Raw genomic sequence first — 230,686 nt, 5'->3', positions numbered from 1 at the left:
TCAGTGGCGGGTGCTTTGCTTTGATCACCGGTCCACGCGATGCGTTCACCGTCGATGACGACGGCCGCGTCCTGGATCAGTCCGAGGGGGGAACCGTCGCCGAGGGAGGGGTCGTTGGTGACCAGGGCAGCGATGTTGGTGATGAGCGTGCTGGCGGTGCTCGCCGAGTGGGCGGGGCTGTCGGTCGTCGGGCTGCTCATGGCGTCCTTGGTTGCCTGGTCGGCGGTCGGGTCGGGTTCGGGAGCGAAGTGGGGTTCGCGGGCGGAGTCGGAGCCGGGTTCGGGGGCGGGTCGCCCGCTCGTGCCACCGGGGGTCATCCGCGCAGTGCGGCGACGGCGTCCGCGAGGGCTTTCGGCACATCCGGTACGAGCGCGTGCGCCCCGTCCCGTACGACGTGCCGACCTCCCACCACCGTGTGCGACACGTCTGCTGCCGACGCGGCGAATACAGCCGTCTCCGCGCCGAGCCGTGGAGGCGGCCCCGCTGTCCTGACGGAGTCGAGCGCGATCGTCGTGAAGTCGGCGAGCGCTCCCGTCTCCAGGGTGCCGGCGTCGTCCCAGCCGATCGCCGCGTGGCCGTCGGCCGAGGCCGCCCGCAGCAGGGCAGCCGCCGTCCAGTGTCCACGCGTACGGGTCCGCAGCCGCTCGTTCAGCTCCATCGCGCGCGCCTCTTCGAGCAGGTCGACGACGGCGTGGCTGTCGGAGCCGAGGGAGAGCGGGGAGCCCGCGCGCTGCAGGGCGACGGCCGGTCCGATGCCGTCCGCGAGGTCCCGTTCGGTGGTGGGGCACATACAGGTGCCGGTGCCGCTGCCGCCGAGGAGGGCGATGTCCCCGTCGGTGAGGTGGGTGTTGTGGACGCCGGTGGTACAGGGGCCCAGCACACCGTGGTCGGCGAGGAGCCGGGTGGGGGTGCAGCCGTGCGCCGCGTGGCAGGCGTCGTTCTCCGCCGTCTGCTCCGACAGGTGCACATGGAGCGGGGCCCGCCGTTCCTCGGCCCACCGCGCCACCGTCGCCAACTGTCCCGCCGGCACGGCCCGTACGGAGTGCACGGCCGCACCGATCCGCGCGTGATCCCGGTCCTTGAGAACTGAACAGCGTTCGGCCCAGGCCTCGGCCGTGCCGTCGGAGAAGCGGAGCTGGTGGGGGTCGGGGGCCTTGCCGAAGCCTGCGGAGAGGTAGGCCGTGTCGAGGAGGGTGATCCGGATGCCCGCCTCGGCGGCGGCCTCGATCAGCGCCTCACCCATGGCGTTCGGGTCGGCGTAGGGGGTGCCGCCGGGGGCGTGGTGCACATAGTGGAACTCGCCCACGGCTGTGATCCCGGCCAGCGCCATCTCCGCGTACACGGCCCGCGCGAGCGCGTGATAGGTGTCCGGGGTCAGCCGGTCCGCCACCCGGTACATGACCTCGCGCCAGGTCCAGAAGGTGCCCGAGCCGACCTGGACGGTACCGCGCAGGGCCCGGTGGAAGGCGTGGCTGTGGGCGTTGGCGAGACCGGGCAGCGTCAGGCCGCGCAGGACGACCGCGCCCGGGGGCGGGGTGGGCGTGCCGGTGCGCACGGCGCCGACGCGGCCTTCGGTGGTGACCGTGAGGGTCACCCCCGGCTCGACGTTCGTGCCGAGCCAGGCGTGTTCGAGCCAGTAGGTCGTCTCCGTCACCTGCGGGCCAGCCCTTCCAGTACGTCGGCGAGCGCGGTCACCCCGGCCAGGCAGTCGTCCTCGGCGGCATGCTCGGCCGGGGAGTGCGACACGCCCGTCGGGTTGCGTACGAACAGCATGGCGGTCGGGACTGTCCCGGAGAGGATCCCGGCGTCGTGTCCGGCGCCGGTCCCGAGCACCGGCACCTTCAGGTCGGCCGTGTCCTGGCCCAGGATGCGGGCGATCTCGTCCCGCAGGGCGTGCTCGAACTCGACGACGGGGGTGAAGGACTCCCGGACGACGTCCAGTTCGACGCCGTGCTCGTGGGCGACATCACGGGCCGCCTCCTCGATCGCGCCGACGACCGTGTCCAGCGTCGTCTGGTCCTCGGCACGGGAGTCGAGCCAGCCGCGTACGAGGGAGGGGATGGCGTTGACGCCGTTCGGCTCGACGGAGATCTTGCCGAAGGTGGCGACGGCTCCGGCGAGCCGGGCCTCACGGCGGGCGGCGAGCACGGTCTCCGCGTACGACAGCATGGGGTCCCGGCGGTCCACGAGCCGTGTGGTGCCCGCGTGGTTGGCCTCGCCGCGGAAGTCGAACCGCCACCGGCCGTGCGGCCAGATGGAGCTGGCGATGCCGACGGCGTCGCCGGAGAGGTCCAGGGCCCGGCCCTGCTCGACGTGGAGTTCGACGAACGCGCCGATCCGTGCGAGCCGTTCCGGGTCCGGGCCGATGCCCTCCGGGTCGTACCCGGCCGCCTCCATGGCCCGCGGCAGAGTGACCCCGTCCGCGTCGGTCAGCCGACCCGCCTGCTCGACGGTCAGGTGCCCGGCGGCGAGCCTGGACCCCACGCAGGCCAGCCCGAACCGGGCGCCCTCCTCGTCGCCGAAGTTGACGATGGCGAGCGGCTTGTCGAACCGGGCGCCCCGGGCGCGGAGTTCGTCGAGCGCGGCGAAGGACGACACGACGCCGAGGGGGCCGTCGAAGGCGCCGCCGTCGGGCACGGAGTCGAGATGGGACCCGGTGACGACAGCGTCCCCGGCGGCGGGATCGCCGAGCCAGGCCCACTGGTTCCCGTTGCGGTCGACCTCGTAGTCCAGCCCCCGGTCCCGGGCCTGCTCCTCGAACCAGGCCCGGCACTCGGCGTCGGCCCCGGTCCACGCGAACCGGCGGTACCCGCCGGAGTCGGGGTGGCGGCCGATGGGCCGAAGCTCCCGCCACATCGTATGAAAGGAGGCCCCACCGGCGACGGGCTGCGCACCACCGCCACCGGGCACGGCCGCCGGCCGGCGGCCGCCGCCGGCCGCCTCAGGCTGCACCCCGTCGGACCGGTCACTTCCCCGTACAGGCTGTGGGCAGTCGTTCCGCAGGGCGGAACGGGTGGGCGCAGCCGGGCCCGCAGTCGGCGACGAGGCATCAACCCCCACCGGGGAGTCTCCGCTTCGTCCGCCCTCGCTTCGGGTCACGCGTCGCCACCCTCGCGCATCGGCACCCGTACGCCCCGCTCGTCGGCGACGGACTCCGCGATGTCGTACCCGGCGTCCACGTGCCGGATGACGCCCATGCCGGGGTCGTTGGTCAGTACCCGGCGGATCTTCTCGCCGCCCAGCTTCGTGCCGTCGGCCACGGTCACCTGGCCGGCATGGATGGAGCGGCCCATGCCCACGCCACCGCCGTGGTGCAGGGACACCCAGGACGCCCCGGAGGCCACGTTGACCATCGCGTTCAGCAGCGGCCAGTCGGCGATCGCGTCGGAACCGTCGAGCATGGCCTCGGTCTCGCGGTAGGGGGAGGCGACGGAGCCGCAGTCGAGGTGGTCGCGGCCGATCGCGAGCGGCGCGGCCAGTTCTCCGGAGGCCACCATGTCGTTGAAGCGCTCGCCGGCCTTGTCGCGTTCGCCGTAGCCGAGCCAGCAGATGCGGGCCGGGAGGCCCTGGAAGTGGACGCGCTCGCCCGCCATCCTGATCCAGCGGTGCAGGGACTCGTTCTCGGGGAAGAGGTCGAGGATCGCCTTGTCGGTCTTGGCGATGTCGGCGGGATCGCCGGACAGAGCCGCCCACCGGAAGGGGCCCTTGCCCTCGCAGAACAGCGGCCGGATGTAGGCGGGGACGAAACCGGGGAAGGCGAACGCCCGCTCGTAGCCGGCGAGTTGGGCCTCGCCCCGGATGGAGTTTCCGTAGTCGAAGACCTCCGCCCCGGCGTCCTGGAAGCCGACCATGGCCTCGACGTGCCGGGCCATGGACTCGCGGGCGCGCGTGGTGAAGCCGGCCGGGTCCTTGGCCGCGTACGAGGCCATGTCGTCGAAGTCGACGCCGACGGGCAGGTAGGCGAGCGGGTCGTGGGCGGAGGTCTGGTCGGTGACGATGTCGATGGGGGCGCCCATGGCGAGGAGCTGCGGGACCAGGTCGGCGGCGTTGCCGAGCACGCCGATGGACAGCGGGCGGCGGGCGTCACGGGCCTCGATAGCCAGCTGGAGGGCGTGATCGAGGGAGTCGGCCTTGACGTCGAGGTAGCGGTGCTCGATGCGGCGCTCGATGGCGCGGGGGTCGCAGTCGATGCAGAGCGCGACGCCGTCGTTCATGGTCACGGCGAGGGGCTGGGCGCCGCCCATGCCGCCGAGGCCGGCGGTGAGGGTGATCGTCCCGGCGAGGGTGCCGGAGAACTTCTTGGCGGCGACGGCTGCGAAGGTCTCGTAGGTGCCCTGGAGGATGCCCTGCGTGCCGATGTAGATCCAGGAACCGGCGGTCATCTGCCCGTACATGGTCAGCCCGAGCTGTTCCAGTCGGCGGAACTCCTCCCAGTTGGCCCAGTCGCCGACGAGGTTGGAGTTGGCGATGAGGACGCGGGGGGCCCACTCATGGGTCTGCATGACGCCGACGGGGCGGCCGGACTGGACCAGCATGGTCTCGTCCTGCTTGAGCGTCCTCAGGGTGCGGACCATGGCGTCGAAGGAGCGCCAGTCGCGGGCGGCCTTGCCCGTGCCGCCGTAGACGACCAGCTTGTCCGGGTGCTCGGCGACCTCGGGGTCGAGGTTGTTCTGGAGCATGCGCAGGGCGGCTTCCTGCTGCCAGCCCAGGGCGCTGAGTTCCGTACCGCGCGGGGCTCGAACGGGGCGGGGTCCTGACACGGGTCTGCCTCCAGCTCTATACAGCAACTATTCACATCCTGACTTGCTGAATAGAGCTAGTCAATACGCCCGTAGGGCCAGCGGCGGCGCGCCGTGGATGTTTGGCTGGACACACTGGCCCTATGGGTGCGGACGACGACACGACAACGGGGGAAGAGATGGGAGACGTGACGCACGGGACCGAAGGGGAGCGGCCCTGCGGTCTGCACGACGAGGAGGAGGCCGAGCGCACGCTGCGGCTGTTCGACACCGACGGCGAGCGGGTCGCGCGACGGGACGAGGCGGTACGGGCGGCTGTGGAGCAGGGGCTGCTGGGCCCCGGCGAGCCGGTCGTCGCCCTGCTCGACGTGACCGGGATCCGGGCGTCGGCCGGGGCGCTGCGCCGGGCCTTCGACGCGGTGACGGCGCCGGGGACGCCGGTGCTGCACGCGTTCGCGGTGAAGGCGACGCCGCTCGTGCCCGTGCTGCGGCTGCTGCGCGAGGCGGGGATCGGCGCGGAGGTGGCCAGCGCCGGGGAGCTGGCCCTGGCGCGGGCGGCCGGGGTGCCGCCCGCGCTGACCGTGCTCGACTCCCCCGCCAAGACGCCGGCCGAGCTGCGGGAGGCGCTGGCGCTGGGCATCGCCGTCAACGCGGACAACCCGCAGGAGCTGGACCGCATCGACGCGCTCGTCCGGTCGGCCACCACCCGCTCACCCGTCGGCATCCGGGTGAACCCGCAGGTCGGCGGTGGCGCGATCGACGCGTTGTCCACAGCGACGGCCACCTCGAAGTTCGGGGTGGCACTCCTCGACGAAGGCGCCCGGGAGTGGGTCGTACGGGCGTATCTGGAGCGGCCGTGGCTGAGCTGGCTGCACGCGCACACCGGGTCGCAGGGGATCCCGCTGTCGCTGATGACGCGGGGGATCACGGAGACGTACGAGCTGGCGGAGGAGATCAACCGGCGGATCGGGCGGCGGCAGATCGACACGATCGACATCGGCGGCGGGCTGCCGGTGAACTTCGCGTCGGAGGCGGCGGCACCGACGTACGAGCAGTACGCACGGCTGCTGGCGGAGGCGGTGCCGGGACTGTTCGACGGGCGGTACGGGCTGGTGACCGAGTTCGGGCGGTCGCTCCTGGCGAAGCACGGGACGGTCGTCGCCCGGGTGGAGTACACGAAGAGCGCGGGCGGCCGGGCCATCGCGGTCACCCACGCCGGGGTGCAGGTGGCGACCCGGACGGTGTACGCGCCAGGGTCCTGGCCGCTGCGGATCTCCGCGTACGACGCGAAGGGCCGCGTGAAGGAGGGCCCGGCGGTGCCGCAGGACGTGGCGGGGCCCGCCTGTTTCGCCGGGGACCTGCTGGCGGAGGGGCGTTCGCTGCCGTTGTTCGAGCCGGGGGACTACGCGGCCGCGCTGGACACCGGCGCGTACTACTTCGCGCACCACTACGCGTACAACTCCCTGCCCCGGCCCGGGATCTACGGGTACGCGCCCGGGGAGGGGCAGATGCGTTTCGCGGTGGTGCGGCGGGCGCAGACCGTGGAGGAGATCGTGGCCGAGGCGGGGGGAGCGGAGCGGTCGGGACTGCTGAGGCTCTGATCGGCACCTGCCGACTCGCGCCCGTGAAGGAGTTGCTCGCGCCCCGAGTTCGCAAAAGCTCCCTCTCGCACGCCCCTCGCGCCCCTCAGAATGGTGGATGCGCGGCGTTCCGTCCGCGCCCGCCATGCAGGTCGGCCGCATAGGTCCACCTCAGCGCGCCGGGCCTGTTCCCGGGCCCAACAGCGGCGAAAAGCAGGCAAGTCGACCCACCCTAGTCACCTGTCCGCATGTTCCGCTGGAAAATGCCAGATCTCTCACCCCTCGCGCACACGTTGCGTAGCGTCTGCGTCACTCAGCCGAACCGCAGGCAGGAGGGGAGCCACGGTGCCCGGAATCGACGAGTGTCTGGTGGAAGCCATGAGGCTGCCCGGTGCCTTGGGCGCCGCGGTGGTCGACTGGACCAGCGGACTGGCGCTGGGCACGGTCGGGGAGGCACCCGGCGGTGACCACGAGACGACCGCGGCGGAGGCGGCGGAACTCGCGCGGCTCGCGGCGGAGCACCGGGCGTTCGCGCCGGAGGAGGGTTCCGACTGGTCCGGGGCGGATCTGCCGGTCGAGGACCTGATCGTCAGCAACCGGGACACGTACCACGTGCTGCGGTTCGTGCGGACGACGTTCGACAGCAGTGTGTTCCTGCACCTGTGGCTGGCGCGTACGGACGGCAACCTCGCGCTGGCCCGGATCCGGCTCGGTGAGATGGCCGGACGGCTGGTGCTGGCATGAGCGTGATCACCACACCGGCGCCCCCGCTGCCCGTGCGCGGAGAACACTTCCGGCAGGCCGTCTCCCCGATGCTGAGCAGGCTCGCCGCCGAGCGGGCCACCGGCGTCCTGCTGCGCGAGAGCGGGTCGCTGTACCTGTCCGAGGGGAAGGTCGTGCACGCCGAGAGCCCCCGCTCCCCGGGCCTCGACGTCCTGCTCGCCACCGGCGGCATCCTGGACTCCGACGGCTGGCGGGAGGCGGTCGACACGGCCGGGGCGGGGCTGCGGGTGGGGCGGTTCCTGGTGGACAGCGGCCGGGTCGCCCGGGGCGCGCTGGAGCTGTGCCACTCGGGCGCGCTCTTCGACGCGGCGTACTTCGTCCTCGGCCCGAGCAGCGCGCCGGCCAGCTTCCGTTACGGTGCCGCGCACTGGCTGGGGCCGATCCGGCCGGTGCCGGTGGCCGCCGTGGAGCGTGAGGCCCGGCGCCGCCGCGACCTCCTGCACCGCATCTGGCCCGACCCGGCGACGGACGAGGCTCCGCTGGTCAGAGCGGTCGGCCTGGACGCACCGCCGGTCCCGGCCCGGCAGGGAGCCGTGCTCGGGCAGGTCGACGGCTTCCGCACGGCCGCCGAGATCTCCCGGAGCCTGGGACGCCCCGCCTTCCACACCCTCGTGGACGTGCGAAGACTGGCGGCGGCCGGCCTCATATCCACGGCCCGATGCGGCCCTGCCCCGGTACCGCCGGCTCCCACAGGGCGGGCTTCCACACCATCGGCTGCCACACCGCCGGCCCCTGCAGGGCAGGCTCCCGCACCCCTGGCTCCCGCAGGTCCGGACCCCGCCCCCGGCGCCCGCCGGGACCCCGTTCCCGCCGCGCGCCGGGAACGCGCCCCCGTGCCCCACCCGGGCCTCACCCCCGCCCGCCCACCGGGCCCTCCCCCACCACCACCCGGCCCGGACCACTCCCCGCTGCCCCACCCGGAGCACCTCCCCCCGGCCGACGTGAGGCACCACACGCCGACGGCCCCGGGCGGCCTCACATTGGCCGACGCACGGCACCTCGCACCGGTCGAGTCGGGCCACCCCGCGCCACTCGACCCGCACCGGCTCCCACCGGCCGACCCCGGCCGTTCGAGCCCGCTCGCACCACCCGCCCCCGGGTACCTCACCCCGGTCGTCCCCGGGCACCCCGCACCGTGCGACACCGGCCGTGACCCGTCGGCCGGGCTCACGGCCGGTGTCGAGGCGCCGCCCCTCACCCCACCTTGGCCGCTCACCACCCCCGACCCCGAAGTGGCTCTACTGCAAAGGCTCAGGGATGCGCTGGAGGCCCTTTGAGCGGCAGCGGGAGCGTCCCGCCGAGAGGAGACTGCTCATGGTTGCGGAGGCCGAAGTCCTCGACGAACTGCACCGGTTGAGGGCCCGTGTGCCCCAGTTGACCGGCGCGCTGGCGGCCAGCGTGGACGGGCTGGTCCTCGCCCACGACACCCCCGGGGTGGAACCCGAGGGCCTGGCGGCGCTCACCGCGGCCGCGCTCGGCGTCGCCGTACGGATGACGGACGCCGCCGGGCGGGGCGATCTCCGTGAACTGCTGCTGCGCGGCGACCAAGGCTATGTGGCGACGTACGCGGCGGGTTCCTCCGCCGTACTGACGCTGCTGACCCAGGACCGCGTCAACGTGGGCCGACTGCACCTGGAGGGCCGCCGGGCGGGCGGCCGGATCGGCGAACTGGTGGATGCCCTGCCACGGCCCGACGAGCAGGCCGCGGCGGGCGCCAGGGCGGTCACCAGGAACCCGGCCCGGTCCGTGGCCAGGACCAGCGGGGCACTCGGCGCCGACGCGACCACGGCCGCGACCTCGCCCCAGGCGCCGGCCAAGGCCACGGTCAGGTCGACGATGCCCCGCCGGACGCCTCGCGCCACCACCCCCCGAACCACTCCCAACACACCTACCACCAGTGAGAGTTGAAAGGACACCGCACACCATGGCCAACACCGAGACCGCGCTGAAAGAGGCCCTCGCGACCATCGAGGGCGCGACCGGCGCCGCCCTCGTGGACTACACCAGCGGCATGGCACTGGGCACGATCGGCGGCAGCAAGGGGTTCGACCTCACCGTCGCCGCCGCCGGGAACACCGACGTCGTCCGCGCCAAGCTGCGCACCATGGAACACCTCGGCCTCAAGGGCGAGATCGAGGACATCCTGATCACCCTGACCGACGCGTACCACCTGATCCGCCTGATCACCGGGCGCGGCGGCAACGGCCTCTTCCTCTATCTGGTGCTCGACGCCAAGCGCGCCAACCTGGCCATGGCCCGGCACCAGTTGCGGCGGATCGAGGCGGAGTTGGAGGTCTGACCGCCCTGACCCGACGGCTCCGGCGGCGCCCCCCCCCACCCGGGGAGCGCCGCCCGCGCACGCCTCGGCTACCGTGTCCGACCTCGAACGACAAGGGGTGGGTGACCGTGGGAAGAGCCGTACGGGGGACGGCGCTGGCGCAGCTGGCCTTGCTGGCCGGGGTGCTGACGGGGTGCTCGGAGCCGGCGGGGGACGACGACGCGAAGCCGTCGGCGAGCACCAGCGGCGCGGCGTCCGCCGAAGGGAAGGACACCGCCGCCGGCACCGGGGAGGCCGCGAAGAGCGGCGGCAGTGTCGGCGCGGCCGGCTCTTCCTGCCCACTCCCGGTCACCTTCGACACGGCCGAGGAGTGGCGGCCGGAGGCCGTCGAGACCGGCACGCCCGGCGACGGCGGCGGTTCGGAGGAGGATCAGCTCGCGGCCGAGCTGGCCGAGGGGCTGCTCCGGCAGGGCCCGTTCACCGCCGCGTGCGAGATCGACGCCAAGCCGGCCGGGAACATCGGCTTCATCCGGGTCTGGACGGGCGAGAAGGGGGCCGAGGCGGGTGACGCGGAGGCGCTGCTCAAGGAGTTCGTGGCGGCCGAGGGGGAGACGAGCGAGGCGAAGTACAGCGAGTTCACTTCCGACTCCGACGTGCGGGGCACCGAGGTCGAGTACCTCTACACCAGTGAGGCGCTGTACGAGACCAAGAAGGAGCGGGCCTTCGTCGCCGTGACCCCGGACGGGCCCGTCGTCGTCCATCTCGGCGGCCTCGACACCCAGGAGCACGAGCAGATGCTCCCGGCGTACGAGCTGGCCAAGCGGACACTGAGCACGACCTGATCATCCTCCCGGCCCCGAGGCCCGGTCGCGCAGGCATCCACGGGCCGCGACCGGGCATGAGTCCCCCGGACGGATCACCGACCGGGGGAGGTTCTCTTGTCCACTGCCGAAGGCACCGCCGCGGCACCCGCGCCCGCCGAGGAGACCGGCCTCAAGCGGGTGCTCGGCCCCAGGCTGCTGATCCTCTTCGTGATCGGCGACATCCTCGGCACCGGCATCTACGCGACCACGGGCAAGGTCGCCGGGAAGGTCGGCGGAGCGCTCTGGCTGCCCTTCGTGATCGGCTTCGTGGTGGCGATCCTGACGGCGGCGTCGTACGTCGAACTGGTCGGCAAGTACCCGAAGGCGGCCGGGGCGGCGCTCTACACGCAGAAGGCGTTCAGGGTTCCCTTCCTGACGTTCATCGTCGCGTTCATGGTGATGTGCTCCGGCCTGTCCTCCGCGAGCGCCGCCGCGCGTGCCTTCAGCGGTGACTATCTCGACGAGCTGACGAACGGGGCCTTGCCGCCCACCCTCGTCGCCATCGCCTTCATCGTCCTGCTGGCCGCCCTGAACCTGCGGGGCGTCTCGGAGTCGGTCAAGACGAACGTGGTGCTGACCCTGGTCGAGCTGACCGGCCTGCTGATCATCCTCACGATCGGCGCCTGGGCGGTGTTGAGCGGTGACGGCGAGCCGTCCCGGCTGACCGAGTTCGAGGCGAGCGGCACGGGATACGCCCTGCTCACCAGCGTGCTCGGCGCCACGGCCCTCGGGTTCTTCGCCTTCGTCGGGTTCGAGGACTCGGTGAACATGGCGGAGGAGACGAAGAACCCGACCCGGACCTTCCCCCGCGCGATCTTCATCGGGGTGGCGGTGACGGGCACGATCTACGTGCTGGTGGCTCTGGTGTCGTCGCTGCTGGTCGACGCCGGGACCCTGGAGGGCTCCAGCGGTCCGCTCCTCGAAGTGGTGAAGGCCGGCGGGGTGGACTTCCCGCACGGACTCTTCGCCCTGATCGCCCTCTTCGCGGTCACCAACTCGGCCCTGATCAACATCATGATGGCCTCCCGCCTCTGCTACGGCATGGCCAACGAACGCATCCTCCCGCGCGGCATGGCACGCGTCCTGCCCCGCCGCCGTACGCCCGTCGTGGGCATCGTCTTCGTCACCCTCCTCGCGATCGGCCTGGTCTCCACCGGTGAGATCGAGGGCCTCGGTGACACCACCGCGTTCCTGTTGCTCTGTGTCTTCGCGGTCGTCAACATCGCGGTCCTGGTTCTGCGCCGTGACCGCGTCGACCACGCCCACTTCCGGACGCCGACGGCCCTGCCGGTGCTCGGCGCCCTGACGGCCCTGATCCTGGCGAGCCCGCTGGCCGACCGCCCGGCCGACGTCTACATCCGCGCGGGCGTGCTCCTGGCCATCGGCATCGCTCTGTGGGCGGTGAACAAGCTGGTCCTGCGCACGCGCGGCGAGTAGCCCCGCACCGCCCCACCGAGCCCACAGCCCCACCGGCGCGAGCCCGTGCGCCCGCGCCGGAGCAAGCCCATGAGTCCCACCGGAGCAAGCCCATGCGCCACGCCGGAGCGAGCCCAGCGGAGCCCCGCCGACGTCGGGCGGCGGCCCTACGCCCGTCGGCCGCCCCCGGGTGCCGCGTCGCCCGCTTCGATGCCCGTGAGCCGGTAGCCGGGCACCCGCTTGCCCGTGGGGCGGCCGGCCCGTGCGGACAGCCAGTCCACCCGGACCCAGAAGAGCTGCCCGGCGGCACGTTCACGGCGGCCGAGCCAGGCGGCCTTGAGCCGGAGGCCGGTGCCGAGGCCGGCGAGGAGCAGGCCGCCCGCCGCGGGCAGGGCGAAGGAGGAGCCCAGGGCGGCCGCGAAGCAGAGCAGCAGCCACCAGCGGTGGCCCCGGCGCCAGGCGCGCAGCGTCACGGCACGGTCCTGGAGGACATCGTGCTTGCCGGCGCGCACGGCCTCCCGCGCGGGCGCGAGATACCGGCCGCGCCCCACCCACGCCACCACCGCGGCCGCGACGATGAACACGGCGGCCCCCGCCAGCACCCCGATCCGCCGCCCGGTCAGCCCGGACGGCAGGACCCCGATCCCGGCCGCGAGCACCCCCAGCCACCACAACGGCGCCGCCCCGGCCCGCACCACGACGGCCACCCGAGCAAGCCCCTGCCCTCCGCGCGCCACGCTCCCCGCCTCCCATGAACCCCAGGTCGTACGACAGTCGCGGGCACGCTAGCGGGAGAACGTGAAACGCGCCTGAGAATCGCGAACCTCGGCCGATCGCGCGGACTGCTCCACGACGCGGTCTGGTCCACGACGCGGTCTGCTCCAGACGCGGACTACTCCACGAACAGTCCCCTGGTCGCGGCCTTCGCGTCGAACTCCTCCAGCCGGGCCTGGGCCTCCGGCAGGTCGTCGCACATGGCCTCCAGGAGCACCCGGCCCAGCAGCATGGGGGCGCAGGCCGTGTCGAAGGCGAGCCCGGTGCCGACGGCGGCGGGCAGCAGCAGGTCGGAGACCTTGGCGACGGGCGCGAAGGCGGAGTCGGCGACCGTGACGACGAAGAGCCCGGCCTCCTTGGCGTACGCCAGGCTCTCGACGACCTCGCGGGGATGCCGGGGCAGCGCGAAGCAGAGCAGCGCGGTCGCGCCCCCGCGCACGGCCGCGTCGATGCGGTCGTGGAGCATGCTGCCGCCCTCGTGCAGCAGCCGTACGTCGGGGTGGACCTTCGCCGCGAAGTACGCGAACCCGTACGCCTGGGAGGCCGCCGCCCGCAGTCCGAGCACCGGCAGCGGCCGGGACGCGGCGAGCAGCCGCCCGGCCCGGGCCACCGGGGCGGGGTCGGCGAGCACCTCGGCCAGATGCCGCAGGTTCTCGATCTCGGCCTCGACGGCCTGCTGGTACTCGTTGTACGTGGTGGTGTCCGGGGCCGGCTCGGCGGGCCCGACGTCCCGCAGGTGCCGACGCAGCGCCGGGTAGCCGTCGAAGCCCAGCGCCACCGCGAACCGGGTCACGGACGGCTGGCTCACCCCGGCCAGCTCGGCCAGTTCCACACTCGACAGGAACGGCACGTCGGCCGCCCGCCGCACCATGCTGTGGGCGATGCGCCGCTGAGTGGGCGTCAGCCGGTGCCCCTCGAAGAGCGTCTGCAGCCGCGCGGCGGGACTGTCCGTCACGCCCGTGCCCTTGTCCGCGCTCATGACGCGCTCCCCCTCAGTGGGTTCGCCTGGACGTCCGTCCAGATCTGGGTGAACCGATCGAGCAGTACGGCCGCCGCGCCCACGTCTGCCGTCAGCGGCCGGTCGGCCGGGTCCGGGTCGAGCACGGCCTCCGCGAGTTCCAGCGCGCGTCCGACCGGCAGCCCCGGGTCCGGCCGCAGGTCCCGCTGCCGCAACGCCCGTACGGCCGCGACCAGTTCACAGCCGACGACGAGCCGGTACGCGCCGCACGCCCGCAGCGTCTGCCGGGCGGCGAGCGAGGCGAAGCTGGCCTGTTCCTCGACGCCCCGGGAGAGTACGGCGTGGCCGAGCGACGCGGGCGCGGAGAAGGCCCGCAGGTCACCGAGGGCGGCCCCGGCGGCGTACTCCAGGATCATCACGCCCGAGGAGGCGGGCTCGTGGTCGGCGAGGAAGGGCCGCAGCCGGGTGTACGCGGGCTCGTTGAGCGAGGAGAGCCGGGAGGTCGACAGCCGGGCCACCTGGGTCACGGCGAGCCTGAAGTGGTCGAGGGCGAGGGCGAGTTGGGCCTGGTAGAAGCCTCCGTGGTGGTACGCGGCCATGTCTTCCGGGATGATCAGCGGGTTCTCCGCCGCCGCGTTGATCTCCACCTCCAGGACGCCCTCCAGCGCGTCCGCCGCGTCCAGCGCGGGGCCGTGGATCTGCGGCAGGCACCGGAAGCCGTACGGGTCCTGGATCCGCCCCAGCGGGGGTGTGGGCCGGTCGGCCGCCCCGATCAGCTCCCGCATGCGCCGGGCCACCTCGCGCGACCCCCGGTGGGCGCGCGCGACGTGCACGGGCGCCGCGTACGCCTCGTGCGAGCCGTCCACGGCGAGCAGCGAGAGCGCGGCGACGACCTGCGTGGCCGCGATCAGCCCGCGCAGCTCGTGCAGCGCGAGCGCGGCCTGCCCGAGCGTGAGCGCGTTGCTGCTGATCAGCGCGAGGGCGTCATTGTTGTCCAGCGGCTGCGCCTCGGGCACGCCGACACCCGGCCTGGGCCCGCCCCCATGCTCCGACCGCGCCTCCGGCACCCCAGGCACCCGCCACGGATGCTCCCCCGCCAGCGCCAGCCCCACCTGGGCCAGGGCCGCGATGTCGCCCGTCCCCACCGAACCGAACTCGTTGACCACGGGGTGCGCCCCGCTCTCCAGCGCGGCGCAGAGCGCGGTGACCACGCTCGGCCGGAGCCCCGCGCCGCCCGCGAGCAGCTGGTTGGCGCGTACGGCGAGCATGGCGCGCACCTGCCGGGCGGGCAGCTCCTCCCCGATGGCCCCGGCGTGACTGCGCAGCAGCCGCAGGCCGTGCTCGGCAGCGGCCTCGGTGGGCACGTCCTCGGTGCGGTTGGCACCGACCCCGGTGGAACGGCCGTACACGCGCCCGGCCGCCGCGATCAGCCGGGCGGCCTCCCAGGAATCCTCGACCCGCCGCACCGCCGCGCCGTCGGGCACCGGCCGTACGACACCGTCGGCGAGCCGGACGACATCGGCGACCCCCAGCGCACGCCCGTCGAGGACGACGAGCCCGGCCTGCCCGACCTGCCCGGTGACGGCGGCGGGGACGTCCGTCACGCCCATGATCCGAGAGGACATACCCGTAGCCTCCTCAGCTCCGACGGAACCGCATATTCAGACACCGAGAACTCTGCATGAGACTATGCAGGCCGGGCAAGAGCGGCCGGACGGGAAACAGGGAGAGCCGTACGACGACTGGGGGGCTAACCCCAGTGCCGGACGGCTCCCGGCTCCCTACCGTGAAGAGCATGACCGGTATGGATGCCCGTGACGCGCAGCTCGGCGAAGCCGAGCTGAAGAAGGAACTCGCCGCCACCCTGCACGCCCGCAGAGAACTGGGCGAGGACTACGAGTCCGCGCTCGTCGACTCGTTCCTGGAGAAGGTCGACCAGCGCATCGACAGCGCGGTCGACCGCCGGGTCCGGCGTCAGGTGGCCGAGCAGCAGGTGGTGGTGGCCCGCGGCAGCCGCTCCCCCGGCAAGTCCACCGACAGCTGGGGCGAACGCTACGGCTTCGGCGTGGTCTCCCTCGTCGCCGCCATCCCCCTGTCGGGCATCGGGGGCGGAGTGGCCGAACTGCCCGGCCTGTTCGTCACCTGGGCGGGCATCGTCGGCGTGAACGTGGCCTGGGCCCTGCGCAACTCACCGACCCTGGGCAGGCGCCGGGGCAAGAGCGGGGAATCGGACTGGCAAGGGTGACTTCCCCGCGTTCCCGGAGCGCGTTCCCGGAGAAGGCGGAGGAGATATGCGCGGGGACCGCCGCACCCCCGTGTGACGGGGGGCGGGACGACGGCGGTCCCCGCGAGGGACGCGGGCCGGGTCAGGACCGGGCTGGCGCGTCCTTGGCGTCCATGGAGGTCCGGGAGCCGCTCCGGAGGTCCTTGACGCCGTTTCGGTTGCCGGCCGGGGCGGGGAGCCGCTCCCGCCCTGCCGACACCCACTAATGTGCCGGACCCGTGTTAAGCGGGTGCTGCGCGGACGTGACGCGCTCGTACCACTTCTGCGAAGTCAAACCCTCGACTCGCGCAATTCTTCGACGAAGAAGGGCCCTTCCCGGGATTTTTCCCCCCAATCAGGCGCCCCACCCGTCGGCAGCGGCCCCTCCCCTCAGGCAGCGGCCCCTCCCTCAGCCCGGCGCGGCCGGCAGCCGCCCTACTGCTTGACCCCGCCCTTGGCGAGGAACGCGAGCAGGTCCTGTCGGCTGACCACACCGGTCGGCTTGCCCTCGACCAGCACGATGGCCGCGTCCGCCGACCCGAGCACGGTCATCAGGTCGCCCACCGGCTCACCGGAGCCGACCTGCGGCAGCGGCGCCGACATGTGCTTCTCCAGCGGGTCGTCGAGCGAGGCGCGCTGGGTGAAGAGGGCGTCCAGCAGCTCGCGTTCGACGACGGACCCGACGACCTCGGCGGCCATGACGTCCGGGTGGCCGGCGCCCGGCTTCACGATCGGCATCTGCGAGACGCCGTACTCGCGCAGCACCTCGATCGCCTGGCCGACCGTCTCGTCCGGGTGCATGTGGACGAGGGACGGAATGGCGCCGTGCTCCTTGTGGCTGAGGACGTCGGCGACGCGCGCGCTCGGTCCCTCGTCCTCCAGGAAGCCGTAGTCGGCCATCCACTCGTCGTTGAAGATCTTGCTGAGGTAGCCGCGCCCGCTGTCGGGCAGCAGGACGACCAGCACGTCGTCCGGGCCGAGCCGCTTCGCGACCTCCAGGGCGGCGACGACGGCCATGCCGCAGGAGCCGCCCACCAGCAGGCCCTCCTCCTTGGCCAGCCGCCGGGTCATCTGGAAGGAGTCCTTGTCGGACACGGCGACGATCTCGTCGGCGACGGTCCGGTCGTACGCGGTCGGCCAGAAGTCCTCACCGACGCCCTCGACGAGGTACGGCCGCCCGGACCCGCCGGAGTACACGGAACCCTCGGGGTCGGCGCCGATCACCTGGACGCGGCCGTCACTGACGTCCTTCAGGTACCGGCCGGTGCCGGAGATGGTGCCGCCGGTGCCCACGCCCGCCACGAAGTGGGTGATCCGCCCCTCCGTCTGCTCCCACAGCTCAGGGCCGGTCGAGTGGTAGTGGGAGAGCGGGTTGTGGGGATTGGAGTACTGGTCCGGCTTCCAGGCGCCGGGCGTCTCGCGGACCAGCCGGTCGGAGACGTTGTAGTACGAGTCGGGGTGCTCGGGGTCGACCGCCGTGGGGCAGACGACGACCTCGGCGCCGTACGCCCGGAGCACGTTGATCTTGTCGGTGCTCACCTTGTCGGGGCACACGAAGATGCACTTGTACCCCTTCTGCTGGGCCACGATGGCGAGGCCCACACCTGTGTTTCCGCTGGTCGGCTCGACGATCGTGCCGCCGGGCTGCAGCTCCCCGCTCTTCTCCGCCGCCTCGATCATGCGCAGCGCGATGCGGTCCTTCACGGAACCGCCGGGATTGAAGTACTCGACCTTGGCCAGGACGGTCGCCTGGATGCCCTCGGTCACGCTGTTGAGCCTCAGCAGCGGGGTGTTGCCGACGAGGCTGATCATCGAGTCGTGGATTTGCACCGTTGTCTCCGGAGCCGCAAAAAGGGATGGTCGTAATGTCCAGCCAGCCTAAGCCCCGTCCTCACTGTTCTCCTCCCTGTTCACCTTCTGCCGGGATTGGCCGAGGGCCTGTACGGGGCAAGGAGTGGGTGTACGGGTACGAGGAGGTGGCGGCGACGCATGACGAGCATGTCCAGAGCAAGGGTGGCCCGCCGCATCGCGGCGGGCGCGGCGTACGGCGGTGGCGGCATCGGGCTGCTGGGTGCGGCGGCGGTGGGTGTGCTGCTGGCCGAGGTGCGGATGGCCAAGCGGGTCGTGGGCAACGGGCACAGCCCGCACCCGCCGAGCGCGGAGGGCGTGTACGGCCACACGCACGGCAGCCGGTACGGCCGCGCGTACGGCTACGGCTCGTACGGCAGTTCATACGACGTCCCCGACGATCCCCCGCTTCGGCTCGTCATGCTCGGTGACTCCACCGCCGCCGGCCAGGGGGTCCACCGGTCCCGGCAGACCCCGGGCGCGCTGATCGCCTCGGGGCTCGCGGCCGTCGCGGAGCGCCCGGTGCTGCTGCGCAACGTCGCGCTGCCGGGCGCCCAGTCGGACGACCTCGACCGGCAGGTGGCGCTGGTCCTGGAGGACCCGGCCCAGGTGCCCGACGTCTGCGTGATCATGATCGGCGCGAACGACGTGACTCACCGGCTGCCGCCGACCCGCTCCGTCCGCCACCTCTCCGCGGCCGTACGGCGGCTGCGGACCGCCGGGGCCGAGGTGGTGGTGGGCACCTGCCCCGACCTCGGCACGATCGAGCTCGTGCAGCAGCCGTTGCGCTGGCTCGCCCGCCGGGCCTCGCGGCAGCTGGCGGCCGCCCAGACGATCGGAACCGTCGAGCAGGGCGGCCGTACCGTGTCGCTGGGCGACCTTCTCGGCCCCGAGTTCGAACAGAACCCCCGGGAGCTGTTCGGGCCCGACAACTACCACCCCTCCGCCGAGGGGTACGCGACCGCGGCGATGGCCGTGCTGCCGACGGTGTGCGCGGCGCTGGGTCTGTGGCCGGCGGAGGAGGAGCGGCCGGACGTCAGCCGCCGCGAGGGCTTCCTGCCGGTGGCCCGGGCCGCCGCGGAGGCCGCGTCGGAGGCCGGTACGGAGGTCACGGCGGCGATGCCGACGGGGCCGCGCGGGCCGTGGGCCCTGCTGAAGCGACGCCGTCGCCGGCGGGTACCGGCATCGGACCCGACCCCGGCCACCCCTGCGGATGCCCAACCGGGCGCCTCATAGCTCGGGGGTGCGGCGGGTGCGGGCCCGGGCGCCTCACAGCTCGCGGGTGCGGGTTCGCCGACGGGTACGGGCCCGGGGCCTCACAGCTCGCGGGTGCGGGTTCGCCGACGGGTGCGGGCCCGGGGGCTTCTCGCGCAGTTCCCCACGCCCCTGAAAAGCCGGGGCTGCGCCCCTGGCTTTTCCCCGCCGCCACTCGCCTCGCAGTCCACCGCCACTCGCCTCGCAGTCCAGCGCGGCTCGCCTCCCGGTCCGCCGCCGCTCGCCTCGCAGTCCACCGCCAGTCGTCAGTTTCCTTGGGCCCGCCGCCGTGGCCTTTCGGAGCCGCCGCGGGGCCCGGATCTTTTAGGGGCGCGGGGAACTGCGCGAGCAACCACGAAGCACCCGCAGTCGCCCGGTCACAGGCACCCCCAACCCCCAACGCGCCCGAAGGCACCCCCGCACGCCCCACCCCACAAAGCAAGCGCTTAGAAAAGTGCGGTCGGCGTCACACCCTCTTGCCCGTGACCCGGACCATACGTACGGGTAACTTCCCCCACAGCCCCGCTTTCCGTCGCATGCCAATGGAGCCGTGATGCCCGAAGCCGTGATCGTCTCAGCCGCCCGCTCCCCCATCGGCCGCGCTTTCAAGGGCTCGCTGAAGGACCTGCGCCCCGACGACCTGACCGCCACCATCGTCGCGGCCGCCCTCGCGAAGGTCCCGGAGCTGGACCCGAGGGACATCGACGACCTGATGCTCGGCTGTGGCCTCCCCGGCGGCGAGCAGGGCCACAACCTGGGCCGCATCGTGGCCGTACAGCTGGGCATGGACCACCTGCCGGGCTGCACGATCACCCGTTACTGTTCCTCGTCGCTCCAGACCTCCCGCATGGCCCTGCACGCCATCAAGGCCGGCGAGGGCGACGTCTTCATCTCGGCCGGCGTCGAGGTCGTCAGCAGCAGCGCGCGCGGCACCAGCGACATCCCCACCGCCCGCAACCCGCTCTTCGCCGAGGCCGAGGCCCGCACGGAGGCGGTCTCCAAGTCGGTCGGCGCCTCCTGGCACGACCCGCGCGAGGACGGCCTGCTCCCCGACCCGTACATCTCGATGGGGCAGACCGCCGAGAACCTGGCCCGCCAGTGGGGCGTGACCCGGCAGGAGATGGACGAGTTCGGCGTCCGCTCGCAGAACCTCGCCGAGGAGGCCATCGGCAAGGGCTTCTGGGAGCGCGAGATCACCCCGGTGACGCTGCCCGACGGCACAGTCGTCAGCAAGGACGACGGCCCGCGCGCCGGCGTCACCCTGGAGGCCGTGCAGGGCCTGAAGCCGGTCTTCCGCGAGGACGGCCTGGTCACCGCCGGCAACTGCTGCCCGCTGAACGACGGCGCCGCCGCCCTGGTCATCATGTCCGACACCAAGGCGCGGGACCTCGGGCTCACCCCGCTCGCCCGGATCGTCTCCACGGGCGTCTCCGGCCTCTCCCCCGAGATCATGGGCTACGGCCCGGTGGAGGCGTCGAAGCAGGCCCTGTCCCGCGCGGGTCTCACCGTCGACGACATCGACCTGTTCGAGATCAACGAGGCCTTCGCCGCCCAGGTGATCCCCTCCTACCGCGACCTGGACATCCCGCTGGACAAGCTGAACGTGAACGGCGGCGCCATCGCCGTCGGCCACCCCTTCGGCATGACCGGCGCCCGCATCACCGGCACGCTCATCAACTCCCTCCAGTTCCACGACAAGCAGTTCGGCCTGGAGACGATGTGCGTCGGCGGCGGCCAGGGCATGGCGATGGTCATCGAGCGCCTCAGCTGACCGAGCGGCCCCGTGCGCGGCCGTGACCACACGGACGCGCACGGTGATGCCGTGGCCCGGAGTCCCGGAAACCATGGGGCTCCGGGCCGTTTTGTGATCCAATCTCCCCCAGGATGTGACCTATCTCCCCCCGGAGAGCGATTTACGCAGGTCAGAGCCGTTTCAGCACCAAACATCGGGACAAGTTTCCTGCCCGTTTCGTGACGTTACGCACTGACAGCTGGTTAGTCCGCCCTTCAAGCTGATGTAGGAAGTCGGGGGTCGACTTTGAACCGGGAGTACGTCAGTGAGCGCTATGCCGATCGCCTTGCTGCTCACCACGGCCGCCACCGCCGCCGTGGGCGTCGCCGTCCTGCGCACCCTTATGGGTCTGCGCCGACAGGTCGCTGCCTTGCGCACCGAGCTGGCCGAGAGCCGGGCCGCCGGGACGCGCGCCCTGGTGCCGGCCGCCCGTCCGGCGGCTGACACGGAGGAGATACGCGCCGCCGTCGCCGAGGCCCTCGCCGAGGAGAGGGAGCGTGAGCTCGCCGAGGCCCGGGCCTTCTGGGCCGCCCAGGAGTCCCGTGACGTGACCGACACGCCTCCGCTGCTGGGTCTGCCCGAGAGCGACCTGTTCCTGCCCCGGCAGTCCGATTTCGCGGGCCTGGAGCACCTGGAGCCGGTGATCGAGACCGGCCTGGAGAGCGACGACTACGCCGGGGACTCCGCCGAGCTGGCCGCGGCCCGCCGCCGTCACCCCTCGCACCCCGATTTCGTACCGGTGCAGTCACCCGTCACCAACGACCACGAGCGCACGGTCGCCTGCCTGGAGGACCTCGCCGCCTCCCGCACGGAGCTGGCCGACGTCCGTCCGGGCCCGCTGGGCACCCTCGACGTCTACGTCTTCGCCGACGGCACCACCCTGTGCATGACCCCCGGCCACCGTGAGACCGCCGAGCGCCTCGCCACGGCCCTCCAGACCGGCGACGTCCCCGTCCTCCTGGGCGGCTCGGGCATCTCCGGCGCCTACACGCTCACCTTCGAGTGCGGCGAGGACATGGTCTACATCCTGGCGGACAGGGTGATCGCGTCGCTGTAGGGCGGCGCCTCTCACGCCGCCGGGTGGTGCAGCGCCCTTCAGGGGCGCAGGGAGCCGCGCGAGCCCCTCACACCCCGGCCCGCCGCTGAGCCTCCTCCACAAGGGCCACCGCCTCCGCCAGCGCGTCCTCGTCCCCCAGCACCAGCGCGAGATCGTTTCCGGCGACGGTCACCTGGTCGGCCGCCGCGAACATGCCCACGTCCGGCATCTCGTGGAACGGCCCCTCGGGCGTCTCCAACCGCTGGGCGCGCAGTGCCAACTCCCTGGCCAGCGCCAGCGCCTCCGCGGCGGCGCTCCGCTGGAGCCGGCTCTGCGGGGCCGCCCGCAGCCGGTCGGCGAAATGATCCACGGCACTGGTCAACGGCGTCGTATCAAGCACGCCGCGAGAGTACGCGCCTCCGCCGGACTGTTGCCAACAGGCCGCCACTCAGGCAACGTGACCTGAAGGACCGGCTTACATTCCCTTTCGTCCGGAGGCGCCGATGTCCCAAGTCTTCTCCGAGGAGACCCATCGCAACCTGCTCGCCCGCATCCCCCACTGCACCGGTCGTGAAGTCTCCGACTGGATCCGCAAAGTCGACGAAGGCCCCGCTCTCTTCAATTTCGAGGAGAAGGTCAGCTGGCTCCGGCACGAGTACGACCTCGCGTACGGCCACGCCAAAGCGATCATTCACGAGTACGACCTGAGGAGGGCCGCGCGGAAGCTCCGGTGAAGCCGCCGAGAACTACGAAGGGCCCCCGAACCGCGAGGTTCGGGGGCCCTTCCACGAGTCCACGAGGGGGAGGCGGCTGGGGTCGGTCCCGGCCGCGCTCGTCACTCCTAGTCGTCGCCGCTGAAGATGGCGACCAGGCGGAGCATCTCGATGTAGATCCACACGAGGGTCATGGTCAGGCCGAACGCGGCCAGCCAGGCCTCCTCGCGCGGGGCGCCGTAGGCGATGCCATCCTGGATCTGCTTGAAGTCCAGGGTCAGGAAGAACGCGCCGAGCAGGATCGCCAGGATGCCGACGATCGCGCCGAGCGGGCCCATGCTGCGCAGTCCGCCGTCGGGGGCGAGCCCGAAGACGACGAGCAGCAGGTTGACCGCCATGACCAGGATGAAGGCGATCGCGATGGTCATACCGATGCGGGCGTACCGCGCGGTGACCCGGATCCAGCCCGCCTTGTAGACCAGGAGGGTGGCTCCGGAGACGGCCATGGTGCCGAGCACCGCCTGGAAGGGCGCACCGCTCCACTGCGCGTTGAACATCTCGCTGAGCACGCCGAGGAAGACGCCCTCGAAGGCGGCGTACGCCAGGATCAGCGCGGGCGACGCCTTGCGCTTGAAGGACTGCACCATCGCGAGGACGAAGGCGATGAGCGCGGCGCCGATGGCCAGGCCGTAGCTCGTGGGCGACACCGGCAGGAGGGCCCAGGCGAGGACCGCGCCGACGACGACCGTGCCGAGCGTCATGGCCGAGCGCATGACGACGTCGTCCATGGTCATGGCGCCCGTGCGGGCCGGGGCCTGCGGCGGGGCGCCGTGCTGGACGCCCTGCTGGGCGTACGGGTTCGTCGCGTACGGGTTGCCGCCCTGCTGGGCGTAGGGGTTGCCCTGGGTGCCGACAGCTGCTCCCCCGGCCTGCGGCGCGGTGTTGAATCCCGCGTAGCCGTTGTCGCGGCTGAACCCCCGTCGCGAGAAGACCGGGTTGCTGCTCCTCATTTCACTCCTCCATGGCCACCCTGCGTGGCCTTGGCTCAAGAGTAATAGGTAGGCAAAGGATTGACCCTAGTGCTTGGGAAGGATCTTTTCCCCTGCCCTGACATCGAACACGCTACGCGTCCCCATGATTCCCCGCCCCACCCCCCTCAACCCGGACCCACCTCGCGACACCCCTGTAACCTCCCGGAGACCTGCCGCGACCCACGCGTCACCCGACCCGCACCCACGGCCGACAGCCACTGGTACTGAAGGCCTTGTCGCTCTCCTTGATCGTGACGGTGTCGGGCCCCGAGCCGCCGTTGGCCGCGATGGTGTCCCCGGCCTCGTGGGTCGCGTCGTTCAGCCGTGTCCAGGAGCAGTAGGTGACGTCCCCGCCCTGCGGCCCGTCGCTGCGATAGACGCCGGCCTCGATGTCCTCCCCGACGATGAAGGTGCCGCCCCCGGGGAACTCGTCGTCCGTGGGCTTCTTGGTGGCCGGTGCACCGCTCGGAGTCGACGCCACCTCGGGGACGGTCGAGGCGTTCGCCGTCACGGTGGCCGTCGCTGTGGCTCCGGCGGCGTCGCCTCGCTCGGAGTCACCACCGGAGGCGAACCCGACGCCCGCCCCGATCGCCAGACCGAGGAGAACGGCCGCCGCGTGCGTGAGGAGGCTTCTGCGCGTCGACCCGGGTCCGCCGGACGGTGTGGTGCTCCGGGAGGGCCACTGCGATGCCCGATGTTCGTGCAGCGGGCCACCCGGGGGCCCGCTGCAGTGCCGGGGCTCATGGGGACAGCGTGCGCCCGGCGAGTGAGAGGCGCACCTTGCCGCTGGGGGGTGTGTGGGGGTTTGAGAGGGAATGGGTTGGTTTGATCGGAGGTGCCCGGAACCGGACTTGAACCGGTACGCCCGCGAGGGGCAGCGAGGTTTAAGCTCGCCGTGTCTGCATTCCACCATCCGGGCAGGCCATGGGCTCCGCGCTGAGGTCCCGAGCCTATCGGGACGCTTCCCCCGAACAGTCGAAGAGCGGACCGATGTTGTCTTATTTTATTGACGTCTGAGGGTGCATCAGCCCACGGAACACACCATCCGCACTTGCCAATAGCCTTACGGACGGCAAGACCGCCCGTGTGCGGAATGACGGAATTTCACCGCCCGAACGAGCGGTCCCTCGTGTGACACGCGCGGTGACGCGGTGACTCGTGTCGGTCAGGCCCCGCCACTCGGGTCGGAGCCCGCCGTCATTCCCAGGTATGACGCGACGCCTGCCGGTCAGTCAGAAGTCGGCCCCCGGAACCGGAACAGCGGCTGACTACACGGCGCCCCCGCGCCGAGACGATGGAGCCCCCCCACGAAACGAGCAGCGAACGGCCCCGGCATGCCCTCGGCGCGCGCCACGAACCGGCCCGTCGCCCGGCCCGCCCGGCCGTTCCCGCACACCCCAAACGCCGTCGTCCCGACAGGAGTTCCACCCGTGACCACCACCCCTCTCGCCGCCCGGTCCACCGCCGTGGCCGCCCGCGCCACGGAACTGTCGAAGGTCTACGGACAGGGCGAGACCCGAGTGGTCGCGCTGGACCAGGTCACCGTCGACTTCCGGCAGGCCCAGTTCACCGCGATCATGGGCCCCTCGGGCTCCGGCAAGTCCACGCTGATGCACTGCGTGGCCGGCCTGGACACCTTCTCGTCCGGCTCCGTCCGCATCGGCGAGACCGAACTGGGCTCGCTGAAGGACAAGCAGCTCACCAAGCTGCGCCGCGACAAGATCGGCTTCATCTTCCAGGCGTTCAACCTGCTGCCGACACTGACCGCGCTGGAGAACATCACCCTCCCGATGGACATCGCGGGCCGAAAGCCGGACAAGCAGTGGCTGGACACCGTGATTCGGATGGTGGGCCTGGCCGACCGGCTGAGCCACCGGCCCGCCCAGCTCTCCGGCGGCCAGCAGCAGCGCGTCGCCGTGGCGCGGGCGCTCGCCTCACGGCCGGACATCATCTTCGGGGACGAGCCCACCGGAAACCTCGACTCGCGCTCGGGCGCCGAGGTGCTGGGCTTCCTGCGCAACTCCGTACGGGAGTTGGGGCAGACGGTGGTGATGGTGACGCACGACCCGGTGGCCGCGGCGTACGCGGACCGGGTCATCTTCCTCGCCGACGGGCGCATCGTGGACGAGATGCACGAGCCGACGGCGGACCTGGTGCTGGACCGGATGAAGAGGTTCGACACCAAGGGGCGTACGAGCTGAGGGAGTTCGCCACCCCGGCTCACGTCCCCCGCGCGCATCCCGCACACCGCGCACCCGCGCCCACACCCACACCCGCTCCGCCCTGCCCGCCCCGACCCCAGGACCCCTTCATGTTCCGTACCGCCCTGCGCAACGTGCTCTCGCACAAGGCCAGGCTTCTCATGACCGTGCTCGCGGTGATGCTCGGCGTGGCCTTCGTGTCCGGCACGCTCGTCTTCACCAACACCATCTCCGACGCGCTGCAGAAGAGCTCGGCCAAGGGCTTCGACCAGGTGGACGTCGCGATCCGGCCGGGGTACCAGCCGGACGAGGGCGACACCGTCGCCGACCAGCCCAAGCTGACTCCCGAGGTGCTGGAGAAGGTCGAGCGGGCGCCCGGCGCCGAGTCGGCGATCGGTGTGGTGAGCGGGTTCACCGCCCTCGCCGGCAAGGACGGCAAGCTGATCGGCGGCGGCTTCCAGTCGCAGGGCGGGAACTACTGGGGGACCGACGATCCCCGGTACCCCATCCGGGACGGCGGCCGCGCGCCGAAGGGCGCGGACGAGGTCGCGATCGACTCGGAGACCGCGAGGCGGGCCGGGTACGAGGTGGGCGACACCGTGCGGCTGTCCGTCGACGGCCCGGTCCTCACCCCCACCGTCAGCGGCATCTTCACAACAAACGACGGCAATGTCGCCGCCGGAGGCAGCCTCACCCTGTTCGACACGGCGACCGCCCAGAAGCTCTTCCACATGGAGGGCGAGTTCGACACGATCAACGTGACGGCGGCGGCCGGCACCAGCCAGGCCCAGTTGCAGAAGTCCGTCGAGGACGTCCTGCCGAAGGACTCCGTCCACACCACCACCGGTCAGCAGCTCGCGGACGACCAGGCCACGCAGATCGCCGCCGAGATGAGCGGGCTGAAGAACGCGCTGCTGGTCTTCGCCGGGATCGCCCTGTTCGTGGGCACGTTCATCATCGCCAACACCTTCACCATGCTGGTGGCCCAGCGCACCAAGGAGCTGGCGCTGCTGCGCGCGGTCGGCGCCTCCCGCCGCCAGGTCACGCGCTCCGTGCTGATCGAGGCGTTCGTGGTGGGCCTGGTCGCCGCGGTGACCGGCCTGGCCGCCGGTGTCGGGATCGGCGCCGGGATGCGGGCGCTGATCAGCAGCCTCGGCGAGACCGTCCCCGCCGGCCCGCTGGTGGTCTCCCCCGGCACGGTCGCCACCGCCCTGCTCGTCGGCGTACTGATCACGATGCTGGCCGCCTGGCTGCCGGGCCGCCGCGCGGCGAAGATCCCGCCGGTCGCGGCGATGAGCAGCGTGCACGCGGCGGCGACGACCAAGTCGCTGGTCGTACGGAACACGATCGGCGCGCTGTTCGCCGGCGCGGGCGTGGCCACCGTGCTGTACGCCACCACCATGGACGGCTCGGACGGGCAGGCGCCGATGGGCATCGGCGCGGTGCTGCTGATCATCGGTGTCTTCGTCCTCACCCCCCTCCTGTCCCGCCCGCTGATCGCGGCCGCGGCCCCCCTCATGCGGGTGTTCGGGATCTCCGGCAAGCTCGCCCGGCAGAACTCCGTACGCAACCCGCGCCGCACCGCCGCGACCGCCTCGGCGCTGATGATCGGCCTGACGCTGATCACCGGGATGACGGTGATGGCGGGCAGCCTCCAGACAGCCATCGGCAAGATGGCCGCCGACGCGATCAAGGCGGACTACGTCGTCTCGATGGCCAACGGCAACTATCTCTCCCCGGACGTGGAGAAAAAGCTCTCCACCACCGAGGGAGTCACCGCCGTCTCACCGCTGCGCAACGCCGAGTCCCGGATCGGGGCAGAGACCGAGTACCTCACGGGCGTGAACGGCACGGCCATCGGGAAGCTCACCAACCTGCCGCTGGACAACGGGACGTTCAAGGTCGGCGGCGGCCAGGTCGTGGTGGACGCGGACACCGCCGAGCGGCGCGGCTGGAAGGCCGGTTCCGAGTTCACCGCCGGGTTCGAGGGCGGCGAGAAGGAGAAGCTGACCGTCTCCGGGGTCTACGAGAGCAACGAGCTGATCCGGGGCATCCTGCTGGACAACGCGACGCTCACGAAGCGGCTGCCGGCCGGCGCGGACCCGGCGGACATGATGGTCATGGTCAAGACCTCGGCCGGCGCCTCCGACGCCACCAAGGACCGGCTGGAGAAGGCCCTCGGCGAGAACCCGGCGATCAAGGTCCAGAGCGGGCAGGACCTCTCCGACGACATCGCGCAGATGTTCACGCTGATGCTGAACATGCTGTACGGCCTGCTGGCGATGGCGGTGATCGTGGCCGTCCTCGGCGTGATCAACACCCTCGCCATGTCGGTGTTCGAGCGCTCGCAGGAGATCGGCATGCTCCGGGCGATCGGTCTCGACCGACGGGGCATCAAGCGGATGGTCCGTCTGGAGTCCCTGGTCATCTCTCTCTTCGGCGGTGTCCTCGGCATCGGCCTGGGTGTCTTCTTCGGCTGGGCCGCCGGCGAGCTGATCGCCAGCCGGATGCCCACGTACGAACTGGTCGTCCCCTGGGCCCGGATGGCCGTCTTCCTTCTCCTCGCCGCCACCGTCGGCATCCTGGCCGCCCTGTGGCCGGCCCGCCGCGCGGCGAAGCTGAACATGCTGGCCGCGATCAAGTCGGAGTAGCCGCGCGGGAGACAGCCGCCGCCCGGCGGGAGACATACGGACGGGGGCGCGTACTTGGCCGTACGCGCCCCCGTCCGGGCGTTCAGGCCCCCCAGGTCCGGGCCCTGAGCGGGAGGCCCGACGCACCCCCTTCCGGCGGGCGTACGGCCAGTACCTGGTTGACGCCGAGGTGGTTGCGTTCGAAGCCGAGGGCGGAGGCGGCCATGTACAGGCGCCAGACACGGGCGCGACCGGGGCCGACCAGGGCGACCGCGTGCGCCCAGCGGGCTTCGAGGTTGGTGACCCAGGCGCGCAGGGTCAGGGCGTAGTGCTCGCGCAGGGACTCCACGTCGCGGACCTCGAACCCGGCGCGTTCGAGCTGGGTGACGGTGGTGCCGATCGGGGCGAGTTCGCCGTCCGGGAAGACGTACGCGTCGATGAAGCCGTCGACGGAGTACGCGCTCTCGTCGCGCCGCGGCCGCCGGGAGATCTGGTGGTTGAGCAGCCGCCCGCCCGGGGCGAGCAGCCGGTACAGATCCTCGGCGTACTCCAGGTACCGGTCCGCGCCCACGTGTTCGGCCATGCCGACCGAGGAGATCGCGTCGTAGGGCCCGTCGGTGACGTCGCGGTAGTCCTGGACACGGATCTCGACGCGGTCGGTGAGGCCCTCTTCGGCGACGCGTTTGCGGGCGTAGGCGGCCTGCTCCTGGGAGAGGGTGACGCCGACGACATGGACGCCGTACTCGTGGGCGGCGTGCACGGCCATCGAGCCCCAGCCGCAGCCGACGTCCAGGAGCCGCTGCCCGGGGCGCAGGTCGAGCTTGCGGCAGATGAGGTCGAGCTTGTCGTGCTGTGCGGCCTCCAGGGTGGTGGTGCCGTCGGAGGCGGCCCAGTAGGCGCAGGAGTACACCATCGACGGGCCGAGGACGGCCTCGTAGAAGTCGTTGCCCACGTCGTAGTGGTGGCTGACGGCACGTCTGTCGGTGCGTCTGGTGTGCCGGTGGCGGCTGCGGACCTCCTCGCGGGGCGGTCCGGGCGGGACCAGGGCCGCGGGGCCGGCCAGCTTCAGCAGCTCCTTGACGGCCGTCCGCGCCCGGGGGTCGCGCAGGACGTCGGCGAGGCTCCGGGCGTCCTCGTCCCGCTCCCACACGTGTGCGGCCACCAGGTCCAGTACGGCGTACAGGTCGCCGTCGACCCCGAGGTCACCGGCGACCCAGGCGCGGGCCAGGCCCAGTTCGCCGGGCTTCCACAGCACTCGGCGCAGGGCCCTGCGGTTGCGTACGACGAGGGCGGGGGCCTCGGGCGGTCCCGCCGTCGATCCGTCCCAGGCCCGCAGGCGGACCGGGAGCGGGGCCCCCGACAGCTGCTCGAACAGGGTCTTCAGCCGCGACGCGGCGTCCTGCATGGCGCACACCTCCGTGACAACAGATCCCGGAATGTCCAACGTCACGGTAATCACCTGGGGGGCCTTGCCGTATTCCCCGCGCGAGGTGTGTTGTTCGGGTGCGGGTGAGTGGGGGCTGGTCGCGCAGTTCCCCACGCCCCTGAAAGACCAGGCCCTGCGGGCCTGAAAAGCACGGGCGCAGCCCCTGCTTCTCAGGGGCGCGGGGAACTGCGCGAGAAGCGTCACCGGGCCTGTGGTCGCCAACGCACCCGCACCCCCGAGCTCTCCCGCGCACGCCGAAGGGCCCCCCGCACCACGGATGGCGGGAGGCCCTTCGGATGGGTCAGGAAATCAGGAGGCCTTGGCCTTTTCCCCGGTCTTGCTCGCGGCAGCGACCGGCGCCGGCTTCGCCGCTTCGTAGAACTCCTCGCGCGGAGTCTCGATCGCGCCGAGGGAGACGACCTCGCGCTTGAGGAACATCGCGAGCGTCCAGTCGGCGAAGACCCGGATCTTGCGGTTCCAGGTCGGCATGGCGAGACCGTGGTAGCCACGGTGCATGTACCACGCCAGGCGGCCCTTGAGCTTGATCTTCATCTTGCCCATGACGATCATCGCGACGCCCTTGTGGAGGCCGAGGCCCGCCACCGCACCCTTGTTGGAGTGCGCGTACTCCTTCTGCGGGAAGCCCCGCATACCGGAAACCACGTTGTCGCCGAGGACCTTGGCCTGACGCAGGGCGTGCTGCGCGTTCGGCGGGCACCAGGCGTTCTCGATGCCGGCCTTGCGGGCGGCGACGTCCGGGACCTGCGCGTTGTCGCCGGCGGCCCAGATGTAGTCGGTGCCGGTGACCTGGAGGGTCGGCGAGGCGTCCACGTGACCGCGGGGGCCGAGCGGCAGGCCGTAGCGGGAGAGGACCGGGTTCGGCTTGACGCCGGCGGTCCAGACGATCGTGTTGGAGTCGACTTCCAGGCCGTTCTTCAGCACGACGTGGCCGTCGACGCAGGAGTCCATGGAGGTGTTGAGGTAGACCTCGACCCCACGGCTTTCCAGGTGCTCCTTGCCGTAGCTGCCGAGCTTCGGGCCGACCTCGGGGAGGATCTTGTCGGCGGCGTCGACGAGCACGAAGCGCATGTCCTCACGGGACACGTTCTTGTAGTACTTCGCGGCGTCGCGGGCCATGTCCTCGACCTCGCCGATGGTCTCCGCACCCGCGAAGCCACCGCCCACGAAGACGAAGGTCAACGCCTTGCGGCGGACGTCCTCGTCGGTCGTGGAGTCGGCCTTGTCGAGCTGCTCGAGGACGTGGTTGCGCAGGCCGATGGCCTCCTCGATGCCCTTCATACCGATGCCCTGTTCGGCGAGGCCGGGGATCGGGAAGGTGCGGGAGACCGCGCCGAGCGCGATCACCAGGTAGTCGAAGGGCAGCTCGTACGCCTCGCCGACCAGCGGCGCGACGACGGCGACCTTGCGGTCCTGGTCGATGGTGGTGACCCGGCCGGTGAGGACCTCCGCCTTGGGGAGCACGCGTCGCAACGGGACGACGACGTGTCGGGGGGAGATGCTGCCGGCGGCGGCTTCGGGGAGGAAGGGCTGGTAGGTCATGTACGACCGGGGGTCGACGACCGTGACGGTCGCCTCGCCGTAGCGCATCTTCTTGAGGATGCGCCGAGCTGCGTACAGGCCTACGTACCCACCGCCTACTACGAGGATCCTGGGACGCTCCGTGGTGCTCATGCCATCGAGTATGTACCCGCCATACGGGGGTCGCTCGTGCGCCCCTTCACAAGCTTCTCCACACCCTCTGCTACACTCCGCGCTCCCTCTGGCCGGGCCCACCGCCCACCAGGGAACCGGCCGGGGGGTTTGACCGTTGTCAAGGCCGCGTGAACTGCCGTTCCGGCCTCTCGGGGACCCTGGACCACCCTTCCGTTTCACACGGACGAGGCCCCAGCGAAAACCCTTCGGAGGCGCCCTGTTGACCCCTTGGAGCCCCGGAACGCTCTGCGGAGCCTCAAAACATCGCTCAACAGGGGCGATTCTCTTGTGAAGAACTTCACGAACTTTGTCGGCGCCGGGTCGACGAGAGATACCGGAGCACCCCTCGGACGCGCTCATACGTTATCCGAACAGCTCAAGCGAGGGCTACCGGCGAGTAGTAAACACTTGCTCACAAGTGCCCGCGGGCCGTCGGGAGGACCCCGGCGGCCACACCCGGACCACGCCACGCGCTACGCCACGGACCAGGCGATTCCGTCCAGAATGTCGTGTTCGCTCACCACGACCTCCGTCGCCCCGATCCGCTCCATGATCGACAGCAGCACGAGTGCGCCCGCCGCGATCACGTCCACCCGCCCGGGATGCATCGACGGGACCGCCTCCCGCTCGGCGTGCGTGGACCGCAGCAGCCACTCGGTGATCTCGCGGACCCGGTCGTGGGCGATCCGCGAGTGGTGGATGGCCGCCGAGTCGTACGCCGGCAGGTCCTGGGCGATCGCGGACAGGGTGGTGACCGACCCCGCCAGCCCGACCAGGGTGTGTGCCTCGCGCAGCGGCACGTCCCGCTCGGCGAGGTCGAGGGCCGCCTCGATGTCGGCGCGGATCGCGGCGATCTGCTCCGGCCCCGGAGGGTCGACGACCACCCCGTCCCGGACGAGGTGCCGCTCGGTCAGCCGTACGCAGCCGATGTCCACCGAGCGGGCGCCGCGCACCCGCCCGTCGCCGACGACGAACTCGGTGGAGCCGCCGCCGATGTCCACCACCAGGTACGGCGTGGTGAGGTCGGTGCGGCCCGTCAGCTCCTTGGTGGCGCCGGTGAAGGAGAACTCGGCCTCCCGGTCGCCGGAGATCACCTCGGGCTCGACGCCGAGGATGTCGAAGACCCCGCGCACGAAGTCCTCCCGGTTCTCGGCGTCCCGGGAGGCGGAGGTGGCCACGAAACGGATCCGCTCGGCGCCCAGCTCCTTGATGACGGCCGCGTACTCACGACAGGCCGCGAAGGTCCGCTCCAGCGCCTCGGGGGCCAGCCTGCCCGTACGGTCCACGCCCTGGCCCAGCCGCACGATGATCATCCGCCGGTCCAGCTCGACGAGCTCACCGGTGGCCGGGTCGGCGTCGGCGACGAGGAGCCGGATGGAGTTCGTACCGCAGTCGACGGCGGCGACCCGGGTCACTGGTCCTCCTCCTGCTCGGTCTTCTCGGGCGCCGACGCCGGCACGACGCACGGGCCCTTGGCCCACCACTCCGGCAGCATCGCGATCGCCTCGTCGCCCAGCGGGTTGACGCCGGGACCGGCGGCCAGCGAGTGGCCGACGAGGACGTGCAGGCACTTCACCCGGTCCGGCATGCCGCCCGCGCTGGGGAAGCCCTCCAGGACCTCGATCTCGTCACGGCGGGCGATGTAGTCCTCGTGCGCGGCCCGGTAGGCGGCGGCCAGCTCCGGGTCGGTCCCCAGCCGCTCCGTCATCTCCTTCATCACGCCGTTCGCCTCCAGCGTGCCGATCGCGGAGGCCGCGCGCGGACACGTCAGGTAGTACGTCGTGGGGAAGGGCGTCCCGTCCGGCAGGCGCGGCGCCGTCTCGACGACGTCCGGCTGTCCGCAGGGGCAGCGGTGCGCGATGGCGCGCAGCCCGCGCGGCGGGCGCCCGAGCTGCTGCTGGAAGGCCTCGACGTCGGCGTCGGTCGGCTCGGTGCGCGGGGTGGGCGGCGGAGGGGTCTGCATAACCTGCTACTCAAGTCCTCGGTGTGGCTCATCGGTTGACGGTCACGAAGGTGGCCGTTCAGCTGTCGGCGGCGTCGGCCTTGTCGACCCCGTCCCAGACATTGGTGTACCAGGGACGGTCGGCCGCCCCCTGGGTCGTACGGGACTGCTTCGCCGCGTCCGGGTCGATCATCGTGTAACCGGTCTCGCCCGGCATCACATAGTGCAGCCGCTCGCGGATGCGCTGCTCGGCGTACGCGTCGTCCTGCCAGCGCGCCTTGAGGTCGCGCAACTCCTCGACCCGCTCGCGCGCCTCCTCCCGCTCCCGCTGCATGTCGGCGATCTCGGCGCTCTGGGAGACGTACTGCCTCATGGGATAGGCGAGCGCCACGATCATCGAGCAGAGGACCAGGGCGAGCAGCGCGGCCCGGCCGGTCAGCCGGGAGCGGCGGACCTGGCGCTTGGCCTGGGAGCGGTAGACCCGGGCGGCCGTCTGCTCACCGAGCACCTTCAGCCGGGTCGCGGTGGAGAAACGGTCCCGGTCCCGGTCCTTCACGGCCATGTCCCGCTTCCCCTTCCGCTTCTGCCTTCTCCCGCGCGCACGCGCGTACGTCCCCGCACACGGTACGGGACCGGTACGGGGACGTACGTACGACGCTTCCTACTGTTGCCGTCAGCCCTTGAAACGGGGGAAGGCGCTGCGGCCGGCGTACACCGCGGCGTCGTCGAGGATCTCCTCGATGCGCAGCAGCTGGTTGTACTTGGCGACGCGGTCCGAGCGGGCCGGGGCGCCGGTCTTGATCTGGCCGCAGTTCACGGCGACGGCGAGGTCGGCGATGGTGACGTCCTCGGTCTCGCCGGAGCGGTGGGACATCATGCACTTGAAGCCGTTGCGCTGGGCCAGCTCGACGGCGTCCAGGGTCTCGGTCAGCGAACCGATCTGGTTGACCTTGACCAGCAGGGCGTTGGCGGAGCCCTCCTCGATACCGCGGGCGAGGCGCTCGGGGTTGGTGACGAAGAGGTCGTCGCCGACGATCTGGACCTTGTCGCCCAGCTTGTCGGTGATGGTCTTCCAGCCGGCCCAGTCGTCCTCGAACAGCGGGTCCTCGATGGAGACGAGCGGGTACGACGCGACGAGGTCGGCGTAGTACTCGGTCATCTCGGCGGCGGAGCGCTCCTTGCCCTCGAAGGTGTAGACGCCGTCCTTGTAGAACTCGGAGGCGGCGACGTCGAGCGCCAGGGCGATCTGCTCGCCGGGGGTGTAGCCGGCCTCCTTGATGGCCTCGAGGATGAGGTCCAGGGCGGCGCGGTTGGACTCCAGGTTCGGGGCGAAGCCGCCCTCGTCGCCGAGGCCGGTGGACAGGCCCTTGGTCTTCAGCACCTTCTTGAGGGTGTGGTAGACCTCGGCGCCCCAACGCAGGGCCTCGGAGAAGGACTCCGCGCCAATGGGGGCGATCATGAACTCCTGGATGTCCACGTTGGAGTCGGCGTGCGAGCCGCCGTTCAGGATGTTCATCATCGGAACGGGCAGCAGGTGCGCGTTCGGGCCGCCCAGGTAGCGGAAGAGCGGCAGGTCGCTGGCCTCGGAGGCGGCGTGGGCGACGGCGAGGGAGACGCCGAGGATGGCGTTGGCGCCGAGGGAGCCCTTGTTGTCGGTGGCGTCCAGGTCGAACATCGCCTGGTCGATCAGGCGCTGCTCGGTGGCGTCGTAGCCGACGAGCTCCGGGCCGATCTGCTCGATCACGGCGAGGACGGCCTTCTCGACGCCCTTGCCGAGGTAGCGGTTGGGGTCGCCGTCGCGGAGCTCGATGGCTTCGAAGGCACCGGTGGAGGCGCCGGACGGAACGGCGGCACGACCGGTGCTGCCGTCGTCGAGGCCGACCTCGACCTCGACGGTGGGGTTGCCTCGCGAGTCGAGGATTTCCCGGGCTACGACGACGTCGATGGACGGCACGAGCATCTCCTTCATGGGATGTGACGCGGAAGTGCGGGGCCCGCGGGCCTTGCGACTAGAGCCTAACCGCCCCGGGCGCGTCGGCAGCCGACCGACCGTCCCGTGGACAGACAGACGGTACCTATTGTTTCCGCCCGGAACAAAGGGGGGTGGGCGAGAAAGTGAACGGGAAGGGTCCGGAGGAGCCGCGCGCATGAAAAAACCCCGCCCCGGTGCGTACGGGGGAATGCGCACCGGAGCGGGGAGCCCGTGGGGACGGGGGGACGGCCCTCACGAGGTCTTCACTATGGAGGACACGGATGTGAGCGGGCTGTGGTTCAGCCGGGAAGCGGCCCGATTTCTCGGCCCGGCCGAACCCGCCCCGCCTGCCCGGCCGTAGGGGCGACCGTGGGGGCGGCAGGCGTGCGGTGGCCGTCGCCTACGCCGGGGGTCAGCTCAGGTGGAGCTGCTGGCCCGGGTAGATGAAGTCGGCATCGTCGATGATGTCCTTGTTCAGCTCGAAGAGCTTCTCCCAGCCACCCTTGACGTTCTTCTTCTCGGCGATGGCGCTGAGGGTGTCGCCGGTGACGACCTTGTACTCGCCGTCACCCTTCTTGACCTTCTTGCCGGTCGGGGTCTCGACGGTGGCGCGCTCGGAGGAACGGGAGGCGCGGGTGTCCTCGGTGCTCTTCTTGCTGCTCTCCTGGGTGCTCTTCTGCGAGGAACCGGAGTTCGAGGAGGCGGCGGCGCCGTCGTACGAGGCGCTGGACAGGCCCTTGCCGCAGACCGGCCAGGCACCCTTGCCCTGGCCCGCGAGGACCTTCTCGGCGATCGCGATCTGCTGGGCCTTGGTCGCCTGGTCGGCGGTGGAGGCGTACTGCGTACCGCCGTAGCCGGCCCAGGTGGAGGCCGCGAACTGCAGGCCGCCGTAGTAACCGTTGCCGGTGTTGATGGACCAGTTGCCGCCGGACTCGCACTGGGCGACGGCGTCCCACTCGGAGGCGGTGGCGGCGGAGGCGCTGCCGGCGGCCATCAGCGGGGCGGCGATGGCGGCGGCGCCGGTGACACCGGCGACGGCGACGGCACGAGCGGCCTTGGACGGACGGCGGTGCTTGCCCTTGCTGGAAAACAGCATGGAGAGATCCCCTCACCGACGCCTGCGAGGTGAGCTGTCGGGTTCGGGCCGGTTGAGTTGCCCGGCCGCGCCCGCTCGCCTCTCGGCTCACGTGGCACGGCTTCACCCCTAGCCGGTTCCGGACGTACGCCCCGAAGGGCCGCAACCACCGGACCCGGCACTTACCTTGGGTCCCCCGCTCCTGCCTACGGCGCTTGACGCGACGACTGTTCCTTGCGGCCGTTGGCAGGATTCGGCGTACCGACCGCAGGGGCCCGCTGTGGCGAGCGGTCACGACCGTAAACAGGTGATTGCCCGAATTTCAAAGACGATCAGGGGATCTGTGATTCATCTCCCACGGAGATCAAAACGGGCATTCAGGGGCGAACGGTGACCCGAACTCTCGCTACTTTTCGCCCGTTTCGGCACCGACTTCGAGGGTCTGACCGGGAAGGATGAGGTCCGGGTCAGTTCCGACCGTGCCCTCGTTCTCGGCGTACAGCCCGCGCCACCCGCCGGCCAGGTCCAGCGAGTCGGCGATCCGCGTCAGACTGTCGCCCGCACGGACCGTGTACGCGCCGTCCGCGGCCGCCCGCGCCGTGTCGCCGCCACGGGAGGCGTGACGGCCGGAGGGGGCGGGGTCGGCGGCACGGGAGCCCGCGGCCGCGTCCGTGGCGGCCTCCGCGTCGGCGGAGGCACTCTCGTCGGCGCTGGCGCCGCGGTGGCGGCCGGTGCCGGCCTCGCTCTCATCGGCCGAAGAGCTCTCACCCTGTGACGACTTGCCCGATTTTGCACCCTCGGAGTTCGCAGAGTCGTCCGTGCCGGCCTCGGCCCTGGCAGAACCGTCGGCGCCGCCGGAGGTCGAGCCGGCCGAGTCGGAGCCGTCGGCCTTCCCGGCCGAAGTGGACGAACCTGACGAATCCGAAGAATCCGAAGAATCGGATGAGTCGGATGAGTCGGATGAGTCGGATGAATCGGTGGAATTGGAAGACTCGGAGGAATCACCCGACTTCGCCGAGTCGTCCGCGACGCCCGTGTCCACGTCGGCCGAACCGGAGTCGCCGCCGAGGTTGTGCAGCAGACCGCACGTGGCCCAGACATCGACGCCCTGGTCGGCGAGCACCTTCTCGGCGACGGCTATCTGCTGCGAACGGCTGGCCTGGTCGGCGCTGGTCGCGTAGTCGAGGCCGCCGTACTTCTCCCAGTTCGCCTGAGTGAGCTGGAGGCCGCCGTAGCGCCCGTTCCCGGTGTCGGCGCTCCAGGAGCCACCACTCTCGCACTCCGCCACCTGATCCCAGGTGGTTCCGCTGGCCGCGCTCGCGCCGGTGGCGCCGAGCAGGGGGATCGCGATGGCCGAGCCGGTCACTCCGGCCGCGACGAGGAGGGCGGGCGCCTGACGGGGGCGACGGTGACGACCGTTCCCGGAGAGCATGCGGTTGCCTTTCACACGACAGCAGTGACCGGTGTGAAGGGTGTGATGACCCCTTCGCACTGACGTGTGAACGTAGCCGCAGTCGATCAGTTGTCACAAGTTAATGCAGCGCAGATCACGTGGAGATCACAGAGTTGAGCGAGTGTCACTTTTCGCCATGGAATGCGATAGGGCTACGGGCTGCCCGGGTACTACTACGTACCGTTCACGCGCCACCCACGAACCGCCCCTGCGGGGCGAATTGCACCGGAAGCGTGCGCAATCCCCGCATGATGAGCCCTCCTCGCCATCTCAAATCGGCTGAATCCACCGCGAGTCGAAGGTCGGGGAGACGGGTGAGGAGCGTCGCCAGCGCGGTCTGGCCTTCGAGGCGGGCGAGGGGGGCGCCGAGACAGTAGTGGATGCCGTGGCCGTAACCGAGGTGCTGGTTGTCACGGCGGGAGAGGTCGAGGGTGTCGGGGTCCTCGAAGCGGGCCGGGTCGCGGTCGGCGGCCGCGAGGACGACGAGGACGGGGTCGCCCGGGGCGATGTCCTGCCCGCCGACGGTGAGGGGGTGGGTCGCGAAGCGCCAGGTGGCGAGTTCCACGGGGCCGTCGTAGCGCAGGAGTTCCTCGACGCCGGTCTCGAGCAGCGCGGTCTCCCCCGCGGCGAGGGAGGTCTGGAGGCGGGAGCGCTGCTCGGGGTGGGTGAGCAGGGCGTAGGTGCCGTTGCCGATGAGGTTGACGGTCGTCTCGAAGCCGGCGAAGAGCAGGATGAACGCCATCGCCGCGGCCTCGTTCTCGGTGAGGTGCTCGCCGTGGTCGGAGGCGCGGATGAGGCCGGAGATGAGGTCCTCGCCGGGGGCGGGGTGCGCGGTGAGGGCTTCCCGCTTTCGGTGGATGAGGTCGGCGAGATAGCCGCGCATCTTCTTGACCGAGCGCGCGACACCGCCCCTCGGGCCGCCGCCGTGCCGGATCATCATGCCCGCCCAGTCCCGGAAGTCGTCCTGGTCCTCGCGGGGGACGCCGAGCAGGTCGCAGATGGCGTGGATGGGCAGGGGGAAGGCGAAGTCGTGGATGAGGTCGGCTTCGCCCGTCTCCGCGAAGCGGTCGATGAGCTGGTCGGTCATCTCCTGGACCCGCGGGGCGAATTCGGCGACGCGGCGGGGTGTGAACGCCTTGGAGACGAGGCGGCGGAGCCGCGTGTGGTCCGGCGGATCGATGTTGAGCAGATGGGTCATCAGCTCGGCCTTGCGCTCACCGGGGATGCCGGTCTTCCCCTTGGCGTGGGCGGGCTCGGCGTGGTGCGCGGGGTTCTTCGACAGGCGCGCGTCGGCGAGGGCCTGCTTGGCGTCGGTGTAGCGGGTGACCAGCCAGGCCTCCACACCGCTGGGCAGCCGGGTCCGGTGGACCGGCGCGTGCTCCCGGAGCCAGGCGTACGCCGGGTAGGGATCGGTGGCGAACTCCCAGGTGAACAGGTCGGGCGCGGGGGGCGCCGCGGGAGTGCCGGTGGGGTTGGGTACGGGCTGCTCGGTCACCCGTCGACGGTAGCGGGCGCCCCGGGCGACCTCCCTCCCGGCCAGGGTCTTGTCGTCCGCGCGCCCCGCGGGGGTCGAGGGGCCTCAGTCACCCAGCACGCGGACGCGGTCAAGCGCGGGGTCGAACCCGAGCACCGGGTGGTCGTACGCCCCCTCCGGGCACATCACGACCGGCTTGCCGAGGTGGCGGCCGAGGTCACACAGAAACCCACAGAACGCGTCGAGCCGGTCCTGGCCCTGGATCTCCCGCAGGTCCACGTCGAAGTCGATCTGCTCGTCCGAGAGGAATCGGAAGATCGCGAGTATGCCCTCCGTCGGCCACACCCTCAGCTGGGGGCATTCGGCGCCGGGCGGTCGCGCGAGTGCGCGGGCGGCGCTCGGCACGGCCAGGGGCGCGGTGCCTTCCAGGTACTCGTGCTGCCAGCCCCTGTGTGCGACGAGATCGAGGAGCGCCTGCCAGTGCCGTGCCGAGGTGTTCGGGACGTGCAGGTCCGGTAAGGCGCCCATCAGTTCGGGGTCGAAGTTCTCCTTCACCTCGTCCCACAGCAGGTCGGGAGTTTCGTCGCTCCGGGGCATGTCAGTCCGTGTCCAGGCCCTCCGCGGTTCGGATCGCGTCGCGGTAGGCGCGGGACGCTGCCCGCAGGGCCGCTTCGGGGTCGATTCCCTCGGCCTCGGCTCGGGCGGCGAGGGTGAGGAGTTCGTAGCCGATGCCGTGGCCCTGGGGCGGCGGGACGGCGAGGCCGGCGGTGCGGACGCGGGAGGCGAGCTTGGCGGCGAGGGCGAGGCCGGGCTGGCCCAGGGGGATGCCGTCGGTCACGGACTCCCGGCGTTTCTCTATCGCCTTCGTGCGCAGCCAGTGCGCCTTGACCTCCTCCGGGGTGGTGGCCGTGGCGTCGCCGAAGACATGGGGGTGGCGGTGGATGAGCTTGGTGATGATGCCGGCGGCGACGTCGTCGATGGAGAAGGGGGCGTCGGGGTCGTCCTCGGCGATACGGGCGTGGAAGACGACCTGGAGGAGGACATCGCCCAGCTCCTCGCGGAGCTCCTCGCGATCACCCTCCTCGATGGCCTCGACGAGTTCGTACGCCTCCTCGATGCCGTACTTGGCGAGGCCCTTGTGGGTCTGCTGCGAGGACCAGGGGCATTCGGCCCGGATGCGGTCCATGACCTGGACGAGGTCGAGCAGGCGCGCGCCGGGGAGGTCGTAGGAGGCGGGGAGCAGCTCCAGGGACGGCATCGTGAGGCGGCCCGAGCCGGCGAGGCGGGCGAGGCCGTCGGTGAGGCGGGGTTCGCCCTCGGCGGTGGCCACCACGACCACGGTGCGGCCGCCGGCGCAGGCGTCGACCAGTTCCTCGGCCGTCGGGGTCGCCCGCTCGACCGTGACGCCGGCCTCGCGCAGATAGGGGAGCTGCGGGTGCGCCTCGTCCGCGCAGAGGACGCGGTCCGCCCCGTGCAGTGCCTGCCACGCGGGCCAGGACAGCAGGCCGGGCGCCACCCGGTGGCTGGTGGTGAGCAGGACGACTCGGCCGGGGTCGGGGGACGACGTCTCGGGGGCCGTGGGGGCGGGGTCGCCGTCGGGGCGGTGTGCGTTCACCCCACGAACGTAACCCACGCCACCGACGGCCCCCGAAGCACCGGTTTCGCCCAGCGCTACGCCGACTCCTGCGACCCCGCTCCCGTGACTTCCTTCAGCCACGGGGTCTTGGCCTCCAGGAGGCCGACGCGGCCGGAGGCCTTGTCGACGCCCCAGCTGCCGTAGCGGGGGTTGAGGTCGACGTCGAGTTTCTCGGAGGCCGTCGAGAGGGCCTTCCAGAAGACCGTGCCGCCCTCCGGGCTGTTCAGGTCGGCGCCGAGGGCGGCGGCGAGCTTCTGGACCTCGACATCGCTGCGGAGGCTCTCCTCCAGCTGTTCGGGGGCGACGCTGTAGCGCTGCAGGTAGGCCGCTTCGAGGGCCGCGGCGCCGCCGGCCTCCGTCTCCAGGCCGGAACGGTACTGCTGGATCTCCTTGCGGGTGACGGTGACGCCCGCGTCCTTCAGCGCCTGGTCGAGGACCTTCTCCAGGACCATGCCGTTCAGGGTGTTGCGGGTGAGGGCGCTGGTCTGGGCGACGGCCTGCTGGTACTGGCTGTCGTCCTTGCTCGCGGCGCGCTGGGCGGCGCGCACCTCGTTCACCCGGTTCTCCAGCTGCGCGACGGTGATCCGGTCGTCGCCGACGACGGCCGCCGCGCCGGGATGCGCGTCGCTTCCGCAGGCGGTGAGGAGCGGGGCCGCGGCGGCGATCGCTGCGGAGAAGAGGAGCGCGGTGCGACGGCGGCGGTGCAAGTGAGCCTCCCGAGGAGATTGTGCGGCGGAGCACAAAGTCTTGCGGTGATCGATGGTAGGCAGTGGCCCTGCTCTCGGCCAGCCATTCGACCAACGATTCACGTCGACTTCCGGCACCGCCTCGTGCCACGTCCGGCTCAGCCCCGCACTTGCCCCAGCCACTGCAGGGTGCGCCGCACCTCGCCCGCCAGCGGGTGGCCCGGTCCCCGCAGCCGTTCCACGTCGAGCAGCAGCCGGCCCAGGGTCTCGTGGGCGGCGCCGCGGTCGCCGAGGGCGAGGAGCAGGTGGCCTATGCGGCGGCGGACGTCGAGGGAGAGTTCGGGGTCGCCGCCGACGTACTGGTTCTCGTAGTACGGCAGCAGGGAGCGGTACTCGGCGAGGGCCGCGGCCGGTTCGCCGAGTTGTTCGAGGCACTGGGCGGAGTCGTAGCGGTAGCGCAGTGCCTGGGTGTCGGCCTGGCCGGCCTCGGCGGCGCGCTCGTCGGCGAGACGGCGCAGCTCGGGCAGGGCGCGGCGGTACTGGCCGTCGTCCATCAGCGTGGCCGCGTACTGCTTGCGCAGGGTGCGGACGACGGGTGAGTGCTCGCCGTGCTGGGCGGCGGCGGCCGGGAGGATCGCGCCGAGGATGTCGACGGCCTGGGTGATGCGGCCCTCGCCGAGGAGGCGCTTGACCTCGTCGACGGCGCCGGCCACGTCGGGCTTGTCGGCCGCGGGCGCGGGGTCGGGCGCGGCGGACGGCTGGGGCGCGGGGATGCGGGCGCGGTCCGGCCAGGGGGCGTGCGGGCGCAGGAAGGGGCGCGTGGGGTCGAGCGGGGAGCCGGTGGGCACACCGCGGGCGGGCAGCAGCGGGCGGAGTTGCTCGTACGTCTCCTGGGCGGAGGACGGGCGGTGCTGCGGGTCCTTGGAGAGCAGCCGGAGGACCAGGGCCTCCAGGTTCTCGGGGACCTCGGGGCGGATGCGGCGGACCGGGACCGGCGGCTCGTAGAGGTGGCGGTGGAGGACGCCGAGGGCGGTCGAGCCGGTGAACGGCACGTTCCCGCTGAGCAGTTCGTGCATCAGCACACCGAGGGCGTACAGGTCGGTGTAGGGGCCGACCGCGCCGCCCATGGCCTGCTCGGGGGCCATGTAGGCGGGGCTGCCGATGGGTGAACCGGTGTGGGTGAGGCGGGTGGTGTCGGTGTCCATGACGGAGGCGACGCCGAGGTCGAGGACGGTGACCGTGCCGTCCTGCTTGACCATGACGTTCCGCGGCTTGAGGTCGCGGTGGATGATCGGTACCGCGTGCACGGCGGAGAGCACGGCGCACAGCTGGGCGGCGACGGAGACGGTCCACTGCCACGGGTACGGGTCGTGCTCGGCGAGGTGGTCGGCGAGGTCGGCCCCGTCGACGTACTGCATGACGAGGAACAGCTCCTCGCCCTCGCTGCCCGCGTCGTGCACGGTCACCAGACCGGGGTGGTCGACCTGGGCCGTGACCCGGCACTCGCGCACGAAGCGGCGGCGCAGTTCGTCGGCCTCCTGGCCCGCGACCTTGTCCGGGCGCAGCAGCTTCACCGCCACCCGCCGGTCGAGGCGCTGGTCGTAGGCCGTCCACACCTGGCCCATGCCGCCCTGTCCGATGAGCGTGGACAGTTCGTAGCGGCCGGTGATCAGGCGGCCGGTCCCCCGCCCCTGGGTCACCTGTCTCCCTCGTGGTTGCGGAGATAGTCACTGAGCTCGTCCAGCTCGGCGCGCACCTGGTCGATACGGGCCGGCCCGGGGCGCTGCGGGTCCGGGCCCTGCTGGTGCTGCGGCGGGGGCTGCTGCACGGGCGGCTGCGGGACCGGCGGGGTCGGGGTGTAGGGCTGGGGGGCCTGGACCGGCGGGTAGCTGTAGCCGGACTGCTGGGGGTTGTAGCCAGGGGGCTGGGTGTTGTAGCCGGTCTGGCCCGAGTACGCCGTGGTCTGGGCGAACGGCGACGGTGGGGCCGTACGGGCGCGGCTGAAGTGACGTATGTCCGCGGACAGGTAGTACGCGACGATCGCCACGAGTCCGCCGAAGAGCAGCCCCATGCCGACGTCACCGCGCCAGGTGGTGAACTCGTCCTTGCCCGGGTCGGTGCCGATGATGTACAGCGTCACGACGACGTGGACGAGCGCCAGGGCGAACAGCCACCAGTCGCGGGGCCTGCGGGTGACCGAGGCGAGCCGCAGCAGGCAGGCCCAGGCGAGCAGGCCACAGCTCATGACCGCGACCACCACGAAGATCACACGGAGTGTGATCTGGCCCCCTTGATCGGGGCCGGGGGGCGGTGTCGGCGCGTAGCCGTGGCCTTGCATGGCTGCTCCTGAGGGCCTGGTGAGAGTGGACGTGCGATGTCGTCCCGAGGGTATCGGTCGACCGCGACATGAGGTCCAGGGTTGTGGCCAACCGTTGTAGTACCGCAGTGCTGGTCACGCCGACCCGGGCCGGAGCGGTTCCGTCCGTTAGGCGTGGAAACGGGCGGCGCTCGGGAGTTGGCGGCGCGGGGTGGGCCGTGCGCCGGCTCAGTCCGGGGCGACCGTGCCGTCCGTCAGGCCGTCGTACATGCCGCGCACCAGGCGTTCGCCGAGGCGGCCGGCCTGCCTCAGGGCGTCCTCGAAGGCGGCGAGGACACGGAACCGTTCGCCGTAGCGGCGCTGCTGTTCCAGGGGCAGGCGGGGCAGTTGGAGGCGGCGGACGTCGAGCCGGGTCGCGGTGGAGGCGTAGCTGCTGGCCTGGCGGCTGTTGGCGGTCGAGCGCAGGAACCCGGCGACGAACCAGGGGTCGAGCGCCGCCGTGTCGGGCCGCAGCAGGGTGAGGTTGCGGCCGAGGGCAGCGCCTGCGGTGTCCTCGTCGACGACCCGCGCGATCCCGCCGCCGCCGAGGACGGGGACGACGACGTCGCCGGGCGCCACGAGCACGGGCGCCTCGCCGGCGGTCTCGGGCAGCGTTCCGGAGGGTGCCGTGCCGGCCAGGACGTCGTGGTCGGTGAGCACGCGCGCGTGGGGGCCGTTCCCGCCGGTGCGCAGCAGCAGGGCACCCCCGCGCGCGAGTTCGCCGACCGTGGTGAGCGGCCAGCGCGCGAGCCGCGCCTCCCCGGGGAGCGGGGGTGTGAGGTCGGCGGTCAGCCGGAGGGTCTCACCGAGGCGTGCGCGCACGGCGGTCAGTTCCTCGGCGCCGCCGCCCACGGCCGGGGGCGGCAGGTGCCGGGCGGGGGCCAGGTCCACGTCGTCGTCGAGCAGGTCGATGACCGGCAGCGCACGGCTGAGCCCCGGCCGTTCCACCGCCTCGCCCGCGCGGTCGAAGGGCCGCCAGGCGTCGAGCACGGCGGCGCGCACCGCCGCCCAGTCGAACCCGCTCCGCCCCTCGGGCACGAGCCGCCCGGTGTCGACGAGCAGCAGCCGCGGTGGCACGGCCGCCCTGCCGGGCCTGCGCAGCACCCACAGGTGCAGCGGGATGTTGTACGGGGGTGCCGCGCCGACCGGCAGGGCGATCACGGCGCGCAGGGCGCCCCGGCGCAGCAGGTCGGCGCGGATCCGGCGCCCGGAGCGGCGGCTCGCGGCGGCCGGCGGCATCAGCAGCACGGCGGTGCCGCCGTCCTCCAGACGGGCCAGCGCGTGCTGCACCCAGGCGAGTTCGGACTCCGTACGGGCCGGGAAGCCGTACTCCCAGCGCGGGTCGTAGGCGAGTTCGTCGTGGCCCCAGTTGCGCTCGTTGAACGGCGGGTGGCACAGGACTGCCTCGGCCCTGAGGTGCTCGTACGCGTCCGCGCGGAGGCTGTCCCCCGGGGCGGTGCGGACGGTGCCGCCGGTGCACAGGGCGAGGCGGAGCGCAGTGAGGGCGGCCAGTTCGCCGGCGCTGTCCTGGCCGTACAGCTCCTGGCCGGGGCGGGCGGCGACGGCCCGCAGGAGGGCGCCGGTGCCGCAGGCCGGGTCGAGCACCGACCGGGCGGGTCCGGCGAGTTCGGCCATCAGCTCGGCCAGTTCGCCCGGAGTGAGCGTGTACTGGCGCGGGTTGGCGTCGAGGTGCCGGGCGAGCAGGAACTCGAAGGTCTGCCGCGCCCCGAGGTCGGCGGCGAGTTCGGTGGCGCCGCGCAGGAGCGGGATCGAGGGCAGGAGCTCCGCGGGCAGCGGCCGGGGTACGGCGGGCTCACCGGCCGGTCCGAAGCGCGGGGTGAGGACCTCCCCCAGCGGCTCGGGCAGCAGCCGGGCCAGTTCCCCGTCGTCGGCGACGGCGCTCAGCTCCAGCCAGGTCAGGGGCCGGTCGTGCAGGAGGAGCAGGGCGCAGCCCGCGTGCACGAGGGCGGTGACGGGGCCCTCCGGGTGGCCGGCGACCTGCTGCCAGACGCGCTCCTTCAGGGGCACCTCGGCGAGCTTGCCCTGGTCGCGCAGCCACTCCTCGACCTCGCTGAGCGCGAAGGCTGGGCTGGTCTCGGTGCCGCCGACCGGTTTGGGGAAGTCGGCGTGCCGACGGCGCCAGTTGCTGACGGCGGCGCGACCCACCCCGGCGAGCCGCGCGATGTCCGCGGCCGTGACCTCTGTCTGGTTCCCCTGCACGCGCCCGGCTCCCCTCGTACCTGGTGGTGTGACGTCGAGCATACCGACGTACGCAAGATCTACCCCTTCACGCCGTGAACAGGCTGGATTCCGTGAACCGTGTTGACTCGGTTCACAGGCTCTGCTCTTATTGACCCATCGAACGGCGGACCGCCCGATCCAAGCGATCACACGTCTGCGCGCTGCGTAGTGACGCCCGCCGCTCCGCTCACCCATCGATTCCCAGGGGGGAACTCCCATGCGTCGCACCGCTCTCGCCGCTCTCTGCATCGCCGCCGCGGCGACCCTCTCGCTCACCGGCTGTCTGCCCGGCGAGGAAAAGGCCGAGGGCCCCTTCGCGGGCCTGACCGGCGGCGAGATCGCCGACAAGGCCGTGAAGGCCACCTCGGACGCCGAATCGCTCCGGATGAAGGGCGAGATCGAGGACGAGTCCGCCGGCGGCACGGTCCAGATGGACATGGCGATGAACAAGAAGGGCGACTGCGCCGGCACCATGAGCATCGGCGGCGCGGGCCAGGCCGAGCTGATCAAGGTCGGCGACACCCTCTACATGAAGTACGACGAGGCCTTCCTGCGGGCCCAGTCGAAGGACTCCTCCAAGGAGGAGGCCGACATGGTCGTCGACATGCTGGCCGGCAAGTGGACCAAGACGTCCGCGACCGCCGCGGACTCCAAGGACATCGCGAGCTTCTGCGACCTCGACACCGTCCTCGCCGACTTCGAGGACGTCGACTCCGACGCCACCCGCGGCAAGACCGCCGAGGTCGACGGCACCCCTGCCTTCACCCTGAACGAGAAGGACGGCAAGGACCGTTACACCCTGTACGTCGCCACCGAGGGCAAGCCGTACCTGCTGCGGGTCGTGAGCAAGTCCGCCAAGGAGCCCGGTGACCTCGTCTTCACCGACTTCGACGAGCCGGTGCCGGCCAAGGCCCCCAAGGGCAAGGTCATCGACCTCGACGAGGACTTCAGCTGACTCGTCCCGCCTCCGTGAGGCGGCACCGTCGAGGCGTCAGTCCGCGTGGAAGCGGGCCGGCGCCTTCGTCGGGTTGCCGCCGGTGGGCAGCTTCTGCTCGGGGCAGGTGCTCAGGACCCGCTTCATGGCGTCCTGCTCGGCGGAGGTGACCCACAGGCCGTACTTCGCCTTCACCGCTACCTGGGCGGCCACATAGGTGCAGCGGTAGGCCTTGTTGGGCGGGAGCCCGGGGTCTCCCAGTTCTCTCTGGGCGGGCTCTCTTCGGCCGTATGCCATGAGCTGCTGTACGGCATTCAGCAACGCGACGCGGCCGGGATCAGTCTGGTCCCGCAGCGCATCCGCCGCATCGTCGCCGGACTCCCCACAGGGCTGCTCTCACTCCTGGACCTCGACGAGAGTTTCGTACGCGGTCTTCCCCCCGCTGCCGCCGGGGTTCTGAACGGCATCCTCACTCACGTCCGCCGCGCACGGCTAGAGTTCGAGGGTGCCGATCCGACGTCAGGCGACGTCTGGGAGTGCTCCCTCGTAGGACTCACCGCAGGACGTGGAAGCGGGCGCAAGTACATCGCCGTACACGGCGCCATCGACTTCCGGCCGATTCGGCAGGGCTGGTTGCGAGAGCTGGTCAAGGAGTACGGACGCGCGGTCCGTCCCTCCGTGCTCGATCTGAGGCAGGCCGTGTACGCCGCGTCAATCGCCTCCAAGGCCCTGGCCAACCGGCCGTGCGGCAATACGCCGGATGAATTGTCCATGGCGGACATGAGCGCCGTGGTGGACACACTCCGCATCGCGAAGCGCCCTGAGGACGGCCACGACTACTCGACCAGCCACCGCCGGGCGCTACTCCGCGCCTGGCGGGCGTTTCTCGAGTACGCACGGCAGGCAGGACTGATGGACCATGTACCCGGCGGGTTCGCCCTGAACCCCAAGTTCCACGCCATTGCCGCCGTCGAAGCGTCCGAGGACGACATCGGCCGCGCGATCCCCGAGCATGTCATCGCCCGGCTCGATGCTCACCTCCCTCAGCTCGGCACTTCCACCGCCTACGAGAGCGGTGGTTGGAGAGCTACCGACTTCGCGCGGATGTACCAGGTGGCGTACACAATCCTCCGGGACACCGGCCGTCGTCCCGGCGAGGTCACCAGCCTGCACCGAAGCTGCCTGGAGTGGGTCGACGGCAAACCGACTCTCCTCTACGACAACCACAAACGGCGTCGTCACGGCCGCCGTCTTCCCATCAGCGAGGTGACTGCCAAAGAGATCGAGTCCTGGCAAAGGGAACTGGACCGGCTGCCTCCCGTACCCAGTTGTGAACAGTGGCTCCTCCCTGCCCCGGGCCAGCGCAACCGTCCTCGGCGTGGCCACATGACCACACCGAACTTCTGCAACAGGATCTTCCGGGCCTGGGTCGACGAACTGATTCCGGATCTTGTCGACGACCGGCTGGACGACGACGGCAAACCATGCGCCTACGACCGCACGCAGATCGTCCCGTACGGCTTCCGGCACGCCTACGCCCAGCGGCATGCGGACGCCGGGACCCGTCCGGACGTCCTCCGGGAGCTCATGGACCATCGTTCTCTCGACGTCACCATGGGCTATTACAAGGTCTCGCTCAGCAGAAAGCAGGATGCCGTCAAGACGGTGGCGAGGCTCGCGGTCGACCGGCACGGTACCCCTCAAGGCTTCGGCGACGCGCTGGCCTACGAAGTCGAGAGCGTTGCGGTGCCATACGGCGGCTGTACCGAGCCCAGCAACGTGAAGGCGGGCGGCGGCCACTGCCGAATCCGCTTCCAGTGCGCCGGTTGTGACTTCTACCGGCCCGACCCTTCCTACCTCCCGGCCTTGGAGCAGCAGGTGGCAGATCTTCGGGCCGACAAAGAGGCGGCCGTGGCTATGGACGCCGCCGACTGGGTCGTGCGCAACTTCGACGACCAGATCCGTGCCTACTCGAAGTCGGCCGACGAGATGCGGCACAAGCTGGACGAAATGCCACCGGAGGAACGGGCCACAGTCGAATCGGCCTCGCGTGAGCTGCGTAAAGCTCGCTCGGCCGCAGCCTTCTTCCCGGTGCAGGCGCTGACGACGCGGAGCTCCGAATGAAACACCTCGCCATCTCCGGCTCCGACGGCCGGGCCGCTCGGGTCGAACGCTTGCGAGCCGCCCGCGCCCGGGACAGCGAGGCCAAGACGGCACGCGCGATGGAAGCAGTACGCGGCCTCCTCAGCTCGGGTCAGCGCGTCACCGTTGCCCGGGTGGCCCGTGACGCCTCGGTGTCCACCTGGTTCGTCCACAACCAACCCCGGGTGCGGGATGCCGTCCAGGCCGCCATTCACGAGCAGCGGGAGCACGGCCGCCAGACCTCTCCGGCGACCCACGGACAGCAGGTCACTCCCGCCGGTCTGCGCACCGAACTCGCCCTCGCCAGGGACGAGATGAAGGATTTGAGGAAGGAGCGTGACCGGCTCCGGGAGCGTGTCCAACTCTCCCTGGGTGCAGAGCTCGACGAAGTCGACCGAGGTCAGTTCGTGCGACGTATCCAGGAGTTGGAGCAGCAGAACACCGACCTGAACCGTGACCTGTCAGACGCCCGAGACCGGCTGGCCTCTCTGGAGTGCCGACTGCGGGAATCAGAGGACGACCTCATCGCCGCCAGGGCCGGCCTCCGCCGAGCGATGCGGGCCGTGCCCTCCAAGTGATCTCGTGCCAAGCAGTCGCACTGTGTATCCGGCCGGTCTCTCGGATCCGGCCGCACAGACATACCGACGGCGTCCAGCTCAAGAGGGCGCGATCCGGTGGCGCTGTTGGCGGCCAGTCAGTTGGTCGCCGAGAGAGCTTCGGCGGTACAGAACCTGCCGTCCGTCGCGAGCCCGGGTGACCAGACCCGTGGCATGGAGCACGCGCAGGTGCTGGGACACGGCGCTCGGGGTCACACGGAAGCGTCGGGCGATCTCAACTGTGGCGAGCGGCTCTTCGAGCAGGGTGAGCAGCCTTGCCCGTGGTGCACCGAGCAGCGACGCAAGAGCCGTCGCATCGACGGTTGGCGGGGTGGCCCACAGTGTGGCCACCCCGCGGACCGGATAGACGAGCCGGGGCGGCTCTTCCGGACCGACCGGAGGCGCCGGCTTGTGCGCGAACACGGACGGCAGGAGCAGGAGGCCTCGACCGGACGCAGCGACACGGTGCCTGCTGATCATCTTGTCGATGTGCAGTACGCCGTTGTGCCAGCGCAGGTTTGGGTGCATGTCGGCGAACAACCAGCGGGCGCCTCCCACTGCCAGTTGCCGTGCTCGGTAGGTCATATCGGCTTCAAGGAGCAGCCGCATCTGCCGCCACTCCGGCTCGATGGCCACCTCCCAGAACTGCCGCAGAAGCTCGCACACGGCATCGCGAAGTCTGACGACGGATATGTCGTCGGCGACAGTGGCATCATGCAGGGCTGCTGGAAGCGGGTCAGGAGCGTGCGCGGTCAGCAGGTCATGGCGAACCCGCGCAGGTGACGCCTGACGGACGACGGCCAACTGCTCGTCGAAGGTCGGCGCGAAGCTCGTGGGCTGCGGGGTAAGGAAGTCGGGGATGGTGCGCCTGCGGGCGACCAGCGCCATCAGCAGTTCGGTATCGAGCGGGCCGATCCTGCCGACCACGGACCTGCGCCAGGGGATGTGCAACGCGGACAGCCCCGGGTCTTGCAGCACCCGCAGGCTGAGCAGAGTCTCGTGCAGTGGTGACACGGCGAAGCGCGTATCTGCAAGGTCCTCGACGCCGAGCACAAAACTGATCATTAAGCCATACGCTACATCGATTGGCCCAGGAACGTCGATGCAGTGGACTTCTGCGCATGACACACCCAACTCAGGGACAGCACACGGCAATTGTCACTGGTGCGGCACGCGGAATCGGCGCCGCGGTGGCCAGACGGCTGGCGCACGACGGACTGGCGGTGGGCGTGATCGACCTGGACGAGGCGGCCTGCGTCGCCACCGTCGAAGCCATCACCAGCAACGGCGGATCAGCGACAGCAGTCGCCGCCGATGTTTCCGACGAAACTGCGGTGACGACCGCCATGGCCTGGATCGCCGCCGAACTGGGGCCGCCGACAGTCCTGGTCAACAACGCCGGCATCGGCCCCCGTGCCGAGCTCGTCGAGATGACCACGGAGCAGTGGGACACAGTCACCGGGACCAATCTGCGCGGCCCGTTCCTCGCCACCCGTGCCGTTTGCCCACACATGATCTCGGCCGGCTGGGGACGGATCGTGAACATGTCGAGCATCTCCGCGGTCGGCGATGCCGCCCGCGTCGACTACGGCAGCGCGAAGGCCGGTCTGATCGGCTTACCAAGTCGCTCGCCCTTCAACTCGGACGCCACGGCATCACCGCCAACGCCGTCGCCCCGGGCTTCGTCGTGAGCGAAATGACCAGGGCATCCGCCCGGCGACTCGGCCGCGACTTCGAGGAATTCCGGCGCAGCGCGGCGAAGGCCATCCCGGTCGGACGAGTCGGCGAGCCGGAAGACATCGCTCACACGGTGTCCTTCCTGGTGAGCCGCGAGGCGGGATTCGTCTCCGGCCAGGTCATTTACGTCGCCGGCGGACCGGTGGACTGAGGATGAGCCGTCGGATGGCCCTGCTCCTGGCCGTGACCTGCGCCGTGGCCGTGGGCAACATCTACTTCCCGCAGGCGATCATTCCGCTCGTCGCCGCAGGACTGCACACGTCGCCTGACGCGGCCTCCCTGGCCGTGACCGCCACCCAAGTCGGCTACACGGCCGGAATGTTCCTGCTGGTGCCGCTCGGTGACCGGCTCCCGTCCCGCTCGTTCCTCGTCGTCCTGCTCGCCCTTACCGGTCTGGGCCTGCTCACCGCAGGCTGCGCTCCAACCCTGCCGCTCCTCATCGCCGCCAGCGCCCTCACCGGCCTCACCACCGTGGCCGCTCAGGTCGTCGGTCCACTGGCGGCCGGACTCGTGCCCGCCGACCGCCGTGGCGCGGTGATCGGCACCCTGCTGAGCGGGTCGATCGGCGGCATGCTGCTTGCCCGGGCTTTCAGCGGTTCGCTGGGCGAATGGCTGGGATGGCGGGCCCCCTATCTGGCGGCCGCGGCCCTGACCCTGCTGCTCGCAAGCATTGTGGCTCGCACGGTGCCCGTCGCGACCCCGCGCTCGCGTCAGCCGTACCCAGCGCTCCTGACCGAGTCACTACGTCTGCTGCGCACCGAGCCGGACCTGCGTCGCTCCTGCTTCTACCAGGCGACGGTCTTCGCGGGGTTCTCGGCCGTGTGGACCTGCCTGACGCTCCTCCTCACCGGTCCGGTCTACGGCATGGGCGCCCAGGCCGTGGGACTGCTCGCCCTGGTCGGCGGCGCAACCATGCTCTGCGCCCCGCTCGCCGGACGCCTGGTGGACCGCCACGGCCCGGACCCGGTGAACCTCGTCTGCATGCTCGCGGTCCTCGTCTCAGCCGCGGTCCTGACTGCCGGCGCCTGGGGCGACGTACCGGGGCTGACCGCGCTGGTCGTCGGCACGCTGCTGCTCGACGTCGCCATGCAGTCCGGCATGGTCGCCAACCAGGCCCGGGTCTACGCCCTGCGCCCCGACGCCCGCAGCAGGCTCAACACCGCCTACATGACCTGCGCCTACCTGGGCGGCAGCGCAGGATCATGGCTCGGGGTACGCGCGTACGGCAGGGCCGGGTGGTGGGGCGCGTGTGCGCTCGTGGCACTGCTCACGGTGCTCGCCCTCGCCCGCCACCTGGTGGAGCTGCGCAGCCGGAGGCCCGGAGCTACGAGAAGCCAGTCACGGGCCACTGTCGCGGATCAGCCGATCCGCCCTCGTTGAGATACCCGTGCTGCTCGTCAACCGCCGCACTGGCGCAGCATGATCTGCTTGTCCGGGGCCGTCACCGGCATCTCGTACTTGACGGCGACCTGGGCGAACCGGACCGCGTACGCGCACCTGATCTGCTTGTTCGGCGGCAGCCAGGTCGCGGGTCCGGAATCACCCTTGGCCGAGTTGGCCCGGCCCTCGACCGGGATCAGATTGAGCACGTCGTTCGCGAGCTGCTTGCGCTTGCTCACCGGCCAGCGCGACGAACCCATCTGCCAGCTGTAGGACAGCGGCACCACATGGTCTATCTGCACCTCGGACGCCTTCGCCTTGCGCCACTCGATGGTCGTCCCGGTGTACGGATCGTGCAGCGTCATCGCGATGACCACACAGTCGGAGCCGGATCGGAGGCGGAGGTTCTGGCCATCGCGATGGATGAGATCGTTCCGCGTGTCACACCCGTTCCTAGCGAGCGGCACTCCGTCGGCCGTGTCCATCCAGGCATAGCCGAACTTGTCCCGCGCGTAGCCCGTTTTAGGCCCCCGCCCTTTCGTGGCCAGCTCCTCAATGAGCTTTCGGGCGGCGGCTTTGTCCGCGTCCGTGGTCACGGGTGCGAGTCCCGGCTTCGTACCGTCCGGATTCTTGAGAGGACTGATCGCTCGCCCATCCGGCGCAGGTGGACCCGACCCCGTCGAGGAACTGCCCTCGTCCAGCCCCTCGCATCCCGAGACGAGGAGTACGGCGACTGCTGCCGTCGCTGCGGCGCGAAGGAAGCGCGTGCTCCCAGCACCCCTGTGCCTCATGTCCCACTCAGTAAGCACAGCCCACCACCCCCTGTATGAGCTGCACAAACGTCTCGGTCGCCCACCGAACCATAGAGATAACGCGGGTATCACAGCTGTTGGAGTCGGTGTCGGCCCAGGGGCTGCCGAACTCGTCACGGTCGTAACCGGTCCTGGGCGCCCGGCCCTTGACGGTCAACGCCTCCGCCGCGGCGAACGCGGCACCGCCCCCGCCGGGAACCTCCTGCGGTCCGGCCGCGCCACCCGCGTTGTCCAGTTCGCAGCCGGTCGCGGCGACCAGCACCAGAGCGACGGCGGCAACCCCACCCCTCAGACGCACCACGCGACACCCCTTTCCTCTGTCTGTGCTCCCACGCGGTCCTGCGAGGGTTCCCCGTCCCCCCGGCCCGACACCGCGGCCGGCCGGGGGGACGGGGCACGAACCCTACGACACCCAGGACCGACCCCTACGACCCCAGGATCGACGCCAGGAACTCCCCGGTCCAGCCCAGCAGTTCCCGTCCGACCAGCGGCTTCCCGCCCACCTTCGCCGTCTTCGGGCGCGGCACCAGTACCTGGTGGGCGGCCGGCTTGATGACCGTGCCCGGGTACAGCCGCTTCAGGCGCAGCTCCTGCGACTCCCGCAACTCCACCGGGGCGAAGCGGATGTTGGTGCCCTGGAGGACGATCTCGCCGACGCCGCAGGCGCGGGCCAGCATGCGCAGCCCGGCCACCAGCAACAGGTTCTCCACCGGCTCGGGCAACTTGCCGTACCGGTCGACGAGTTCCTCGCGCACGGCGGCGATGTCGGCCTCGGTGTTGACCGAGGCGATGGCCCGGTACGCCTGGAGCCGCAGCCGCTCGCCCGGCGCGTAGTCGTGCGGGACGTGCGCGTCGACCGGCAGCTCGATCTTGACCTCGAGCGGCGGCTCCTCCTCGATCGCCCCGGTCTCCAGCTGCCGCCGGTAGTCCGCCACCGCCTCGCCGACCATCCGCACGTACAGGTCGAAGCCGACGCCCGCGATGTGGCCGGACTGTTCGCCGCCCAGCAGATTGCCCGCGCCGCGGATCTCCAGGTCCTTCATCGCCACGTACATACCGGCGCCCATCTCCGTGTGCTGGGCGATGGTCGCGAGCCGCTCGTGGGCTGTCTCGGTCAGCGGCTTCTCCGGCGGGTAGAGGAAGTACGCGTAACCGCGCTCGCGGCCCCGGCCGACGCGGCCGCGCAGCTGGTGCAGCTGCGACAGGCCGAAGGTGTCCCCGCGCTCCACGATCAGCGTGTTCGCGTTGGAGATGTCGATGCCCGACTCCACGATCGTGGTGGAGACGAGGACGTCGAACTTCTTCTCCCAGAAGTCGACGACGACCTGCTCCAGGGCCTGCTCCGACATCTGGCCGTGGGCGGTCGCGATCCGCGCCTCGGGGACGATCTCCCGCAGCCGGGCCGCCGCCCGGTCGATGGACTCCACCCGGTTGTGGATGTAGAAGACCTGGCCCTCCCGCAGGAGTTCACGGCGGATCGCCGCACCGATCTGCTTCTCCTCGTACGGGCCGACGAACGTCAGGACCGGGTGGCGCTCCTCCGGGGGCGTGGTGATCGTCGACATCTCGCGGATGCCGGTGACCGCCATCTCCAGGGTGCGCGGGATCGGGGTCGCGGACATCGTCAGCACGTCGACGTTGGCGCGGAGCTTCTTCAGCTGCTCCTTGTGCTCGACGCCGAACCGCTGCTCCTCGTCGACGATGACCAGGCCCAGGTCCTTGAACTTGGTCTCGGAGGAGAACAGGCGGTGGGTGCCGATCACGATGTCCACGGCACCCTCGCGCAGGCCCTCCAGGGTGCCCTTGGCCTCGGTGTCCGTCTGGAAGCGGGACAGGGCCCGGACGTTGACGGGGAACTGCGAGTACCGCTCGCTGAAGGTGCCGAAGTGCTGCTGCACCAGCAGGGTCGTGGGTACGAGGACAGCCACCTGCTTGCCGTCCTGGACGGCCTTGAAGGCGGCCCGCACCGCGATCTCCGTCTTGCCGTAGCCGACGTCGCCGCAGATCAGGCGGTCCATCGGGACCGTCTTCTCCATGTCCTCCTTGACCTCGGCGATCGTCGTCAGCTGGTCGGGCGTCTCGGCGTACGGGAAGGCGTCCTCCAGCTCCCGCTGCCAGGGCGTGTCCGCGCCGAACGCGTGACCGGGCGCCGCCATCCGCGCGGAGTAGAGCTTGATGAGGTCGGCGGCGATCTCCTTGACCGCCTTCTTCGCGCGCGCCTTGGTCTTCGTCCAGTCGGCGCCGCCGAGGCGGTGCAGCGTGGGCGCCTCTCCACCGACGTACTTGGTGATCTGCTCCAGCTGGTCGGTGGGGATGTAGAGGCGGTCGCCGGGCTGGCCGCGCTTGGCGGGCGCGTACTCGACGACCAGGTACTCGCGGGTCGCGCCCTGCACGGTCCGCTGGACCATCTCGATGTAGCGGCCCACACCGTGCTGCTCGTGGACGATGTAGTCGCCCGCCTCCAGGGTGAGCGGGTCGATGGTCTTGCGGCGGCGGGCGGGCATCCGGGCGCCGTCCTTGCCGGCCGCCTTCTGGCCGGACAGGTCGGTCTCGGTGAGGACCGCGAGCTTGAGGGCGGGGTCGACGAAGCCGTACTCGATCGAGCCGCACGCCACGTGCACGACCGACGGGGAGATCTCCCCCAGCTCGGCCTCCAGCCGGGCCGGGACGCCCTCGCCGCCGAGCACCTCCACCGTGCGGGCGGCCGGGCCGTGGGCCTCGGTCACGAACACCGTGCGCCAGCCGTCGGCCAGCCAGCCCTTGGTGTCGGCGAGCGCCTTCGCGGTGTCGCCGCGATAGCTCTCGGTGGCGTGCATGCCGAGCTTCAGGGTGTCCGCGTCGAGCTCTTCGTCGGCGGCGAACGGCGACACCGACCACCACATCATGTCCAGCTCACGGGCCCGGTCGCGGACGTCCGCGATGGACCACAGGGAGGCCGCGTCGACGTCGATGGGGGCCTCGCCGCCGCCGGCCGTGGCCGCCCAGGACGCCTGGAGGAACTCCTGCGAGGTGGCCACCAGGTCCGCCGCGCGCGTGCGCACCCGCTCCGGGTCGCACACGATCGCCATCGCGCCCTTCGGCAGGACGTCGATCAGCAGTTCCATGTCGTCGACGAGGACCGGGGCGAGGGACTCCATGCCCTCGACGGCGATGCCCTCGGCGATCTTGCCCAGGAGTTCACCCAGCTCGGGGTGGCGCTCGGCGAGGTCGCGAGCGCGGGCGCGTACGTCGTCCGTGAGGAGGAGCTCACGGCAGGGCGGGGCCCACAGGCCGTGCTCGGCCACCTCCAGCGATCTCTGGTCGGCGACCTTGAAGTACCGGATCTCCTCGACGTCGTCGCCCCAGAACTCCACCCGCAGGGGGTGCTCCTCGGTGGGCGGGAAGACGTCCAGGATGCCGCCGCGCACGGCGAACTCCCCGCGCTTCTCAACCAGCTCGACCCGGGAGTACGCGGCTGCCGCCAGGGCCTCGACCGTACGGTTCAGATCCGCCGTCTCGCCCGTGCGCAGCGCAACCGGCTCCAGGTCGCCGAGGCCCTTGACCTGCGGCTGGAGGACCGAGCGGATGGGCGCGACCACCACCGACACCGGGCCGGTCTCCGGGTCGTCCGGGCGGGGGTGGGTCAGACGCCGCAGGACGGCCAGACGACGGCCCACGGTGTCGCTGCGCGGGCTGAGGCGCTCGTGCGGAAGGGTCTCCCAGGCCGGGTACTCCACCACGCCGTCCGGGGGCAGCAGGGAGCGCAGGGCCGCCGCCAGGTCCTCGGCCTCGCGGCCCGTCGCCGTCACGGCGAGCACGGGGCGGCCGGCGTCGCGGGCCAGGGCGGCCACGGCGAAGGGGCGGGCCGCCGGGGGGCCCACCAGGTCGATGTGGGTGCGGTGGCCGTCGGACGCCGCCCTGATCGCTTCCGCGAGGGGGGCGTCCTTGACTACGGCGTCTAGCAGACCGTGGAGGCTCATTCGGGGCGTTTCCCGTCCGGGTGGGCTCGGCTGTGGGGCGGCGGATTGGGCTGCGGATCGGCTGCCGGGGGCAACACGAACGCCCGGACTCGTGTGAACGGCCGGGGGTGTCCAGGGTACGACGAGCGGTGACGGGGTTGCGGAGGACTTTCCTCGCCCCCGCCGCGGTGGCACTGCCGCTTCGGCTCGGAGCGCTAAGGGCTCGTTCGTACCTGCGGGTGCGTCGTGGTTGATCGCGCAGTTCCCCGCGCCCCTAGAAGCAGGGGCTGCGCCCCTGTAATCGGCGGCCGCCTACCCTCATAGGGCACCCCTGCCCCCCACCCGAACGTGAGTGCCCATGGTTCCGAGCGCCCCGTCCACGAATCCGTCGGCGCTCATACCAGCGCCGGTCACGGCTTCGGGCGCGCCCGGTGGCCCTGGTCGGCGGTTCTCCCTCGCGGGCCGGGAGCCGTACGTGCTCGCGGCCCTGCTGTTCGCGGCGTACGCGACGGTGTCGGTCGGGCGGTACCTGCGGCTGGGGACCCGCTCATACGACCTCGGCATCTACGAGCAGGCCGTGCGGGCGTACGCGCACCTCCAGGCACCGATCGTCGAGCTGAAGGGGCCGGGCTACAACGTCCTGGGCGATCACTTCAGCCCGGTCACCATGCTGCTGGCGCCGTTCTACCGGGTGTTCCCGTCCCCCGTGACCCTGCTGGTGATCCAGGCCGCGCTGTTCGCGCTGTCGGCGGTGCCGGTGACCCGCGCGGCCACACGGATGCTGGGGCGGGCCCGGGGGCTCGCGCTCGGGGTGGCGTACGGGCTGTCGTGGGGGCTGCAGAACGCCGTGGACTTCGACTTCCACGAGATCTGCTTCGCGGTCCCGCTGATCGCGTTCTCCCTGGAGGCGCTGCTGCGGCGGCGCTGGCGGGCGGCGCTGCTGTGGGGCCTGCCGCTGGTGCTGGTCAAGGAGGACCAGGGGCTGACGCTCGCGGCGATCGCGGTGGTCGTCGCGCTACGGGCCCGGCGGGAGGGAGCGTCCCGCGTGGTGCCGTACGCCATCGGCGTCGCGTCGTTCGGCGCGGTCGCCACGCTGCTCACGTTCACCCTGCTCATCCCGGCCTTCAACACCGCCGGCTCCTCCGACTACCTGGCCAAGGTCGGCGGCTCCGGCCCCCTCGACGGCCTCGACGTCAAGATCCGCACCGTTCTCTGGCTGCTGATCCCGACCAGCGGACTGCTCGCCCTGCGCTCCCCGTTCCTCCTCGCCGTCCTGCCCACCCTGGGCTGGCGGTTCGTCTCCTCCGACGACAACTACTGGGGCACGGCCTGGCACTACAGCGCCGTCCTGATGCCGATCATCACGCTCGCGCTCGTCGACGCCCTCCCGGCCGCCCGGCGCAGCTCCCGGCCGTGGCTGCGCTCGTACGCGCTGCATCTGCCCGCCGCCGTCCTCGCGGCCTCGCTCGCGCTGACGACCGCGCTGCCGCTGGGCGGCCTGACCAAGGCGGACGCCTATCGGGTGCCCGCCGAGGTCGGGGCGGTCGACAAGATGCTCGACACCATCCCCGACGGGGCGACCGTCGAGGCCAACATCGGCCCGATAGCCCGGCTGACGTCCCGCTGCCGGGTCTTCTGGATCGGTCGCGCGAAGGGGCTCGCGCCCGACTACATCGTCTTCAACAACCGCTCGGGCTGGGTGAAGGACGTCCCCGCGTACGCCCGTCAGCTGCACCCGCGCGACACGTACGTCCTGCGGGGCGTCATCCAGGGGTTCGTGCTCCTGAAGCGCACGTCCCCCGCCACCACGCCCCCGTCCTCCTGACACGGACGGAGCCCGGCGCCCGGAGGCTTCCGCCTCCGGGCGCCGGGCTCTCCCCCGGTTCCCCCCGCTCCCCCGTGCCGGGTGGCAACCGGTGGCTACTCGGTGGCGATGGCGTTCAGGACGTTCATCCTGCCCGCCCGGAACGCCGGGACCAGCGCGGCGAACAGGCCCACGAAGGCCGAGCCGATGAAGACCCCGATGATCGTCGGCCACGGGATGTCGAGGACCTTCAGGCCCTCCAGGGCGAGGAGCTGCTGCGCGGTGGCGCCCCAGCCCATGCCGAGCCCCAGGCCGAGGAGCGCGCCGAAGAGGGCGATGACGACCGACTCCAGCCGGATCATGCGGCGCAGCTGGCGGCGGGAGAGGCCGATCGCCCGCATCAGGCCGATCTCCCTCGTCCGTTCGACGACCGACAGGGCCAGCGTGTTCACCACTCCCAGGATCGCGACGATGATCGCCAGGGCGAGCAGGCCGTAGATCATGTTGAGGAGCTGGTCGATCTGGCCCTTCAGGGCCTCCTTGTAGTCCGTCTGGTCGCGGACCTCGTACTGCGGGTAGTCGTGCAGCGCGTCCTTGAGGGACTTGTACGCGGCCGCCTCCTGGCCCTCCTTCGCCGAGGCGAAGAGCAGCTGGTCGAGGGGCATCTTCTCGGCCGGGACGTACGTCGCCATCGTGTCGATGGAGGTGTACATCGCCCCGGCGTCGATGACGACGTCGCTGCTGGTGATGGCGCGGACGGTCAGGTCGGCGGTGCGGCCGTCCTTGAAGTCGACGGCGATCTTCGAGCCGAGCTCGACGCCGTGGTCCTTCGCGAACTTCTCGTGGACGGACATCGAGTCGGGCCTGTAGGCGTCGGCCAGCTTGCCCGCGACGACCTCGGTGGCGAGGTCCGTGGCGTAGCTCGGGTCGGCGGCGGTGATCGCCGTCTTCTCCAGCGTCTTGCCGTCGGGGGTGGTGAAGTCGGCCTGGGTCCACTTGTACTCGGTGACGCTCTTGACGCCCTCGGCGGACTTCGCTGCCTGCACGGCCTGCGGGGTGATCAGCTGACCGGTGTCGGACTGGATGATGAAGTCCGTGCCGACCGTCTTGTCGAGCTGATCGGTGGCCGAGGCCACCATGGAGGAGCCGACGACGGAGAGACAGGCGACCAGAGCGAGACCGATCATCAGGGCGGCGCCGGTCGCGCCCGTCCGGCGGGGGTTGCGCAGCGCGTTGCGCTCGGCCATGCGGCCGACGGGTCCGAAGGCCCGCAGGAGGACCGCCCCCAGCACCCGCACCACCGCGCCCGCGAGCAGCGGGCCTATGACGACGAAGCCGATGAGGGACAGGACGATCCCGCCGCCGAGCCACATCGAGCCCTCGCTCGCCTTGTCGGCGGCGGAGGCCAGGTAGAGGCAGTAGCCGCCGGCACCGGTCAGCAGCAGACCGATCACGGCCCGGACGAGACCCGCCTTGGCGTCCAGCGGGGCGCCGGCGTCGCGCAGGGCGGCCATCGGGGAGACCTTGCCGGCCCGCCGCGCCGGCACATAGGCGGCGAGGACGGTGACGACGATGCCGAGGAGCAGACCGACCGCCGGGGTGGTCCAGGCGATGGTCAGGTCGTCGGTGGACAGGTTCATGCCGGTGGCGCTCATCAGCTTCATCAGGCCGACGGCGAGGCCGACCCCGCCGGCCACACCGAGGACCGAGCCGAACACGCCCAGGAGCAGGGCCTCGACGAGGACCGACCGGTTGACCTGGCCGCGGCTGGAGCCGATGGCCCGCATCAGGCCGATCTCCCGGGTCCGCTGGGCGACCAGCATCGAGAAGGTGTTGATGATCAGGAAGATGCCGACCAGGAAGGCGATCCCGGCGAAGCCGAGCATGGCGTACTTCATCACGCTCATGAACTCGCCGACGTCCTTGGCGTTGGCGTCCGCGATCTCCTTGGCGGTCTGCACCTTGTAGGCGCCGCCGAGTTCGGCGGAGACGTTCTTCTTGACCTGCGCGTCCGTGAAGCCGGTGTCCGCGGTGATGTTGACGTTGGTGTAGACGCCGGTCTCGCCGACGAGGGCCTTCTGCGCGGTCTCGGTGTCGAGGTAGAAGATCGCGGCGCCCGGGTTGGTGACCTGGAACTCGGCGATGCCGGAGACCTTCGCCTCGTGCGTGCCGACGGCGCTGATGACGCCGATCTCGTCGCCGAGCTTCAGGTCGTGCTTGTCGGCGGTGTCCGCGTCGACCACGATCTGGTCGGGGCCGCGCGGCGCGTTGCCGGACGCGATCTTCATGGTGCGGGCGTCGTTGGCGTTCCAGTTGCCGACGATGGTCGGGGCGCCGCTGGTGGGCGAGAGGTTGTCCTTGTCGGCGTCGACGACCGTCACCGAGGTCGAGAACACGGTGCCCTCGGCCGACTTCACGCCGTCCGCGCCGCCCACCTTGTCCACGACCGACGCCGGCATGACCGGCGGCTTGCCGTTGCCGGACTGCGTCTCACCGCTGTCCGAGGCGCCCTTGGCGCTGACCGTGACGTCGGAGGAGGTGGCCGCGAAAAGCTTGTCGAAGGTGGTGCCCATCGTGTCGGTGAAGACCAGGGTCCCCGTCACGAACGCCACCGACAGCAGGACCGCGATGGCCGAGAGTGCCATGCGTCCCTTGTGCGCGAAGAAGTTGCGCATCGAGGTCTTCATGACAGTCATGACGTACGCCCCCGGGCGTCGAAGTCCTTCATGCGGTCCAGCACGGCGTCGGCGGTCGGCTTGAACATCTCGTCGACGATGCGGCCGTCGGCCAGGTACAGCACCCGGTCCGCGTACGAGGCGGCCACCGGGTCGTGGGTGACCATCACGATGGTCTGGCCCAGTTCGTCGACCGACCGGCGCAGGAAGCCCAGCACTTCGGCGCCGGCCCGCGAGTCCAGGTTGCCCGTCGGCTCGTCACCGAAGATGATCTCCGGCCGGGCGGCCAGGGCGCGGGCCACGGCGACGCGCTGCTGCTGGCCGCCGGAGAGCTGGGTGGGCCGGTGCTTCAGGCGGTCGCTCAGGCCGACGGTCTCGACGACCCGGCCCAGCCACTCCTTGTTCGGCTTCCGGCCCGCGATGTCCATCGGGAGCGTGATGTTCTCTATCGCGTTCAGCGTGGGCAGCAGGTTGAACGCCTGGAAGATGAACCCGATCCGGTCCCGGCGCAGCTGCGTGAGCTTCTTGTCCTTGAGCCCGGTGATCTCGGTGTCGTCGAGATGGATCTGACCCGAGGTCACGGTGTCGAGTCCGGCGAGGCAGTGCATGAGGGTGGACTTGCCGGACCCCGAGGGGCCCATGATCGCGGTGAACTGGCCCCGCGCGATGTCCACGTCCACGTGGTCGAGGGCGACGACGCGGGTCTCACCGGACCCGTACGCCTTCACGACCTGCCGCGCCCGCGCGGCAACGGCCGTAGTCCCTCCAGTACCCCCGTGCCTGGTGATGGTCACAGCCGATGTCACGGTATGTCTCCTAAGTCGGGCAGCGGATGGTTACGCCGCTCGGTGGACGATCCGGGTGAGCCGTAGGAGCGGCTCGACTTGGTATGCCGATGAGTCTGGCCCCCGGACGGGGCCCGGCGCGCTGGTGCCCAGCGCAGTCTTCTGCGGGGGTAAACCCCACCCTCGCGGGTCCGGTACGCCGCCCCCCAGCGGCGTAAAGCCAGATTAAGGACGGACGGCGTCCCGTCTCGTCCTCCGGCGGTACGAACCGGCCCCCAGCAGTAGTACGGAGGTACCCCTAAGGGATCTCGCCCCTGGGGAGGAGACCGTCTCGGGGTCCACCTCCTCCCTCCGTCCCCCACCGGCACGACCAGGCTGCACCCTGCCGTGGCGTGAGGGTCAATGGCATCGTGGTCGCCGGCGGATAGGTGCAAGGGGAAGGCATCCGGTGGACGACGATCGGACGGACGGCGACCAGGCGGGCGGTGATCAGGCGAGCGACGGTCGGACGGGCGACGGTCGGACAGCCGGGGGTCAAGGCGGCGACCGGACGGGCGGAACACGGCCGGCGACACGAGACTCGGCACGGCCGACCGGAGGGAACGGGCAGCACGTCGGAGGAGCCCGACAGCCGACCAGGGCGGTGAGCCGGCCCACCGAACGCGCCGGACAGCCGACGGGCGGGGCCGGACAGCCCGGCGAAGGGGCTGGGCCACCCGCCGGGGATACCGGTCGCCGCAGCGCCGTCACCGTCGCGTTGATGCTGGCCATGGGGCTGGCCGCGCTGGACGCCACGATCGTCTCGATCGCCGTCCCGCAGATCGTCGCCGACCTCGGTGGCTTCTCCGTCTTCTCCTGGCTCTTCTCCGGCTATCTGCTCGCCGCCACCGTCACCCTCCCGGTCTACGGCAGGCTCTCCGACACATTCGGCCGCAAACCGGTCCTCGTCGTCGGCGCCGCCGTGTTCCTGCTGGGCTCGCTGCTGTGCGCGCTGGCCTGGAACATGGCCGCCCTGATCGCCTTCCGGATCGTGCAGGGCCTCGGCGGCGGCGCCCTCGCGGGCACGGTGCAGACGCTGGCGGCGGATCTGTACCCGCTGGAGGAACGACCGAAGATCCAGGCCAAACTGTCCACGGTGTGGGCGGTGTCGGCGGTGGCGGGCCCAGGGGTGGGCGGTGTGCTGGCCGCCTACGCGGACTGGCGCTGGATCTTCCTCATCAACCTGCCGCTCGGCGCGGTGGCGTTGTGGCTGCTGGTCCGTCATCTGCACGAGCCGCCGAGGGAGTCGACGGGCGGCCGGCCCCGGATCGACTGGGCGGGCGCCCTGACGATCCTCGCCTGCGGAGGGGCCCTGCTGACGGCGCTGGTGCAGGGCGGGGTGGCCTGGCCCTGGCTCTCCTGGCCCTCGATCACGCTGCTGGGCACGGGAGTCGCCCTGATCGCCGTGCTGGTGCTCGTCGAACGCCGGGCCGCCGAGCCGATCATCCCGGGCTGGGTGTGGCGCAGGCGCACGATCGCGGCGGTGAACCTGGCGCTCGGCGCGCTGGGCCTGTTGATGGTCGCGCCCACGGTGTTCCTCGCGACCTACGCCCAGTCCGTACTGGGCCTGGCTCCGGTGGCCGCCGGTTTCCTGGTCTCGGTCTGGACGCTGACCTGGCCGTTGTCGGCGGCCCTGAGCCAGCACGTCTACCGCCGTATCGGCTTCCGGAACACGTCGGTCCTCGGGATCACGGTCGCCGCGCTCGCCCTCTTCTCGTTCGCCTTCCTCCCCTACCCCGGCGAACCCTGGCAACCGACGCTGCTGATGCTCCTGCTGGGCGCCGCACTGGGGCTCTTCCAACTGCCGCTGATCATCGGCGTGCAGTCGTCGGTGGAGTGGGAGGAGCGGGGCACGGCCACCGCCTCCATCCTGTTCTGCCGCCAGACCGGGCAGACCCTGGGCGCGGCGGTGTTCGGGGCGGTCGCGAACGGGGTGCTGGCGTCCCGGCTGGGCGGCTCGGGCAACCTCGACGCCGTCACCCACGGCCTCGGCACCGGAGCGGCGGCCGAACCGTACCGCCACGCGATCGCGGACGCGGTCCACACGGTCTACCTGGGAGCGGGCTGCGCGGCGCTGGCTGCCCTGCTGGCGCTGCTGGCGCTGGCGCCTCGGAGGTTTCCGGTACTGAAGGACTGAGCCCCGGAAAGGGAGTTGCCCCGTCGACGGATCCGTCGACGGGGCAACCGGGCTATCGAATCGTCACTTCGCCCAAAAGATCATCCGACCGTATGAATCGAGCATCGTCGGATCCGGGTGCCCCACGTGAATGCGGCTCTCGATGAGGGGGTGCTCCTCGGAGAACAGGGCGTCCAGTTCGAAGACGGCCTGGTCCACGTCCTCCTCGATCTCGGGCGTACGGCTGCGGACCCAGAACGTCAGTTCCACGCGTTCCGTCTCGACGAGGACCGCGACGGCGACGACGTCCGCAGAGATCAGACCCAACAGGGCCTGAACCGCGTCCAGGACGATGGCGTTCTCGCGCCGCAGCGCGTCCGGGCCGGTCACGGGGCACTCGCGTTGGGATTCATCGGCACCACACTCGGACTCTTCGTTCCCTTGATCATGAAGATGTTCGTGGCCACGCCCAGCCGGCCGGCCCGCGGATTGTTGTCGTACCCGGTGACGCTCGAAACCCTGATCTGAATGTGTCCGTTCTTGGTCACGCCCATCACCTGCGCCTGGCCGCCGTGGTAGGCGTCGAGCACCTTCTGGGCATCGGCGTGCGAATTGAAGTAGCCACCGCCTCGGTATCCGTTTCCGTTGAGAATGTGGCGATCCTGCTTCTGCTTGCTGATCGTCTTCTGAACCTGCGGAAGTTCGACGACATTACCGGCCTTGTCGACCATGAACCTGGGACAACTGGAGTTGTGGACCAGGACCGGGGTCTCGCCGGCCAGCACGTAGTACGTGTGCAGGTCCGCGACCGTGAAGTTGTACGTACGGGCGTGCCGATCGAAGGCGCGGTTGCCGGTGACGACGACCGTGTCTCCTTCGTCCGTGCGCAGGGTCATGCCCGCCCGGAGGTCGCGTGCCTCGATCCAGTCCCGCTCGGACGGCGACCAGAACGGGTGCTCATGGGTCGCCGTGAGCTGCTCGACGCCGTCCTCGGTGGCGATGGACAGTTCGTTGAAGTGCTTGTCGTTCTCCGTGACGATGAGACGAGTGACCTCACGGGCACCTGTCTCACCGGTCTCAGGATCCGTGGCGAGAACCTCGTCGCCGACCTCGACGTCCTCGATGTCCTTGGTCGAACCGTCAGCCATCCGCACGCCGGTGCCCGCCAGGAAGCACTGGGTGCAGTCGGGCTTCGGGGCCTCCACGTCCTTCGCCGACTTCTTGCTGGTGTTCTTCACCAGCTTCTTGGCCAGCGACTTGAAGACGCCTCCGATGCCGGACAGCCACCCCGCCACCTCGGCGGTGTCGTCGCCCGCGTCGTACGCCTGGGAGTCCTCGTCGACGCCCTTGCCCTCGACGAAGTCGTCGTACATGTCGGTGGCGCCGCTGCAGTCCTCGAACCAGCAGCCGGGGCTGAACTCGGACATGGCCTCGATGCCGGAGAGGATGTTGTGGCCCGCGCCCGCCGCGAAGTCCTTGAACGACCCCTCGGCCCTCGGATCCTCCGGCTCCTTGTTGTCGCAGATGCCGTAGTTCCGCTGGACCAGCGAGCAGCTGCTGCCGCCGCCCGACGAGGAGGCGTAGTTGGCGCTGCCCATCGTGGACATGCCGCCGGAGCCGTTCGACGACGAGGACCTGCTGCTGACGTAGTTGTAGAACGCGACGATGAACTTGACGATCGCGATGAACAGCGCGACCAGGGCGAAGAAGAACTTGCCGTCCGGGTCCGCGAAGGTGACCGGGTTGTTGTTGCTGTAGGCGTAGCCGTTGATCTGTTGCGGGTCCTTGAGGTCCGCCACCGGGTCGACGCTGAGGAAGCGCCCGGTGGTCGGGGCGTACTCGCGGGCGCCGAGGTGGGTGAGACCGGTCGGGTCCTCGATGCCACCCACGAAACCGCGTTCGCCGACCCACGCGGGCGCCGCCGTGCCCCGGTCCTCGCCGAACGGCTTCGTCTGCCGCCGCGTGACCTGCTGGGTGGCCGCGTCGACCTGGACGTTGGCCGTGCCGTTGTGGTCACCCGCGATCCAGGACAGCCCCGTCACGGTGCGTACCGCGACCGTGTCGCTGCCGTGGACGTAGTAGCGGGTGGCGGACACGTTGCCCGCCTTGTCCAGCCGCAGTTCGGTCTCGCCCAGGTAGAGCGTGGCGCCTGTGGCGTCACGGCGGATGAGCCGGTTGCCGCTCGCGTCGTTGAGGTACTCGGATGTCGACTTGTCCGCCTCGGTGACCTTCTCCAGGCTGCCCTCGGTGTTGAAGTCGAGGTCCTGGGTCCTTCCGCCGACGGTCCTGAGGTCGGTGTTGCCCGCCTTGTCGTAGGTGTAGCCGGTGGTGGCGGTGACCTTGCCGTCCTGCTTGGTCTCGGTGGAGGCCAAGGCGTGCGGGCGGGTCTGGTCGGCCGTCTTGTAGGTGTACGAGGTGGTGGCCCCGGACACGTGGTCGGTGGCCGTCTTGCGGTTGCCGGCGCTGTCGTAGGTGAACGACTGCCAGTACTTGCCGGGTCCGCCCACGGTGGCCTTGGCGGGCGCGGTGGCGCAGTCGGCCGTGGTCGTCCAGGCGGACTTCAGCCGGCGGTGGCCGTCATAGGTGAAGCACTGCCGGTCGGTGGGGCTGGTGGCCTTGTCCTCGATCTCGACCGGGTTCCCGGCGAGGTCGTAGCGGTAGTACACGTCCGCGTCGGTGCCGGTGTGGGTCTCGGAGACCACGTTCTGGCGGGCCAGTCGCTTGGTGCCGGTCTCGTAGGACCGGTTGACCTCCGTCCAGTCCGCCGTCGAGGAGACGCCCAGTGTGGTGCGGATCTGCTCGCCGGCCGGCAGGTAGTCGGTGTTCTGGACGATGCCGGTGAGGCCCTTGAGGGTGTCCGGCATCCGCTGCTGGGTGTAGCCGTACTCCAGGATCTCCTTGCCGAGGCCGCCCATCGCGGGGATGGTGCGCTTCTGCAGGGTGCCGTCGAGGTTGTAGACGTTCTCGATGGTCCAGGTGCCGTTGGTGCCGGCCAGGGCTCCTTCGGTCTTGCTGATCGTGTACTGCTCGTTCTGGACCCGGTAGGCCTTGTCGTACTTGGCGTTGGTGAGCGCGTACACGCTGCCGGACTTGCCGCCGACGTACCGGATGGCCGAGGTCAGCCGGCCCTTGGCGATCGAGTCGTACGTCCAGCGCGCGAGGTACTTGGCGTCCTCGGGCGCGGGCACGCCGTTCACCACCGGAACCTTGCCGTCGAGCTTGCCGGTGGTCCGACCGAGCGCGTCGTAGGTGAAGCCGATGGTCTTCTGCCGGGCGTCGGTGGTGGCCACGACCTGGTCGAGGTCGTCGAAGTCGGAGATGCTGGCGCCCGCGTCCGGGTCCGAGGTGCTGGTCTGCCGCCCCAGCAGGTCGAAGCCGTACGACCAGGCGTTGCCGTCGTCGTCCTTGACGGAGGTCAGCCGGTCGGCGTGGTCGTAGCCGTAGGTGAGGCGGCTGAAGGCGCCGGTGGCCTTGTTGCCGTCGTACTCCAGCTTCTCGGTCAGCCGGCCCCGGGCGTCGACCTTCTCCCGGACCGCCGGGGCGCCGGTGGGCGGTTCCACCGTGGTGGTGTCACCGGTGTAGGTGTGCGTGGTGCGGGAGAACTCCTTCTCGTTGGTGAGGATCTTCTCGATCACCGGTCGCCCGGCGCCGTCGTACACCGTCTCCGCACCGGCGGGTGCCGCCGTCAGCAGGTTGGCGAGCTTGCCGGAGGGCGCGGTGGTGTCGATGTAGTCGGCCGAGGACGACACGGCCAGGCCGCGGGTGTCGTACTTGGTCTCGGTGATGACGCGGCCCGTGCCCGAGGCGGCGGGCGTCTGGGTCTGGCGCGGCCGCAGCAGCGCGTCATAGATGGCGTACTCGGTGCGGTACGTGGTGCCGTCGTTGTTCAGCGACTTGGTGGCGACCCACGACGCGTCCGTACTCTGGATCTTGTACTCGAACTTGTGCGTGGGTGACTTCCCCGCGCCCCGGTCGCGGTCGGCGAGCCATACGTCGGTGAGCCGGCCGAAGCTGTCGTACGCCAGCTCCGTACGGTTGCCGTTCGGGTCGACGGTCGCGGTCCGCACGCCCCAGTCGGGCGCGTACTCCGTGGTGGTGGCGTGGTCCAGCGCGTTGGTCTCGACGATCTTGGTCAGCGGGCCGCCCGCGGCCGGGGTGTACTCGGCGTGGTTGGTCCGGGTGCCCTTGGTGTCCCAGCTGTCGGTGAGCCGCCCCAGCGCGTCGTACCGGGCCGTGGTGACGGTCTGGAGCCGGGCGTTGCCGTCGGTGCCGTAGCCGGTGACGCGCTCCTGCCGGGTCGAGTCTCCCTTCGTCGGCGGCTTCCCGTACGCCTGCCCGTCGTAGGACATGCGGACGTCCGAGATCGCATCGGTCGTCTTCGGGTCGTTCGTCCGCTTGGGTGTGGCGTCGCAGGCCGTGGAGACCTTCTCCACCCGCTTCGGCAGGGACAGGATCCACGCCGTCTCGTTGACGGCGTACTCCGTGACGACGCAGTCCTTCTCGCCGGCCGCGTCGGTCTCCTCCTTCAGGGCGAGACCGCTCGTCGGGTCGTACGTCGTCGACTTGGTGGAGGTCAGCGTGGTGCCTCCGGTCACCGGGGTGCGGGTGACGGTGGAGGCGGTGCGGACCATGTACGCGTTGACCGTGCCGTAGGAGTGCTTGTCCGTGGCGGTCGTGCGGGACCAGGGGGTGTTGATGGTGCCGCTGGTCTCGGGGCCGTCGACGCCGTTGTACGTGATCTGCTCGCGGGCCTGGCCGGCGAACTGCTCGGAGTCCGTCACCGCCTTGCCCGTGGAGTCGGTGACGGTCTCCTTGCGGGTGGTGTCCCCGGACTGCTTGTCGCCGTCCATGCCCCGGTAGTAGAGGGTCGTCGACTTCGAGCGGATGCCGGTGGGCTCGCCGGTGGTCGTGGTGACCTTCTGGTAGCCGCGCCAGATGTTCCAGGTGCGGTACTTGGCCTGGGTGATGGGCGACTCGTCGTCGTACGCCCACGCGCCGCCGCCGCTGTAGGTGTAGTCCGTCTGCTTCAGCGGGGCGCCGCCGTACGGGTCGGACTCGGTGACCTGGGTGACGACGTACTTGTGGAAGAAGTCGGTGCGCGGCTTGGGGTCGGTGCCCGGCGTCGGGTTGGACGGCGGGATCCACTTGACCGGGTAGCAGCGCCGGGTGTTGGAGTCCAGCTTGGAGGGGACATCGCTGCCGGCGACGCAGTCCTCCTTGGAATAGTTCACCGTCAGCTTGGAGCCGGTCTCCGAGAGGACCGAACGGACACGCCACTTGATGAAGGGGGCGACGTCGTCGCCGGTGCGGTCGACACGGTTGTGCAGCTGGACGCCGCTGAAGGTGACCGAGGGCAGGGAGGCGTCGGTGCCCACCTTGCCGGTGCGCTTGATGGAGTCCAGCCACAGGCCGGCGTCCGAGCCGTCGCCCGGGTCGGGGAAGGTCTGCCCCAGGTGCCAGGCGTTGACCGCGCGGTAGTCGCTCTCGGCGCTGCCGGCACCGTCGTACACCTGGGTGGTGACGTCGGTCAGGCGCTTGCGGGTGAAGAACGACGGGCTGGGCTGGTCGGTGCAGGGCTTGTCGGCGGCGCAGATCTGGTCGAACGGGACGTCCGGCCAGGCGTTGCGGTTGGACGAGGTGAGCGAGCCGCAGCTCTCGCCGCCGGAGACGGGAAGGCAGCGCTCGGCGACCGTGAACTTCACCCGGGCGGCGGCGGGCTGGGTGGTGGAGAAGATCGTGTCGGTGCGCTGGCCGTAGTCGATGCGCTTGAGCCAGCCGCCGCGGACGTACGCGGTGCCGTTGCCGGTGGTGCCGTTCTTGGCGTAGTGGTTGAGTTCCTTGTCGTACCAGTACGTCATGACGTTGCCGTGCGGGTCCACGACGTAGTCGAGGTTCCACCGCCAGGCCTGCGTCTTGGCGCGGCCGGAGAAGGAGTCGCCGGAGGAGTACCCGGGCTCACCGGAGTCGTCACCGAAGACCGGCAGCGTCCACACCGAGTTGGTCTCCGGCTTGCCCGAACTCCAGCCGGGCAGCCGGTTCTTGCCGAAGACGTACTGGGTGCCGTCGGTCGAGGTGACCGTCCAGAACTCGCCCTTGTCGCCCTTGTCCCCGCTGTCGCCGTCGTCGCCGTTGGTCGCGCCGGTGTCGTGGACGACCCGCTCCCCGTCGTCGCTCTTGGGCCGCCACTTACCGTCGGAACCCTTGAGCAGCGGCGTCGACTTGCCGTTCAGGACGAGGGAGGCGTTCTCCTCCTTCCAGCACTGGTCGTACTTCTTGTCCTGGCCGTCGTCCTCACAACTGCCGTACGCCCGCTCGACGTACGAGGTCGACAGGTCGAAGCCCTCACCGATCCAGGACGACTGCGCGCTGGTGGAGGAGGTACGGCCGTCCACGCTCTGCGCGGAGTAGCCGATGGACAGGTTCGGCGCCGGACCCGCCGGGGCCGGCGGCGTCTCGAAGGGGTAGTTCCAGGTGAAGTCGCCGTTGGAACCTCCGGCCGACCAGGTGGAGGAGGCCGCCAGCGGGGTGGCCTCGTACGTGCCCTGGTCGGAGCCGGCCGCGGCGGACAGCGCCATGACCATGGCGGCGGGCTTCGCGGCCCCGCCCGCCTTGGCCTTCGGCGGGGCGACCCGGGCGGTCACCGTCTCCGCCTCGGCGTCGTTCTCGGACGCCACCGGTGTGGTCCTGCGGCACTCCGCCTTCTCCGGCGTCGTCAGGGCGCACGCGGGGAGCTGGACGAGACGCAGCCGGGAGGACCAGTTGCCGCTGTAGGCGTCGGCGAAGGAGCTGTAGTCGACGGTGGTGACGGCCTTGGTTCCGTCGCCGCCGGAGACGGTGAACACCAGGCCGTCGATGCCGAGTCGACCGGTGGCCTTGCGGCCGAGGACCCGCACCTCGGGCGCCTGGGGTGACTTGAGTGCCTGGGATGACTTGAGTGCCTTGGGTGCGGGTGCCTTCGACGGCTTCACCGTCACGGCGGACTCGTCCGGCCACGTCACCTTCGCGCGGGCCTTCGCGAGCGTCTCGCGCGCGGCGGCCACGGTCGGGTCCTTGACCTTGGTGACCTTCGGGTCGAAGGGCCGGGCCTTGCCGTACCTGGCCCTCTGCAGGGCGGTGTGGTCGCGCTCGTCGTCGGCGGCGAGCGCCGGGGCGGCGCTCAGCAGCGTGGCGACGATCGCCGTGGACAAGGGCAGCACGACGGACGCCAGTCGGCGTCGGCCCGCTCTGCTCCATGCCCAGCTTTCGGGCAGCAGTGAGCTGTTCCTGGACAACACGTGAGGGGTTCTCCTGGATGAAGGGATGAGGAAAGAGAAGAGGGTCGGAGGCGTGCCGGGCCGAGGCCCGGCACGCCGTGAAGGAGGTGGCGCGCCCGGCCCAGCCGTGGCCCGCCGGGCGGACACGCGGCGCGTGCGGCGCTACTCGATCGGTACCGGTGGCTCGTCCACCGTCGCCAGCTGTGTGATCTCCGCGTCGGACAGCACGCCCGCGTAGACGCGCAGGTCGTCGAGGCGGCCGGGCAGCGGGTTGCCCCATTCGCCGTTGTCGTGGCGGCGCGAACCGCCGACCATCAGCGGCCCGGCGGGCTGGTAGGTGTCCTCGCTGAGCACACCGTCCTCGTCACCCTGCCGCTGCCCGGAGACGTACAGCTTGATGGAGCTGTTCACCGAGTCGAAGACGGCGACGACGTGCACCCACCCGCCGGGCGCGTTGACCTCGTCGGAGGTGACCGTCGCGGCCGGACCGAGCAGGACGTCCGTCTCGTACCGCCCGAAGTTCCAGTCGCCGACGCTCTGCCCCTCCGGCTGCCGGTACCAGAGGCGGAAGGAGTTCCGTTCGGCGCCCGGGTGGGAGAAGACGGTCGGCGAGTGGGCGATGTTCAGGTTCTCCAGCCTCGACTGCGCGGCCAGGTCGACCCAGCCGGCCAGGGTGTAGCTGCCGGACTCGTCCAGGGGCACGGGCGAGGTGGCCCGCGAGTACTGGGCGGCGTCCAGCTCCAGGACACTGCCGTGGGCGGGGTCGTCGGTGGTGGCGAAGGCCGCGCCCTGTTCGAGGGTCAGGCCGTGGCCCCGGCCGGTGGCGTCGGCCGCGACGGTGCCGGAGGTCTCGTCGAAGCCCCAGTTGGCGAGCAGCGCGGGCTGGGTCTGCCCGGTGGCCGGGTTCTCGGCGTTGGCGATCGCGCCCATCTCGTGGTCGAAGACCACCCGGTTCCAGACCTGGATGTGGTCGAGGTCGCCCTCGAACCACGACGAGTACCGGCCGCTCGCCTTCATCCGGCCGACCTCGAAGGTGCCCTTGGCCGCCCACGGCGTGGTGAACTCGGTGGCCGCCTGGAGCTGTCCGTTGACGTAGAGCCGGATCTGCTTCTTGTTGTGGTCGTAGACGCCCATGACATGGGTCCACGCGCCCACCACGGGCGGCTTCTTGGACTGGGCGCGCACGATCGTCGGCGCGTCGGCGTCGGTGGCGTACCGGTTGAAGACCCAGCGGTCCAGCGACTGCGAGAAGTACAGCTGGAAGGCGCCCGCGCGGGTGCCGCTCTGGGTGGCCACGGTGGAGATGTGGTCCTTGGAGGTCAGCCGTACCCAGCCGCCGACGGCGAAGCTGTTGGTGGTGTCGAGCACGGTGGACGCGGTGACACCGCCCTGTCCTCCGATGTTGGCGGTACGCAGCCCGCCGCCGAGGCGCGCCTTGTCCGTCCAGGTCGTCGACGTCAGGGTGAGCGTGCGGTTGTTGCCGGAGGAGTCCGCGGCGGTCGTCCCACTGCCGTCGTCGAACTTCCAGCTCGCGACCGGGTCGGAGCCCTTGGCCACCCGGAACTGGTAGTCGGCGTGCGGGCTGGCGTTGCCCGCCCCGTCGTACGTCTGCACGCGCAGGGTGTTGGTGAGCCGCTTGTCGGGCGCGGCCTCGATCTCGTACCTGGGGGTGTTGGTGGTGAACGACTTGCTGCCGAGCTTCACGCCGTTGAGCCACCAGTCGTAGCGGCGTACGTCGCCCGCGCCACCCTCGACCTTGAAGCCGGCGGTCATGCCGACGCTGCCCTGCTCCGGGTCGGCGGCGTCACAACTGGTGCCCGCGCACTCCTTGTAGACGGTCGAGGAGACCTTCGGCAGGAGCGGGCCCTTGGAGTCCACCGTGAAGTAGCAGTAGCCCGACCACGGCCCGTAGAGGGAGTGGGTGTCGCCCTTCCAGGTGTACTTGTACTCGGTGCGGGCGCGGAACTTGTACGTGACCTTCTCGTCCAGGGTCGCGGTGACGGAGGTGCCGGCCGTGCCGCTGTCCGTCCAGGTGGTCGGCTTCAGCGAGGTCGCCGTGGTCGCGCTGCCCCTGTAGAGCTCGAAGTGGGGGCGCAGCGAGGCGTTGGAGGCGTCGCTGGACGTTGGGGTCGCGGTCAGCCGGGGCGTGGCGTCCCGGATCTGCGCGGGTGCCGAGGAGGCCGAGCAGGCGATCTTCGGGTCGGACATCTTCACCGACGACGGCTTGCTGTTCGGCGGGGTGACGTAGGTGATGGACAGCCGGGGCTTGCGCGCGGCGGTGGCCTCCGGGTCCAGCGGCGACATGAACTGCTTCCAGGCGATCGGGTCGCCCTCGTCGGCGCGCAGCCCGAGCGTGGTCAGCGTGTCCTTGGCCTTGGCGGTGTACGCGACGGCGGCGGTGGCGTCGAACTCGATGTCACCGTCCTTGCACTCCACGGAGTGGCCCTTGGCGGCGGAGACCGTGTCGACCTTCGCGTGCCACTTCAGCGACCGCTCCTGCGAGTTCCAGGTGGTGGACGAGGAGATCTGGCTGGTGCGGTACAGGTGGACGTCGCGCTTGTCGCAGTTGGCCGACCAGATCGCGTACGCCGTGAAGGTGGCGTCGAGGATCTTCTTGCCGGCCGCCCTGCGGGTGTCGAACTGGAACAGCGAGCGGGACTTCTTGTTGTCCACGAACGCGTCATAGCCCACGCCGAGGGCGTGCTTGGTCTTCCAGAAGCTGGTGCCCGGCGAGTTGGACCACAGCGCCGTCCAGCCCGTCAGGGTCGCCTTGACCGCGGGCGGGTCGATGACCACCGGGTAGGTGGTGTCCCGGTCGGTCAGGAAGTCCTGGTCGGGGACGACGGTCAGGGTGCCGTCGGTGACGGCCGTGTCCATGACGGCCGTACGGGAGGTGGCGTCGGCGCTGAGCGCGTCGGCGACGGCCTCGGCGGAGCCCGACAACGATGCCGAGGGCGCCACGGCGGCCGAAGAGACCGAGGGAGCCACGGCGGCCGGGGAGGCCGAAGAGGCCGTGCCGGGCGCGGAGTTCTTCCCGGCCGACATGGCCTTCCGCACCGGGGAGTCCGCCGACGGCTTCGCCTCGCTGCCCGCGTCCCACATCAGCGCCGAGCCGCTGGAGACGACCGCGTACCCCGAGGCGTCCACGAACGAGGCGGCCCCGGAGTCGTCCGTGCGCACGGACAGCCCCTCGGTCTCGACGGGGAAACTCACCTTCCGCAGGGCCGGGTCGGTGGCAGCCGCACGGCTGTGGACCACGAGGTGGTACGTGAACCCGTCCGGGTGGGCCTGCACGGCGAGGTCCACGTCGGGCAGCACCGACCGGTACACCGCCGACGAGCCGTCGACCTCCGGCTTCGGCAGCTCCCACGGGGAGGAGACCGCGTACTCCTTGCCCGCCAGCACCATCCGGGCGAGCGGTTCGCCGGTGCCACCGCCGGAGAAGCGGATGTCCTCGGCGGCGCGCGGCGCGAGGGAGCCGTCGGCCCGGGTGACGAGCGTCGTGTCGATGGCGGTCCACTCGCCGTCCTTGCGGACGCGTTCGGGCGAGGTCGCCGTCTCGGCGGTGAAGGTGCCGTCGGGATGGGCGACGACCCTGCTGGTCGACGACGTCAACTCGTCGACGGTGACGGACTTTCCGGAGGCGACGGCCCGCTCGGAGGCGCGTGCCTCGGCCGTGGCGGCCGGCAGCTCGTCGTCCTCCCAGAAGTCCTTGCCCCGTGCCCCGTCGTCGGCCGTGCGGCCGGTGTTCCCCGTCCTGTTCCCCGTGTTCCTGTTCCCCGTGTCCTGGTCCGTGCCCGTCGCGTGCGCCGGAGCGGCTTGTAGCCCGCCGGCCAGCACGAGCACCGCGGACGCGACGGTCATCGCTCCGCGCATGGCTCGACTGCGACTGTGTGGTCGCACTCTTCCCCCGCTTTTTATTTTTTGGTTATTCGTTGGTCGAAGGGAGGGTAACCAGTGTCGTTTTTGTTGACCAAGTGGCGATCAGTGAGGCACATCTCACACAGTGTGCACAGCGGCCCCACAACTCCCCTCCTGACCCTCGTTCAAAAAACCTGAGTTAATCCGGGTAACACCCCAGGTCAGGGCCAGATCCTCCAAGTAAGCGCATACCGACCGATCAGTTTGTCGAAAGGCTCGCGCTCCGCCGAACCCACGAGTAGCGTTCACGCCCGCCCCCCTCCCTGCGGTCCGCACCCGGACCCGAGCCGCGCAAGGAGACCAAGGGATGACCGACCCGTTCTCGTCACCCCCGCACCGAACCCCGCACCCGTCCCCGTCCCCGCAGCATCGCCCGTACCCGCCGCACACCTCGTCCCCCTCGTACTCGTCCCCCTCGTACCAGACCTATCCCCGGGTCCCCCAGGAACCGGAACAGCAGCCGGACCAGGGCGCGCCGCGCCATCCCTCCCCCGGCCACCACAGCGACCTGCGGGTACTGCGCGGCGCCTACCGCTGGCAGCGACGGGTGGCGACACTGACGGCTCTCGGCTACTTCGTGCTGTTCCTCCTGCTGTCCGCGTTCGCCCCCTCGTTCATGACGAGCGAGATCAGCGGCGGACTCTCCACGGGCCTGTTGCTCGGCCTCCTCCAGGTACCGGTGACCTGCCTCGCCATCTGGCTCTACGAGCACACCGCCCGCCTGCGCGTCGACCCGCTGGCCGACCGCATCCGCGAACTGGCGGCGGTCGACGCGAGGCGGAGGGCTGTCCGATGACCGCCACCACCGCCCTCACCACCGCCACCGTCCCCGCGCCCACGGCCGTCCCCTCGACCACGGCCGCGGGACTCGCCGAGTTCAGCGGGTCGGCGCAGGCCATGTCGCTCGTCGGGTTCACGGCGGTCGCCACCATCACGCTCCTCCTGTGCGTGATGACGGGCCCCGACCGGGACGACCTCGACGAGTTCTACACGGGCTACGGCTCGCTCTCCCCGATGCGCAACGGCCTCGCCATCGCCGGCGACTACATCTCGGCGGCGACGGTACTGGGCACCGGCGGCGTGATCGCCCTCTTCGGCTACGACGGCGTCGTCCTCGCCCTGAGCACGGCCCTCTCCCTGATGCTGCTGATGTTCCTGCTGGCCGAACCCCTGCGCAACGCGGGCCGGTTCACCATGGGCGACGCGCTGGCCCGGCGGATGCCCGGCCGCTCCGTCCGCGTCGTCGCCTGTGTGGTCACGATCGCGGCGCTGATGCCGATGATGCTGGTCCAACTCGCGGGCACCGGGGACCTGCTGGCGTTCATCCTCGGCTTCTCCAGCGACAGCCTGAAGACCGGTGTCGTGGTGATCGTCGGCGCGCTGATGATCGGCTACGCGGCGATCGGCGGCATGAAGGGCACCGCCCTCATCCAGATCCTCAAGATCGTGATGCTGCTCGGCTCGGGTGCGCTCGTCGCCGTCCTGATCCTGCACAAGTTCGACTGGAACCCCGGCCTGCTGCTCGACGCGGCGGCCGAGAAGAGCGGTATCGGCACCGGCTACCTCCACTCCGGCCTGCAGTTCTCCAGCGGCCCGCACCCCGAACTCGACATGATCAGCGCCCAGTTGACGGTCGTCCTCGGCGGGGCCTGCCTCCCGCACATCACCATGCGCATGTACACCGCGAACAGCGCCCGCCAGGTCCGTCGCTCACTGTCCTGGGCGGTCCCGTCCGTGGCCCTCTTCGTCCTGATCATCTCGGTGATCGGATTCGGCGCGACGGCGCTGATCGGCCGCGAGGTGATCGCGACGGCCGACCCCCAGGGCAACACGGCCTATCTGCTGGGGTCGATGGCGGCGTTCGGCACGGAGGTGTCCACGGCGGAGACCCTGCTCTTCACCACGGTCACGACGGCCGTCTTCCTGACGCTGCTCGCCTCCGTGGCCGGCATGATCCTCGCCTGCGCCAACTCCCTCGCCCACGACGTCTTCGCGGCCCGCGCCGGCGAACCGCTCACGCCCCGCCGCGAGATGACCGTCGCCAGGCTCTCGGCGTGCGCGGTCGGCGTCACGGCGATCGTCCTCGCCACGATGGTCCAGCACCGCAACCTCCAGCCGCTGGTCACGCTCTCGTTCTGCCTGGGCGCCTCCGCCATCGCGCCCGCCCTGGTCTACGGACTCTTCTGGCGCCGCTACACCCGTACGGGGCTGATGTACACCCTCATCGGCGGCTCCCTCTCGGTCCTGGTCCTCATGACCGGCACCAACCTGGTCTCCGGCTCCCCCCACTCGGCCTTCCCCGGAGCCGACTTCAACTGGTTCCCCTTCACCACCACGGGCCTCGTCTCCATCCCCCTGGGCTTCGCCTTCGGCTGGCTGGGCACCACCCTCTCGGGCCGCCCCAGGGCAGAGGAACAACGCCGCCAGTACGAGGCGGTGGAGGGCTGGATCCTGGCAGGCGCGACACGAAGAGGCGACTGAGCCGCCGGGCACCAGGGGCTTTTCTCAGGGTCGGCCGGATCCCCGGCTGCCCTGAAACCCCCGGGTGCCGGGCGCCCCTTCAGGGGCGCGGGGCTGTGTCGATGTGCGGCTCCGCCGCGTGGGCGCGAGAACCCCCACCCACCCACACCCGACAACGCACCCACCAACGCCGGCGCGCTCCCCCGTCCCCGCCGCCCTACTCCGTCAGAGCCGACAGACTCTCCCGGATGCAGTCCATGTGCGCCCGAACGTCGTCCCACCTCTCCCCGTGCTCCCGCAGCACCCTCTCGGTCTCCCGGGCCACCCACTCCTCGCGCCGCCGCGCCTCCGCCAGCGCCTCCGCGGCCCGCTCCTCCGCCTCCTCCCCCATCCGCGCCACATCGGCCTCCGCCTCGGCGAACCCCCGCTCGGCCGCGGCAAGCTCCGCCTCCGCACGCGCGACCCGTTCGGCCAGCCCCTCGTCGAACGCGGCCTCCCGCTCGGCCACCTCCCGCTCGATCCCGGCCACCCGCTCGTCGTACTCCCTCTGGAGCTCCGCGAGCATCTCCTCCGCCCGCTCCCGCGTCTCCCGCAGCGCGGCCAACGCCTCGCCCCGCCCCTCCTTCACCCCACGCCGGGCCTCGATCCGCAGTTCGTCCGCCTCGGCCTGAGCCGCCAGCAACACCTGCCGGGCCCGCTCCTCGGCCTCGTCCCGCACCTTGTCGGCGTACGCCTGCGCAGCCCCCCGCAGCCGCTGCCCCGCCTCCTCCGCGTCCGCGACGATCCGCCGGGCTTCCTCGCGCCCGCCCTCACGGACGGCCTCGGCCTCCGCGACACCGAGCTCGAACAGTTCCCGCGCCCGCCCGCCGAGCGCCTCGTACGTCTGCGGGGCGAGCCCGGCGACCGTCTCGCGCAGCACGTCGAGGTCCGCGCCCATCTCCCGGGCCAGCACGGTCAGCCGGGCGGCCCGCTCCCAGGCGGCGTCACGGTCCCGGGAGAGGGCCGCCGCGTGGGCGTCGACCTCCTCGGGACGGTAGCCACGCCGTACGACGTCGAACTCGAAGTCATGGGGTGCCGTCGGTGCGCTGCTCATGCTGGGCCCTCTCCGCCGGACGCACACGAAATGATGATTTCGCGCCACATCTTGATGGATCGAACCAAAGGGTTCATAACGCGACACTCCGTGCGAGGTCACGGGAGCGGACAGCCAGACATCCACAGGGCCGCCCCAGCCATCCACAGGGCCCCGCCCCGGACACGCGCGAGGGCCCGGCCCGGATCACCTACGTGTCCGGGCCGGGCCCTCGCATCCCGCGGATGGCGGGCGGCCGACGTGGAACTCAGCCGCGACGGGTCACAGCAACCCGTCCCACATCTCCTCCAACAGCACCGACCACCAGCTCTCCGGCGACGCCAGCGCCGCCGGGTCGAGGGCAGCCAGCTGCGCCTGGAAGTCGACGGTCCACCGGCCCGCCTGCTCCTGGTTGAGACCGAACCGCAGCCGCCACATCCGCCCGAGCAGAGCCAGACAGCGCACGAACTCGGGCAGACCCGTGTTCACGAACTGCGGCGGTACGGGCGCACCGCCCGGCCCCGCCTCCACCGGCACGGCCACGATGTTCGCCGTGCCGTACTGCACACAGAGCTCCTTGCCGAAGTCGCTGCCCATGACGAGGTACGAGCCCGCGTCGGCCGCCGGCTGCACCCCCCGTTCCTGCGCCAGCTCCGCCAGCGTCGGCACCGGACGCCCCGGCTGGGCCTGCGCCCAGAAGAAGGGGCCCATGTCCACCGGCAGCCCGGCGACGACCAGGGTGTGCGCCACGATCGGCGGAACGCCCTGCCGCGACACCGCCTGCTGGTCGAACCGGAACACCCCCGGCCCGAACGCCGCCGCCAGCTCCTGCCCGATCACCTCCGGCGGGACCGGCGGCGCCGGCTGCACCGGCTGCAACGGCGCCCGCACCGGCGCGGGCCGCGCGGGACCGTCCGCGACCTGATGCAACTCGCCCTGGTGAGCGAGGAGTTGGGCCATACCCTGCTGCCGGCTCGCGTGGTCCTTGCCGTACGGGGCGATGGAGGTGATGCGCGCGTTCGGCCACTGCTCACGGATCATCCGCGCGCAGTACGCCCCGGGCAGCTCGCACGACTCCAGCTCGGTGTGCAGCTCCAGCACGGCCTCCGGCGGGATGTTCATCCCGCGCAGCTCATGGAAGATCTGCCACTCCGGGTGCGGCGTGCCCGGCGCGGAACGCCGGATCACCTGCTGCTCGGACCCGTCCGGCGCCCGGAAGCGCAGGACGGCCTGGTAGCCGGGGCCCACGGTCGGCTGCCCGCCGGGCGGCTGCGGATAGCCGTACGCCGGCGGGGCGCCCATCGGCGGCCCCGGCTGACCGGGCATCCCATGGGGAGCACCCGGCGGCATCCCGGGCGGACCGGGCGGCTGCGGAGCCCCGGGACCACCGAGCGGCGGCCCGGCCAGCATCGTCTCGGCGTGGTGCACGGGACCGGGGGCACCCGGCGGTGTCCCCGGAGCCCCGGGGGCACCCGGACCGCCCACGGCGGGCCCGGCCAGCATCGTCGCCGCATGGTGCACACCACCGGCGGGCGTACCACCGGGCGGATTCGGCGCACCAGGAGCACCGGGCGCACCCGGGGCGCCGGGAGCGTGCGGAGTGCCCGGCTGGCCCGGAGCCCCAGGGGGCCCCGGCGGCAGCGGCGCGCCCGGCCCGCCCACGGCGGGCCCGGCCAGCATCGTCGCCGCGTGATGCACACCACCGGCGGGCGTACCACCGGGCGGATTCGGCGCACCGGGCGCACCCGGCTGACCGGGAGCCCCCGGGCCCCCCGGACCGTCCGGCCCGAGGGCGGAGACCAGTTGGGTCGGCACGTACCCGCCCGCCGGGGTGCCCGGAAGACCGGGACCGGACTGCGGCGCAGGCGTGGCGCCCGGACGCGCACCCGGCGTGCCGGGGGTCCCGGGCGGAGCCGGAGGCGGCGGCGCACCGGCCGCACCGCCCCGGCGCGGCGGCGGCGCGGCCTTGCTGGTGGCGGCGTCGGCGATGTCACCGGCGTGCGGCGCGAGCGAGGGCCCCGGAGGGGGCGTACCGGGCCCCTGCGGACCGGGTCCCTGCGGATAGCCGTACGACTGCGGCGCACCCGGCGGCGGGGTCCCCGGGCCGGACGGAGACTGCTGCGACGGCTGCGCGGGGCCGCCCGGTGCGCCCGAGTCGGCACCAGGGACACCGAAGGCCGGCGCCACCGTCGTACGTGGGAGCTGGCTGCCGCCGGAGATCAACGCCGTCCTGGCCTCCGGCAGCGCACTGGGCGGCGGGGCGCCGTCCGCGTCGCTCACCTCGGACAGCTGGGGCGCGAACACGGTGTCCGGCAACGGCACCGAACGGTCGTCCTCGGCTCCGGCGTTGGTGTCCGTACCCGCCCACGGGGTCGCCCCGTCGGGCACCGCGTCGTGCGGCTCGGCGTCCCTCGGCGGCACCGCGTCCCGCACCTCGTCGTCCGCCGACGCCGCGGCCGGCCACGGCGTGGCGTCGGCGGGCGCGTCGGACACCCCCCGGCCGGCCGAGGGCGACTGGCCGACCGGCCCCGCCATCGTCTCGGGCAGCGAACCACCGCTCCCGGACACCCCGTTGGCACCCGGGACACCGGAACCACCCGCACCTGAACCGGAATCGACGGCACCCGCGCCAGCGGCCGCAGGACGGGACCCGCCACCATCGGACGCACCCGCACCGGAGTTGGCCCCGGAGCCGACCCCCGAACCCGCACCGGTGCGGTGGTCCGGAATCCCCATCCGGTCCGCCGCGTCCTGCAACCACTCCGGCGGAGTCAGCAGGAACGACGTCTGGTTCAGGTCCACCCGGGCCGCAGGCGCCGGCGCGGCGGCCGGAGCGGCCTCCCTACGGCCGTACTCCTCCTCGAACCGGCGGATCACCTCACCCACCGGCAGCGAAGGCCACAGCGTGGCCTCCCCGCTGTCCCGGGCGATCACCAGCCGCTGCGCGCCACCGTCGGAACGCGGGCCGTCCGCCCGGTCCTCCGCCCACACCACGAACCCGAGCTCGAACTCCCGGACCCGCACCTCACGGTGCTGGTAGCCCGGCAGATCACCGTTGATCCACTCCTCGGCGCGCTCCTGCGCCTGAGCGAACGTCACCATCGAAAACTCACTCCCCCGCGACCGGCACGGCACGCGCGAAGCCACCGTCCACCATCAGGTTGGCCACCGTCTCCAGTTCCGGCGGATTGCCCGCCAGCCGGGACAGGAACGCGTCGAAGTCCTCACCGGCGGGGAGCAGCAACCGCTCCACCCGCGCGGCCGGCGGCCACGACGGATCGACATCACGGGCGTCGTCGTAGGCGCAGAACCAGACCGACCCGATCCGGTCGCCCTTCACCTTCACCGCGAGGATCCCGCCCTGCGCGAACGCCACGGCCAGATAGTCCTTGGTGAGATGGTCCCGCAGACACTTGTTGACGTACACCAGGTCGTTGACCGCGGCCTCGTCCCGCACCGTGAAGAACGGCTGGTCCACCAGCAGCCCCAACTCCGCGTCCAGCGCCGCCCCCACGGGAGCGCAACCGCCCGCCGCCTTCAGGAACGACCGGTACGCGCCCGGCAACCGGTACCCGAGATCCTCCTCGACGCCCTGCACCTGCGTCTCGGTCACCGCCACCGCCGACGACTTCGGCAGCCCGAAGTGCGCCGGCCTGGTCTCCTGCAACGGCCGCGTACCACGCTTGTGCTGGTCGACGCGGGCCGTCGCGATACCACCGTGGTGCCGCAGCAGCGCCTTCACCTCGACCGGCACCAGCTCCAGCCGCCGGCCACCCGGCGCGTGATGCCACGTCCAGCCGTGCGGCGTCGCCACCGGCGGGATCGTGTCCCACAGTTCGTGCCCGGACGCCGCCAGCGCCGCGTTCGCGGACACATAGTCCGTCAACCGCAGCTCGTCCACGCCGAAGCCCTCCGGGGGATCGGCGATCTCCGCCGCGGCACGCGCGTAGGGCGAGAAGTCCGGATAGCCGTGCGCGTCAACACGGACACCCCTCGGGTGACGCGCCGCCCGGACCGGGTCCGGAAACTGCACGACCTGCCCGGCGTAGGCCGCGTTCGGCGGCGCGGCTTGCTGCCCGAGCCGACCTGTCGTCATGGCGGTAGCCCCCTGCGGCGTTCTGTGAGACCTGTACTGGCTGCGTTGTTGCTGTGTCGTACTGCTCTCCGACAGCAGAAAAGGCCCTGGTACGGCCTGTTCTGTCCGCCCTCGATCGCAAGACCGAACGGATCGCGGTTGTCGACAGCCTAAGCGGTACGGCGACGGCGGTCATCGGGCCTCCGCTTCCGTGACCAGCCGTCACACCACCCTCACGCAACGCCGAAGAACGGGCGTGTCGTCCCGCCCCAGCTTCCGCACCGGCCACGCCGTTTGGCACTCTGTGTCCCCTGGCGGGGGATGCAATAGGAGGGGATCACGATCATGAGCGCGACGCAGGCGGGACCATCGGGCGACCCCCGCATCGGCTGGAGCACCGCGGAACAGCCGCACGCCCCCGCCCTCCTCCACCGCCGCGACGGCATCCTGCCGACCGTGGCCGCCGCCCTCTCCGTACGCGGCGAGACCCTCACCGGCACCGCCGCCCGCGGCGACCACGCGCCGCCCCTGCACCCCCTGGTCCAGGAGTTCCTCGACTCCCTCGCCACCGACCGGCGCGACCGCTTCACCGGCCGCTGCGCCGAGGCCATCCTCATCTCCCGCCACATCACCGGCGCCGACGCGGCCCGCAGCAAGCGCGCCGCCCGCAGACCCATGTCCAACGGCGAAGCCCGCAAGGCCCTCAAGCAGGCCAAGCTCACCACCCGCCACATCCGCGAGGACGGCGACCCCCTGCACGGCGCGTTCGCCACACCCTGCCGCTCCTGCGCGGCCCTCAGCGCCCACTTCGGCGTCCGCATCGTGGACCCGACCCAGGAGCCCTAGGAACCCGGCACCGCGAAGATCGCGTCAGAACACGACAAGGGCGCGAAACCCGGGCACGAACGGCCACCGCGGCCCGCACCCCACGAACCACCGACGAACAAAGGGCAGATGCACACAGACCGCACCTCCACCACGCGCTTCTCCGTCCCCGTCGACGCCGCCCTGCGCGCCGCCGGATGGCAGCCGGGCCGCTGGGACATAAAGCAGGCCGAGATCTGGGCCGACACCCTGCGCGAGCACACCTCCCCCGCCGGCCACCGCCACGCGGTCTTCCCGGCCGCGGTCGAGGCCTGGGCCGAGTTCGGCGGCCTCCGCCTCACCGCCCAGGGACCCGGCCGCCGACTCGCCCCCGCCGACCTGCACCTCGACCCGCTGCACGGCCTCCACATGGCCCGCACGCTCGGCGACCTCGGCCGCGCCCTCGACACCGAGGTCTGCCCCCTCGGCCACGAGACCGCCACCCGCGCCCTCGTCGCCATCGACACCGAGGGCCGCACCTACGCCCTCGACCACACCGGCGACTGGTACCTGGGCCCGACCATCGACACAGCCCTCACCACCCTCCTCACCGGCACGACCCCCACCCGCCTGACAGCAAGCTGAACCCGCGGGCCGTCGTACATAGCTGCGGGCAATCGTGCCGCTGGGGCGATGGGGGCACCTCCCGCTCGAGCGAAGCCGAGAGTGGGGGAGGGTGGGCGCAGCGGCACCTCGTCACCGCCGAGCCGCGGAACCCACCCCCGCCCCACCACAGCCGCCGGGCGCCCTGAGCACCCCCGGGCGCCCACAACCCCCGGCACCCAGCTCCACCCACCCCCTACGCCGCAGGAATCACCGCGGACACCCGAAACCCCCCGGCATCCGTAGGCCCGGACACGAACACACCCCCCAGCTCGGCCACCCGCTCCTTCATCCCCAGCAACCCGTTCCCCCCACTGGGCAACCGCGCCGCCCCCGCCGCCCCCGGCTCCGGCGGCGGCCCGTTCTCCACCTGCATCGCGATCTCCGCCGCCCGATGCGCCAGCCGCACCCGCGTCTTCGCCCCCGCCGCGTGCTTGTGGACGTTCGTCAACGCCTCCTGCACCACCCGGTACGCCGTCTGCTCGACCTCCGCCGCATACACCCGCACCTCCCCCTCCACCGACAACTCGACGACCATCCCCGCGGCCGCCGACTGCCCCACCAGCACCTCCAGCTCCGCCAGACTGGGCCCCTCCGCCGCCTCGCTCTCGGCCCGCGAAGCCGCCGCCGCGGCAGCCGCCCCCACCGCCGCCAAAGGCACCGGCGCGGGCGCCGCCCCGGACGCGGACGCCGACCCCGGCCGCACCCGCGCCATCGACGAGAACCCCTCCCCCGACCGCAACACCCCGAGCATCTCCCGCAACTCGGTCAAGGCCTGCCGCCCCATGTCCCCCACCAGCGCCGCGTTCCGCACGGCCTTCTCCGGATCCTTCCGCGCGACGGCCTGGAGAGCGGCCGCGTGCACGACCATCAACGACACCCGGTGCGCCACGACGTCATGCATCTCCCGCGCGATCCGGGTCCGCTCCTCCCCCCGAGCCCACTCGGCCCGCTCCTCCGCGCGCTCCGCGAGCAGCTGCAACTCCCGCTCCAGCGAATCCGCCCGCTCCCGCAGACTCTCCATCAACCGCCGCCGCGCCCCGACGTACAGCCCCAGCAGCACCGGCGGCGCGGTCAGCCCGATCGCCATCGTCGACGCGAGAAACACGGCGAACGCGTCCCCGCCGCCGACCGCCCCGTCCCCCTGCAGATTGCTCCGGGTCGCCTCGACGAACCACACGATGAACACACCCGCGAACGCCATCCCCGACAACGCCCCGATGATCCGCCTCGGCGCCTCCGACGCCGCCAGCGTGTACAGCCCGACGAGCCCCATCAGATAGCCCATCTGGGCGGGCGCCACGGCGATGAAGACCAGCACGACGGCGACGGGCCACAGCCGCCGCACCAGCAGCACGGAGCCGGCCAGCGCGCCGAACAGCACGCCGACGGCCTCCGGCAGGGCGGCGTTACGGGCGAACTCGACGCCCTCGATCGAACACTCGACCGCCGACATCAGCGCCAGCCCGCCGTCGAGGACCGCGCTCCGCCACCGGTCCCACCACCACGGTCCGGCCCCGTCCCCCGTCCCGGCCGCGGTGTGGTCTTCCCCCGTCGTGGTCATACACCCAAGCCTACGTTCGAGCGCCCCCGCTTTTCCGGCGAGTTTCCCGTAGCGCCCCACACCACGCCCCACCCTCGAACAGAAGCGAAACCACCCACTTTCCCTCGAACTGCTGAATCGCCCACCGTTCGACCCCGGAACCCCTCATTCCGACCGGAGGGTATGCCCATGGCACATCCCCACGGCAAGTACGCCGACTTCGAGGGCCTACGCGACCAGGCCGTGACCCTGCGCCGCCAGGGCTACAGCCTCCGGCAGATCCGCGACGAGCTTCAGGTCCACAACAAGGAGATCCTTCAACGCCTGGTCGAGGGCGAACCACCCCCGGAGTGGACGAAGCGCCCCAGGGCCAAAGACGACCTCCGCGAGAAAGCACGAGACCTACGACGACAGGGCTGGACGTACAACCAGATCCAAGCTGAGCTGGGCTGCTCGAAGAGTTCCGTGTCGCTGTGGGTACGGGATCTGCCGACACCAGAGCCGCGCTGCACACCAGAAGAGCACCGCGCACGGATGAATGCGGGGCTTGCGCGACTGCGCGCCGAGCAGGACCGCGAGCGCCAGGAGACCAAGCAGGCCGCAGCAGCCTCGATCGGCGCCCTCTCTGATCGAGAGTTGTTCATCACCGGAGTCGCGCTCTACTGGGCCGAGGGCACCAAGGACAAACCGCACGCCCGGCGAGAAGGCGTCGAGTTCGTCAACAGCGACCCCGGAACGATCAACGTCTTTCTCGCCTGGCTGGATCTCCCAGAAGTCTCCCGCGATCGCCTGAACTGTCGAGTCATGATCCACGAATCAGCAGATGTCGACGCCGCCGAGCACTACTGGGCGGACCTCATCGGGATCAACAGGTCACTGCTCGGCCGGACGCTACTGAAGAAGCACAATCCACAGACAGTCCGAAAGAACGTGGGCGACACGTACCGCGGCTGCCTAGGGATCAGAGTTCGCAAGAGTGCAGAGCTATACCGTCGCATCGAGGGCTCGTGGTACGGCATAGTAGAGGCTGCCACCGCAGCCGATCTAGAAAATCGGACATAGCGGCAATCCCGGGTCGTCTAAGGGCAAGACGTCAGATTTTGGTTCTGATCATGGGGGTTCGACTCCTCCCCCGGGAGCACACTCGGTTCGGGTCCTGACCCCAGCACCGCGGGTCAGGACCCGCTCACATTTCCCCCGCACAACGCCCCGGTATCCTGCGGATGTCAACCCCCACCGCACCCACAGCCGAAGGGCATCCCCGTGAGCGCAACCCGCCCGGCAGCCGTCGTCGTACTCGCAGCGGGTGAGGGCACCCGTATGAAGTCGGCCACACCCAAGGTTCTGCACAGCATCTGCGGCCGCTCCCTGGTGGGCCACGTCCTCGCCGCCGCGCGCGAGCTGGACCCCGAGAACCTGGTCGTCGTCGTGGGGCACGCCCGCGAGAAGGTCACCGCGCACCTCACCGAGGCCGACCCCGGCGTACGCACGGCCGTCCAGGCGGAGCAGAACGGCACGGGGCACGCCGTACGGATGGGCCTGGAGGAGCTGGGCGGCGTCGTCGACGGCACCGTGGTCGTCGTCTGCGGCGACACCCCGCTGCTCACCGGCGCCACCCTCCGGGCCCTGGCCGCCACCCACTCCGCCGACGGCAACGCGGTGACCGTGCTGACCGCCGAGGTCCCGGACGCCACCGGTTACGGCCGCATCGTGCGGGACGGCGCCTCCGGTGCCGTGACGGCCATCGTGGAGCACAAGGACGCCACCGAGTCGCAGCGCGCGATCCGTGAGATCAACTCCGGGGTGTTCGCGTTCGACGGCCAGTTGCTCGCGGACGCCCTCGGGAAGGTCAGGACGGACAACAGCCAGGGCGAGGAGTACCTGACCGACGTCCTCGGGATCCTGCGTGAGGCCGGGCACCGGGTCGGTGCCTCCGTCGCCGGTGACCACCGGGAGATCGCGGGGATCAACAACCGCGTGCAGCTCTCGGAGGCGCGTCGCATCCTGAACGACCGGCTGCTCACGGAGGCCATGCTCGCCGGGGTGACCGTGATCGATCCCGCCACCACCTGGGTCGACGTGACGGTGACGTTCGAGCAGGACTCGGTCGTCCACCCGGGCACCCAGCTCCTGGGGGCCACGCACGTCGCCGAGGGTGCGGAGGTGGGCCCGAACAGCCGGCTGAAGGACACCACGGTGGGGGCGGGCGCGCGCGTGGACAACACGGTGGCGGACGGTGCCGAGGTCGGCCCGCAGGCGAGCGTGGGGCCGTACGCGTACTTGCGGCCCGGTACCCGCCTCGGGCTGAAGTCGAAGATCGGCACGTACGTCGAGACCAAGAACGCGACCATCGGCGAGGGGACGAAGGTCCCGCATCTCTCCTATGTCGGTGACGCGACCATCGGCGAGTACTCGAACATCGGCGCGGCGAGTGTGTTCGTGAACTACGACGGTGAGAACAAACACCACACGACTGTGGGCTCGCACTGCAAGACGGGTTCGGACAACATGTTTGTGGCGCCTGTCACGGTCGGGGACGGTGCGTACACCGCCGCCGGGTCCGTGATCACGAAGGATGTGCCGCCCGGTTCGTTGGCCGTGGCCCGTGGCCAGCAGCGGAATATCGAGGGTTGGGTGGCGCGCAAGCGGCCGGGGAGCGCGTCGGCGAAGGCTGCCGAGGCGGCGTCCCGGGAGGGCGAGAGCGAAAGCTGACTGGAAACAGGTGCGCCAAGGACGTCGTACCGTGATACATGCACACCCGCACCCCAGCTGGCGAGCGGCTTGCGCGCGCCTGGCTGAGAACCTCTGAGGAGACAGTGCTGTGACCGGGATCAAGACGACCGGCGAGAAGAAGATGATGTTCTTCTCCGGCCGCGCCCACCCCGAGCTTGCCGAGGAGATCGCCCAGCAGCTGGGTGTCGGGGTCGTCCCGACGAAGGCCTTCGACTTCGCGAACGGTGAGATCTATGTCCGCTACGAGGAGTCGGCGCGAGGTGCGGACTGCTTCCTGATCCAGAGCCACACGGCTCCGATCAACAAGTGGGTCATGGAGCAGTTGATCATGATCGACGCGCTGAAGCGTGCCTCCGCCCGTTCGATCACCGTCATCGTGCCGTTCTACGGTTACGCGCGGCAGGACAAGAAGCACCGTGGTCGTGAACCGATCTCGGCGCGTCTGATCGCGGATCTGATGAAGACGGCGGGTGCGGACCGGATTCTGGCCGTGGATCTGCACACGGACCAGATCCAGGGTTTCTTCGACGGACCCGTCGATCATCTGTTCGCGTTGCCGCTGCTCGCGGACTATGTGGGCGCGAAGGTGGACCGGGACAAGCTGACGGTGGTCTCGCCGGACGCGGGTCGGGTGCGGGTGGCGGACCGTTGGTGCGACCGTCTGGGTGCGCCGCTGGCCATCGTGCACAAGCGGCGTGACAAGGACGTGGCGAACCAGGTGACCGTCCATGAGGTCGTGGGTGAGGTCAAGGGTCGCGTGTGTGTCCTGGTGGACGACATGATCGACACCGGTGGCACCATCTGCGCGGCGGCGGAGGCGTTGTTCGCGCACGGTGCGGAGGACGTCATCGTGACGGCGACGCACGGTGTGCTGTCGGGTCCGGCGGCCGATCGGTTGAAGAACTCGAAGGTGAGTGAGTTCGTGTTCACCAACTCGCTGCCGACGCCGAGCGAGTTGGAGCTGGACAAGATCACGGTGCTGTCGATCGCGCCGACGATCGCGAGCGCGGTGCGTGAGGTGTTCGAGGACGGTTCGGTGACGAGCCTGTTCGACGAGCAGTAGGGTTCGCCGGCTCTCGCCGTAGATCGTTTTGGGTACGGCCTTCCTCTCCGAGTAGACTGCGGAAGTTGCTCGGCGAGGGAGGCCGTACGCGTTTCCGTCTCAGGACGGTGGTGCGGCTGTCCGTTATCGACGCGCTCTTCGTAGCAGGCCGTTCGTGGCCGGGTGACCACGTCCGCATCTAGTTCTACGAGGAGTGATCATGTCCGAGGTGAAGCTCACCGCGTCGACGCGTACCGAGTTCGGCAAGGGTGCCGCCCGCCGTATCCGCCGTGACGCCAAGGTTCCCGGCGTTCTCTACGGTCACGGTTCCGACCCGCTGCACCTGACCCTGCCGGGTCACGACCTGCTGCTCGCGCTGCGTACGCCGAACGTCCTGATCTCCCTGGACATCGACGGCAAGACGAGCGAACTGGCGATCCCGAAGTCCGTGCAGCGTGACCCGATCAAGGGTTTCCTGGAGCACGTGGACCTGCAGCTGGTTCAGCGTGGTGAGAAGGTCAACGTCGAGATCTTCGTGCACACCGAGGGTGAGCTGGCCCCGGGTGGCAACCTGCTGGAGCACGTCCTGAACGCGCTGCCGGTCGAGGCCGAGGCCACGCACATCCCCGAGTCGGTGACGGTGTCCGTCGAGGGTCTGGCGGCTGGTGACTCCGTGCTGGCCAAGGACATCCCGCTGCCGTCGGGTACCAAGCTGGGTGTCGACGGTGACACGGTCGTTCTCCAGGTTCTGGCCGCGCAGGCGGAGGAGCCGTCGGAGGAGGCCGCCGAGGGCGACGCGGCCGCGGAGGCCTGAGCCCCGGCTCCGTCATCGGTTCGTCAGCCGCTGCTTCCCTTCGGGGGGCGGCGGCTGGCGCGTATCAAGGAGAGATGGACGTGACGACCGATCCGAGTGCCCCCTGGCTGATCGCCGGGCTGGGCAATCCCGGGCCCGAGTACGCGGCGAACCGGCACAACGTGGGGTTCATGGTGGCCGATCTGCTGGCCGAGCGGGTCGGGGGGAGGTTCAAGCGGGCCGGGAAGGCGCAGGCGCAGGTCGTGGAGGGGCGGATCGGGCCGCCGGGGCCGGGGAACCGTCGGGTGATCCTGGCGAAGCCGATGTCGTACATGAATCTGTCGGGTGGGCCGGTGACCGCGTTGCGGGACTTCTACAAGGTGCCGGTGGGGAACATCGTCGCGATCCATGACGAGTTGGACATCGACTACGGCACGCTGCGGCTGAAGTTCGGCGGTGGTGACAACGGTCACAACGGGCTGAAGTCGATGACGAAGGCGATGGGGTCGGACTACCACCGGGTGCGGTTCGGGATCGGTCGTCCGCCGGGTCGGATGCAGGTCGCGGACTTCGTGCTGAAGGACTTCTCCGCCACGGAGCGCAAGGAGTTGGACTATTTCGTGGACCGGGCGGCGGACGCGGTGGAGTGCCTGGTGATCGAGGGGTTGGAGCGGGCACAGGGGACGTACAACTCCTGACCTGGTCCGCATATATCCCGTTTAGCCCGTCATCGCGCGCTGGCCTGCGGGAGTTGACCGACCGCTGTGCCATGGCCAATGATCCCGGCCATGCCCGACAGGAAAGCCCCCGCTCACCGTTCGCGGCACCGTGCGCGCCCGAGCGGCGGTGGCACGTCCGCCGCGCTGCGGTACGGGCGGCTGGTGGCCATGAGTGTGACCGCTGTGGTGATTCTGATCGCCGGGGTGTGGGGGTCCTGGGGCTGCGCCCAGCACGTGATGCTGAGCAAGGGGCGCGAGCAGGGCACGCTGACCGTGTCCGAGTGCCGGGGTGAGACCTGCTGGGGGCCCTACGAGCCGCTCTCCACGGGGTCGCAGGCCCGGGAGCGGGTCGACATCGAGCGGTCCGTGGCGGTGGAGACGGGTCGGACGTACACCGTGGTCGTGAAGCCGGGCAGCAGCGATGTCGTACGGACGGGCCCGGCGGGCCTGCTGCACGCCTGGGTGCCGCTGGGCGGGGCGCTGCTGCTGGCGGCGGTGGTGGTGGCCGGCGGCCTGCGGATGGTGCGCTCGGCGTGGGTGCTGGGCGGGTTGGGCGTGGCGCTGATCACGGCGGCGTGGGTTGCGCTGTGAGGCCGGTTCTCGGCTGACGGCCGGTGGGGGCTGGTCGCGCAGTTCCCCGCGCCCCTAAAAGCCCAGGCCCCTGCGGGCCTGAAAAGCACGGGGCGCAGCCCCTGCTTTTCAGGGGCGCGGGGAACTGCGCGAGAAGCCCCACCGGCCGTCAGCCGCCATCGAACCCCACGAAGTCAGCCCGTGTTGCGCAGCCCCGCCGCGACCCCGTTCACCGTGAGCAGCAACGCCCGCGCCAGCAAGGGGTCCGCGGCCTCCCCCGAAGCGGCAGCGTCCCGCTGACGCTTGAGAAGCGCGACCTGGAGATACGAGATCGGGTCGAGATAGGCGTCCCGGATGGAGAAGGTCTGCTGCAGCACGGGGTTGGCGTCCAGCAGCTTGTCCTCGCCGGTGATGCGCAGTACCTCGCGCACGGTCAGCTCGTGTTCGGCCCGGATCGTGTCGAAGACGTGCTTGAGCTCGTCGGGGACGAGGGTGTCGACGTAGTGCTGGGCGATCCGCAGGTCGGTCTTGGCCAGCGTCATCTCGACGTTGGAGAGGAAGTTGCGGAAGAAGTGCCACTGCTCGTGCATCTCGTCGAGCACGGTGTCCAGGCCCGCTTCGCGCAGTGCCTTCAGGCCGGAGCCGACGCCGAACCAGCCGGGCACGATCTGGCGTGACTGGGTCCAGCCGAAGACCCAGGGGATGGCCCGCAGTCCGTCGAGGGAGACGCCCGAGCCGGGGCGGCGGGAGGGCCGTGAGCCGAGGTGCAGGTCGGCGAGCTGGTCCACCGGCGTCGACGCGAGGAAGTACGTCGGCAGGTCCGGGTCCTCGACGAGCTTGCGGTACGCGGCGTGCGCGGCGTCCGACACGACGTCCATGGCCGCGTCCCAGCGGGCGAGGGACTCCACCGACTGGCGGGGGGCGGTGTGCAGGGCGGAGGCCTGGAGTGTGGCGGCGACCGTCAGCTCCAGGTTCTCCCTGGCCAGGGAGGGGACGAGGTACTTGTCGGAGATGACCTCGCCCTGCTCGGTCACCTTGATCTCGCCCTCCAGCGTGCCCCAGGGCTGCGCGAGGATCGCGTCGTGGGAGGGGCCGCCGCCGCGGCCGACCGTGCCGCCGCGGCCGTGGAAGAGGCGGAGTCGTACGCCGTAGCGGTGGGCGACGTCGCGCAGGCGGCGCTGCGCCCGGTGGATCTCCCACTGCGATGTGGTGATGCCGCCGAACTTCGACGAGTCGGAGTAGCCGAGCATGACCTCCTGCACGTCTCCGCGCAGGGCGACGAGCCGCCGGTAGGAGGGGTCGGCGAGCATCTCTTCGAGGATGGTGTCGGCGGCCTTCAGCTCGTCCGTCGTCTCCAGCAGTGGGACGATGCCGATCTTGGCCCAGCCGGCGTGGAGGTCGATGAGCCCGGCCTCGCGGGCGAGGACGGTGGCGGCGAAGACGTCGTCGGCGCCCTGGCACATGGAGATGATGTACGACTCGATGACCTCGGGGCCGAAGACGGTGAGCGCCTTCTTCACGGTCTCGAACACGCCGAGGGTCTTGGCGCCGGCGGCGTCCAGCGGCGCGGGTGTGGGGGCCAGCGGCCTCCTCGACCGGAGCTCACGGGCGAGGAGCTTGTGGCGGTACTCGCGGGGCATGTCCTCGTAGCGCCAGGACTCCTCGCCCAGGCGGTCGAAGAGCTGGCCGAGGGCGTGGTGGTGGGCGTCGGCGTGTTCGCGGACGTCCATGGTGGCGAGCTGGAGGCCGAAGGCGGCCAGGGTGCGGATGGTGCGGTTCATCCGGCCGTCGGCGAAGAGGCCGCCGCGGTGTTCGCGCAGGGAGGTCTGGATGAGGGTGAGGTCGTGCAGGAGTTCGGCGGTGCCGAGGTAGTCGCGGCCGGCCTCGTGCGGGATGCCCTTGGCGAGGCGTTCCTTGGTGTTCTCCAGCTTCTGCCGGATGCAGGTGGCCTTGAGCCGGTAGGGCTCCTCGGCGTTGAGGCGCTTGTAGCGGGGGCTGATCTCGGGCAGTGCCTCCAGGTCGGCCTGGAGGGAGGTGAGGAGTTCCTCCGTGGCACCCGTGTAGCGGATGGAGTTGGAGAGGAAGCCGCGCAGTTCGTCGATGAGTTCGAGCGCGTCGTTGATGCCGTGTTCGTGCTGGAGGATGAGGACGTCCCAGGTCACCTGGGGGGTGACGTTGGGGTTGCCGTCGCGGTCGCCGCCGATCCAGGTGCCGAAGGTGAGGGGGCGGGTGGCGTCGGGGAGGGTGACGCCGACGCGTTCCAGTTCGGCGGTGAGGTCCTCCAGGACGTCGCCGACGGCGTTCGCGTGCAGCTCGTCCAGGTAGTAGATGGCGTTGCGGGCCTCGTCGGCGGGCTCGGGGCGGACGACCCGGAGTTCGTCCGTCTGCCACACCAGGTCGATGTTCTCGGCCAGCCGGATGTCGTAGCGGCGGCGGTCGGACTCGATGACGGGGGTCTCCAGCAGCGCGGCGATGCGGCGGAGCTTGTTGAGGACCGAGCGGCGGGCGGCCTCGGTGGGGTGGGCGGTGAAGACGGGGCGGACGTTGAGGTTCCGGACCGTCTCGCGCAGGTGTTCGGGGTCTGCGTCCTTCAGGCGATCGGCCGTACGGGCGAGGAGACCGCCTTCGGCGGCACGCTGTGCCCTCAGCTGGCGGCCCCGGTGCACCTGTTCGGTGACGTTGGCGAGGTGGAAGTAGGTGGAGAAGGCGCGGACCAGCTTGGCCGCGGTCTCCAGCTCGGTGCCGCGCAGCAGTTCGGCGGCGGCTTCACCGTCCTCGCGGGTCAGGCGGCGGACACGCTCGACCAGGTCCAGGAGTTCGGGGCCCTCCTGGCGTACGAGGGTCTCGCCCAGTAGGTCACCCAGGCGCCGGATGTCGGCGCGCAGCTCGCTGCTGACCGTGGTGTTCTGGTCGTCGGCACTGCTCACAGGTGCGGCTCCTTGCAGTGTTGAAGCTCGGCTGAGGGGAACCCGGGTGGGGCCCGGCGGCCCGGCCTTCGTCGTGGGGCCTGGCCGCGGGACAGGATTCAGAGCGGACCGCGCTGTCCGAACGAGTCCAGGATAGGCGTCCACCTGGGCGCCCTCGGCGACAGGTGCCACTTTTGCGGCACTCAGTGCCACCTGTCCATCGGGCCCGCTGGTTACACCTGGACGCGCAGCCGGGCGGACCCTTGCCGACCGGCACTGCACTGCCATACTTACGATGCCGTAGGTTACGGAACCGTAGGGAAAGCCGACAGGTACCCCTCGCATGCTGTGCCGCAGGCTCCTCCCCCTCTCTCTCCACCCTCGACCCCCCAGGGGACGCCCATGAGCTCAAGGTCCGATGTGATCGAAGACGCGCCGAATGCACCAGGTTCTCCAGGCTCCGCACCGACCGACTCCCCCGCGCCGTCGGCCACGCTGGGCGGCGAGCAGAAGCGTTCGATCGAGCAGATCACGCTGCTTCTCTTCATCACCGTCCCCTTCCTCGCGCTCCTCGCGGCCGTGCCGCTGGCCTGGGGTTGGGGCGTGAGCTGGCTGGATCTCGGCCTGCTGGTGTTCTTCTACTACCTGGGCTGCCACGGCATCACGATCGGCTTCCACCGGCACTTCACCCACGGCTCGTTCAAGGCCAAGCGCCCGCTGAAGATCGCGCTGGCGATCGCCGGTTCGATGGCCGTCGAGGGCCCGCTGGTGCGCTGGGTGGCCGACCACCGCAAACACCACAAGTTCTCCGACGCCGAGGGCGACCCCCACTCGCCGTGGCGCTACGGCGAGACGCTCCCCGCGCTGATGAAGGGCCTGTGGTGGGCGCACATCGGCTGGATGTTCGACGAGGAGCAGACCTCGCAGGAGAAGTACGCCCCGGACCTGGTCAAGGACCCGGCGCTCCGCGCGATCTCCCGCCACTTCATCTACTGGACGATGCTCTCCCTCGCCCTTCCGCCGCTGATCGGCGGTCTGGTGACGATGTCCTGGTGGGGCGCGTTCACCGCGTTCTTCTGGGGCTCGCTCGTCCGGGTGGCACTGCTGCACCACGTGACCTGGTCGATCAACTCGATCTGCCACGCGGTCGGCAAGCGCCCCTTCAAGTCCCGCGACCGCTCGGGCAACGTCTGGTGGCTGGCGGTCCTCTCCTGCGGCGAGTCCTGGCACAACCTCCACCACGCCGACCCCACCTCCGCCCGGCACGGGGTGGAGCGCGGCCAGCTGGACTCCTCCGCTCGGCTGATCCGGTGGTTCGAGGTGTGCGGCTGGGCGTACGACGTCCGCTGGCCGTCACGCTCGCGTATCGATTCCAGGCGCAAGACGGGCGAGGACGGCTCCCGGCAGCGGAAGGCACCCGCCGAGGCGGCATGATTGACGCCGTGGCGACCGACTCCAGCAGCACCCCGAGCAATGACAAGCCGCGGCGTGTTCGCCGCACCCGGATGACGGGCGCCGAGCGCCGTGCGCAATTGCTGGAGGTCGGGCGCGCGCTCTTCGCCGCCAAGGGCTTCGAGGCCACGTCGGTGGAGGAGATCGCGGCGAAGGCCGGGGTGTCCAAGCCGGTGGTGTACGAGCACTTCGGCGGCAAGGAAGGGCTGTACGCGGTGGTGGTGGACCGCGAGATGAGCCGGCTGATGGACATGGTGACCAGTTCGCTGACGGCCGGGCACCCGCGTGAACTCCTCGAACAGGCCGCGTTCGCGCTCCTGGACTTCATCGAGGAGTACACGGACGGCTTCCGCATCCTGGTCCGTGACTCGCCCATCCCGCAGTCGACGGGTTCCTTCGCGTCGCTGATCTCCGACATCGCCACGCAGGTGGAGGACATTCTCGGCCGCGAGTTCAAGAGCCGGGGCTTCGACCCGAAGCTCGCGCCGCTGTACGCGCAGGCGCTGGTCGGGATGGTCGCCCTGACCGGCCAGTGGTGGCTGGATGTCCGCCGGCCGAAGAAGGCGGAGGTGGCGGCGCATCTGGTGAACCTGGCCTGGCACGGGTTGGACGGCCTGAACCAGAAGCCACGGCTGATCGGCCACCGGAAGAGTTGAGCGCCGGGGCGCCTGGTAGCTCGGGGGCGCGTTGGCGGGTGCGGGTGCATTGGCGGGTGCGGCCCGGTGGGGCTTCTCGCGCAGTTCCCCGCGCCCCTGAAAGACCAGGCCCCTGCGGGCCTGGAAAGACGGCGGGGCTGCGGGCCTGAAAGACAGCGGGGTGCGGGCCGGGAAGCGACGGGGCTGCGGGGCCGAAGGACAACAGGGTGCGGGTCCGGTGGGGCTTCTCGCGCAGTTCCCCGCGCCCCTGAAAAGCAGGGGCTGCGCCCCGCGCTTTTCGCCCTTGAGTGGCCGTAGGCCCTCAAGGGGCGCGGGGAATGCGCGACCAGCCCACACGCACCCGCCATCGCTCCCGCACCCCCGAGCTACTGGGCGCCCCCGTCCACATCCTTCGCGCTGAGCGCCAGCTCGTTGTTCACGGTGAAATACGGCCGCACCCGCGTCCACCCCCGCTCACCGTGCTCGAACATCTGCCCAGGCACCAGATCGGTCTTCCGCCGTTCCACCACGTCACCCCCGATCCGCCCCACCGGCACGTCCCCCAGCCGCAGATCCCACAGATCGTGCTCGACACTCCGCCGCCCCAGGAGCTCGCCGTACGGAACGGTGAACCGGAACCCCCGCTCCCCCACAGCCCACACGGGCACACCGAAGTCGTACGCGCTGTCGGCCCGCGACACCACCCGCACCACGGCACCCTCCGAGACCACGCCGGCAACGGACTCGGCGGCCCCCAGAACCGTCCCGGTCACGGTCACCGTCCCCTCCCCCACCTCCACCGCGTCGATCTCCGCGTGCGCCGGCCGCAGCCACGTCCGCAGCGCGAGGAAACCGTCGACGGTCGGATACGGGATCCACGCCCCGGCCCCCCGCTGGTCCACCCACGGCCGCCGACCGACCAGCGCGGCCTGTTCCACCAGCCGCGCGCCCAGCCGCACTCGCTTGTTCGAGCCGCGCGGCGCGACGTAGCAGTCCCAGCGGCCCTCGGCGAGGGTGTGCTCGGCAGGGCGCAGGGTCGCCCGCACCACGGTGTCCGGCGCGTCGGCGCTCGGCAGCACCGGCACCCTGACCTGCCGCTTGCCGGGGTCGCGGCGCAGCCGGGCGATGAAGTCGAGGGGGCCGGAAGGCAGCTCGGCCGGGTCGAGGAGGACGGTGAAGCCGCCGTCGGCCTGGGCGCGGGCGTGTGCGGCGGGCGTGGGCGTGGGAGCGCTCCCGTCGGCCTCGGCGGCAGGGGCGGCCTCCGTGGGACGGGGCCGGACGGCGCGGGCGGCGAGCCGTTTGAGCCGGGCGGCGCCGTCCCATCCGCGCCGCCGGGACCTGGTCAGTTCCTCGAAGAGGGTTTCGTAGCGCTGGGCGATGGCGGCGGGGGCGTAGGTCTCGGCCTTGACGAGGGCCTCCTTGCCGAGTCGTTCGCGCAGGGCCTCGTCGGTGACGACGCGGTTCAGCGCGTCGGCGTAGGCGTCGACGTCCCCGTCGAGCGGGACGAGCAGGCCGTCCTGCCCGTGGGTGATGATCTCGCCGGGGCCGTGCGGGCAGTCCGTGGCGACGACCGGGACGCCGCAGTGCATGGCCTCGACGATGGTCATGCCGAAGGACTCCATGTCGGAGGAGACTGCGGCGACGGCGCCCTTGGCCCATTCGGTCTCGATCGGGGAGACCGCTCCCATGAGGAACACCCGGTCGTGCAGCCCGAGGCGGTCGATCAGCTCGCGCAGGTTCTCCTTCTGCGGGCCGCGTCCGTAGATCCGCAGGGTCCAGCCGGGGTGGTCGGCGGCGACCTTGGCGAAGGCGGTCACCAGTCGGTCGTACCGCTTGATGGGGATGAGCCGGCCTGCGGCGACGATGACCCGGGAGTCCAGGGTGGACCGCTCCACGGCGGGGGCCCGGACGCCGTTGGGGACGCAGACGATGGTGGTGCCGACGTCGGGCAGGGCGGCGCGGTACTGGGCGGCGTCGGCCTCGGAGACGGTGACGAAGGCGTCGAGTCCGCCGATCGCCCGGTTCTGGTCGCCGCGCAGCGGTTCCCGGTACTGGTCGAGGCTGAGGTGTTCCTGGCCGATCCGGAGACAGCGGCGCCGGCCGTCGCGGGCGAGGTAGCCGTTGAGGTCGGGGCGGGTGGCGATGACGACGTCGGCCTGGGTGTCGGCGAGGAAGCCGCCGATGCGTTCGTCCTGGAGGCCGGTGTAGGGCAGGTTCCCGGTGGCCCCCGTGTACGGGAACATCGTGCCGGGCCGCTGGGTGAGAGGGTGGTCGCCCTCGAATCCGGGGCCGCCTTCCCGCAGGTCGATCAGCGAGGTCAGACGGACGCGCGGGTCGAACGGGAGGGCGGGTTCGTCGCGGGAGCGGTGGACGCTGACGACCTCCACCTCGTGTCGGTCGGCGAACGCGGCGGAGAGGTTGGCGGTCGAGCGGATGGTGCCTCCGATACCGAAGGCATTGTTGATCAGGAACGCGATCTTCATATGTTCTTCCCCCTGGAAACCGCCCGAGGGCGGGCAGCAGCGCGTCCGCACCCCCTGCTGGTCGGGCAAGGGCTGCGCGCGGGCACGGCTGTATGCGTGATACGTGGTCGACAATCGAGAAATGAATGATTCGGCGCAGCGGGAATCGGCCGATCGGGTAATCCGTGAGAAGAGGCGCGGAAACGAAATCCCGACCGGACGACAAAAAGCCTATGTGGCGCGCGTCACAAATCCCGTCAAACGCGCCGAGCGGCTCAGCAGATCACCACTGGCCCAGATCCCCCCTGGTCACAGCACGAGCTCCCGCTTCCCCGAACATCCGGCGGGAGACAACAAAAGTGAACTGAGAATATATCCATCACAAAGGAAAGCCAAAGAACAATATCAGCCACTCCCGCACCGGAGGCACCGGGAACCGGCGGTCGGCACGGAATAGAGAAATCCGTTTTTCGGCTATGGCATTTCGAGCGGCGCGGGTCGCAGCGGGGTCGTTTCCAGAACGTCCGCCGCCATCCGCCCGGCCGGGCCCGCCGTCTGTTCGGCGATGCGCCGGAACGTGTCCTGGGCCTGCCGCGCGGGCCACTCGGTCGGCAGATGCCGCACGGGCAGGCGCGGGTCGATACGGATGACGCGCAGCCACTCGGCGACGAGGCGCAGCCGGGTGGCGATGGGGTCGGCCTCGGCGACGTCGGCGGTGCTCCACCGTTTGTCGAAGGCCACGTACCGCGCGGCGAGGGTCTCCAGGTCCCAGCTCTCGCGGATCATCAGTCCGACGTCGGTGAACGCGTCGGCCTGCGCGTGGAACACCTTCACGTGCGCGTCCAGCCCGAGTTCCGAGACGATCTCCCGGACGTCCGCCCGGCCCGGGGCGATCCACAGTCCGCTGTAGAGGGCGCCGAACCCGGACCAGGTGAGCCGGGAGCGCAGGTCGTGCCGCTGGCGTTGCCAGGACTCGGGGAGGGAGAAGCCGAGGAGGGTCCAGGTGCCGTCCCAGTCCTCGTTCACCGCGCCGTCGCGCCAGATGCGCCGGCCGCCGTCGCGCAGGATGTCCTCGGCGTGCGGGGTGAGGCCGAAGAACATCCGCCGGCCCTCGCGCTGGCGTCTCAGCAGCCCCCGGTTGACCATCCGCGTGAGCGTGGACCGCACGGCCTGCTCTCCCGTGCCGACCCGGCCGAGCACGTCGATGATGCTCCCCGAGTACACGCCGAGGCCGCTCTCCGCCCGGTCCAGCACGTGATTGCCGAAGAAGGAGAGCACCAGCGACTGCGGCCGCAACTGCGGCACGTCGCCGACCTCGACACCCGGGATCTCGTCCTCCACAGCGCAAGAGTACGGGGGTAGTTGGGGCCGGGTCAGGGGGCGAGGAAGGGTTCCCCGCGCCCCCTGACGGGGCGCGCCCCGTCAATCAGCCCGGCCGGCCCGGCTCCAGGAACTCCAACCGGTTGCCCACCGGGTCCTCGGAGTAGAAGCGGCGGTACCCCGGCAGGTCCTCGTTCCAGATCACGACGGCCCCCCGTGCGGCCAGCCGCGCAGCGAACGCGTCGATGCCCCGCACCCGCAGCCCGGGGTGCGCCTTCCGCGGCGGCCGGAATCCCGCCTCCACCCCCAGATGCAGCAGCACATCCCCTGCCGCGAACCAGCACCCTCCCCGTACGGCGAGTGCGGGTGGCTTCTGGATCTCCGCCATCCCGAGGACGCCCACGTAGTACTCCCGCAGCCGGTCCTCCGCGCCTGGCGGTGCCGCCAGCAGGACGTGGTCGACCGCGGTGATCATCGGGGTGTGGCCGGCTTGTGGGCGACGGCGAAGATGCGGCGGAACGGGAACGGGGTGCCGTGCGCCGTGCGCGGATACGCCGCGCGCAGGGCCGTGCGGTACTCGGCGACGAAGGGCGCCGCGTCCGGCCCCAGCTCGGTGAGGATCGGACGCAGGCTCGTGCCCTGGACCCAGTCGAGCACCGGGTCCTCGCCCTGGAGGAGGTGGACGTACGTCGTCTCCCAGGTGTCGACCTCGCAGCCGAGGTCGGCGAGGGCGGCGTGATAGGCGACGGGGGCGTGGACAGCGTCGTCGTGGCGGAGGGTGTCGCCGAGGCGGTCCTTCCAGCGGGCGGAGTGCGCCAGTTCGCGCATGAGGCGGTGGCTGGGCGAGTCGAAGTTCCCGGGGACCTGGAAGGCGAAGGTGCCGCCGGGGGCGAGCGCGTCGACCCAGGCCGGGAAGCGGGCGGCATGCCCGGGAACCCACTGGAACGTGGCGTTGCTGACGATCAGGTCGTACGGCTCCGGGGGCGACCAGGTAAGGACGTCCACCTCGGCGAAGTCGATGTGTCCGCCGCCCGGGGTGGGCCCCTCGTGGTCGGCCCGGGCCCGGTCGAGCATCTCGGGCGAGTTGTCGTACCCGGTGATGCGCGCCGAGGGCCAGCGGTCGGCTAGGAGGCGGGTGACGTTGCCGGGGCCGCAGCCGAGGTCGGCGACGCGGGGGTGCGCGGCGGGCGGGTCGGGGACGTGGGCGAGCAGGTCCACGAAGGCGCGGGCGCGGTGGCCGGCGTGCCGCAGGTACTGCTGGGGGTCCCAGGTGGGGCTGGTGGCGGGCATGGGGATGTCCTCCTCGTCGTCACTGTCGTCATCACGCAGCTGCCGGACGGCACCTGCCACTCTCGACCGCACATATCTCGAAGTCAAGAGACTTTGACCTAATCATCTTGATCTCAAGAGACTTCACATCGACACAACCACTACACTGATCGCCATGGAGGACGAGGTCGATCGGCTGGTCGCAGCGTGGCGCCGGGAGCGCCCCGACCTCGACGTGGAGCCGCTGGAAGTACTCAGCCGGGTGAGCAGACTGGCCCGGCACCTGGATCGCGCGCGTCGGCTGGCGTTCGCGGAGCACCAGCTGGAGCCGTGGGAGTTCGACGTGCTGACGGCGCTGCGGCGGGCGGGGAACCCGTACCAGCTCTCGCCCGGTCAGCTGCTCACCCAGACGCTGGTGACGTCGGGCACGATGACCAACCGCATCGACCGGCTGACGAAGAAGGGCCTGGTCGAACGGCTGCCCGACCCCAGTGACCGCCGGGGCGTGCTCGTACGGCTCACGGACGAGGGCCGGGACCGGGCGGACCAGGCGCTCGCCGGACTCCTCGACCAGGAACGCGCGATCCTGGCCGAACTCACCCGCGCCCAACGCAGCGAACTGGCAGGCCTCCTACGCCAGCTGACCGCCCCGTTCGACAACATCCCCGGCTAGGTCGACAGGGCCCACACCCGCCCGCCGGGCGAGGGCCACGGCGGCGAGGGTGGAGTGGACGCCCAGTTTTCCGAGGACGTTCTGCATGTGGGTGCGGACGGTGTGCGGGGAGAGGAACAGGCGCTCGGCGACGGCCTTGCGCCCCAGCCCCGCCACCATGCACCGGAGCACTTCACGCTCACGCGGGGTGAGGGACTCGACGAGCCGCTCACTCTCCGTGCGGTGTTTGCGCGCGGCGGTCAACTCCCGCAGAACGCCCGTGAGCAGCGCGGGCGGCAGATGCGTCTCGTCGCGCAGCACGCCCCGGATGACGGTGAGCAGCCGGGACAGCGAGCAGTCCTTGGCGACCCAGCCGGACGCGCCCGCCTGGAGGGCCAGCGCGGCCCTGCGCGGATCGTCCTTCTCGGCGAGGACGACGACGCGTACGCTCGGCTGTCCCGAACGCACGCCCGCGACGAGCGATATGCCGTCCACCAGACCGTCCTCGCCGCCGTCCGGCGCGGGTACGGCGGTCGGCCGCGTGCCGGGGACCTGGGCATGACCCCCCAGGTCGGCGTCGACCAGCAGCACGTCGAACTTGCGCCCTTCCGCCGCCGCGCGGTCCAGACAGCGCAGCGCCGCGGGGCCGCTGCCGGCCGCGGACACGTCGACGTCCGGCTCGGCGGCCAGCGCCGCCGCGAGCGACTCGGCGAAGATACGGTGGTCGTCGACGACCAGGACTCGGATGCGAACCACTGAAACCCCCACTGGTCGGGGGACGACCGGCGCGAGTACGGCGCGCGGAGCGTGCCCCGGTTTACACCTGGGACGGGGCGTCGCAGCCGCACGGCCGCCGCCGTGCTGAACCGCTACCCCCACTCCGGGCGTCGTACCCGACTGTCTCGCCCCCTGATCAGCACCGGCCCCCACCGGCGCTGTTCATCAGAGTACGGCCGGGGGGCAGGAGCGGAAGGTAATTTGCAGAACTGGTTGTCCAGCGCGTTTATCGTGTGCCGCATGTTTCGTATGGAGACAGAAGTCGACAGGGATCGAAGCCAATTGCTGCTTTCCCGGCTGCGCAGCACCAATACGGCCGCTTCGCCGATCCTCCGTGACCTGCGCGGCACCCCCGGTGAACGCGAGGTCCCGCTCCACGTATGGATCCTGGACGAGGCCGGCGATCTCGCGGGTGGCCTGGTCGGCCACACCTGGACGACCTGGCTCCACGTCACCTATCTCTGGGTCGACGAGCGCCACCGGGGGCGGGGCCTGGGCTCGCGCATCCTCTCCGAGGCCGAGCACATCGCCGTCCGGGAACGGGGCGCCCGCTCCTGCCGGCTGGAGACCTGGGACTTCCAGGCGCCGGAGTTCTACAAGCGGCTCGGTTACGAGGTCGTGTGCGTGATCCCCGACTATCCGCCGGGGATCACGGAGTACACGCTCACGAAGAGGCTCGGCTGAACTCGGCGCGAGCGTGGCGCCGATCGGCGCCGAGCGTCAGGAGACCCGGCGCGCTCCGGCCGACGGGACCGCCACGAAGACGCGCGGGGCCGTGAAGCCGGCGTCGGCGAAGGCCTCCTCCACCGCCTTGGTGACCGCGTCCGCGTCGGTCGCGTCGACGAGGACGATCGCGGAGCCGCCGAAGCCGCCGCCGGTCATCCGGGCGCCGAGGGCGCCGGCGGCGAGGGCGGTGTCGACGACGAGGTCCAGCTCGGGGCAGGAGATCCGGAAGTCGTCGCGGAGCGAGGCGTGGCCCTCGACCAGGACGGGGCCGATCGCGCGGGTCTCGCCGGACTTGAGGAGGGAGACCACGCGCTCGACGCGCTGGTCCTCGGTGACCACGTGGCGGACCAGGCGGCGGACCTCCTCGTCGTCGCCGAGGCGGTCCAGGGCCGCGTCCAGCTCGTCGTAGGCGACGTCGCGCAGCGCGTCGACGCCGAGGAGGGCTGCGCCCTTCTCGCAGCCGGCCCGGCGCTTGCCGTACTCGCCCTCGCTGTGGGAGTGCTTGACCTGGGTGTCGACGACCAGCAGCTGCATGCCCTCGGCGGCCAGGTCGAAGGGGATCTGCCGCTGGGAGAGGTCCCGGGTGTCGAGGAACAGGGCGTGGCCGCTCTCGCAGCACGCGGAGGCGGTCTGGTCCATGATCCCGGTCGGGGCGCCGACGTAGACGTTCTCCGCGCGCTGGCACAGGCGGGCCAGCTGCCAACCCTTGAGGCCCAGGTCGTAGAGGTCGTTGAGGGCGAGGGCGACGACCACTTCCAGGGCCGCCGAGGAGGAGAGGCCGGCGCCCGTGGGGACCGTGGACGTCAGGTGCACGTCCGCGCCGGTCACCGCCGTGTGGCCCGCCTCGCGCAGGGCCCAGACCACACCGGACGGGTACGCCGTCCAGGCGCGGTCGGCCTCCGGGGTGAGTGCGTCGAGGGAGAGTTCGACCACGCCGCCCTCGACGTCGTCGGAGTGCAGACGCAGGACGCCGTCCGTGCGCCGGGAGACGGCGGCGACGGTGGTGTGCGGGAGGGCGAAGGGCATGACGAAGCCGTCGTTGTAGTCGGTGTGCTCGCCGATGAGGTTCACCCGGCCCGGCGCGGCCCACACTCCCTCCGGCGCCGCCCCGTAGAGCTCCTCGAACCGCCCGGCGACGACGACAGCCTCGCTCATCCCGTGACCCTGACCTTTCCTTACTGGACCGACGAACCGGCTCGGCCGATGAACTGGCCGAGCCGGCACACTACTTGGCGCGAACAGGTGCGGGCCCGCGCCGCTTCGGCACGTGGGCGACCCGTACCGCTCCACCCACGCCCGCGCGAACCGCTGAGCACACGCCCCGCGTGCACTCCTGGGCCCGCGCCCGCGTGGACCACCGCGCCTGCGCCTGCGCGGAGGACTGCCTACTGAGCCTGCATCTGCACCTGCGCCTGCGCGGACTACTGAGCCGCCCGCGCCTGCGTGAACTCCCACGCGTCCGCCACGATCTCCGCGAGGTCCGCGCGCGACGGGTTCCAGCCGAGCCGTTCGCGGGCCGTGTCGGCGGAGGCGACCAGGGTGGCGGGGTCACCGGCCCGGCGCGGGGCGACGACCTCGGGGATCGGGTGCCCGGTGACCCGGCGGACGGTCTCGATCACCTCGCGCACCGAGAAGCCGTTGCCGTTGCCCAGGTTGCAGATGAGGTGCTCGCCCGGCTGTGCGGCGTCCAGCGCCAGCAGGTGGGCGTCGGCGAGGTCGGCGACGTGGATGTAGTCGCGGACGCAGGTGCCGTCGGGGGTCGGGTAGTCCTCGCCGAAGACGGAGATCGCGTCCCGCATGCCCTGGGCGACCTGGAGCACCAGTGGGATGAGGTGCGACTCGGGGTCGTGGCGCTCACCGCAGGTGCCGTACGCGCCGGCCACGTTGAAGTAGCGCAGGGAGACGGCGCCCAGGCCGTGGGCGGCGGCCTCGCCGGTGATCATGTGGTCGACGGCCAGCTTGGAGGCGCCGTACGGGCTGGTGGGCCTGGTGGGCGCGGACTCGACGATGGGGGTGGTCTCCGGCTCGCCGTAGGTGGCGGCCGTGGAGGAGAACACCAGCTTGCGGACGCCCGCCTCGCGCATCGCGGCGAGCAGCGCCATGGTGCCGCCGACGTTGTTGTCCCAGTACTTCTCGGGCTTCACGACGGACTCGCCGACCTGCGAGAACGCGGCGAAGTGCAGGACGGCGTCGAAGGAGCCGTCGAGCCACTTGCCGGCGTCGCGGATGTCGCCCTCGACGAAGGACGCGCCGGCGGGGACGCCCTCGCGGAAGCCGGTCGAGAGGTTGTCGAGGACGATGACCTCGTGGCCCGCCTCCAGCAGATGCTGGGCGACCACGCTGCCGACATACCCCGCGCCACCGGTGACCAGGTACTTGCCGTGGTGCTTCCCGCTCTGCTTCCCACTCATGAACTCGCTACCTCTCGCAGTCGCTCGGCCGCGCGCTCCGGCGGCACGTCGTTGATGAACACGTTCATGCCGGATTCGGAACCCGCGAGAAACTTCAGCTTGCCGGTGGTGCGGCGGATGGTGAAAAGCTCGAGGTGGAGCGCGAAGTCCTCGCGCTGGACACCCTCGAACTCCTCCAGCGTGCCGAACGGGGCCTGGTGCCAGGCCGCGATGTACGGGGTCGGGGGCTCACCCTCGCCGAAGATCCGGTCGAAGCGCCTCAAGAGTTCCAGATAAACCTTGGGGAATTCTGAGCGCGCGTCCTCGTCGAGACCGAGGAGGTCCGGCACCCGGCGGCGCGGGTAGAGGTGCACCTCGTACGGCCAGTGCGCCGCGTACGGCACGAAGGCGACCCAGTGCTCGGTCTGGAGCACGATCCGCTCGTCGGCGAGCTCCCGCTCCAGGACGGTGTCGAAGAGGTTCTCGCCGCCGGTGGCGTCCTTGTGGGCCGCGAGGGAGCGCAGCATCAGCGCGGTGCGGGGGGTGGTGAAGGGGTACGCGTAGATCTGCCCGTGGGGGTGCCCCAGGGTCACGCCGATCTCGGCACCGCGGTTCTCGAAGCAGAACACCTGCTCGACGGAGGGGAGGTGGGACAGCTCAGCGGTGCGGTCGGTCCAGGCCTCCAGGACGAGGCGGGCCTGCTCCTCGGTCAGGTCGGCGAAGGACGCGTTGTGGTCCGAGGTGAAGCAGACGACCTCGCAGCGGCCGGAGTCACCGGCGAGCGAGGGGAAGCGGTTCTCGAACACGACGGCGTCGTACGAGGAGTCCGGTATCTCGCTGAGGCGGTCGCCCTCGGAGGGGCAGAGCGGGCACTCGTTCGCCGGGGGGTGGTAGGTGCGGCCCTGGCGGTGCGAGGCGATCGCGACGGAGTCGCCGAGCAGCGGGTCCCGGCGTACCTCCGAGGTGGTGACGGTGCGCTCCAGGGGCCGCTTGTCCACCGCGTCGCGCACGGTGTCGTCGCGCAGGTCGTAGTAGATCAGCTCACGACCGTCGGCCAGCCGGGTCGAGGTCTTCTTCACGCCGGACTCCCCATCCCACCCATCAAACAGAACCAAACACATCAAAGCACAGGTTCCGACGCTCGTCACCATCACAAACAAACAAAGGTCACCAGATCCCGACTATCTCGCTTCGCTGCCGATCCTGGCGCGACGCAGTCGGCCCCCGCCGGTTGCCCGGCGGGGGCCGACTGCGTCGTTGTCGTCGGACGTGCTCACCAGCAGCCCGGCGCCGAGCGCGGCCGCCAGGACGGCCGCCGACGGGACGGTGGTGACCACTCGTTTTCTGCGCTTGTGCGACTTCAACTCAGGCCTTTCGACATGGTTCATGGCGATGTGCTCGCCGGTTCGGGGCAGCATGAGGGCGCGGCCGAGCGACACGGTGGCCGCTCGGCCGCGTGGGAGGGCGGAAGACCGCGTGGGGGCGGAAGACCGCGTGCTTCCGGGAGGATTCGGGTCGGACGAGGCGCCTGGCCGGACGGTCAGACGAGGCGCTTGCGACCCCAGAGGATGACGAACGCCGCGATGCCGGCGGTCAGGGCCAGCAGGATCGAGGCACCGAGCCACTGCATGGACGCCATCTGGGAGAACGGGATGTAGTCGACCGACCAGCCGACGACCTGTGCCTTGTCCAGGCAGGCTTCGCGGGCCTTCTCCGTGGCCTCGGCGCAGCTGCCCCAGCCCATGAGGTCGCCGGAGGCCGTGAGGTAGAACTCGTCCAGGACGTAGGCGTTGTCGGGCAGGTTCGGCTGGCTGTTGTCACCCACACCGTTGTGGCTGGTGACCGTGATGACGTTCCCGAGGGACGTCCTGACGTACGACCACGCCACCTGCAGCGCGACGGCGAAGCCCAGGGTGACGACCATGGCCAGCAGGGTCCGGCGCAGCAGCATGCCGATGGCCACGCCACCGACGACCGTGAGCAGGGTGAGCGCCACGGGCACGGGTCCGCTGTTGTCGAACGCGCCGGGTTCGGCCCACGACAGGACGTACGACGTCGACTTGACCGGCGACCACCACCAGGTGAACGCGGCGGAGACCGCCGTGGCGCACACCACGACCACGAGCGCGGTCATACCGAGCTTGGTGGCAAGCCAGCGGACGCGGCTCACGGACTGCGCGTTGACCAGCTTGGCGGTGCCGCTCTCCAGGTCGCCGGCGAGCAGGGGCGGACCGAGGAGCACGCCGATCACGACGGGCAGGAGCCCGAGCAGACCAGCGGCCGCGTTGAGCGGATTCTGGTCGAACTTGTCCTCCCAGCCGGACTTGAGGTGGGGATAGCCGTACCCGTCGAGGTACGTGATCATCTGCTGGCGTTGGTAGACGAGCACCGCGACGGTGACCGCGGCGGCGGCCAGCAGCGTCCAGTAGGCGGCGCGGTGCTGACGCCAGACGAGCCAGTTCATGCCGCTGAGCCGGAGGCCGTGGCCACGGCCACGGCCATGGCCACGGCCGGCTTCTGCGGCGGTGGGGTCGTGGGAGGCGCTGCCGGTGCTGGTCATCGTGCTCATGCCGCCACCGCCTGCGGGGCGACGTAGGAACTGGGGCTGATCAGCGGCGGGGCCTCGGGCGAGCGCAGATAGGCGAGCAGGAGCTCCTCCAGGTTCGGGGTGCTCGCCTCCCAGGGGCCGCCGGCGACCGGCCCGTCGGGGCGTATCAGTGAGGTGAACTGCCGTCCGCTGGTACGGGTCTCGACCACGGTGTGGTACGCCAGCTCCGGGGGCGTCCGCCCGTCGGAGTGGACCCCGGTCAGCACGGCGTGGGAGGTGCGCAGTTCGTCGACCTCACCGGCCATACGCAGCCGGCCGCCCGCGATGACCAGCAGGTAGTCGCAGGTGTTCTCCAGCTCGGCGAGCATGTGGGTGGACATCAGCACGGTGGTGCCGCGCTCGGCGGCCTCGGCCAGCAGGGTGCCCATCAGCTCGTGGCGCACCAGCGGGTCGAGGTCGGACATCGGCTCGTCGAGGAGCAGCAGGTCGGGACGCTTGCCGAAGGAGACGGCGAAGGCCACCCGGGTGCGCTGGCCACCGGAGAGGGTGCCGATCTTCGCGTCGAAGGGCACGTTGCCCGCGCGCACGATGTTCTCGGCTGCTCGCTGGTCCCAGCCGGGGTTCAGTTCTCGCCCCATCCGCAGGGTCTCGGCGACGGTGAAGCGCCGGAACAGGGGTTTCTCCTGGGCGAGGAACGCGGTACGCCGGGTGGCCTCCGCCGACTCCGGGGCCGCGCCGAACACGCGCAGGGTGCCGGTGGTCGGCGCCATCAGGTTGGCGGCGATGGCCATCAGCGTGGTCTTGCCGGCCCCGTTGGGACCCACCAGACCGCAGATCCGCCCGGCCGGCAGCCGGAAGGAGCAGTCCCGCAGCGCCCAGCCCCGGCGGTACTTCCGTCCCACCCCGCGGGCTTCTATCGCGGACGTGTCCGCCGGCCCCCCGTAGCCCGTCTCGTAACTCGTCATGCGTGTCCCCTTGTCCCCGTCGTTCCTGTGGTTTCGGTAGTTCCTGCGGTTCCTGCTGATGCTGTGGTTCCTGCTGGTGTTGTGGTTCCTGCTGATGCTGTGGTTCCTGCTGGTGTTGTGGTTCCTGCCGGTCCCACTGGGCCCGTTGGTCCCGCGTGGTCGGCGGCGGCAGGCCCGGTCCCGGCGTACCGCTCCTCCATCACCGACGTGACCAGAGCGGTCACGTCGTCCTGCTCAAGGCCCGCCTCGCGGGCCCGGTCCATCCAGCTCTCCAGCTCGCCGCGCAGCAGCGAATCCACCGGCGCCTGCGGACGGGCCAGCGACTGACTCACGAACGTCCCCAGCCCCGGCCGTGCTTCGACCAGCCCCTCCCGCTCCAGCTCGCGGTACGCCTTGAGCGTGGTGTTGGGGTTGACCGCGGAGGTCTGCGCAACCGACTTGGCCGTGGGCAACTGGTCGCCGGGCCCGAGTACGCCGAGCCGCAGCGCCTGCTTGGTCTGCTGAACGATCTGCTGATAGGCGGCGACCCCGCTCCGCCTGTCGATGCGGAACTCCAACCCCTTCACCACCATTTCACTAGTCGACTAGTGAAATGACTATGGAGCACAGATCGCGAACCTGTCAAAGCCCACAGGTCGGGGCACGGGTGAGGGCATGAGGGCACGCGTCGGCGAGGGCGTGAGGGCACGCGTCGCGTGCGGCGGGGGCACCACCGGCCATCGGAAGGACCGGCGGGTGTTCAGGGGGATCCGTTCCGATGACCCGGCAGCGTCGAACGGTCACGCGAAACTCAGGTCAGGCCTGACCGACGTCGGGTCTCTGACGACACGTCCAGAGCCGGGGGCCGCCGAAGGCCTCACTCAGCCCGAGGATGGCGCCGCTGTCTCGAAGATCGCGGCGGCGGACACTGCCGCTGGTGCGCCCACGTCCGGGACGCACCAGGGGGCGAAGACGCCAGCCGGGTCAGACTTGGTCGTCGTCGAACAGCTCGGCGGCGTCGGTGACGTCGTATGCGCGGTCCACCCAGATCTGGAGGAGGTCGGGGTCGGTGCAGTTGCGTACGCGCTGTCGGACGGAGTCAGGTACGTCGATGTGCCGCCGGTCGAGCGTGCGCAGGACGCTGGCGATCCGCTCCACGATTCGCCCTTCCGCCCGGCCCTCCTCCCGCAGCTTCACGGCGACGGGGTGCTTGAAGAAGTAGTTCACAGGCATCATGAGTTGCTTCGGTATCCGGGTCCACGGTCCGCAGAACAGCTGCGAAGTCAGAGCAGGCCGAGGGGGAGCGCCCGGAGCTGCCCCGCACGGGCGCTCGACCCCCATACGCACTACCCGATCAGCGGAACAGATCCTCGGCCGCGGTCACCCGAAGGGCTCGTTCCGCCCAGATCATGAGCTGGGACCGGTCAGGACAGTCGGTGACTCGTTCGCGGACCTGGTCCGGCACCGGGATGCCACGCCATTCGAGGGTCTTGAAGATCATCTCGATCTGAGCCTGGATCCGGCCTTCCTCCCTGCCTTCCTCACGCGTCTGCTCAGCGAGTGGGTGTCGCCAGAAGTACTGCGTATCCGTCATGAGGTCCCTCCAGATCTGCCGTGCCTCGGGGTCCTTCCTCCGGGACGCCCCGACCGGCGTCGTGTTCATCGATGCGGAGCCGCAGCTACACCGGCTCCGAACACTCCTTCGTAGAGTGGAGTCGGCGGCGCTGGAACCGGTGGCGTCGCGGGACTTCATCCACCGCCTGGCGAAGGAGTTGTGAGGCGCCCCATGGATTACACCCCGCGCTGGCAGAAGTCGACCTTCTCCGACGGCGGCGAAGGCGACACCTGTATCGAACTCTGCGCATCCCCCTCCGACATACGCCTGCGCGAATCCGACACCCCCGCCACCCACCTCCGCACCACCCCCACCCCCCTCGCCGGGTTCCTCCACCACATAAAGGCCGACGGGTTTCATACGACAAGGTGAGGTAAGCCCCCGGCGACACGCGGGGGCTCGCCGGATGGCTGGTAGGGGGCACCCGTTTTTACCGTGTCCCCATGACCGCCTCCCCCCGTACCACCCCGACCGTTCTCGTCGCCCTGGCTCTCGCCCTACTCACCACCCTCACCCCGGCCAGTGCGCAGGCCACAGGGGACCCCCTCCAACGCGACGCCGACGCCCTGCGCGACAGCGGCGTGACCGGGGTCGCTGTGCGGCTGGACGGGCCCCGGGGGTCACGGGGCGCCCGTAGTGGGGTCGGGGATCTCCGTACCGGCACACCCGTACCCCCCGCCGGGTACATCCGTATCGGCAGCACCACCAAGGCCTACGTCGCGACCGTCCTCCTGCAGCTCGTCGGGGAGGGGCGGCTGTCGCTGGAGGACCGGGTGGAGCGGTGGCTGCCCGGGGTGGTGAAGGGCAACGGGAACGACGGCGACCTGATCAGCGTGCGGCAGCTGCTGCAGCACACCAGCGGGCTGCCCGACTACATCGCCGACGTCGTGCCCGAGCTGAGCGCCGCCGGGTATCTGAAGCACCGGTCGACCACATACACCTCGCGGCAGCGCGTCGCCTTCGCCATGACCCACCCGCCCGTCTTCGAGCCCGGCGCCCGCTGGGAGTACTCCAACACCAACTACATCCTCGCCGGGATGGTGATCGAGGCGGTCACCGGCCGGGGGTGGGAGGAGGAGGTGCGCGAGCGGATCCTGCGGCCGTTGCGGCTCACGCGCACCTACGCGCCGGGCGACGATCCGACGCTCCCCCGCCCCCACGCCCGTAACTACCAGCAGTTCGAGCCGGGGGACGACGCCCCGAGGACCGACACCACCCTCGCCTACCTCCCCTTCGACGGGGACGCCGACGGGTCGATCATCAGTACGGCCGCCGACACCAACCGGTTCTTCTCCGCGCTGCTCGGCGGCAGGCTCCTCGCCCCCGCCCAGCTCGCCGAGATGCGCCGTACCGTCGCCGTGCCGGACGCGCCCGGCGAGGTGCCGGGGTCGCGCTACGGACTCGGGCTGGCGTGGACCCCGTTGACGTGCGGCGGCGGCTACTGGGGCCACAGCGGCAGCAACTTCGGGTCCTTGACGTGGCCCGGGACGACGGCCGACGGCCGTACCTCCGTTACCGTCGCCGTCCACAGCCGGCCGGGCGACCAGGAGACTGCCGCACGCCAGATCCAGGGCATCACCGACCTCATCGACCACGCTCTGTGCGGACAGGCCAAGAAGTAGCCGGACACCGGGCCACGCGGCAGCGGCCCTCTACCCCGCCGCCCCCGGCCCCTGCCGCACCGGCCCCGCCCGGTCCAGCAACCCCGTCCGGGCCGCCAGTGCCGCCGCCTCCAGGCGGGAGCCGACGCCCAGCTTCATCAGGACCCGTTGGACGTGGGTGCGGGCCGTCGACGGGGCGATGCCCATGCCCGCCGCGATCAGACGCGTGTCCTCGCCGTCCGCGACGCGGACCAGGACCTCGACCTCGCGCGGGGTCAGCATCTGGAGCAGTCGCTGACCCTCGTCGTCCGGCTGGGCGGCGGGGTTCAGCAGCTCGCCGAACGCGCTCTGCAGCAGCTGCGGCGCCACCGCCGCCTCACCCGCCCTGGCCTTCATGATGGCCCGCTCGACGCCCTCGATGCGTTCGTCGTGGCGGACGTAGCCGGACGCTCCCGCGGCGAACGCCGCCGCGATGCCGCGCGGGTTGGGGACCGGGCCGAGGACCAGTACCGCCACCTGCGGGCGTTCCCGCTTGATCCTCACCACCGGGTCGAACATCCCCGGCTCGGCCGGTGTCGCCGTGCCGATCAGGCACACCTCCGGTGCCCTGGTGATCACCAGTTCCGCCGCGCCCGCCGCGGGCGCCGCCGCCGCGAGCACCCGGTGTCCCCGCAGCTTCAAGGCCGAGGCCAGCGCCTCGGCCAGCAGTCGGTGGTCGTCGACCACCATGAGCCGCACTCCCATCGAGCCACCCCACCCCCCAGTCCCCCACAGTCCCCCACAGTCCCCCAGATGGTTGCCCACTATGGCCGCCCACCGGACCTCGCGGACAGAAGCCCCCCGACTTCCCGTCGACTCGCTGGTCGACGCCCGCTCTTCATGCCCCCGGAAGCTACACGCTTGTTCGACGTTGCGCTCCCCCTACGGGAGAGAAGTGCCCCGGATTACCGAAATTCCCTCCTATTCGAGCGTGATGAGGGATACGTCCACGGCCCCGCCCCTGAGCTGGGGCGGGGCCGTGGAAGGAGGCCGAGGGGGCGCGTGGGGTTACTTCGCCCCGAAGCCGAGCGCCGTGTACTCCTTCTCGTCGTCCGAGTACGGCTTGCTCACGAGTTCCGAGCCGATGAACCAGCGTCCGTCGGTGTAGAGCATCTCGCTCATCGTCGGCGTCATGGCGCTGATCGCGCGGAGCACCGACTCGGAGGCCGGGGTCTCCAGGAGCTTGGTCTGCTTCAGCGTCTTGCCGTCGATGGAGACGACCTGGGCGCCCTTGTCGTAGGGGCCGTCCTTGTAGGCGATGATGTTCGGCCCGTCCATCCGGATCGGGAACAGCTCGTGGTCGTCGCCCGCGTCCACGCGGTCACCGGTGGGCTTCCCGGTCGCCAGCGAGAAGGAGACGATCTCGTTGGTGGAGCTGTAGGCGCCGGTGCCGTCGTGGCTCTTGGTCGGCATGTACACCTTGTCGTTGCCGACGTAGATGCCCTTGCAGGCCCAGACACCGCGGACCGGGCACTCGTAGTCGTACTTCTCGTCCGGGATGGAGATCTTGGCGCGCAGCTTGCCCTTGTCGTCCAGGGAGAAGATGTCGGTCGTGCCGGTCAGCGGGACGTCGCTGCCGGTCACCACGCCGAAGACGACCGGGTTGGTGGAGATGACCTTGGCGCGCTGGATGCCGGAGGGCACCTTGTACGTCCACTTGACGCTGCCCGACCTGGGGTCGAGGAGCTGGATCTCGAAGGTCTCGCTGCCGTAGTCGCCGCACTTGCGGACCGCGATGAGCTGGGCGCCGCCCGCGTAGCCCTCGTCGGTGCACTCGCCGGCCTTCGGCGACCACAGCACCTTGCCGGAGTTGACGTCGAACGCGGCGCCACCGGAGTAGCCGCCGGCCGCGGCGACCGTCGTACCGGAGATGGTGACCTCGCCGAACGGCACCTTGCTGCCGCTGAGGTCGGCGCTCTTGGTCCACACCTCCTTGCCGGTCTCGACGTTGAACGCGGTGATCTCGGTGCAGGGCTGGCGGTCGTCGTTGTTCTTGCGCTTGGCCGACTCGGTCACCACGACGGCGATGCCCTCGGTGGTGATCTCACGGGAGCCCGCGCAGGTCTGACCGGCCAGGTCCAGCGTCCACTTGGTCTTGCCGCTGTCCGGTTCGTAGCCGACGATCTTGTTGAGCGCGGACTTGGCGTACGTGGTCTTCGTCAGCCAGGAGCCCTTGACGCTGTCGATCTGGAGCTTTTCCTTGACCTCGTGCGCCGGCACCTGGAAGAGGATCTTCGCGCTGGGGCTGGACGGTGCCTTCTCCTGCGCCGTGGTCGGGATCTCCACGCCACCGGACGACGAGCCGCCGGACGAGGAGGCACCGCCGTCGTCGTCGCCCTTGGTGTCGTCCTTGCCGCCGGTGGTGCCCTCCGAACTGGCGGTGTCCTTCTTGCCGTTGTCGTCGTCACCCTTGGAGGTGGCGATGTAGACGCCGCCGCCGACGATGAGCGCGATGGCCGCGACCGCCGCGGTGATGATGATCGCCGCGGAGTTCACCTTCTTCTTGCCGCCGGGAGCGCCCGGGTCGCCCGGGGCGTACCCCACCTGCGGCTGCATCGGCATGGTCTGCGGCTGGTAGCCGTACGGCTGCTGCCCGTAGGGGCCGGGCGCCGGCTGGCCGTACGGGCCGGGCTGCGGGTGACCGTAGGCACCCGGCTGACCGGGCTGACCCGGGTAGCCGTAGCCGGGCTGCTGCGGCGGGGGCGTCTGCGGGTAGCCGTAGCCCGGGGCCTGCGCGGGCGGGCCCTGCGGCGGGGGCGTCGGGGCGCCGAAGCCGCCGGCCGGCGGCGGGGTGGGCGCGCCGAAACCGCCCTGCGGCGGGGCGCTCTGCGGAGGCTGCTGACCCGGGGCCGGGGGCTGCGCCGGCGGCTGCTGGGCGGGCGGCTGGTCCTTGGACAAGGACTGGCCCGGCGGCTGGTTCGGGGGCGGGCCCGGCGGCTGGTTCGGCGGGGGCGGCGGCTGCGTCATGACGTGGATACCTCGGAGCGGATCTCGGAGCGGATCTCGGTGGTCGGGTGGAGGACGAGCGGGGCTGTCACTTGCCGTAGGCCAGCATCAACTTCTCCTTCGCTTCGTCAGCACCACTCAGCAGGGTCGAGGAGATGTAGAAGCGCCCGTCCAGGTAGTCGACAGCCTTCGCGTAGAAGGAACCCTCGATCGCCGCGGCGCTCGCCGGCATCTGCAGCAGCTTCGTGGCCGCGGGCTTGCCGCCCGTGGTCGGGAACGACACGACCTGGCCGCCTGCGTCCGACGGCTCGACGTACACGATCAGCTTCCCGCCCTCGGTGCGCAGCGGTTCCATCACCGCGTCGGCGGAGGGCGACTTGACGCGCCACTTCTCCTTGCCGGTGGCCAGGTTCAGCGCGACGATCTCGTTGGTGCCGTCCTTCTTCTCGGTCGGCAGGTAGAGCGTGTTCGCGTCGCTCGCGACACCGGTGCAGCCGGCGAGGTTCCCGGTGAGGATCCCGCCGTCGCAGTCGGGGGCGAACGAGGCGTCGGAGTCGACCTGCGAACGGGTCGATCCGTCGGCCTTGAAGGTGGAGATGTTCCAGGTGTTCTCTTCCTCGTTGGTGAGGTAGAGGACGAGCGGGTCCACGGAGTACGCGTTCTCGACCTTCCAGCCCTTGGGGATCTTCCGCGTCCACTTGGCCTTGCCGGTGCGCGGGTCGAGCTCCTGGACCTCGTCGTGCTCCTTGTCCGTGGTCACCGCGCAGGAGGAGACGACGACCAGCCGCGCGCCGCCCGTGAACCCGGACGGGTAGCAGGACTGGCCGTAGGTCTTCTTGTCGAAGAGCTTCTTGCCCGTGTCGATGTCGTACGCCGTCCCGGACTGTGAGCGGCCCACCACGAGCGTGTCGCCGGCGACGGCCAGGGAGACGCTGTGGGCGCTGTCGAACAGGTCGCCCTTCTCCAGCTGGGCCGACCAGCCCTTGTCGCCGGTGTTCAGGTCGATCTGCTGGAGCTGGTCGCAGTCGGCGTTCTTCGCGGTGCTCTTCTGGTACGCGACCACGGCCCGGTCGTCGGAGGTCTTCTGCGGCGTGACCGCGCAGATCTTGCCGGGGAACTCGATCGGGTCCCAGGCCGGGTCGCCGTCGCCCACGTTGTAGGCGAACAGCTGCTTGTACGCGGGCTTCACCGCGACCTTGTCGGTGACCCACAGGCCGGGGGCGCCCGCGCCGGAACCGGGGGCGTCGGGCGCGCTCTTGTACCAGAGCACCTTCGCCTCGCCGTCCTCGCGGTCCGCGTTGAGGTCGGAGATGTCGAGGTCCTCGCCGCCGTCGCCGCTGCCGTCGCCCTGGTTGACGGGTGCGGAGGGCGCGTCCGAGGGCTTGTCGTCCTCGGACGGGCCCGTGCTCTCCTTGGCGACCGGCTTCTTCTCGCCGTCGTCCCCGAGACTCGTCACGGCGAACACGGCGCCGCCGACCACGAGCAGTGCGGCCACGGCGGCACCGGCGACCATCGCGGGCCTGCCCTTGAAGGGGTTCTTCGAGCCACCGCCGCCACCGACCGGCGGGGGTGTGGGCGCGCCCGCGTACTGCGACTGCGGGTAGCCGTAACCGGCCTGCGAGGCGGGGTTGTACGGGCCGGGCTGCGCGTACGGGCCGGGCTGCTGCGGCTGGCCGTACGGGCCGGGCTGGGTGTACGGGCCGGGTTGCGCCGGCGGCTGCTGCTGGGGCGGGTAGCCGTAGCCGGGGCCTGGTGCGGGCGGGCCCTGCGGCGGGGGTGTCTGCGGGTAGCCGTACGGCTGTTGTGGTTGTTGCGGGTGCGACGGCGGTGGTGGATTCTGCGGTACTCCGTAACCGCCCTGCGGCGGCTGATCGGGCGGCTGAACCATCAGCGCTTTCCCCCTGTTCGCTGCTTTCGAGCCACCCGTGTGACCGCGTGGTATCGCTTCTCAAACTGTTCTCAGACGGCTCTTTCTATCACTGTGACGAGCTCGCACATGGGGCCGGTCGCTCCCCTGTTCCCAAGGGAGAACCGGCCCGTGATGCCCCCGTTACGCTCCTTCACGCCCCCTTCACGGGACATGCGCGGGGCCTTGCCGTCGAACACCAGCCCCAACGGCGGGGGGCCGCCCGGCTCGGCCGACCAGGCGTCGACTAGGCGTCATCGGCCAGTTCGAGCCACCGCATCTCCAGCTCTTCCTTCTCGGCGAGCAACGCCCTCAACTCGGCGTCCAGTTCCCCCACCTTCGAGAAGTCCGTCGCGTTCTCGGCAATCCGCGCATGCAACTTCGCCTCCTTCTCGGAGACCTTGTCCAACTGCCGCTCGATCTTCTGGAGTTCCTTCTTCGCGGCGCGGGCGTCGGCGGCGCTCTTCTGCGACGCGGCCTCGGCGGCGGGCTTCGCCGCGACCCCGGCGGACGCCGCCGCGGCCTCCTCCATCTTGTGGCGCCGCTCGATGTACTCGTCGATGCCGCGCGGCAGCATCCGCAGCGTCGCGTCACCGAGCAGCGCGAACACCTTGTCCGTCGTCCGCTCGATGAAGAACCGGTCGTGGGAGATCACGATCATCGAGCCGGGCCACCCGTCGAGCAGGTCCTCCAGCTGCGTGAGCGTCTCGATGTCGAGGTCGTTGGTCGGCTCGTCGAGGAAGAGGACGTTGGGCTCGTCCATCAGCAGCCGCAGCAACTGCAACCGCCGCCGCTCACCACCGCTGAGGTCGCCCACCGGCGTCCACTGCTTCTCCTTGCTGAAGCCGAAGGTCTCGCAGAGCTGCCCCGCCGTCATCTCGCGCCCCTTGCCGAGGTCGACGCGGTCGCGGACCTGCTGCACGGCCTGGAGCACCCGCCAGGTGGGGTCGAGTTCGGCGACCTCCTGCGACAGGTACGCGAGCTTCACGGTCCTGCCGGTGACGACCCGCCCGGCGGCCGGCTGCTTCTCCCCCTCGCTGCGCGCGGCGTCCGCCATGGCCCGCAGCAGGGAGGTCTTGCCGGCGCCGTTGACACCGACGAGGCCGATCCGGTCGCCCGGCCCGAGCTGCCAGGTCAGATGCTTCAGCAGCACCTTCGGACCGGCCTGCACGGTGACGTTCTCCAGGTCGAACACGGTCTTGCCCAGCCGGGACGACGCGAACTTCATCAGCTCGCTGGTGTCGCGCGGCGGCGGGACGTCGGCGATCAGCTCGTTGGCCGCCTCGACCCGGAAGCGGGGCTTGGACGTACGGGCCGGGGCGCCGCGCCGCAGCCAGGCCAGCTCCTTGCGGACCAGGTTCTGCCGCTTGGTCTCCTCGGTGGCGGCGATCCGCTCCCGCTCGGCGCGGGCGAAGACGTAGTCGGAGTAGCCGCCCTCGTACTCGAAGACCGCGCCCTTCTGCACGTCCCACATCCGGGTGCAGACCTGGTCGAGGAACCACCGGTCGTGGGTGACGCAGACGAGGGCGGAGCGCCGTTCGCGCAGGTGGTTCGCGAGCCAGGAGATGCCTTCCACGTCCAGGTGGTTGGTGGGCTCGTCGAGGACGATCAGGTCCTGCTCCTCGATGAGCAGCTTGGCGAGCGCGATGCGCCGCCGCTCACCGCCGGAGAGCGGGCCGATGACGGTGTCGAGCCCCTGTGGGAAGCCGGGGAGGTCGAGCCCGCCGAAGAGCCCCGTCAGTACGTCCCTGATCTTGGCGTTGCCCGCCCACTCGTGGTCGGCCAGGTCGCGGATGACCTCGTGCCGGACGGTGGCGGTGGGGTCGAGGGAGTCGTGCTGGGTGAGCACGCCGACGTGGATGCCGCCGGAGTGGGTGACCCGTCCGGTGTCGGCCTCCTCCAGCTTGGCGAGCATCCGGATCAGGGTGGTCTTGCCGTCCCCGTTCCGCCCCACGACGCCGATCCGGTCCCCTTCGGAGACGCCGAGCGAGACCCCGTCGAGCAGGGCGCGGGTGCCGTACACCTTGCTGACGTTCTCGACATTGACCAGGTTGACGGCCATTACTCTCCTGCCACGGGGACGATCGACCCTCCAGGGTAGTCGGCGGGGCGCACGGGTGTGACGGGCGGCGCCTTGAGGGAGGGGGAGCGCGGTGGCGGTCGGGTGCGGGTCCGGTGGGCCCGGCAGGGCCTGAATCTTCAGGGGCGCGGGGAACTGCGCGACCAGCCCCCACACACCCGCACCCGACAACGCACCCGCGGCCCCCTACCGGGACCGAGGGATTCCCCCAATTGACGCGGACGCGTCACAGCCATCACCGTATGTCACCAGGACGCCACCCCCCACGAAAGGCCGTGCGCCCCGGGGAAACCACCACCCGGGGCGCACGGCGGTCCTGTGCGGCCTACCTCCGCCGCTGCTGGATCAGCGCCGTTTCCGAGTCCGTGGAGCCGCCGTGGCCGGCCGGCTCCCGGTGCACGGGCATGTCGTCGCGGATCAGGTTCTCGGGGATGAAGACGGCCGCGGCGACGCCTGCGTTGGTCGACTGCCGCAACTCGACGCGCAGACCCTGGCGGTCGGCGAGCCGGTTCACCACGAACAGGCCGATCTGCTTGGCGTCGAGGAGGTCGACCCGCTCCGACCGGAGCTTGCGGTTGGCCTCGGCCATCGCCTCCTCGTTCATGCCGAAGCCGCTGTCCTCGACCTCGATGAGGATGCCGTCCCGCAGCCGGGCCGCGCGCAGCTGGACCTTGGTGGAGGGCGGGGAGAACGCGGCGGCGTTCTCGACGAGCTCGGCGAGCAGATGGATGACGTCGGCGACGGAACCGCCGTTCAGCGACACCTTCGGTACGGCCCACACCTCGACCCGGGTCGCGTCCTCGATCTCGGCGACGGCGGCCCGCAGGACGTCCGTCAGCGCGATCGGGTCGCGCCAGCCCCGGCCGGGCGCGATCCCCGACAGGATGAGCAGCGACTCGGAGTGGCGCCGCATCCGGGTGGCGAGGTAGTCGACGCGGTACAGGTCGTACAGCTCGGCGTGGTTCTGCTGTTCCTGCTGGCGCTGCTCCATGACGCTGAGCAGGTCGAGCTGCCGGTGGAGCAGCACCTGGCTGCGGCGGGCGAGGCTGACGTACACCCCGGAGATGCCGCTGAGGAGTTCGGCGCGCTCGGAGGCCGCCTTGAGCGCGGCCCGCTGCACGGCGGTGAGCGCGGTGCCCACCTGGGCGAGTTCGTCACCGGCGAGGCGGCGCATCGGGGCCTCGGCGTCGATGTCGACGCCCTGCCCGGCGTGCAGCTTGCGCATCGCCTGCGGCAGCCGGCGCCCGGCGACCTCCAGGGCGGAGTTGCGCAGGTCGAGGAGTTCGACGATGAGGCCGCGCCCGACGCCCACGGAGACCAGCAGCGACAGGAGCACACCGGCGAGACCGAGGACGACGGCGACGCCGGACGCGCCGAGGTTGTCCCAGCCGAAGACGTCCGCTTTGGCCGCCGCGCCCGTTCCCGCGCCCTCCTCGGCCGCCGCCAGGCCCTTCAGCACGGCCGTCGAGGAGGCGTCCCAGTCCTTGAGCACGGCCGTCGACACCGGTCCCGGTCCGGCGTCGGTCACCCCGTCCTCGACCTTGACGAGGGCGGCGTAGTGGTCGCTGTCGAGGAGCACGTCGTAGGCGGGCCGGTGCTCGGCCTTGAGGTCGGCGACGGCCGGCCGCAGCAGTGCGCGCTGGGTGGCGACGGCGCCCACGAACCGCGCGTACTGCTCCTTGCCGAGCGTCCCGGACGCGGTGGCGGCGGCCAGCAGCGCCTGCTCGCGGGCCACGGCGTCGCGGACCCGGGAGAGTTCGAGGACGACCCGCGCCTCGGAGGTCGCGTCGGTGCCCTGCTCGCTGGTGAGCGCGCCGGTCACGGCGAAGGCGTGGTCGATGACGGCGGAGTAGTCGGTGTACGCCGTCGACACCGTGGTCCTGGCGTCCGTCCCGGCCGACCCGGTGGCGCCCGCGCGCAGGGCGGCGAGGTCGCTGAAGTCGGCTTCGAGGTTCTCCAGTCGGTCGGGCAGTGCCGGGTCGATGAGGGCGGCGTCCGAACTGGAGGAGTTGAGGCCCGCGCGGAGCGCCGTCACGGCCTTGTCGGTGGTCTGCTGGTCGGCCCTCAGGTCGTCGAGACCCGTCTCGCCGGGTTGGGCGGCGTACCGCATCGCGGCCGTCCGCTCGCTCTGCACCGCGGTCACGAACGCGGCGACCGGCGCCAGCAGTTCGCTGTTGACGTCCTTGGCCCGCTCGGTGTCGCCGATGGCGGCGACGGTCGTCACGGCGGCGTAGCTCCACAACGCCATCAGCGACACGATGGGCAGCATCAACAGGGCGACGATCTTGGCCCGCACGGATCTGGGGCGCAGCAGCCGGGTGGTCGCGTGGAAGATTTTCATCGGGGACCTCGCAAGGGGAGGGGAGGATCAAGCGCCCCGTCAGGGGCGCGGGGCGTTGCCGAGGTGCGGCTCCGCCGGGTGTGCGCGACCAGCCCCCACGGGCGCGCAGGTACTCACTGAAGGTCGAGCGGAAGACTCACGCCGTGGAGAGCTCGACCTCACGCAACAGCTCGTCGGCGAAGGAGGACTCGGCCCGCTTCCCCGTCGGCGACAACGCCACGTACGCCGAGGTCAGGAAGAGGAACGACCCCAGCAGCACGGCCAGCGGAAACAGAAACTCGGTGGCCGTCGCCCCCGACAACTGTGCCGTGCTGGGCGCCGGATCGATGCTCACGGCGTACATCGCGGTGTAGTGCATGCTGCTCACGGCCAGCCCCATCACGAGCGCGGCGATCGCGGCGAGGACACCGCCTCGCACGACCAGCGTCAGCGCCAGCGCGGCGGTCGCGGCGACGACCGCGATCACCACGGAGGCGATGACCAGCGAAGGGTCGAAGCCGACCTCGCCGTGCAGGTTGAGCGCGGCCATGCCGGTGTAGTGCATCGCGGCCACGCCGAGGCCGGTTCCGAGGCCGCCGAAGGCCACCGCGCGGACCCGGGAGCGGCCGTAACCGGCGGTGAAGACACCGGCGCTGACCACGGCGATCGCCATGACCAGGCTGAGGACGGTCATGGGGACGTCGTAGCGGATCGGGGTGCCCTGCACGCCGAAGCCCATCATGGCAACGAAGTGCATGGTCCAGATGCCCGAGCCGATCGCGAACGACGCCAGCGTGAGCCAGTTCCGCTTGGAGGCCCCCTCGGCCTCAAGTGCCCTGACGGTGCAGCGCAGTCCGAGCGCGGAGCCGACGCAGGCCATGACGTAGGAGAGGACGGGGGTGACCCATCCGGCACTGAAGTGGTCGATGTGTTCCATGAGGAACCCCTCTCGCCCGCCGCGGGGACGACACCACGCGCACGGGAAGTACCACCGGTAACAAGTCACCGGGGATCGAGATCATGCCACTCGAAGATGACCGGCGAATCACCTGAAGGGGACCAAAGGGGGCTTCTGTGAAGATTAAAGTACTGTGGCGTGGGTTACAAACTGAAGGGTTTGGCAGGCCATTGCATGACCTGCACATTTCCTCCACCGGATCACGTCGGTCAGGCACTTGACCGTGTGCCACGACCAACAAGTTCCACCAGCGCCCATCCAGCGAGCGTCATGGCCACGGCCACCGGAGCACTGACCTGGACGGCGATCAACAGGGCCGTACGCCCCTCGAACAGCCCGCCGAACCCGACCATGGAGAGCCCCAGCACCCCGAACAGACACAGCGTCGCCCCAAGGGCCGCAGCGGGCCCGGAATACACCTCCGACCTGCGGAAACTGCTCAAGCCGCTCGGCCGAGACGGTTCGGAGGGGCGGGCCGCGGGCCGCTCGAAGCCCCGGAAGGCGGCGACGAGAACCGCCGTGAGAACGGCCGCGGCCCCGATCCGCAGGGGCAGTTGGGCCCACCAGGCGCCCGTCGCGGGCGTCGGCAGGTCGACGTCCAGGGCGAGCAGCACGCCGTACACCCCGAGCATGGCCGAAAGATGCCATAGGAACGCGGTCATGGAGATGCCGTTGGCCGCCACGACCGTGCGCCACACCTTCGGTCGCTGCAGCCACCGCGCGACGGGTCGGCGCACCCACTCCACCGCGCCGACCAGCCACAGCCCGTGGCACAGCAGCGCGAAGGTCGGCGGCGCCATGTTCGACACCTCCTCGCCCGGCATCCCGACCATCGACAGCGGATACGGCCCGTACGCCACCAGCAGCGCGGCCCCCGCGAGCCCGGCACCGGCGAGCAGATACGGCCGGGTCAGCCGCCCGTCGGCGCGCAGGAACCCGAGTTGATGGATCGCGAGCCACACGAAGGCGAAGTTGAGGAACTCGACGAACGGCACGTCCAGCGCGAACCGCAGTACGTCCACGAGCGCGGCGGCCGCGACGAGCGCCCCGAACGCGCCCCAGCCGAACCGCTCGTGCAGCTTCAGCAGCGGCGGGGTGAAGGCGACCATCGCGAGATAGATCCCGATGAACCACAGCGGTTGCGTGACCAGCCGCAGCGCCACGTCGAGCAATCCGCCGCCGACACCCGCCAGATGGAGGAGAACGGCCGCGGCGCCCCACACCCCTATGAAGACCATGGTGGGGCGGAGCAGCCGTTGGAGGCGGGCGCGCAGGAAGGCGGGGTAGACCGAACCCCCGTCCGGGAACCTGCGACTGAGCGAACGGTAGGAGAGAGCGTGCGAGAAGCCGCCGACGAAGAAGAACACCGGCATGATCTGCAAGGCCCAGGTGAGGACTTGGAGCTTCGGCTCGACGGCGAGGAGGTTGCCCACCTCCACCTGGCCGTCGGCGCCGGTCGTGACCGCGGCCATCAACCAGTGCCCGAGCACGACCGTGCCGAGGGAGGCGACGCGGAGCAGGTCGACGTAGCGGTCCCTGTCCGCCGGGGTGGCGGCGGCGAGTTCACGCGCACTCACGCTCGCGCTCGCGGCGGCCCTTGCGCCTGCTGTTGCGTCGGCTGTCGCGCCTGCTGTTGTGCCGGCTGTTGCGGTCATGGGAGTACGGTCGCGCGGGCGCCGGGGTGGGCGGCAGCGCTCCCGTACTCAAGTCACGTCTGAGTACCTACGGTTGTCCGTCCTGATCCGTGGCCCTCTGGACCACGGTGGCTCCCGGCGCGGGTGAGACGGCGACACGCGCCGCCTTGCACGTACCGGACGCGAGGAGCCCGTCGGCGACGGCGCGGGCCGACTCCGCGTCCCGGGTGAGGAAGGCCGTGGTCGGGCCCGAGCCGGAGACGAGCGCGGCGAGCGCGCCGGCCGCGAGGCCCTCGGCGAGGGTGTCGGACAGCTTCGGGAAGAGGGAGAGGGCGGCGGGCTGGAGGCCGTTGGAGCCCGGCAGGAACGCGGCGAGCGCGTCCAGGTCCCCCTTGGCGAGCGCGTCGAGCAGCACCGGGGAGGCGACGGGCTCGGGGACGTCGTCGTGCTCGTGGAGCCGGTCGAACTCGCGGTAGACGGCGGGCGTGGAGAGACCGCCGTCGGCGACCGCGAACACCCAGTGGAAGGTCCCGCCCACGTCGAGGGTCTGGAGCCGCTCGCCCCGCCCGGTCCCGAGGGCGGCCCCGCCCACCAGGCTGAACGGCACGTCGCTGCCCAACTCGGCGCAGATGTCGAGGAGTTCGGCGCGCGAGGCGTTCGTCCCCCACAGTGTGTCGCAGGCGAGGAGCGCGCCGGCCGCGTCCGCGCTGCCGCCGGCCATGCCGCCGGCGACGGGGATGTCCTTGGCGATGTGGAGGTGGACGGCGGGCTCGATGCCGTGCCGCGCCGCCAGCGCGAGGGCGGCGCGGGCGGCGAGGTTCGTGTTGTCCAGGGGGACCTGCTCGGCGCCGGGGCCCTCGCAGGTGACGGTGAGTTCCTCGGCGGGGGTGGCGGTGACCTCGTCGTACAGGCCGACGGCGAGGAAGACGTTGGCCAGGTCGTGGAACCCGTCGGGCCGGGCGCCGCCGACCGCGAGCTGCACGTTGACCTTGGCGGGAACGCGAACGGTGACGCTCACGGCTTGGGGCACTCCTCGGGGTGGGCCTTGTGGTGGACCTTGGGGTGAGGCTTCGGCTGAACCCTGTGGTCCGTCATGCGACGGTTCCCTCGGTGACGCGGTTCTCGGCGATGGCGGCGAACTCCTCCACCGTCAGGGACTCACCGCGGGCCTGCGGGGAGACCCCGGCGGCGACGAGGGCGGCCTCGGCGGCGGCCGCGGAACCGGCCCACCCGGCGAGAGCGGCCCGCAGGGTCTTGCGCCGCTGGGCGAAAGCCGCGTCGACGACCGCGAACACGTCCCGCCTGGCTGCGGTGGTCTTGATCGGCTCCGTGCGGCGGACCAGGGAGACGAGCCCGCTGTCCACGTTCGGTGCCGGCCAGAAGACGTTCCGTCCGATCGCCCCGGCGCGCTTGACCTCCGCGTACCAGTTGGCCTTCACCGACGGCACGCCGTAGACCTTCGAGCCCGGCCCGGCGGCCAGCCGGTCGGCGACCTCGGCCTGGACCATCACGAGGGTGCGCTCGATGGTCGGGAAGGTCTCGAGCATGTGCAGCAGCACGGGGACGGCGACGTTGTAGGGGAGGTTCGCGACGAGGGCGGTGGGGGCGGGGCCGGGGAGTTCCGTCACGTCCATCGCGTCGGAGTGGACGAGGGCGAAGCGGGCGGCGCGGGTGGGCATGCGGGCGGCGATCGTCGCGGGCAGCGCGGCGGCGAGGACGTCGTCGATCTCGACGGCCGTGACCCGGTCCGCCACCTCCAGCAGGGCGAGGGTGAGCGAGCCGAGACCCGGGCCCACCTCGACGACAGTGTCCTCCGGGCGGACGTCCGCGGTCCGCACGATGCGGCGAACCGTGTTCGCGTCGATCACGAAGTTCTGGCCGCGCTGCTTGGTCGGACGCACACCGAGCGCGGCGGCGAGTTCGCGGATGTCGGCGGGGCCGAGGAGGGCGTCGGGGGAGGGGCTGCTCACGGCACCAGGGTACGGGGCGCCGCCTGATGGCTCGGGACGCCGGGTTCGTTGTCGGGTGCGGCCCGGTGGGGGCTTCTCGCGCAGTTCCCCGTGCCCCCTGAAAGACCAGGCCCTGCGGGCCTGGAAATCGGCGGGGCTGCGGCGGATGAAAAGCACGGGGCGCAGCCCCTGCTTTTCAGGGGCGCGGGGAACTGCGCGAACGGCCCCCACTCACCCGCACCCGCCGACGGACCCGACGCCCCCGAACCCCACGCGCCCTACCCCCGAAGCCGCGCCCCACAATGCGGCCAAGGACTGGCCCCCCGCTGCGCATACAGCTTCTTCGCCCGCATCGTCTGCTCCGCCGCCGGCGCGTCCTGGGGCCGCCCGCTCCCTCCGAGACTCCGCCATGTCCGGGTGTCGAACTGGTACAGCCCCCCGTACGTCCCGGAAGGATCGACCGCGTTCGGCCGCCCTCCCGACTCGCACGCGGCGAGAGCGCCCCAGTTCAGCCCGTCCGCCCCCGCCACGGACGTCGGCATCGCCTTCGTCCCCGCCTTCACCATCTGTTCCCGCGGCTCACGAACCACCTCCGTCCGCACCAGCCGCGTCCGCTGCCGCACCCCGTTGACCGTCCGGAGCTCGTACGTGTCCCGCCGCACCCCCGGACGCCCGGCCCGCTCCACGACCTCCGTGCCCCGGAAGAGCGAGGGATCCTCGGTGCGGCGCACCCGGAACGGAATCGGCACCTCCCGGACCTCCTCGGACCAGGTCACCCGCAACACGGTCACCGTCTGCCCGTCCCGGGGGAAACTCGACCGCTCGACCGAGGTGGTGTCCTCCCCGCGCAGGGTGACCCCGGCCTGTTCCACAGCCTCCCCCACGGTCGCCGCGTTCGTACGGATCGTCCGCGCCCGCCCGTCCGCCAGGATCGTGACGGTGCGCTCGGTACGGACGTCCAGCTCCAGCCCCGCCCGCCCGATCCGCCGGGAGCGCGAGGTCGACACGTACGCGCCCTCCGCACGCACCCCGAGCTGCTGAAGCGCCCCGTCCACCGTGTGGGCGGTCGTCCACACCTTGCGCCGCTGCCCGTCGAGGGTGAGGGCCACGGGACGCCCGTAGTGCACGGCGACCTCGTCCCCGCTGCTCAGCGGCGTACCGGGGGCGGGCGCGACGACGTCGTGCGCGCCGAGGGCCACCCCTTCGTCGGCGAGCAGTTCGGTGACGTCGTCGGCGAAGGTGTGCAGCGTGCGGGGCCGCCCGTCGACGGTCAGCTCGATCGCCTTGTCCTTCGCCACGAACGCGGAGGTGCCGCCCGCGAGAAAGGCCACCACCAGGGCCTGCGGCACCAGCCGCCGCAGCGAACCGAGCCGGTCGGCGGCCCGCCGACGCCGCACGGCCCGCCGGGAGCCGCTCCGGCCGCCGCTTCCCTCCTCCCGCTCTCCCACGGCCTCCTGGGCGAGCCGGTCCTCGTAAGCGGGCCGGTAGGTGTCCGGGTAGTCCGGGTAGTCCGGGTAGTCCGGGCGGTCGTCAGGGTGGTGGTCCGGGTGCAGCCCGTAGGGCAGGGTCTCGGCCTCGTAGGGCGACTGCGGCGACTGCGGCGACTGCGCATGGCTCACGACGACACGCTCCAGAGGGGATCCGGGTCCGGGTCGGGCGACGTGAACCTAGCGGACTCCGGTCACCCTCCAAAGCAACGCGGTCACTCAGTGTCGCGACACGGGCCGGTGATCATCTTTTTGGGCACCCCGGACGGCCTACGGAACGTGACCCCTCAGTAATCGAACGCCCTCGCCGTGTTCGCCGCGATCGCCGTCGCCAGCGCCTCCTCGTCGATGCCCCGCACCGCGGCCATGGCCCGAACCGTGACCGGAATGAGATACGGCGCGTTGGGCCGTCCGCGGTACGGCGCGGGTGTCAGGAAGGGCGCGTCGGTCTCCACGAGGACGAGTTCGAGGGGCGCGACGGTGAGCGCGTCGCGCAGCGGCTGGGCGTTCTTGAACGTCATGTTGCCGGCGAAGGACATGAAGTAGCCGTGCGCGGCGCAGACCGCCGCCATCTCCGCGTCGCCGGAGTAGCAGTGGAAGACGGTCCGCTCGGGAGCGCCCTCCTCCTTCAGGATCCGCAACACGTCGTCGTGGGCGTCGCGGTCGTGGATGACCAGCGCCTTGCCGTGCCGTTTGGCGATCTCGATGTGCGCGCGGAAGGACCGCTCCTGGGCGGCCTTGCCCTCCGGTCCGGTCCTGAAGTAGTCGAGCCCCGTCTCCCCGACACCCTTGACCTGCGGCAACGCGGCCAGCCGGTCGATCTCGGCGAGGGCGTCGTCGAGCGCCGCGTCCCCGCCGGGCGCCCGTGCGCCCTGGCGGGACCAGCCGTCCGGGTCGCCGTGGACGATGCGCGGCGCCTCGTTCGGGTGCAGTGCGACGGTCGCGTGCACGGCCTCGTAGCGCTCGGCCGTCTCGGCGGCCCAGCGCGAGCCCTTGATGTCGCAGCCGACCTGGACGACTGTCGTCACTCCCACGGAGGCGGCCTTCGCGAGACCCTCCTCGACGGTGCCGGACTGCATGTCCAGATGGGTGTGCGAATCGGCGACCGGCACCCGGAGGGGTTCGGGGAGCGGGGGCGCGGCGTTCTTGTCGTTCGAGGGCATGCCCCGATCCTACGAATCGCATGAATCGCACGATCGGGGCATGCCCCACAGGCGCGCCGGGGGAGGTCAGCTCGCCTTGCGGTGGAACGGGTGCAGCAGGTCGGACAGGTGCCAGTGGTGGTGGTCCTGCGGCTGTTCCCGGGACTCCGCCGCCGCCGGGGTGTCGGTGTCCGCCACCGGGCGGGGCTTCGGCAGATGCCGGCGACGCTCGGCGTCCCGCACCGACGACACCTGACCCGCCCGCATGATCCGGACGACATGACCGTCGCAGTTCTGGCACGTGGGCCGGGACAGCGGGGACGGCACGACCGTGCCGTCGGCCACGTACATCACGAAGTCGCGCCCCTGGGCGTCGTTGTGGTGCTCTATCTCGTACGACTGCTCCCAGCCGTACCCGCACCGCATGCAGGCGAAGGCGTACGACTCGTGAACGACGGCGGTGGCGGTGTCGCGCAGCATCGCGCGCTCTGCGATCTCGGTCATTGCCAGCTCCTCTTGTCCGCTGGACGGTGGGGACGTGACGTGTACGTCCCCACCACCCAGTGGACGCCTTCACGGACCTGGAGGGCACCCCGTCTGCCGACTGTTGAAGGGCATTTGGCCTCCCCTTGTGGGAAGCCCGTCCGTAGGAGGGCTGCGCTTTGCTCGGCTTTGCCGCGGCATGGGTCTGACCGGTTGTCGGGTGCGGGGGTGGGCCGAAAAAGCAGGGCGCAGCCCGCTTTTTCAGGGGCGCGGGTAACTGCGCGACCAGCCCCCACCCACCCGCACCCGCCGACGAACCCGCACTCCCCGCCCCCTCAGGCGCCCCGGCCCACATCCCGCTTCGCAGCCACCACCGCGTCGAAAACAACCCGCTTCGGCACCCCCGCCTCCACCGCGACCGCGGCGATCGCCTCCTTGCGCCGCTCCCCCGCCTCCTCCCGCACCCGCACCCGCCGCACCAACTCCTCCGCGTCGAGCTCCTCCGGCCCCTTCTCCGGCGCTCCCTCGACCACCACGGTGATCTCCCCGCGCACCCCGTCCGCCGCCCACTCGGCCAGCTCCCCGAGCGGCCCCCGCCTGACCTCCTCGTACGTCTTGGTCAGCTCACGGCACACCGCGGCCCGCCGCCCCGCGCCGAACACCTCGGCCATCGCCGCGAGCGTGGTGTCCAACCGGTGGGGTGCCTCGAAGTACACGAGCGTGCGCCGGTCCTCCGCGACCTCGCGCAGCCGGGCGAGCCGCTCCCCGGCCTTGCGCGGCGGGAACCCCTCGAAGCAGAACCGGTCGACGGGCAGCCCGGACAGCGCGAGGGCGGTGAGGACGGCGGAGGGACCGGGGACGGCGGTGACCCGGATGTCCTTCTCCACGGCGGCGGCGACCAGCCGGTACCCGGGGTCGGAGACCGACGGCATCCCCGCGTCCGTGACCAGCAGCACCCGGGCGCCGCCCACCAGCGCCTCGACGAGCTCCGGCGTACGCGCGGCCTCGTTGCCCTCGAAGTAGGAGACGATCCGCCCGCCCGGCTGCACCCCCAGCGCCTGGGTGAGCCGCCGCAGCCGCCGCGTGTCCTCGGCGGCGACGACATCCGCCCCGGCCAACTCCTGGGCGAGCCGGGGCGGCGCGTCCGCGATCTCACCGATGGGGGTACCTGCCAGCACAAGAATTCCAGTCACCTCCCCATCCTCCCAGGGCCCGCCCCTGAGGGGCGCAGCCTCGAAGGGGGCGCGGGGCTGTACCGATATGCGGCTCCGCCGCGTGGGCGCGACCAGCCACAACCCACCCGCGGTCGCCCTGCCTGCCACGCCCCCGACCCATTCGGCGCCCAGCCACATCCCGATCCCACGGGACTCCCACAGCCGTGTTCCCTACGATGGCGCGGTGACCAGTACCGCGTCCTCCACGGACACCCGGCAGGACCAGGCCACCGAAGACCCGCGGCCGTCGTGGCAGCACCGCCTGCGCCGTTTCGGCTACACGGCGGCGCCGAGAAGCGACGTCCGCACCCGGCTGGTGCCCCCGTACACCCGTCCCGGCCCGCGCCTCTGGGCCGTCCTCGGCGTGCGCGAGGAGGTCGCGGCCCGCCTCGTCCGCTGGTCGTCGTGGGGCGGTCCCCTGCTGGTCACGCTGCTCGCCGGACTGATGCGGTTCCACAACCTGGGCAGCCCCAGGGCGGTGATATTCGACGAGACGTACTACGCCAAGGACGCGTGGGCGATCGTGCACCGCGGTTACGAGGTCAACTGGGCCAAGAACGCCAATGAGCTGATCCTCCAGAACAACGGGAACGTCCCGATCCCGACGGACGCGGCGTACGTCGTGCACCCGCCCGTCGGCAAGTACGTGATCGGCCTGGGCGAGCTGATGTTCGGCTTCGACCCGTTCGGCTGGCGCTTCATGACGGCCCTGCTCGGCACGCTCTCCGTCCTCATGCTGTGCCGGATCGGCCGCCGTATCTTCCGCTCGACGTTCCTCGGCTGCCTCGCGGGCGCGCTGATGGCCGTCGACGGACTGCACTTCGTGATGAGCCGCACGGCGCTGCTGGACCAGGTCCTGATGTTCTTCGTGCTGGCCGCGTTCGGCTGCCTGGTGATCGACCGTGACCGGGCACGCGCCCGGCTGGCCGCCGCCCTCCCCCCGGACGGCGACGGGATCGTACGCCCCAACTCCCTCATCGCCGAGACGACCCGCCTCGGCTGGCGCCCGTACCGCTGGCTGGCCGGCCTCTGCCTGGGCCTGGCGCTCGGCACCAAGTGGAACGCCCTGTACTTCATGGTGTTTCTCGGGATCATGACGGTGCTCTGGGACTACGCGGCCCGCAAGGTCGCCGGCGCCCGCCGGCCGCTGATCGCGACGATGCAGCGCGACCTGGGTCTCGCGTTCCTGTCCACGGTCCCGGTGATGATCGCCACCTACCTGGTGTCCTGGACGGGCTGGATCCTCTCCCCCGACGACGGCTCCGGCGGCTACTACCGCAACTGGGCCGCGACCGAGGGCAAGGGCGGCTGGTTCAGCTGGCTGCCGGACTGGCTGCGCAGCCTGTGGCACTACGAGCACGCGGTCTACGAGTTCCACGTCGGCCTGTCGTCCCCGCACACGTACCAGTCGAACCCGTGGAGCTGGATCGTCCTCGGCCGCCCGGTCTCGTACTTCTACGAGTCCCCGTCGCCCGGCAAGGACGGCTGCGCGGCCGACACCGCCGACAAGTGCGCCCGCGAGGTCCTGGCCATCGGCACACCGCTGCTGTGGTGGGCCGCCGCGTTCGCCGTCGTCTACGTCCTGTGGCGCTGGTTCTTCCGCCGCGACTGGCGCGCGGGCGCGATCGCCTGCGGCATCGCCGCCGGCTACCTCCCCTGGTTCCTCTACCAGGAACGCACGATCTTCTTCTTCTACGCCGTCGTCTTCCTCCCCTTCCTCTGCCTCGCGGTCACGATGATGATCGGCGCGATCCTCGGCCCACCCGGCGCCCCGGAACGCCGCCGAGTAGCGGGCGCGGCAGCCGCCGGCGTCCTGTTCCTCCTCATCACCTGGAACTTCATCTACTTCTGGCCCCTGTACACGGGTGAACCGATCCCCATCGACAACTGGCGCTCCCGGATGTGGATGGACACCTGGGTCTAGGGCGGTCAAGAGCAGAAATCTGTAGCGACTTATCGGTCAATGAGCGACAAGAGCTGACATCGAGAGCCAGCCGGTGGGGGCGGGCGCTAGTACTCGCACATGAGTACTCGGACCAACCCAAGCACCCCGGACTCCAGCGCTTCTCCGGACACCCGGAGCACCCCGGACGCACCTGACACACCCGATGCTCCGGAGACTCCACGCAGCGCCTGGCCGGAGAAGCTCAGCGCGGTGGCGGCCGTACTGGCCGTGCTCGTATCGGCCGCCTCCTGGGCGGCCGATCACTTCACCGGCACGTCCGAGTGGTTCGGGGTTGTCGCCGTCGTCGCCCTCGGAGGAGCCCTGAGCCTCGTGGCCGGGCTGTGGTTGTCCCCCGCTCATCCTCCGAGGGCACATTCCAAGCTGCTGCACCGGCTCTTCGTCGGACTGCTGGTGACCACGACCGTGATCAGCACCGCCATGGTCTGGCCGGGGCCGGCGTCCCCCCGGGCCCAGCGGAACTCGACCACCGGCCCGACCGCCGAGGGGGATCCGAAGTCCTCGGCGGACCCGACCAAGGGCCTGCACGTCACGAAGGTCGGTGCCCACGCGCCGACGACGGAGGGCCTGGAGGTCGCCCACTGCCTCACCGTGTCGGGGGTCGGCGAGATGCCGGAGGGTTACTGGCTCTGGGTGGCCAACAACTTCGACAGGGACGGCGAGCCCGAGGCGGGCAGCTACAACAGCATGCAGCGCGCCATGCAGACGGAGGGCCGGGCCCGTTGGGCCACGCCCGAGTTCGGGGTGGGGAAGCGGGAGAACAAGGAGCAGATCATCTGGATCCACGTGTTCCTGTTGCCGGAGGCCACGGACGAACGGCTGAAGCGCGTCCACGGAGGCGCCTGGGGAATCTCGGGCTCGTATCCCGGCACCGAACCGATCGCGGCCTACAAGGTGCGGCAGGACGGTACCGGCGACTGCTAGGCCCTGTCGCCAAATTCCCGATCGGATCGCGCCGACTTTGGGGCGCGCCGGATGTGCGCACCAGGCCCCGCGGCCGGCAGGCGCGCACCTCTCGTGCGCGCCTGCCGCATCGCGGCCTTTCAGTCCCGCGGTGCGACGCGGATACGGTTCCCGTCAGGATCGGCCGCGAGGAAGGTCAGCCCGAACCCCGCGTCATGAGGCTCGCGCAGGATCGTGACCCCCTTGGAACTCCACTGCTCGAAGGTCGCATCGACCTCACCGGGTCCACCGTCGACGGCCAGGCAGACCTCACTGGTGCGCGGGACGTCCGGTGACAGATCCTCGAACTGGCCGGACCACAGACCGAGGTCGGCGCCCGGCCCGAGGTCGAACGTGATGTAACCCGGAGTCTCGAACGAGGGGCTCATGCCGAGGAGGTCGCCGTAGAAACGGGCCGCGGCGGGAGCGTCGTTCACGTAGACGATGGACACGACGGACGTGGTCATGGTTGTCCCTTCTCACAGGTGGTGGGTACGCGTCCGCCAGCCTGACCGGGATATGCGCCGCATCCTGTCGCGATTCCTGAACAAGATCGGTGTGTGACCCCAGACCGCTTCTTCACCCTGATCCTGCTCCTCACATCGAGGGACGCCGTGACCACACAGTCACTCGCCTCGGCGCTCGGAGTGTCCCTTCGCACCATCACCCGAGACCTGAACTGGCTCCGCGACGCCGGTCTGCCGGTGACCGCACACCGGGGCCGCCTCGGAGGCGTGACCATGCTGCCCGGGTCCGGACCCGACCTCACGCGACTCACACCGGGCGAGCGTGATCATCTGTCGCTCACCGGGCTGGACGAGAAGCAACGCGCGGAGATCGACACATCGGCCGCATACCGGCGCGCGCTCTCCAAGATCGCCGCTGCACAGCCACGTCGAGTTCATGAGCTCCTGCCGCTCACCGACGTGGTGCACGTGGACAGCAATCCCTGGCATCGGGCACGCGCTTCCGGCACGACTCCGGCTTCGCTGATCGGCGCGGTGCGGCGAGGCCGCCGGCTACGGATCGAGTACGAGAGCCCACGCGAGTCATGCCCTCGCGACCTGGTCGTGGATCCCTACGGGCTGTTCGCCAAAGCCGGCATCTGGTATCTCGTCGCCGACCGTGCCCGAGTGCCACGGATGTACCGACTCGAACGGATCGCGACGTGGAAGGAAGTCGACCAGCCACGACGGATCCGCGAGAGCGAGACCCTGGCCACGGTCGCCGCGGCGCTCATCGATCAGTGGGAGCAGCACCACGTGACAGAGGTCAGCGCCACCATCGACCAGACCCAGATCGAGCGAGCGCAACGGATCTTCGGCCTACGCCTCGTCCTGGACGACCATGAGGAATCCGGCACCGGCCGCAAGGTGACGATCCGCTTCCTGCGCCTGGAGGACGTGCGGGCACTGCTGCCGTTCGGGAGCGCCATCACCGTGCACGGCCCCACCGAGGCCAGGACCCACCTCCGCGACCTCGCCACCGACCTTGCCCACCACTATGCGCGGCCACCGGTACGGACCTTGGCCCGGGAGACCATGACCTGACTCCGGGTGTGGCTGGATAGGTGAGCGCGACGGCCTGAAAGCGGGCCTTCGGATCCGTACGGCTAACAATCAGGGCACGCACAGGAAGCATTGTTCCCATGCGTTGCTCCCCCGTGTTTACAGTGAGCCTCGGCAAGCGGTTTCTGAACGTGTTCAAAGGGTGTTCGGGGCCGGACGGGAAGCCACTACGGGGCAACGGGGAAGGGGACGCATCATGCGCAAGGGGGTCAAGGTCGCCATGGTCGGCGGGGTGCTCGCCGCGATGGTGGGGGGTGCCGGGTACGGCGGGTACAACATCGTGACCGCGCTCAACGGGGACGGCGGGGGCGTGGAGAAACGCACCGGGCCGCCCGGCGAGGACGAGGTGCGGGAGACCACGGAGAAGTTCTTCGCCGCCTGGGAGAAGGGGGACGCGGCCACGGCCTCCTCGTACACGAACGACGCGGTGGCCGCACAGGCCGTGTTCGGCAGCTTCGTCGACGCCGCGCGGATCGCGGACGTGAAGATCGAGCCGGGCCAACCCACCGGCTCGGGGGACAGGACCGTCCCGTACTCCGTCGCCGCCACGGTGTCGTACGACGGCAAGAGCAAGAAGCTCGCCTACGAGAGCCGACTGACCGTCGTACGGGGGAAGACGACCGGCCGGGCCCTGGTCGACTGGCGGCCGTCCGTCGTGCACCCCGAGCTGAAGGCCGGCGACACCCTGTTCCTCGGCGAGGCGGCGGCGCCGCCCATCGAGGCCGTGGACCGCAACGGCAAGGTGCTGACCAAGGAGAAGTACCCCTCCCTCGGACCGATCCTCGACACCCTGCGCGAACGGTACGGCCCCGACGCGGGCGGCATCCCCGGTGTCGAACTGGGCATCCGGCACACCACCACGAACGCGGGCGACACGACCCTGCTCACCCTCGCCGAGGGCAAGGCGGGCAAGCTGGAGACCACGATCAGCGCGGGGGTGCAGGCGGCGGCCGAGAAGGCGGTCAAGAAGTTCGGAGAGTCGTCGGTGGTCGCGCTGCAGCCCAGCACCGGGCAGGTGCTCGCCGTCGCCAACAACCGCAGCGACGGCTTCAACGCGGCCTTCCAGGGCGAACTGCCGCCCGGCTCCACCATGAAGATCATCACCGCCGCGATGCTCATCGACAACGGCGTGACCTCCATGAACGGCCCCGCCCCCTGCCCCGACACGGCCACCTGGCAGAGCCAGACCTTCAAGAACCTGCCGGGTCTCAAGGCCGACGAGACAGCGAATGCCACGCTCGCCAACAGCTTCGAGCGGTCCTGCAACACGGCCTTCATCAAGCTGATCGACGAAGAGCCGCTGACCGACGCATCGTTGACCGAGGAGGCGCAGGAACGGTTCGGGATCGGCCGGGACGACTGGAAGACGGGCATCGCCTCCATGGACGGCAAGGTGCCGCCGTCCGGCGGGCCGAACCGGGCCGCCAACGCGATCGGGCAGGGCGACGTGCTCATGAACCCGCTGAACATGGCGTCGGTGACGTCCACGGCGATCACGGGGCGGTTCCGGCAGCCGTATCTGGTGTCGCCGAAGCTGGACGAGCGGGAGTTGGCGACGGCGAAGGGGTTGAAGGCCGGTACAGCGTCGCAGTTGAAGCAGATGATGAGGCTGACCGCGACGCAGGGAACCGCGAAGACCGTCATGGCCGGGCTGAGCGGGGACATCGGGGCGAAGACCGGGTCCGCAGAGATCGACGGGCAGGCGGTGGCGGACAGTTGGTTCACCGGGTTCCGTGGGGATGTGGCCGCGGCGGCGATGTCGGAGGGGGGCGGCCGCGGGGGGTGAGGCGGCCGGTCCGATCGTGGTGGATGTGCTGAAGGCCGGGGGGTGAGTGTGGCTCGGGCGGCCACATCGCCGGGCCTGGGGTGATTTCCGGTTCGCGCCGGTTGAGGTTGCGGAATCGTTGCGGGGTGCGGTGCGTGGGGGCTGATCGCGCAGTTCCCCGCGCCTCTGAAAAGCCGGGGCCGCGCCCCGCGCTTTTCAGCCTCGCGCGACCTCCGCTTTCAACCCGGCGGGGCCCGGTCTTTCAAGGGCGCGGGGAACTGCGCGAGAAGCCTCACCGGGCCCACGGTTAACAGCGGCCCGGCCCACGGAGTGATCCTCGGGACTCTAGTGTGGTGGTTCTCGTTGAGGAACGAGAGGCAGCCGGGGGCAGCGGAAGGTCGGAGCGTGGGTAAGAGAAGGCGTGTCGACGAGCGGAAGACCGCGAAGTCGGGGAGGTCACGGCGGCACCTCGTGCTGGGCGGAGTCGCTGTCGCGGCCCTCGGCGGCGGCGCGATGGCCGTGTACACGGTGTTCGGCGCCGGCGCGGCCGCCGAGGACGGCTCGGCCGACGGCAAGGCCGTGAAGAGCGGCCCCCTGTCCGCCGCCGAGGTCCGCACCGCCGCGACCACGTTCCTCACGGCCTGGCAGAAGGGCACGGTCGCGAAGGCCGCCGCCGCCACCGACGACTCGGCGGCCGCCACGGCGGCGCTGACCGGCTTCACCAAGGACGCCCACATCAAGGACGTCACCCTCACCCGAGGCAAGCGCGCGGGCGACGAGGTGCCGTTCACGGTGAAGGGCACTGTCTCCTTCAAGGGCACCGAGAAGCCGCTGACCTACAAGTCCGCCCTCACCGTCGTACGGGCGAAGAAGGACGGCGAACCCGTCGTCGCCTGGCAGCCGTCCGTCGTCCACCCCGAACTGGCCGAGGGCGACCGGCTGGTGACCGGCGAGGCCGGCACTCCCCCGGTGAAGGCCCTCGACCGCGACGGCGGCGAGCTGACGACCGAGAAGTACCCGTCGCTGGGCTCGGTGCTGGACGGCCTGCGGGAGAAGTACGGAAAGAAGGCGGGCGGCAAGGCGGGGGTCGAGCTGCGGATCGTCCGCGCCGACCCGGCCGAGGACGGGTCCGACGGCAAGTCCTCCGCCGAGCCCACGGACACCGCCAAGTCCGCGAACTCCACCAAGTCCACCAAGTCCAGCAAGGAGAAGGCCGCCGACAAGACGCTGCTGGAGCTGAGCGAGGGCACCCCGGGAGAGGTGAGGACGACGCTCAGTCCGGCGCTGCAGGCCGCCGCCGAGGAGAAGGTGGCGGCCACGAAGCGGGCGTCGGTGGTCGTGATGCGCCCCTCGACCGGCGAGATCCTGGCCGCGGCCAACTCCAGCAGCTTCAACGTGGCCTTCCAGGGCTCGCTGGCCCCCGGCTCCACGATGAAGATCGTGTCGTCGGCCCTGCTCATCGACAAGGGCCTGGCCTCGGCGGACAAGGGCCATCCGTGCCCCAAGTACTCGTCGTACGGCGGCTGGAAGTTCCAGAACGACGACAAGTTCGAGATCAAGGGCGGGACGTTCAAGGCGAGTTTCGCCCGCTCCTGCAACACCGCCTTCATCTCCCAGGCGAAGAAGCTGGACGACGACTCCCTGACCAAGGAGGCCCAGCAGGTCTTCGGGCTCGGCCTGAACAACTGGGCCATCGGTGTCTCCAGCTTCGACGGCACGGTGCCGGTGCAGAGCGCCGCCCCGATGGCGGCCTCGCTGATCGGCCAGGGCGGGGTGCGGATGAACCCGCTGAACATGGCGTCGGTGGTCGCGACGGCCAAGACGGGCGTCTTCAAGCAGCCCTACCTGGTCCCGCCGTCCGTCGACGACCGCGCCCTGGCCACCGCCTCCCGGCCCATGTCCACCACGGTCCGCGCCCAGCTGCGGGAACTCCTCCAGTACACCGCGGCGGCCGGTACGGCGGCCGAGACGATGTCCGGCCTCGGGCCCGACTACGGCGCCAAGACCGGAACGGCCGAGGTCGACGGCCAGAAGAAGCCCAACGGCTGGTTCACCGCCTGGAAGGGCGACCTGGCCTCCGCCGGGGTCGTCCAGCAGGGCGGTCACGGCAGCGAGTCGGCGGGCCCGATCGTGGCCGCGCTGCTCAAGGCGGGCAGCGGCGGCTGAGCGACGGCGCGCACGACACGCGAGGCGAGACCGGCCGGCGGCCGGCCAGGCGGGCAGCCAGGTGGGCGGGCGGTTCAACCGCCGGCGGCGTCCGTCCGCTGCACGGAGCGCTCCTGGATCGGCATCTCCTCGTACGGGTCGGACGACGGCCGCAGACACCAGTCGAGCATCGACGGCCAGGGGCCGTAACCCGAGTCCGGGTTGAGATGGGCCTCGCCGGGCAGCACGTCGGCGGGCAGGCCGAGGGGGCTCGCGTACGCGGTGGCCGCGCCCGGCAGGCAGTACGGGTCGTTGTCGCTGCCGACGACCCGGGTGTACGTGGCCGACGCGGCCAGCCGCTCCGGGGTCAGCGGCGGCGGGGCGAACTCGGCGATCTCCGGCTGCTTCAGGGCGAACTCGGGGGACGGCGGGGCCACGAGGAGGACGCGGTCGACGGGGCCGGACAGGATGCCGTCCCGGGCGACCGCGTGCAGCCACAGCAGACAGGCCAGGCTGTGGCAGACCACCGTGATCCGCCGCCCCGCCAACTCGCCGAGCAGCGCGTCCAGTTCCGCGAGCCAGCGCTCCAGGTCCGGGTCGTCCGCCTCCGGGAGCTGCGGGTAGGCGACCTCGTGGCCCAGGTCGGTGAGGCGGTCGGCCAGCCAGTGCTGCCAGTGGGCGGGCGGGCGGTGGTTCTGCCAGCCGTGCAGGAGGAGGAAGGCGCGGGTGTCGTCGGCGGGTGGGGTTTCTGTCATCCCTCGATCGTCAGCGAAACGGATCAGTCGGTCCAGTGCCGTCTCTGTTGCTGGATGAGTTTTCGGGGGCGGGGCTGGTTCGTTTGCGGTGCGTCGCCCGGTGCGTTGTCGAGTGCGGGTGGGTGGGGGCTGGTCACGCAGTTCCCCGCGCCCCTGAAAAGCAGGGGCTGCGCCCCGAGCTTTTCAGGCCCGCAGGGCCTGGTCTTTGTCTTCAGGGGCGCGGAGAACTGCGCGAGAAGCCCCACCGGCCCCGCACCGGGCGACGCACCCCGACAACCCACTCGCATGGCCCCTACACCCACCACTACGGTGCCGCACATGACCACCGACGCACAGGACACCACCGACTCCGGAGCCCACCCCCTCTTCACCGAGGCACTCACCACCCTGGGCCTCGACGAACTGCACCACCACATCCGCCGTTTCCCGGAGGCCACCCGCACCGCGGCGGAGGCGGCCGCCGCCCTCGGCTGTGAGCTGAGCGAGATCTGCAAGTCGCTGATCTTCGCCGCCGACGGCGTCCCCGTGCTGGTGCTCATGGACGGCGCCTCCCGCGTCGACGTGGAGCTGGTCCGGCGTGAACTCGGCGCCACGAAGGTCACCCGCGCCCGCGCCGACGTCGTACGCGAGACGACCGGGTACGCGATCGGCGGGGTCCCGCCCTTCGGGCACCGGACGAGGACGCGCGTCCTCGCGGACCGCTCGCTCCTCGCGCACGCGACGGTGTGGGCGGCGGCCGGCACGCCGTACACCGTCTTCCCCATGGAGCCCGAGGCCTTGATCGCGCACGCGGGGGCGACCCTGGTGGACGTCCGCGAGACCGCCGCCACCGACGAGCCGGGCGAGCCGGTCGCGTGACGCCGCTCGTCACCGCGGCGGTGCTGCTCGCCGCCGTGACCCACGCCAGCTGGAACGCGATCGCGCACAGGATCACGGACAAGCTCGTCGGGTTCACGCTGATAGCCGGCGGCGGCGCGCTGATCGGGTTCGCGATGGTGCCCTTCGTGTCGCTCCCGGAGTCCGCCGCGTGGCCGTACCTGATCGCGTCGGTGGTCATTCACCTCGTCTACTACGTGCTGCTGATGACGTCCTTCCGGCTGGGCGACTTCGGCCAGGCGTACCCGATCGCCCGCGGCTCCGCACCCCTCGTCGTCACCGTCCTCGCCGCGGTCTTCGCGGACGAGGTGCCGGACGGCTGGGCCACGGCCGGCATCCTGCTGAGCTGCGCCGGGCTGACGGGCGTCGCGCTGTGGGGACTGCGTGGCGGCCGGCCGCACTGGGCGGCGATCGGGGCGGCGCTGGCCACGGGCCTGTCCATCGCGGCGTACACGGTCGTGGACGGCCTCGGTGTCCGGGCCTCCGGGTCCACGATGGCCTACATCGCCTGGCTGATGGCGCTGGAGGGGCTCGCGATCCCCGCGTACGCGGCCTGGCGGTGGCGCGGGGAGACGGTCGCGCGCCTCCGGCCGTACGCCGGTGTGGGCCTCCTCGGCGCCGCGCTGTCCGTGGCGGCGTACGGGCTGGTCCTGTGGGCCCAGACGAAGGCCGAGTTGGCACCCATTGCGGCCCTGCGGGAGTCGTCGATCATCGTGGGGGCGGCGATAGGCGCGGTGCTCTTCAAGGAACGGTTCGGAGCGCCCCGCCTGGTGGCTGCGGGACTGCTGGTGGTGGGCATCGGGCTGATGCTGCGGGCCGGGTAGACGGGGGACGGGAGAAGCAGGACGCGGGGCGGGCATCGTGTGGGCCGGGCGCAGGTCGTGCATCCGTCGGCGGGGAGGAGCACTCTGGAGAGAGCGGTTCCGGAGGTGATCGTCATGATGAAAACCGCTGTCGGATGGCACATCGAGCTGGAGTTCCAGGAGGACGATCAGCGCACACGGGCGGCGGCCCTCGTCCGGCTCCCCGACGGGAAGGAAGTACGCGCCAACGGCTACGCCAGCCGCCACCAGACCGACGCCAATCAGCCCCGGGTCGGCGAGGAGATAGCCGGGGCCAGGGCCTTGAACGAGCTCGCCATGAAGCTCCTCACCAAGGCCCACGACGAGATAGACGAGGCATCGGGCAGGACGTCCCACCCGATAGCCCTCTGAGCGGGCGGCGACAGGCGCCCGGCGGGCGAGTAGGAGGCGCCCGGCGGCGCGACCCGACCCCACCACCCCGGCCGACCCCCGTCGGCCGGGGCTCCGTCGGCGCGGGCCCGGGCGCCCAACAGGCCCGATTCCTCCCTGTGGTTGACTGACCCCGTGTTGCACGAGTCGGTCTTCCGGTCCGTGGACCTCCCGGTGGACGCCCGGTTCGAGGCCTGGGCGGAGCTGCTGCGGCAGACGCACGCGCCCATGGACCTGGTCCCCATCCCCCTGTCGACGGCCGACCGCGGCCACCACCCCGGCGCCGACTACCACGCCCACCAACGCCTGATCGCTCTGGGCGACGTGACGATCTGGCCCGCCACCTTCGACCCGATCGTCTTCCGCCGCACCCCGAGGATGGTCCGGCAGTCCGACCCGGAGACGTTCCATCTCTCCCTCCTCCTCCAGGGCGAGGGCGCCGCCACCTGGGGCCGACAGCAAACCGCGTACGAGGCGCAGGACTTCCACGTCAACTGCACCTCGATGGCGTACGAGATCCTCACCGGCACCGAACCGGTCACCACCGTCGGCATCGAGATACCGCGCTCCCTCGTCGCCCTGCCCGCGCACAAGGCGGACCGGGTGATCGGCAGCCGTCTGTCGGGCCGGGAGGGCGTCGGCGCGCTGCTCGCGCAGTTCCTGATGCGGCTGGCCGAGGACACGGCCCCGTACGGGCCGGCCGACGCGTCCCGCCTGGGCACGGTCGTCGCCGATCTGATCACCGCGCTCTTCGGCCATGTCGCCGACACGGAGCCGCGCCTGACACCGGAAGCCCACAGGCGGACGCTGCTGCTGAACATCAAGGTGTTCATACGGCGGCACCTGGGCGACCCCGACCTCACGCCCGCGGCCATCGCCGCCGCCCACCACATCTCCCGCAGCTATCTGCACCGGCTCTTCCAGGCGGAGGGCCTGACCGTCGCGGCATACGTCCGCGACCAGCGGCTGCGGAACGCGTACCGCGATCTCACCGCCCTCGACCCCGTTCTGCGGGCCACGCCGATCCACGCGATCGGGGCGCGCTGGGGGTTTCCACGGGCGGCCGAGTTCAGCCGGGCGTTCCGTACGGCGTACGGGGTGCCGCCGAGCGAGCTGCGGAGCCGGATCGCCGCCGAGGGGGCGGTGAACAGTGGACTCGTTGCCAAGTGACAGTGGACCGTCTGCCAACGACACGCGGGGAAATTCGACGCATCCTGGTGAGCGCCGCCGCGGAGGGCGGTCGTCCGAATCTCCGGGATCGGGCCAGGACACCACGGGGGAGCCCTGGGCCGGTCCGTCCGCTCACCGCGGCGGCCGCCCTCCGCGAGGTCTGCCCGCGCCGTAGCGCAAGGTACGCCCCGTGCCGAGGGCGGGGCCGCGGCCGGGCCGCGCAGCCCCTTCAGCCCTTCAGGGCCTCCCGCACCGCCCGCACCAGCGCCTGCGCCCTCGGGTCCGCCGTCACCGTCTTGCGGTAGCCGTTGGTGACGTAGCCGAAGGCGATGCCTGACTCGGGGTCGGCGAAGCCGAGGGGGCCGCCGCGGCCGGGGTGGCCGAAGGAGGTCGGGGCCAGCAGTGGGGAGGCGGTCCCATGGAGCATGTAGCCCAGTCCGAAGCGGGTGTTGACGACGAGGACGCGGTCGGGGCCGGAGGACTCCTCCGCGCGGGCCGCCGCCAGCGTCGCCGGGCCGAACAGCCGTACGCCACCGACCTCGCCGCCGTCCGCGCCTTCGGCCTCGCCGCCGCCCGCGCCCGCGCCCTCGACCTCGCCGACGAGTGCCGCGTAGAAGCGGGCCAGGCCGTCGGCCGTGGCGATGCCGTTGGTCGCCGGGAGCGCGGCCGCGCGGTACGCGGGGTCGTTCTGGTCGGGGAACGGGGTGATCGCGGCGAAGGCCCGGCGGGTGAGGGAGTCCGGGTCGTCGTAGGCCTCGGTGACCGACCGCTTGGCGCGGACCCTGAGGCCGCCGGTGGGCTCGGGCGCCGCTTCCAGGCGTCCGGCGCGGCCGACCCGACCCGTCGCCGCCACCGAGTCCGGCAGGCCCAGCCACAGGTCGGCGGCGAGGCCCAGCGGGGCGGCTATCTCGGACGCGATCCACTCGCCGGTGCCCCGGCCGGTCACGCGCCGGACCAGTTCGTCGAGCAGCCAGCCGTAGGTGAGGGGGTGGTAGCCGTGGGCGGTGCCGGGCTTCCACGCGGGCGTCTGCGCGGCGACGGCCTCGGGTCCCCGGCGCGGGTCCAGCGCCTCGGCGGGGGTGAGGGGGTGGTCGAGGACGGGGAGCCCGGCCCGGTGGTTGAGCACGTGCCGCACCAGCACCCGGTCCTTGCCGTGCGCCTTGAACTCCGGCCAGTACCGGCCCAGGGGTACGTCCAGGTCCAGTTCACCGCGCTCGGCCAGCATCAGCGGTACGGCGGCGGCGACGCCCTTGGTCGCCGAGCGCACGATCTGGGCGGTGTCCCGCCGCCAGGGTTCGGTGCCGTCGACGTCCCGGGTCCCGGCCCACAGGTCGACGACCCTGCGCCCGTGGCGGTACACGACGACCGCCGCGCCCCGCTCGCCCAGCGCCTCGAAGTTGCGTACGAACGCGGCCCTGACCGGCTCGAAGCCCTCGGCGACCGTACCGTTCACGTCCACGTCGGTGCTCCCTGTCCGTTCACACTCGCCGCGTTCGTCACGGCGACGGGTGCAACGTACACGCACGGCCCCGGATTCCCGCGCCCGGGGCGCGGTGGAGCCCGGCTCAGCCCAGCACGATCGTGACGTCGATGTTGTCGCGGGTGGCGTTCGAGTACGGGCAGACCTGGTGGGCGGCGTCGACGAGCTCGGCCGCGACGTCCTGGTCGATGACCGGGAGGGAGACGCTGAGGGCGACGGCGAGGCCGTAGCCACGCTGCTGGTTGGGGCCGATGCCGACCTTCGCGGCGACGGTGGAGCCGGTCAGGTCGTAGCCCGCACGGCGGCCGACGAGGACCAGCGCGTTGTGGAAGCAGGAGCTGTACCCGGCGGCGAACAGCTGCTCGGGGTTGGTGCCGTCGCCGTCGCCGCCCAACGCCGGCGGCATCGCGACCTTGAGGTCGATCTGGCCGTCCTGACTGCTGATGTAGCCGTCACGACCGCCGTGCGCGGTGGCCTCGGCGACGTACATGATCTTCGTCGGACGCGTGTCGGTGCGGGTCTCCACAGCGGTGTCGTCAGTCATTCCCCTGGCCTCCCCCGGGACGAGCGCGTGGCCTCCCCAGGACAGGCGCGCACGAATACATCGTGCACAAGGTACCGGCCGGTAGGGGAGTGTGGTTACCAGGGGGTAGTAACCATGGGTAACCGTGCTCAGCGGCCCGCCGCCCTGGTCGCCCTTGCCGTCAGCTGCCACAGCTCCTCACGCAGCCGGGTCACCTCGGGGCCCTGCAGCCCGGTGGCGGCGGCGAGGGTGGCGGGGACGGCGGCCGCGCGCTCGCGGAGCTGTTCGCCGCGCCCGGTGAGGGCGATCCGCACGGAGCGCTCGTCGCGCGGCGACCGCTCCCGGCGCAGCAGGCCGGCCGACTCCAGCCGCTTCAGCAACGGCGAGACCGTGCCGTAGTCGAGGCGCAGGGTGCCCGCCAGGTCCTTGACGCTGGTCTCCCCGTGCTCCCAGAGGGAGAGCATGACCAGGTACTGCGGGTAGGTCAGGCCGAGTTCGTCGAGCAGCGGGCGGTACGCGGCGGTGACCGCGCGCTGGGCCGCGTAGAGCGCGAAGCACAACTGCTCGTCGAGGAGCAGTGAGCCGTGCCGGGGCGCATCCGCTTGGTTCGTCACGTGGTCCATTGTCGCGGACGCCGTATTCGTCCGCGGGGCCGGTGGAGGTTGTTCGCGCAGTTCCCCGCGCCCCTGAGGAGCCGGGACTCCGTCCCAGCCTTTTCAGGCCCCCGTCCGGCCGTTCACCGACCGCGGATCGAATCCGAACGGCAGTTCAAGCCGATGCGCCCGCATCAGGTCCTCGTCGACCAGGAGTTCACCCGTCGGGCCGTCCGCCGCGATCACCCCCTCGCTGAGGATCAGCGACCGCGGGCACAGTTCGAGCGCGTACGGCAGATCGTGCGTGACCATGAGGACCGTGACGTCCAACGACCTCAGGATGTCGGCCAGTTCGCGCCGCGACGCCGGGTCGAGGTTGGAGGACGGCTCGTCGAGGACGAGGATCTCCGGCTCCATGGCGAGCACCGTCGCCACGGCCACCCGCCGCCGCTGCCCGAACGAGAGGTGGTGCGGCGGCCGTTCCTTGAACTGCGCCATGCCGACCTGTTCGAGCGCCCGGTCCACCCGGGCCTCCAACTCGGCCCCGGTCATGCCCGCCGCCGCCGGCCCGAAGGCCACGTCCTCCCGCACGGTCGGCATGAAGAGCTGGTCGTCGGGGTCCTGGAAGACGATGCCGACCTTCCGCCGGATCTCGGCCATGTGCCGCTTGCCGACGGGCATCCCGGCGACGGTCACCGTGCCCGCGCCCCCGGTGAGGATGCCGTTGAGGTGCAGGACGAGGGTGGTCTTGCCGGCTCCGTTGGGCCCGAGCAGCGCGACGCGTTCGCCGCGTCCGATGGTGAAGTCGACCCCGAAGAGGGCCTGGTGGCCGTCGGGGTAGGCGAAGGCGAGCCCGGCGACTTCGAGCGACGGGGCGAGGAGGGGTTCGGACACGGTCACAGGCTCCATCCCAGCAGACAGACGACGAGCGCGGCGACCGGGAGGGCGAAGGCGTACGACCACTGCGCCCGGGACGCGGTCACCTCGTCGATGACGGGCATGGTGCCCGCGTACCCCCGGCTGATCATGGCCAGATGGACCCGCTCGCCGCGCTCGTACGAGCGGATGAACAGCGCCCCGGCGGTCTTGGCGAGCACGCCCCAGTGCCGTACGCCGCTCGCCTCGAACCCGCGTGACTCGCGCGCGATCCGCATCCGCCGCAGCTCGTCGGTGATGACGTCGCCGTAACGGATCATGAAGGACGCGATCTGGACGAGCAGCGGCGGCAGTCCGAGCCGTTGGAGGCCGAGGAGGAGGGCGCGCAGTTCGGTGGTGGAGGCGAGGAGGACGGACGCGGCGACGCCCAGCGTCCCCTTGGCGAGGACGTTCCAGGCGCCCCACAACCCACTGACGCTCAGCGACATCCCGAGGACCTCGACGCGCTCGCCCTGCGCCACGAACGGCATCAGCACGGCGAACGCGACGAACGGGACCTCGATCAGCAGGCGTCGGAGCAGCAACCCGTAGGGGACACGCGCCACGTACGCGACCACGCCCAGCAGCACGGCGTACAGCCCGAACGCCCACATCGCCTCCCGCGGCGTCGACACCACGACGATGACGAAGGCGAAGACAGCCGCGAGTTTGGTGTGCGGCGGCAGGTCGTGCACGGGCGAGTGCGCGTGCCGGTAGAGCTTGTGGACGTGGCCCGCGCCCATGTCAGGCGTTCTCGGGCACGGAGGTGGGGGACGACGCGGCCTCGCCCTCGCCGCCGCGCCGCTTGCGTACGGCCCAGAAGATCCCGGTGCCGGCGACGACGGTGACGCCGACACCGATCACGCCCGCGAGGCCGCCGGCGAGGCGGGCGTCGGTGAGGCCCTCGACGCCGTAGTCGGCGAGCGGGGAGTCGGCGGCGGCGTGGTCCTCGGCCTTGGCGTCGAAGCCCTTGTCGGCGGCGACCTTCTCCAGGCCGTCGGGGCTGGCGGAGGCGTAGAAGCTGACGACACCGGCGAGCAGGAGGGAGGTGCCGAGGCCGGCGAGGATCAGCTTGCGGGTCGAGCGGGCGGCGGCGGGCACGGGCACGGGCGTGGTGGCCGGCTCGGCGGCGGGGGCGTCCACCAGCTCGCCGTTCACCCGGAGCTTGAGCGGAGCGGTCAGGCCCCGGGCGCCGTGCACGAGGTCCGGGCGTACGGCGACGACGGCGCCGACCGTGGCGGCGGTGATCGCGGCCTCGCCGATGCCGATGAGGGTGTGGACGCCGACCATGGCGGTGAGCACCGAGCCGATCGGCACGTCCGTGGTGCCGCCGATCGCGAACACGAGGGTGAAGGCGGCGGCCGAGGCGGGCACGGAGACCAGGGCGGCGACGAAGGCCGAGACGGTGATCGAGCGCCGCTTGCGGGGGAGGATCCTGACCAGCGCGCGGAAGAGGGCGTAGCCGACGACGGAGGTGACCACGCCCATGATCGTGATGTTCACGCCGAGGGCGGTGAGACCGCCGTCCGCGAAGAGGACGCCCTGCATGAGGAGCACCACGGACACGCAGAGGACCCCTGTACAGGGGCCCACGAGTATCGCGGCCAGGGCCCCGCCGAGCAGATGTCCGCTGGTCCCGGCCGCGACCGGGAAGTTCAGCATCTGCACGGCGAAGATGAACGCGGCTACGAGTCCGGCGAGGGGCGCCGTCCGCTCGTCCAACTCGCGCCGGGCACCGCGCAGACTCACCGCGACCGCACCGGCGGCGACGACTCCGGCGACCGCCGAGACGGGGGCGTTGATGAATCCGTCGGGGACATGCATACGAGGGCTCGCTCTCCTGGTAGGCCTGGCCGGGGGCCGGGCCACCGAGTGGGGACGCGCTGGCTGGAACCTTACGATGATAGAGCCTTATTGCGAGTCTCTTGCAAGAGCATGCACCAGCCGATTAGCCAATGACTCGCCGAACATCGTGGCTCTTACGGCCGCCTTGCAGTGCCCTTCCAGGGCTTCCGGGGGCGCGCGGCCGAAAATATGCGACATTGGAGAGGCGAGCGGACAGCGGATTCACAGCTTCTGCTTGCGTCACTCAGTGTGAGGAGACGTTCGATGTCCGTCACTGTCGAGCAGTACGCGCGGGCCCATGTCGTCACGGACTCCCCCGAGGACCGGGACACCGTTCCGGTCGTCCTCCGCTACGACCCCGACACCGACGCCTCCGCCGTACGCGTGCGCCTGCCCGGCCCCGACGAGTGGGCCTTCCCCCGTGAGCTGCTCGAACGCGGGCTGCGCACCCCCACCACCGCCGGCCCCGTGAGCATCTGGCCCTGCGGGCGGGTGCAGGCCGTCATGGAGTTCCACTCCGCGAGAGGGGTGGCGGTGATGCAGTTCGACACCAAGGCACTGATCCGCTTCCTGCGACGGACGTACACGGCCACCCCGGTGGCGCACTGAGCGGAGCGTCCGGCACTGCCGCGGGGGGTAGCCATGACGGCGTAGTCGTTACGGCGATCGACGCTGAGCCCCGGTCGCCGCGAGCACCGCAAGCATGGGGGACGCATGACAACGCGGACGAACGACGCCAGGGACCCCGGGAGCAGGACGGTCCCCGGTGAAGGGCTGGCGCCGCCGTACACCCTGGCCTCGCTGTGGGTCGTACGGCACGGGCAGAGCACCGCGAACGTCGCGTACGCCGAGGCCGAGCGGACGGGGTCGACCGAGCCGCTGCCGGGCCGGGGCGCGGACGTCCCCCTCTCCGACCTGGGCCGCACGCAGGCCCAGGCGCTGGGCGGGTGGCTGGCGGGGCTCGCGCGCGGCGACGACGACGGCGTGCCGGGTCCGGACCTGGTGGTGTGTTCGCCGTACGTGCGGGCGCGGCAGACGTGGGAGCTGATGGCGGGGCACCCCGGTGTGGTCCCGCCGCCGCTGCTGGTCGACGAGCGGCTGCGGGACCGGGAGATGGGGGTCTTCGAGATGCATCCGCCGGCCGTGCTGCGGGCCCGCGCGCCCGAGGAGGCGGCGCGGCGGGCACAGACCGGCGACTGGTTCTACCGTCCGCCGGGCGGTGAGGCGCTGGCCGATGTGGTGCTGCGGGTACGGGACCTCGTGGGCGAGCTGGACCGCGTCGCCCCCGGCCGCCGGGTCCTCCTGGTCGCCCACGACGCGATCGCCGTCGCGGTACGTCTGGTGTGCGCGGGGCTCGGCGCGACGGCGCCGGACCTGCTGCCGCCCGTCCCCAACGCCTCGGTCTCGCGGTGGGACAACGACGGACGGCGGTTGCGGCCGGCTCGGTGGGGCGACACGCGGCACCTCGAACAGCCGGGACCGACCGGCTCCCCGGCCGCGGCTACACCGGCACCGTGAGCGTGGCGGTGTAGCCCTTGTCGGTGCTGCCCTCCATGGTGGCGAGCTGCTGGTCGTAGCCGTCGCTGAAGATCATGTCGGTCTCCAGGGAGAGCTCGCCGAGGTTCTGGCCGCTGTCGCCGTAGCCGTCCGTTGCGTACACGGTGTCGCACACGTCCTTGGGGAAGGCGAGCTGCGAGGTGACGGCGATGTTCTTGGTGGCGGTGGCGTCGGCGAGGCTGTCGTAGACCTCGAAGTGGAGGTGGGGCCAGCGGCCGGGGTAGCAGCCGGGGAAGACCGAGGTGAAGGTGAGCCGGCCCTCGTCGTCGGTCTCCTGGACGCCGCGCAGGTAGTTCTCGTCGGTGACGCCGTCGGAGTAGAGGGAGTACCGGCCTTCCCGGTCGCACTGCCACAGGTAGACGGCCGCGCCCTTCTTCGGGGCGTCGCAGCCGGAGGACTGGTCGACGACGGTGAGTGTGACCGTCAGCGGGATGCCTTCGGCGACGCCCTTCGACGAGCCGAAGCTCTTGGTGATGTCGCGCCGGACGACACCGCTCTCCTCCAGGACGTTGGGGCCGTTCGAGCCGTCGCCGGGGTACGGGCCTTCCGTCTCGCTCGGGATGACCTCGCAGTCGGTGCCGGTGGTGCCGGACGAGGAGGGGGCGGAGGAGGCCGGGTCGGAGGCGGAACCGCTGTCGGAGCCGTCCGAGGAACAGGCCGCCACCAGCGGGACCATGCTCGCGCCTGCCAGCAGTCTGATCATGCGGCGGCGGGCGAACACGGGCAGGTCGTGGGAGAGCCCTCCGTCGAACTCGTCGTCGTGGTGGTGGTCGTGCCCGCGATGGTGCCCGTGACCGTGACCGCTGCCCTTGGGTCCTGTACTCATCTGCGGAACCGCGCTTTCCGAATGTTCCCGTCATGGAATGAGCGTGATGCTATGGGCGATTCCTGTGAGCTTCCCAGGTCTCCGCCTGGGCGTTGCTGTGCGAGCTCGATGACACCCGGCCACTCTCGGTCAACCGGAGAGAGGGCTACACCCTTATGAGGGAATTCCAACAACTGACCCACCAATTGGCACAGTTGCCCGTCATATGCTCCCGTTCACGTGCGATGAAAGGAACGGGCGCACCCCTATGGTCAGCTCCCCTCATGAGGCCATGCACCGGATCTTCCAGCATGACCCCGGCGTCTTCACCCGAGCCGTCCGGGCGCTCGGCATCCCCTTCGACGACCCGATCTCAGCCACGCCGCTCTGCACCGATCTGACGGAAAACCGCCCGCTGGAACGGCGGGTGGACACACTGCTGAACATCGAGACGAAGCGAGGCACATTCCTTCTGGCCGTAGAGGCTCAGGGAAAGAAGGTGCCCGACAAACAAAGGAACTGGGCCTACTACCTGGCGCACCTGCACGCGAAGTACGAGATGCCCGCGGTCCTCCTCGTGGTGTGCGACAACCGGAATACAGCTGCCTGGGCGTCGGAGACCGTCGACTTCGGGCCGCCCGAGTGGCCCTCCCTCACCCTGCGCCCTCTCGTCCTGGGCCCTGCCGACGTGCCGGTCATCGACGATCCGGTCCAAGCTCGCCGGGACATCCCACTGACCGTGCTGTCCGCAGTCCTGCACCGCCGTGAGCCACAGGCCGATGCCATACTCAAAGTACTGGTAGACGCTCTGAAGGGCCTCGAAGCCCGCGATCCGGACACCGCGACGATCTTCGTTGAACTGACATCTCAGGGGCTGGGCGAATCCCCGGCCGCCAAGACCTGGAGGGCTCTCATGACCGACCTCTCGTTCTTCACGTCGCCGATCTCCGAGGAGATCCGGGAGGAAGGCCGCGCCAAGGGCAAGGCCGAGTACATCCTTCTCCTCCTCGACGGTCGAGAGGTCCCCGTGTCCGCCGCCGACCGCGACCGCATCACGTCCTGCCACGACCTCGACACCCTCAACCTCTGGTTCACCCGCGCGATCACGGCCACCTCCGCCGCCGAGGTGTTCGCCGAGGAGTGACCCTGGGGCTCTGTCCCCTGGTCAACGTCCTCTTCGACGGCGACGCTCTTTGCTCAGGTGTACGGCCCAGCCGCCGACCACGAGGACACCGGCACAGATCGCGCTCTGGACCCAGGTGAAGGGCTCGTTCCGTAGTCGGCCGAGGAGCCAGAGGAGCACGAGGCAGACGGTCCAGTGGCCGAGCCAGAGCAGGCCCTCGTACCAGAGCGGCAGGGTGTCCTCGTCCCGGACGGGTGACCGGGGAGGGTCCCAGCGGAAGCCTCCGGCGCGCGCGTAGTGGGCCTGACGGCGGCGTTCGAAACGGCAGAAGAGCCAGATGAACAGGCCCCCGCACAGCCCGATCACCGCCGCCTGGAGCAGCCGCGCCGGATCGTGGAACGCGGCCAGGGCCCAGCCGGCCAGACCTCCGACCAGAGCACGCCGAAGACCGTTCCGGTGCCCACCGGATGCCGGGCCGGGAACACCTGCGCCCTCGGGGGCGGCTCCGCCCCGCCGAGGCCCCGGTCGAATCTCAGGAATGCCTGCCGCAACCTCTCCAGGACCCCGTTCTCCACCGCCCAGCCCCTTCCCGCCCCGTCTGTCGGCGAGCACCGCCGCGTGATCAGCTTGGGGTGTGGAGACCATCATCGCCAGTGGCATAGCCGTACTCGGGACCCTGCTCGGGTCGGGCCTGACCCTCGCCTACCAGCAGCGCGCCACCGACCGGACCCACGCGTTCACCCGCCGGGAGAAGCTCCGCCAAGAGCGCCTCGACGCCTACTCCGTGTTCGCCGGCGCCCTTCTCAACTACCGCCGCTCCCTCGTCCACCTGTGGTTCTGCGAGCACGAACAGCCCCCGCCCGAGGACCCCGACACGGTCCGCGTCCGCGCGTACGACCTGCGGTCCGCCGCCCAGGAAGCGCTGTTCCGCGTGCAGATGCTCACGCCCGACGACGAACTGAGCCGGACCGCCGAGGCCGTCCTCGCCGACGTCACCGCCGTCCTCAAGACCGACAGCAGACCGGAGTTCGACGCCCGCCGGGTGCGGACCCGGGACGCCATCGCCCTCCTCATCAGCACCGCCAAGCAGCATCTTTAGCACTGCAGAGCCAGGGCGAGTGCGCTTGTAACGCGCGGGTGTGGTGCCACAAGTGGCGGTCTCCGCCCATGTCAGGAACGTACAAGACCGACCCGGTCCGAGCGCGGCATGCTCGTGAAACCGGCCGGAGCGCCTGAGAGATCGCTCCCGGTCGACCGGCCTTGAGGAAGGATGCCGTATGCCCGTGCCCGCTGTTCCTGTCAACCTCGCTGACAAGCTGTCGCAGTTCAGTGAGCTGTGGTCGCAGAAGAAAGTGGCTGTGCTGAACGACTACGAGGTCAAGCTGGCCAAGCTGAAGGGGGAATTCGTCTGGCACACCCACGACGACACCGATGAACTGTTCCTGGTCATCAGCGGGCGCCTCACCATCCAACTCAGGGATGCGGATGTGGTGCTGGACCCGGGCGAGTTGTTCGTGGTTCCCCGCGGAGTCGAACACTGCCCCGTGGCCGACGAGGAGACCGCGATCCTGTTGTTCGAACCGGCGGGAACGCTCAACACCGGTGACGCGGGTGGGCCGATGACCAAAGCGGCCGAATTCCTCGGCTGACATGCAGGGCGTGGGGGCCCGAGCCGCACAGGCCATCCGGGCTGCCCCGGTGGTCCTGCTGTCCCTGCCACCCGCGCCCTCACGCCCCCACCACCCCGTCCACCCCTTCCCGCAGGAAGTCCGCGTGGCCGTTGTGGCGGCCGTACTCCAGCAGGACGTGGATCATGACCATGCGGAGCGAGACCTCCTCGTTCCAGCGCGGTTGGTGGCCCACGAGGTCCAGGGACTCCGCCTCCCGTTCGATGCGCCGCGAGGTCTCCACCTCCGCCTCCCACGCCCCGAACGCCTCCGCCCGCGTCGAGGTGCTCGCGTCGTACGCCGCCTGGAAATCGATCTCCTTCGACCACACCATCGGCGCGGAGTGATCCTCGAACACCCGCCGGAACCAGGCGCGTTCCACCTCCGCCATGTGCCGCACGAGACCCAGCAGGGACAGCGTGGACGGAGGCATCGACCGCCGGCGGAGTTCCTCGTCCGTCAGCCCCGCGCACTTCATGGCAAGCGTCGCGCGGTGGTAGTCGAGGAACGCGCGGAGCGTCTCGCGTTCGGTGCCGCGGTGCGGCGGACCCACGCGGTCGTCGAGGTCTTCGATGCGTTCAGGGCGTTCGATTTCTTCGGTCACCCGTCATGCTTACCTGACCGCGGCCCCCGGCGCGCCGCCCCCAACACCCTCGGAAGCCGGTGAGGGCGCCCGTCCCCACGGGCCCTCACCGGCGGTCCTGCCCGGCGGCCGTCCCTCGGTTTCCCCGGTCCGGCCGCCGTTTCCGTCACCGCGCGTCTGACGCGCGCCGCTCCCGCGTCAGACGCGGACCAGCGACCTGTCCTCGTCGCCCTTGCCGTCCTCGTGGTCCTTGCCGTCCTCGGTCGGCTTCCCCGCCGCGTCGTCGTGTGCCCGCAGGCCCTCGCCCTCGACGTCGACGTTGGGCAGCGCCCGGTCGAGCCACTTCGGCAGCCACCAGGCCCGGTCGCCCAGCAGGGCGAGGACGGCCGGGACGATGGCCATGCGGACGACGAACGCGTCGAAGAAGACGGCGATGGCGAGACCGAAGCCGATCATCTTGATCATCGACTCGCCGGAGCCGATGAAGCCGGCGAAGACGGCCATCATGATCGCCGCGGCGGCCGCGACCACCCGGGCGCTGTACCGGAAGCCGGTCACGACGGCCTGGTTCGGGTTCTCACCGTGGACGTACGCCTCGCGCATCCGGGTCACGAGGAAGACCTCGTAGTCCATCGCCAGGCCGAAGACGACACCCACCATGAAGATCGGCATCATCGACATGATCGGGCCGGTCTCCTCGACCCCGATGAGTCCCGCCAGCCAGCCCCACTGGAAGACCGCGACCACGGCGCCGAGCGCGGCGAGCACGCTGAGCAGGAAGCCGAGGGCCGCCTTCAGCGGCACCAGGATCGACCGGAAGATCACGATCAGCAGGAGGAAGGCGAGGCCCACCACCAGCGCCAGATACGGGACCAGCGCATCGGTGAGCTTCTGCGAGAAGTCGATGTTCATCGCGGTGGCGCCGGTGACCAGCACCTTGGCGTCGGTGTCGGTCGCCACGTCGGCGCCCGTGTCCCGGATGGCGTGCACCAGGTCCTCGGTCTGCGTCGAGGACGGCTTGGACTCGGGGACGACCGTGATCATCGCGGTGTCCCCGGCCTTGTTGAACGTCGCCGGGGTCACCGTCACGACGTCGTCGAGCCCTTTGATCCCGTCGGTCACCGCGGTGGCGGCCTGCTTCGGGGACGCGCTGTCCCGGGCGTCGACGACGACCATCAGGGGGCCGTTGAAGCCGGGCCCGAAGCCCTCGGAGAGCAGGTCGTACGCCCGGCGCTGCGTGGTGGACGTCGGCTGCGAACCGTCGTCGGGCAGACCCAGTTCGAGCTGGGTGGCCGGCAGCGCGATCGTGCCCAGGCCGACCACGCCGAGCAGCAGCACGGCGACGGGGCGGCGGACGACGAAGCTCGCCCAACGGGTGCCCAGGCTGGGCCTCACCGCGGCCGCGTCCTCGGCGGAGCCGTCGGCGGAACCCTCCGTGGAGCCCTTCGTGGAGCCCTTCGACCCACCCCGTCCGAACAGCCCGCGGCCGCTCTTCCCCTTCTCGCCGGCCGGACGGACCTTGCGCCCCGCGTAGCCGAGCAGCGCCGGGATCATGGTGAGGGCGATGAGGACCGCGACGACGACCGTGCCCGCCGCGGCGAGACCCATCTTGGTCAGCATCGGGACGTTGACGACCGCGAGACCGGCCAGGGCGATCACGACCGTGAGCCCGGCGAAGACCACCGCCGAGCCGGCGGTGCCGGCGGCACGGCCGACCGCCTCCTCGCGCTCCCGGCCCTCGGCCAGTTCGGAGCGGTAGCGGGAGACGATGAACAGCGCGTAGTCGATCCCGACCGCGAGGCCGATCATCAGGGCGAGGGTGGAGGTGGTGTCGCCGAGGTCGAGCGCGCTCGCGAGGGCGGTGATGGTGGCGACACCGATACCGACGCCGATGATCGCCGTCAGCAGCGGCAGCCCGGCCGCGACGAGCGAGCCCAGGGTGACGACGAGGACGACGGCGGCGATGGCCAGGCCGATGATCTCGCCGGCGACGGCGGTCTCGGGCTCGGGCTGCAGGGCGTCACCGCCCATCTCGACGGTCAGCCCGGCGTCCTGCGCCTTGTGCGCGGTGGCCTCCAGGGACTCCTTGGAGGCGTCCTCCAGCTCCATGGCCGGAACCTTGTACGTCACCGAGGCGTAGGCGATCGTCCCGTCCCGGCTGACCGCGTTCGTGGTGAACGGGTCGCTGACGGCGACGACCTCGGAGCCGTCGCGCAGCTCTCCGACGGTCTTCTCGACGATGCGCTTGTTGGCGGCGTCGGCCATCTTCTCGCCCTCGGGCGCCTTGAAGACGACGCGGGCGGTGGCGCCGTCGGCGCTCATCCCGGGGTAGCGCTGTTCCAGCAGGTCGAAGGCCTTCTGGGCCTCCGTGCCGGGGATGGAGAAGGAGGACGAACCCGCGGCGGGCGCGGAGGCGGCGCCGACGCCCGCGAGCGTCAGCAGTGCCACCCAGATCAGGACGACGAAGTGTCGTCGCCGGAAGGCGAGTCGACCGAGTTTGTAGAGGAATGTGGCCACGGGGGCGGTACTCCCGTTCAAGTCGTGGACGTGCGGAGGGCAGGACGGATCGGCCCGTGCCGTGGGGAGGGGGCGGCAGGGCGGGGCAGCAGGGCGTGGCGGGGCAGGGGTGGTCAGCCCGACGACATGAGCGGTGGGCAGGTGGGGATGCGCGGCGAACCGCGGTGAGCTACCGAGAGGTTGACGCGCCGAGGGCGGGGAGGACGACGGCGTCCAGGTACGAGCGGAGGAAGCTCTGCGTGGGCGGCCGGTCCTCGATCATGCCCCGCGCGACGAAGGCGCCGACGAACATGTGCACCACGTAGTCGATGGCGGGGTTGTCCGGTTGGACCTCGCCCCGGTCGACGGCGCGCTGCACCACACGGCGGATCTCCACCATCTCCGGCTCGATGATCACTTCACGGAAGGCCTTCAGCAGGTCGGGGTTTCCGTGCACGGCCATGGCCAGACCCCGCATCAGCGCGTTGTTCTGTTCCATTTCGCAGTCATCGGTGCTCATCACCAGGGCGTGCAGGTCGCCCCGCAGGGACCCGGTGTCGATGGAGCCGATGTCGGCGCCCGGCTTGCTGTGCCGCATGGCCTTCGCGACCAGCTCGGCCTTGCCGCCCCACTGGCGGTAGAGGGTGGCCTTGCTGGACCGGGTGCGGCCGGCCACGGCGTCCATGGTGAGGGCGTCGTAGCCGACCTCCCGGAGGAGGTCGAGGACGGCGGCGTAGAGCTCGGCCTCGCGCTCGGGCGTGATCCGACTGCGGCGCGCCGTCGCGGTCTCAGTCATCCCACTCCCCTTGCTGCGGTTACGCGTTCGAGACGACAAGGCTACCGGCCGGGCGGCATCCCACGGATGACACCGGACGGACACCCCGCCTCACGAACGAAACGGTTTCGTACGCTTAAGACGATACCCCGAGACCGAAGAAAACGAAACCGTTTCGTTCGCGTGGTGGGTCACCCGGTAGGGGTCGGTGGGTCACCCCGTAGCAGTCGCCGGGTCGCCCGGGTTGAAGTTGCCGGTGTCCCCCGGCCGGAAAAGCATGGGTGGGTGAGCGACACCTACGAGCAAGGAACGGGTCGGGACCCCGGCTACCTCCGCCACCCCCACCTCAGCGGCGACCGCCTCTGCTTCGTCGCCGAGGACGACCTGTGGCTGGCCCCGCTGGACGGCTCGGACCGCGCCTGGCGGCTCACCGTCGACCGTACGAAGGTCGCCACACCGCGTTTCTCGCCCGACGGCCGGCACATCGCGTACACGAGCTGGCGGAGCATCCTCCCGGAGATCCATCTGACCCCGGTGGACGGCGGCGCCCCCGCCCGTCGGCTCACCCACTGGGGCAGCCCCGACACCGAGGTCCGCGGCTGGACACCCCCGGACCGGGAGGGCCGCTCGGACATCCTGGCGGTCGCCTCCCACGGCGAGCCGTTCTCGCACTTCACCTGGGCCTACAAGGTAGGCATCGACGGCGACCCCGGCCGCAAACTGCCCTGGGGCCCGGTCTCCGACATCCAGTCCGCCGAGATCGACGGCGAGCGCCGCACCCTGCTGCTCACCGGCACACCCCCGCACGAACCGGCCTCCTGGAAGCGCTACCGGGGCGGGGCCATGGGCCGTCTCTGGCTGCACGGCGAGCGGCTGCTGGCCGACCTCGACGGACATCTGCACTCCCCCCTGTTCGTCGGCGGCCGGATCGTCTTCCTCTCCGACCACGAGGGCGTCGGCAACCTCTACTCCTGCGCGTACGACGGCTCCGACCTGCGCCGCCACACCGACCACGACGCCTTCTACGCCCGGCACGCGTCGAGCGACGGCACCCGGGTGGTGTACCAGTGCGCGGGCGAGGTGTGGCTGGTCGACGACCTCGCCGCCGACGCCGTGCCGCGCCGCCTCGACGTACGGCTCGGCGGTGCGCGCACCGGGCGGCGGCCGTACCAGGTGCCGCCGGCCCAGCACGTCGACGGCATCTCCGTGGACGACACGGGCCGGGCCAGCGCGGTCGTCGTCCGCGGCAGCCTCTACTGGCTGACCCACCGCGACGGCCCGGCCCGGACCATCGCCGACACCCCGGGCGTCCGCGTCCGGCTGCCGGAGATGCTGGGTTCCGGCGGCCGGGTGACGTACGTGACCGACGCGGACGGCGAGGACGCGATCGAGATCGCCCACCTGCCCGGGGCCACCGGCGCCCGCGAGCCCCGTCGCCTCGCCTCCGGCGGCCTGGGTCGCGTCCTGGAACTGGTGTCCGACCCACGCGGCGAACGCCTCGCCGTCGCCTCGCACGACGGCCGTGTGCTCCTGCTGACCGTGCCCGACGAGGCGGCGGCCGCCGGGGGCACCGAGGAGTCGGACGGCGAGGTCACCGAACTCATCACCTCCCTCAACGGCCCCGTCCGCGATCTCGCCTTCTCCCCCGACGGCGCCTGGCTGACCTGGTCCCACCCGGGCATCGGCCGCACCCTGCGCCAGATCAAGATGGCCCGGATGAAGGACGGGGTGGTCGTGGACGTCACGAACGGCCGCTTCGAGGACGAGAACCCGGTGTTCACCAGCGACGGCCGCTACCTCGCCTTCCTGTCCTGGCGCGGCTTCGACCCGGTGTACGACGTGCACACCGGCGACCTGTCCTTCCCGCTCGGCTGCCGCCCCTACCTGGTCCCGCTCTCCTCCGCCACGCCCTCCCCCTTCGCCCTGAACCCCGACGGGCGGCCGGTCGCCGGGGGCATGGACCCCACCGAGGACGAGAACACCGACGGCACAGTGACCGTGGAGACCGAGGGCCTGGAGAACCGGGTCACGCCGTTCCCGGTCACCGCCTCCAAGTACTCGGCGCTGTACCCGGTCGCGGGCGGCGGCCTGGTGTGGCTGCGCTGGCCGATCTCCGGCGCCCTGGGCGAGACCTTCGCCAACCCGGACGACATGACCGGCCGCCCGACGCTCGAATACTTCAACATCAGCAAGGCGAAGAGGTCCGAACTCGTCGACCATCTGGACTGGTTCGCGGTCAGCGGCGACGGCTCACGGCTCGTCGTCGTGGACGAGGGCGACCTGCGGGCCGTCCCCTCCACCGAGTCCGGCGACGGCGACTCGACCGTCTGGATCGACCTGCGGCGCATCCCGCACGAGGTCGACCCGGGCGCCGAGTGGCGCCAGGCGTACGAGGAGGCCGGCCGGCTGATCCGCGCGTACTTCTGGGACCCGAGGATGAGCGGCATCGACTGGGACGGGGTCCTCGACCAGTACCGCCCGCTGGTCGAACGGGTCGCGTCCCCCGACGAGTTCGCGGACCTGCTGCGGGAGGTGCTGGGCGAACTCGGCACCTCCCACGCCTATGTCTCCCCGGCGCGCCGCAACGAGGGCCCGCCCCACTACCAGCGCCGACAGGGCTTCCTGGGCGCCAACTTCGTCCGCCGGGACGACGCGTGGACGATCCGCCGCATCCTGCCCGGTGACTCCTCCGACTCCAAGGCCCGCTCGCCCCTGGCCGGCACCGGCATCCGGGAGGGTGCGGTCCTCACCCATGTCGACGGCCGCCCGGTCGACCCGACGACGGGTCCGTACCCCCTGCTGGTGGGCGCGGGCGGCACGACGGTCGAGCTGACCTTCACCCAACCCCCTTCCGGGGAGGGCGCGTCGGACCCCGCCGACCCGGAGGCGGCGGGCCGCTCCCGCCGTGTCGCCGTGGTCCCCCTCCTCGACGAACGGCCCCTGCGCTACCAGGACTGGGTGGCCAAACGCCGTGCGGTCGTACGGGAGTTGAGCGGCGGCCACTGCGGCTACCTGCACATCCCGGACATGGGCGGCTCCGGTTGGGCCCAGTTCAACCGCGACCTGCGTATGGAGGTCTCCCGGCCCGCCCTGATCGTCGACGTGCGCGGCAACGCGGGCGGCCACATCAGCGAACTGGTGGTGGAGAAGCTGACCCGCAAGATCCTCGGGTGGGACCTGACGAGGAACGCGCAGCCGGTGTCGTACGCGTCGAGCGCCCCGCGCGGTCCCGTCGTCGCCCTGGCCGACGAGGCGACCGCCTCCGACGGCGACATGATCACCACCGCGTTCAAACTCCTGGGACTCGGCCCGGTGGTGGGCCTGCGCACCTGGGGCGGTGTCGTCGGCATGACCGGCCGCCACCAGCTCGGCGACGGCACGGTCATCACGGTCCCGATGAACGCCGCCTGGTTCGACGCGTACGGCTGGACCGTCGAGAACCGGGGCGTCACCCCGGACCTGGAGACCCTGCGCACCCCCCTGGACTGGGCCGAGGGCCGCAACACCCAGTTGGAGGCGGCGGTGAACCTGGCCCTCGACCTCCTGAAGACCCACCCCGCGGCGGACCCCCCGGACTACAGCAACGTCCCGAACAGGGCCCGCCCGCCACTGCCGCCGAGGGCGATCCCGTAGAGAGACGCCCGGGAACGCTCGAAGACGGACGCTCGAAGACGGAAGACGCCCGGGAACGCGCGAACGGAAGACGCCCCTGAACGCGCGAACGCGAGGCACCCTCCGCTCAAGGAGGGCGCCCCGCGTCTCACACGGCCGGGGCCGGGTGCGGGAGTTACGCGTCGAAGTCCTGGCGGACGCGGTCTTCCTCGTCCCGCATCAGCCGCTCCGACTCCTCGTCACGGCGCCGCGCGCCGCGCTCCGGCTGGCCGTGCTCGCGCTGGGGCCGGCCGGACTCGCGCTGCGGCTGCCCGTGCTCGCGCTGGGGCCGGTCGTGCTCGCGCTGCGCCTGCTGGTGCTGACGTTCGGACGCGCGCTCACCAGGCCGCTGAGCCCGCTGCCGCTCCTCGGGCGACTGCCCGGCCTTCCGCTTCAGCTGCTCAGCCTTGTCCTGGAACTGGTCCTTCATGCCCATGTGGATTCACTCCCGTTTGTGGGTGAGGGGATCGGGCCTCGACCAGACAAACACGCACGGACATCCCACGCATTTCGATCAGTGACGCTCGGTGACCCAGAGCTATTCCGGCTCCGTGGCCCCGACCCCCCGCGTCCGCTCGTCCGCGGCCCCACCGGCCCCCACCAGCCCCTTCGCCACCCCGCGCAGCCGCGGCTCCATCCGCCGCACCTCGCGCGGCGCGAACGTCCCGATGAGCCCAGGGAGATACCCGCGCACACCCTGCATCCCCCGCAGCCACCACTGCCCGTACACATGGCTGGACCGCCGCTCGATCCCGGCGACGAACCGGTCCACGGCCGGCCCCAACGGGTACGTCTTCCCGGCCGGCCACGGCAGCCGCTCCCGCAACTCCCGCATCGCCTCCTCCTTGTCGGCCCCGCGCACCATGTCCGTGTCGGTCCAGGACAGATACCCGACCCCGACCCCGACTCCCCGGTGCCCGACCTCGGCGCGCAGACAGTGCGCGTACGCCTCGACACCCGACTTGGACGCGCAGTACGCCGTCATCATCGGCGCCGGGGTGATCGCCGCGAGGGAGGCGATCTGCAGCAGATACCCCCGGCTCTCGATCAGCGCCGGCAGGAACGCCCGCCCGGTGACGGCCGATCCGACGAGGTTGACCTCGATGACCCGCCGCCAGGAGTCGGGGTCGGAGTCCACGAACGGCCCGCCCGTGGCGACGCCCGCGTTGGCGACGACGATGTCGACCCGCCCGAACCGCTCCTTCACCTCTGCCGCGACCCGCGTCATGACCTCGTGGTCGGTCACATCGGCGTGCCAGTACTGGCTCTCGCCGTACAGCCGCTCCGACACCCGCTTCAGCTCGTCCGGTTCGAGGCCGACGAGCGCGACCTTCACCCCCCGCACCGAGAGCTTGCGCGCCAGGAGTTCCCCGACGCCCCGCGCGGCCCCGGTGACGACCGCGACCCGCCCCTCCAGGGTGCTGCCGTTGCTCATGCGCCCGCCTCCTCCAACTCGTCCCGCCCGGCACGTACGTACAGCGCGGCCAGCTCGCGTATGCGCGCGGTGACTGCCTCCGGCGCCTCCACCGGCGCCATGTGTCCGACCCCGGTCAGCTCGCTCACGCCCACGCAGTCGGGCAGCGCGGCGGCCAGCGCCCGCGCGTGCACGGGCGGCGTCATCCGGTCCGCGGTGCCCACGATCACGGCCGTCGGCACCGTCAACGCCCGTACGCCGTGGTCGAGATCGAGCGAGGCGAGGACGTGCGACCAGGCGTGCCGCACCCTGGCAGGGCACGAGTGCACGATCCGCGCGCACGCCTCGACCATCACGGGCGACGAACCGGGGCCCATGGTCGCGTACTTGAGGATCCGCCGGGCGATCGGTGTGACCGGCCCGAGCGGCGCCCGGGAGCCGAGGACCTTCCGGGTCAGCCAGGCCCGCACGCGCCCCGGCCCCAGCGGCACGACCAGCGACTCGTCGACCAGCCGCGAACTGCCCGTGCTGCACAGCAGGACCGTCGCCGCGTGCTCCTGGAAGCCCGGTCGGCCGGCGGCGGCCATCAGCGTCATCCCGCCCATGGAGTGCCCGGCCAGCACCGCCTTCTCGCCCGGCGCGAGTGTCGCCGCGAGCACCGCCTCCAGATCGTCGGCGAGACCGTCCGCGCTGCACACGGCGGACGCGGGGCTGCGCCCGTGCCCGCGCTGGTCGTAGACGACGACCCGATGGTCGACGCAGAGGTCCCGGACCTGCGCCGCCCAGTACGCCGTCGAGCAGGTCCAACCGTGGACGAGCACCACCGTCGGCGCATCCTGCGGACCGTGCAGCTCGACGTGCAGCCGCGCCCCGTCGGCGGACACGGCCGCCAACTCCCGGACGGCTGCGGGCGGCGCGTAGGGCCCGTGCTTCACATGCGTCAGTCGGGTCACGCTCCGGCCTCCACCTTCTCCGTGTCCGTCGCCCCGCCGCTGTTCCTCGTACCCGGCGGGGCGGCCCGCACCACCTCGTACTCGCTCAGGTCGACCCGCCGGGTCGCGCCGCGGAACTCGGTGGTCGTACCCGGCCAGACGGTCGTGTTGCGACCGCTCGCGTCGAGGTACCAGCTGGTGCAGCCGCCGGTGTTCCACACCGTGCGCTCCATGCGCTTCTGCACCCGCTCGTTCCAGGCGTCGACGGCGGCGGGCCGGGCGTCGAGGGCCACGCGGCCCCCGAGCACGTCCAACTGCCGTACGAAGTCGGCCATGTAGTTCAGCTGGGACTCGATCATCAGGATCATGCTGGAGTTCCCCAGACCCGTGTTGGGTCCGATGATCGTCATCCAGTTCGGGAACCCGGCCGCGGACGCCCCGCGCAGCGACCGCATCCCCCCGCCCGCCCAGGACTCGGCGAGCGTGCGCCCGTCGGCGCCCACCACCCGGTCTGCGATGGGCATGTCGGTGACGTGGAACCCGGTGCCGAAGACGATCGCGTCGACCTCGGCGGCGGACCCGTCGGCGGCGACGAGTGTGGAGCCGTCGACCTTGGACAGCCCGGACGCGATGACGTCGACGTTGGGCCGGGTGAGCGCCGGATAGTAGGTGTTGGACAGCAGGATGCGCTTGCACCCGATGCGGTAGTCAGGGGTGAGCCGGGCCCGCAGCTGCGGATCCGCGACGCTCCGGGCCATGTGCCGCTTCGCCATCCGCTCCACCAGCCCCAGCTGGTTCGGCCGCTTGGTGAAGGCCTGCACCTGCAACTCCCGTACGCCCCACAGCAGTCCGCGCCGGGCCTGCGCGGTGAACGGCAGCTGCTTGTGCAGCCACTTCTCGGCCCCGCTGATGCTGCGGTCGACGCGCGGCAGCACCCAGGGCGGGGTCCGCTGGAAGAGAGTCAGCCGGCCGACCTCGGGCTGGATCGCCGGCACGATCTGGATCGCGGAGGCACCCGTACCGATCATCGCGACCCGCTTGCCGCGCAGGTCGTAGCCGTGGTCCCAGCGGGCGGAGTGGAACGCCTTGCCCGGGAAGGACCCGAGCCCCGGCAGCTCCGCCTCGGTCGGCAGCTTCGGATCGGACAGCGGCCCGGTCGCGGAGACGACGAAGTCGGCGGAGAGCGCCCCACCGCTGGTCTCGATGTCCCAGCACAGCCGCTCCCCGTCCCAGGCCATCCGCAGCACCTCGGAGCCGAAGCGGATGTGCGGCCGCAGCCCGAAGACGTCCGTGACGTGCTCCAGATAGGCCCGGATGTGCTCCTGCCCGGAGAAGGCGCGCGGCCACTCGAAGTTGGGGGCGAAGGAGAACGAGTAGAGGTGGGAGGGCACGTCGCAGGCGCACCCGGGATAGTCGTTGTCCCGCCAGGTGCCGCCGACCGACCCCGCCCGCTCCAGGACGACGAAGTCGGTGATCCCCTCGCGCCGCAGCCGCACGGCCGCCCCGAGCCCGCCGAACCCGGAGCCGATCACCGCCACCCGCACATGCGGCCCGTTCCCGCCCCTGTGCCCGCCCATCCGGTACCTCCACGCCTCATCGCGTGCGCACACCGCGTTCGCACCATGTCCGCGCCAGTAATCACTGGCGCAATGGGGAGCGTAGGGCAGGACCGTACCGATGGGTAGGGGTTGGGCCCTCTGGAGTTACCAGCGGTACGACATAGGCTGCGCGGGTGGCAGAAGCAGCGGCAGGAGACACGGCGGAAGACCCGGCAGCAGAAGGCGAGCGGCACGAGTACCGCATGGAACAGCTGGCCGAGGCGGCCGGCATCACCGTCCGCACCCTGCGCTTCTACCGGGAGCGCAAACTGATCCCGCCGCCCCGCCGCGAGGGCCGCATCGCCTGGTACGACGACACGCACCTGGCCCGGCTGCGCACGATCGCGGCCCTGCTGGAGCGCGGCCACACCCTCAGCGGCATAGCGGAGCTGGCCGAGGCGTTCGACCAGGGCCGCGACGTGGGCGACCTGCTGGGCCTCGGCGTCCCCACCGAGGAGACCCCGGTCCGCCTCACCCCCGAGGAACTGGCCGACCACTTCGGCGACCAGGCCACCTCGGAGAACCTCGCCGCCGCCCTCGACCTCGGCTACCTCGGCACCGACGGCGGTGAGATCGTCCACATCAGCCGCCGCCTCCTGGACGTCTCGGCCGCGCTGGTCCGTGAGGGCGTCCCCCTCGCCGACGTGCTCAGCGCGGGCCGCCGCGTCCGCGAACACGCCGAGGCCCTGGCCGCCCTCTTCACCGACCTCATCCTCACCCAGCCGGGCCGCACCACCGAGGACCTCGCCCGCCTGCGGCCACTGGCGAAGAGCGTGGCGGAAGCGGAACTTTCTCTGGCGATGGACCGGCGACTGCGGGAGTCGACAAATACACAAGGCGGGAACTGAACCCCCACGGGCGCGACTTTCACCCGAAAGGGTGAGGAGAATCGATTCGACGGCTCATCGGATGAGCTACGGTAAGCACATTCGTCGTTCAGACGTTTCCCTCTCGGATCCCCTTTCGAACCAGGAGAGAAGTGAACCGCGCACTCACCATCAGCATTGCCAGTGCCGCATTCTTCGTCATGAACATGGCGGTCGCGCGCGCAGAGTGCATCTGGTGACCCCACCGGCTCTCACGAGCCGGTAGCACCCCAGTCGTCGAACACGCGGCCCAGTTCAGCCGCCTCCCCGTCCGCCCCGAGCCTCCGGTACATCGCCAGCGCGCGTTCCGCGTGGGCTCGGGCGGACGGGACGTCGTTCATTCGGAGGCTCACCCGGGAAATACCGGCCAGCGCCCGCGCCGAGCACAACGAATAACTGTGCTCGTGCGCGATGGAAAGTGCCTTCCGATAGGTCTCCAGCGAGATGCCCCACCGCCTCTCCCTGTAATGCGTGTCAGCAATTCCGAGAAGCGCTCTCTGCCGCTCGTAGGAATTGTCGATACGCCGGGCCACCTTCTCCGCCGCGCCGAAGTGGTCCAGGGCGTCCTTCGTGCGACCGGAACCCGCACAGGTCTCGCCCAGCGAGATCAGGGTGTTGACCTCACCGATGGCGTCCCCGCCCGCCCGATGGCTGGCCAGGGCCCGGCGGAAACAGGCGAGTGCCCGCCCCGGCTGACCGGTGGCGGAGTACACGGCACCGAGATTGGTGTCGAGGATCGCGAGGTCCTTCTTCCCTCCGATGTCGCGCATCAGGACGAGGGCGTGCTCGTAGTGGTAGCCGGCCTCCTCGGGGAGCCCGAGGGCGAGCCGGATGTCCCCGAGGTTGTTCCACGCGACGGCCTCACCGTGACGGTCACGCAGTTCCCGGTTGATGCCGAGCATGGTCCGGAAGCAGTGCGTCGCCTCGGTGTACTCCGCCCGGTGCACCCTCGCCGTGCCCTGCACATTGAGGGTGGCGGCGATGCCATGGGGGTCGTCGACAGCGCGGTAGAGGACGAGGCACCGGTCCAGTTCCCGCAGACACGCCTCGCCGCGGCCCGCCCCGAGATGGGCACGGCCTATCTCGAGCAGCGCGTCGGCCCGGCCCCGGGGGTCACCGAGCTCCTCGAACAGGGTCAACGCCTCGGTGGCGTGCTCCAGAGCCGCGTTGTGGTTCTCCCGGGCGAGGACACTCGCCCGCTCCACCAGGGTCCGGGCGAGGGCCGGCCGGTCCTCGCCCGAGCGCAGCGCGATCAACGCCGCCGCCTGCAGCTCGGCGGTGATGTCGTGCGTGCCCCAGCGTTGCAGGGAGTGCGCGAGGACGTGCGGGAAGAGCGCCGCGTACTCGGGGAACTCCGCCGCGGCCGTACGTGCCACCGCCAGCAGGTTGCCTCGCTCCACGGTCAGCCACACCGACGCCTCCTCGGCGGCGGACCCGGTGGGCGGCTCCGCGGCGAACCCGGGGGTGACCGGTGCGATCAATTCCCTCGGGACGCGTCGTCTGCGCCGTCGCGGGTGGGCGAGCCGGTCCGCCCGGTCGGCGGCCGTGAGGTAGTACGACAGCAGCCGCCGCAGCGCCCCGCGCCGCTCGGTCGGCGGATCCTCCCGGCGACCGAGACGGCCGGCGAACGCACGGGCCAGATCGTGGAGTTGATAGCGGTCCCGGACCGGTTCGTCCAACAGGTGGCGGTCCAGCAGGGTCTCGGCCGCGCGGCGCACCGCGCCGGGATCGACGTCCCCGGACAGCGCCATCGCCGCCTCCAGGGTGATGTCGGGGCCCGGGTGCAGCGCGAGCCGGCGGAACAGGCTGCGCGCCGAGGCGTCCAGATCGGCGCAGGACATCTCCAGAGCGGCGGCGACCCGTTCGTCGAACTCCTCCAACCGGTCGCCGGCCCCGTCCAGCCGGTCCGCGACGTACTCCAGGTCCCAGGTGTCCCGGTGCCGGAACCGGCTCGCGTGCAGCTGCAGGGTGAGCGGATGCCTGCCGCACAGTTCCACGACCCGGCGCAGGGCGACGGTGTCGGAGACCCGGGCCGCCCCCGCGATCCGGGCGAAGAGCGCACCGGCCTCCGTCACGGACAGCACGTCCAGCAACAGCGGCGTGGCGCCGTCCAGTTCGGTGAGCCGGTTACGGCTGGCGACGATCGCGCGGCAGTCCGGCGAGCCGGGCAGCAGCGGGCGGATCTGCTCGGCGTCCCGGGCGTTGTCGAGCACCACCAGGACCCGGTGCCGGGCGGTCCACTCTCGCCAGCGCGCGGCCCGCTCGTCCAGGGTGACGGGCAGCGGATCGGGCACTCCGACGGTGTGCAGCAGGAACGCCAGGGCGTCCGCGGGATCCTGGGGCGGTTGGTCGCTGTAGGCGCGCAGGTCCACGTAGAACTGGCCGTCCGGATAGCGCTCGCGCATCCGGTGCGCGGCGTGCACGATCAGCGCGGACTTGCCGACGCCGGGCATGCCGTGCACGACGGTGACCGGCAGCGCGGTCCCGTTGCCGTCGGGTCCGTGGGCGGCGAGCAGGAAGCCCAGCTCGCTCGCGCGGCCGGTGAAGTCCCGGGTGTCCCGCGGCAGACTGCTCCCCGGGTGCCCGGCGGCACGGTCCGCCGCCTGCGAGGCACCCCTCCCCCGGCCGGTCCCGGGCTCGGCCACCGCCGCGTGGTGCTCCCGCAGGGCGGGGTCCTGACCGAGGATCCGCCGCTGCAGTTCCTGGAGTTCGGTACCGGGGTCGATGCCGAGCTCCTCGTTCAGCCGCCGGCGCGTGGTGCGGTACAGGGCCAGCGCCTCGCCGTCCCGGCCGGACCGGTACAGGGCCAGCATCAGGGCCGTGACCGCCTGTTGGGCCAGCGGGTTCAGGGAGACCAGTTCATGGAGTTCGCCGAGGAGGTCGGCGTGACGGCCCAGCTCCAGTTCCAGCCGGATGCGTTCCTCGCGCACCCGGCGGTGGTCCTCGGTCAGCCGTGCCCGGGCGGACGCGGCCCAGTCGCCGGTGAACTCGGCGAACGGCTCCCCCCGCCACAGCGACGCGGCGGTGTGCAGCAGACCGACGGCGTACTCCCGGTCCCCGCGCCCGGCCGCCGCACGGGCCTCGTCACGCAGCCGCTGCAGCCGTACGAAGTCCACGTCGTCCGCGTGCCGGACGCGCAGCCGGTAGCGGCGCGGGGACGGGCGCTCCAGCACGGCCAGATCACCGACGGCGCGACGCAGCCGGGTGCGCAGCCGGGAGAGATAGGAGTGCAGCGTCTCCACGGCGGTAACGGGCACCTCGTCGTCCCAGACCCGTTCGACGAGCGTGTCGACGGCGACGGGATCACCCTGGGCGTACAGCAGGACCGCGAGCACCCGCCGCTCCTTCAGCGAGCCGAGCGGGTACTGCCGTCCCCCTTGCCACAGTTCGAGCGGCCCGAGCGCAAGAAGGTGCACCACTTCCCCCAGGTGGTTCGCTTCGTCCAGGCGCGTGCCTCGGTCGTGCTGTCCTCGCACCGGCGGTCTCCGCACGGGCGGCCGGTGGGTCGTACATCTGTCCACCAGATGTCTCACTGTCGCCACCGCGCCTGACTGAACAGAGGTGCAAAGCAGGGCGCACAGTCGCGCGAAGGGGCGCACGAAGCATGCCGACGGACCCGCACGCCCGAGGTGCAAGATTTCTGCAAGCCGGCCGTCCACCCGTCCGGGGAGACGCAGTTACAGCGGCCGGCGACGAGCTGCCGGTCCGCACCTCAACTCTGTTGCTTCACGGGGGAGTGCAAATGAGCCTGCTGATGCCGGACGCCGACCGGCGCCCTGCCGTACCCCTGCGTCTGGATGTCGAGCGCTGGGCGACCTTCCGTATCCGCAAGCGGGTGCTCGCGGTGGTCCACACCGTGACCTCCGCCCGGAGGCTGCTGGACGCGGTCCGACTGCTGGAAGGGGACCCGCGGGTGCAGGTGCTCTTCACGGTGGCCGGTGACGTCTTCAACCACGGCGTGGACGAGTTCCTGGAGAACACCAGGGCTCTCGTCGTGCCGTGGGGACAGGCGGTGCACACCCGCTTCGACCTCGCGCTGACCGCGAGCTACGGGAGCCTGCACGAACTGAACGTCCCGGTGATCGTGCTGCCGCACGGCGCCTCGTACAACAAGCGCGTCTCCGTCCCCGACGACCGTCGCGGCCGTCCTGGCCGTCTCCCCGCGGTGCGCGAGGTGTACGGGCTGGGCCGGCAGTGGCTGGTCCGCGACGGAGTGGTGGTGCCCGCGGCGATCGTCCTGGCCCACGAGGACGACCGCACCCGTCTGGGCCGGGAGTGCCCCGAGGCCCTGCCCGTGGCCGAGGTGGTCGGGGACCCCTGCTACGACCGCGTCGCGGCGAGCCTGCCCGCCCGGGACCTGTACCGGCGCGCGCTCGGCGCGGCGCCCTGGCAGGAGCTCGTCCTCGTCTGCTCGACCTGGGGCCCCGAGTCCCTGCTCGGACGGCACTGGGACCTGCTGGAGCAACTGGCCGACCAGCTCCCCCGGGAGGACTTCCGCATCGTCGTCATGCTGCACTCGAACGTCTGGAACGCCCACAGCGAATGGCACATCCGCAGCGCGTTCGCCGGCCTCAGCCGCTGCGGCATCGGGCTGGTCAGCCAGCACGCGGAGTGGTGCGGCGCCGTCGTCGGGGCCGACTACATCGTCGGCGACCACGGCTCGGTGTCGCTGTACGGCACGATGACGGGCGCCCGTCTCCTGGCCGCCGGCTCACCGGACACCGACCTCGACCCCGCCTCGCCCATGGCGGAACTGCGCTCGCTGGTGCCGTGGATCGACACGGGCCGGCCGTTGCTCCGACAGCTGCGGCAGAGCTCCGTCGCCCACCGCCCGGACCGGTACGCGCGGGTCGCGGCCCGGATCAGTTCGGAACCGGGCCGGTTCGCCCGGCGGATGCGCGCGCTGCTCTACCGGAAGCTGCGGCTGCGCGCGCCGGTCGCCCGCCCCGCCGCGGAGGCGGCGCCGCCACCGGTCCTGGTGCGCTATGGCGTGCCGGGCGGAGCCGGATCGTGAACACAGCGGGAGAGGAGACACTGCGCCCCTGGGGCCGGTACGTTCGGATCACTCCGCCCGGCCCGCCCGGCCCGCCCGGCCCGCCCGCGCTCGTCGACGAGCATCTGCGGGTGGAACTGCCCGCCCCCTGGCCCTGGCCCGCCCTCGCCGACGTGCTGGTGGCGCCGGGATCGGGAGACGCCGCGGCCGACGCGCTGGCCGCCGCCCACCCGGGCACGGCGGTGGTGGCGGTGCACACCGGAGCAGGGAGGTGCTGGCTGCGCGTGGGTCCCCACGGCCGCGTACCGATACGGCTGCACCTGACCGAACGACACGCGGCCGTACACCCCTGGCCGGTCTGGGCGTCCCTGGCCCACACATGGCTGGTGACAGGCACCCACTGAACGACACACACCAGTCCACCGGCCTCCGCCCCGAAGCCGGTCCAGCCATCGACACCACCGGACGCCGACGACCGGGACGGGCGCCCGGCAACACCCGTCCCGCCGGTCGCCCCGGTCATCCGGCTGCACCCACCCCGCCGGACCCGCCGACCTCCCCGGCCATCCGGCAGCACCCACCCGCCGGTTACCGGCCGGCCGATCACCCCGGTCACCTGGCGGCATCGGCCTGGGCATCGGCGTCGCTGGCGGCCGAGGCACCGGCACCGGCGTCGCTGTCGACCGAAGCGTCGGCATCGGCATCGGTCAACAACCTCAACCGTTCGCGCAGTTCGTCGGCCTGCCCCGGCCGGCCCGCCGCGGTGGCCAGCGCGAGGGCCCGGCCGTAGCGCTCCCGGGCGAGGGCACGCTCACCGCGGCGCTCGGCGACCTCGCCCAGCACACCGAGCGCCCGGGCCGTCTCGGAGTCCGCCCCCACGGCGCCCAGAGCGTCGAGCGCCCCGGAGAGCAGACGTTCCGCCTCGTCGAGCCGGCCCCGAAGCAGGGCGGACCGGCCGAGCAGCGTGGCGGCCCTCGCGGCGTTGTAGGGGTCGTCCACGGCCAGCAACGTCTCCCGTGCGGCCACGGCCGCTTCGGCTGCCCGCTCCGGACGGCCGAGGTCGAGGTCGACGTCGGCGGCGTTGAGCCGGGCGAGCCCGCCGGCGCGTTCGTCCCCGTGTCTGGGCAGTTCGACGGCCGCGCGGGCGAACAGTACGGCCGCTTCGTCCAGTTGCCCCAGCCGCTGGTGGGCCAGTCCTCGGTAGTTGAGCGTACGGGCGTGGCCGAGCATGTCGCCGATGGAGGCGAACAGCCCGGCCGCCTCCTCGAACATCTCCAGCGCCCGCCCGTGCCCGCCGCTCCCCAGAGCGCCCTGGCCCCCGGACGTCAGCATCCGGCACGCGGCCTGGGTGTCGCCCACCTCGCGCGCCGCCACCAGCCCCTCCTCGTACGCGGCGAGCCACTCGTCGTAGTGCTTGCGGCGGACGAAGAGCGGCCCCATGGCATCGGCGAGCTGCCAGCAGGCCTCCGCCGCGCCCGCCGCCCTGGCACGGCGGATCACCGCCATCAGCTGGGGCAGTTCCCGCTCCAGCCAGTCCAGTGCGGCCCGTGGTCCGGGCCCGGGGTCGCCCTCGACGACAGGACCGAGGCCGTAGGACCGCTCCCGCAAGGGGTGGTACGGCTCGACGGCCTTCTCCGCCCGGGTCGCGGTGGCCACATAGTGGTCCGCGAGCCGGCGGAACGCGGCCGCCCGTTCCGCCTCGGACTCGTCCTGCGCGGCTTTCTCGGCCGCGTGCAGCCGGACGAGGTCGTGGAAGCGGTACCGGTCCTCGCCCACGTCGATCAGCAGATTGGCGTCGTACAGGTTCTCCAGCGCACGCTCCGCGCCGGGTGGCCCGGTGGCGCCCGCGGGTCCCGGCCCGGTGGCGCCCGCGGGTCCCGGCCCGGTGGCGCCGACGGACCCCGGCCCGCCGTCGGCGGACCCGCGAGCCAGAACCGCCGTCGCGACCGCGCTCTGGAACTCGCGTCCGGGATGCAGGCCGAGCAGCCGGTAGAGCCGGGCCGACGTCTCGGGCAGGCCCCGGTACGACAGATCCAGCGCGGCACGCACACCGTGATCCCCCTCGATGGCGAGCCCGTCGAGTCTGCCCTGCTCGGCGGCGAGGGCCCGCACCATCGCGCCGATGCGCCTGCCCGGCCGGGCGGCGAGCCGTGCGCCCGCGACCCGGACGGCGAGCGGCAGCCCCGCGCACAGCCGCACGAGGGCTCGGGCGTCGTCGGTCTGGGTGGCCACCCGGTCGTCGGCGAGCGTCGCCGCGAGGAGTTCCAGCGCCGCCTCCGGTGCGAGGGGCTCCAACTGCAGTTGGTAGCAGCCTTCGAGCGCCAGGCCGGACATCCGCCGACGACCGGTCACGACGGTGAGGGTGCGGCCGCCCGGCAGCAGCGGCCGTACCTGCGCCGCCGTCGCCGCGTCGTCGAGGAGGACCACGAGCGCGCGCTCGGCGGTCAACGACCGGTACAACGCCGCCCGTTCCTCCGGCTCATGCGGAACCTGTCGCGGCGGCACACCCAGGCCGCGCAGGAATCCGCTCAGCACCTCGCCGGGATCGGCCGGTCCGGACGGCGACTGGGCGCCCAGGTCCGCGTACAACTGGCCGTCCGGGAAGTCGGGCCGCAGCCCGTGCAGCCAGGAGAGGGTGAGGGCGGTCTTTCCCACCCCGCCCAGCCCGCTCACCGCGGCGAGGACGGGATGCCCCCTGCGGGACACGGAGGCGCGGTGGTGCTCCAGTCGCTCGACCTCGGCCGTGCGAGCGGTGAGCGGCACCGCGGGCGGCAGTTGCCACGGAACCGCGGTGCGCGGCCGTGCCGCGACCGCCTCGCCGGTCCTGACCTGGACCCCGCCGTACACGACGGCGGCCTGCACGCTGGGACCGTGCACGACGCCGCTCAGCTCGTTGTGGCCGCCTGGCCCCTGCCCCCGCACGTGTCCCCCTCCGGCCGGTAAGCACCGTCCCCTGGGGATGAGTCTTTCCGCACAGCAATCGAACAACCGATGCAGTGCGGCACAGAGTGTCAAGGATCTGTGATGTCGGTCGCTCGCCCGGCACGCATCGGACGCCGGACGCCGGGCGAGGCAGCTCTCAGAGGTCGTAGACGACCGTCACCGGCGCGTGGTCCGACCACCGCTCCGCGTGGGTCGCGGCGCGCTCCACCAGCCCCTTGACCGCCTTGTCGGCGAGCCCGGCCGTGGCCACGTGGTGGTCGATCCGCCATCCCGAGTCGTTGTCGAAGGCCCGCCCCCGGTAGGACCACCAGGTGTAGGGCCCCTCAACGTCGGGGTGCAGGGCGCGCAGCACATCGACGTACGCCCCGTCCGCCTCGTCGAAGACCCGGTCGAGCCAGGCCCGCTCCTCGGGCAGGAACCCGGCGTTCTTCTGGTTCGCCCGCCAGTTCTTGAGGTCGGCGGGCCGGTGGGCGATGTTCCAGTCGCCGCAGACGACGACCTCGCGCCCGTCGGCGGCCGCGCGCTCGCGCAGTTCCTTCAGGTAGGCGAGGAACTCGTCCATGAACCGGACCTTCTCGTCCTGCCGGTCGGTCCCGACCTCGCCGGAGGGAAGGTAGAGGCTGGCGACGGTGACACCGGGCAGATCGGCCTCGACGTACCGCCCGCTGCCGTCGAACTCGGCCGATCCGAAGCCGACCCGCACCCTGTCGGGCTCGCGACGGCTGTACAGCGACACACCCGCGCGCCCCTTGGCGGCGGCCGGGGCGTGCACCACGTGCCACCCCTCGGGCTGCCGCACCCCGGCGGGGAGCTGCTCCGGCTCGGCCCGCACCTCCTGGAGGCAGAGCACGTCGGCCGAGGTCCCGGCGAGCCACTCCACGAAGCCCTTCTTCGCGGCGGCCCGCAGCCCGTTCACATTCACAGAGGTCACAGTCAGCACCCGGGCACGATACCCGCACCTTGGACAAGGTCCAGATATGGAGCATGCGCATGCATAGATGTACGATGCTTGACATGATTATCCGCCGGGTCCCTTTCGACCACCCCGACGCCGTCAAGCTCAACGACGAGGTCCAGGCCGAGTACAGCGTCCGCTACGGCGACGAGGGCGACGCCACCCCCATGGACCCGGCGCACTTCGTCCCCCCGGCCGGGCTGTACCTGATCGCCTACGACGAGCACGACAGCCCCGTCGCCACGGGCGGCTGGCGCGCCCAGGACACCAATGACGAGGGGTACCAGGACGGGGACGCCGAGATCAAGCGGATGTACGTCACCCCCGGCGCCCGGGGCCTGGGTCTGGCCCGCCGCATCCTGGGCGAACTGGAGGCCGACGCCCGTGCCGGCGGCCGCACCCGCATGGTCCTGGAGACCGGCTCCAAGCAGCCCGAGGCCGTGACCCTCTACACCTCCAGCGGTTACGAGCCCTGCGCGAAGTTCGGCCACTACCGCTTCCACGAACTGAGCCTCTGCTTCGCCAAGCCACTCCACCCCTGACGCCGGGCCCGTAAATCCCGGCGCCCATCGGGGTGTCGGGCCCCTACGGTGCGCCCGTGAGGAAGAACACCCGCCTTCGCCGTCTCGTCGTGGACGACACCACCTGGCACTGGACCGTCCGTCAACGCTCCCGCGTCGCCTACGACCACTGCCACCTGAAGCTGTCGCTGTACCCCGACGGCCCCCGGGGGCGCCGTCTGGTCCTGCTCTTCAGCCCGGAGCGGAACCGTGCCGTCTCGAACTGCTACTTCGACTCCGGCGCCCTGGTCCACCTCTCGGACCACACGTACCTCAACCTCCACGAGCCCGGCACGGTCCGCCGCCTCCTGGACGCCGCCGCCCCGAACCTGGCCCTCCACCCGGACGCCCACACGGTCGAGGTGAACGGCTGGCCGTACTTCGACGCCATCGCACAGCCGGCACCGACCGCCGACGCCCTGTCCTGACAACACGTCAGAGCCCCAGTGGTTTTCACCACTGGGGCTCTGATCTGTGCGTGGGGTGTTCACGAGTGCTGATGAGCTGCACTGACAAAAGGCCTTGAAGATCGTTCCCCACGCCCTCGAAGATCGTTCCCCACCGGCCCCACATGAAGTCGGTGCCCCGAGTGCGAGGAAACAGCGCTCGGTATTCGACCCCATGCCCTGCTCGATCTCCCGCATACGTGCGCGATCGTCGCCGAGAGGCCCAACCCCGGCCCGAGCACCTCAACGGTGGACGCCTACGACGCCACCGCGCTCACCTTCTACCCGTGCCAGGTGACTCGCCGCTGCAGTTCAGCGCACGCCCATCTCGTACCCCCTGAAGAATCAAGGCTACTGCCAAAAGCTACTTGGAGACGATAATTCTGTTCACTCCAGGAAGAGAAGAAGGTGATTCATCATCGTACCAGGCATATTCGAGCCCGGATAGCACGCCAGCCCGAACCCAAAGAAGGATTTCGCCGACGAGTTCACCGGAGTCGTCAACTACCACAGCTTCCACCGGTGCGACTCCTGAGGGAATAGGAGCGATGGGGAAATCTCCAGATACCTTAAAATCGGCACTCACAGATCCATCCCCCCATTGAGCCACTACCTCAACTTTATCCAGCTGCTGGCGGAGTTCTGCGGAACCTGGAAAATCAGCCGCCAGCAAGGACTCCACGACTGCCCGTTCCGCTGAATTCAGCGGGCGAGACTCAACAGGGATAGGCATCGCGCACACTCCAACTCATCTAAAATCTCGCCCGTTACGATCCTGGGAACTTCTCGGGGATAAACGCCGCCCCAATTCTTGGCACCCCATTAACCACAGCCCCTCGGATTGTTACGTTTTCACCATCGATGACACGATCAACCTTGAATCTCCCAGATTGCGGCCAGTCATCTACGTCACCAAGGCTGTCCACGATTCGCCGCATAGCTTGCTCGCGGCCGCCAGAACGCCCGACCAGGTCAGAGAATCCATGCTTCTCCGGGTCGATTACATGTTCAAGCTTTGCTGGGGTTCTGGCCGACTGGAAGGTCTGATCCAGAATTCCTGGAGGGCAACTACTCAGGTTGAACTCGTAGAGCCTGCGGGGTCGTGACGGTTCATGATCCCTGCGGTACGACGGGATCATGCGGTACGCACAGAGGGGCGGCTATACGCCCGCCGAGCAGGAGAAGCGGGAACAGCTGAGGCTGGAGGCGGCCGAGCGGTTCGAGCGCGGTGATGAGGCCAGGGTGATCGCGGCCGATCTGCGGGTCACGGAGCGGACGGTGCGGCGGTGGCGCAAGGTGTGGCGCGAGGGCGGGGGCGCGGCGCTGGAGTCGAAGGGGCCGGTGTCGCGGGAGCGGCTGTCGGTGCGGGAGTGGGACCGGCTGGAGGCGGAGCTGAAGCGTGGGCCGCTGGCCCACGGCTTCACCGATGACCAGCGGTGGACGCTGGGCCGGATCAAGACGCTGATCGGCAGGTTGTTCCACAAGGGCTACACGATCCAGGGGGTGGCCAAACTGCTGAAACGGCACGGCTGGTCCTGCCAGGTCCCGGTGCGCCACGCGATCGAGCGCGACGAGGCGGCCATCGAGATGTGGAAGGACGAGGTGTGGCCGCGGTTAAAAGGACAGCGGCGGACCTGGGCGCCTACATCTGCTTCGAGGACGAAGCGGGCCAGGGGCTGAGGCCGCCGAAAGGCCGCACCTGGGCACCGCGCGGAGCACGTCCGGTGGTGCGGGTGCGAGGTCGGGGAAACGGCCGGGTCAACATCGCCGGCGCCGTCTGCTACCGGCCAGGAAACCGCCCGCACTTCTTCTACCGGCTGCACGTCTACCACGGCCGCAGGGGCGAGCCGAAGACGTTCGCCTGGCACGAGTACCGCGACCTGATCATCGCCGCCCACCAGCAGCTGGGCGCCCCACTGGTGTGGTGCTGAGACAACCTCAACGTCCACCTCGCCAAGGAACTCGCCGCCTTCGCCGAGGAACACGCGGACTGGTTACGGATCTTCCAGATGCCGTCCTACGCACCGGAGTTGAACCCCGCCGAAGGCGTGTGGTCACTCCTCAAACGCGCCATCGCCAACTTCGTCGCCACCGACCTCAGCGGCCTCGTCCGCATCGTCAAACGCAAGCTGAAGAAGATCCAGTTCAGACCCCACCTGATCGACGGCTGCCTCGCCGGGACCGGCCTGATCATCGAACCTTGGTGATCACTCGGGCAGACACTACGAGTTCAACCTGAGTAATGTTGTGCACCAGGATCGGAGTCGCCCCCGCCAGCACATAGTACGTGTGGATGCCGTCGACCGTGAGGTTGCGGGTTTCCGCCTGATCTTGGAATGACCGGACCGCGTTCACCGTCACGGTGGTTCCGGTGTCTGTGCGCAGGGTCATGCCTTGCTCGATGTCCCCTGCGTCGATCCATGTGTCAGCGGAGGGTGACCAGAACGGGTGGTGGTCGGTTGCGATGATCTCTGCGTCGCCGTCGCTGGTCTTCACCGTGAGGCCGGTGAAGTCTTTGTCTTCCATGGTGATGATGGTGGCGAGTACGGTGCGGGCTTCGGTCTTCCCTGTTTCCGGGTCGGTGGCGAGGACTTTGTCCCCGACCTCGATGTCACCGATTTCCTTGACGGACCCGTCGGCCATACGGACACCGGCTTCAGGGAGGAAGCTGTTCGGCGGGCATGGCCTTCCGAGTTTGCCGCCGCGTCCGAGTGCGTACTCGACGATGGCGAGGAATCCTATGTTCCCGCATATCGGGCAGGAGTCCGCGTCGATGCTCTTGACGTGCGCCCAGTTGTCGTAGTGCTTGCGGAAGTTCGCGCACGTCATGTCGGTGCCCATGCCGTCTCTACCGCAGCGCTCGCGGAAGTAGAGTTCGTAGTTCAGCTCGGGGCTGACGTGCGGCATGTAGGTTCCGGCGGCCTGCATCTGCCCGACGGTCGGTGCGTCCTGGTCGTCTCCCAGGTAGTTGTTGACCAGGTCCGTCGGAGCGCTCGGCGCCGTCCCGTCTCCCAGGTCCGTGACCACCGGCGGATCGGTGGGGGGCTTGGGTTCGTCGAAGTCGGTCACTTCTCCGGCGCAGTCGAACGGGTAGCAGTTCTCCAGGCCGGTCGGGTCCATAAGGTTGACCGGGTTGTTGTAGGAGTAGCTGTAGGAGGAGAGGTTCTGCGGTTTGTACGGGCTGCTGAGCGGGTCCGGGCTCAGGAACCGGCCCAGGTTGGGGTCGTAGGCGCGGGCGCCGAGCAGGGACAGTCCGGTGCTGGTGTCTTCGGTCTTGCCGAGGAAGCCGTTGTCGGTGCCGGTGGGCAGGGTGCCGCTGCGTTCGTCGCCGAAGGGGGTGTAGCGGCGGCGGGTGGAGGTGCCGGTGGTGGCGTCGACGGCGATCTGGGTGGAGGCCTGGGTGTCGCCCATCAGGTAGGTGAGTTTGCCGTTGGTGGCGGTGGTGCCTTCGGTGGTGCGCATGGCGACGGTGGCGGTGCCGCTGGTGTAGTGGCGTGTCGCGGTGACGTTGGTGCCGTCGGTGCGCAGTTCGGTGCCAGCGAGTGAGGCGATGGTTTCGCTGGGGGTGGTGCGGACGAGGAGGTTGCCGTCGGCGTCGTAGGCGTAGCGGGTCAGTTCGCTGCCGCTGGCCTTGGTGGTCTTGACCGTGGCCAGTTGGGCCAGTTTGGTCCAGGTGTACTCGACGGTCGTTGCCGTGCCGGTGGCGGGCTGTTCGATGCGCTTGAGCATCGTGCCGTCGTCGTCGTAGGTGACGGTGTCCGTGCGGGTGGTGGTGCTGCCGGTCTTGTGGAGGATCTTGCGGACGCCGTGGGGCCAGTTGGCGTTGGCGGTGGTCCAGGTGCCGGCGTCGTCGTAGCCGGGGTAGAGGTAGTCGCGCAGGGCGGCGGTGCCGGCGGAGTCGGTGTCGGTGACCGACTGCAGGTTGCCCATGCGGTCGTAGGTGTAGGCGGTCTGGTAAGGGGCAGTGCCCTGGTTGTTGGTGGTGGTCTGTGCTGTGTTCGCGCAGATGCCAGCCGTGGTGTGGGTGAAGGCGCGGGTCAGGCGGCTCTGGTCGTCGTAGCGGAAGCACTGCGACTGGGCGGTCTGGCCGGTGGCCTCCTCACGCAGTTCGGTGATCCGGCCGGCCAGGTCGTAGGTGTAGGTGTCCTTCTGCTTCTCGGTGATCAGTTCGTTGACGTTGGTGGTCGTCGCGATGGAGGTGAGCCGGCGGGTGCCGTTGCTGTCGTCGTAGCTGTAGGTGCGTTGGGCGTTGATGCCGTTGCCGTCGAAATCGGCGCCGTAGGTGCGCCCGGTGAGGCGGTCGTAGGAGTCGTAGGCGGTGTCGTCGATGTAGACGGCCGTGCCGAGGGTGCTGGTCAAGCGGTCCGGTCGGCCATAGGTGTCGTAGGTGGTGGTCACCGTCTCCGCAGCGAGACCGCCCGCGGCCGGATAGGTCACCTTGGTGACGTGGTCGGCGGCGTCGTAGGCCCGCCACGCCAGCGAACGGTCCCAGACCGCCTCGGTGGAGATCACCGCGGGCTGGCACTTCAGCGGGGGCTCCGACGAAGGCACCTTCGGCTACAGCGCCACGTTCGCCGTCGCTGCCCATCGCCGCCGCCCCGGCAAGCCCGCAGGCAAGCCGACCGCCTACCCCCAGATGTGCGTCGGCCTGATCCTGGACACCCCCACCGTCCGCACCGGCCGCAACGCCGTCCTCGCCCTGGAGGAACTCGCCCCGCTCAGCTTGCCGGTGGGCACCTGCGCGGCCGACCGCGCATACACCGGATGCGCTCCCGAGAACTTCCAGATCCCCGTACGCCGCCTCGGCTACCGCCTCGCCCTGGACTACAAGGTCAACGACCGTGGCGAGCAGGGCAGCTGGCAGGGCGCCCTGCTCATCGACGGCTCCCTCGCCTGCCCCTGCACACCCACCACACTGGCCCATGCCACCCAGGGCCTGGACGACAAAGCCGTACGCGAGATCCGGGACAACCAGCAGCTCACCGAGTACATCGCCGCTCGGGGACCGTACTTTCTCAAAACCAAACAAGGTCCCGACGCCCGCGGCGCCATCCGCCTGCAGTGCCCGGCCGCTGGACCATCCCCGTCGGTGAACTGCGCCCGCCGTGACCGACTCCGCCCCCGCGCACCCCGTATTCCGGGCCCGCCCACTGCGGTGATCGATTTTACCGACAGTCGCAGACGCGCAGCCCATCCGGCAGCCCGGCCGACCATCCAACTGCCCCAGAACGAATGGCTCACCCACCCGCCAGCGGACGAACTGCCCGCCGTCTGCGGCAAATCCGGCATCACCGTGCCCGCAGACGCCTCCGGCGACCTCAGGACCGCCAAGTTCCGGCAGGACAGCCACTACTTGTCCGACGACTGGATCGCCGTCTACAAACCCATCCGGTCCCACAACGAGGGGATCCACGGACGCCTCAAGAGCGACGAACTCTACATCGGCAACCCGAAACACCGTGCGGCACGAGGCCAGGTCGCCCAGACTCTCCTCGTCGCCCTCATGGTCACCGCCGGGAACCTCGACATCCTCGAAACCTGGCTCTACCAGCGCACCGGCACCCACCTCACCGACGCCGACTACGCCGACACCGTCCCCCAGCCACCGGCTCGGCCAGAGGCGGAACCGACGACACAGACCGCACGGCCACCGCCACACACCACAGACATCTGAACCAGAAGAACCACACACGACCACGGCCAGCCCCGACTCCATGGGGCTGGCCGTCATGCGCTCAAGAAGACGCGACCGGACAGCGACACCACCAAAGCCGTGGACCACCGACGTCCATCACCCCGAACACCATCGAACAGACCCCGGAAACGACGAAGATCCCGCGCGATCATCATGATCGCCGGGATCTCGTCAACTGAACCTGAGCTAACTCAAGAACAGTCGTGCGTGGGGTGTTCACGAGTGGGGCTGATGTGTGGCGGAGCACCCCCGTTGGAGATCGTTTCCCGTGCGTCGGAAGATCGTTCCCCGTGAAGGGCTGGCAAGGTGGCGGTGCAGCCGCGCCAGAACCCGATCCACTGAGCGTGCCGCCTATGGCCTCGGCGAAGCCGCATGCCATAGAAGAGGGGCCTGCGCCCTCCTGCGGGCGCGGGCCCCTCTTCCGTGTCCCGTACGGAACCGCTCTCGCCCTACGCCTGGGCCCCGGCCTTCTTGCGGCGTACGACGAACATCGCGCCGGCACCGGCGGCGACGGCCACGCCGCCGGCGATCCCGATCATGGGAAGCGCGGAGCTGGAGCCGGTCTCGGCGAGGTTGCCGGTGATCTCCTTGGCGCCGCCCTGCGGCTTCACGCCCTCGGTGACGTCGGGCTTCTCGCCGTTCGGTTCGGCGTCCTCGACGTCGTCGCCCGGCTCGTCGCCGGCGGCGAGCACGGTGAACTCGTAGAAGTCGCCGTTGCCGTAGCAGGCGGACTCCTCACCCGCGTACACGGCCTGGCTCAGCGCGAACGACGAACCCGCCGGAGCCTCCTCGTCCACCCGCACGCGGAGGTCCAGGGTGGCGGTGGAGTTCTTCTCCAGGGAGTCCAGGACGGCGACGAACGTACCCGTGAAGGCGATCTTGCCGTCCTCGTCCTCGAAGCCTTCCTGGTAGTCGCCGGTCCATTTGCCGTCCAGCTTGTACTGGAGCTCGGCGAGGTCGAAGAGGAGCGAGCTGTCGTCGTTGGTGTCGTCCCCGTACTCCGTGAAGGCCTGGACCCAGACCTTCTTCAGGTCCTTGTCCGAGTCGTTCCTGATCACGAAATCGAACTCGTGCCAGCCGGAGCCCGCGACGATCTGGTTCGGCAGCCCGGAGATGGAGGCCGTGAGCTTGTCGTCCAGGTCGAAGGTCTCGCAGTCCTCGTAGGGGTTCCACGGCTCGTCGTCCGAGGGGCCGGTGCCATCGTCGTCGTCGCCCTCGTCGTCCGACGGCTTGGTGTCGTCCTCGGAGGACGGGTCCCCGTCCTCGGTCGACGTGGTGTCGTCCTCACCGGACGTGGTGTCGTCCTCGGTCGAGGTGTCCTGGTCGTCCGACGCGGACGCCTCGTCGTCGGAGGCCGCCGTCTCATCGTCCGTGGCGGCGTCCTGGTCATCGGTCGACGTGTCCTGGTCGCCGGAGGCGGCGTCCGTGTCCTTGTCCGGCGAGTCACCTCCGGTGCCGGTCGTGTCTCCCGTCCCGGCCGCGTCACCGGTGTCGCCGGAGGTACCGGTGGAGGAGTTCTCCGTGGTCCCCGGGGTGTCGGTGGCGAACGCTGCCGGAGCCGACAGCAGGGCCAGCGGGGCTATGACGGCCGTGGCGGCTGCGACGGCCATGGCGCGGCGAAGCTTCATGTGCACCTCGTACGAAGGGGTGAGTGGCCGTCGCGTTGTGGGGCCGCGGATGTGGCCGTTGATTCCACAGATGCGACTCAGCAAACCCGTGGAAGGTTGCACCCGCACTCACAGAATCCTTATATGTCCTGCGTCACACGCGAAGAAGCGGGGTGGACGCCGCCGGCGGTCGCGCCTTGAAGGTGACAGGGATTGGGCCGCTCCAGCCCGAAGACCCGGCGAGACACCTGACCGACGGGAACGGGCGGGCAAGCGATGCCGACGCGTCGTTCGGGCATGTCGTTCCTCATCGTGCGGGTTGGCTTGGCGGGTGGGTCAAGGGCGGTGCGGCCTGGCGCACCCGGCCGGCGGTGAGCGCTCCAATGAGGAGCGCCCGGGGCGATTGCGGTGGGTCCGGTCTGTATCCGGCCGAGCGGGATAGCGGCCGCGGGCGAGATGTTGCCGGCTGTCGACCGGTGCGGGTCGGTCGGCCTACTGCGCCAGGACTGCCGGTGATCGTCGTGATGTTCCCGGCTCGGCCGTTGCCGGAGGCGACTCCGCCCAGGCCACCGGTCGCTGTGCCCATGGCGGAGGTTTGCCTTGTTCAAGTCACCCGGGCCCGCCACCGGGCAGCCCGGTCTCCCAGAGGCCCTCTCCCGGAGCATGCGGCGTGCTCAGCCCCGAGGACGATGCTTGCTTGGGTAAACCCCTTCACCGCAAGCCGAATTGATTACCACTCACCGAAATAGAGCGCCACGAAAATGAAGATACTATGACCAATATCACATCGCAGGCTCCTCGATGAATTGCCCGACGCGTGAGCTTCTACACCTCTATTTGATCTTTTCTCCCTGGATGTTTTCCGCCTCTCCTGATCGGGTGATCAGGAGAGGCGGAGTCCGGAATGGGAAGATCTCTGCTCCCCTCTGAGAGACAGGGCGAGCCTGTCCCCGATCAGAGAACGTCGCCAACGCGCGACCCTCCTCCCTGAACGCCCTCTGAAACTGATAGCCGGTGCTTTAGCCATGCTGCTGGCCGCCGAGGCCGCGATAACAGTCGCAACGTCCGGTCGGTCGGTGGCGCTGCCGTCACAGACGACGACTGCTGATTCGCAGCCCCGGCTCGGCCCTGCCGAGGCCGATGACGAAGCATCGGCGCAGCTGATGGCCCGGCTTGAGGACCGGCGGATCGAGATCCTCGGCGCGCGTACCGAGGCCACGACCAGTTGGGCGAATCCGGACGGCACGGTGACGGTGGAGTCCTTCACCGGTCCGATCCGGGTGAAGGACGCGGCGGGCACGTGGCGGCCGGTGGATGTGACGCTGTCCGAGGCGGACGGCGAGATCGCGCCGAAGGCGGCGGCCGCTGACATCGCCTTCTCCGCAGGCGGGAGCGCGGCGCCGTTGGCGCAGGTCAGCCGGGGCGAGAAGAGCTTCGGAGTGGCGTGGGACGGTGCTCTGCCCAAGCCGGTTCTGAAGGGCAACACGGCCACCTACCCGGATACGGTTCCCGGGGGCGATGTGGTGGTCTCCGTACTTCCGGAAGGTTTCTCTCACTCGGTGGTGCTGCGGGAGCGGCCGAGCGGGCCGATGGAGTTCCGCCTGCCGGTCAAGGCCGAAGGCCTGACTCTTGAGGAGACGTCGGATCAGCGGTTGCGCTGGGAGGACTCCAAGGGCAAGCAGGTCGCCGCGGCGCCGCCGCCGCTGATGTGGGGAGACGCGGAGGACGCCAAGTACCAGGAGCCGGAGCACACGGCGAAGGTCAGCGCGACGGTGGAGACGGCGGCCGACGGCGACCAGACGCTGGTGCTCAAGCCGAGCGAAACATTCCTCTCGGACCCGGATGTCACCTATCCGGTGGTGATCGACCCGACCCACACGCTGGCGGGCCCGACCACGGACACCTGGATCCAGTACGACGTGGCCACCTCCACCGCCGAGCCCGGCCAGACCTGCACGTCCACCGGCGCCACGACCACGTCGTACGCCTACGACAGCGCCGACCGGCTGATCTCCACCGGCACCGTCTACGACGCCTTCGGCCGCACCACCACGCACTCCGACGGCACGGCCATCGGCTTCCACACCAACGACCTGGTGCGCCGCCAAACCGCCGACGGCAAACGCAGCACCTGGGACCTCGACCCGGCAGGCCGCCTGGCCTCCTGGACCACCGGAACCCAGGAAACTGACGGCACCTGGACGCTGACCACCGCCAAGACCAGCCATTACGGCGCGGACGGTGACAGTCCCGACTGGACCCTGGAGAACAGCACCACCCGCACCATCACCCGCAACGTCCAGTCCCTCGCGGGCGACCTCGCCGCCATCACCGGCGAAACCGGCGACACCGTCCTGCAACTGACCAACATCCACGGCGACGTGGCCGTCCAACACCCCCTGGATACCCCATCAACAAGTACGACCTCGACGGCAGACACTGGTTCTCGAACAGATAAACCGAACGGTCACACGCCACCGGACCAGTCCCCGACCCTACTCGCCCTGGACGGACCAGGGCTTGTCCGTATCCGTCAACCGTGCCGCAGCCAGACCGTGCTGTCCGGGGGCAGTAGAGCGCCTTCGGCAGTCGGTCCCGACGAGAGCAGGGGAGTGCAGCCGTCGGGGAGGGCGATCGGGGTGTCGGAGAGGTTGACGGCGCACAGCAGACCGTTGCCGCGCTCGAAGAGGAGGGTGCCCTCCGGAGCGTCCAGCCAGCGGAACTCCCCGCCGTTCAGGCGCGGGTCGGTGCGGCGCAGGCGCAGGGCCCGGCGATAGAGGTGGAGCATGGAGGTGGGGTCGGCCTCGTTGGCCTCGGCGGTGTATGCCTTCCAGTCCCCGGGCTGGGGGAGCCAGGGCACGGATTCCGGAGGGCCGAAGCCGAAGGGCGGACTGTCGCCGTTCCAGGGCAAGGGGACGCGGCAGCCGTCGCGGCCCCGGATCGTGTGGCCGGAACGTTGCCAGACGGGGTCCTGGAGGGCCCCCTCGGGGAGGTCTTCGACCTCGTAGAGGCCGAGTTCCTCGCCCTGGTAGATGTACGCGCCGCCGGGCAGGGCCAGCATGAGCAGGGCGGCCGCGCGGGCGCGACGGGTGCCCAGGGCCAGGTCGGAGGGCTGGTACCCGTCGCGCATCGGGTTGGTCACGCCGGTGTGGGCGCGGCCGTAGCGAGTGAGGTGGCGGGTTTCGTCATGGCTGGACAGAACCCAGGTGGCACAGGCGCCCACGGCGGCGAGGTCGGTGATGCTGCGGTCGATGACCTCTCTCAACCGGTCGGCCTCCCAAGGGCACTTGTGGAAGTCGAAGTTGAAGGCGGTGTGCAGTTCGTCGGGGCGCAGATAGGCGGCGAGGCTCCCGGGACGGACGTGGGCCTCGGCGACGAAGACGCGCGCGTCGGGGTAGCTGTCGGCGATGGCGCGCCAGCTGCGGAAGATCTCGTGGACACCGTCGCGTTCCCAGTGCGGATGGTCCCGCTGGCCTTCCGCGGCCAGGACGGAGAACTCCGGCAACCCGAGGTCCGGCAGGGCGGGGTCCTTGGCCATGCCGTGGGCGACGTCGATGCGGAAGCCGTCGACGCCGAGGTCGAACCAGAAGCGCAGGATCGATTCGAACTCGGCGTGAACCTCGGGGTTGTCCCAGTTCAGGTCCGGTTGTTCGGGAGCGAACAGATGCAGGTACCACTGGCCGTCCGCGGTGCGGGTCCAGGCGGGGCCGCCGAAGGCGGCATGCCAGTCGTTGGGCGGCTGGGAACCATCGATCCCCTTGCCGTCACGGAAGAAGTACCGGTCCCGTTCCGGGGAGCCGGGGCTTGAGGTGAGCGCCTGCTGGAACCAGGGGTGCTGCTCGGAGGTGTGGTTGGGGACGATGTCCAGGATCACGCGCAGGCCGGACTCGTGCGCCTCGGTGATCAGTTGCTTCGCCTCGTCGAGGGTGCCGTAGGCGGGGTGGACGTCGCGGTAGTCGGACACGTCGTAGCCGCCGTCGGCCAGTGGGGAGGGGTACCAGGGGTTGATCCAGATCGCGTCGACACCGAGTTCGGCCAGGTAGTGCAGGCGGGAACGCAGACCTGCGAGGTCGCCGACTCCGTCGCCGCTGCCGTCGGCGAAGCTGCGTATGTAGACCTGGTAGACCACGGCGGAACGCCACCAGGGGTCGTGTGCCTTGCTCACGTTATCGGGTTCCCAACTGTTCGGTGTGCGTGTGGGGGGTTGTGTGCGGAGGCGCGGACACGGGTTGCGGCAGCGCCCTGCGTGGCTCCCGGCACCCCACGGACGGGGCCGCGAACCACGCACGGCTCAGCCCTTGACGGCTCCGCTGGTGAGGCCGCGTACGAAGTACCGCTGCAGCACCAGGAAGATCAGGATCGGGGCGAGCATGGAGAACAGGCCGCCCGCCGTCACCAGCTCCCAGCCGGTGCCCTGCTGCCCCAACAGGTTGTTGACGGCAATGGTGATCGGCTGCTTCTCGCCGGGACCCACGAAGATCAGGGCGACCAGGAGGTCGTTCCACACCCAGAGGAACTGGAAGATCGCGAAGGAGGCCAGCGCGGGGGCGGACATCGGCAGGATCAGCCGGAAGAAGGTCTGGAAGTGGCTCGCGCCGTCGATCTTGGCGGACTCGATGACGTCCTTGGGCAGGGTCGACATGTAGTTGCGCAGGATGTAGACGGCCAGTGACATGCCGAAGCCTATGTGGGCGAGCCAGGCGGCCGGGAAGGTGCCGTTCAGCTGCACGGAGGCGTAGAGCTTGATGATCGGGACGAACGCGACGTAGTTCGGCACGACCAGCAGGCTCACGATGACGATGAAGAGGATGTCGCGTCCCTTGAACGTCATGAAGGTGAAGGCGTAGGCGGCGAAGGCGGCGACGAGCAGGGGGATGAAGACCGCCGGAAGCGTGATGGCCAAGCTGTTGAGGAACGCCGAGCCGAGTTCCGCCTGTTCGATCGCTGTGGAGTAGTTGCCCAAGGTCAGGTGGGTGAATCCGCCGGGGTGGGCGAACAACGTCCACCAGCCGCTGGAGTTGGCGTCGTCGACGCCGCGGAAGGATGTGATGGTCACCCCGAGGGTGGGCACGATCCACAGGGTGCATATGAGCAGCACACCCAGCTTGGCCGGCAGCCTGCGCCCACGGCTTCGTCCGGGGGGCACGCCGGTGCCTGCCCGCATCGGACGGCCACGCCGAAGTGCCGTCGTCGGGGTGGTCTTCCCGGTCGTCTGGGTGGTCATGCCGACTCCTCCGCCCTGAAGTGGCGAATCTGGTAGATCATGATCGGCACGATGGCGACGAGCAGCATGACGACGATCGCCGACGCGTAGCCGTAGTTGTAGTTCGTGTAGAGCTGATTGAAGAACTCCAGGCCGACGACATTGGTGTTGAAGGACCCGTTGGTCATCACATAGACCACGTCGAAGATCTTCATGACGGTGATGAGCACGGTGATCCAGACCGTGATGAGCGTGCCTCGGATCTGCGGAACAATGATCCGCCAGAAGATCCGTGACTCGCCCGCACCGTCCAGCCGGGCGGCCTCCAGGGTCTCCGCGGGGACACCCTTGATGGCCGCGGACAGCAGCACCATGGAGAAGCCCGCCTGCCCCCACAGCAGCATGACCATGAGCAGCAGACTGTTGGCGTGCAGGGTGCTCTGCTGGAGCCAGGGGACCGGTTCGTGGCCGAAGGCGGTGACGATGCCGTTCAGCAGACCGGTCTGCCCGGTTCCGGCGGGCTGGGCGGCGTACATGAAGCGCCATACCGTCGCCGACCCCACGGCGCTGATGGCCATGGGCATGAAGATGATGGTCTTGGCCGCCCTCTCGGCCCTGAAGGACAGCCGGTCCGTGAGCACGGCGACGAGCAGGCCCACGACGATGCAGGCGGCCGGGACGATGGCGATCCACAGCAGCGTGTTGAGCAGGGTCTGCCGGAAGGCCGGTGTCCCGAGGAGCCGGCTGAAGTTGTCCAGCCCGACGAAGCCCGAACCGTCGCTGCTGCGGAAACTGTCGACAACGGTGATGACCGTCGGATAGACGAGATAGACCCCGATCGCTGCGACCGCCGGCGCAATGTACAAGTAGGGCTTGATCCGGTGTTCCCAAGGGGCCGGCAGGGCTTCGGCGAGTCTGTTGAGCGCCCAGTAGACGGCCAGGGCGGCGACGACGCCCACCAGCACCGTGAGCGCCGTCGAGAGTATTTGGCTGACCACGGCGGTTCCTTTCCACGAACGCGATTTTCGTTGTCGGGTCAGGCCGGCGGGCCGCCGGGAGGGCGTCCGGGCGGCCCGCCGCGTGTGGTCAGCCGGCGGGCCAGCTGGCGTCGATGTTCTTCAGGGCGCTGTCCAGCGACTCCTCGCCCGTGATCCAGGACGTCATGTCCTTCCAGAACGTGCCGGAGCCGACGGCGGTCGGCATCAGGTCGGAGCCGTCGAAGGCGAAGCCGGTCGAGTCGTAGGCGACCTTGGCGACCGACTGGGTGGTCTTCAGCGGGTAGGTGTCGAGCGGGAAGTCCTTGTGCGGGGAGATGAAGGACGAGCCGTTGGTCGCGGCGGTGGTGCCCAGGTCGGTGGCCGCGAGCAGGTTCATCACCTTCCGGGCGGCCGGACTGTCCTTGTAGATGGAGGCGGTGTCGCCGCCGCCCTCGACGGGGTTCTCACCGTCCGCCGTGGCCGGGGGCAGCCCGAAGACGCCGACCTCGGCGTCCAGGTTCTTCTGGACGTCCTTGGGGAAGAAGCCGGTGATGAAGCTGCCCTGCTGGTACATGTAGCAGCCCGGCTTGTCCTTGAACATCGGGTTGCCCGCAGTACCGAAGGCGTTGCTGGCGATGGACTTGCGGCCGCCGAGCACGTTGCCGTCGGTGAAGGCGATCCTCTCGAACTCGGCGGCGGCCTGGCGGACCAGCGACGAGTCGAACTTGATGCCGTGCGACACCCACTCGTTGTACTTGTCGACACCGCCGTATCTCAGGACCAGATTCTCGATCCAGTCGGTGACCGGCCAGCCGGTCGCCGCGCCGGACTCGATGCCCAGGCACCAGGGCGTGTTCCCGTCGCCCTTGATCTTCTCCGTGAGGGTGTTGAGCTCGTCCAGGGTCTTCGGAGCGGTGTAGCCGGCGTCCTCGAACGCCTTCTTCGGGTAGAAGACCAGACCCTTGACGTTCATGCTGACCATCAGGCCGTAGGTCTTGCCGTCGGCCTTGGCCACGTCCAGCGTTCCCGACGTCATGCTCTTCTCCAGGGCCGGCATGTCCAGGACGTCGTCCAGCGGAGTGACCTTGCCCTTCGCTGCGAGGTCCTTGATGATGCCGGGCTGTGGGAGGAGCGCGATGTCCGGTGCATCGTTGGCCTGCACCTTCTGCACGATCAGCTGGTTGATGTTGTCGACCCTGCGCCACTTGACGGTGATGCCCTCGGCCTTGGCCCGCGGAGCGAGTTCGGCCTTGAGGCCGTCGATGATCGGCTGGTCCATCTGGGTCCAGATCGTGACGGTCTTCGTGTCTGTGCCGCTGCCGGATCCGGACGAGCAGCCGGTGGCGATCAGTGCGAGCGCGCCGAGCGCGCTCGCACTGCCGATGAGCTTCCGTGTGGACATGTGTTCCTCCTTCGTCGGCGAGCCGACGGATCAGGGGCGCATCTGAGGCGAGTCCACCTGACGGAGAGAGGCGGCTCGTACCAACAACCACATCGCACTACTAATTCGGGTTAGTGGCCGCAACGTAGCTGCCCCCCGTTTCTTGCGTCAAGGACTTGTTACGAGGGGGTTATCGACGGATGTACGAGTGACGCCGTGGACCCGGCCCGGCTCAGACCCCGGCGCACCGGGCGGTGGAGTCACGCATCACCAGCGGGCAGTGCACCAAGGTACGCCCGCTCCGCGCGGGCCCGCCCACTGCCAGCTGCTCGGCGGCCAGACGGCCCATCGCGTCGTAGGGCAGCCGTACGGTGCTCAGCGCCGGGCGCATCTCCGCCGCGAGCTGGAACTGGTCGTCGTACCCCATCACCGACACGTCCTCGGGCACCCGGACCCCCGCCTCCAGCAGGGCCAGTACGGCGCCCATGGCCATCCGGTCGTTGCCGCACATGATCGCGCTCGGCAGGGAGCCGCGCCGCAGCAGTCTGCGTGCCAGATCGTACCCGGAGTCCGCGTGGTAGTTGCCGGGCAGAACGGTGTGATCCCGCGGATCGAGCCCGGCTCCACGCAGCGCCTCGCGGAAGCCGCGCAGCCGGGCCTTGGTGGCCCAGCTGGTGACCGTGCCGGTGAAATAGGCGATGTTCCGGTGCCCGAGGTCGAGCAGCGCCCTGGTGGCCTCCCGGCCGCCGCGTGCGTCGTCGGGAAGGATCGCCGGGGCGATGTCGCCGAGGGTGAAGCAGTTCAGGAGAACCGTGGGAACGCGCAGAGCCTCCTCCGGGAGCACCACCGACCTCGTGCTGGCCGCCGCGAAGATCAGGGCGTCTGCCTGCCGGTCGAGCAGCTCGCCGACCAGTTGCGCCGCCTGGCGCTTCAAGCCGCCCGTGTTCACCAGGAGCAGAAGGCTGCCATGGCGTATGGAGACCTCGTGCGCCCCCTTGATCGCGGCGGCCGCGAACACCCCGAAGTCCACGTCGTGGCTGACGAAGCCGATGGTCGCACTGCGTCCGCGACGCAGCCCCTGCGCCGCCCGGTTCGGGCGGTAGTCGAGTTCGGCAACCGCCTGCAGGACCCGCTGCCGCGTCTCGTCGCTGATCGTCTGCCCAGCCGTTCGGTTGAGCACGAAGGAGACGGTCGCGGGCGAGACCCCGGCCAGGCGCGCGACATCGGCGCGGCGTGGCCTTCCCGCCTTCGGGCGGTGATCGTCATTGGTTGACACGCCGCAAGGGTACGGAAACGTCCCCGCACCTGAGAACTTGCTCTCACGCCACCCGTCCTGTGGTCCCGGGCACACGCACACACGGGTGCGGGCCCTTCTGGCTACCGGATCGTCCAGCTACCGAAGAGCCGATCGCATGGTGCGCCTCCCAGCGGAAACGGGTCGACCACCTCCTGCAGGGGCCGACCCGGCCGCATCCGCTGCAGCACCTGTTGGTGCCAAGAGTCCCGCACATTCGTTGAGCTGGGCGTTCGCCAGACTGTCGTGATCTTCGTCAGGCTGTGTCGCGGTACTCGTGGATGAGTCCGCTGAGGACGTCGTGGCGCTGGATGTGCTGGGCGGGAAAAGGGGACGCACCGACGGACTGGCCCTGCTCGGACTCGGGGCCGGCTGCGGGCTCACCCCGAAGGAGGCGGCTGCCAGCCGGGGCACACATCTGCGACGGCTCGGACGGGACGGCCCCTGCTGCACACGGGGGTCGAGCGCGTCGTCCCGCTGGTGGCCCGCGCCGCCTGGGGCCCGCTTCTGGGCGAGCTGGCGAACGCGGCGGGCGGCAACTACCTGTTCAGGCCTCGGCGGACCGCCGCCTACGCCAAGAACCTGATCGGTTCCTGGCCGCTGGTCCACCGTCCGCCCGGCCACCTGCCGGGCCTGTCGGCGGGGCGGCTGCGGGCGACGTGGATCGTTGATCTGATGGCCGCCCGCATCGACCACGACCTGATCGCCAAGGCGGCCGGGCTCGCCTCAGCTGCCTCTCTGTCCCGCCACGCACCACGTGCCCCCGCTCGACGAAGCCACCGCAATACGGCTGCTGCACGGAAGCGGTCCGTGACCACCCCGGACGCCTGGCGGAACACGGAGAAGGCACGGCTCTGCCGTCCCCGTCCGGTCACGGACGCCCCGCCCGAGATCCCGGACTCGAAGGTCGGCCAGCTCGACACACTGCTGCACGGCTCCGGCGTCCTGCCCCTGATCGACAAGGAACTTCAGGGCAGCCCCGGCCCGGTCGGGCTCCCGGTGCGCACCGTGCTGTTGGGCCTGCTGCCGGCACTGCACTTTGGCCACGGCGCGAACCTCGCCGACGCCTTCCGGATCCTGTCCGACCACCTGCGGCCCACCGCCCGCTCCTGGCTCGATGTTCCCGACCTCACCGGCGCCGACACGCACGCCCGTCTCGCGTTCTCCCGCCGTGTCTACCGCGCCTTCGACCGGCTGACCACCGCCCTGGACCCGCACCGCTCGGGCGGCGTCTTCCTGGAGGCCCAGGGCGTCGAGCAGGGGCTGGATGTTCACGCTGCCGCCGCCTGCGCCTCGCGCCAGGTGGGGGCGTTCGCGCCGGTGAGGCGTCGGGTCATGACGTGGGTCATCGCCCAGTAGACGCGGGAGGCGGAGGAGGAGGGGCGGTGCTCGTAGTCACGGACCAGGCGCCGGTGCAGTATCAGGATCCCGTAGGTCTGCTCGACCCTCCACCGCTTCGGCTGCGGCACGAACCCCTTGACCTGCGGGTCGCGTTCGACGATCTCGACGTCGATCCCCAGGCCGGCGCCGTGCGCGACGACCTGGTTCTTGAAGCCCTGGTCGACCAGGGCCTTGCGGACACTTCCGCCGGCGTGTTCGGCGACCTGGTCCAGCAGGATGCTGCCCGCGGCGTTGTCGTGGGCGTTCGCGGCGAGGACGACGACTGCGATGACCAGGCCGAGGACGTCCACGGCCAGGCCCCGCTTGCGGCCCGGCACCCGCTTGGCCGGGTCGTGGCCGGTTGTGGAGGCGGGGACCCCGGCGGCCACGTGGACACTCTGGGTGTCCAGGACCACCAGGGTCGGGTCCTCTCATCGGCGGGCACTCTCCCGGACCTGGCAGCGCAGGAGTTCGTGGATGACCTGGTCGGTTCCGTCGTCCCGCCAGGCGGCGAAGTAGTAGTACGTCGCGCTCTTCTGCGGCAGGTCGTGCGGGAGATAGGCCCACTGGCAGCCGGTCCGGCCCTGGTAGAGGATCGCGTTCACGATCTCCCGCATCGCGTACTTGCCCTGGTGGCCGCTGACCGAGCGGTGCCGGGCCTTCCACGCGGTGATCACCGGTTCGATCAACGACCATTGCTCGTCCGATAAGTCACTCGGGTACGGCTTGCGTTCACTCACCCGGTCACACCACCAGATCAACAGCCGCGGACCGGCAGATTCCGCCCTGCCGCCACACCATCAGGCGACAGCAGATCCGCTCAAAGACTCACGAACCGCCCACTGAAACGAGGGCGTTGGGGTTTAGCTGCTGTTGCTCTTTTCCATCCCTGAGGTCGGATTGTGGTGGCGGTGGCATGCGGGCCGGAGCGGCCGTTGATGCGCTTGGGCGGATGTGCGGTGGTCGGGTTGGCGATGATCGACAAGCGCCGTCGGCTGCCAGACGAGCGAGCGCAGCGAGCCTTGATCTACCCGTACAAGAACGGCTTCGCCGCGTACGTCTGGGTCGACACCCCCGATGGCAAGCGCAAGCGCAAGTACGTCTACGGGAAGACCCGTGAGGAGGTCCACGACAAGTGGATCAAGCTGCACGCTGAGGCCAAGCAAGGGCCGGTAGCCACGTCCTCACCGATGGTGGCTCAGTACCTCACGCGCTGGCTCAGGGAAGTCGTAGAGCCCGATCTGAAGCCCAAGACGGCAGAGACGTACGCGATGCACGTCCGTCTCTACATCGCGCCGGGGCTGGGCTCGAAGCGCCTCGACAAGCTCACCGTGCGAGATGTGCGGAACTGGGTGAACACCCTCCTCGAACAGTGCCAGTGCTGCACCCAGGGCCTGGACGCGAAACGGGATACGCCGCGTTGCTGCGCCGCCGGCGACTGCTGCGAGCGCATCCCGTCTCGGCGCACGGTGCAGGATGCTCGCGCGGTCTTGCGGTCGGCCCTGACCAACGCCATGACGGAAGAGCTGATTTCGAAGAACGTCGCGGCTTTGGTCAAGGTCCGGTCTGCTCGGAAGACGAAGCGGAACCCGTGGTCCGTGGAAGAGGCCCGGCAGTTCCTCGAAGCTGCGAGCGCGGCCCATGACCCGCTGTACGCGGCCTACGTGCTCATCCTGGTTCTGGGCTTTCGACGTGGTGAGGTGCTGGGCCTCACCTGGGAGAACGTGAACTTGGACGCCGGAGAGATCACCGTGCAGATGCAGCTACAGCGCATCAACCGGCGCTTGGTCCACGACGAGACCAAGACTGAAGCGTCCACGGCCGTGCTGCCGCTTCCGGAGATCTGCATCGCTGCTCTGCAACGCAGACAGAAGGAAAGGGAGTTGGCCAAGCAGGCGGCCGACGAGCTGTGGTCGGGCTTCGACTTCGTGTTCACGACGCGCTACGGGACCCCGATCGAACCCCGCAACTTCAACCGCCGGTTCATGGACCGCTCCGCTCGCGCCGGCGTCCGCCGCATCCGCCTCCACGACACTCGGCACACGTGCGGCTCGCTCCTCGCCGCCCTCGACGTACACCCCCGCGTCGCGATGCAGATCCTTCGACACAGCAAGATCGCGGTCACGATGGAGGTCTACACGCACGTCCCGTCGGAAGCCACCCGCCGGGCACTCCGCAAGCTGGGCAAGCACCTTGGGAAGCAAGATCCGGAGTAGTTGCTGTACTTCACTGCTGTACGGCATGCCAAAGCCCCGGTCGGGAGATCCCGACCGGGGCTTTGAGCTGCGTGGACCTGTGGGGATTTGAACCCCAGACCCCCTCGATGCGAACGAGGTGCGCTACCGGACTGCGCCACAGGCCCCTGCAACGAGTGAAACTCTAGCATCCCCATCGCGGTGCTTGGAAATCCGTTCCCGGGCGGCCGGGGAGCCGCCCGGGGGCGGCGCATGGGCGGCTCACGGGCGGCTCGTGGCTGGTCAGCGGGAGGGGCGGAGCCGGAGGCCGGCAGTCACTCGTTGGCCGCGCGCGGCCGGTCGCCGTCCTCGTACTGGTCGAAGAGCGGCGTGCGCCCCCGCTCCCGGGAGCGGCGCGCGGACGCGGCCCGGCGGGCGTCGGAGCGGCCGCCGTCGGGTGCGTCGGCCGCCTCACCCGGGCCGGCGGCCTCCGCGTTCCCCTCGCCGCTGTCGTCCCCCTCCGGCGCGCGCCCGGAGGCGCTCGGGGAGTTCGCGGGGGCGCCCGACGAGCCGTGCGGGTCGGCCGCACTGGAGCGCGCGGAGCTCCACGCGTCCGGGGCGCCGAGGTCGACCCCGGAGGTGGCCCGGGGCGCGACCGGCGCGGTGACGTAGGTCGGGAGCGGCACCGGGACCGGGTCCCAGCTGTCGCCCTGACCGGGGCGCCGCTGGCGCTCGCGCTGCTGGTCGACCCACTCGGCGTGGTCGGTCTGCTCGACGAGGGCCCGCCGGTCGGCCGCGAGCGCGCTCAGGTCGGTCCGGGTCTCCTCGCTCTCGGGTCCGTCCTCCGGCTCGTCGGTGTCGACCGGGTCCGGCGCGGGGCGCCGCCGCTGGGGCTGCCGCTCCCGCAGTCGCTGCGCCGCCGCCTCGGCCTGCTGTCGGTCCATGGTGTACGCGAACCGCTTCCGCTCCTGGTGCCGCAGATGCGCGATATAGGTGCTCAGCAGCACCGCGGGCACCCCTGGCGCCCACAGGAAGGCCAGTCCGCCGACCGCCGCGACGACCGCGCCGAGCGTGAAGGCGAGGAAGAGCATCACGGTCGTACGCCGTCGGCGCGCGAGCACCTTCGAGCGCTGGGCCCGCGCCTTGGCCTCCGCCGTGTCGCCCCGGCGTGCGCCCGCCGTCCGCTTGGCCGACCGCTTCGGCCGCGCGGGAGCGGGCACTTGGGCCGCCCCCTGCTTGCCCGGCCCCTGCTTGACCGCCCCTTGCTTGGCGGCTGCCCCTTGCTTTGCCGCCGGCGCACCGCCCTGCGGGGGCACCGGCTTCGCATGCACCTGCGCGGGCGCCTGCGTCGCCGGTTTCCCCGGTTGCTGCGGCCTCTGGCCGGCCTGCGGTGACTCACCCCGCTCCACCGGCAGTTGTGCCTTCGTGTGCCCCCGGAGCGGGGGCATGGCGAAGGCCCGGACGTCCACCGAGTCGGTGACGCCGTCCGGTTCGGCGCTGGGCTCCCCCTCTTCGGTGGAGCGCGCCCGGTCCCTGGCGTATCGGCGCTCCATCCCCGCCCGGCCGGAAAGCAGCCGGATGGCGGTGCTGAAGCGTTCCGTCGGACGGGCTTCGTTCAGCTCGTCCTGCCTACGGAGCCACATCGGCACCAAGTAGGCGGCCCAGGCCCCGACGATGACTGCGTAGATGAGGCCGCTGCTGCTCACGCCTCACACGGTAGAGGGGTTTGCGTGAGGCCATCCGCCAATTGAGCCGGTGTGTCGCACGATCTGGCTGATATTTCGAGCTTTTTTTGTGACCGATCCGATCAGTGGGCCATCGAGAGCACGAAATTAACGTGCCGAGAACGCACCGAGTCGTTCAACCTGATCGTCGCCTGGTCGCCGCCCCTGATATTTTTCGAACACGCATTTCATTTACTGCGGCTGCCCGGGCTTCCCGACGTCGGAGCCCGCGTTCCGCGCGCGTTCCCGCTGCCAGCGACCGAGCAGACCCTCGGGCACCTCTTCCGCGGTCAGCGCGAAGACGAGATGGTCACGCCAGGCACCGTCGATGTGAAGATATCGTGGACGAAGGCCTTCCTCACGGAATCCGAGTTTCTCCACGACCCGTCGGCTGGGCCGATTCTCGGGACGAATACAGACCTCGATGCGGTGCAGACCGACGGTCCGGAAGCAGTGGTCGACGACGAGCGCGACCGCCGTCGGCATCACACCCCGCCCGGCGACCGACTCGTCGACCCAGTAGCCGACATGGCCGGAGCACATGGAGCCCCAGGTGATCCCGGCGACCGTCAACTGCCCCACCAGCCGCCCCTGGTACTCGATCACGAACGGCAGCATCCGGCCCGCGTTCGCCTCCGACCGCAGATGGCGGACCATCTGACGGTACGTCGGCCGATGCACGATGGGCCCGCTGGGCGTGGGGGGCGGGATGGTCGCCTCCCAGGGCCGCAGCCAGTCCCGGTTGCGGCGGTTGACCTCGCGCCAGACCCGCTGGTCGCGCATCCTTATGGGCCGGAGGACGACATCGCCGTCCACCAGCGCCACGGGCCAGGATGGGCTGTTCAGCTCGCACCCCCACGGGGTCTGGAGGGTTCCTCCTGGGCCGGTGAGCCGCCGGTGGCCGGCCTCTTGTGGTCGCCGCCGCGGATCTGGTCGACGGCATGGGTCAGCAGGGGCTCCAGGACGGCCAGGCCGTCCCGTACGCCGCCGGTCGAGCCCGGCAGATTGACGATCAGCGTGCCGCGCGCGACTCCGGCGAGACCCCGGGAGAGCGCGGCCGTCGGCACCTTGTCCCGGCCGTACGCCCGGATCGCCTCGGGGATGCCGGGGACCTCGTGGTCGAGGACCGCGCGGGTGGCCTCGGGGGTGCGGTCGGTGGGCGAGATGCCGGTCCCGCCGGTCGTCACGATCACGTCGTAGCCGGCGTCGACGCCCGCCCGCAGCGCGGCCTCGACGGGGGCACCGTCGGGCACGACCTGGGGACCGTCGACGGCGAAGCCGAACTCCCGGAGTGCCTCGGCGATCAGGGGCCCGCCCCGGTCCTCGTAGACCCCGGCGGCGGCGCGGTTGGAGGCGGTCACGACCAGGGCGGCGTACGGCGCGGTGAGGGCACCCCCGAGCGGCGGCTCCGCCGGGGCTGTCATGCCCGGCTCCAGTCGCCCGACTTGCCGCCCGTCTTCTCCTCGACGCGGACGTCCGTGATGACCGCGCCCTTGTCGACCGCCTTCACCATGTCGATCACAGTGAGGGCGGCGACGGAGACCGCGGTGAGGGCCTCCATCTCGACGCCCGTGCGGTCGGTGGTCTTCACGGTGGCGAGGATCTCGACGGCGTCGTCCGCGACCGCCAGGTCGATCTTGACGCCCGAGACCGCCAGGGGGTGGCAGAGCGGGATCAGGTCGGGGGTGCGTTTGGCGCCCATGATCCCGGCGATGCGCGCGGTGGCGAGGGCGTCGCCCTTGGGCACCCCCTCGCCGCGCAGCAGTTCCACCACCGCCGGCGAGACCAGGACCCGGCCGCTGGCGCGGGCGGTGCGCGCGGTCACGTCCTTCCCGGAGACGTCGACCATGCGGGCGGCGCCCGCCTCGTCGATGTGGGTCAGTCGGTCCTGCGGCGTACTCATGGTGGTGTGGCGCTCCCGGTCGGGGCCCGTCGCGGTGCGGCGCGCGGCCTGTTGTGCGCGACACGGTACGCCACCCTCGACGGTTCAGCCGAGCAGGACGACCTCGACCTCCGTACCGGGCTCGACGGACTCGGTGTCCTCGGGGATCACGATCAGCGCGTCGGCGTGCGCGAGGGCGGCGACGAGGTGCGATCCCGCGCCTCCCACGAGGGTGACCTCGCCGTCGGTGTACGTCCCGCGCAGGTACTGGCGGCGGCCCGCGGGCGAGGTCAGGGCCTTGGGGGCCCGCAGGGTCGCCGTGGTCGTCGGCCGGTGGACGTCGTCGAGGCCCATCAGGGTACGGATGGCGGGCCGGACGAAGAGCTCGAAGGAGACGTACGACGACACCGGGTTGCCGGGGAGGGCGAGCAGCGGGGTGTGGTCGGGGCCGATGGTGCCGAAGCCCTGGGGCTTGCCGGGCTGCATGGCGAGCTTGCGGAAGTCGATGCCGGCGCCCTCCTCGTCCTCGTCGCCGACGGACTCCAGGGCTTCCTTGACGACGTCGTACGCACCGACGCTGACCCCGCCGGTGGTGACCACCAGGTCGGCGCGGACGAGTTGGTCCTCGATGGTGGAGCGGAGGGTCTCGGCGTCGTCGGCGACGGCGCCGACGCGGTAGGCGATGGCGCCCGCGTCCCGGGCGGCGGCGGTGAGGGCGAAGCTGTTGGAGTCGTAGATCTGGCCGGTGGCCAGGGTGTCGCCGGGCGGGATCAGTTCGCTGCCGGTGGAGAGCACCACCACGCGCGGGCGCGGGCGTACGCGTACGGAGGCGCGGCCGATGGCGGCGAGCAGGCCGAGCTGGGGCGGGCCGAGGACGGTGCCGGCCGCCAGGGCGGGTTCGCCGGCCTTGACGTCGCTGCCCTCCGCGCGCACGTGCGCGCGTGCCTCGGCGGCGCGGTGCACGGCGACCTGGCCGGTGGCGCCCTCGGGGTTCGCGCTGCGGGCGCGCATCCCGGAGACGGGGCCCTCGCCGAGGCCGCCGTCGGTCCACTCGACGGGGACGACCGCCTCGGCGCCGGGCGGCAGAGGGGCGCCGGTCATGATGCGGGCGGCCTCCCCCGGGCCCACCCGGGGCTGTTCGGCCTGGCCCGCCGCGACGTCGCCGATCACCGTGAGCACGGCGGGGAACTCCTCGCTCGCGCCCGCGACGTCCGCGACCCGCACCGCGTACCCGTCCATGGAGCTGTTGTCGAACGGCGGCAGTGACACCGGCACCGTGACGTCCTCGACCAGGACGCAGCCCTGGGCGTCGAGGAGTTGCAGCTCGATGGGGTCCAGGGGGCGGACGGTGGCGAGGATGTCCTCCAGGTGCTCGGTCACCGACCAGAGGTGGTCCCGGCCGGTGGTGCGGGTCGCGGCGGTGCTCAATGTGGCTACATCTCCTCGGCTACGTAACTGCGAAGCCAGGTCCGGAAGTCCGGGCCCAGGTCTTCACGTTCGCACGCGAGTCTGACAATGGCACGCAGGTAGTCGCCACGGTCTCCGGTGTCATAGCGGCGGCCGTTGAAGACGACGCCGTGCACGGGGCCGCCGACCTTCTCGTCCGCGGCGAGCTGCTGGAGGGCGTCGGTGAGCTGGATCTCGCCGCCGCGGCCCGGTTCGGTCCGGCGCAGGACGTCGAAGATCTGCGGGGCGAGGACGTAGCGGCCGATGATCGCGTAGTTCGAGGGGGCGTCGGCCGGGTCGGGCTTCTCGATCATGCCCGTGACCTTGACGACGTCGCCGTCCTCGGTGGCCTCGACGGCCGCGCAGCCGTAGAGGTGGATCTGCTCCGGCGCGACCTCCATGAGGGCGATCACGCTGCCGCCGTTCCGTTCCTGGACCTCGACCATGCGCTGCAGGAGCGGGTCGCGGGGGTCGATCAGGTCGTCGCCGAGGAGGACCGCGAAGGGTTCGTCGCCGACGTGCGGGGCGGCGCACAGCACGGCGTGGCCGAGGCCCTTGGGGTCGCCCTGGCGGACGTAGTGGATGGTCGCGAGGTCACTGGACTCCTGGACCTTGGCGAGCCGGTGGGCGTCGTTCTTCTTCTGGAGGGCGGACTCCAGCTCGTGGTTGCGGTCGAAGTGGTCCTCGAGGGGGCGCTTGTTGCGGCCGGTGATCATCAGCACGTCGTCGAGCCCCGCCGCCGCGGCCTCCTCCACCACGTACTGGATCGCCGGCTTGTCCACCACCGGCAGCATCTCCTTGGGAGTCGCTTTGGTGGCCGGCAGGAACCGGGTTCCCAGACCCGCCGCGGGAATGACAGCCTTGCTGATCCTGGGGTTCGCCTCACTCATGTGCGGAACCCTATCCGGTGCCTTTGTGCGGAATCTGTGGCTCCGATGAATTCGTTCTCATATGAGCAGATTACGAATAGTACTGGAGTCACCTGTGAGCCGGATGGGACCTGAACCGGAGCTTTCCAAGCGAATGTTGCGCCGAGAGCTCCTCCTGGTGAGGACTGGGTTGACGGCGGATGACGTCCGGAAAACGACGGGCGCCCTTGCCGATCGGGCCCTCGATCTGCCTGAACTGGCGCACGCGCGCACGGTCGCGGCGTATGTGTCCGTAGGGAGTGAACCTGGCACCCTCGCGCTCCTCGACGCGCTCCGCGCGCGGGGCGTGCGCGTCCTGCTTCCGGTGCTGCTGCCCGACAACGACCTGGACTGGGGCGTCTACGAGGGAGAGGCCTCGCTCGCGCGCGTGCGGCACGGCGGCCGTATGGAGCTCCGCGAACCCGCCGGCGAGCGGCTCGGCGCGGACGCCGTGACCGACGCCGACGCCGTCCTGCTCCCGGGCCTGGCGGTCGACTGGCGCGGGATGCGCCTGGGCCGGGGCGGCGGCTCCTACGACCGCGTCCTGGCCCGTCTGGACCGCGCGGGCGCCGACCCGGCGCTGGTGGTCCTGCTGTACGACACAGAGGTGGTCGACCGGGTGCCCGAGGAGGAGCACGACCGCCCGGTGCACGCGGTGGTGACGCCGTCGGGCGTACGCCGCTTCACATAAGTGTTCCCCGCGCCCCGATGGCCGAAGGCCAAAAGGGGCGCGGGGAACTGCGCGACCAGCCACAACGGCGCCGCAGCCGAAAAACGGCCCCAAGCGGAGCGCTACGGCTTCAGCAGCAGCGTGTCGCTCGTGTTCGCCTCGACCGCCTTGTCCGAGAACGACCAGGTGAGCAGCTCGCCCTTGACCCACTTGTCGGTCTGGTCGGTGTAGTGCGCGTTGTACGCATGCCCGGAGGCGCCGGTGAGGTTGATCCACTTGGACTTGTCGAGATCCCCGAGGTTCACCACCATCCGCATCGAGGGCACCCAGACGACCTCGTAGCCGCCCGCCGCGTTCCAGCCGGTGGCGTTGACCGTGGCCTCGCCGCCGCCGAGCTTCCAGGGGCCGCGGTTGAGCATGTGCTGGAGGAAACCGGGGCCCGCGGTACCGAGGGTCTGGTTCTTCAGGAACAGCCGGTGCAGCCGGCCCCAGCTCCAGCTGTCGATGTCCTTGCCGAGCTTGGCGGTCAGCTCCCAACGGGCGTCCCGCATGGCCCGCTGGAACAGCTCGTCACGGGTGTCGGCGGCGTCCAGGTTGCGCGTCTTCGGCGTGGACCACCAGGCGTTGTCCTGGTCGTCGACGAGCCGGCGGACCACCTCGAACCAGCGGTCGCCGCCGTCCGGCTGCGCCTGGTCCGCGTCGCGCCTGCCGCACTCGCGCACCCGCTGGTCCTCGTCGGCGGGCCCGGTGCTGTCGACCGGTTCGACCGACAGGCACTGACCCTCGACGCGCAGTTCCTTGGGCAGCTTGTCACCGAAGGCGAGCTTGAGGATGTTGCGCCAGACCGAGTTGAAGTACGCGGCGGCCGCCGAGTCGGCGTCCTGGGTGTAGTCCCAGCCCTCCAGGAGCTTCTGCGCCTCGCGGATGTGCTTGTCGCCGACGTCGATCTTGAGCAGCAGCGGCACCAGCAGCTTGGCGATCTCGCTGCTGTTGTCCATCTGCATCTGCCGCATGTCGTCGGTGGAGATCTTGCCGCCACCCTTGATCTTGGACTCGATCAGGCTGGTGATCCGCTGCGCGCGCGTGCCGTAGCCCCAGTCCGTGGTGAGGGTGTACGGGTACTTCTTGTCGACGACGGCCTGGTTGGCGGTGACGATGTAGCCGCGCTCCGGGTCGTACTCGTAGGGCAGTTCGTCCTGGTCGATGTAGCCGTTCCAGCGGTACGCGGGGTCCCAGCCCGGAGCGGGCAGCGAGCCGTCGCCCTTGCCGCGCGTGGGGATCTTGCCGGGCAGCTGGTAGCCGATGTGGCCTTCGGTGTCGGCGTAGATCAGGTTCTGCGAGGGGACGTCGAACAGGGCGGCGGCCTCGCGGAAGTCGTCCCAGTCCTTGGCCTTGTTCATGGCGAAGACGGCGTCCATGGAGGTGCCGGGGTCGAGCGCGGTCCAGCGCAGGGCGATGCCGTAGCCGTCGCCGCGGTCGGGGGCGTCCTGGTCGACCGTGGCCTTCTTGCCGACCTGGACGAGTTCGTCGTTGCGGTCGGAGAGCAGGGGGCCGTTGTTGGTGGTGCGGACGACGATCTTCTTGGACGAGCCGCCGGCGACCTCGATGGTCTCCTCGCGGGTGTCGAACGGCAGGACCTTGGAGCCGTGCTGGTAGCCGTCGCCGGTGAGCTTCTCCAGGTAGAGGTCGGTGACATCGACGCCCGAGTTGGTCATGCCCCAGGAGACGTCGGCGTTGTGGCCGATTATCACGCCGGGCATGCCGGAGAAGGTGTAGCCGGAGACGTCGTACTGGCACTTCGCGGAGACGGCCTTGCAGTGCAGGCCCATCTGGTACCAGACCGACGGCAGCGACGCCGTCAGGTGCGGGTCGTTGGCGAGCAGCGGCTTGCCGGTGATGGTGTGGTCGCCGGAGACGACCCAGGAGTTGGAGCCGATGCCGTTGCCGTTCACTCCGACGGCCTCGGGCAGGTCCTCCAGGACGTCGTAGAGGCCGTCCAGCTGGGTCTGGAGGGCTCCGGAGTCCGTGGAGGTGCCGGCGGCGCCTGTGCCCGTCCCGGTGCCCGTACCCGTTCCCGTGCCCCCGGTGCCCTGCGTGGAGCCGTCCGTGTTCTGCGACGAGCCGGACCCGTCGGACCAGGTCTTGGTCAGCTCGTCGTACTGGCCCTCGCGCACGATCGTCCCGTTGCGGCTGTACGGGTACTGCGGGTACAGGTCGGCGATCTGCTTGGGGCCGAGGCGGCTGGTCATCAGGGCGCGGTCGATCTCGTCCTGCATGTTGCCGCGCAGGTCCCACGCCATCGCCTTCAGCCAGGCGATCGAGTCGACCGGGGTCCACTCCTCGGGCTGGTAGTCGTTGGAGAAGCCGAGGGCCGCGTACTCGACGGAGATCTCGTCGCCGTCCTTCCCGGCGAGGTAGGCGTTGACCCCCTTGGCGTACGCGTCGAGGTACTTCTTCGTCTCGGCCGAGAGCGTCTTCTTGTACTCCTCCTCGGCGATCCGGTGCCAGCCGAGGGTGCGCAGGAACTCGTCGTTGTCGACCTGGCTCTCGCCGAACATCTCCGAGAGGCGGCCGGCCGTCATGTGGCGGCGCACGTCCATCTCGTAGAACCGGTCCTGCGCCTGGACGTAGCCCTGCGCCATGAACAGGTCCTCGTCGGAGGAGGCGTAGATCTGCGGGATCCCGTAGCCGTCGCGCTTGACGTCGACCGGTCCCGCCAGACCGTCCAGGGTTATCGACCCCTTGGTCTGCGGGAAGGAGGCGCGCACGGTGGAGACGGACCAGAACGCCCCGTAGCCGACGCCACCGATGATGGCCAGGACCAGGACGATCAGGAGAAGACGGACTTTTCGCCCCTTCTTCCTGCCGGACTTGCCCGGCTGCTGGCCGGAGGGGGTGGTGTCGGTGGGCATCGCTGTCCTTGCTGTCCTAACACGAGCGGCAGGTCGGGCTGTGCTTTGTACTGAACGCTGGAGCAACCATAGGCGCAGGGCCCGACGCGACTTGACGCGGAGTCGGGAACTGGCGCGGACGGACGTTCGATCTTGCCCTCGCGAGCGTCAAGAAATCGTCAAGAGTTAGGTAAGGTAACGAAGTACTCGCACTGACGTAACCGCAATCGCACGGTTTCCGTGATCGGCTTCGCACGCCCCCACGCGCGCGTGCCCGCATCCAGTGCTCGACGCCCCACACTCGGAACCACGTGCGGTTCGGCTAGAAAGGTACGGCCCGCTGACTGTCCACGATCTCAACCAGCTCCTGCTCGTCTGCTCGCTCGTCCTTCTCGTCGCGGTCGCCGCGGTCCGGATCTCATCGCGCAGCGGGCTCCCCAGCCTGCTCGTGTACCTGGGCATCGGCATCGCCATGGGTCAGGACGGCATCGGCGGCATCCACTTCGACGACGCCGCCCTGACCCGGGTCATCGGCTACGCGGCCCTCGTCGTGATCCTGGCGGAGGGCGGCCTCGGCACGAAGTGGAAGGAGATCGGGCCGGCCCTGCCGGCCGCCAGCTCACTGGCGCTCGTCGGCGTCGCGGTGAGCGTCGGCGTCACCGCCGCGGGCGCGCACTATCTGATCGGACTCGAGTGGCGGCAGTCGCTCATCATCGGCGCGGTCGTGTCCTCCACGGACGCGGCGGCCGTCTTCTCCGTACTGCGCAGGATCCCGCTCCCCGCGCGCTTGACGGGCACCCTGGAGGCCGAGTCCGGCTTCAACGACGCCCCGGTCGTCATCCTCGTCGCCTCGCTCTCCATGGCCGGACCCGTCGAGCACTGGTACGTCCTGATCGGCGAGATAGCGCTGGAACTGGTGATCGGCGCCGCCATCGGCCTCGCCGTGGGCTGGCTGGGCTCCTGGGGCCTGAGGCACGTGGCGCTGCCCGCCTCCGGCCTCTACCCGATCGCCGTCATGGCCATCGCCGTCGCCGCCTACGCGGCCGGCGCCCTGGCCCACGGCAGCGGCTTCCTCGCCGTCTATCTGGCCTCCATGGTCCTCGGCAACGCCAAGCTGCCCCACTGGCCCGCCACCCGGGGCTTCGCCGAGGGGGTCGGCTGGATCGCCCAGATCGGCATGTTCGTCCTGCTCGGACTGCTGGTCACCCCGCACGAGATGGGCGACGACATCTGGCCCGCCCTCGTCATCGGCCTGGTGCTGACCATGGTGGCGCGACCCCTGAGCGTCGTCGCCGCACTGCTGCCGTTCCGGGTGCCCTGGCGCGAGCAGGCCCTGCTCTCCTGGGCCGGACTGCGCGGCGCGGTGCCCATCATCCTGGCGACGATCCCCATGGTGAGCGGCGTCGAGGGCAGCCGCCGGATCTTCAACATCGTCTTCGTGCTCGTCGTCGTCTACACCCTCGTCCAGGGACCGACGCTGCCCTGGCTGGCCCGCAGGCTGCGCCTCGGCGGCTCCGGCGACGAGGCGGCCGACCTCGGCATCGAATCGGCGCCCCTGGAGCGGCTGCGCGGCCACCTGCTGTCCGTCGCCATCCCCGAGAAGTCCCGCATGCACGGCGTCGAGGTCAATGAGCTGCGGCTCCCCGCGGGCTCCGCCGTCACCCTCGTCGTCCGCGACGGCACGTCCTTCGTGCCCCTGCCGACCACGGTCCTGCGACGCGGCGACGAGCTCCTCGTCGTCGCCACCGACCCCGTCCGGGACCAGGCGGAGCGCCGGCTCAGGGCCGTCGGCCAGGGCGGCAAGCTGGCCGACTGGCTGGGGACGGGCGACGGCGGTGGCGACGGCACCAGGGGCTCCCGTCATTAAGGGCAGATTTCGCACTGTTCACACCCTCCGGAAGCAGGGGCGCGGCCGCCCGTAGTGCTCACTTTCACAGGTGATTCCCTTCATCCCCCTGTACGATGAAGGCGCACTTGATCGGACCAACTCTGTCTGACGCAGAGCTGGCGCGACCGTATGGCGGCCGTCACGCCCCCCTTCCGCGGGCCCGGCATCTACCGCAGTGGCGCAAGAGGACAGCTCTCGGCGCCCCCCGCACGGGCGCGCTACCAGGCGGCGGAAAGGCACGGCCGTGGCGTCCACGGTCACCTCGAACACCTCGAACACCCCCACGGCGTCCCGGCCGGGCTACGGACAGCTGCTGCGCACCCGTGGCGCGTGGACGTTCCTCCTGCCCGGCTTCGCGGCCCGCCAGCCGTTCGCGATGCTGACGCTCTCCATCGTGCTGCTCGTCCAGCACACCACCGGCTCCTACGGCGCGGCCGGTGCCGTGGCCGCCGTCACCGGCGTCTCCATGGCCCTGTTCGCGCCCTGGAGCGGCCGTCTCGCCGACCGGCACGGCCAGCGGGCCGTCCTGATCCCCGGCGTCCTCGTCCACGGGGTGGCGGGCCTGTCCCTGACGGCGCTGGCCCTGATGGACGCCCCCCTGTGGGCGCTCTTCGCCGCCGCCGTGCCCACCGGGGCCTCGGTGCCGCAGATCGGCCCCATGGTGCGGGCCCGCTGGGGCGTCAAGCTCCAGGACTCGCCCCTGATGGGCACCGCCGCAGCCTTCGAGTCCGTCACCGACGAGCTGACCTTCGTCCTCGGCCCGCTGCTCGCGACCGCGCTGTGCACCGCCGTGCACCCGGCCGCCGGCCTGCTCACCGAGGCCGCGCTGACCCTGATCGGCGGTCTGCTGTTCGCCGCGCAACGCGGCACCCAGCCGCGGGTCGTACCCGCGTCCCACGCGCGCGTGGAGCGCGTTTCCGCCCTGTCCGTCCCCGGCGTGCGCGTCCTGATCGTCACCTTCCTGGGCATCGGCTCCGTCTTCGGCGGCATGCAGGTCTCCCTCGCCGCCTTCTCCGAGTCGATCGGCGAGCCCGGCCTGAACGGCGTCCTGTACGGCGTGTTCGCCGCCGGCAACATGCTCTCCGGCATCGTCTGCGGCGCCATCGCCTGGAAGACGGCCCCGCAGCGGCGCCTGGTCGTCGGCTACACCGCTCTGGCGCTCGTCGCCTCCGCGCTGTGGACCGCCGACTCCGTGCTCGTCCTCGCCGCGCTCGGCCTGTTCGTCGGCATGTGCATCGCCCCCGCCCTGATCACCGGCTACACGCTGGTGGACTCCCTGGTCCCCCCGGGCGCCCGTACGGAGGCCTTCACCTGGCTGACCGGCGCGGTCGCGCTCGGCCAGGCGGCGGCCGTCACGGCCGCCGGTCAGCTGGAGGACCGGCTGTGGACCGGCGCCGGATTCCTGGTGCCGGCAGCCGGTACGGCACTGGCCCTGGCCACCCTCTTGTCCCTGCGTACGCGGCTGGCGGGCAGCCCTCGCGGCCGCACCGTCGCGCGTGTCGTCGGTCACCGAGTGCCGGTGACAGTGGACTGATCCCCGGGGAATAGGTCACTATGGACCGTCGTTAGCACTCATCGAGTGAGAGTGCCAGGAGGAAGACCAGTGCCGACGTACCAGTACCAGTGCACCGAATGCGGTGAGGGCCTCGAAGCGGTGCAGAAGTTCACCGACGACGCCCTGACCGAGTGCCCCAGCTGCAACGGCCGCCTCAAGAAGGTGTTCTCGGCGGTCGGCATCGTCTTCAAGGGTTCCGGTTTCTACCGGAACGACAGCCGTGGCTCGTCGTCGAGCAGCAGCCCGGCGACGGCGAAGTCCTCGACCTCGGCCTCCTCGGACGCGAAGTCCTCGACCTCGACCTCGTCGTCCTCCGACGCGAAGTCGTCGTCCTCGGGCTCTTCCTCCGCCAGCAGCACGTCGGCCGCGTAGCACCACCGCCTCGCGCCACCGCTTCCGCCCGGACCCCGCCGGTCGTCGTACGACGACCGGCGGGGTCTTCGGCGTTTCCGGGCCCGGTTAAGGTGCGGGCATGGCGAACACGGAGCACGTGGACAGCGGGGTCGGGCCGGCGGGCGGTACGGGCACGGCGGACGGCACAGCAGCGGCGGACACGGCGCATGACACGGCAGCGGCGGACACGGGGCAGGCCGATCTCGCCGGTCTGGCCGAGATCGGTGTCATCGGCGGATCGGGGTTCTACTCCTTCCTCGACGACGTGACCGAGATACAGGTCGACACCCCCTACGGACCGCCCAGCGACAACCTCTTCCTCGGCAAGATCGCCGGACGCCGCGTCGCCTTCCTCCCGCGCCACGGCCGCGCCCACCATCTGCCGCCGCACCGCATCAACTACCGCGCCAACCTCTGGGCCCTGCGCTCCGTCGGCGCGCGCCAGGTGCTCGGCCCGTGCGCGGTGGGCGGTCTGCGATCCGAGTACGGACCGGGCACGCTCCTCGTCCCGGACCAGCTCGTGGACCGTACGAAGTCCCGCTCCCAGACCTACTTCGACGGCCTCCCCCTGCCCGGTGGCGCCGTCCCGAACGTCGTGCACGTCTCGCTCGCCGACCCCTACTGCCCCGTCGGCCGCAAGGCCGCTCTCGAAGCGGCGCGCCGACGCGACTGGGAACCGGTGGACGGCGGCACTCTCGTCGTGGTCGAGGGCCCCCGCTTCTCCACCCGCGCCGAGTCGCTGTGGCACCAGGCCCAGGGCTGGTCCGTGGTCGGCATGACCGGCCACCCCGAGGCCATCCTGGCCCGCGAACTGGAGCTCTGCTACACCTCCCTCACCCTCGTGACCGACCTCGACGCCGGAGCCGAGACCGGCGAGGGCGTCTCCCACGAGGAGGTTCTCCAGGTCTTCGCCGCCAACATCGACCGCCTCCGGGGCGTCCTCTTCGAGGCGGTCGCCGCCCTGCCGCCGAACGACGGCCGCGACTGCCTGTGCACGAAGGCGCTGGGCGGGATGGATCCGGGGTTCACGCTGCCGTGACGGGGTGAGGGCCGGGCTCGGCGCCTCGGCGCCGAGGCGGAACTCCTCGTTCTAGTGGCGAGGTTTTCCACAACCGGTGGGTGGTCCACAGGCCTCGGCGGGTCTCGCCGCGAAGCCTCATCGTGGGACCGCAAGCCGATCTCACACAGCAGGTGGTGGCCTCATGTCCCGTACTCCGTTTCCGTCCGTGCCGGTGTCCCCGAGGGCCTTCTCGCCCTCTCCGTCGCCGTCCTCGCACTCGCCGTCGCCGTCGTCCTCCTCTCGCTCGTCGTCGTCCTCGTCCGCACGCATCCCGTCCTGGGCCGCCGGCCCACCCGGCACCGACGCCCCTCCCACCTGCGAGATCCCTCAGTTCGCCCCGCTGCGGGTGCACGGCGGAGCGCACCGCCTCCGTCGTCTCGCCCGCTGTCGGCGGCGAGCCATGGCCGCCGGTCTTGCGGTGACCGCCGCCGCCCTGTTGGTGACAGGGGCGGGCCCGAGGGAGGGGGAACGGGTCAGGGGCCACCCTGTGGCCGACCCGGTCCCCGAACGGCCCGCCCGCGTGGGGACGGTGACCGCCCCGGTGCGCATCGCCGACGCCGCGACGGTACGGCTGCTGCGGCCGGGCGATCGGGTCGACGTGATCGCGGCCGAGGAGTCCGCGACGGGCGGTGCCGCGAGGGTCGTGGCCCGGGGCGCCCGTGTCTCCGAGGTGCCCACCGCCGACGCGGCCGAGAGCGGGGCCCTGGTCGTCCTGACGGTGCCCCGGCGCACGGCGGCCCGGCTGGCCGGCGCGGGTGCCACGTCCCGCCTGGCGGTGACCCTGTGGTGACCGCGTTCCCCGCCGCCGGACCTCACCCGTCAAGTCGCACGATGGAAGGACCCAGTTGGACATCCGGGCCCTGCCCTGACGTAGGTTGCGGAGTCGTTTGTTCCACAACCAGCGCAGAGAGGCCTCGTGGTGAGCGTGAAGAAGGAGCCGAGCGTCTGGGAGGGCTTCAAGGCCTTCCTGATGCGGGGGAACGTCGTCGACCTGGCCGTCGCCGTGGTCATCGGCGCGGCCTTCACCAACATCGTCAACTCCGTGGTGAAGGGGGTCATCAGCCCGCTGGTGGGCGCGTTCGGCACGAAGAACCTCGACCAGTACCGCTACTGCCTGAAGGACCCTTGCGAGGTCTCGGCGGACGGAACGGTCACCAAAGGCGTCTCCATCCTCTGGGGCACGGTGCTGAACGCGACGCTCACGTTCCTCATCACCGCGGCCGTCGTCTACTTCCTGATGGTGCTCCCCATGTCCAAGTACCTGGCCCGCCAGGAAGCCCGCCGGAAGGCGAAGGAGGGCACGCACGAGGTCATCGAGGTGACCGAGCTGGAGGTCCTGAAGGAGATCCGCGACGCCCTGGTGGCCCAGCGCGGTTCGGGCCACGACCGCACTTAGCGGAGGCGGAGACCTGCGGCGGGCCGAGTCAGATGTGGTGGGGCGGCTTCTCGTCGAGGAAGCGCTTCAGGTCGGCCGCGCTGTCGCCGCCCTCGCCGGACCGCTCGCCCCAGCCGTGGTCCGAGTCGTCGGACGACGGCCGACTGAGCGGGTCGTCGAAGACCAGCGCGGCCTTGGGGTCACGCGGTTCGGGGCCGGGGGCGGGAGCGGTACTCATGCGTCCAGGGTACGGCCCCGCGCCCGGACCGCCGTCGGCGCCGGCCCCTCGCACGTCCCCTCCCCCGGCCTCTTCGCACCCGCCTCGGGCCCGTCCGCGCACACCCTCAGTCCGCCCCGGAACGGGTGAACACCCGAGCGAGAATTCCAGCGGGTTTTCTGGTGTGCTTGGCCCCATGACGCCCAGTTCCACATCCCCGCCTCCCTCGGCTCCCGTCCCCTCCTCCGGCGCCGGAAGCGCGCCGGTGCGCAGGCTGGTCGCCCGGAGTCGCGAGGAGCACCGGGTCGCCTCGCCGCTGGAGCTCTTCTTCGACCTGTGCTTCGTCGTGGCCGTCGCCCAGGCGGGCGTGCAACTGGTCCACTCCGTCGCGGAGGCACACGCCGCCGAGGGCATCCTGAACTACGCGATGGTCTTCTTCGCCATCTGGTGGGCCTGGATGAACTTCACCTGGTTCGCGTCGGCGTACGACAACGACGACGTGCCCTACCGACTGGTGACCCTCGTCCAGATCTCGGGTGTCCTGGTCCTCGCCGCCGGGGTGGGCCGGGCCTTCGAGGACCACGACTGGTCCCTGGTCGTGCTCGGCTACGTGATCATGCGGCTGGCGATGACCGCGCAGTGGCTGAGAGCCGCACGGACCGCGACGGACGCGGAACGGACCACGGCCCTGCGGTACGCGGGTGGTGTGGCGCTGTGCCAGATCGGCTGGCTGGGGCTGCTGGTCCTGCCGGAGCCGGCCAGACCGTGGCTGTTCCTGGTGATGGCGATCGCCGAGCTGTCCGTCCCGGTGTACGCGGAGAGAGGCTTCCAGACGTCCTGGCATCCGCACCACATCGCGGAGCGGTACGGCCTGTTCACCATCATCGTGCTGGGCGAGACGATCCTGGCGGCCACGGTCGCGGTGAAGTCGGCGGCCGACGAGAACGACGCGCTGGGGGAACTGCTGCCGATCGCGGTGGGCGGGCTGCTGATCGTCTTCTCGGCGTGGTGGATCTACTTCACCGTTCCCATCCACGGTCATCTGCGCTCCAGCAGGGAGAGCTTCCTGTGGGGGTACGGCCACTACCTGATCTTCGCATCGGCCGCCGCGATCGGCGCGGGTCTGGAGGTCGCGGTGGAGGAGACGGTGCACAAGGCGCACATCTCCACCCTGGCCGCGTCCGCGGCGGTGACGCTGCCGACGGCGCTGTATCTGATCTCCGTGTGGGCCCTGCACGCCCGCCACTTCAAGGTGGGCACGGCACAGCAGACGGTGCTGCCGCTCGCCGCGCTGGCCGTGGTGATGTGCACCTTCCTGGGGCACTGGGCGGTGCCGGCGGCGGGCGCCGTGTCGGCGGTGACGGTCGCGGTCGGGGTGACGCTCACCGCCCGCGGCCACGAGCCGGGAAAGCCCGCGCGGGCCCACGACAACCGAGACGCTCATGGCAGTTGACGCGTTGACCGATGTGTTCGGCCTGCGGGTCGGGCACGCGACCCGGGTCGGCGGGGGCTGGCTGACCGGTACCACGGTCGTGCTGGCTCCGGAGGGCGGCGTGGTCGCGGCCGTGGATGTGCGCGGCGGCGGGCCCGGCACGAAGGAGACGGACGCGCTCGATCCGCGCAACCTGGTGCAGAAGGTCGAGGCGGTGGTGCTGACCGGCGGCAGCGCGTACGGGCTGGACTCCGCGTCGGGGGTGATGGCCTGGTTGGAGGAGCGCGGACGGGGCGTGCGGGTGGGCCGTGAACCGGCGCACGTCGTGCCGGTCGTGCCGGCCGCCTGTGTCTTCGACCTGGGCCGGGGTGGCGACTTCAAGGCGAGACCTGATGCCGCCCTCGGCCGCGCCGCGGTCGAGGCGGCGGACGCGAGCGAGCCCGGCGCCCCGGTGGCGGAGGGATGCGTGGGGGCCGGGACGGGGGCGGCGGTCGGGCTGTTGAAGGGCGGCATAGGCACCGCGAGCACCGTGCTGGACTCGGGGATCACGGTGGCCGCGCTGGTGGTGGCCAACGCGGCGGGATCGGTGACGGACCCGGAGACGGGGGTGCTGTACGGGGAGTTGTTCCAAGGGCGTGCGAGGTATCCGGCGCCGGAGGTGCACGGGAGAGCGCGTCGCCGCCTGGCCGAGGCCGCCGCGAAGAGTCCCCCTCCCCCGATGAACACCACGCTGGCCGTGGTCGCCACCGACGCCGACCTGAGCCGCGCCCAGGCCCAGAAGCTGGCCGGCACGGCACACGACGGCATCGCCCGCGCCGTACGCCCCGTGCATCTGCTCAACGACGGGGACACCGTGTTCACCCTGGCGACAGGCGCGCGCCCGCTGCCACCCGAGGCCGGCCCCCTCGCCCTGAACGAACTCCTGGCGACAGGAGCCGACTTGGTGACCCGAGCGATCGTACGAGCGGCACGTGCGGCCGAGTCGGTGACGGGCCCGGGCGGAGTGTGGCCGTCGTACGGGGAGTTGTACGGGAGGGATTGAGGGGCGGGGCGAGGACGGGAGCGGAATGGATAGGAGCTGTCCGGCCGATCATGCTCGGCACCCCGGCTCCGTGTGGGCACCAGCGGCCCGCCGATGCGGAGTTCTGAGGATCCGCTCCGGCTCACGCACAGAGCCAGATGACGAGGGCTGCCGCGCGTAAGCCTTTGCGCAGGCGGGCGGCCTGGCTGGCTGGCTGCGCCGGGACATCTGTTCAGGTACTGCGGCATCCATGTCGCCGTTCTCCTGATTGCGGAGGCCCGTGGTTCCCGTCTGGCCGTTGCGAGCGATTGTCCCGGTTCTGTCACGTGGTGCCCCGAGAAGGCAACGGGGGGAACCCGCTCGGCCGCCGTTCGCTCTATGTCCACGTACCGGAGCGGATGACGTGGATCGCCTAGAAGCGAAGAAGCTGGAGCAGATCGTGACAAGGCCGAAGATTGCTGTACGGCGGGCACTGGGGACCTGTGCCGTGCTGGTGGTCGGTGCGCTGACCGTCACCGGCTGTGGCGGGGACGCCCAGGCGGACAACAAGGGTGGCGGCAAGGGGACTTCGGCCGAGGACACCGCGGCGCGGATCACGATCTCCGCGAAGGACGGTTCGACGAGCGCGTCCATCAATGCGACCGGGGTGAAGGTCAGCGGCGGCAAGCTGACCGACGTGACGATGACCGTCGCGGAGGGCGGCGCGGCCGTGCCGGGCGAGATATCGGCGGACGGGCGGTCCTGGAAGCCGAAGGAGCAGTTGGAGCGCGGCACGAAGTACCGGATCTCGGCGACGGCGAAGAACGCCGACGGGAAGACGTCGGCGGCCAACTCGATCTTCACGACCGTGTCGACGGCCAACAGCTTCATCGGGACGTACACGCCGGACAACGGCACCACGGTCGGGGTGGGGATGCCGGTGTCGTTCACCTTCGACAAGGCGATCACGGACCGCAAGGCCGTGCAGTCGCACATCACGGTGACGTCGAGCAGCGGGCAGGAGGTGGTGGGGCACTGGTTCGGGGCGCAGCGGCTCGACTTCCGGCCCGAGGAGTACTGGAAGGCCGGTTCCAAGGTCACGATGAAGATCGACCTGGACGGCGTGGAGGGCGCGAACGGGCTCTACGGGGTGCAGGACAAAACCGTCACCTTCACGGTCGACCGGTCCCAGGTGTCCACGGTCGACGTGAACACGCAGACCATGACGGTGGTGCGGGACGGAAAGACGATCAAGACCGTGCCGATCTCGGCCGGCGCCGCGGCGACTCCGACGTACAACGGTCAGATGGTGATCTCGGAGAAGTTCCGCCAGACGCGGATGAACGGGTCGACGGTGGGCTTCGGCGGCGAGTACGACATCTCGGACGTGCCGAACGCGATGCGGCTGACGACGTCGGGCACCTTCGTCCACGGCAACTACTGGTACAACCAGGGCAACCCGCCGTTCGGGCGGCAGGGCACCAGCCACGGCTGCATCGGCCTCGCGGACGCCCGGGGCGCGAACAGCGACACGCTCGGCAAGTGGTTCTTCGACAACTCGCTCATCGGGGATGTGGTGACCGTCAAGAACTCCCCCGACAAGACGGTCGCGCCGGACAACGGCCTCAACGGCTGGAACATGCCGTGGAGCGAGTGGACGGCGGGGGACGCCATCTGACCACGTCTTTCCGGTAGTTCGTCGGGCCGCGCGGGAACCAACCGCGCGGCTCCGGCGTTTTACAGGCGTACGTTTTCTCGGTTCCCGGACATGATGTCCGACCGAGGGGCTACGGTATGCACCCACAAGGTGACATGCAGCAACGCCGGGAGAAACCTTGAGCGTTCCGTACGAGACGGCAGCGTACGAGCCACCCGAGTCGCCCGAGTCTCCTGAGGAGCACCTCGCGCGACTCCTCGGCCGCGCCCTGAACTCCTTCGAGCTGCCCGACGAGACCATACGGCAGCTCGACTGCGCCCTCGCGCACGACAGCTCGCTGCACTCCGCGCACTACAGTTCGGGGCTGCACCGGGCGACGTACCGGCACACCTGGCTGCTCGCCGACGGTTCGGCCGTCACCCTGTGGGAGCTGGTGCACAACACGGTGCCGGGCAGTGACACCCAGCACGAGGTGTACACGGACGACGAGGAGCTGCGGGCCGCCACCGCGCGGCTGCCGCTGCCGCCGGACGCCCCCGACTTCGAGCTGCCCGTCACGGTGGAGCTGGCGGCGTTCCCCGAGCCGCGGCATGAGTACGTGCCGGACGATTCGGCGGATCATGCCCGTCGGCTGCTGCGGCGCGCGGAGAACCCGGATCCTCCCGGGGACGAGCTGGCCACGTTACTGCTGCGGACCGCGTTCGCGCACGAGATCACGCAGGCCTTCGGCCGCCCGCACCGTCCCGCGCGCCGGGGTCGGCCGGGTCTCAGTTTCTCGCTGTACGAGCACGCCTTCCTGCTCACCGACGGGCAGGAGATCTCCCTCTGGGAGGTCGAGCACACGGCCACTCCGGACGGCCGTCACATGTGCGAGGTGTACGTCTCGGAGGACGCGGCCCGGGACGCGATGGAGCGACGGGCGGGGACGCTCGGCTAGTCGGCCGGGCCCACCTCGCGGGAGCGGTGTGCTCAGGCCAGGCGGTCGTCGCTGAACTGACGGGCCAGGAACGCGAACGCGTCCTGTTCCGCCGGGGTCAGCTCCACGTGTTCCACGTGGGGGCCCTTGCGGAGCTGGTGGGGCAGTCCGCGCAGGCGCTGTCCGCGTCGGCGGGCCAGGTCGGCGAAGCGGCCTCGGTGGATGTCGCGGTCGCGGCGCAGTACGCGGACGAGCACGGCGACCCAGATGACCGCGGCGAGGGCGAGGGCGGTCCCGCCCATCAGCTGAAGTATCGACACGTGCTCAGGCATGCCGTCCAGTAGACACCACCGGATGGGACTTTGAGCCCGGACCGTGACGTATCTCGCAGGTACGGCTTACACGTCACACGGGTTGTAAAGGATCTCAAAGGGGCGCACGGGGCAGAAACACGAACGGCCGCGGCCCCCTCGCGTGGGAGGGGGCCGCGGCCGTCGTACGGTCCCGGGTTCAGGCCGCGACCGGTTCCTTCGTCTCCGCGGTGGCGGCGGGGGCGGACTGCGGGGCCGCGCCCGGCTGGGTCTTGCGCATGCCCTTCAGGACGATGACCAGGCCGGCCGTGACGGCCGTGCCGATCGCGATGGCGAGCAGGTAGAGGAACGGCTTGCCGATCAGCGGGGTGACCCAGATGCCGCCGTGCGGGGCGCGCAGGGTCGAGCCGAAGGCCATGGCCAGCGCGCCGGTGACCGCGCCGCCCGCCATGGAGGCGGGGATCACGCGCAGCGGGTCGGCGGCGGCGAACGGGATCGCGCCCTCGGAGATGAACGAGGCACCGAGCACCCAGGCCGCCTTGCCGTTCTCGCGCTCGGCGGTGGTGAACAGCTTCTTGCGGACGGTGGTGGCGAGGGCCATGCCCAGCGGCGGGACCATACCGGCCGCCATGACCGCCGCCATGATCTTCATCGCGGAGTCGCTGGGGTCCTGCACGGCGATGCCAGCGGTGGCGAAGGCGTAGGCGACCTTGTTGACCGGGCCGCCGAGGTCGAAGCACATCATCAGGCCGAGGAGGACGCCGAGCAGGATCGCATTGCTGCCGGAGAGGCCGCTGAGCCAGTCCGTCATGCCCTTCTGGGCCTCGGCGATGGGCTTTCCGATCACCACCAGCATCAGGAAGCCGACGATCATCGAGGAGACGAGCGGGATGACGACCACCGGCATGATGCCGCGCAGCACCGGCGGGATCTTGATCCGCTGGATGGCGAGGACGACCCCGCCGGCGATCAGGCCGGCGACCAGGCCGCCGAGGAAGCCGGCGTTGATGTTGGCGGCGATCATGCCGCCGACGAAGCCGGGGACGAGTCCGGGCCGGTCCGCCATGCCGTACGCGATGTAGCCGGCGAGGACGGGGATCAGGAAGCCGAAGGCGACGACGCCGATCTGGAACAGCAGGGCCGCCCAGCTGGTGACCTGCAGCCAGTCGAAGTGCTCGGTGACCGGCTTGGCGCTGTTGATCTCCCAGCCGCCGATCGCGAAGCCGAGCGCGATGAGCAGACCGCCCGCGGCGACGAACGGGACCATGTAGCTGACGCCGGACATCAGCCACTTGCGCAGCTTGGTGCCGTAGCCGTCGCCGGAGTCGCCCGCGCGGTCGACGGGGGTGCCGCCGGGGCGGGCGGCCGTGACCTCGCCGCGTTCGGCCTTGCCGCGGACCTCGGAGATCAGTGCGGCGGGGCGGCTGATGCCCGCCTTCACCCCGACGTCGACGGTGGGCTTCCCGGCGAACCGGTCCTTCTCCCGTACGGGGACGTCGTGGGCGAAGATCACGCCGTCGGCGGCGGCGATGACCGCCGGGTCGAGGCGGGTGAAGCCGGCCGAGCCCTGTGTCTCGACGACGATCTCGACGTCACCGGCGTCGCGGCCCGCGTTCTCCAGCGACTCGGCGGCCATGTAGGTGTGGGCGATGCCGGTGGGGCAGGAGGTTACGGCGACGATTCGGAAGGGGCGGACCTCCTCGGCGGGGGCCGCCGCTTCGGGCGCCGCCGGGACTGTCGCGGCCGGGGTGGCCGGGGTAGCCGCTTCGGGGGTCGCCGGGGCCGGGGTCGTGCTGACCGCGGCGGCGTCGGGGGAGGCCGTTCCGCCCGACGCCGCCGCGGAGTCCTCGGTGCCCGCGGTGCTCTCGGCCGGGGCGTCGCCCCGGATCAAAGCGGCCGCGCGGGCGGCGTCGTCCACGGCGCGCAGCGCGTCCGTGAACTCGGTGTTCATGAGCTGGCGGGCGAGGGAGGAGAGGATCGTCAGGTGCGCGTCGTCCGCGCCCGCCGGGGCGGCGATCAGGAAGATCAGGTCGGCGGGGCCGTCGGGTGCGCCGAAGTCGACGCCGGCCGCGCTGCGGCCGAAGGCGAGGGTCGGCTCGGTGACGTGCTCACTGCGGCAGTGCGGGATGCCGATGCCGCCGTCGAGGCCGGTCGGCATCTGGGCCTCACGGGCCGCCACATCGGCCAGGAAGCCGTCCAGGTCGGTGACCCGGCCCTGCGTCACCATGCGCTCGGCGAGGGCACGCGCCGCCGCTTCCTTCGTATCGGCGGACAGGTCGAGGTCGACCAGGTCCGCGGTGATCATCTCGCTCATCGCGGGCTCCTTCGCACGCGTATCGCCCGGGGGCTGGGGTGGGCGGGGGTGGGAACGGAAGTGTGGGGGGCGGGGGCCACGGGGGCCGACGGAGGGAGGGGGAGGAGGGGGAGGAGCGGGGCGGCGGGTAAAGCAAAACGAAGGTTCGTTCGCATGCCGCCGCTGCCAACGCCGCAAGCCTGGCGCCGACGCCGCCTCAGGCCGCCCGCTCGGGCGCACGCCGAGGGACGTCGAAAACGAACGTTCGCTCCCGGACCGCCGCCCACCCGGCCCGACCGCACCTCACCCGGGCCAACTCCCCCAAAACGAAGGTTCGTTCGCGGACACCCACTCCCGGCGCCCCTCATGACGCCGGCTCCCTCAGCACCCGGTCCGTGGGCACCTCCCGGGTCACCGTCACCGCCGTCGGGTCCAGGTCGGCGGGGGTGGGCATGACACTGCCCGGGAGTTGCACGGCCGCGGCGCCGTGGGCCACGGCCGAGGCGAGGGCCGTCGGGCCCTGGCCGCCGGCGATGAGGAAGCCGGCGAGGGAGGAGTCGCCGGCGCCGACGTTGCTGCGGACGGTGTCGACGCGGGCGGTGCCGTACCAGGAGCCGTCGGCGTCGACGAGGAGTTGGCCGTCGGCGCCGAGGCTGGCCAGTACCGCGGCGGCGCCCATCCCGCGAAGTTCCTCGGCGGCCTTGACGGCGTCGCCGACGGTGGTGAGAGGGCGGCCCACGGCTTCGGCGAGTTCCTCGGCGTTGGGCTTGACGACGTCGGGGCGTTCGCGGAGCGCGGCGAGGAGGGCCGGGCCGGAGGTGTCCAGGGCGATGCGGGCGCCTGCGGCGTGGGCGCGGGCGACGAGTTCGGCGTACCAGGAGGGGGCGAGGCCGCGCGGGAGGCTGCCGCAGCAGGCGATCCAGGAGGCGTCGGCGGACTGGGCGCGGACGGTCTCCAGGAGGAGTTCCTGTTCGGCGGCGGAGAGTTCCGGCCCGGGGGCGTTGATCTTCGTCAGGACGCCGTCGGCCTCGGCGAGGGCGATGTTGGAGCGGGTCGCCCCGGCGACCGCCACGCGGGCGACCTCGATGCCCTGTGCGTCGAGCAGGTCCGCGACCAGTGCGCCGGGCGCGCCGCCGAGGGGCAGTACGGCCACGGTCCGGCGCCCGGCGGCGGCGACCGCTCGGGAGACGTTGACGCCCTTGCCGCCCGGGTCCATGCGTTCGCCGGTGGCCCGGATGACCTCGCCGCGGTCGAGGGAGGGGACCTCGTAGGTGCGGTCGAGGGAGGGGTTGGGGGTGACGGTGAGGATCATGAGCGGTGGTCCTTCCGGCCGTTGGCGCCAGGGACGCCGGGGACGCCCGCGCCGGCGGAGCCAGCCGAGCCGCCGGTGGGCTCGGTGCCCGGGACGCGCAGCACTTCGGTGCCCTTGCGTTCGATGGCGAGGGCGTCCTCGGGGCTCAGGCCGGAGTCGGTGATCAGCAGGTCCACGTCGCTCAGGTCGCCGAAGCGGGCGAAGTGTTCCTGGCCGTGCTTGGAGGAGTCGGCGAGCAGCACGACGCGGCGGGCGGCGCTCACCGCCGCCCGTTTCACGGCGGCCTCGGCGAGGTCGGGGGTGGTCAGGCCGTGGTCGGCGGAGAAGCCGTTGGCGGCCACGAACAGGACGTCGGCGCGGATCTCGCCGTAGGCGCGGAGCGCCCAGGCGTCGACGGCGGCACGTGTGCGGTGGCGGACGCGGCCGCCGACAAGGTGGAGCTGGATGCCGGGATGGTCGGCGAGACGGGCGGCGATCGGCAGGCTGTGCGTGACCGCGGTGAGCGTGGCCTCCAGGGGGATGGCGGCGGCGAGGCGCGCGATCGTCGTACCGGCGTCGAGGACGACGGTGCCGTCGTTCGGGAGTTCGGCGAGGGCGGCCTGGGCGATGCGGTCCTTCTGGTCGGCCGCGGTGCCCTCTCGTTCGGCGAGGTCGGGCTCGAAGTCCAGGCGGCCGGCGGGGATCGCGCCGCCGTGCACCCGCTGGACGAGGCCGGCGCGGTCGAGGGTCTTCAGGTCGCGGCGGATCGTCTCGGCCGTGACCTGGAACTCCTCCGCCAGCGACACCACGTCCACCCGGCCGCCGTCACGGGCGAGCCGGAGGATCTCCTGCTGCCGCTCCGGTGCGTACATGTCCGTTCGCCTCCGACTGATGCCCGACTCTGTGGTTTCGCTCGGAGGCTACGCCTGGATTTCCGGAAAGTAAACAGGTTCGGGCAATACTCGGACCGACTCGGACATGATCGGGCGTGACACGGACGGCGAGGGAGAACGGGATGCCGGTGAGGCCGGCCTTCAGGACGCTCCAGCCGAGGCCAGGCGGCCGCCTTCATGGACCTCGTCGACCTTCAGGGGCGCTCGTTGTCGAGGTCATGCCTTGAAGGTAGAGGTCGAGCAGGTCAGTTCGTGTCCTAGTTCTCCGGCATGCTCAGGGGCATGACCACTGACACTCCGGCGCGGCTCCTCCAGCTCCTCTCCCTCCTGCAGACGCCACGCGAGTGGCCCGGTGGTGAGCTCTCCGAGCGGCTCGGGGTCTCGCGGCGCACCGTCCGGCGGGACATCGACCGACTGCGGGAGCTGGGGTATCCCGTGCAGGCGACGATGGGGGCCGACGGCGGCTACCGGCTGGTCGCGGGGAAGGCCATGCCCCCGCTCGTGCTGGACGACGAGGAGGCGGTCGCGATCGCGGTGGGGCTGCGGGCCGGGGCCGGGCACGCCGTGGAGGGGGTGGACGAGGCCTCCGTACGGGCGCTCGCCAAGCTGGAACAGGTGCTGCCGTCGCGGCTACGCCACCGGGTCTCCACCCTGCAGGCCGCCACCACTCCCCTGACCAGTGGTGACGGGGCGACCGTGACGCCCGAGACGCTGACCGTGATGGCCTCGGCGGTGGCGGGGCACGAGCGGTTGCGGTTCGCCTACCGCTCCGGCGACGGGACGGACTCGCGTCGCCACTGCGAGCCGTACCGGCTCGTGTCGACCGGGCGCCGCTGGTATCTCGTCGCGTACGACCTCGACCGCGCCGACTGGCGGACTTTCCGGGTGGACCGGGTCGAGGAACCCTTCGCCACGGGCGCCCGGTTCGCGCCGCGCGAGCTGCCGACGGGGAGCGCGGAGGAGTATCTGAAGCAGTCGATCTACCAGCGGCAGGAGACGTACGAGTGCGACGTCACCTTCGCCGCGCCGGCCGAGGTCGTCGCGGCCCGGGTGCCCCGCTGGGTCGGTACACCCGAGCCCGTCGACGAGCACAGCTGCCGGTTGCGGGCCTCCGTGGGTGACTCCGTGGAGTGGCTGGCGTTCCGGCTCGCGATGCTCGACTGCGACTTCACGGTGCATCAGCCGCCGGAACTGGTCTTTTACGTAAGGGAGTTGGGGGCGCGGCTGACGCGGGCGGCGAGGGACGTCGCAGGGTGAGGCGCGGGTGACGGTGCCTCTGACGTGCGGAGACGGCCCTCGCCGGGCTCCGGCGGAGTGGGGCTCTGTGGCAGAATCTGCCGCTCGGGTCACCCCGGGGTTCAGGTCCGGGGTGGCCCGTCGGCGTACAAGGCAGCGGAAGCGGCGACGGCTGCGGGAACAGCGGCGACGGCGACGGCGGCCTCGGGGGCGGTAATCGAGCCGGGCTTCGGCGCCAGGGGGGGAGGCGCCGAAGCCCGGCTCTGGGAGAGTCCCGGCGCTGGGGGGAGAGCGTCGGGACTCGGCTTCGGATGACTGTGGTCGCGGCGGTCGAACTCCGGGTCCCGGGCCTGAGGCTCCGGGCCGGTGAAGTCTGGGCCCGGAAGTCTTGTGCCCCGGGAACGGGGAGTTGAAGCGACGTAGTACGGCCAAGTAGCGGCGTAGTACGGCCAATCGGCGGCAAGGTACAGCCAAACGTGGCCGGCGTGCGGTCAGGCGTGGACAGCGGGCGGACATTCGGCCCGTCATGTCGATCATCCGCCAGTCATGGCCGACGCACTGCCGAGGTGTGGGCGGAGAGGCCGGGCCGGGCCCCGTGGCGGCCCCAGGGGGGCAGGCCGTGACGGGGCCCTGGTCGGTGTGCGGCCGGATCAGGCGGCGGCGTCGAAGCCGGTGTCGCGGGCGAGCTTCTTCAGTTCGAGCAGGGCGTGCTTCTCGATCTGGCGGATCCGCTCGCGGGTGAGACCGTGCTCCTTGCCGACCTCGGTGAGGGTGCGCTCGCGGCCGTCCTCGATGCCGTACCGCATCTTGATGATGGACGCGGTGCGCTGGTCGAGGCGCCCGATGAGGCTGTCCAGCTCCTCGCTGCGCAGCAGCGTGAGCACGGACTGCTCGGGCGAGACCGCGGAGGTGTCCTCCAGCAGGTCGCCGAACTGGGTGTCGCCGTCGTCGTCCACCGACATGTTCAGCGAGACCGGGTCGCGGGCCCAGTCGAGGACGTCGCTGACGCGGTCCGCGTTGGAACCGAGCTCGGCGGCGATCTCGGCGGGCTCGGGGTCGCGCCCGTGCTCGCGGTTGAACTCGCGCTGCACACGGCGGATCCGGCCCAGTTCCTCGACGAGGTGGACGGGCAGCCGGATGGTGCGCGACTGGTCGGCTATCGAGCGGGTGATGGCCTGACGGATCCACCAGGTGGCGTACGTCGAGAACTTGAAGCCCTTGCGGTAGTCGAACTTCTCCACCGCGCGGACCAGGCCCGCGTTCCCCTCCTGGATCAGGTCGAGCAGGGGGAGGCCGCTGCGCGGGTACCGCCGGGCGACGGCAACGACGAGGCGCAGGTTGGATCGGATGAAGATGTCCTTGGCCCGCTCGCTGTCGGCGACCAGGGCTTCGAGCTCCTCGCGGCTGGCGTCCGCCCTGGCCTGCTCCTCGCCGTCGAGGATCTGCTGTGCGAACACACCCGCCTCGATGATCTGGGACAGCTCGACTTCCTTGGCGGCGTCGAGCAGCGGTGTACGCGCGATCTCGTCGAGGTACATGCCGACCAGGTCGCGGTCGGCGATCTCGCCGCCAGAGGCGCGAACGCTGCGAGCCGCGTCGGTCCGACCGGAGGCGGACGAACGACGAGCGGCGACGGCACGGGTTGCCATGCGTGCTCCCTTGCGATGGTGGGCTGGCAGGGTCGTGTCTGTTCCTACGTGTGTCTTGATGCGGCCGCTCGGACACTCTCCCGAGTGCCCTGCTTCCGAAGGAAACAACGACTGGAATCAGGACAGAATTCCCAACCCGTCCCACTATTTTTCTGATCTTGCAGTACCCTGTGCCGCCACAGGAGGGGGCGTGATGTCTGCGGGGTCCGTAGAGGTGCAGGTCAGACCAGGAGTCGAGACCGACCTCGTCGTCCTCACCGACATCTACAACCACTACGTCCGTGAGACGCCCATCACATTCGATACCGCTGTCTTCACTCCGGAAGAGCGCCGTCCTTGGCTGCTCTCCCACCTTGAAGACGGACGGCATCGCCTGATGGTTGCCGTCGAGACGGGTTCACAGCGGATTCTGGGGTACGCCACGAGCAGCGCGTTTCGCGTGAGGCCGGCGTACGACACCTCGGTGGAGGTGTCGGTGTACCTCGCCCCGGACGCGGGCGGCCGGGGCGTGGGCACGCTGCTGTACAAGGCGCTGTTCGAGGCGCTCGCCGACGAGGACGTCCATCGCGCCTACGCGGGCATCGCCCAGCCGAACCCGCCGTCGACCCGGCTGCACGAGCGCTTCGGGTTCCGGTACGTCGGCACCTATCGCGAGGTCGGGCGGAAGTTCGGCCGGTACTGGGATGTGGCGTGGTACGAGAAGGAGCTGTGACTTCTTCGGCTCACTGCTCGACGGCGGCCAGGGAGTCCCTCATGGTCTTCGCGGTGGTGCGGGGGTCATAGCCGTCGGGTACCCCTTCGACCAGGATGATGTCGCCCTGGATGTGGCGTGAGCGCAGCGGGGCGATCTCCTGGTACGCGGGCGAGTCCCACCAGGCGCGCGCCTCGGCGATGCCGGGAAAGCCGATCACGACGACGGCTCCGGGCCAGCTCCCCTCCTTCACCTCGTGCGGGGTGACGTGCACGAGAAAGCGTCCGCCGTACGGCTCGAATGTGGCGGGGATGCGCTCGATGTACTCGGCGATCTCCGGGTGCGGGGCGGCGTCCTTGAGGTGGGCAATGGCGTAGGCGGGCATGCGCGTCCCTCCGGTCGGTCGGTCCGTCCGTCCGTCCGTCGACAGGGGCGACCCCGTCGAGGGCGGCCCCCGTCGGTCGGGGCGGTCGGGCTGTGTACGTCGTCGAGCCTGGCAGGCGTACGGGCCCGGGTCGATGACCTGTCAGGTAATCGACCCCGGCCCGCGTCGTGCCCGTTCCCCGTATCCGCCGTACGCGCGTCCCGTACCCGCGCCCGCGCCCGCGCCCGCGCCCGCAGTGTCAGCCGAACTGGACCGAGCGCTTCGCCAGGCCCATCCAGAAGCCGTCGATCACCGACTTCTGGGCGTCGAGTTCGCCGGCCGCCTCGGCCGCGCCCATCGTGACGAAGAGGGGGGCGAAGTGCTCCGTGCGGGGATGGGCCAGCCGTCCGGCCGGGGACTTGTGGAGGAAGTCCAGGAGGGCGTCCCAGTCACGGGACTCCAGGGCCCGGCGGCCCCAGTCGTCGAACTCGGTGGACCAGGTCGGCACCCCGGCCTGCCGCAGGGCGGCGAGGTTGTGGGTGAAGAAGCCGGAGCCGATGATCAGCACGCCCTCGTCGCGCAGGGGCGCGAGCTTGCGGCCGACGTCCATCAGCTTCAGCGGGTCCAGGGTCGGCATGGAGATCTGCAGGACCGGTATGTCGGCGTCGGGGTACATCTCGACGAGGGGGACGTACGCGCCGTGGTCGAGGCCCCGGTCCGGGATGTCCTGGACGGGGGTACCGGGGGCCTGGAGCAGCTTGCGGACCGAGGCCGCGAGCTCGGGGGCGCCCGGAGCGCCGTACTGGACCTGGTAGTAGTGCTCGGGGAAGCCCCAGAAGTCGTAGACCAGGGGGACGGCGTGGACCGCGCCGAGCGCGAGGGGGGCCTCCTCCCAGTGGGCGGAGACCATGAGGACGGCCTTGGGGCGGGGCAGTTTCGCGGCCCAGGCGGCGAGTTCGCCGGGCCAGATCGGGTCGTCGGCGAGCGGCGGGGCCCCGTGACTCAGGTACAGGGCGGGCATGCGCTCGACGGTGGCGGCGGACATAGGGGTGACTCCCTCAATACATGCGCGACGCACACGACACACACGCCTCGGTGGGCCCGGCAGCCGCTTCTGTCTCCTTGGGCACGCCCGGCATTCCGGGCGCTTGAGACCTCTCCCAACTCCCCAGTAGTTGAAGTCTCAATAGTTCTTGTTTCACGTTACATCCTCATAGTTCAAATTTCAAGGAGGGCCCTCGTACAGTGGGGGCATGAAGACCGCATCCGCCGACGAAGAACCCCGCTGGCTCACCGACGAGGAGCAGCGCACCTGGGTCGCCTATGTGCACGCAAAAACCCTGCTCGAAGACCATCTCGACCGCCAGTTGCAGCGTGACGCGGGCATGCCGCACCTCTACTACCACATGCTCGTGGTGCTGTCCGACGCGCCGCAGCGGCGGCTGCGGATGACGGAACTGGCGATGCATATGAAGATCACGCGTTCGCGCCTGTCGCACGCCGTGGCCCGGCTGGAGAAGAACGGGTGGGTGCGGCGCGAGAACTGCCCCGTGGACAAGCGGGGGCAGTTCGCGGTTCTCACGGACGGCGGGTACGAGACGCTCCGCAAGAGCGCGCCCGGACATGTGGCGGCGGTGCGGCAGGCGATGTTCGACCGGTTGTCGCCGGAACAGCGGAAAGCCCTCGGCGAGATCATGGAGATCGTCGCGGAGGGGCTTCAGCCGTCGGAGGCGGGGGCGGATCTGCCTTGGCTGCGGTAGGGGGTCTTCCCCGTGTGGATCTTGTCGTGGATTCCGTCGTGGAGATGTGCGGGTGAGTGGGGGCTGTTCGCGCAGTTCCCCGCGCCCCTGACGGGGCGCGTCGACTGACCGGACGCGGGGTGGAGCAGGGGCCTTGGTGCTCCTGCTCCACCCGTTCCGTCATCGGTGTCCGTCGGGTTCCGGGTCGGGGGCCGGTGCCTTGGTCAGTGGGCGATCACCGGGACCTTGACCTCGTTCGTCGCGTCCGCGCCCTCGGCCGTGGTCGCCGTCATGTCGGGCTTGCCCGTCGTGACGAAGGTGAAGGCGATGGCGGCGGAGGCCGCGAGGATGCCCACGGCGAACCAGATGGCGTTGGTGTACCCGTGGACCATGCCCTGGAGCTGGACCAGCTGGGCCGCCGGCTTCGAGGTGGCCGAGCCGATGTGGTCCGCGACGTAGGACGTGGTGGCGGAGGCCGCGATGGTGTTCAACAGGGCCGTACCGATGGCGCCACCGACCTGCTGGGAGGTGTTGACCATGGCGGAGGCCACGCCCGCGTCACGCGCCTCGACCCCGTAGGTCGCCAGGGACATCGCCGGCATGAACGCCGTACCCATACCGAGGCCGAGCAGCAGCTGGGCCGGCAGCAGCAGGGTGGTGTACGAGGAACCGACCTCCATCTGGGTCAGCAGGAGCATGCCGAGACCGGCGACCAGGAAGCCTGGGGCCATCAGCAGGCGCGGCGGGACCCGGGTCATCAGACGGGTACCGATCTGCGTCGAGCCGATGATCATGCCCGCGATCATGGGCAGGAAGGCGAAGCCGGTCTTGACCGGGGAGTACCCCTTCACGATCTGCAGGTAGTAGGTCAGGAAGAGGAACAGGCCGAACATCGCGATGATCGCGAGGCCGAGGGAGAGGTAGACACCGCCACGGTTGCGCTCGGTGATCACGCGCAGGGGCAGCAGCGGCGCCTTGACCTTGGACTCGACGAACACGAAGGCCGCGAGGAGCACCGCCGAGGCGACGAACAGGGTGATCGTCATCGAGTCGCCCCACCCGTCGGACTCGGCCCGCGTGAAGCCGTAGACCAGGGAGACCAGGCCCAGGGTGGACAGGACGACGCCGGGGATGTCGAGCGGGGAACGGTTGCGGCCGCCTGCGGGCTCACGGATGACGAAGTACGCGCCGACCGCGGCGATCACCGCGAACGGGATGTTGACGAAGAACGTCCAGCGCCAGTCCAGGTACTCGGTGAGGAAGCCGCCGAGGATCAGGCCCACGGCGCCGCCGCCACCGGCGATCGCGCCGTAGATGCCGAACGCCTTGGCGCGCTCCTTGGCGTCGGTGAACATCACCGCGAGGAGGGAGAGCGCGGCGGGCGCGAGCAGCGCGCCGAAGGCGCCCTGGAGCGCGCGGGCGCCCAGCATCATCGCCTCACCGGTGGCCGCGCCGCCCAGTGCGGAGGCGCCGGCGAAGCCGATCAGTCCGGTGACGAAGGTGCGCTTGCGGCCCCAGAGGTCGGAGATACGGCCACCGAAGAGGAGCAGACCGCCAAAGGCCAGGGCGTACGCGGTGATGACCCACTGCCGGTTGCCGTCGGATATCCCGAGGTCCTGCTGGGCGGAGGGGAGGGCGATGTTCACGATGGTCGCGTCGAGCACAACCATCAGCTGGGCGAGGGCGATGAAGACGAGCGCTTTCCAGCGGTTGGCGTGCGCGTCGTTCGCCCGTGATGCCTCTGTCTGCGATGGCTTTGTCTGTGACGGCCTTGCCTGTGATGCCTTGGACGACTCGGATGTGCCGGCTGTTTCGGACATGGGGGTACCCACTTCGGGACTTCGTGACGGAAAAAGGATCGGTGAACGGACCGGCGACGGCGACGGCGACGGCGACGGCCGGGAACTCAGCTGGTCAGGACAGGCGGTTCGGTAAGGGGGTTCAGGACGGGCAGGGCCTCCGTAGGTCCTCCACGGTCACCGGGGTGCCGGGTAGTTCGGAGGGGGCCGGGGCGCGCAGCCCGTCCAGGAACAGTTGCAGATGGCGGTGGAGGAAGCGGTCGACGCCCGCGCACTGGGTGCCGGCCGGTGGCCTGCTGAGCTGGCTGACGGCGATCATCAGGTCGCCGACACCCACGTCGGAGCGCAGCTGCCCGGCTTCCCGG

Annotated in this window: 186 protein-coding genes, 3 tRNA genes, 8 pseudogenes and 1 riboswitch (2 of these 198 cut by a window edge); of the genes and pseudogenes, 80 read left to right on the top strand and 117 right to left on the bottom strand. The window is 70.8% G+C overall.

The features are described 5' to 3' along the window. From hutI to hutU, 4 genes are all read right to left on the bottom strand, one after another. Nucleotides 1–317, bottom strand: the 5' end (the start) of a protein-coding gene (hutI, locus tag P8T65_RS28015) for an imidazolonepropionase (protein WP_316727975.1). It extends 1,015 nt beyond the left edge of the window; the window shows 317 of its 1,332 coding nt (coding positions 1–317); the start codon lies at nucleotides 315–317; the stop codon falls past the left edge of the window. Next, on the bottom strand, nucleotides 314–1,654 hold the full coding sequence (locus tag P8T65_RS28010) for a formimidoylglutamate deiminase (protein WP_316727974.1): 1,341 nt from the start codon (nucleotides 1,652–1,654) through the stop codon (nucleotides 314–316). Before P8T65_RS28010 ends, hutI begins: the two co-directional genes overlap by 4 nt. After that, nucleotides 1,651–2,856 (bottom strand): allantoate amidohydrolase, encoded by a 1,206-nt coding sequence (locus tag P8T65_RS28005; RefSeq protein ID WP_316727973.1) that lies wholly within the window; start codon nucleotides 2,854–2,856, stop codon nucleotides 1,651–1,653. The genes P8T65_RS28010 and P8T65_RS28005 overlap by 4 nt, the downstream gene beginning before the upstream one ends. A 239-nt stretch (nucleotides 2,857–3,095) precedes the next feature. After that, entirely contained in the window at nucleotides 3,096–4,760 is a 1,665-nt protein-coding gene (hutU, locus tag P8T65_RS28000) for a urocanate hydratase (RefSeq protein ID WP_316727972.1), read from the bottom strand. 122 nt (nucleotides 4,761–4,882) lie between these two features. On the opposite strand from hutU, the gene P8T65_RS27995 reads away from it, so the two are divergent. From P8T65_RS27995 to P8T65_RS27965, 7 genes and pseudogenes are all read left to right on the top strand, one after another. Continuing rightward, entirely contained in the window at nucleotides 4,883–6,340 is a 1,458-nt protein-coding gene (locus P8T65_RS27995) for a diaminopimelate decarboxylase (RefSeq protein WP_399100487.1), read from the top strand. A gap of 324 nt (nucleotides 6,341–6,664) precedes the next feature. Further along, the gene (locus tag P8T65_RS27990) at nucleotides 6,665–7,063 is read left to right on the top strand and encodes a hypothetical protein (RefSeq protein ID WP_009327980.1); all 399 of its coding nucleotides are present in this window, start codon (nucleotides 6,665–6,667) and stop codon (nucleotides 7,061–7,063) included. Continuing rightward, nucleotides 7,060–7,792 (top strand): annotated as a pseudogene (locus P8T65_RS27985) (hypothetical protein); the annotation flags it as partial. The gene P8T65_RS27990 and the pseudogene P8T65_RS27985, both read left to right, overlap by 4 nt. A 624-nt stretch (nucleotides 7,793–8,416) precedes the next feature. Further along, on the top strand, nucleotides 8,417–9,010 hold the full coding sequence (locus P8T65_RS27980) for a roadblock/LC7 domain-containing protein (RefSeq protein WP_316727971.1): 594 nt from the start codon (nucleotides 8,417–8,419) through the stop codon (nucleotides 9,008–9,010). 16 nt (nucleotides 9,011–9,026) lie between these two features. Continuing rightward, nucleotides 9,027–9,401: a hypothetical protein gene (locus P8T65_RS27975; protein ID WP_316727970.1), complete on the top strand. Its 375-nt coding sequence runs from the start codon at nucleotides 9,027–9,029 to the stop codon at nucleotides 9,399–9,401. A gap of 107 nt (nucleotides 9,402–9,508) precedes the next feature. Next, on the top strand, nucleotides 9,509–10,222 hold the full coding sequence (locus P8T65_RS27970) for a lipoprotein (protein WP_316731755.1): 714 nt from the start codon (nucleotides 9,509–9,511) through the stop codon (nucleotides 10,220–10,222). 96 nt (nucleotides 10,223–10,318) lie between these two features. After that, nucleotides 10,319–11,680, top strand: a complete 1,362-nt coding sequence (locus P8T65_RS27965; protein WP_316727969.1) for an APC family permease — start codon at nucleotides 10,319–10,321, stop codon at nucleotides 11,678–11,680. Nucleotides 11,681–11,826: 146 nt separating this feature from the next. Here P8T65_RS27965 and P8T65_RS27960 read toward each other — a convergent pair whose 3' ends face one another. The 3 genes from P8T65_RS27960 to P8T65_RS27950 all read right to left on the bottom strand — a co-directional run bounded on the left by P8T65_RS27960 (nucleotide 11,827) and on the right by P8T65_RS27950 (nucleotide 15,016). Then, nucleotides 11,827–12,396 (bottom strand): hypothetical protein, encoded by a 570-nt coding sequence (locus tag P8T65_RS27960; RefSeq protein ID WP_316727968.1) that lies wholly within the window; start codon nucleotides 12,394–12,396, stop codon nucleotides 11,827–11,829. A 155-nt stretch (nucleotides 12,397–12,551) separates the two neighbouring features. Further along, nucleotides 12,552–13,412: a MurR/RpiR family transcriptional regulator gene (locus tag P8T65_RS27955; protein ID WP_316727967.1), complete on the bottom strand. Its 861-nt coding sequence runs from the start codon at nucleotides 13,410–13,412 to the stop codon at nucleotides 12,552–12,554. After that, on the bottom strand, nucleotides 13,409–15,016 hold the full coding sequence (locus P8T65_RS27950; protein ID WP_316727966.1) for an aromatic amino acid ammonia-lyase: 1,608 nt from the start codon (nucleotides 15,014–15,016) through the stop codon (nucleotides 13,409–13,411). Before P8T65_RS27950 ends, P8T65_RS27955 begins: the two co-directional genes overlap by 4 nt. A gap of 170 nt (nucleotides 15,017–15,186) precedes the next feature. Between P8T65_RS27950 and P8T65_RS27945 the strand changes: the two genes are divergently transcribed. Further along, complete coding sequence (locus P8T65_RS27945) at nucleotides 15,187–15,636, top strand: hypothetical protein (protein WP_316727965.1); 450 nt, start codon at nucleotides 15,187–15,189, stop codon at nucleotides 15,634–15,636. Nucleotides 15,637–16,089: 453 nt separating this feature from the next. On the opposite strand, the gene P8T65_RS27940 is transcribed toward P8T65_RS27945, so the two are convergent. Then, a complete protein-coding gene (locus P8T65_RS27940) occupies nucleotides 16,090–17,484 on the bottom strand; it encodes a cystathionine beta-synthase (protein ID WP_184893233.1) in 1,395 nt (464 codons plus the stop codon). Between the two features lie 159 nt (nucleotides 17,485–17,643). Here P8T65_RS27940 and P8T65_RS27935 point away from each other — a divergent pair, with 159 nt between their 5' ends. The 3 genes from P8T65_RS27935 (at nucleotide 17,644) to P8T65_RS27925 (ending at nucleotide 21,605) form a co-directional block, all read left to right on the top strand. Continuing rightward, a complete protein-coding gene (locus P8T65_RS27935; protein WP_316727964.1) occupies nucleotides 17,644–18,738 on the top strand; it encodes an SGNH/GDSL hydrolase family protein in 1,095 nt (364 codons plus the stop codon). Nucleotides 18,739–19,309: 571 nt separating this feature from the next. Further along, nucleotides 19,310–20,527: an acetyl-CoA C-acetyltransferase gene (locus P8T65_RS27930; RefSeq protein ID WP_230221098.1), complete on the top strand. Its 1,218-nt coding sequence runs from the start codon at nucleotides 19,310–19,312 to the stop codon at nucleotides 20,525–20,527. 295 nt (nucleotides 20,528–20,822) lie between these two features. Beyond that, complete coding sequence (locus P8T65_RS27925; RefSeq protein WP_230221687.1) at nucleotides 20,823–21,605, top strand: hypothetical protein; 783 nt, start codon at nucleotides 20,823–20,825, stop codon at nucleotides 21,603–21,605. Between the two features lie 67 nt (nucleotides 21,606–21,672). On the opposite strand, the gene P8T65_RS27920 is transcribed toward P8T65_RS27925, so the two are convergent. After that, a complete protein-coding gene (locus P8T65_RS27920) occupies nucleotides 21,673–21,984 on the bottom strand; it encodes a hypothetical protein (protein WP_316727962.1) in 312 nt (103 codons plus the stop codon). 103 nt (nucleotides 21,985–22,087) lie between these two features. On the opposite strand from P8T65_RS27920, the gene P8T65_RS27915 reads away from it, so the two are divergent. Continuing rightward, entirely contained in the window at nucleotides 22,088–22,318 is a 231-nt protein-coding gene (locus P8T65_RS27915) for a DUF4287 domain-containing protein (protein ID WP_033524870.1), read from the top strand. A 107-nt stretch (nucleotides 22,319–22,425) separates the two neighbouring features. On the opposite strand, the gene P8T65_RS27910 is transcribed toward P8T65_RS27915, so the two are convergent. From P8T65_RS27910 to P8T65_RS27900, 3 genes are all read right to left on the bottom strand, one after another. Further along, nucleotides 22,426–23,307, bottom strand: coding sequence for a Bax inhibitor-1/YccA family protein (locus P8T65_RS27910; protein ID WP_316727961.1), 882 nt, complete (start codon nucleotides 23,305–23,307; stop codon nucleotides 22,426–22,428). A 208-nt stretch (nucleotides 23,308–23,515) separates the two neighbouring features. Continuing rightward, complete coding sequence (locus tag P8T65_RS27905) at nucleotides 23,516–23,839, bottom strand: hypothetical protein (RefSeq protein WP_316727960.1); 324 nt, start codon at nucleotides 23,837–23,839, stop codon at nucleotides 23,516–23,518. Nucleotides 23,840–24,164: 325 nt separating this feature from the next. After that, nucleotides 24,165–24,247 (bottom strand) — tRNA-Leu (locus P8T65_RS27900). Nucleotides 24,248–24,758: 511 nt separating this feature from the next. On the opposite strand from P8T65_RS27900, the gene P8T65_RS27895 reads away from it, so the two are divergent. Together P8T65_RS27895 and P8T65_RS27890 are read left to right on the top strand one after the other, a co-directional pair. Next, complete coding sequence (locus tag P8T65_RS27895; protein WP_184893223.1) at nucleotides 24,759–25,529, top strand: ABC transporter ATP-binding protein; 771 nt, start codon at nucleotides 24,759–24,761, stop codon at nucleotides 25,527–25,529. A 110-nt stretch (nucleotides 25,530–25,639) separates the two neighbouring features. Beyond that, complete coding sequence (locus P8T65_RS27890) at nucleotides 25,640–28,180, top strand: ABC transporter permease (protein ID WP_316727959.1); 2,541 nt, start codon at nucleotides 25,640–25,642, stop codon at nucleotides 28,178–28,180. Nucleotides 28,181–28,262: 82 nt separating this feature from the next. Here P8T65_RS27890 and P8T65_RS27885 read toward each other — a convergent pair whose 3' ends face one another. From P8T65_RS27885 to P8T65_RS27815, 15 genes are all read right to left on the bottom strand, one after another. Further along, nucleotides 28,263–29,564: a class I SAM-dependent methyltransferase gene (locus P8T65_RS27885; RefSeq protein ID WP_316727958.1), complete on the bottom strand. Its 1,302-nt coding sequence runs from the start codon at nucleotides 29,562–29,564 to the stop codon at nucleotides 28,263–28,265. A 330-nt stretch (nucleotides 29,565–29,894) separates the two neighbouring features. Beyond that, the gene (locus P8T65_RS27880; protein WP_316727957.1) at nucleotides 29,895–31,277 is read right to left on the bottom strand and encodes an NAD(P)/FAD-dependent oxidoreductase; all 1,383 of its coding nucleotides are present in this window, start codon (nucleotides 31,275–31,277) and stop codon (nucleotides 29,895–29,897) included. A 494-nt stretch (nucleotides 31,278–31,771) separates the two neighbouring features. Next, nucleotides 31,772–32,713 (bottom strand): Ppx/GppA phosphatase family protein, encoded by a 942-nt coding sequence (locus P8T65_RS27875; RefSeq protein ID WP_316727956.1) that lies wholly within the window; start codon nucleotides 32,711–32,713, stop codon nucleotides 31,772–31,774. Continuing rightward, on the bottom strand, nucleotides 32,710–33,261 hold the full coding sequence (locus P8T65_RS27870; RefSeq protein WP_316727955.1) for a DUF501 domain-containing protein: 552 nt from the start codon (nucleotides 33,259–33,261) through the stop codon (nucleotides 32,710–32,712). Before P8T65_RS27870 ends, P8T65_RS27875 begins: the two co-directional genes overlap by 4 nt. 58 nt (nucleotides 33,262–33,319) lie before the next feature. Continuing rightward, complete coding sequence (locus tag P8T65_RS27865) at nucleotides 33,320–33,802, bottom strand: septum formation initiator family protein (protein WP_316727954.1); 483 nt, start codon at nucleotides 33,800–33,802, stop codon at nucleotides 33,320–33,322. Between the two features lie 111 nt (nucleotides 33,803–33,913). Next, nucleotides 33,914–35,200 (bottom strand): phosphopyruvate hydratase, encoded by a 1,287-nt coding sequence (gene eno, locus P8T65_RS27860; protein WP_316731753.1) that lies wholly within the window; start codon nucleotides 35,198–35,200, stop codon nucleotides 33,914–33,916. 424 nt (nucleotides 35,201–35,624) lie between these two features. Further along, nucleotides 35,625–36,308: a transglycosylase family protein gene (locus P8T65_RS27855; protein WP_316727953.1), complete on the bottom strand. Its 684-nt coding sequence runs from the start codon at nucleotides 36,306–36,308 to the stop codon at nucleotides 35,625–35,627. Nucleotides 36,309–36,312: 4 nt separating this feature from the next. Further along, a riboswitch (cyclic di-AMP (ydaO/yuaA leader) is annotated at nucleotides 36,313–36,511 on the bottom strand. A gap of 182 nt (nucleotides 36,512–36,693) precedes the next feature. Then, the gene (locus P8T65_RS27850; protein ID WP_316727952.1) at nucleotides 36,694–37,719 is read right to left on the bottom strand and encodes a transglycosylase family protein; all 1,026 of its coding nucleotides are present in this window, start codon (nucleotides 37,717–37,719) and stop codon (nucleotides 36,694–36,696) included. A 205-nt stretch (nucleotides 37,720–37,924) separates the two neighbouring features. Next, on the bottom strand, nucleotides 37,925–39,235 hold the full coding sequence (locus P8T65_RS27845; RefSeq protein WP_316727951.1) for a cytochrome P450: 1,311 nt from the start codon (nucleotides 39,233–39,235) through the stop codon (nucleotides 37,925–37,927). 84 nt (nucleotides 39,236–39,319) lie between these two features. Then, on the bottom strand, nucleotides 39,320–39,811 hold the full coding sequence (locus P8T65_RS27840) for a hypothetical protein (protein WP_316727950.1): 492 nt from the start codon (nucleotides 39,809–39,811) through the stop codon (nucleotides 39,320–39,322). 1 nt (nucleotide 39,812) lies between these two features. Further along, on the bottom strand, nucleotides 39,813–40,829 hold the full coding sequence (locus P8T65_RS27835) for a nucleoside triphosphate pyrophosphohydrolase (RefSeq protein WP_316727949.1): 1,017 nt from the start codon (nucleotides 40,827–40,829) through the stop codon (nucleotides 39,813–39,815). A 56-nt stretch (nucleotides 40,830–40,885) separates the two neighbouring features. Further along, nucleotides 40,886–41,557, bottom strand: coding sequence for a SurA N-terminal domain-containing protein (locus P8T65_RS27830; RefSeq protein WP_316727948.1), 672 nt, complete (start codon nucleotides 41,555–41,557; stop codon nucleotides 40,886–40,888). A 137-nt stretch (nucleotides 41,558–41,694) separates the two neighbouring features. After that, nucleotides 41,695–43,188 carry a protein kinase domain-containing protein gene (locus tag P8T65_RS27825; protein ID WP_316731752.1) on the bottom strand — a complete coding sequence of 498 codons (1,494 nt, stop codon included), beginning with the start codon at nucleotides 43,186–43,188 and terminating at the stop codon, nucleotides 41,695–41,697. A gap of 44 nt (nucleotides 43,189–43,232) precedes the next feature. Further along, nucleotides 43,233–43,874 (bottom strand): hypothetical protein, encoded by a 642-nt coding sequence (locus P8T65_RS27820; protein WP_316727947.1) that lies wholly within the window; start codon nucleotides 43,872–43,874, stop codon nucleotides 43,233–43,235. 207 nt (nucleotides 43,875–44,081) lie between these two features. Then, entirely contained in the window at nucleotides 44,082–46,112 is a 2,031-nt protein-coding gene (locus tag P8T65_RS27815; RefSeq protein ID WP_316727946.1) for an N-6 DNA methylase, read from the bottom strand. 238 nt (nucleotides 46,113–46,350) lie between these two features. Between P8T65_RS27815 and P8T65_RS27810 the strand changes: the two genes are divergently transcribed. Then, the gene (locus tag P8T65_RS27810) at nucleotides 46,351–47,088 is read left to right on the top strand and encodes a hypothetical protein (protein WP_316727945.1); all 738 of its coding nucleotides are present in this window, start codon (nucleotides 46,351–46,353) and stop codon (nucleotides 47,086–47,088) included. Nucleotides 47,089–47,124: 36 nt separating this feature from the next. Here P8T65_RS27810 and P8T65_RS27805 read toward each other — a convergent pair. Beyond that, nucleotides 47,125–47,406, bottom strand: a pseudogene (locus P8T65_RS27805) (hypothetical protein); the annotation flags it as partial. A 339-nt stretch (nucleotides 47,407–47,745) separates the two neighbouring features. Here P8T65_RS27805 and P8T65_RS27800 point away from each other — a divergent pair. Continuing rightward, on the top strand, nucleotides 47,746–49,191 hold the full coding sequence (locus P8T65_RS27800; RefSeq protein ID WP_316727944.1) for a site-specific integrase: 1,446 nt from the start codon (nucleotides 47,746–47,748) through the stop codon (nucleotides 49,189–49,191). Beyond that, entirely contained in the window at nucleotides 49,188–49,787 is a 600-nt protein-coding gene (locus P8T65_RS27795; RefSeq protein ID WP_316727943.1) for a DUF6262 family protein, read from the top strand. Before P8T65_RS27800 ends, P8T65_RS27795 begins: the two co-directional genes overlap by 4 nt. A gap of 78 nt (nucleotides 49,788–49,865) precedes the next feature. Here P8T65_RS27795 and P8T65_RS27790 read toward each other — a convergent pair whose 3' ends face one another. Further along, complete coding sequence (locus P8T65_RS27790) at nucleotides 49,866–50,870, bottom strand: ArsR family transcriptional regulator (RefSeq protein WP_316727942.1); 1,005 nt, start codon at nucleotides 50,868–50,870, stop codon at nucleotides 49,866–49,868. A gap of 56 nt (nucleotides 50,871–50,926) precedes the next feature. On the opposite strand from P8T65_RS27790, the pseudogene P8T65_RS27785 reads away from it, so the two are divergent. Continuing rightward, nucleotides 50,927–51,693 (top strand): annotated as a pseudogene (locus P8T65_RS27785) (SDR family NAD(P)-dependent oxidoreductase). Between the two features lie 2 nt (nucleotides 51,694–51,695). Further along, a complete protein-coding gene (locus tag P8T65_RS27780) occupies nucleotides 51,696–52,922 on the top strand; it encodes an MFS transporter (RefSeq protein WP_316727941.1) in 1,227 nt (408 codons plus the stop codon). A gap of 17 nt (nucleotides 52,923–52,939) precedes the next feature. Here the strand turns inward: P8T65_RS27780 and P8T65_RS27775 are convergent, their stop codons facing one another. The 3 genes and pseudogenes from P8T65_RS27775 to mfd all read right to left on the bottom strand — a co-directional run bounded on the left by P8T65_RS27775 (nucleotide 52,940) and on the right by mfd (nucleotide 57,693). After that, nucleotides 52,940–53,713: an HNH endonuclease family protein gene (locus tag P8T65_RS27775; RefSeq protein ID WP_316727940.1), complete on the bottom strand. Its 774-nt coding sequence runs from the start codon at nucleotides 53,711–53,713 to the stop codon at nucleotides 52,940–52,942. An 82-nt stretch (nucleotides 53,714–53,795) separates the two neighbouring features. Beyond that, nucleotides 53,796–54,035, bottom strand: a pseudogene (locus tag P8T65_RS27770) (hypothetical protein); the annotation flags it as partial. Between the two features lie 124 nt (nucleotides 54,036–54,159). Continuing rightward, nucleotides 54,160–57,693, bottom strand: coding sequence for a transcription-repair coupling factor (mfd, locus tag P8T65_RS27765; RefSeq protein ID WP_316727939.1), 3,534 nt, complete (start codon nucleotides 57,691–57,693; stop codon nucleotides 54,160–54,162). 337 nt (nucleotides 57,694–58,030) lie between these two features. Here mfd and P8T65_RS27760 point away from each other — a divergent pair, with 337 nt between their 5' ends. Further along, nucleotides 58,031–59,497 carry a DUF2079 domain-containing protein gene (locus tag P8T65_RS27760; protein WP_316727938.1) on the top strand — a complete coding sequence of 489 codons (1,467 nt, stop codon included), beginning with the start codon at nucleotides 58,031–58,033 and terminating at the stop codon, nucleotides 59,495–59,497. Between the two features lie 95 nt (nucleotides 59,498–59,592). Here P8T65_RS27760 and P8T65_RS27755 read toward each other — a convergent pair whose 3' ends face one another. Together P8T65_RS27755 and P8T65_RS27750 are read right to left on the bottom strand one after the other, a co-directional pair. After that, a complete protein-coding gene (locus P8T65_RS27755; protein ID WP_316727937.1) occupies nucleotides 59,593–62,172 on the bottom strand; it encodes an FtsX-like permease family protein in 2,580 nt (859 codons plus the stop codon). Further along, the gene (locus tag P8T65_RS27750; RefSeq protein WP_316727936.1) at nucleotides 62,169–62,957 is read right to left on the bottom strand and encodes an ABC transporter ATP-binding protein; all 789 of its coding nucleotides are present in this window, start codon (nucleotides 62,955–62,957) and stop codon (nucleotides 62,169–62,171) included. The genes P8T65_RS27755 and P8T65_RS27750 overlap by 4 nt, the downstream gene beginning before the upstream one ends. Nucleotides 62,958–63,696: 739 nt before the next feature. Between P8T65_RS27750 and P8T65_RS27745 the strand changes: the two genes are divergently transcribed. Next, on the top strand, nucleotides 63,697–65,112 hold the full coding sequence (locus tag P8T65_RS27745) for an MFS transporter (protein ID WP_399100459.1): 1,416 nt from the start codon (nucleotides 63,697–63,699) through the stop codon (nucleotides 65,110–65,112). 63 nt (nucleotides 65,113–65,175) lie between these two features. On the opposite strand, the gene P8T65_RS27740 is transcribed toward P8T65_RS27745, so the two are convergent. From P8T65_RS27740 to P8T65_RS27730, 3 genes are all read right to left on the bottom strand, one after another. Continuing rightward, nucleotides 65,176–65,481: a hypothetical protein gene (locus tag P8T65_RS27740; RefSeq protein ID WP_316727934.1), complete on the bottom strand. Its 306-nt coding sequence runs from the start codon at nucleotides 65,479–65,481 to the stop codon at nucleotides 65,176–65,178. Beyond that, entirely contained in the window at nucleotides 65,478–72,365 is a 6,888-nt protein-coding gene (locus P8T65_RS27735; protein WP_316727933.1) for a polymorphic toxin-type HINT domain-containing protein, read from the bottom strand. Before P8T65_RS27735 ends, P8T65_RS27740 begins: the two co-directional genes overlap by 4 nt. 141 nt (nucleotides 72,366–72,506) lie before the next feature. Continuing rightward, nucleotides 72,507–76,208, bottom strand: a complete 3,702-nt coding sequence (locus tag P8T65_RS27730; RefSeq protein WP_316727932.1) for a LamG-like jellyroll fold domain-containing protein — start codon at nucleotides 76,206–76,208, stop codon at nucleotides 72,507–72,509. 364 nt (nucleotides 76,209–76,572) lie between these two features. Between P8T65_RS27730 and P8T65_RS27725 the strand changes: the two genes are divergently transcribed. Next, nucleotides 76,573–77,061 carry a DUF485 domain-containing protein gene (locus tag P8T65_RS27725; protein WP_316727931.1) on the top strand — a complete coding sequence of 163 codons (489 nt, stop codon included), beginning with the start codon at nucleotides 76,573–76,575 and terminating at the stop codon, nucleotides 77,059–77,061. Nucleotides 77,062–77,162: 101 nt separating this feature from the next. After that, nucleotides 77,163–78,746, top strand: coding sequence for a cation acetate symporter (locus P8T65_RS27720; protein WP_316731750.1), 1,584 nt, complete (start codon nucleotides 77,163–77,165; stop codon nucleotides 78,744–78,746). 196 nt (nucleotides 78,747–78,942) lie between these two features. On the opposite strand, the gene P8T65_RS27715 is transcribed toward P8T65_RS27720, so the two are convergent. The 3 genes from P8T65_RS27715 to P8T65_RS27705 form a co-directional block, all read right to left on the bottom strand. Continuing rightward, entirely contained in the window at nucleotides 78,943–79,818 is an 876-nt protein-coding gene (locus P8T65_RS27715; protein WP_316727930.1) for a cellulose-binding protein, read from the bottom strand. 261 nt (nucleotides 79,819–80,079) lie between these two features. Beyond that, a complete protein-coding gene (locus tag P8T65_RS27710) occupies nucleotides 80,080–82,899 on the bottom strand; it encodes an SUKH-4 family immunity protein (RefSeq protein WP_316727929.1) in 2,820 nt (939 codons plus the stop codon). Between the two features lie 7 nt (nucleotides 82,900–82,906). Then, nucleotides 82,907–83,893: an SMI1/KNR4 family protein gene (locus P8T65_RS27705; RefSeq protein WP_230221146.1), complete on the bottom strand. Its 987-nt coding sequence runs from the start codon at nucleotides 83,891–83,893 to the stop codon at nucleotides 82,907–82,909. 324 nt (nucleotides 83,894–84,217) lie between these two features. On the opposite strand from P8T65_RS27705, the gene P8T65_RS27700 reads away from it, so the two are divergent. Further along, on the top strand, nucleotides 84,218–84,718 hold the full coding sequence (locus P8T65_RS27700) for a YwqJ-related putative deaminase (RefSeq protein WP_184893165.1): 501 nt from the start codon (nucleotides 84,218–84,220) through the stop codon (nucleotides 84,716–84,718). 108 nt (nucleotides 84,719–84,826) lie between these two features. Next, nucleotides 84,827–85,321 (top strand): SUKH-3 domain-containing protein, encoded by a 495-nt coding sequence (locus P8T65_RS27695; protein ID WP_184893163.1) that lies wholly within the window; start codon nucleotides 84,827–84,829, stop codon nucleotides 85,319–85,321. A gap of 214 nt (nucleotides 85,322–85,535) precedes the next feature. Here P8T65_RS27695 and P8T65_RS27690 read toward each other — a convergent pair whose 3' ends face one another. Beyond that, nucleotides 85,536–86,903: a histidine kinase gene (locus P8T65_RS27690; protein WP_316727928.1), complete on the bottom strand. Its 1,368-nt coding sequence runs from the start codon at nucleotides 86,901–86,903 to the stop codon at nucleotides 85,536–85,538. Between the two features lie 168 nt (nucleotides 86,904–87,071). On the opposite strand from P8T65_RS27690, the gene P8T65_RS27685 reads away from it, so the two are divergent. From P8T65_RS27685 to P8T65_RS27655, 7 genes are all read left to right on the top strand, one after another. Next, nucleotides 87,072–87,944, top strand: coding sequence for a hypothetical protein (locus P8T65_RS27685; protein ID WP_316727927.1), 873 nt, complete (start codon nucleotides 87,072–87,074; stop codon nucleotides 87,942–87,944). A 6-nt stretch (nucleotides 87,945–87,950) separates the two neighbouring features. Continuing rightward, nucleotides 87,951–88,021, top strand: a tRNA-Gln gene (locus P8T65_RS27680). A gap of 124 nt (nucleotides 88,022–88,145) precedes the next feature. Then, on the top strand, nucleotides 88,146–89,594 hold the full coding sequence (gene glmU, locus P8T65_RS27675) for a bifunctional UDP-N-acetylglucosamine diphosphorylase/glucosamine-1-phosphate N-acetyltransferase GlmU (RefSeq protein WP_316727926.1): 1,449 nt from the start codon (nucleotides 88,146–88,148) through the stop codon (nucleotides 89,592–89,594). Nucleotides 89,595–89,703: 109 nt separating this feature from the next. Continuing rightward, the gene (locus P8T65_RS27670; RefSeq protein WP_230221154.1) at nucleotides 89,704–90,678 is read left to right on the top strand and encodes a ribose-phosphate diphosphokinase; all 975 of its coding nucleotides are present in this window, start codon (nucleotides 89,704–89,706) and stop codon (nucleotides 90,676–90,678) included. A gap of 199 nt (nucleotides 90,679–90,877) precedes the next feature. Next, the gene (locus P8T65_RS27665) at nucleotides 90,878–91,471 is read left to right on the top strand and encodes a 50S ribosomal protein L25/general stress protein Ctc (protein ID WP_230221156.1); all 594 of its coding nucleotides are present in this window, start codon (nucleotides 90,878–90,880) and stop codon (nucleotides 91,469–91,471) included. Between the two features lie 74 nt (nucleotides 91,472–91,545). Then, on the top strand, nucleotides 91,546–92,148 hold the full coding sequence (gene pth / locus P8T65_RS27660) for an aminoacyl-tRNA hydrolase (RefSeq protein WP_316727924.1): 603 nt from the start codon (nucleotides 91,546–91,548) through the stop codon (nucleotides 92,146–92,148). A 78-nt stretch (nucleotides 92,149–92,226) separates the two neighbouring features. Further along, on the top strand, nucleotides 92,227–92,760 hold the full coding sequence (locus tag P8T65_RS27655) for a hypothetical protein (RefSeq protein ID WP_399100446.1): 534 nt from the start codon (nucleotides 92,227–92,229) through the stop codon (nucleotides 92,758–92,760). 173 nt (nucleotides 92,761–92,933) lie between these two features. Here the strand turns inward: P8T65_RS27655 and ppc are convergent, their stop codons facing one another. Continuing rightward, nucleotides 92,934–95,666, bottom strand: a complete 2,733-nt coding sequence (gene ppc / locus P8T65_RS27650; protein WP_316727922.1) for a phosphoenolpyruvate carboxylase — start codon at nucleotides 95,664–95,666, stop codon at nucleotides 92,934–92,936. A 381-nt stretch (nucleotides 95,667–96,047) separates the two neighbouring features. Between ppc and P8T65_RS27645 the strand changes: the two genes are divergently transcribed. Continuing rightward, nucleotides 96,048–97,079, top strand: a complete 1,032-nt coding sequence (locus P8T65_RS27645; RefSeq protein WP_316727921.1) for a fatty acid desaturase — start codon at nucleotides 96,048–96,050, stop codon at nucleotides 97,077–97,079. Further along, entirely contained in the window at nucleotides 97,076–97,753 is a 678-nt protein-coding gene (locus P8T65_RS27640) for a TetR/AcrR family transcriptional regulator (RefSeq protein ID WP_230221165.1), read from the top strand. Before P8T65_RS27645 ends, P8T65_RS27640 begins: the two co-directional genes overlap by 4 nt. 365 nt (nucleotides 97,754–98,118) lie before the next feature. Here P8T65_RS27640 and P8T65_RS27635 read toward each other — a convergent pair whose 3' ends face one another. From P8T65_RS27635 to P8T65_RS27620, 4 genes are all read right to left on the bottom strand, one after another. Then, the gene (locus tag P8T65_RS27635) at nucleotides 98,119–100,215 is read right to left on the bottom strand and encodes a glycosyltransferase family 4 protein (protein WP_316727920.1); all 2,097 of its coding nucleotides are present in this window, start codon (nucleotides 100,213–100,215) and stop codon (nucleotides 98,119–98,121) included. A 453-nt stretch (nucleotides 100,216–100,668) separates the two neighbouring features. Then, entirely contained in the window at nucleotides 100,669–101,535 is an 867-nt protein-coding gene (locus tag P8T65_RS27630; RefSeq protein ID WP_316727919.1) for a PaaX family transcriptional regulator C-terminal domain-containing protein, read from the bottom strand. A gap of 85 nt (nucleotides 101,536–101,620) precedes the next feature. Next, a complete protein-coding gene (locus P8T65_RS27625; RefSeq protein WP_316727918.1) occupies nucleotides 101,621–101,989 on the bottom strand; it encodes a glyoxalase in 369 nt (122 codons plus the stop codon). Continuing rightward, the gene (locus tag P8T65_RS27620) at nucleotides 101,986–102,804 is read right to left on the bottom strand and encodes a trans-aconitate 2-methyltransferase (protein WP_316727917.1); all 819 of its coding nucleotides are present in this window, start codon (nucleotides 102,802–102,804) and stop codon (nucleotides 101,986–101,988) included. The genes P8T65_RS27625 and P8T65_RS27620 overlap by 4 nt, the downstream gene beginning before the upstream one ends. 154 nt (nucleotides 102,805–102,958) lie before the next feature. Between P8T65_RS27620 and P8T65_RS27615 the strand changes: the two genes are divergently transcribed. After that, on the top strand, nucleotides 102,959–103,456 hold the full coding sequence (locus tag P8T65_RS27615) for a MarR family transcriptional regulator (protein WP_316727916.1): 498 nt from the start codon (nucleotides 102,959–102,961) through the stop codon (nucleotides 103,454–103,456). Here P8T65_RS27615 and P8T65_RS27610 read toward each other — a convergent pair. Further along, a complete protein-coding gene (locus P8T65_RS27610) occupies nucleotides 103,415–104,191 on the bottom strand; it encodes a response regulator transcription factor (RefSeq protein ID WP_316727915.1) in 777 nt (258 codons plus the stop codon). The two genes, P8T65_RS27615 and P8T65_RS27610, sit on opposite strands and share 42 nt — an antisense overlap. A 261-nt stretch (nucleotides 104,192–104,452) precedes the next feature. Between P8T65_RS27610 and P8T65_RS27605 the strand changes: the two genes are divergently transcribed. Further along, nucleotides 104,453–104,896 carry an N-acetyltransferase gene (locus P8T65_RS27605; protein ID WP_230221173.1) on the top strand — a complete coding sequence of 148 codons (444 nt, stop codon included), beginning with the start codon at nucleotides 104,453–104,455 and terminating at the stop codon, nucleotides 104,894–104,896. Between the two features lie 36 nt (nucleotides 104,897–104,932). Here P8T65_RS27605 and galK read toward each other — a convergent pair whose 3' ends face one another. From galK to P8T65_RS27560, 9 genes are all read right to left on the bottom strand, one after another. Further along, nucleotides 104,933–106,093, bottom strand: coding sequence for a galactokinase (galK, locus tag P8T65_RS27600; RefSeq protein WP_184893127.1), 1,161 nt, complete (start codon nucleotides 106,091–106,093; stop codon nucleotides 104,933–104,935). Nucleotides 106,094–106,359: 266 nt separating this feature from the next. Then, nucleotides 106,360–107,349 (bottom strand): UDP-glucose 4-epimerase GalE, encoded by a 990-nt coding sequence (gene galE, locus P8T65_RS27595; protein WP_316727914.1) that lies wholly within the window; start codon nucleotides 107,347–107,349, stop codon nucleotides 106,360–106,362. Then, a complete protein-coding gene (galT, locus tag P8T65_RS27590; protein WP_316727913.1) occupies nucleotides 107,346–108,407 on the bottom strand; it encodes a galactose-1-phosphate uridylyltransferase in 1,062 nt (353 codons plus the stop codon). Before galT ends, galE begins: the two co-directional genes overlap by 4 nt. A 102-nt stretch (nucleotides 108,408–108,509) precedes the next feature. Continuing rightward, complete coding sequence (locus tag P8T65_RS27585) at nucleotides 108,510–108,716, bottom strand: hypothetical protein (RefSeq protein WP_316727912.1); 207 nt, start codon at nucleotides 108,714–108,716, stop codon at nucleotides 108,510–108,512. A gap of 152 nt (nucleotides 108,717–108,868) precedes the next feature. After that, nucleotides 108,869–109,897, bottom strand: coding sequence for an ABC transporter permease subunit (locus P8T65_RS27580; protein WP_316727911.1), 1,029 nt, complete (start codon nucleotides 109,895–109,897; stop codon nucleotides 108,869–108,871). Beyond that, nucleotides 109,894–110,841, bottom strand: a complete 948-nt coding sequence (locus tag P8T65_RS27575) for an ABC transporter ATP-binding protein (protein WP_316727910.1) — start codon at nucleotides 110,839–110,841, stop codon at nucleotides 109,894–109,896. Before P8T65_RS27575 ends, P8T65_RS27580 begins: the two co-directional genes overlap by 4 nt. Next, entirely contained in the window at nucleotides 110,838–111,413 is a 576-nt protein-coding gene (locus P8T65_RS27570; protein ID WP_316727909.1) for a GntR family transcriptional regulator, read from the bottom strand. Before P8T65_RS27570 ends, P8T65_RS27575 begins: the two co-directional genes overlap by 4 nt. A gap of 391 nt (nucleotides 111,414–111,804) precedes the next feature. Beyond that, nucleotides 111,805–112,056 (bottom strand): hypothetical protein, encoded by a 252-nt coding sequence (locus tag P8T65_RS27565; protein ID WP_316727908.1) that lies wholly within the window; start codon nucleotides 112,054–112,056, stop codon nucleotides 111,805–111,807. Between the two features lie 118 nt (nucleotides 112,057–112,174). Beyond that, complete coding sequence (locus P8T65_RS27560) at nucleotides 112,175–112,414, bottom strand: hypothetical protein (protein WP_316727907.1); 240 nt, start codon at nucleotides 112,412–112,414, stop codon at nucleotides 112,175–112,177. 40 nt (nucleotides 112,415–112,454) lie between these two features. On the opposite strand from P8T65_RS27560, the pseudogene P8T65_RS27555 reads away from it, so the two are divergent. From P8T65_RS27555 to P8T65_RS27545, 3 genes and pseudogenes are all read left to right on the top strand, one after another. Continuing rightward, a pseudogene (locus tag P8T65_RS27555) lies at nucleotides 112,455–112,598 on the top strand (transcriptional regulator); the annotation flags it as partial. Between the two features lie 8 nt (nucleotides 112,599–112,606). Next, complete coding sequence (locus tag P8T65_RS27550) at nucleotides 112,607–112,807, top strand: DUF397 domain-containing protein (protein WP_316727906.1); 201 nt, start codon at nucleotides 112,607–112,609, stop codon at nucleotides 112,805–112,807. Between the two features lie 71 nt (nucleotides 112,808–112,878). Beyond that, nucleotides 112,879–114,057, top strand: a complete 1,179-nt coding sequence (locus tag P8T65_RS27545; protein WP_316727905.1) for a serine hydrolase domain-containing protein — start codon at nucleotides 112,879–112,881, stop codon at nucleotides 114,055–114,057. 30 nt (nucleotides 114,058–114,087) lie between these two features. Here the strand turns inward: P8T65_RS27545 and P8T65_RS27540 are convergent, their stop codons facing one another. The 13 genes from P8T65_RS27540 to rsmI all read right to left on the bottom strand — a co-directional run bounded on the left by P8T65_RS27540 (nucleotide 114,088) and on the right by rsmI (nucleotide 132,173). After that, nucleotides 114,088–114,780, bottom strand: coding sequence for a response regulator transcription factor (locus P8T65_RS27540; RefSeq protein WP_316727904.1), 693 nt, complete (start codon nucleotides 114,778–114,780; stop codon nucleotides 114,088–114,090). A 303-nt stretch (nucleotides 114,781–115,083) separates the two neighbouring features. After that, entirely contained in the window at nucleotides 115,084–117,042 is a 1,959-nt protein-coding gene (locus tag P8T65_RS27535) for a PQQ-binding-like beta-propeller repeat protein (protein ID WP_316727903.1), read from the bottom strand. Between the two features lie 67 nt (nucleotides 117,043–117,109). Beyond that, on the bottom strand, nucleotides 117,110–118,909 hold the full coding sequence (locus P8T65_RS27530; protein ID WP_316727902.1) for a PQQ-binding-like beta-propeller repeat protein: 1,800 nt from the start codon (nucleotides 118,907–118,909) through the stop codon (nucleotides 117,110–117,112). 265 nt (nucleotides 118,910–119,174) lie between these two features. Beyond that, entirely contained in the window at nucleotides 119,175–120,989 is a 1,815-nt protein-coding gene (locus P8T65_RS27525) for an ABC-F family ATP-binding cassette domain-containing protein (RefSeq protein WP_316727901.1), read from the bottom strand. A 343-nt stretch (nucleotides 120,990–121,332) separates the two neighbouring features. Next, nucleotides 121,333–123,348: a nitrate- and nitrite sensing domain-containing protein gene (locus P8T65_RS27520; protein WP_316727900.1), complete on the bottom strand. Its 2,016-nt coding sequence runs from the start codon at nucleotides 123,346–123,348 to the stop codon at nucleotides 121,333–121,335. Between the two features lie 136 nt (nucleotides 123,349–123,484). Next, complete coding sequence (locus tag P8T65_RS27515; RefSeq protein ID WP_316727899.1) at nucleotides 123,485–124,264, bottom strand: MHYT domain-containing protein; 780 nt, start codon at nucleotides 124,262–124,264, stop codon at nucleotides 123,485–123,487. A gap of 230 nt (nucleotides 124,265–124,494) precedes the next feature. Further along, nucleotides 124,495–125,862: an acyltransferase gene (locus P8T65_RS27510; protein ID WP_316727898.1), complete on the bottom strand. Its 1,368-nt coding sequence runs from the start codon at nucleotides 125,860–125,862 to the stop codon at nucleotides 124,495–124,497. Nucleotides 125,863–126,007: 145 nt separating this feature from the next. After that, a complete protein-coding gene (locus P8T65_RS27505; RefSeq protein WP_316727897.1) occupies nucleotides 126,008–126,937 on the bottom strand; it encodes a 4-(cytidine 5'-diphospho)-2-C-methyl-D-erythritol kinase in 930 nt (309 codons plus the stop codon). A 73-nt stretch (nucleotides 126,938–127,010) separates the two neighbouring features. Next, a complete protein-coding gene (rsmA, locus tag P8T65_RS27500) occupies nucleotides 127,011–127,889 on the bottom strand; it encodes a 16S rRNA (adenine(1518)-N(6)/adenine(1519)-N(6))-dimethyltransferase RsmA (protein WP_230221212.1) in 879 nt (292 codons plus the stop codon). Nucleotides 127,890–128,146: 257 nt separating this feature from the next. Further along, entirely contained in the window at nucleotides 128,147–129,487 is a 1,341-nt protein-coding gene (locus P8T65_RS27495) for a ubiquitin-like domain-containing protein (RefSeq protein ID WP_316727896.1), read from the bottom strand. A gap of 155 nt (nucleotides 129,488–129,642) precedes the next feature. Then, nucleotides 129,643–130,518, bottom strand: coding sequence for a TatD family hydrolase (locus P8T65_RS27490; RefSeq protein ID WP_316727895.1), 876 nt, complete (start codon nucleotides 130,516–130,518; stop codon nucleotides 129,643–129,645). 66 nt (nucleotides 130,519–130,584) lie between these two features. Further along, nucleotides 130,585–131,001, bottom strand: a complete 417-nt coding sequence (locus P8T65_RS27485) for a hypothetical protein (protein ID WP_316727894.1) — start codon at nucleotides 130,999–131,001, stop codon at nucleotides 130,585–130,587. Nucleotides 131,002–131,315: 314 nt separating this feature from the next. Next, nucleotides 131,316–132,173 carry a 16S rRNA (cytidine(1402)-2'-O)-methyltransferase gene (rsmI, locus tag P8T65_RS27480; protein ID WP_316727893.1) on the bottom strand — a complete coding sequence of 286 codons (858 nt, stop codon included), beginning with the start codon at nucleotides 132,171–132,173 and terminating at the stop codon, nucleotides 131,316–131,318. A gap of 205 nt (nucleotides 132,174–132,378) precedes the next feature. Between rsmI and P8T65_RS27475 the strand changes: the two genes are divergently transcribed. Continuing rightward, on the top strand, nucleotides 132,379–134,118 hold the full coding sequence (locus tag P8T65_RS27475) for a phospholipid carrier-dependent glycosyltransferase (RefSeq protein ID WP_316727892.1): 1,740 nt from the start codon (nucleotides 132,379–132,381) through the stop codon (nucleotides 134,116–134,118). 99 nt (nucleotides 134,119–134,217) lie between these two features. Next, complete coding sequence (locus P8T65_RS27470; RefSeq protein ID WP_316727891.1) at nucleotides 134,218–135,081, top strand: hypothetical protein; 864 nt, start codon at nucleotides 134,218–134,220, stop codon at nucleotides 135,079–135,081. 119 nt (nucleotides 135,082–135,200) lie between these two features. Here the strand turns inward: P8T65_RS27470 and P8T65_RS27465 are convergent, their stop codons facing one another. After that, a complete protein-coding gene (locus P8T65_RS27465) occupies nucleotides 135,201–135,566 on the bottom strand; it encodes a VOC family protein (protein ID WP_316727890.1) in 366 nt (121 codons plus the stop codon). Nucleotides 135,567–135,659: 93 nt separating this feature from the next. Here P8T65_RS27465 and P8T65_RS27460 point away from each other — a divergent pair, with 93 nt between their 5' ends. The 3 genes and pseudogenes from P8T65_RS27460 (at nucleotide 135,660) to P8T65_RS27450 (ending at nucleotide 140,598) form a co-directional block, all read left to right on the top strand. Continuing rightward, on the top strand, nucleotides 135,660–136,649 hold the full coding sequence (locus tag P8T65_RS27460; RefSeq protein ID WP_316727889.1) for a WYL domain-containing protein: 990 nt from the start codon (nucleotides 135,660–135,662) through the stop codon (nucleotides 136,647–136,649). Between the two features lie 214 nt (nucleotides 136,650–136,863). After that, nucleotides 136,864–138,499, top strand: a pseudogene (locus P8T65_RS27455) (penicillin-binding transpeptidase domain-containing protein). 338 nt (nucleotides 138,500–138,837) lie between these two features. Next, nucleotides 138,838–140,598, top strand: coding sequence for a penicillin-binding transpeptidase domain-containing protein (locus tag P8T65_RS27450; protein ID WP_316727888.1), 1,761 nt, complete (start codon nucleotides 138,838–138,840; stop codon nucleotides 140,596–140,598). Nucleotides 140,599–140,672: 74 nt separating this feature from the next. Here P8T65_RS27450 and P8T65_RS27445 read toward each other — a convergent pair whose 3' ends face one another. Then, nucleotides 140,673–141,332, bottom strand: a complete 660-nt coding sequence (locus tag P8T65_RS27445; RefSeq protein ID WP_316727887.1) for an alpha/beta hydrolase — start codon at nucleotides 141,330–141,332, stop codon at nucleotides 140,673–140,675. Between the two features lie 318 nt (nucleotides 141,333–141,650). Between P8T65_RS27445 and P8T65_RS27440 the strand changes: the two genes are divergently transcribed. The 4 genes from P8T65_RS27440 to P8T65_RS27425 all read left to right on the top strand — a co-directional run bounded on the left by P8T65_RS27440 (nucleotide 141,651) and on the right by P8T65_RS27425 (nucleotide 144,610). Further along, complete coding sequence (locus P8T65_RS27440) at nucleotides 141,651–142,190, top strand: YbaK/EbsC family protein (protein ID WP_316727886.1); 540 nt, start codon at nucleotides 141,651–141,653, stop codon at nucleotides 142,188–142,190. Then, complete coding sequence (locus P8T65_RS27435; protein WP_316727885.1) at nucleotides 142,187–143,032, top strand: DMT family transporter; 846 nt, start codon at nucleotides 142,187–142,189, stop codon at nucleotides 143,030–143,032. The genes P8T65_RS27440 and P8T65_RS27435 overlap by 4 nt, the downstream gene beginning before the upstream one ends. A gap of 114 nt (nucleotides 143,033–143,146) precedes the next feature. After that, entirely contained in the window at nucleotides 143,147–143,422 is a 276-nt protein-coding gene (locus P8T65_RS27430; RefSeq protein ID WP_033532019.1) for a DUF1876 domain-containing protein, read from the top strand. A 153-nt stretch (nucleotides 143,423–143,575) separates the two neighbouring features. Further along, nucleotides 143,576–144,610: a helix-turn-helix domain-containing protein gene (locus tag P8T65_RS27425; protein ID WP_316727884.1), complete on the top strand. Its 1,035-nt coding sequence runs from the start codon at nucleotides 143,576–143,578 to the stop codon at nucleotides 144,608–144,610. A 229-nt stretch (nucleotides 144,611–144,839) separates the two neighbouring features. Here the strand turns inward: P8T65_RS27425 and P8T65_RS27420 are convergent, their stop codons facing one another. The 6 genes from P8T65_RS27420 to P8T65_RS27395 form a co-directional block, all read right to left on the bottom strand. After that, the gene (locus tag P8T65_RS27420) at nucleotides 144,840–146,069 is read right to left on the bottom strand and encodes a serine hydrolase domain-containing protein (RefSeq protein ID WP_316727883.1); all 1,230 of its coding nucleotides are present in this window, start codon (nucleotides 146,067–146,069) and stop codon (nucleotides 144,840–144,842) included. A 106-nt stretch (nucleotides 146,070–146,175) separates the two neighbouring features. Beyond that, complete coding sequence (locus P8T65_RS27415) at nucleotides 146,176–146,634, bottom strand: organic hydroperoxide resistance protein (RefSeq protein ID WP_184893046.1); 459 nt, start codon at nucleotides 146,632–146,634, stop codon at nucleotides 146,176–146,178. Between the two features lie 128 nt (nucleotides 146,635–146,762). Further along, nucleotides 146,763–147,236, bottom strand: a complete 474-nt coding sequence (locus tag P8T65_RS27410; RefSeq protein ID WP_316727881.1) for a MarR family transcriptional regulator — start codon at nucleotides 147,234–147,236, stop codon at nucleotides 146,763–146,765. Nucleotides 147,237–147,329: 93 nt separating this feature from the next. Continuing rightward, a complete protein-coding gene (locus P8T65_RS27405; protein WP_316727880.1) occupies nucleotides 147,330–148,115 on the bottom strand; it encodes an ABC transporter ATP-binding protein in 786 nt (261 codons plus the stop codon). Beyond that, the gene (cbiQ, locus tag P8T65_RS27400) at nucleotides 148,103–148,864 is read right to left on the bottom strand and encodes a cobalt ECF transporter T component CbiQ (protein ID WP_316727879.1); all 762 of its coding nucleotides are present in this window, start codon (nucleotides 148,862–148,864) and stop codon (nucleotides 148,103–148,105) included. Before cbiQ ends, P8T65_RS27405 begins: the two co-directional genes overlap by 13 nt. 1 nt (nucleotide 148,865) lies before the next feature. Beyond that, the gene (locus tag P8T65_RS27395) at nucleotides 148,866–149,945 is read right to left on the bottom strand and encodes an energy-coupling factor ABC transporter permease (protein WP_316727878.1); all 1,080 of its coding nucleotides are present in this window, start codon (nucleotides 149,943–149,945) and stop codon (nucleotides 148,866–148,868) included. A gap of 285 nt (nucleotides 149,946–150,230) precedes the next feature. Between P8T65_RS27395 and P8T65_RS27390 the strand changes: the two genes are divergently transcribed. Beyond that, nucleotides 150,231–150,575, top strand: a complete 345-nt coding sequence (locus P8T65_RS27390) for an SsgA family sporulation/cell division regulator (protein ID WP_184893036.1) — start codon at nucleotides 150,231–150,233, stop codon at nucleotides 150,573–150,575. A gap of 105 nt (nucleotides 150,576–150,680) precedes the next feature. Next, a complete protein-coding gene (locus P8T65_RS27385) occupies nucleotides 150,681–151,484 on the top strand; it encodes a histidine phosphatase family protein (RefSeq protein WP_316727877.1) in 804 nt (267 codons plus the stop codon). Here P8T65_RS27385 and P8T65_RS27380 read toward each other — a convergent pair. After that, a complete protein-coding gene (locus P8T65_RS27380) occupies nucleotides 151,468–152,349 on the bottom strand; it encodes an intradiol ring-cleavage dioxygenase (protein ID WP_316727876.1) in 882 nt (293 codons plus the stop codon). The genes P8T65_RS27385 and P8T65_RS27380 overlap by 17 nt on opposite strands. A gap of 247 nt (nucleotides 152,350–152,596) precedes the next feature. On the opposite strand from P8T65_RS27380, the gene P8T65_RS27375 reads away from it, so the two are divergent. Further along, complete coding sequence (locus tag P8T65_RS27375; protein ID WP_316727875.1) at nucleotides 152,597–153,472, top strand: hypothetical protein; 876 nt, start codon at nucleotides 152,597–152,599, stop codon at nucleotides 153,470–153,472. A 21-nt stretch (nucleotides 153,473–153,493) separates the two neighbouring features. On the opposite strand, the gene P8T65_RS27370 is transcribed toward P8T65_RS27375, so the two are convergent. Continuing rightward, nucleotides 153,494–153,817, bottom strand: coding sequence for a hypothetical protein (locus P8T65_RS27370; RefSeq protein ID WP_316727874.1), 324 nt, complete (start codon nucleotides 153,815–153,817; stop codon nucleotides 153,494–153,496). A 268-nt stretch (nucleotides 153,818–154,085) separates the two neighbouring features. Between P8T65_RS27370 and P8T65_RS27365 the strand changes: the two genes are divergently transcribed. Both P8T65_RS27365 and P8T65_RS27360 read left to right on the top strand, forming a co-directional pair. Continuing rightward, a complete protein-coding gene (locus P8T65_RS27365) occupies nucleotides 154,086–154,550 on the top strand; it encodes a hypothetical protein (protein WP_316727873.1) in 465 nt (154 codons plus the stop codon). A gap of 178 nt (nucleotides 154,551–154,728) precedes the next feature. Then, entirely contained in the window at nucleotides 154,729–155,100 is a 372-nt protein-coding gene (locus P8T65_RS27360; protein ID WP_316727872.1) for a cupin domain-containing protein, read from the top strand. A 79-nt stretch (nucleotides 155,101–155,179) separates the two neighbouring features. On the opposite strand, the gene P8T65_RS27355 is transcribed toward P8T65_RS27360, so the two are convergent. The 3 genes from P8T65_RS27355 to P8T65_RS27345 all read right to left on the bottom strand — a co-directional run bounded on the left by P8T65_RS27355 (nucleotide 155,180) and on the right by P8T65_RS27345 (nucleotide 158,993). Then, the gene (locus P8T65_RS27355; protein WP_399100406.1) at nucleotides 155,180–155,722 is read right to left on the bottom strand and encodes a DinB family protein; all 543 of its coding nucleotides are present in this window, start codon (nucleotides 155,720–155,722) and stop codon (nucleotides 155,180–155,182) included. Between the two features lie 177 nt (nucleotides 155,723–155,899). Next, complete coding sequence (locus P8T65_RS27350; protein WP_316727871.1) at nucleotides 155,900–158,218, bottom strand: MMPL family transporter; 2,319 nt, start codon at nucleotides 158,216–158,218, stop codon at nucleotides 155,900–155,902. Between the two features lie 169 nt (nucleotides 158,219–158,387). Further along, nucleotides 158,388–158,993, bottom strand: coding sequence for a TetR/AcrR family transcriptional regulator (locus tag P8T65_RS27345; RefSeq protein WP_316727870.1), 606 nt, complete (start codon nucleotides 158,991–158,993; stop codon nucleotides 158,388–158,390). Nucleotides 158,994–159,257: 264 nt separating this feature from the next. On the opposite strand from P8T65_RS27345, the gene P8T65_RS27340 reads away from it, so the two are divergent. Beyond that, nucleotides 159,258–162,605 (top strand): S41 family peptidase, encoded by a 3,348-nt coding sequence (locus tag P8T65_RS27340; protein ID WP_316727869.1) that lies wholly within the window; start codon nucleotides 159,258–159,260, stop codon nucleotides 162,603–162,605. 154 nt (nucleotides 162,606–162,759) lie between these two features. On the opposite strand, the gene P8T65_RS27335 is transcribed toward P8T65_RS27340, so the two are convergent. The 4 genes from P8T65_RS27335 to P8T65_RS27320 form a co-directional block, all read right to left on the bottom strand. Beyond that, nucleotides 162,760–163,059, bottom strand: a complete 300-nt coding sequence (locus P8T65_RS27335; RefSeq protein ID WP_184893018.1) for a hypothetical protein — start codon at nucleotides 163,057–163,059, stop codon at nucleotides 162,760–162,762. A gap of 102 nt (nucleotides 163,060–163,161) precedes the next feature. Further along, complete coding sequence (locus P8T65_RS27330) at nucleotides 163,162–164,058, bottom strand: SDR family oxidoreductase (RefSeq protein ID WP_316727868.1); 897 nt, start codon at nucleotides 164,056–164,058, stop codon at nucleotides 163,162–163,164. Beyond that, nucleotides 164,055–164,990, bottom strand: a complete 936-nt coding sequence (locus P8T65_RS27325) for an alpha/beta hydrolase (RefSeq protein ID WP_316727867.1) — start codon at nucleotides 164,988–164,990, stop codon at nucleotides 164,055–164,057. Before P8T65_RS27325 ends, P8T65_RS27330 begins: the two co-directional genes overlap by 4 nt. Next, complete coding sequence (locus tag P8T65_RS27320) at nucleotides 164,987–166,546, bottom strand: NAD(P)/FAD-dependent oxidoreductase (protein WP_316727866.1); 1,560 nt, start codon at nucleotides 166,544–166,546, stop codon at nucleotides 164,987–164,989. Before P8T65_RS27320 ends, P8T65_RS27325 begins: the two co-directional genes overlap by 4 nt. A 224-nt stretch (nucleotides 166,547–166,770) precedes the next feature. Here P8T65_RS27320 and P8T65_RS27315 point away from each other — a divergent pair, with 224 nt between their 5' ends. After that, nucleotides 166,771–167,415, top strand: coding sequence for a MerR family transcriptional regulator (locus tag P8T65_RS27315; protein ID WP_316731748.1), 645 nt, complete (start codon nucleotides 166,771–166,773; stop codon nucleotides 167,413–167,415). A 230-nt stretch (nucleotides 167,416–167,645) separates the two neighbouring features. Here the strand turns inward: P8T65_RS27315 and P8T65_RS27310 are convergent, their stop codons facing one another. Next, the gene (locus P8T65_RS27310; protein ID WP_316727865.1) at nucleotides 167,646–170,852 is read right to left on the bottom strand and encodes a BTAD domain-containing putative transcriptional regulator; all 3,207 of its coding nucleotides are present in this window, start codon (nucleotides 170,850–170,852) and stop codon (nucleotides 167,646–167,648) included. Between the two features lie 323 nt (nucleotides 170,853–171,175). Between P8T65_RS27310 and P8T65_RS27305 the strand changes: the two genes are divergently transcribed. Then, nucleotides 171,176–172,447: a hypothetical protein gene (locus P8T65_RS27305; RefSeq protein ID WP_316727864.1), complete on the top strand. Its 1,272-nt coding sequence runs from the start codon at nucleotides 171,176–171,178 to the stop codon at nucleotides 172,445–172,447. Further along, nucleotides 172,444–172,830 carry a hypothetical protein gene (locus P8T65_RS27300; protein ID WP_316727863.1) on the top strand — a complete coding sequence of 129 codons (387 nt, stop codon included), beginning with the start codon at nucleotides 172,444–172,446 and terminating at the stop codon, nucleotides 172,828–172,830. The genes P8T65_RS27305 and P8T65_RS27300 overlap by 4 nt, the downstream gene beginning before the upstream one ends. A 208-nt stretch (nucleotides 172,831–173,038) precedes the next feature. Here the strand turns inward: P8T65_RS27300 and P8T65_RS27295 are convergent, their stop codons facing one another. Both P8T65_RS27295 and P8T65_RS27290 read right to left on the bottom strand, forming a co-directional pair. Then, entirely contained in the window at nucleotides 173,039–175,348 is a 2,310-nt protein-coding gene (locus tag P8T65_RS27295; RefSeq protein WP_399100396.1) for an ATP-binding protein, read from the bottom strand. A gap of 157 nt (nucleotides 175,349–175,505) precedes the next feature. After that, on the bottom strand, nucleotides 175,506–176,300 hold the full coding sequence (locus P8T65_RS27290; RefSeq protein WP_316727861.1) for an exodeoxyribonuclease III: 795 nt from the start codon (nucleotides 176,298–176,300) through the stop codon (nucleotides 175,506–175,508). A gap of 83 nt (nucleotides 176,301–176,383) precedes the next feature. Between P8T65_RS27290 and P8T65_RS27285 the strand changes: the two genes are divergently transcribed. Continuing rightward, nucleotides 176,384–176,866, top strand: a complete 483-nt coding sequence (locus P8T65_RS27285; RefSeq protein WP_316731746.1) for a GNAT family N-acetyltransferase — start codon at nucleotides 176,384–176,386, stop codon at nucleotides 176,864–176,866. Nucleotides 176,867–176,922: 56 nt separating this feature from the next. Beyond that, the gene (locus tag P8T65_RS27280; RefSeq protein WP_316727860.1) at nucleotides 176,923–177,312 is read left to right on the top strand and encodes a hypothetical protein; all 390 of its coding nucleotides are present in this window, start codon (nucleotides 176,923–176,925) and stop codon (nucleotides 177,310–177,312) included. Nucleotides 177,313–177,694: 382 nt separating this feature from the next. On the opposite strand, the gene P8T65_RS27275 is transcribed toward P8T65_RS27280, so the two are convergent. Further along, the gene (locus tag P8T65_RS27275; RefSeq protein ID WP_316727859.1) at nucleotides 177,695–178,012 is read right to left on the bottom strand and encodes a hypothetical protein; all 318 of its coding nucleotides are present in this window, start codon (nucleotides 178,010–178,012) and stop codon (nucleotides 177,695–177,697) included. Between the two features lie 455 nt (nucleotides 178,013–178,467). On the opposite strand from P8T65_RS27275, the gene P8T65_RS27270 reads away from it, so the two are divergent. From P8T65_RS27270 to P8T65_RS27260, 3 genes and pseudogenes are all read left to right on the top strand, one after another. Then, the gene (locus P8T65_RS27270; protein ID WP_316725431.1) at nucleotides 178,468–179,010 is read left to right on the top strand and encodes a winged helix-turn-helix domain-containing protein; all 543 of its coding nucleotides are present in this window, start codon (nucleotides 178,468–178,470) and stop codon (nucleotides 179,008–179,010) included. Between the two features lie 53 nt (nucleotides 179,011–179,063). Further along, nucleotides 179,064–179,261, top strand: a complete 198-nt coding sequence (locus tag P8T65_RS27265; RefSeq protein WP_316727858.1) for a hypothetical protein — start codon at nucleotides 179,064–179,066, stop codon at nucleotides 179,259–179,261. A gap of 60 nt (nucleotides 179,262–179,321) precedes the next feature. Next, a pseudogene (locus P8T65_RS27260) lies at nucleotides 179,322–179,537 on the top strand (transposase); the annotation flags it as partial. Here P8T65_RS27260 and P8T65_RS27255 read toward each other — a convergent pair. Further along, a complete protein-coding gene (locus P8T65_RS27255; RefSeq protein WP_316727857.1) occupies nucleotides 179,521–181,842 on the bottom strand; it encodes a polymorphic toxin-type HINT domain-containing protein in 2,322 nt (773 codons plus the stop codon). The pseudogene P8T65_RS27260 and the gene P8T65_RS27255 sit on opposite strands and share 17 nt — an antisense overlap. Here P8T65_RS27255 and P8T65_RS27250 point away from each other — a divergent pair. Beyond that, a complete protein-coding gene (locus P8T65_RS27250) occupies nucleotides 181,832–183,004 on the top strand; it encodes a hypothetical protein (protein ID WP_316727856.1) in 1,173 nt (390 codons plus the stop codon). The two genes, P8T65_RS27255 and P8T65_RS27250, sit on opposite strands and share 11 nt — an antisense overlap. Nucleotides 183,005–183,474: 470 nt before the next feature. On the opposite strand, the gene P8T65_RS27245 is transcribed toward P8T65_RS27250, so the two are convergent. The 6 genes from P8T65_RS27245 to P8T65_RS27220 form a co-directional block, all read right to left on the bottom strand. Further along, entirely contained in the window at nucleotides 183,475–184,653 is a 1,179-nt protein-coding gene (locus tag P8T65_RS27245; protein WP_316727855.1) for an LAETG motif-containing sortase-dependent surface protein, read from the bottom strand. Between the two features lie 2,512 nt (nucleotides 184,654–187,165). Then, nucleotides 187,166–188,797, bottom strand: a complete 1,632-nt coding sequence (locus tag P8T65_RS27240) for a glycoside hydrolase family 13 protein (RefSeq protein ID WP_316727854.1) — start codon at nucleotides 188,795–188,797, stop codon at nucleotides 187,166–187,168. A 126-nt stretch (nucleotides 188,798–188,923) separates the two neighbouring features. Beyond that, nucleotides 188,924–189,856, bottom strand: a complete 933-nt coding sequence (locus P8T65_RS27235) for a carbohydrate ABC transporter permease (RefSeq protein ID WP_316727853.1) — start codon at nucleotides 189,854–189,856, stop codon at nucleotides 188,924–188,926. Continuing rightward, nucleotides 189,853–190,833: a sugar ABC transporter permease gene (locus tag P8T65_RS27230; RefSeq protein WP_316727852.1), complete on the bottom strand. Its 981-nt coding sequence runs from the start codon at nucleotides 190,831–190,833 to the stop codon at nucleotides 189,853–189,855. The genes P8T65_RS27235 and P8T65_RS27230 overlap by 4 nt, the downstream gene beginning before the upstream one ends. 88 nt (nucleotides 190,834–190,921) lie before the next feature. Further along, a complete protein-coding gene (locus tag P8T65_RS27225; protein ID WP_316727851.1) occupies nucleotides 190,922–192,214 on the bottom strand; it encodes an ABC transporter substrate-binding protein in 1,293 nt (430 codons plus the stop codon). A 211-nt stretch (nucleotides 192,215–192,425) separates the two neighbouring features. Then, nucleotides 192,426–193,469 carry a LacI family DNA-binding transcriptional regulator gene (locus tag P8T65_RS27220; RefSeq protein ID WP_316727850.1) on the bottom strand — a complete coding sequence of 348 codons (1,044 nt, stop codon included), beginning with the start codon at nucleotides 193,467–193,469 and terminating at the stop codon, nucleotides 192,426–192,428. Between the two features lie 498 nt (nucleotides 193,470–193,967). Between P8T65_RS27220 and P8T65_RS27215 the strand changes: the two genes are divergently transcribed. Then, nucleotides 193,968–194,846: a hypothetical protein gene (locus P8T65_RS27215; RefSeq protein ID WP_316727849.1), complete on the top strand. Its 879-nt coding sequence runs from the start codon at nucleotides 193,968–193,970 to the stop codon at nucleotides 194,844–194,846. On the opposite strand, the pseudogene P8T65_RS27210 reads toward P8T65_RS27215, so the two are convergent. Then, a pseudogene (locus P8T65_RS27210) lies at nucleotides 194,759–195,607 on the bottom strand (IS5 family transposase). The gene P8T65_RS27215 and the pseudogene P8T65_RS27210 overlap by 88 nt on opposite strands. Before the next feature lie 234 nt (nucleotides 195,608–195,841). Between P8T65_RS27210 and xerC the strand changes: the two are divergent. Continuing rightward, a complete protein-coding gene (xerC, locus tag P8T65_RS27205; RefSeq protein WP_316731745.1) occupies nucleotides 195,842–197,083 on the top strand; it encodes a tyrosine-type recombinase/integrase in 1,242 nt (413 codons plus the stop codon). 72 nt (nucleotides 197,084–197,155) lie between these two features. Here the strand turns inward: xerC and P8T65_RS27200 are convergent. The 7 genes from P8T65_RS27200 to galU form a co-directional block, all read right to left on the bottom strand. Beyond that, nucleotides 197,156–197,229: transfer RNA gene (locus P8T65_RS27200), tRNA-Ala, on the bottom strand. Between the two features lie 147 nt (nucleotides 197,230–197,376). Then, nucleotides 197,377–198,747, bottom strand: a complete 1,371-nt coding sequence (gene glpR, locus P8T65_RS27195) for a gephyrin-like molybdotransferase receptor GlpR (protein ID WP_316727848.1) — start codon at nucleotides 198,745–198,747, stop codon at nucleotides 197,377–197,379. A gap of 210 nt (nucleotides 198,748–198,957) precedes the next feature. Next, a complete protein-coding gene (locus P8T65_RS27190; protein ID WP_316731744.1) occupies nucleotides 198,958–199,581 on the bottom strand; it encodes a GNAT family protein in 624 nt (207 codons plus the stop codon). A 26-nt stretch (nucleotides 199,582–199,607) separates the two neighbouring features. Further along, a complete protein-coding gene (locus P8T65_RS27185) occupies nucleotides 199,608–200,189 on the bottom strand; it encodes a MogA/MoaB family molybdenum cofactor biosynthesis protein (RefSeq protein WP_316727847.1) in 582 nt (193 codons plus the stop codon). Next, the gene (gene moaC / locus P8T65_RS27180; protein ID WP_316727846.1) at nucleotides 200,186–200,668 is read right to left on the bottom strand and encodes a cyclic pyranopterin monophosphate synthase MoaC; all 483 of its coding nucleotides are present in this window, start codon (nucleotides 200,666–200,668) and stop codon (nucleotides 200,186–200,188) included. The genes P8T65_RS27185 and moaC overlap by 4 nt, the downstream gene beginning before the upstream one ends. An 84-nt stretch (nucleotides 200,669–200,752) precedes the next feature. Further along, nucleotides 200,753–202,075 (bottom strand): gephyrin-like molybdotransferase Glp, encoded by a 1,323-nt coding sequence (gene glp / locus P8T65_RS27175; protein ID WP_316727845.1) that lies wholly within the window; start codon nucleotides 202,073–202,075, stop codon nucleotides 200,753–200,755. A gap of 5 nt (nucleotides 202,076–202,080) precedes the next feature. Continuing rightward, nucleotides 202,081–202,983: a UTP--glucose-1-phosphate uridylyltransferase GalU gene (gene galU / locus P8T65_RS27170; protein WP_316727844.1), complete on the bottom strand. Its 903-nt coding sequence runs from the start codon at nucleotides 202,981–202,983 to the stop codon at nucleotides 202,081–202,083. Nucleotides 202,984–203,116: 133 nt separating this feature from the next. Here galU and P8T65_RS27165 point away from each other — a divergent pair, with 133 nt between their 5' ends. Then, nucleotides 203,117–203,692 carry a 5-formyltetrahydrofolate cyclo-ligase gene (locus P8T65_RS27165; RefSeq protein WP_316727843.1) on the top strand — a complete coding sequence of 192 codons (576 nt, stop codon included), beginning with the start codon at nucleotides 203,117–203,119 and terminating at the stop codon, nucleotides 203,690–203,692. A 101-nt stretch (nucleotides 203,693–203,793) separates the two neighbouring features. Here P8T65_RS27165 and P8T65_RS27160 read toward each other — a convergent pair whose 3' ends face one another. Next, nucleotides 203,794–206,583, bottom strand: coding sequence for a penicillin acylase family protein (locus P8T65_RS27160; RefSeq protein WP_316727842.1), 2,790 nt, complete (start codon nucleotides 206,581–206,583; stop codon nucleotides 203,794–203,796). A 262-nt stretch (nucleotides 206,584–206,845) separates the two neighbouring features. Between P8T65_RS27160 and P8T65_RS27155 the strand changes: the two genes are divergently transcribed. The 4 genes from P8T65_RS27155 (at nucleotide 206,846) to P8T65_RS27140 (ending at nucleotide 211,437) form a co-directional block, all read left to right on the top strand. Continuing rightward, a complete protein-coding gene (locus P8T65_RS27155) occupies nucleotides 206,846–208,429 on the top strand; it encodes a potassium/proton antiporter (protein WP_316727841.1) in 1,584 nt (527 codons plus the stop codon). A 265-nt stretch (nucleotides 208,430–208,694) separates the two neighbouring features. Beyond that, nucleotides 208,695–209,984, top strand: a complete 1,290-nt coding sequence (locus tag P8T65_RS27150) for an MFS transporter (RefSeq protein WP_316727840.1) — start codon at nucleotides 208,695–208,697, stop codon at nucleotides 209,982–209,984. A 69-nt stretch (nucleotides 209,985–210,053) separates the two neighbouring features. Continuing rightward, nucleotides 210,054–210,377, top strand: a complete 324-nt coding sequence (locus P8T65_RS27145; RefSeq protein WP_316727839.1) for an FmdB family zinc ribbon protein — start codon at nucleotides 210,054–210,056, stop codon at nucleotides 210,375–210,377. Nucleotides 210,378–210,477: 100 nt separating this feature from the next. Continuing rightward, on the top strand, nucleotides 210,478–211,437 hold the full coding sequence (locus P8T65_RS27140) for an S-methyl-5'-thioadenosine phosphorylase (RefSeq protein WP_316727838.1): 960 nt from the start codon (nucleotides 210,478–210,480) through the stop codon (nucleotides 211,435–211,437). A 141-nt stretch (nucleotides 211,438–211,578) separates the two neighbouring features. Here P8T65_RS27140 and P8T65_RS27135 read toward each other — a convergent pair whose 3' ends face one another. After that, nucleotides 211,579–211,773, bottom strand: coding sequence for a hypothetical protein (locus P8T65_RS27135; RefSeq protein ID WP_316731970.1), 195 nt, complete (start codon nucleotides 211,771–211,773; stop codon nucleotides 211,579–211,581). Between P8T65_RS27135 and P8T65_RS27130 the strand changes: the two genes are divergently transcribed. Together P8T65_RS27130 and mscL are read left to right on the top strand one after the other, a co-directional pair. Beyond that, nucleotides 211,727–212,248, top strand: coding sequence for a hypothetical protein (locus P8T65_RS27130; protein WP_316731743.1), 522 nt, complete (start codon nucleotides 211,727–211,729; stop codon nucleotides 212,246–212,248). The two genes, P8T65_RS27135 and P8T65_RS27130, sit on opposite strands and share 47 nt — an antisense overlap. A gap of 129 nt (nucleotides 212,249–212,377) precedes the next feature. Continuing rightward, nucleotides 212,378–212,854, top strand: a complete 477-nt coding sequence (gene mscL / locus P8T65_RS27125; RefSeq protein ID WP_316727837.1) for a large conductance mechanosensitive channel protein MscL — start codon at nucleotides 212,378–212,380, stop codon at nucleotides 212,852–212,854. 28 nt (nucleotides 212,855–212,882) lie between these two features. Here mscL and P8T65_RS27120 read toward each other — a convergent pair whose 3' ends face one another. Continuing rightward, nucleotides 212,883–213,071 (bottom strand): hypothetical protein, encoded by a 189-nt coding sequence (locus P8T65_RS27120; protein WP_184892979.1) that lies wholly within the window; start codon nucleotides 213,069–213,071, stop codon nucleotides 212,883–212,885. A gap of 175 nt (nucleotides 213,072–213,246) precedes the next feature. Between P8T65_RS27120 and P8T65_RS27115 the strand changes: the two genes are divergently transcribed. The 4 genes from P8T65_RS27115 to P8T65_RS27100 all read left to right on the top strand — a co-directional run bounded on the left by P8T65_RS27115 (nucleotide 213,247) and on the right by P8T65_RS27100 (nucleotide 218,076). After that, on the top strand, nucleotides 213,247–214,503 hold the full coding sequence (locus P8T65_RS27115; protein WP_316727836.1) for a low temperature requirement protein A: 1,257 nt from the start codon (nucleotides 213,247–213,249) through the stop codon (nucleotides 214,501–214,503). Continuing rightward, on the top strand, nucleotides 214,493–215,524 hold the full coding sequence (locus tag P8T65_RS27110) for a P1 family peptidase (protein WP_316727835.1): 1,032 nt from the start codon (nucleotides 214,493–214,495) through the stop codon (nucleotides 215,522–215,524). The genes P8T65_RS27115 and P8T65_RS27110 overlap by 11 nt, the downstream gene beginning before the upstream one ends. Nucleotides 215,525–215,942: 418 nt before the next feature. Next, nucleotides 215,943–217,160, top strand: a complete 1,218-nt coding sequence (locus P8T65_RS27105) for an Ig-like domain-containing protein (RefSeq protein WP_316731741.1) — start codon at nucleotides 215,943–215,945, stop codon at nucleotides 217,158–217,160. Between the two features lie 157 nt (nucleotides 217,161–217,317). Next, nucleotides 217,318–218,076: a DUF6227 family protein gene (locus P8T65_RS27100; RefSeq protein ID WP_045556191.1), complete on the top strand. Its 759-nt coding sequence runs from the start codon at nucleotides 217,318–217,320 to the stop codon at nucleotides 218,074–218,076. Nucleotides 218,077–218,108: 32 nt separating this feature from the next. Here P8T65_RS27100 and P8T65_RS27095 read toward each other — a convergent pair whose 3' ends face one another. The 4 genes from P8T65_RS27095 to P8T65_RS27080 form a co-directional block, all read right to left on the bottom strand. Next, nucleotides 218,109–218,387 carry a hypothetical protein gene (locus P8T65_RS27095; protein ID WP_316727834.1) on the bottom strand — a complete coding sequence of 93 codons (279 nt, stop codon included), beginning with the start codon at nucleotides 218,385–218,387 and terminating at the stop codon, nucleotides 218,109–218,111. A gap of 178 nt (nucleotides 218,388–218,565) precedes the next feature. Then, complete coding sequence (locus P8T65_RS27090; RefSeq protein WP_316727833.1) at nucleotides 218,566–220,680, bottom strand: fructose-specific PTS transporter subunit EIIC; 2,115 nt, start codon at nucleotides 220,678–220,680, stop codon at nucleotides 218,566–218,568. Between the two features lie 343 nt (nucleotides 220,681–221,023). Beyond that, nucleotides 221,024–221,971, bottom strand: coding sequence for a 1-phosphofructokinase (pfkB, locus tag P8T65_RS27085; RefSeq protein WP_316727832.1), 948 nt, complete (start codon nucleotides 221,969–221,971; stop codon nucleotides 221,024–221,026). Then, entirely contained in the window at nucleotides 221,968–222,822 is an 855-nt protein-coding gene (locus tag P8T65_RS27080; protein ID WP_316727831.1) for a DeoR/GlpR family DNA-binding transcription regulator, read from the bottom strand. Before P8T65_RS27080 ends, pfkB begins: the two co-directional genes overlap by 4 nt. Before the next feature lie 303 nt (nucleotides 222,823–223,125). On the opposite strand from P8T65_RS27080, the gene P8T65_RS27075 reads away from it, so the two are divergent. Then, nucleotides 223,126–224,100 (top strand): YafY family protein, encoded by a 975-nt coding sequence (locus tag P8T65_RS27075; protein ID WP_316727830.1) that lies wholly within the window; start codon nucleotides 223,126–223,128, stop codon nucleotides 224,098–224,100. A gap of 629 nt (nucleotides 224,101–224,729) precedes the next feature. Here P8T65_RS27075 and P8T65_RS27070 read toward each other — a convergent pair. Continuing rightward, complete coding sequence (locus P8T65_RS27070) at nucleotides 224,730–225,728, bottom strand: RNA polymerase sigma factor RpoD/SigA (RefSeq protein ID WP_184892965.1); 999 nt, start codon at nucleotides 225,726–225,728, stop codon at nucleotides 224,730–224,732. A gap of 193 nt (nucleotides 225,729–225,921) precedes the next feature. Between P8T65_RS27070 and P8T65_RS27065 the strand changes: the two genes are divergently transcribed. Further along, nucleotides 225,922–226,440 (top strand): N-acetyltransferase family protein, encoded by a 519-nt coding sequence (locus P8T65_RS27065; RefSeq protein ID WP_316727829.1) that lies wholly within the window; start codon nucleotides 225,922–225,924, stop codon nucleotides 226,438–226,440. Nucleotides 226,441–226,450: 10 nt separating this feature from the next. Here the strand turns inward: P8T65_RS27065 and P8T65_RS27060 are convergent, their stop codons facing one another. Continuing rightward, a complete protein-coding gene (locus tag P8T65_RS27060; RefSeq protein WP_316727828.1) occupies nucleotides 226,451–226,804 on the bottom strand; it encodes a DUF1330 domain-containing protein in 354 nt (117 codons plus the stop codon). 238 nt (nucleotides 226,805–227,042) lie between these two features. Continuing rightward, nucleotides 227,043–227,828 carry a class III extradiol ring-cleavage dioxygenase gene (locus tag P8T65_RS27055; protein ID WP_316727827.1) on the bottom strand — a complete coding sequence of 262 codons (786 nt, stop codon included), beginning with the start codon at nucleotides 227,826–227,828 and terminating at the stop codon, nucleotides 227,043–227,045. A gap of 208 nt (nucleotides 227,829–228,036) precedes the next feature. On the opposite strand from P8T65_RS27055, the gene P8T65_RS27050 reads away from it, so the two are divergent. Then, nucleotides 228,037–228,543, top strand: a complete 507-nt coding sequence (locus P8T65_RS27050) for a MarR family transcriptional regulator (protein WP_316727826.1) — start codon at nucleotides 228,037–228,039, stop codon at nucleotides 228,541–228,543. Nucleotides 228,544–228,746: 203 nt separating this feature from the next. Here the strand turns inward: P8T65_RS27050 and P8T65_RS27045 are convergent, their stop codons facing one another. Then, nucleotides 228,747–230,210 (bottom strand): MFS transporter, encoded by a 1,464-nt coding sequence (locus P8T65_RS27045; RefSeq protein ID WP_316731740.1) that lies wholly within the window; start codon nucleotides 230,208–230,210, stop codon nucleotides 228,747–228,749. Between P8T65_RS27045 and P8T65_RS27040 the strand changes: the two genes are divergently transcribed. After that, nucleotides 230,161–230,457, top strand: a complete 297-nt coding sequence (locus tag P8T65_RS27040; RefSeq protein WP_316731969.1) for a hypothetical protein — start codon at nucleotides 230,161–230,163, stop codon at nucleotides 230,455–230,457. The two genes, P8T65_RS27045 and P8T65_RS27040, sit on opposite strands and share 50 nt — an antisense overlap. Nucleotides 230,458–230,463: 6 nt before the next feature. Here the strand turns inward: P8T65_RS27040 and P8T65_RS27035 are convergent, their stop codons facing one another. Beyond that, nucleotides 230,464–230,686, bottom strand: the 3' end of a protein-coding gene (locus tag P8T65_RS27035; RefSeq protein WP_316727825.1) for a TetR/AcrR family transcriptional regulator. The gene runs 437 nt beyond the window's last position; the window shows 223 of its 660 coding nt (coding positions 438–660); its start codon lies off the right edge, out of view — the gene reads right to left on this strand; it ends in the stop codon at nucleotides 230,464–230,466.

The sequence above is a fragment of the Streptomyces sp. 11x1 genome (assembly GCF_032598905.1).
Lineage (GTDB): Bacteria > Actinomycetota > Actinomycetes > Streptomycetales > Streptomycetaceae > Streptomyces.
The sequence above is the reverse complement of the archived record's forward strand: the minus strand, read 5'-3'. Positions and strand labels throughout refer to the sequence as shown.

What these genes read in the sequence shown, in the direction of transcription:
- P8T65_RS27700 (WP_184893165.1), top strand. Translation starts at nt 84,218, where the DNA reads ATGAGCGCGACGCAGGCGGGACCATCGGGCGACCCCCGCATCGGCTGG.
- mfd (WP_316727939.1), bottom strand. Translation starts at nt 57,693, where the DNA reads ATGAGCCTCCACGGTCTGCTAGACGCCGTAGTCAAGGACGCCCCCCTC.
- P8T65_RS27430 (WP_033532019.1), top strand. Translation starts at nt 143,147, where the DNA reads ATGATGAAAACCGCTGTCGGATGGCACATCGAGCTGGAGTTCCAGGAG.
- P8T65_RS27395 (WP_316727878.1), bottom strand. Translation starts at nt 149,945, where the DNA reads ATGCATGTCCCCGACGGATTCATCAACGCCCCCGTCTCGGCGGTCGCC.
- P8T65_RS27710 (WP_316727929.1), bottom strand. Translation starts at nt 82,899, where the DNA reads ATGGTGACGTTCGCTCAGGCGCAGGAGCGCGCCGAGGAGTGGATCAAC.
- P8T65_RS27950 (WP_316727966.1), bottom strand. Translation starts at nt 15,016, where the DNA reads ATGTCCTCTCGGATCATGGGCGTGACGGACGTCCCCGCCGCCGTCACC.
- P8T65_RS27730 (WP_316727932.1), bottom strand. Translation starts at nt 76,208, where the DNA reads ATGACCGTCGCGTCCGCGGTGCTCGTGCTGGCCGGCGGGCTACAAGCC.
- P8T65_RS27575 (WP_316727910.1), bottom strand. Translation starts at nt 110,841, where the DNA reads ATGACGAGTTACGAGACGGGCTACGGGGGGCCGGCGGACACGTCCGCG.
- P8T65_RS27795 (WP_316727943.1), top strand. Translation starts at nt 49,188, where the DNA reads ATGAAACACCTCGCCATCTCCGGCTCCGACGGCCGGGCCGCTCGGGTC.
- P8T65_RS27285 (WP_316731746.1), top strand. Translation starts at nt 176,384, where the DNA reads ATGATTATCCGCCGGGTCCCTTTCGACCACCCCGACGCCGTCAAGCTC.
- P8T65_RS27060 (WP_316727828.1), bottom strand. Translation starts at nt 226,804, where the DNA reads ATGCCCGCCTACGCCATTGCCCACCTCAAGGACGCCGCCCCGCACCCG.
- galK (WP_184893127.1), bottom strand. Translation starts at nt 106,093, where the DNA reads ATGAGCGAGGCTGTCGTCGTCGCCGGGCGGTTCGAGGAGCTCTACGGG.
- P8T65_RS27585 (WP_316727912.1), bottom strand. Translation starts at nt 108,716, where the DNA reads ATGAACCATGTCGAAAGGCCTGAGTTGAAGTCGCACAAGCGCAGAAAA.
- P8T65_RS27515 (WP_316727899.1), bottom strand. Translation starts at nt 124,264, where the DNA reads ATGGAACACATCGACCACTTCAGTGCCGGATGGGTCACCCCCGTCCTC.
- P8T65_RS27975 (WP_316727970.1), top strand. Translation starts at nt 9,027, where the DNA reads ATGGCCAACACCGAGACCGCGCTGAAAGAGGCCCTCGCGACCATCGAG.
- galU (WP_316727844.1), bottom strand. Translation starts at nt 202,983, where the DNA reads ATGAGTGAGGCGAACCCCAGGATCAGCAAGGCTGTCATTCCCGCGGCG.
- P8T65_RS27850 (WP_316727952.1), bottom strand. Translation starts at nt 37,719, where the DNA reads ATGCTCTCCGGGAACGGTCGTCACCGTCGCCCCCGTCAGGCGCCCGCC.
- P8T65_RS27360 (WP_316727872.1), top strand. Translation starts at nt 154,729, where the DNA reads ATGCCCGTGCCCGCTGTTCCTGTCAACCTCGCTGACAAGCTGTCGCAG.
- P8T65_RS27725 (WP_316727931.1), top strand. Translation starts at nt 76,573, where the DNA reads ATGACCGACCCGTTCTCGTCACCCCCGCACCGAACCCCGCACCCGTCC.
- P8T65_RS27075 (WP_316727830.1), top strand. Translation starts at nt 223,126, where the DNA reads ATGACCACTGACACTCCGGCGCGGCTCCTCCAGCTCCTCTCCCTCCTG.
- P8T65_RS27995 (WP_399100487.1), top strand. Translation starts at nt 4,883, where the DNA reads ATGGGTGCGGACGACGACACGACAACGGGGGAAGAGATGGGAGACGTG.
- eno (WP_316731753.1), bottom strand. Translation starts at nt 35,200, where the DNA reads ATGCTCGTGCCGTCCATCGACGTCGTCGTAGCCCGGGAAATCCTCGAC.
- P8T65_RS27810 (WP_316727945.1), top strand. Translation starts at nt 46,351, where the DNA reads ATGCGTCGCACCGCTCTCGCCGCTCTCTGCATCGCCGCCGCGGCGACC.
- P8T65_RS27320 (WP_316727866.1), bottom strand. Translation starts at nt 166,546, where the DNA reads ATGGGCGGGCACAGGGGCGGGAACGGGCCGCATGTGCGGGTGGCGGTG.
- P8T65_RS27760 (WP_316727938.1), top strand. Translation starts at nt 58,031, where the DNA reads ATGGTTCCGAGCGCCCCGTCCACGAATCCGTCGGCGCTCATACCAGCG.
- P8T65_RS27625 (WP_316727918.1), bottom strand. Translation starts at nt 101,989, where the DNA reads ATGATCACCGCGGTCGACCACGTCCTGCTGGCGGCACCGCCAGGCGCG.
- P8T65_RS27470 (WP_316727891.1), top strand. Translation starts at nt 134,218, where the DNA reads ATGAGTACTCGGACCAACCCAAGCACCCCGGACTCCAGCGCTTCTCCG.
- P8T65_RS27245 (WP_316727855.1), bottom strand. Translation starts at nt 184,653, where the DNA reads ATGAAGCTTCGCCGCGCCATGGCCGTCGCAGCCGCCACGGCCGTCATA.
- P8T65_RS27050 (WP_316727826.1), top strand. Translation starts at nt 228,037, where the DNA reads ATGAAGACCGCATCCGCCGACGAAGAACCCCGCTGGCTCACCGACGAG.
- P8T65_RS27780 (WP_316727941.1), top strand. Translation starts at nt 51,696, where the DNA reads ATGAGCCGTCGGATGGCCCTGCTCCTGGCCGTGACCTGCGCCGTGGCC.
- P8T65_RS27525 (WP_316727901.1), bottom strand. Translation starts at nt 120,989, where the DNA reads ATGGCCGTCAACCTGGTCAATGTCGAGAACGTCAGCAAGGTGTACGGC.
- P8T65_RS27745 (WP_399100459.1), top strand. Translation starts at nt 63,697, where the DNA reads ATGCTGGCCATGGGGCTGGCCGCGCTGGACGCCACGATCGTCTCGATC.
- P8T65_RS27775 (WP_316727940.1), bottom strand. Translation starts at nt 53,713, where the DNA reads ATGAGGCACAGGGGTGCTGGGAGCACGCGCTTCCTTCGCGCCGCAGCG.
- P8T65_RS27120 (WP_184892979.1), bottom strand. Translation starts at nt 213,071, where the DNA reads ATGAGTACCGCTCCCGCCCCCGGCCCCGAACCGCGTGACCCCAAGGCC.
- pth (WP_316727924.1), top strand. Translation starts at nt 91,546, where the DNA reads ATGGACGTGACGACCGATCCGAGTGCCCCCTGGCTGATCGCCGGGCTG.
- P8T65_RS27345 (WP_316727870.1), bottom strand. Translation starts at nt 158,993, where the DNA reads ATGACTGAGACCGCGACGGCGCGCCGCAGTCGGATCACGCCCGAGCGC.
- P8T65_RS27390 (WP_184893036.1), top strand. Translation starts at nt 150,231, where the DNA reads ATGTCCGTCACTGTCGAGCAGTACGCGCGGGCCCATGTCGTCACGGAC.
- P8T65_RS27930 (WP_230221098.1), top strand. Translation starts at nt 19,310, where the DNA reads ATGCCCGAAGCCGTGATCGTCTCAGCCGCCCGCTCCCCCATCGGCCGC.
- P8T65_RS27165 (WP_316727843.1), top strand. Translation starts at nt 203,117, where the DNA reads ATGTTGCGCCGAGAGCTCCTCCTGGTGAGGACTGGGTTGACGGCGGAT.
- P8T65_RS27865 (WP_316727954.1), bottom strand. Translation starts at nt 33,802, where the DNA reads ATGGCCGTGAAGGACCGGGACCGGGACCGTTTCTCCACCGCGACCCGG.
- P8T65_RS27540 (WP_316727904.1), bottom strand. Translation starts at nt 114,780, where the DNA reads ATGGGAGTGCGGCTCATGGTGGTCGACGACCACCGACTGCTGGCCGAG.
- P8T65_RS27550 (WP_316727906.1), top strand. Translation starts at nt 112,607, where the DNA reads ATGGATTACACCCCGCGCTGGCAGAAGTCGACCTTCTCCGACGGCGGC.
- P8T65_RS27685 (WP_316727927.1), top strand. Translation starts at nt 87,072, where the DNA reads ATGGCACATCCCCACGGCAAGTACGCCGACTTCGAGGGCCTACGCGAC.
- P8T65_RS27055 (WP_316727827.1), bottom strand. Translation starts at nt 227,828, where the DNA reads ATGTCCGCCGCCACCGTCGAGCGCATGCCCGCCCTGTACCTGAGTCAC.
- P8T65_RS27885 (WP_316727958.1), bottom strand. Translation starts at nt 29,564, where the DNA reads ATGCAGGACGCCGCGTCGCGGCTGAAGACCCTGTTCGAGCAGCTGTCG.
- P8T65_RS27415 (WP_184893046.1), bottom strand. Translation starts at nt 146,634, where the DNA reads ATGACTGACGACACCGCTGTGGAGACCCGCACCGACACGCGTCCGACG.
- P8T65_RS27465 (WP_316727890.1), bottom strand. Translation starts at nt 135,566, where the DNA reads ATGACCACGTCCGTCGTGTCCATCGTCTACGTGAACGACGCTCCCGCC.
- P8T65_RS27980 (WP_316727971.1), top strand. Translation starts at nt 8,417, where the DNA reads ATGGTTGCGGAGGCCGAAGTCCTCGACGAACTGCACCGGTTGAGGGCC.
- P8T65_RS27530 (WP_316727902.1), bottom strand. Translation starts at nt 118,909, where the DNA reads ATGGTTCAGCCGCCCGATCAGCCGCCGCAGGGCGGTTACGGAGTACCG.
- P8T65_RS27160 (WP_316727842.1), bottom strand. Translation starts at nt 206,583, where the DNA reads ATGCCCACCGACACCACCCCCTCCGGCCAGCAGCCGGGCAAGTCCGGC.
- P8T65_RS27820 (WP_316727947.1), bottom strand. Translation starts at nt 43,874, where the DNA reads ATGCAAGGCCACGGCTACGCGCCGACACCGCCCCCCGGCCCCGATCAA.
- P8T65_RS27140 (WP_316727838.1), top strand. Translation starts at nt 210,478, where the DNA reads ATGGCGAACACGGAGCACGTGGACAGCGGGGTCGGGCCGGCGGGCGGT.
- P8T65_RS27090 (WP_316727833.1), bottom strand. Translation starts at nt 220,680, where the DNA reads ATGAGCGAGATGATCACCGCGGACCTGGTCGACCTCGACCTGTCCGCC.
- P8T65_RS27690 (WP_316727928.1), bottom strand. Translation starts at nt 86,903, where the DNA reads ATGACCACGACGGGGGAAGACCACACCGCGGCCGGGACGGGGGACGGG.
- P8T65_RS27545 (WP_316727905.1), top strand. Translation starts at nt 112,879, where the DNA reads ATGACCGCCTCCCCCCGTACCACCCCGACCGTTCTCGTCGCCCTGGCT.
- P8T65_RS27380 (WP_316727876.1), bottom strand. Translation starts at nt 152,349, where the DNA reads ATGAGTACAGGACCCAAGGGCAGCGGTCACGGTCACGGGCACCATCGC.
- P8T65_RS27925 (WP_230221687.1), top strand. Translation starts at nt 20,823, where the DNA reads ATGCCGATCGCCTTGCTGCTCACCACGGCCGCCACCGCCGCCGTGGGC.
- P8T65_RS27715 (WP_316727930.1), bottom strand. Translation starts at nt 79,818, where the DNA reads ATGAGCAGCGCACCGACGGCACCCCATGACTTCGAGTTCGACGTCGTA.
- P8T65_RS27945 (WP_316727965.1), top strand. Translation starts at nt 15,187, where the DNA reads ATGACCGGTATGGATGCCCGTGACGCGCAGCTCGGCGAAGCCGAGCTG.
- P8T65_RS27520 (WP_316727900.1), bottom strand. Translation starts at nt 123,348, where the DNA reads ATGAAAATCTTCCACGCGACCACCCGGCTGCTGCGCCCCAGATCCGTG.
- P8T65_RS27705 (WP_230221146.1), bottom strand. Translation starts at nt 83,893, where the DNA reads ATGACGACAGGTCGGCTCGGGCAGCAAGCCGCGCCGCCGAACGCGGCC.
- P8T65_RS27645 (WP_316727921.1), top strand. Translation starts at nt 96,048, where the DNA reads ATGAGCTCAAGGTCCGATGTGATCGAAGACGCGCCGAATGCACCAGGT.
- P8T65_RS27855 (WP_316727953.1), bottom strand. Translation starts at nt 36,308, where the DNA reads ATGCTGTTTTCCAGCAAGGGCAAGCACCGCCGTCCGTCCAAGGCCGCT.
- P8T65_RS27080 (WP_316727831.1), bottom strand. Translation starts at nt 222,822, where the DNA reads ATGTACGCACCGGAGCGGCAGCAGGAGATCCTCCGGCTCGCCCGTGAC.
- P8T65_RS27065 (WP_316727829.1), top strand. Translation starts at nt 225,922, where the DNA reads ATGTCTGCGGGGTCCGTAGAGGTGCAGGTCAGACCAGGAGTCGAGACC.
- P8T65_RS27695 (WP_184893163.1), top strand. Translation starts at nt 84,827, where the DNA reads ATGCACACAGACCGCACCTCCACCACGCGCTTCTCCGTCCCCGTCGAC.
- P8T65_RS27880 (WP_316727957.1), bottom strand. Translation starts at nt 31,277, where the DNA reads ATGAGCACCACGGAGCGTCCCAGGATCCTCGTAGTAGGCGGTGGGTAC.
- cbiQ (WP_316727879.1), bottom strand. Translation starts at nt 148,864, where the DNA reads ATGGGCGCGGGCCACGTCCACAAGCTCTACCGGCACGCGCACTCGCCC.
- P8T65_RS27235 (WP_316727853.1), bottom strand. Translation starts at nt 189,856, where the DNA reads ATGACCACCCAGACGACCGGGAAGACCACCCCGACGACGGCACTTCGG.
- P8T65_RS27110 (WP_316727835.1), top strand. Translation starts at nt 214,493, where the DNA reads ATGGCAGTTGACGCGTTGACCGATGTGTTCGGCCTGCGGGTCGGGCAC.
- P8T65_RS27790 (WP_316727942.1), bottom strand. Translation starts at nt 50,870, where the DNA reads ATGATCAGTTTTGTGCTCGGCGTCGAGGACCTTGCAGATACGCGCTTC.
- P8T65_RS27375 (WP_316727875.1), top strand. Translation starts at nt 152,597, where the DNA reads ATGGTCAGCTCCCCTCATGAGGCCATGCACCGGATCTTCCAGCATGAC.
- P8T65_RS27605 (WP_230221173.1), top strand. Translation starts at nt 104,453, where the DNA reads ATGTTTCGTATGGAGACAGAAGTCGACAGGGATCGAAGCCAATTGCTG.
- P8T65_RS27330 (WP_316727868.1), bottom strand. Translation starts at nt 164,058, where the DNA reads ATGAGCAACGGCAGCACCCTGGAGGGGCGGGTCGCGGTCGTCACCGGG.
- P8T65_RS27640 (WP_230221165.1), top strand. Translation starts at nt 97,076, where the DNA reads ATGATTGACGCCGTGGCGACCGACTCCAGCAGCACCCCGAGCAATGAC.
- P8T65_RS27095 (WP_316727834.1), bottom strand. Translation starts at nt 218,387, where the DNA reads ATGCCTGAGCACGTGTCGATACTTCAGCTGATGGGCGGGACCGCCCTC.
- P8T65_RS27935 (WP_316727964.1), top strand. Translation starts at nt 17,644, where the DNA reads ATGACGAGCATGTCCAGAGCAAGGGTGGCCCGCCGCATCGCGGCGGGC.
- P8T65_RS27635 (WP_316727920.1), bottom strand. Translation starts at nt 100,215, where the DNA reads ATGAAGATCGCGTTCCTGATCAACAATGCCTTCGGTATCGGAGGCACC.
- pfkB (WP_316727832.1), bottom strand. Translation starts at nt 221,971, where the DNA reads ATGATCCTCACCGTCACCCCCAACCCCTCCCTCGACCGCACCTACGAG.
- P8T65_RS27565 (WP_316727908.1), bottom strand. Translation starts at nt 112,056, where the DNA reads ATGATGCCTGTGAACTACTTCTTCAAGCACCCCGTCGCCGTGAAGCTG.
- P8T65_RS27410 (WP_316727881.1), bottom strand. Translation starts at nt 147,236, where the DNA reads ATGGACCACGTGACGAACCAAGCGGATGCGCCCCGGCACGGCTCACTG.
- P8T65_RS27655 (WP_399100446.1), top strand. Translation starts at nt 92,227, where the DNA reads ATGATCCCGGCCATGCCCGACAGGAAAGCCCCCGCTCACCGTTCGCGG.
- P8T65_RS27315 (WP_316731748.1), top strand. Translation starts at nt 166,771, where the DNA reads ATGGAACAGCTGGCCGAGGCGGCCGGCATCACCGTCCGCACCCTGCGC.
- P8T65_RS27440 (WP_316727886.1), top strand. Translation starts at nt 141,651, where the DNA reads ATGACCACCGACGCACAGGACACCACCGACTCCGGAGCCCACCCCCTC.
- P8T65_RS27225 (WP_316727851.1), bottom strand. Translation starts at nt 192,214, where the DNA reads ATGTCCACACGGAAGCTCATCGGCAGTGCGAGCGCGCTCGGCGCGCTC.
- P8T65_RS27915 (WP_033524870.1), top strand. Translation starts at nt 22,088, where the DNA reads ATGTCCCAAGTCTTCTCCGAGGAGACCCATCGCAACCTGCTCGCCCGC.
- P8T65_RS27405 (WP_316727880.1), bottom strand. Translation starts at nt 148,115, where the DNA reads ATGGAGCCTGTGACCGTGTCCGAACCCCTCCTCGCCCCGTCGCTCGAA.
- xerC (WP_316731745.1), top strand. Translation starts at nt 195,842, where the DNA reads ATGATCGACAAGCGCCGTCGGCTGCCAGACGAGCGAGCGCAGCGAGCC.
- P8T65_RS27305 (WP_316727864.1), top strand. Translation starts at nt 171,176, where the DNA reads ATGAGCCTGCTGATGCCGGACGCCGACCGGCGCCCTGCCGTACCCCTG.
- P8T65_RS27890 (WP_316727959.1), top strand. Translation starts at nt 25,640, where the DNA reads ATGTTCCGTACCGCCCTGCGCAACGTGCTCTCGCACAAGGCCAGGCTT.
- P8T65_RS27270 (WP_316725431.1), top strand. Translation starts at nt 178,468, where the DNA reads ATGCGGTACGCACAGAGGGGCGGCTATACGCCCGCCGAGCAGGAGAAG.
- moaC (WP_316727846.1), bottom strand. Translation starts at nt 200,668, where the DNA reads ATGAGTACGCCGCAGGACCGACTGACCCACATCGACGAGGCGGGCGCC.
- P8T65_RS27580 (WP_316727911.1), bottom strand. Translation starts at nt 109,897, where the DNA reads ATGAGCACGATGACCAGCACCGGCAGCGCCTCCCACGACCCCACCGCC.
- P8T65_RS27755 (WP_316727937.1), bottom strand. Translation starts at nt 62,172, where the DNA reads ATGACTGTCATGAAGACCTCGATGCGCAACTTCTTCGCGCACAAGGGA.
- P8T65_RS27870 (WP_316727955.1), bottom strand. Translation starts at nt 33,261, where the DNA reads ATGCAGACCCCTCCGCCGCCCACCCCGCGCACCGAGCCGACCGACGCC.
- P8T65_RS27535 (WP_316727903.1), bottom strand. Translation starts at nt 117,042, where the DNA reads ATGACGCAGCCGCCGCCCCCGCCGAACCAGCCGCCGGGCCCGCCCCCG.
- P8T65_RS27570 (WP_316727909.1), bottom strand. Translation starts at nt 111,413, where the DNA reads ATGGTGGTGAAGGGGTTGGAGTTCCGCATCGACAGGCGGAGCGGGGTC.
- P8T65_RS27115 (WP_316727836.1), top strand. Translation starts at nt 213,247, where the DNA reads ATGACGCCCAGTTCCACATCCCCGCCTCCCTCGGCTCCCGTCCCCTCC.
- P8T65_RS27185 (WP_316727847.1), bottom strand. Translation starts at nt 200,189, where the DNA reads ATGACAGCCCCGGCGGAGCCGCCGCTCGGGGGTGCCCTCACCGCGCCG.
- P8T65_RS27560 (WP_316727907.1), bottom strand. Translation starts at nt 112,414, where the DNA reads ATGACGGATACGCAGTACTTCTGGCGACACCCACTCGCTGAGCAGACG.
- P8T65_RS27385 (WP_316727877.1), top strand. Translation starts at nt 150,681, where the DNA reads ATGACAACGCGGACGAACGACGCCAGGGACCCCGGGAGCAGGACGGTC.
- P8T65_RS27955 (WP_316727967.1), bottom strand. Translation starts at nt 13,412, where the DNA reads ATGAGCGCGGACAAGGGCACGGGCGTGACGGACAGTCCCGCCGCGCGG.
- P8T65_RS27040 (WP_316731969.1), top strand. Translation starts at nt 230,161, where the DNA reads ATGTTCACGATGGTCGCGTCGAGCACAACCATCAGCTGGGCGAGGGCG.
- P8T65_RS27335 (WP_184893018.1), bottom strand. Translation starts at nt 163,059, where the DNA reads ATGGGCATGAAGGACCAGTTCCAGGACAAGGCTGAGCAGCTGAAGCGG.
- galE (WP_316727914.1), bottom strand. Translation starts at nt 107,349, where the DNA reads ATGAGTGGGAAGCAGAGCGGGAAGCACCACGGCAAGTACCTGGTCACC.
- P8T65_RS27840 (WP_316727950.1), bottom strand. Translation starts at nt 39,811, where the DNA reads ATGCCCCGGAGCGACGAAACTCCCGACCTGCTGTGGGACGAGGTGAAG.
- P8T65_RS27485 (WP_316727894.1), bottom strand. Translation starts at nt 131,001, where the DNA reads ATGACCGAGATCGCAGAGCGCGCGATGCTGCGCGACACCGCCACCGCC.
- P8T65_RS27490 (WP_316727895.1), bottom strand. Translation starts at nt 130,518, where the DNA reads ATGCCCTCGAACGACAAGAACGCCGCGCCCCCGCTCCCCGAACCCCTC.
- P8T65_RS27445 (WP_316727887.1), bottom strand. Translation starts at nt 141,332, where the DNA reads ATGACAGAAACCCCACCCGCCGACGACACCCGCGCCTTCCTCCTCCTG.
- P8T65_RS27620 (WP_316727917.1), bottom strand. Translation starts at nt 102,804, where the DNA reads ATGCCCGCCACCAGCCCCACCTGGGACCCCCAGCAGTACCTGCGGCAC.
- P8T65_RS28005 (WP_316727973.1), bottom strand. Translation starts at nt 2,856, where the DNA reads ATGTGGCGGGAGCTTCGGCCCATCGGCCGCCACCCCGACTCCGGCGGG.
- P8T65_RS27910 (WP_316727961.1), bottom strand. Translation starts at nt 23,307, where the DNA reads ATGAGGAGCAGCAACCCGGTCTTCTCGCGACGGGGGTTCAGCCGCGAC.
- P8T65_RS27665 (WP_230221156.1), top strand. Translation starts at nt 90,878, where the DNA reads ATGTCCGAGGTGAAGCTCACCGCGTCGACGCGTACCGAGTTCGGCAAG.
- P8T65_RS27720 (WP_316731750.1), top strand. Translation starts at nt 77,163, where the DNA reads ATGTCGCTCGTCGGGTTCACGGCGGTCGCCACCATCACGCTCCTCCTG.
- P8T65_RS27615 (WP_316727916.1), top strand. Translation starts at nt 102,959, where the DNA reads ATGGAGGACGAGGTCGATCGGCTGGTCGCAGCGTGGCGCCGGGAGCGC.
- P8T65_RS27070 (WP_184892965.1), bottom strand. Translation starts at nt 225,728, where the DNA reads ATGGCAACCCGTGCCGTCGCCGCTCGTCGTTCGTCCGCCTCCGGTCGG.